Annotated in this window: 196 protein-coding genes, 1 rRNA gene and 3 pseudogenes (2 of these 200 running past the window's edge); 141 read left to right on the forward strand and 59 right to left on the reverse strand. The window is 47.0% G+C overall.

All coding sequences use genetic code 11. From position 1 onward, the window contains the following. The 4 genes in view from purM to purD are tightly spaced (at most 15 nt apart) and all read left to right on the forward strand, a layout consistent with a single transcriptional unit that may run on beyond the window. Window positions 1–986, forward strand: the 3' portion of a protein-coding gene (gene purM / locus NSQ37_RS08860) for a phosphoribosylformylglycinamidine cyclo-ligase (protein ID WP_015239317.1). 55 nt of this gene lie to the left of the window's left edge; the window shows 986 of its 1,041 coding nt (coding positions 56–1,041); its start codon lies beyond the left edge, outside the window; its stop codon occupies window positions 984–986. Next, window positions 983–1,570 (forward strand): phosphoribosylglycinamide formyltransferase, encoded by a 588-nt coding sequence (gene purN, locus NSQ37_RS08865; protein ID WP_059366746.1) that lies wholly within the window; start codon window positions 983–985, stop codon window positions 1,568–1,570. The genes purM and purN overlap by 4 nt, the downstream gene beginning before the upstream one ends. Beyond that, complete coding sequence (gene purH / locus NSQ37_RS08870) at window positions 1,567–3,105, forward strand: bifunctional phosphoribosylaminoimidazolecarboxamide formyltransferase/IMP cyclohydrolase (protein ID WP_025284372.1); 1,539 nt, start codon at window positions 1,567–1,569, stop codon at window positions 3,103–3,105. Before purN ends, purH begins: the two co-directional genes overlap by 4 nt. Window positions 3,106–3,120: 15 nt before the next feature. Continuing rightward, window positions 3,121–4,389, forward strand: a complete 1,269-nt coding sequence (purD, locus tag NSQ37_RS08875) for a phosphoribosylamine--glycine ligase (protein ID WP_326365028.1) — start codon at window positions 3,121–3,123, stop codon at window positions 4,387–4,389. 169 nt (window positions 4,390–4,558) lie between these two features. On the opposite strand, the gene NSQ37_RS08885 is transcribed toward purD, so the two are convergent. Then, window positions 4,559–4,789, reverse strand: a complete 231-nt coding sequence (locus NSQ37_RS08885) for a YgaP family membrane protein (RefSeq protein ID WP_017419030.1) — start codon at window positions 4,787–4,789, stop codon at window positions 4,559–4,561. Between the two features lie 121 nt (window positions 4,790–4,910). On the opposite strand from NSQ37_RS08885, the gene NSQ37_RS08890 reads away from it, so the two are divergent. From NSQ37_RS08890 to NSQ37_RS08900, 3 genes are read left to right on the forward strand one after another with little or no spacing between them, the layout of a single operon-like run. After that, window positions 4,911–6,653 carry an adenine deaminase gene (locus tag NSQ37_RS08890; RefSeq protein ID WP_059366742.1) on the forward strand — a complete coding sequence of 581 codons (1,743 nt, stop codon included), beginning with the start codon at window positions 4,911–4,913 and terminating at the stop codon, window positions 6,651–6,653. A gap of 24 nt (window positions 6,654–6,677) precedes the next feature. Then, the gene (locus NSQ37_RS08895) at window positions 6,678–7,673 is read left to right on the forward strand and encodes a DUF3048 domain-containing protein (protein WP_326143119.1); all 996 of its coding nucleotides are present in this window, start codon (window positions 6,678–6,680) and stop codon (window positions 7,671–7,673) included. 2 nt (window positions 7,674–7,675) lie between these two features. Beyond that, window positions 7,676–7,987 (forward strand): YerC/YecD family TrpR-related protein, encoded by a 312-nt coding sequence (locus NSQ37_RS08900; protein ID WP_003155745.1) that lies wholly within the window; start codon window positions 7,676–7,678, stop codon window positions 7,985–7,987. Window positions 7,988–8,022: 35 nt separating this feature from the next. On the opposite strand, the gene NSQ37_RS08905 is transcribed toward NSQ37_RS08900, so the two are convergent. Beyond that, window positions 8,023–9,597, reverse strand: a complete 1,575-nt coding sequence (locus NSQ37_RS08905) for an FMN-binding glutamate synthase family protein (protein ID WP_341123591.1) — start codon at window positions 9,595–9,597, stop codon at window positions 8,023–8,025. Window positions 9,598–9,792: 195 nt separating this feature from the next. Between NSQ37_RS08905 and NSQ37_RS08910 the strand changes: the two genes are divergently transcribed. The 5 genes from NSQ37_RS08910 (at window position 9,793) to NSQ37_RS08930 (ending at window position 17,234) form a co-directional block, all read left to right on the forward strand. Then, window positions 9,793–10,482 carry a heptaprenylglyceryl phosphate synthase gene (locus tag NSQ37_RS08910; protein WP_003155740.1) on the forward strand — a complete coding sequence of 230 codons (690 nt, stop codon included), beginning with the start codon at window positions 9,793–9,795 and terminating at the stop codon, window positions 10,480–10,482. Window positions 10,483–10,539: 57 nt separating this feature from the next. Beyond that, window positions 10,540–12,759, forward strand: coding sequence for a DNA helicase PcrA (gene pcrA / locus NSQ37_RS08915; protein WP_059366739.1), 2,220 nt, complete (start codon window positions 10,540–10,542; stop codon window positions 12,757–12,759). Between the two features lie 24 nt (window positions 12,760–12,783). Further along, a complete protein-coding gene (ligA, locus tag NSQ37_RS08920; protein WP_017419034.1) occupies window positions 12,784–14,790 on the forward strand; it encodes an NAD-dependent DNA ligase LigA in 2,007 nt (668 codons plus the stop codon). Between the two features lie 15 nt (window positions 14,791–14,805). Continuing rightward, window positions 14,806–16,002, forward strand: a complete 1,197-nt coding sequence (locus tag NSQ37_RS08925; RefSeq protein WP_015416980.1) for a CamS family sex pheromone protein — start codon at window positions 14,806–14,808, stop codon at window positions 16,000–16,002. Between the two features lie 236 nt (window positions 16,003–16,238). Continuing rightward, window positions 16,239–17,234, forward strand: coding sequence for a phosphotransferase enzyme family protein (locus tag NSQ37_RS08930; protein WP_059366737.1), 996 nt, complete (start codon window positions 16,239–16,241; stop codon window positions 17,232–17,234). A gap of 37 nt (window positions 17,235–17,271) precedes the next feature. On the opposite strand, the gene NSQ37_RS08935 is transcribed toward NSQ37_RS08930, so the two are convergent. Both NSQ37_RS08935 and putP read right to left on the reverse strand, forming a co-directional pair. Beyond that, entirely contained in the window at window positions 17,272–17,964 is a 693-nt protein-coding gene (locus NSQ37_RS08935) for an MgtC/SapB family protein (RefSeq protein ID WP_059366735.1), read from the reverse strand. A gap of 120 nt (window positions 17,965–18,084) precedes the next feature. Next, a complete protein-coding gene (gene putP, locus NSQ37_RS08940) occupies window positions 18,085–19,563 on the reverse strand; it encodes a sodium/proline symporter PutP (protein WP_007408914.1) in 1,479 nt (492 codons plus the stop codon). 421 nt (window positions 19,564–19,984) lie between these two features. On the opposite strand from putP, the gene gatC reads away from it, so the two are divergent. Genes gatC through gatB form a run of 3 tightly spaced genes read left to right on the forward strand, consistent with a single transcriptional unit; the run spans window position 19,985 to window position 23,191 of the window. After that, complete coding sequence (gene gatC, locus NSQ37_RS08945) at window positions 19,985–20,275, forward strand: Asp-tRNA(Asn)/Glu-tRNA(Gln) amidotransferase subunit GatC (protein WP_003155732.1); 291 nt, start codon at window positions 19,985–19,987, stop codon at window positions 20,273–20,275. 14 nt (window positions 20,276–20,289) lie between these two features. Beyond that, the gene (gene gatA, locus NSQ37_RS08950) at window positions 20,290–21,747 is read left to right on the forward strand and encodes an Asp-tRNA(Asn)/Glu-tRNA(Gln) amidotransferase subunit GatA (RefSeq protein ID WP_007609878.1); all 1,458 of its coding nucleotides are present in this window, start codon (window positions 20,290–20,292) and stop codon (window positions 21,745–21,747) included. A gap of 13 nt (window positions 21,748–21,760) precedes the next feature. After that, entirely contained in the window at window positions 21,761–23,191 is a 1,431-nt protein-coding gene (gatB, locus tag NSQ37_RS08955) for an Asp-tRNA(Asn)/Glu-tRNA(Gln) amidotransferase subunit GatB (RefSeq protein ID WP_003155730.1), read from the forward strand. A 63-nt stretch (window positions 23,192–23,254) separates the two neighbouring features. Here gatB and NSQ37_RS08960 read toward each other — a convergent pair whose 3' ends face one another. Then, window positions 23,255–24,103 carry a TetR/AcrR family transcriptional regulator gene (locus NSQ37_RS08960; protein ID WP_015239325.1) on the reverse strand — a complete coding sequence of 283 codons (849 nt, stop codon included), beginning with the start codon at window positions 24,101–24,103 and terminating at the stop codon, window positions 23,255–23,257. Between the two features lie 128 nt (window positions 24,104–24,231). Between NSQ37_RS08960 and NSQ37_RS08965 the strand changes: the two genes are divergently transcribed. The 9 genes from NSQ37_RS08965 (at window position 24,232) to NSQ37_RS09005 (ending at window position 37,655) form a co-directional block, all read left to right on the forward strand. Then, window positions 24,232–27,375 carry an efflux RND transporter permease subunit gene (locus tag NSQ37_RS08965; RefSeq protein WP_132106404.1) on the forward strand — a complete coding sequence of 1,048 codons (3,144 nt, stop codon included), beginning with the start codon at window positions 24,232–24,234 and terminating at the stop codon, window positions 27,373–27,375. A 152-nt stretch (window positions 27,376–27,527) separates the two neighbouring features. Next, window positions 27,528–28,439, forward strand: coding sequence for a diacylglycerol kinase (locus tag NSQ37_RS08970; RefSeq protein WP_015239327.1), 912 nt, complete (start codon window positions 27,528–27,530; stop codon window positions 28,437–28,439). 147 nt (window positions 28,440–28,586) lie between these two features. Then, window positions 28,587–29,972 carry a 23S rRNA (uracil(1939)-C(5))-methyltransferase RlmD gene (gene rlmD / locus NSQ37_RS08975; protein ID WP_326365029.1) on the forward strand — a complete coding sequence of 462 codons (1,386 nt, stop codon included), beginning with the start codon at window positions 28,587–28,589 and terminating at the stop codon, window positions 29,970–29,972. An 819-nt stretch (window positions 29,973–30,791) separates the two neighbouring features. Continuing rightward, window positions 30,792–31,826, forward strand: a complete 1,035-nt coding sequence (locus NSQ37_RS08980) for a nucleotidyltransferase domain-containing protein (RefSeq protein ID WP_326365030.1) — start codon at window positions 30,792–30,794, stop codon at window positions 31,824–31,826. Between the two features lie 11 nt (window positions 31,827–31,837). Continuing rightward, window positions 31,838–33,664 carry a ThiF family adenylyltransferase gene (locus tag NSQ37_RS08985; protein WP_063095895.1) on the forward strand — a complete coding sequence of 609 codons (1,827 nt, stop codon included), beginning with the start codon at window positions 31,838–31,840 and terminating at the stop codon, window positions 33,662–33,664. Continuing rightward, window positions 33,664–34,170: a Mov34/MPN/PAD-1 family protein gene (locus NSQ37_RS08990; protein ID WP_063095897.1), complete on the forward strand. Its 507-nt coding sequence runs from the start codon at window positions 33,664–33,666 to the stop codon at window positions 34,168–34,170. Before NSQ37_RS08985 ends, NSQ37_RS08990 begins: the two co-directional genes overlap by 1 nt. Then, on the forward strand, window positions 34,157–35,293 hold the full coding sequence (locus NSQ37_RS08995) for an SAVED domain-containing protein (protein ID WP_063095899.1): 1,137 nt from the start codon (window positions 34,157–34,159) through the stop codon (window positions 35,291–35,293). The genes NSQ37_RS08990 and NSQ37_RS08995 overlap by 14 nt, the downstream gene beginning before the upstream one ends. Before the next feature lie 532 nt (window positions 35,294–35,825). Next, complete coding sequence (locus NSQ37_RS09000; RefSeq protein ID WP_206584031.1) at window positions 35,826–36,779, forward strand: ABC transporter ATP-binding protein; 954 nt, start codon at window positions 35,826–35,828, stop codon at window positions 36,777–36,779. Beyond that, complete coding sequence (locus NSQ37_RS09005; protein WP_007609910.1) at window positions 36,780–37,655, forward strand: ABC transporter permease; 876 nt, start codon at window positions 36,780–36,782, stop codon at window positions 37,653–37,655. Between the two features lie 85 nt (window positions 37,656–37,740). On the opposite strand, the gene NSQ37_RS09010 is transcribed toward NSQ37_RS09005, so the two are convergent. The 3 genes from NSQ37_RS09010 to NSQ37_RS09020 form a co-directional block, all read right to left on the reverse strand. Beyond that, window positions 37,741–38,214 (reverse strand): antitoxin YezG family protein, encoded by a 474-nt coding sequence (locus NSQ37_RS09010; RefSeq protein ID WP_053573659.1) that lies wholly within the window; start codon window positions 38,212–38,214, stop codon window positions 37,741–37,743. Window positions 38,215–38,218: 4 nt separating this feature from the next. Beyond that, on the reverse strand, window positions 38,219–40,225 hold the full coding sequence (locus NSQ37_RS09015; RefSeq protein ID WP_326365031.1) for a T7SS effector LXG polymorphic toxin: 2,007 nt from the start codon (window positions 40,223–40,225) through the stop codon (window positions 38,219–38,221). A gap of 102 nt (window positions 40,226–40,327) precedes the next feature. Then, complete coding sequence (locus tag NSQ37_RS09020) at window positions 40,328–40,627, reverse strand: contact-dependent growth inhibition system immunity protein (protein ID WP_326365032.1); 300 nt, start codon at window positions 40,625–40,627, stop codon at window positions 40,328–40,330. 342 nt (window positions 40,628–40,969) lie between these two features. Here NSQ37_RS09020 and NSQ37_RS09025 point away from each other — a divergent pair, with 342 nt between their 5' ends. The 8 genes from NSQ37_RS09025 (at window position 40,970) to NSQ37_RS09065 (ending at window position 45,126) form a co-directional block, all read left to right on the forward strand. Further along, complete coding sequence (locus NSQ37_RS09025; protein ID WP_132106410.1) at window positions 40,970–41,689, forward strand: YebC/PmpR family DNA-binding transcriptional regulator; 720 nt, start codon at window positions 40,970–40,972, stop codon at window positions 41,687–41,689. Between the two features lie 179 nt (window positions 41,690–41,868). Next, a complete protein-coding gene (locus NSQ37_RS21230; protein WP_025284388.1) occupies window positions 41,869–42,165 on the forward strand; it encodes a hypothetical protein in 297 nt (98 codons plus the stop codon). 148 nt (window positions 42,166–42,313) lie between these two features. After that, window positions 42,314–42,562 carry a spore coat-associated protein CotJA gene (cotJA, locus tag NSQ37_RS09040; protein ID WP_007408933.1) on the forward strand — a complete coding sequence of 83 codons (249 nt, stop codon included), beginning with the start codon at window positions 42,314–42,316 and terminating at the stop codon, window positions 42,560–42,562. Next, window positions 42,546–42,809 carry a spore coat protein CotJB gene (gene cotJB / locus NSQ37_RS09045; RefSeq protein WP_007408934.1) on the forward strand — a complete coding sequence of 88 codons (264 nt, stop codon included), beginning with the start codon at window positions 42,546–42,548 and terminating at the stop codon, window positions 42,807–42,809. The genes cotJA and cotJB overlap by 17 nt, the downstream gene beginning before the upstream one ends. Before the next feature lie 14 nt (window positions 42,810–42,823). Next, on the forward strand, window positions 42,824–43,393 hold the full coding sequence (gene cotJC, locus NSQ37_RS09050) for a spore coat protein CotJC (RefSeq protein ID WP_003155700.1): 570 nt from the start codon (window positions 42,824–42,826) through the stop codon (window positions 43,391–43,393). An 88-nt stretch (window positions 43,394–43,481) separates the two neighbouring features. Beyond that, window positions 43,482–44,015 (forward strand): GNAT family N-acetyltransferase, encoded by a 534-nt coding sequence (locus tag NSQ37_RS09055; protein WP_032867554.1) that lies wholly within the window; start codon window positions 43,482–43,484, stop codon window positions 44,013–44,015. 28 nt (window positions 44,016–44,043) lie between these two features. Then, window positions 44,044–44,322, forward strand: a complete 279-nt coding sequence (locus NSQ37_RS09060) for a YesK family protein (protein WP_341123594.1) — start codon at window positions 44,044–44,046, stop codon at window positions 44,320–44,322. Window positions 44,323–44,436: 114 nt separating this feature from the next. Beyond that, window positions 44,437–45,126: a DUF421 domain-containing protein gene (locus NSQ37_RS09065; RefSeq protein ID WP_327943659.1), complete on the forward strand. Its 690-nt coding sequence runs from the start codon at window positions 44,437–44,439 to the stop codon at window positions 45,124–45,126. 32 nt (window positions 45,127–45,158) lie between these two features. Here the strand turns inward: NSQ37_RS09065 and hmoA are convergent, their stop codons facing one another. Continuing rightward, complete coding sequence (hmoA, locus tag NSQ37_RS09070) at window positions 45,159–45,485, reverse strand: heme-degrading oxygenase HmoA (protein ID WP_003155696.1); 327 nt, start codon at window positions 45,483–45,485, stop codon at window positions 45,159–45,161. An 84-nt stretch (window positions 45,486–45,569) separates the two neighbouring features. Further along, a complete protein-coding gene (locus NSQ37_RS09075) occupies window positions 45,570–45,932 on the reverse strand; it encodes a VOC family protein (RefSeq protein WP_007408938.1) in 363 nt (120 codons plus the stop codon). 161 nt (window positions 45,933–46,093) lie between these two features. On the opposite strand from NSQ37_RS09075, the gene NSQ37_RS09080 reads away from it, so the two are divergent. From NSQ37_RS09080 to NSQ37_RS09095, 4 genes are all read left to right on the forward strand, one after another. Next, entirely contained in the window at window positions 46,094–46,960 is an 867-nt protein-coding gene (locus tag NSQ37_RS09080) for an STAS domain-containing protein (protein ID WP_025284391.1), read from the forward strand. A gap of 314 nt (window positions 46,961–47,274) precedes the next feature. After that, window positions 47,275–47,448 carry a YezD family protein gene (locus NSQ37_RS09085; RefSeq protein ID WP_003155693.1) on the forward strand — a complete coding sequence of 58 codons (174 nt, stop codon included), beginning with the start codon at window positions 47,275–47,277 and terminating at the stop codon, window positions 47,446–47,448. A gap of 29 nt (window positions 47,449–47,477) precedes the next feature. Beyond that, window positions 47,478–47,780 carry a hypothetical protein gene (locus NSQ37_RS09090; protein ID WP_007408940.1) on the forward strand — a complete coding sequence of 101 codons (303 nt, stop codon included), beginning with the start codon at window positions 47,478–47,480 and terminating at the stop codon, window positions 47,778–47,780. Between the two features lie 91 nt (window positions 47,781–47,871). Further along, on the forward strand, window positions 47,872–48,516 hold the full coding sequence (locus tag NSQ37_RS09095) for a Bax inhibitor-1/YccA family protein (protein ID WP_007408941.1): 645 nt from the start codon (window positions 47,872–47,874) through the stop codon (window positions 48,514–48,516). 38 nt (window positions 48,517–48,554) lie between these two features. On the opposite strand, the gene NSQ37_RS09100 is transcribed toward NSQ37_RS09095, so the two are convergent. Further along, window positions 48,555–49,067: a MarR family winged helix-turn-helix transcriptional regulator gene (locus NSQ37_RS09100; protein ID WP_007408942.1), complete on the reverse strand. Its 513-nt coding sequence runs from the start codon at window positions 49,065–49,067 to the stop codon at window positions 48,555–48,557. 150 nt (window positions 49,068–49,217) lie between these two features. On the opposite strand from NSQ37_RS09100, the gene NSQ37_RS09105 reads away from it, so the two are divergent. After that, window positions 49,218–50,339, forward strand: coding sequence for an FAD-dependent oxidoreductase (locus NSQ37_RS09105; protein ID WP_326365038.1), 1,122 nt, complete (start codon window positions 49,218–49,220; stop codon window positions 50,337–50,339). Window positions 50,340–50,375: 36 nt separating this feature from the next. Here the strand turns inward: NSQ37_RS09105 and NSQ37_RS09110 are convergent, their stop codons facing one another. Beyond that, complete coding sequence (locus tag NSQ37_RS09110) at window positions 50,376–51,446, reverse strand: DUF3900 domain-containing protein (protein ID WP_007408944.1); 1,071 nt, start codon at window positions 51,444–51,446, stop codon at window positions 50,376–50,378. Between the two features lie 164 nt (window positions 51,447–51,610). On the opposite strand from NSQ37_RS09110, the gene NSQ37_RS09115 reads away from it, so the two are divergent. From NSQ37_RS09115 to NSQ37_RS09140, 6 genes are all read left to right on the forward strand, one after another. Then, window positions 51,611–54,793 carry a bifunctional cytochrome P450/NADPH--P450 reductase gene (locus tag NSQ37_RS09115; RefSeq protein WP_341123597.1) on the forward strand — a complete coding sequence of 1,061 codons (3,183 nt, stop codon included), beginning with the start codon at window positions 51,611–51,613 and terminating at the stop codon, window positions 54,791–54,793. Between the two features lie 292 nt (window positions 54,794–55,085). Further along, entirely contained in the window at window positions 55,086–55,679 is a 594-nt protein-coding gene (locus tag NSQ37_RS09120; RefSeq protein WP_015239350.1) for a hypothetical protein, read from the forward strand. Continuing rightward, window positions 55,672–55,983 carry a winged helix-turn-helix domain-containing protein gene (locus NSQ37_RS09125; RefSeq protein ID WP_007609957.1) on the forward strand — a complete coding sequence of 104 codons (312 nt, stop codon included), beginning with the start codon at window positions 55,672–55,674 and terminating at the stop codon, window positions 55,981–55,983. Before NSQ37_RS09120 ends, NSQ37_RS09125 begins: the two co-directional genes overlap by 8 nt. Next, window positions 55,984–56,874, forward strand: a complete 891-nt coding sequence (locus tag NSQ37_RS09130; protein WP_015239351.1) for an ABC transporter ATP-binding protein — start codon at window positions 55,984–55,986, stop codon at window positions 56,872–56,874. A 14-nt stretch (window positions 56,875–56,888) separates the two neighbouring features. Continuing rightward, entirely contained in the window at window positions 56,889–57,629 is a 741-nt protein-coding gene (locus NSQ37_RS09135) for an ABC transporter permease (RefSeq protein WP_341123598.1), read from the forward strand. A gap of 54 nt (window positions 57,630–57,683) precedes the next feature. After that, window positions 57,684–58,406, forward strand: coding sequence for a pentapeptide repeat-containing protein (locus NSQ37_RS09140; RefSeq protein ID WP_032867541.1), 723 nt, complete (start codon window positions 57,684–57,686; stop codon window positions 58,404–58,406). Between the two features lie 61 nt (window positions 58,407–58,467). On the opposite strand, the gene pznA is transcribed toward NSQ37_RS09140, so the two are convergent. Then, window positions 58,468–58,593, reverse strand: coding sequence for a TOMM peptide plantazolicin (gene pznA / locus NSQ37_RS09145; protein ID WP_157662605.1), 126 nt, complete (start codon window positions 58,591–58,593; stop codon window positions 58,468–58,470). 978 nt (window positions 58,594–59,571) lie between these two features. Here pznA and NSQ37_RS09150 point away from each other — a divergent pair. From NSQ37_RS09150 to NSQ37_RS09205, 12 genes are all read left to right on the forward strand, one after another. Then, on the forward strand, window positions 59,572–60,276 hold the full coding sequence (locus NSQ37_RS09150) for a hypothetical protein (RefSeq protein WP_012117035.1): 705 nt from the start codon (window positions 59,572–59,574) through the stop codon (window positions 60,274–60,276). Window positions 60,277–60,288: 12 nt separating this feature from the next. Then, entirely contained in the window at window positions 60,289–61,281 is a 993-nt protein-coding gene (locus tag NSQ37_RS09155) for a TOMM precursor leader peptide-binding protein (protein ID WP_032867539.1), read from the forward strand. A 2-nt stretch (window positions 61,282–61,283) separates the two neighbouring features. Further along, the gene (locus tag NSQ37_RS09160) at window positions 61,284–62,630 is read left to right on the forward strand and encodes a YcaO-like family protein (RefSeq protein WP_015239353.1); all 1,347 of its coding nucleotides are present in this window, start codon (window positions 61,284–61,286) and stop codon (window positions 62,628–62,630) included. A gap of 26 nt (window positions 62,631–62,656) precedes the next feature. Next, complete coding sequence (locus NSQ37_RS09165) at window positions 62,657–63,466, forward strand: SagB/ThcOx family dehydrogenase (RefSeq protein ID WP_012117038.1); 810 nt, start codon at window positions 62,657–62,659, stop codon at window positions 63,464–63,466. Next, the gene (locus NSQ37_RS09170; protein WP_237611948.1) at window positions 63,466–64,140 is read left to right on the forward strand and encodes a CPBP family glutamic-type intramembrane protease; all 675 of its coding nucleotides are present in this window, start codon (window positions 63,466–63,468) and stop codon (window positions 64,138–64,140) included. Before NSQ37_RS09165 ends, NSQ37_RS09170 begins: the two co-directional genes overlap by 1 nt. 24 nt (window positions 64,141–64,164) lie before the next feature. Continuing rightward, window positions 64,165–64,971 (forward strand): class I SAM-dependent methyltransferase, encoded by an 807-nt coding sequence (locus tag NSQ37_RS09175; protein ID WP_032867535.1) that lies wholly within the window; start codon window positions 64,165–64,167, stop codon window positions 64,969–64,971. Between the two features lie 468 nt (window positions 64,972–65,439). Continuing rightward, window positions 65,440–67,368 carry an LTA synthase family protein gene (locus NSQ37_RS09180; protein WP_003155677.1) on the forward strand — a complete coding sequence of 643 codons (1,929 nt, stop codon included), beginning with the start codon at window positions 65,440–65,442 and terminating at the stop codon, window positions 67,366–67,368. A 215-nt stretch (window positions 67,369–67,583) separates the two neighbouring features. Continuing rightward, window positions 67,584–68,348, forward strand: coding sequence for a glucose-1-phosphate cytidylyltransferase (locus NSQ37_RS09185; RefSeq protein WP_015239357.1), 765 nt, complete (start codon window positions 67,584–67,586; stop codon window positions 68,346–68,348). A 6-nt stretch (window positions 68,349–68,354) separates the two neighbouring features. Beyond that, on the forward strand, window positions 68,355–69,323 hold the full coding sequence (locus NSQ37_RS09190; protein WP_012117042.1) for a GDP-mannose 4,6-dehydratase: 969 nt from the start codon (window positions 68,355–68,357) through the stop codon (window positions 69,321–69,323). Between the two features lie 24 nt (window positions 69,324–69,347). Continuing rightward, window positions 69,348–70,259, forward strand: coding sequence for a putative nucleotide-diphospho-sugar transferase (locus NSQ37_RS09195; protein WP_012117043.1), 912 nt, complete (start codon window positions 69,348–69,350; stop codon window positions 70,257–70,259). A 28-nt stretch (window positions 70,260–70,287) separates the two neighbouring features. Further along, on the forward strand, window positions 70,288–71,448 hold the full coding sequence (locus NSQ37_RS09200) for a glycosyltransferase family 2 protein (protein WP_007408950.1): 1,161 nt from the start codon (window positions 70,288–70,290) through the stop codon (window positions 71,446–71,448). Window positions 71,449–71,463: 15 nt separating this feature from the next. Then, entirely contained in the window at window positions 71,464–72,402 is a 939-nt protein-coding gene (locus NSQ37_RS09205; protein WP_326365034.1) for a hypothetical protein, read from the forward strand. 29 nt (window positions 72,403–72,431) lie between these two features. Here the strand turns inward: NSQ37_RS09205 and NSQ37_RS09210 are convergent, their stop codons facing one another. Together NSQ37_RS09210 and NSQ37_RS09215 are read right to left on the reverse strand one after the other, a co-directional pair. After that, window positions 72,432–73,661 (reverse strand): MFS transporter, encoded by a 1,230-nt coding sequence (locus NSQ37_RS09210; protein ID WP_007408952.1) that lies wholly within the window; start codon window positions 73,659–73,661, stop codon window positions 72,432–72,434. A 117-nt stretch (window positions 73,662–73,778) separates the two neighbouring features. After that, a complete protein-coding gene (locus tag NSQ37_RS09215) occupies window positions 73,779–75,164 on the reverse strand; it encodes an amino acid permease (RefSeq protein ID WP_012117046.1) in 1,386 nt (461 codons plus the stop codon). 245 nt (window positions 75,165–75,409) lie between these two features. On the opposite strand from NSQ37_RS09215, the gene NSQ37_RS09220 reads away from it, so the two are divergent. The 3 genes from NSQ37_RS09220 to NSQ37_RS09230 all read left to right on the forward strand — a co-directional run bounded on the left by NSQ37_RS09220 (window position 75,410) and on the right by NSQ37_RS09230 (window position 78,765). Continuing rightward, complete coding sequence (locus NSQ37_RS09220) at window positions 75,410–76,867, forward strand: aldehyde dehydrogenase family protein (protein WP_007408954.1); 1,458 nt, start codon at window positions 75,410–75,412, stop codon at window positions 76,865–76,867. Window positions 76,868–77,332: 465 nt separating this feature from the next. Further along, window positions 77,333–77,737 (forward strand): methyl-accepting chemotaxis protein, encoded by a 405-nt coding sequence (locus tag NSQ37_RS21235; RefSeq protein ID WP_369878808.1) that lies wholly within the window; start codon window positions 77,333–77,335, stop codon window positions 77,735–77,737. 128 nt (window positions 77,738–77,865) lie between these two features. Next, complete coding sequence (locus tag NSQ37_RS09230) at window positions 77,866–78,765, forward strand: SDR family oxidoreductase (protein WP_007408956.1); 900 nt, start codon at window positions 77,866–77,868, stop codon at window positions 78,763–78,765. 45 nt (window positions 78,766–78,810) lie between these two features. Here the strand turns inward: NSQ37_RS09230 and NSQ37_RS09235 are convergent, their stop codons facing one another. Then, window positions 78,811–79,878, reverse strand: a complete 1,068-nt coding sequence (locus tag NSQ37_RS09235; RefSeq protein WP_020953937.1) for a tetratricopeptide repeat-containing glycosyltransferase family 2 protein — start codon at window positions 79,876–79,878, stop codon at window positions 78,811–78,813. A gap of 158 nt (window positions 79,879–80,036) precedes the next feature. Between NSQ37_RS09235 and NSQ37_RS09240 the strand changes: the two genes are divergently transcribed. The 3 genes from NSQ37_RS09240 (at window position 80,037) to NSQ37_RS09250 (ending at window position 83,787) form a co-directional block, all read left to right on the forward strand. Further along, window positions 80,037–81,926: an ABC-F family ATP-binding cassette domain-containing protein gene (locus NSQ37_RS09240; protein ID WP_136396192.1), complete on the forward strand. Its 1,890-nt coding sequence runs from the start codon at window positions 80,037–80,039 to the stop codon at window positions 81,924–81,926. A 190-nt stretch (window positions 81,927–82,116) separates the two neighbouring features. Further along, the gene (locus tag NSQ37_RS09245) at window positions 82,117–82,539 is read left to right on the forward strand and encodes a MerR family transcriptional regulator (protein ID WP_012117050.1); all 423 of its coding nucleotides are present in this window, start codon (window positions 82,117–82,119) and stop codon (window positions 82,537–82,539) included. A 63-nt stretch (window positions 82,540–82,602) separates the two neighbouring features. After that, window positions 82,603–83,787 carry an MFS transporter gene (locus NSQ37_RS09250; protein ID WP_007408959.1) on the forward strand — a complete coding sequence of 395 codons (1,185 nt, stop codon included), beginning with the start codon at window positions 82,603–82,605 and terminating at the stop codon, window positions 83,785–83,787. 42 nt (window positions 83,788–83,829) lie between these two features. Here the strand turns inward: NSQ37_RS09250 and NSQ37_RS09255 are convergent, their stop codons facing one another. Further along, a complete protein-coding gene (locus NSQ37_RS09255; RefSeq protein ID WP_012117051.1) occupies window positions 83,830–85,386 on the reverse strand; it encodes an ABC-F family ATP-binding cassette domain-containing protein in 1,557 nt (518 codons plus the stop codon). A gap of 171 nt (window positions 85,387–85,557) precedes the next feature. On the opposite strand from NSQ37_RS09255, the gene NSQ37_RS09260 reads away from it, so the two are divergent. Continuing rightward, window positions 85,558–86,688 carry a DEAD/DEAH box helicase gene (locus tag NSQ37_RS09260; RefSeq protein WP_032867526.1) on the forward strand — a complete coding sequence of 377 codons (1,131 nt, stop codon included), beginning with the start codon at window positions 85,558–85,560 and terminating at the stop codon, window positions 86,686–86,688. A gap of 72 nt (window positions 86,689–86,760) precedes the next feature. Continuing rightward, window positions 86,761–87,207 (forward strand): GNAT family N-acetyltransferase, encoded by a 447-nt coding sequence (locus tag NSQ37_RS09265; protein ID WP_032867523.1) that lies wholly within the window; start codon window positions 86,761–86,763, stop codon window positions 87,205–87,207. A 53-nt stretch (window positions 87,208–87,260) separates the two neighbouring features. On the opposite strand, the gene NSQ37_RS09270 is transcribed toward NSQ37_RS09265, so the two are convergent. Both NSQ37_RS09270 and NSQ37_RS09275 read right to left on the reverse strand, forming a co-directional pair. Next, window positions 87,261–88,280, reverse strand: a complete 1,020-nt coding sequence (locus tag NSQ37_RS09270) for an NADP-dependent oxidoreductase (RefSeq protein WP_032867521.1) — start codon at window positions 88,278–88,280, stop codon at window positions 87,261–87,263. A gap of 128 nt (window positions 88,281–88,408) precedes the next feature. Continuing rightward, window positions 88,409–88,759: a DUF3212 family protein gene (locus tag NSQ37_RS09275; protein WP_007610002.1), complete on the reverse strand. Its 351-nt coding sequence runs from the start codon at window positions 88,757–88,759 to the stop codon at window positions 88,409–88,411. Between the two features lie 190 nt (window positions 88,760–88,949). Between NSQ37_RS09275 and NSQ37_RS09280 the strand changes: the two genes are divergently transcribed. The 6 genes from NSQ37_RS09280 (at window position 88,950) to NSQ37_RS09310 (ending at window position 102,644) form a co-directional block, all read left to right on the forward strand. After that, a complete protein-coding gene (locus NSQ37_RS09280; protein ID WP_003155650.1) occupies window positions 88,950–89,297 on the forward strand; it encodes a general stress protein in 348 nt (115 codons plus the stop codon). Window positions 89,298–89,460: 163 nt separating this feature from the next. Continuing rightward, entirely contained in the window at window positions 89,461–90,726 is a 1,266-nt protein-coding gene (locus NSQ37_RS09285; protein WP_032867519.1) for a pectate lyase family protein, read from the forward strand. Between the two features lie 124 nt (window positions 90,727–90,850). Continuing rightward, entirely contained in the window at window positions 90,851–92,287 is a 1,437-nt protein-coding gene (locus NSQ37_RS09290) for an anion permease (protein ID WP_007408966.1), read from the forward strand. 108 nt (window positions 92,288–92,395) lie between these two features. Beyond that, on the forward strand, window positions 92,396–93,094 hold the full coding sequence (locus NSQ37_RS09295) for a hypothetical protein (RefSeq protein WP_025284405.1): 699 nt from the start codon (window positions 92,396–92,398) through the stop codon (window positions 93,092–93,094). 114 nt (window positions 93,095–93,208) lie between these two features. Continuing rightward, complete coding sequence (locus tag NSQ37_RS21240; RefSeq protein WP_445661286.1) at window positions 93,209–100,357, forward strand: NTTRR-F1 domain; 7,149 nt, start codon at window positions 93,209–93,211, stop codon at window positions 100,355–100,357. Window positions 100,358–100,535: 178 nt separating this feature from the next. Then, entirely contained in the window at window positions 100,536–102,644 is a 2,109-nt protein-coding gene (locus NSQ37_RS09310) for an exosporium glycoprotein BclB-related protein (RefSeq protein WP_341123603.1), read from the forward strand. Window positions 102,645–102,798: 154 nt separating this feature from the next. Here the strand turns inward: NSQ37_RS09310 and NSQ37_RS09315 are convergent. The 3 genes and pseudogenes from NSQ37_RS09315 to NSQ37_RS09325 all read right to left on the reverse strand — a co-directional run bounded on the left by NSQ37_RS09315 (window position 102,799) and on the right by NSQ37_RS09325 (window position 105,886). Beyond that, a pseudogene (locus NSQ37_RS09315) lies at window positions 102,799–103,877 on the reverse strand (response regulator). A 120-nt stretch (window positions 103,878–103,997) separates the two neighbouring features. Continuing rightward, a pseudogene (locus tag NSQ37_RS09320) lies at window positions 103,998–105,692 on the reverse strand (sensor histidine kinase); the annotation flags it as partial. Window positions 105,693–105,721: 29 nt separating this feature from the next. Then, entirely contained in the window at window positions 105,722–105,886 is a 165-nt protein-coding gene (locus NSQ37_RS09325; protein WP_327943650.1) for a hypothetical protein, read from the reverse strand. Window positions 105,887–106,066: 180 nt separating this feature from the next. Between NSQ37_RS09325 and NSQ37_RS09330 the strand changes: the two genes are divergently transcribed. From NSQ37_RS09330 to nosA, 9 genes are all read left to right on the forward strand, one after another. Beyond that, window positions 106,067–107,143 (forward strand): response regulator, encoded by a 1,077-nt coding sequence (locus NSQ37_RS09330; protein ID WP_043020659.1) that lies wholly within the window; start codon window positions 106,067–106,069, stop codon window positions 107,141–107,143. A gap of 179 nt (window positions 107,144–107,322) precedes the next feature. Next, on the forward strand, window positions 107,323–113,232 hold the full coding sequence (locus tag NSQ37_RS09335) for a SpaA isopeptide-forming pilin-related protein (RefSeq protein WP_341123606.1): 5,910 nt from the start codon (window positions 107,323–107,325) through the stop codon (window positions 113,230–113,232). Between the two features lie 107 nt (window positions 113,233–113,339). Next, entirely contained in the window at window positions 113,340–113,993 is a 654-nt protein-coding gene (locus NSQ37_RS09340) for a class A sortase (protein ID WP_025284410.1), read from the forward strand. Window positions 113,994–114,234: 241 nt separating this feature from the next. Continuing rightward, window positions 114,235–115,839, forward strand: coding sequence for a sensor histidine kinase (locus NSQ37_RS09345; RefSeq protein ID WP_085341813.1), 1,605 nt, complete (start codon window positions 114,235–114,237; stop codon window positions 115,837–115,839). Then, complete coding sequence (locus tag NSQ37_RS09350; RefSeq protein ID WP_012117060.1) at window positions 115,836–116,516, forward strand: response regulator; 681 nt, start codon at window positions 115,836–115,838, stop codon at window positions 116,514–116,516. The genes NSQ37_RS09345 and NSQ37_RS09350 overlap by 4 nt, the downstream gene beginning before the upstream one ends. 12 nt (window positions 116,517–116,528) lie before the next feature. Next, window positions 116,529–117,491: a tripartite tricarboxylate transporter substrate binding protein gene (locus NSQ37_RS09355; RefSeq protein WP_012117061.1), complete on the forward strand. Its 963-nt coding sequence runs from the start codon at window positions 116,529–116,531 to the stop codon at window positions 117,489–117,491. Between the two features lie 192 nt (window positions 117,492–117,683). Beyond that, the gene (locus NSQ37_RS09360; RefSeq protein ID WP_099566489.1) at window positions 117,684–118,982 is read left to right on the forward strand and encodes a citrate:proton symporter; all 1,299 of its coding nucleotides are present in this window, start codon (window positions 117,684–117,686) and stop codon (window positions 118,980–118,982) included. A 51-nt stretch (window positions 118,983–119,033) separates the two neighbouring features. Further along, window positions 119,034–119,828, forward strand: a complete 795-nt coding sequence (locus NSQ37_RS09365) for an MBL fold metallo-hydrolase (protein ID WP_099566490.1) — start codon at window positions 119,034–119,036, stop codon at window positions 119,826–119,828. A gap of 123 nt (window positions 119,829–119,951) precedes the next feature. After that, a complete protein-coding gene (gene nosA / locus NSQ37_RS09370) occupies window positions 119,952–121,043 on the forward strand; it encodes a nitric oxide synthase (protein WP_007408487.1) in 1,092 nt (363 codons plus the stop codon). Here nosA and NSQ37_RS09375 read toward each other — a convergent pair. Continuing rightward, a complete protein-coding gene (locus NSQ37_RS09375) occupies window positions 121,037–121,309 on the reverse strand; it encodes an acylphosphatase (RefSeq protein ID WP_025284412.1) in 273 nt (90 codons plus the stop codon). The genes nosA and NSQ37_RS09375 overlap by 7 nt on opposite strands. 67 nt (window positions 121,310–121,376) lie before the next feature. On the opposite strand from NSQ37_RS09375, the gene NSQ37_RS09380 reads away from it, so the two are divergent. Beyond that, window positions 121,377–122,036 (forward strand): MOSC domain-containing protein, encoded by a 660-nt coding sequence (locus NSQ37_RS09380; RefSeq protein ID WP_015239385.1) that lies wholly within the window; start codon window positions 121,377–121,379, stop codon window positions 122,034–122,036. A gap of 39 nt (window positions 122,037–122,075) precedes the next feature. On the opposite strand, the gene NSQ37_RS09385 is transcribed toward NSQ37_RS09380, so the two are convergent. The 4 genes from NSQ37_RS09385 to map form a co-directional block, all read right to left on the reverse strand. Beyond that, window positions 122,076–122,210, reverse strand: coding sequence for a YflJ family protein (locus tag NSQ37_RS09385; RefSeq protein ID WP_003155609.1), 135 nt, complete (start codon window positions 122,208–122,210; stop codon window positions 122,076–122,078). Between the two features lie 179 nt (window positions 122,211–122,389). Next, window positions 122,390–122,545 carry a hypothetical protein gene (locus tag NSQ37_RS09390; RefSeq protein WP_007610027.1) on the reverse strand — a complete coding sequence of 52 codons (156 nt, stop codon included), beginning with the start codon at window positions 122,543–122,545 and terminating at the stop codon, window positions 122,390–122,392. 82 nt (window positions 122,546–122,627) lie between these two features. Next, a complete protein-coding gene (locus tag NSQ37_RS09395) occupies window positions 122,628–122,939 on the reverse strand; it encodes a DUF3243 domain-containing protein (RefSeq protein WP_003155607.1) in 312 nt (103 codons plus the stop codon). A gap of 56 nt (window positions 122,940–122,995) precedes the next feature. Beyond that, on the reverse strand, window positions 122,996–123,745 hold the full coding sequence (map, locus tag NSQ37_RS09400; protein ID WP_007408490.1) for a type I methionyl aminopeptidase: 750 nt from the start codon (window positions 123,743–123,745) through the stop codon (window positions 122,996–122,998). A 164-nt stretch (window positions 123,746–123,909) separates the two neighbouring features. On the opposite strand from map, the gene nagE reads away from it, so the two are divergent. Both nagE and NSQ37_RS09410 read left to right on the forward strand, forming a co-directional pair. Further along, entirely contained in the window at window positions 123,910–125,292 is a 1,383-nt protein-coding gene (gene nagE / locus NSQ37_RS09405; RefSeq protein ID WP_061581201.1) for an N-acetylglucosamine-specific PTS transporter subunit IIBC, read from the forward strand. A 126-nt stretch (window positions 125,293–125,418) separates the two neighbouring features. Continuing rightward, complete coding sequence (locus NSQ37_RS09410) at window positions 125,419–125,862, forward strand: YfmQ family protein (protein ID WP_007408492.1); 444 nt, start codon at window positions 125,419–125,421, stop codon at window positions 125,860–125,862. 40 nt (window positions 125,863–125,902) lie between these two features. Here the strand turns inward: NSQ37_RS09410 and NSQ37_RS09415 are convergent, their stop codons facing one another. Continuing rightward, on the reverse strand, window positions 125,903–127,840 hold the full coding sequence (locus tag NSQ37_RS09415; protein WP_020955498.1) for an LTA synthase family protein: 1,938 nt from the start codon (window positions 127,838–127,840) through the stop codon (window positions 125,903–125,905). A gap of 244 nt (window positions 127,841–128,084) precedes the next feature. Between NSQ37_RS09415 and NSQ37_RS09420 the strand changes: the two genes are divergently transcribed. Then, window positions 128,085–128,462, forward strand: a complete 378-nt coding sequence (locus NSQ37_RS09420) for a DnaJ family domain-containing protein (protein ID WP_007610033.1) — start codon at window positions 128,085–128,087, stop codon at window positions 128,460–128,462. Window positions 128,463–128,471: 9 nt separating this feature from the next. Here the strand turns inward: NSQ37_RS09420 and NSQ37_RS09425 are convergent, their stop codons facing one another. From NSQ37_RS09425 to NSQ37_RS09435, 3 genes are read right to left on the reverse strand one after another with little or no spacing between them, the layout of a single operon-like run. Continuing rightward, a complete protein-coding gene (locus NSQ37_RS09425) occupies window positions 128,472–128,903 on the reverse strand; it encodes an Hsp20/alpha crystallin family protein (RefSeq protein ID WP_003155596.1) in 432 nt (143 codons plus the stop codon). A gap of 15 nt (window positions 128,904–128,918) precedes the next feature. Beyond that, window positions 128,919–129,161: a spore germination protein gene (locus NSQ37_RS09430; protein ID WP_003155595.1), complete on the reverse strand. Its 243-nt coding sequence runs from the start codon at window positions 129,159–129,161 to the stop codon at window positions 128,919–128,921. A gap of 14 nt (window positions 129,162–129,175) precedes the next feature. After that, on the reverse strand, window positions 129,176–129,436 hold the full coding sequence (locus NSQ37_RS09435) for a spore germination protein (protein ID WP_007408496.1): 261 nt from the start codon (window positions 129,434–129,436) through the stop codon (window positions 129,176–129,178). Between the two features lie 270 nt (window positions 129,437–129,706). On the opposite strand from NSQ37_RS09435, the gene treP reads away from it, so the two are divergent. The 4 genes from treP (at window position 129,707) to NSQ37_RS09455 (ending at window position 134,419) form a co-directional block, all read left to right on the forward strand. Next, window positions 129,707–131,122 carry a PTS system trehalose-specific EIIBC component gene (gene treP, locus NSQ37_RS09440; RefSeq protein WP_021493878.1) on the forward strand — a complete coding sequence of 472 codons (1,416 nt, stop codon included), beginning with the start codon at window positions 129,707–129,709 and terminating at the stop codon, window positions 131,120–131,122. A 75-nt stretch (window positions 131,123–131,197) separates the two neighbouring features. Further along, window positions 131,198–132,883: an alpha,alpha-phosphotrehalase gene (treC, locus tag NSQ37_RS09445; protein WP_341123620.1), complete on the forward strand. Its 1,686-nt coding sequence runs from the start codon at window positions 131,198–131,200 to the stop codon at window positions 132,881–132,883. A 21-nt stretch (window positions 132,884–132,904) separates the two neighbouring features. Then, window positions 132,905–133,621 carry a trehalose operon repressor gene (gene treR, locus NSQ37_RS09450; RefSeq protein WP_012117069.1) on the forward strand — a complete coding sequence of 239 codons (717 nt, stop codon included), beginning with the start codon at window positions 132,905–132,907 and terminating at the stop codon, window positions 133,619–133,621. A gap of 132 nt (window positions 133,622–133,753) precedes the next feature. Next, complete coding sequence (locus tag NSQ37_RS09455; protein WP_003155588.1) at window positions 133,754–134,419, forward strand: NAD(P)H-dependent oxidoreductase; 666 nt, start codon at window positions 133,754–133,756, stop codon at window positions 134,417–134,419. A gap of 35 nt (window positions 134,420–134,454) precedes the next feature. On the opposite strand, the gene NSQ37_RS09460 is transcribed toward NSQ37_RS09455, so the two are convergent. The 3 genes from NSQ37_RS09460 to NSQ37_RS09470 all read right to left on the reverse strand — a co-directional run bounded on the left by NSQ37_RS09460 (window position 134,455) and on the right by NSQ37_RS09470 (window position 140,851). Continuing rightward, a complete protein-coding gene (locus NSQ37_RS09460; RefSeq protein ID WP_007408500.1) occupies window positions 134,455–135,216 on the reverse strand; it encodes a YibE/F family protein in 762 nt (253 codons plus the stop codon). Next, a complete protein-coding gene (locus NSQ37_RS09465; protein WP_032867787.1) occupies window positions 135,213–136,352 on the reverse strand; it encodes a YibE/F family protein in 1,140 nt (379 codons plus the stop codon). The genes NSQ37_RS09460 and NSQ37_RS09465 overlap by 4 nt, the downstream gene beginning before the upstream one ends. A gap of 209 nt (window positions 136,353–136,561) precedes the next feature. Next, the gene (locus NSQ37_RS09470) at window positions 136,562–140,851 is read right to left on the reverse strand and encodes a multifunctional 2',3'-cyclic-nucleotide 2'-phosphodiesterase/3'-nucleotidase/5'-nucleotidase (protein WP_341123623.1); all 4,290 of its coding nucleotides are present in this window, start codon (window positions 140,849–140,851) and stop codon (window positions 136,562–136,564) included. A 218-nt stretch (window positions 140,852–141,069) separates the two neighbouring features. Between NSQ37_RS09470 and NSQ37_RS09475 the strand changes: the two genes are divergently transcribed. Continuing rightward, a complete protein-coding gene (locus NSQ37_RS09475; protein WP_003155578.1) occupies window positions 141,070–141,585 on the forward strand; it encodes a type 1 glutamine amidotransferase domain-containing protein in 516 nt (171 codons plus the stop codon). Window positions 141,586–141,605: 20 nt separating this feature from the next. Here the strand turns inward: NSQ37_RS09475 and NSQ37_RS09480 are convergent, their stop codons facing one another. The 5 genes from NSQ37_RS09480 to NSQ37_RS09500 form a co-directional block, all read right to left on the reverse strand. Next, window positions 141,606–142,637 carry a LacI family DNA-binding transcriptional regulator gene (locus NSQ37_RS09480; RefSeq protein ID WP_015417030.1) on the reverse strand — a complete coding sequence of 344 codons (1,032 nt, stop codon included), beginning with the start codon at window positions 142,635–142,637 and terminating at the stop codon, window positions 141,606–141,608. Window positions 142,638–142,773: 136 nt separating this feature from the next. Beyond that, window positions 142,774–143,658: a shikimate dehydrogenase gene (locus NSQ37_RS09485; protein WP_085341822.1), complete on the reverse strand. Its 885-nt coding sequence runs from the start codon at window positions 143,656–143,658 to the stop codon at window positions 142,774–142,776. A gap of 63 nt (window positions 143,659–143,721) precedes the next feature. After that, window positions 143,722–144,483, reverse strand: a complete 762-nt coding sequence (gene aroD, locus NSQ37_RS09490) for a type I 3-dehydroquinate dehydratase (protein ID WP_024085013.1) — start codon at window positions 144,481–144,483, stop codon at window positions 143,722–143,724. 26 nt (window positions 144,484–144,509) lie between these two features. Then, window positions 144,510–145,703, reverse strand: coding sequence for an MFS transporter (locus NSQ37_RS09495; protein ID WP_341123626.1), 1,194 nt, complete (start codon window positions 145,701–145,703; stop codon window positions 144,510–144,512). A gap of 336 nt (window positions 145,704–146,039) precedes the next feature. Then, entirely contained in the window at window positions 146,040–146,255 is a 216-nt protein-coding gene (locus NSQ37_RS09500; protein ID WP_003155571.1) for a DUF1128 domain-containing protein, read from the reverse strand. A gap of 155 nt (window positions 146,256–146,410) precedes the next feature. On the opposite strand from NSQ37_RS09500, the gene NSQ37_RS09505 reads away from it, so the two are divergent. The 3 genes from NSQ37_RS09505 to NSQ37_RS09515 are packed head-to-tail and all read left to right on the forward strand — an operon-like array spanning window position 146,411 to window position 148,075. Then, entirely contained in the window at window positions 146,411–146,884 is a 474-nt protein-coding gene (locus NSQ37_RS09505; protein WP_007408507.1) for a low molecular weight protein-tyrosine-phosphatase, read from the forward strand. A 13-nt stretch (window positions 146,885–146,897) separates the two neighbouring features. After that, a complete protein-coding gene (locus NSQ37_RS09510) occupies window positions 146,898–147,224 on the forward strand; it encodes a hypothetical protein (RefSeq protein ID WP_015239397.1) in 327 nt (108 codons plus the stop codon). 11 nt (window positions 147,225–147,235) lie between these two features. Then, window positions 147,236–148,075 (forward strand): YihY family inner membrane protein, encoded by an 840-nt coding sequence (locus tag NSQ37_RS09515; RefSeq protein WP_007408509.1) that lies wholly within the window; start codon window positions 147,236–147,238, stop codon window positions 148,073–148,075. Window positions 148,076–148,260: 185 nt separating this feature from the next. Here NSQ37_RS09515 and NSQ37_RS09520 read toward each other — a convergent pair whose 3' ends face one another. After that, a complete protein-coding gene (locus tag NSQ37_RS09520; RefSeq protein WP_015239398.1) occupies window positions 148,261–149,439 on the reverse strand; it encodes an MFS transporter in 1,179 nt (392 codons plus the stop codon). 158 nt (window positions 149,440–149,597) lie between these two features. Between NSQ37_RS09520 and cax the strand changes: the two genes are divergently transcribed. Beyond that, window positions 149,598–150,653 carry a calcium/proton exchanger gene (cax, locus tag NSQ37_RS09525; protein WP_007408511.1) on the forward strand — a complete coding sequence of 352 codons (1,056 nt, stop codon included), beginning with the start codon at window positions 149,598–149,600 and terminating at the stop codon, window positions 150,651–150,653. Window positions 150,654–150,723: 70 nt separating this feature from the next. Next, window positions 150,724–151,518 (forward strand): YfkD famly protein, encoded by a 795-nt coding sequence (locus tag NSQ37_RS09530; protein WP_094031586.1) that lies wholly within the window; start codon window positions 150,724–150,726, stop codon window positions 151,516–151,518. A gap of 28 nt (window positions 151,519–151,546) precedes the next feature. On the opposite strand, the gene NSQ37_RS09535 is transcribed toward NSQ37_RS09530, so the two are convergent. Beyond that, window positions 151,547–152,380 (reverse strand): mechanosensitive ion channel family protein, encoded by an 834-nt coding sequence (locus NSQ37_RS09535; RefSeq protein ID WP_043020670.1) that lies wholly within the window; start codon window positions 152,378–152,380, stop codon window positions 151,547–151,549. Between the two features lie 6 nt (window positions 152,381–152,386). Then, window positions 152,387–153,508 (reverse strand): radical SAM/CxCxxxxC motif protein YfkAB, encoded by a 1,122-nt coding sequence (yfkAB, locus tag NSQ37_RS09540; RefSeq protein ID WP_045206980.1) that lies wholly within the window; start codon window positions 153,506–153,508, stop codon window positions 152,387–152,389. Window positions 153,509–153,654: 146 nt separating this feature from the next. On the opposite strand from yfkAB, the gene NSQ37_RS09545 reads away from it, so the two are divergent. Both NSQ37_RS09545 and pdaA read left to right on the forward strand, forming a co-directional pair. Next, window positions 153,655–153,840, forward strand: coding sequence for an SE1561 family protein (locus NSQ37_RS09545; RefSeq protein ID WP_003155558.1), 186 nt, complete (start codon window positions 153,655–153,657; stop codon window positions 153,838–153,840). A gap of 100 nt (window positions 153,841–153,940) precedes the next feature. Further along, window positions 153,941–154,732, forward strand: a complete 792-nt coding sequence (pdaA, locus tag NSQ37_RS09550; protein ID WP_020955506.1) for a delta-lactam-biosynthetic de-N-acetylase — start codon at window positions 153,941–153,943, stop codon at window positions 154,730–154,732. A 34-nt stretch (window positions 154,733–154,766) separates the two neighbouring features. Here the strand turns inward: pdaA and NSQ37_RS09555 are convergent, their stop codons facing one another. From NSQ37_RS09555 to corA, 3 genes are all read right to left on the reverse strand, one after another. Beyond that, complete coding sequence (locus tag NSQ37_RS09555; protein WP_015417037.1) at window positions 154,767–155,627, reverse strand: NAD(P)-dependent oxidoreductase; 861 nt, start codon at window positions 155,625–155,627, stop codon at window positions 154,767–154,769. Window positions 155,628–155,677: 50 nt separating this feature from the next. Beyond that, the gene (locus tag NSQ37_RS09560; RefSeq protein ID WP_061581196.1) at window positions 155,678–156,325 is read right to left on the reverse strand and encodes a hypothetical protein; all 648 of its coding nucleotides are present in this window, start codon (window positions 156,323–156,325) and stop codon (window positions 155,678–155,680) included. Between the two features lie 63 nt (window positions 156,326–156,388). Next, window positions 156,389–157,348: a magnesium/cobalt transporter CorA gene (gene corA, locus NSQ37_RS09565; protein ID WP_007408518.1), complete on the reverse strand. Its 960-nt coding sequence runs from the start codon at window positions 157,346–157,348 to the stop codon at window positions 156,389–156,391. 106 nt (window positions 157,349–157,454) lie between these two features. Here corA and NSQ37_RS09570 point away from each other — a divergent pair, with 106 nt between their 5' ends. The 20 genes from NSQ37_RS09570 to cyoE all read left to right on the forward strand — a co-directional run bounded on the left by NSQ37_RS09570 (window position 157,455) and on the right by cyoE (window position 183,543). Next, window positions 157,455–158,318 (forward strand): DNA-3-methyladenine glycosylase family protein, encoded by an 864-nt coding sequence (locus NSQ37_RS09570; RefSeq protein ID WP_015239403.1) that lies wholly within the window; start codon window positions 157,455–157,457, stop codon window positions 158,316–158,318. A gap of 133 nt (window positions 158,319–158,451) precedes the next feature. Further along, the gene (rlmD, locus tag NSQ37_RS09575) at window positions 158,452–159,852 is read left to right on the forward strand and encodes a 23S rRNA (uracil(1939)-C(5))-methyltransferase RlmD (protein ID WP_076425470.1); all 1,401 of its coding nucleotides are present in this window, start codon (window positions 158,452–158,454) and stop codon (window positions 159,850–159,852) included. A 696-nt stretch (window positions 159,853–160,548) separates the two neighbouring features. Further along, a complete protein-coding gene (locus NSQ37_RS09580; RefSeq protein WP_043020674.1) occupies window positions 160,549–160,848 on the forward strand; it encodes a YfzA family protein in 300 nt (99 codons plus the stop codon). A 964-nt stretch (window positions 160,849–161,812) separates the two neighbouring features. Beyond that, window positions 161,813–162,796: a tRNA dihydrouridine synthase gene (locus NSQ37_RS09585; protein WP_007408522.1), complete on the forward strand. Its 984-nt coding sequence runs from the start codon at window positions 161,813–161,815 to the stop codon at window positions 162,794–162,796. A gap of 156 nt (window positions 162,797–162,952) precedes the next feature. Then, complete coding sequence (locus tag NSQ37_RS09590; protein WP_085341826.1) at window positions 162,953–163,453, forward strand: DUF6884 domain-containing protein; 501 nt, start codon at window positions 162,953–162,955, stop codon at window positions 163,451–163,453. A 256-nt stretch (window positions 163,454–163,709) separates the two neighbouring features. After that, window positions 163,710–164,711, forward strand: a complete 1,002-nt coding sequence (acoA, locus tag NSQ37_RS09595) for an acetoin:2,6-dichlorophenolindophenol oxidoreductase subunit alpha (protein WP_007408524.1) — start codon at window positions 163,710–163,712, stop codon at window positions 164,709–164,711. Between the two features lies 1 nt (window position 164,712). Next, the gene (gene acoB, locus NSQ37_RS09600; RefSeq protein WP_015239406.1) at window positions 164,713–165,741 is read left to right on the forward strand and encodes an acetoin:2,6-dichlorophenolindophenol oxidoreductase subunit beta; all 1,029 of its coding nucleotides are present in this window, start codon (window positions 164,713–164,715) and stop codon (window positions 165,739–165,741) included. 14 nt (window positions 165,742–165,755) lie between these two features. After that, on the forward strand, window positions 165,756–166,949 hold the full coding sequence (locus NSQ37_RS09605; RefSeq protein ID WP_341123645.1) for a dihydrolipoamide acetyltransferase family protein: 1,194 nt from the start codon (window positions 165,756–165,758) through the stop codon (window positions 166,947–166,949). 14 nt (window positions 166,950–166,963) lie between these two features. Then, window positions 166,964–168,343 (forward strand): dihydrolipoyl dehydrogenase, encoded by a 1,380-nt coding sequence (gene lpdA, locus NSQ37_RS09610; protein ID WP_015239408.1) that lies wholly within the window; start codon window positions 166,964–166,966, stop codon window positions 168,341–168,343. Between the two features lie 106 nt (window positions 168,344–168,449). Then, the gene (locus tag NSQ37_RS09615) at window positions 168,450–170,258 is read left to right on the forward strand and encodes a sigma-54-dependent Fis family transcriptional regulator (protein ID WP_218791528.1); all 1,809 of its coding nucleotides are present in this window, start codon (window positions 168,450–168,452) and stop codon (window positions 170,256–170,258) included. A gap of 65 nt (window positions 170,259–170,323) precedes the next feature. Next, on the forward strand, window positions 170,324–170,506 hold the full coding sequence (locus NSQ37_RS09620; RefSeq protein ID WP_003155535.1) for an H-type small acid-soluble spore protein: 183 nt from the start codon (window positions 170,324–170,326) through the stop codon (window positions 170,504–170,506). A gap of 170 nt (window positions 170,507–170,676) precedes the next feature. Then, complete coding sequence (gene glvA / locus NSQ37_RS09625; protein ID WP_007610111.1) at window positions 170,677–172,026, forward strand: maltose-6'-phosphate glucosidase; 1,350 nt, start codon at window positions 170,677–170,679, stop codon at window positions 172,024–172,026. Between the two features lie 68 nt (window positions 172,027–172,094). Then, on the forward strand, window positions 172,095–172,856 hold the full coding sequence (locus NSQ37_RS09630; protein WP_341123653.1) for a MurR/RpiR family transcriptional regulator: 762 nt from the start codon (window positions 172,095–172,097) through the stop codon (window positions 172,854–172,856). 16 nt (window positions 172,857–172,872) lie between these two features. Beyond that, window positions 172,873–174,459, forward strand: coding sequence for an alpha-glucoside-specific PTS transporter subunit IIBC (locus tag NSQ37_RS09635; protein ID WP_012117097.1), 1,587 nt, complete (start codon window positions 172,873–172,875; stop codon window positions 174,457–174,459). Between the two features lie 187 nt (window positions 174,460–174,646). Further along, window positions 174,647–176,974 carry a peptidase G2 autoproteolytic cleavage domain-containing protein gene (locus NSQ37_RS09640; RefSeq protein ID WP_012117098.1) on the forward strand — a complete coding sequence of 776 codons (2,328 nt, stop codon included), beginning with the start codon at window positions 174,647–174,649 and terminating at the stop codon, window positions 176,972–176,974. A 295-nt stretch (window positions 176,975–177,269) separates the two neighbouring features. Continuing rightward, window positions 177,270–179,003, forward strand: coding sequence for an ABC transporter ATP-binding protein (locus tag NSQ37_RS09645; RefSeq protein WP_025284436.1), 1,734 nt, complete (start codon window positions 177,270–177,272; stop codon window positions 179,001–179,003). Continuing rightward, the gene (locus NSQ37_RS09650) at window positions 178,984–180,801 is read left to right on the forward strand and encodes an ABC transporter ATP-binding protein (RefSeq protein ID WP_136396212.1); all 1,818 of its coding nucleotides are present in this window, start codon (window positions 178,984–178,986) and stop codon (window positions 180,799–180,801) included. The genes NSQ37_RS09645 and NSQ37_RS09650 overlap by 20 nt, the downstream gene beginning before the upstream one ends. A 167-nt stretch (window positions 180,802–180,968) precedes the next feature. Beyond that, window positions 180,969–181,373, forward strand: coding sequence for a DoxX family protein (locus NSQ37_RS09655; RefSeq protein WP_012117101.1), 405 nt, complete (start codon window positions 180,969–180,971; stop codon window positions 181,371–181,373). A gap of 16 nt (window positions 181,374–181,389) precedes the next feature. Further along, window positions 181,390–182,247 carry a VOC family protein gene (locus NSQ37_RS09660; protein WP_072588908.1) on the forward strand — a complete coding sequence of 286 codons (858 nt, stop codon included), beginning with the start codon at window positions 181,390–181,392 and terminating at the stop codon, window positions 182,245–182,247. Between the two features lie 348 nt (window positions 182,248–182,595). Then, the gene (cyoE, locus tag NSQ37_RS09665; protein WP_108654882.1) at window positions 182,596–183,543 is read left to right on the forward strand and encodes a heme o synthase; all 948 of its coding nucleotides are present in this window, start codon (window positions 182,596–182,598) and stop codon (window positions 183,541–183,543) included. Between the two features lie 37 nt (window positions 183,544–183,580). Here cyoE and NSQ37_RS09670 read toward each other — a convergent pair whose 3' ends face one another. Next, complete coding sequence (locus NSQ37_RS09670; protein ID WP_015239418.1) at window positions 183,581–184,132, reverse strand: PadR family transcriptional regulator; 552 nt, start codon at window positions 184,130–184,132, stop codon at window positions 183,581–183,583. A gap of 232 nt (window positions 184,133–184,364) precedes the next feature. Here NSQ37_RS09670 and NSQ37_RS09675 point away from each other — a divergent pair, with 232 nt between their 5' ends. From NSQ37_RS09675 to bstA, 5 genes are all read left to right on the forward strand, one after another. After that, a complete protein-coding gene (locus tag NSQ37_RS09675) occupies window positions 184,365–184,967 on the forward strand; it encodes an NAD(P)H-dependent oxidoreductase (RefSeq protein WP_007408540.1) in 603 nt (200 codons plus the stop codon). Then, a complete protein-coding gene (locus NSQ37_RS09680) occupies window positions 184,958–186,046 on the forward strand; it encodes an acyltransferase family protein (protein WP_099566504.1) in 1,089 nt (362 codons plus the stop codon). The genes NSQ37_RS09675 and NSQ37_RS09680 overlap by 10 nt, the downstream gene beginning before the upstream one ends. Window positions 186,047–186,368: 322 nt before the next feature. Then, window positions 186,369–188,780, forward strand: coding sequence for a PEP/pyruvate-binding domain-containing protein (locus NSQ37_RS09685; RefSeq protein WP_085341836.1), 2,412 nt, complete (start codon window positions 186,369–186,371; stop codon window positions 188,778–188,780). 22 nt (window positions 188,781–188,802) lie between these two features. Next, complete coding sequence (locus NSQ37_RS09690) at window positions 188,803–189,075, forward strand: ribonuclease inhibitor Barstar (RefSeq protein ID WP_007408543.1); 273 nt, start codon at window positions 188,803–188,805, stop codon at window positions 189,073–189,075. A gap of 25 nt (window positions 189,076–189,100) precedes the next feature. After that, the gene (gene bstA, locus NSQ37_RS09695; protein WP_253613134.1) at window positions 189,101–189,643 is read left to right on the forward strand and encodes a bacillithiol transferase BstA; all 543 of its coding nucleotides are present in this window, start codon (window positions 189,101–189,103) and stop codon (window positions 189,641–189,643) included. Here the strand turns inward: bstA and NSQ37_RS09700 are convergent. Further along, window positions 189,603–191,195, reverse strand: a complete 1,593-nt coding sequence (locus tag NSQ37_RS09700) for an MFS transporter (protein WP_253613132.1) — start codon at window positions 191,193–191,195, stop codon at window positions 189,603–189,605. The two genes, bstA and NSQ37_RS09700, sit on opposite strands and share 41 nt — an antisense overlap. 108 nt (window positions 191,196–191,303) lie before the next feature. Next, window positions 191,304–191,786 (reverse strand): MarR family transcriptional regulator, encoded by a 483-nt coding sequence (locus NSQ37_RS09705; RefSeq protein WP_012117110.1) that lies wholly within the window; start codon window positions 191,784–191,786, stop codon window positions 191,304–191,306. A 168-nt stretch (window positions 191,787–191,954) separates the two neighbouring features. On the opposite strand from NSQ37_RS09705, the gene mprF reads away from it, so the two are divergent. The 3 genes from mprF (at window position 191,955) to NSQ37_RS09720 (ending at window position 196,164) form a co-directional block, all read left to right on the forward strand. Beyond that, on the forward strand, window positions 191,955–194,525 hold the full coding sequence (gene mprF / locus NSQ37_RS09710; protein ID WP_012117111.1) for a bifunctional lysylphosphatidylglycerol flippase/synthetase MprF: 2,571 nt from the start codon (window positions 191,955–191,957) through the stop codon (window positions 194,523–194,525). A gap of 93 nt (window positions 194,526–194,618) precedes the next feature. After that, on the forward strand, window positions 194,619–195,503 hold the full coding sequence (locus NSQ37_RS09715; protein ID WP_025284444.1) for a PhzF family phenazine biosynthesis isomerase: 885 nt from the start codon (window positions 194,619–194,621) through the stop codon (window positions 195,501–195,503). A 76-nt stretch (window positions 195,504–195,579) separates the two neighbouring features. Then, complete coding sequence (locus NSQ37_RS09720; protein ID WP_082999099.1) at window positions 195,580–196,164, forward strand: nitroreductase family protein; 585 nt, start codon at window positions 195,580–195,582, stop codon at window positions 196,162–196,164. Between the two features lie 39 nt (window positions 196,165–196,203). Here the strand turns inward: NSQ37_RS09720 and NSQ37_RS09725 are convergent, their stop codons facing one another. The 3 genes from NSQ37_RS09725 to NSQ37_RS09735 all read right to left on the reverse strand — a co-directional run bounded on the left by NSQ37_RS09725 (window position 196,204) and on the right by NSQ37_RS09735 (window position 197,533). Then, a complete protein-coding gene (locus NSQ37_RS09725) occupies window positions 196,204–196,395 on the reverse strand; it encodes a YfhD family protein (RefSeq protein WP_003155508.1) in 192 nt (63 codons plus the stop codon). A gap of 70 nt (window positions 196,396–196,465) precedes the next feature. Next, the gene (locus tag NSQ37_RS09730) at window positions 196,466–196,576 is read right to left on the reverse strand and encodes a YfhE family protein (protein ID WP_003155504.1); all 111 of its coding nucleotides are present in this window, start codon (window positions 196,574–196,576) and stop codon (window positions 196,466–196,468) included. 57 nt (window positions 196,577–196,633) lie between these two features. Continuing rightward, window positions 196,634–197,533, reverse strand: coding sequence for a TIGR01777 family oxidoreductase (locus NSQ37_RS09735; protein WP_025284445.1), 900 nt, complete (start codon window positions 197,531–197,533; stop codon window positions 196,634–196,636). A gap of 91 nt (window positions 197,534–197,624) precedes the next feature. On the opposite strand from NSQ37_RS09735, the gene recX reads away from it, so the two are divergent. From recX to NSQ37_RS09750, 3 genes are all read left to right on the forward strand, one after another. After that, window positions 197,625–198,416 carry a recombination regulator RecX gene (gene recX / locus NSQ37_RS09740; protein WP_015239427.1) on the forward strand — a complete coding sequence of 264 codons (792 nt, stop codon included), beginning with the start codon at window positions 197,625–197,627 and terminating at the stop codon, window positions 198,414–198,416. A 6-nt stretch (window positions 198,417–198,422) separates the two neighbouring features. After that, window positions 198,423–198,737: a YfhH family protein gene (locus NSQ37_RS09745; RefSeq protein ID WP_032867739.1), complete on the forward strand. Its 315-nt coding sequence runs from the start codon at window positions 198,423–198,425 to the stop codon at window positions 198,735–198,737. 143 nt (window positions 198,738–198,880) lie between these two features. After that, complete coding sequence (locus NSQ37_RS09750) at window positions 198,881–200,074, forward strand: MFS transporter (protein ID WP_025284446.1); 1,194 nt, start codon at window positions 198,881–198,883, stop codon at window positions 200,072–200,074. 39 nt (window positions 200,075–200,113) lie between these two features. Here NSQ37_RS09750 and NSQ37_RS09755 read toward each other — a convergent pair whose 3' ends face one another. The 3 genes from NSQ37_RS09755 to NSQ37_RS09765 all read right to left on the reverse strand — a co-directional run bounded on the left by NSQ37_RS09755 (window position 200,114) and on the right by NSQ37_RS09765 (window position 201,677). Next, window positions 200,114–200,503, reverse strand: coding sequence for a DUF2606 family protein (locus NSQ37_RS09755; RefSeq protein WP_012117116.1), 390 nt, complete (start codon window positions 200,501–200,503; stop codon window positions 200,114–200,116). Beyond that, window positions 200,466–201,377 carry a trypsin-like serine peptidase gene (locus tag NSQ37_RS09760; protein ID WP_341123663.1) on the reverse strand — a complete coding sequence of 304 codons (912 nt, stop codon included), beginning with the start codon at window positions 201,375–201,377 and terminating at the stop codon, window positions 200,466–200,468. Before NSQ37_RS09760 ends, NSQ37_RS09755 begins: the two co-directional genes overlap by 38 nt. Window positions 201,378–201,524: 147 nt before the next feature. Beyond that, entirely contained in the window at window positions 201,525–201,677 is a 153-nt protein-coding gene (locus NSQ37_RS09765) for a small, acid-soluble spore protein K (protein ID WP_003155495.1), read from the reverse strand. A gap of 123 nt (window positions 201,678–201,800) precedes the next feature. Between NSQ37_RS09765 and NSQ37_RS09770 the strand changes: the two genes are divergently transcribed. The 6 genes from NSQ37_RS09770 to NSQ37_RS09795 all read left to right on the forward strand — a co-directional run bounded on the left by NSQ37_RS09770 (window position 201,801) and on the right by NSQ37_RS09795 (window position 207,812). Continuing rightward, window positions 201,801–202,070, forward strand: a complete 270-nt coding sequence (locus tag NSQ37_RS09770) for a YfhJ family protein (RefSeq protein WP_003155492.1) — start codon at window positions 201,801–201,803, stop codon at window positions 202,068–202,070. Between the two features lie 128 nt (window positions 202,071–202,198). Next, window positions 202,199–202,726: an SH3 domain-containing protein gene (locus tag NSQ37_RS09775; protein ID WP_015417063.1), complete on the forward strand. Its 528-nt coding sequence runs from the start codon at window positions 202,199–202,201 to the stop codon at window positions 202,724–202,726. 85 nt (window positions 202,727–202,811) lie between these two features. Further along, window positions 202,812–203,147 carry an SdpI family protein gene (locus NSQ37_RS09780; protein WP_043020688.1) on the forward strand — a complete coding sequence of 112 codons (336 nt, stop codon included), beginning with the start codon at window positions 202,812–202,814 and terminating at the stop codon, window positions 203,145–203,147. Then, window positions 203,140–204,000: an alpha/beta fold hydrolase gene (locus tag NSQ37_RS09785; RefSeq protein WP_020955529.1), complete on the forward strand. Its 861-nt coding sequence runs from the start codon at window positions 203,140–203,142 to the stop codon at window positions 203,998–204,000. Before NSQ37_RS09780 ends, NSQ37_RS09785 begins: the two co-directional genes overlap by 8 nt. Window positions 204,001–204,209: 209 nt before the next feature. Further along, entirely contained in the window at window positions 204,210–205,190 is a 981-nt protein-coding gene (locus tag NSQ37_RS09790; RefSeq protein WP_341123664.1) for a glycosyltransferase family 2 protein, read from the forward strand. Between the two features lie 36 nt (window positions 205,191–205,226). Next, entirely contained in the window at window positions 205,227–207,812 is a 2,586-nt protein-coding gene (locus NSQ37_RS09795) for a YfhO family protein (protein ID WP_069007034.1), read from the forward strand. Here the strand turns inward: NSQ37_RS09795 and NSQ37_RS09800 are convergent. Next, the gene (locus NSQ37_RS09800; protein WP_015239434.1) at window positions 207,809–208,792 is read right to left on the reverse strand and encodes a metal-dependent hydrolase; all 984 of its coding nucleotides are present in this window, start codon (window positions 208,790–208,792) and stop codon (window positions 207,809–207,811) included. The two genes, NSQ37_RS09795 and NSQ37_RS09800, sit on opposite strands and share 4 nt — an antisense overlap. 225 nt (window positions 208,793–209,017) lie before the next feature. Between NSQ37_RS09800 and mutY the strand changes: the two genes are divergently transcribed. Continuing rightward, entirely contained in the window at window positions 209,018–210,115 is a 1,098-nt protein-coding gene (gene mutY, locus NSQ37_RS09805) for an A/G-specific adenine glycosylase (RefSeq protein ID WP_043020691.1), read from the forward strand. A gap of 6 nt (window positions 210,116–210,121) precedes the next feature. Here mutY and NSQ37_RS09810 read toward each other — a convergent pair whose 3' ends face one another. Continuing rightward, a complete protein-coding gene (locus NSQ37_RS09810; RefSeq protein ID WP_007408563.1) occupies window positions 210,122–210,346 on the reverse strand; it encodes a hypothetical protein in 225 nt (74 codons plus the stop codon). Window positions 210,347–210,427: 81 nt separating this feature from the next. Between NSQ37_RS09810 and fabL the strand changes: the two genes are divergently transcribed. The 5 genes and pseudogenes from fabL (at window position 210,428) to NSQ37_RS09835 (ending at window position 214,337) form a co-directional block, all read left to right on the forward strand. Then, window positions 210,428–211,180 (forward strand): enoyl-[acyl-carrier-protein] reductase FabL, encoded by a 753-nt coding sequence (fabL, locus tag NSQ37_RS09815; protein WP_032870733.1) that lies wholly within the window; start codon window positions 210,428–210,430, stop codon window positions 211,178–211,180. 84 nt (window positions 211,181–211,264) lie between these two features. After that, window positions 211,265–211,417 (forward strand): annotated as a pseudogene (locus NSQ37_RS09820) (gamma-type small acid-soluble spore protein); the annotation flags it as partial. A gap of 160 nt (window positions 211,418–211,577) precedes the next feature. Next, the gene (locus tag NSQ37_RS09825) at window positions 211,578–211,844 is read left to right on the forward strand and encodes a YgaB family protein (RefSeq protein ID WP_003155476.1); all 267 of its coding nucleotides are present in this window, start codon (window positions 211,578–211,580) and stop codon (window positions 211,842–211,844) included. A gap of 135 nt (window positions 211,845–211,979) precedes the next feature. Next, window positions 211,980–212,510 carry a nucleoside tri-diphosphate phosphatase gene (gene ntdP, locus NSQ37_RS09830; RefSeq protein WP_003155475.1) on the forward strand — a complete coding sequence of 177 codons (531 nt, stop codon included), beginning with the start codon at window positions 211,980–211,982 and terminating at the stop codon, window positions 212,508–212,510. A gap of 84 nt (window positions 212,511–212,594) precedes the next feature. Continuing rightward, the gene (locus NSQ37_RS09835; protein WP_012117125.1) at window positions 212,595–214,337 is read left to right on the forward strand and encodes an ABC transporter ATP-binding protein; all 1,743 of its coding nucleotides are present in this window, start codon (window positions 212,595–212,597) and stop codon (window positions 214,335–214,337) included. Between the two features lie 79 nt (window positions 214,338–214,416). On the opposite strand, the gene NSQ37_RS09840 is transcribed toward NSQ37_RS09835, so the two are convergent. Both NSQ37_RS09840 and NSQ37_RS09845 read right to left on the reverse strand, forming a co-directional pair. Further along, window positions 214,417–215,481 (reverse strand): aromatic acid exporter family protein, encoded by a 1,065-nt coding sequence (locus NSQ37_RS09840; RefSeq protein ID WP_007610190.1) that lies wholly within the window; start codon window positions 215,479–215,481, stop codon window positions 214,417–214,419. Window positions 215,482–215,690: 209 nt separating this feature from the next. Further along, window positions 215,691–216,980, reverse strand: coding sequence for a glutamate-1-semialdehyde 2,1-aminomutase (locus NSQ37_RS09845; RefSeq protein ID WP_007408567.1), 1,290 nt, complete (start codon window positions 216,978–216,980; stop codon window positions 215,691–215,693). A 156-nt stretch (window positions 216,981–217,136) separates the two neighbouring features. Here NSQ37_RS09845 and bcp point away from each other — a divergent pair, with 156 nt between their 5' ends. Together bcp and perR are read left to right on the forward strand one after the other, a co-directional pair. After that, window positions 217,137–217,610, forward strand: a complete 474-nt coding sequence (bcp, locus tag NSQ37_RS09850) for a thioredoxin-dependent thiol peroxidase (protein ID WP_003155466.1) — start codon at window positions 217,137–217,139, stop codon at window positions 217,608–217,610. Window positions 217,611–217,734: 124 nt separating this feature from the next. Next, complete coding sequence (perR, locus tag NSQ37_RS09855) at window positions 217,735–218,172, forward strand: peroxide-responsive transcriptional repressor PerR (protein WP_003155465.1); 438 nt, start codon at window positions 217,735–217,737, stop codon at window positions 218,170–218,172. A gap of 34 nt (window positions 218,173–218,206) precedes the next feature. Here perR and NSQ37_RS09860 read toward each other — a convergent pair whose 3' ends face one another. Next, entirely contained in the window at window positions 218,207–218,560 is a 354-nt protein-coding gene (locus NSQ37_RS09860; protein WP_007408568.1) for a YgzB family protein, read from the reverse strand. 202 nt (window positions 218,561–218,762) lie between these two features. Between NSQ37_RS09860 and NSQ37_RS09865 the strand changes: the two genes are divergently transcribed. Together NSQ37_RS09865 and NSQ37_RS09870 are read left to right on the forward strand one after the other, a co-directional pair. Beyond that, a complete protein-coding gene (locus tag NSQ37_RS09865; protein ID WP_015239435.1) occupies window positions 218,763–219,647 on the forward strand; it encodes a nucleotidyltransferase-like protein in 885 nt (294 codons plus the stop codon). A gap of 229 nt (window positions 219,648–219,876) precedes the next feature. After that, window positions 219,877–221,282 (forward strand): 16S ribosomal RNA (locus NSQ37_RS09870); it runs 144 nt beyond the window's last position.

A 221,282-nucleotide genomic window follows, 5' to 3' on the forward strand; every position in this document is an offset into this window, starting at 1 on the left:
TCAAACGAATGAAAAAACACGTGGAGCGCACGAAAAGGCTCGGCGTTATGGGAAGCCTGGGCGGCTTTGGCGGAATGTTTGATCTGTCAGAGCTTCCGTATCAAAAGCCTGTTTTAATTTCCGGAACAGACGGTGTCGGTACTAAGCTGAAACTCGCATTTTCAATGGATAAGCATGACACGATCGGCGTCGATGCGGTCGCGATGTGTGTAAATGATGTGCTTGCCCAAGGAGCGGAGCCGCTGTTTTTCCTTGATTATTTAGCGGTCGGCAAGGCCGATCCGGTAAAAATTGAGCAGATCGTTCAGGGCGTGGCGGACGGATGCGAGCAGTCAGGATCAGCGCTTATCGGCGGTGAGACGGCGGAAATGCCGGGGCTGTATACGGCTGATGAATACGATATTGCGGGCTTTTCAGTCGGCGTCGCGGAAAAAGACGAAATCGTCACCGGTGAACATATTGAAGAGGGGCATCTCTTAATCGGACTTACTTCAAGCGGCCTTCACAGCAACGGATTTTCCCTAGTGAGAAAAGTGCTTCTTGATGACGGCGGACTTGATTTGGATACTGTCTATGAACCGTTTGCGCGTCCTCTCGGAGAAGAATTGCTGGAACCGACGAGAATATATGTGAAGCCGGTGCTCAAGGCGGTGAAAAGCGGTAAGGTGGACGGCATGGCGCATGTGACAGGCGGAGGATTCATCGAGAACATCCCGCGGATGCTGCCGGACGGATTGAGCGCGGAAATTGATCACGGATCATGGCCGATCCCGCCGATTTTTCCGTTTCTGCAGGAGCACGGCAAGCTGAAAGAAGAAGAAATGTTCAATGTCTTTAATATGGGCATCGGTTTTGTCCTTGCCGTTAAAGAAGAGGACTTGACAGACGTTATCGACACGCTTGAAGCTCAGGGCGAGAAGGCTTATTTGATCGGCCGGGTCAAGCGGGGCGAAGGCATTTCTTTCGGCGGTGCGGCTCTTTCATGAAAAAGTTTGCGGTATTTGCTTCAGGAAACGGATCGAACTTCGAGGCCATTGCCAAACGCATGAGAGAAGAGAAGTGGGATGCGGAGCTCTCGCTTCTCGTGACGGATAAGCCTCAGGCAAAGGCGGTGGAAAGGGCGGAGGCTTTACACATTCCGTCATTCGCCTTTGAACCGTCATCTTTTGAAAACAAAGCGGCCTTTGAACGGGCCGTTATTGAACAGCTGCGCCTGCACGGGGCGGAATTAATCGTTCTCGCCGGCTATATGAGACTGATTGGAGGTACGCTGCTTGAAGCATACGGGGGCCGCATTATTAATATACATCCCTCGCTTCTTCCGGCATTCCCCGGGATTGACGCTGTCGGACAGGCGTATCGGGCCGGTGTGAAAGTGGCGGGCATTACCGTTCATTACGTCGACGAAGGCATGGACACCGGACCGATTATCGCGCAAAAAGCATTCGAAATACAGGAAAACGATACGCTTGAAGACATAGAGCATACAATACACGAGCTTGAGCACAAATGGTATCCGAGCGTTGTGAAACAGCTGCTGGGACTAAATAACAGAGGTGAAAAGGCATGACAATCAAACGCGCACTAATCAGTGTTTCTGATAAAACAAATCTCGTACCTTTCGTAAAGGAACTGACAGAGCTCGGCGTCGAAGTCATTTCGACCGGAGGAACAAAAAAACTTCTTCAGGAAAACGGTGTGGATGTCATCGGCATTTCAGAAGTGACCGGATTCCCTGAAATTATGGACGGACGGTTAAAAACGCTCCATCCTAATATTCACGGCGGACTGCTTGCCGTAAGAGACAATGAAGAGCATATGGCGCAGATCAATGAGCATGGCATTGCCCCCATTGACCTTGTGGTCGTCAACCTTTACCCGTTTAAAGAAACGATTTCGAAAGAAGACGTAACATACGATGAAGCGATAGAAAACATTGATATCGGCGGTCCCGGCATGCTGCGCGCCGCATCGAAAAACCATCAGGATGTGACGGTCATCACAGATCCGGCCGATTACAGCTCCGTGCTCAATGAGATTAAAGAACACGGCGGCGTTTCGCTTAAAAGAAAACGCGAGCTTGCGGCCAAAGTATTCCGCCATACCGCGGCATACGACGCATTAATCGCTGATTACTTAACACGCGAGACCGGTGAGAAAGACCCTGAGCAATTCACCGTTACATTTGAGAAAAAACAATCGCTCCGCTATGGTGAAAACCCTCACCAAGAGGCTGTTTTCTATCAAAGCGCACTTCCCGTCTCCGGTTCCATCGCGGCGGCAAAACAGCTTCACGGCAAAGAGCTTTCTTACAACAATATTAAGGACGCGGATGCGGCCGTTCAAATCGTCCGGGAATTTACAGAACCCGCAGCTGTTGCCGTTAAACATATGAACCCGTGCGGAGTCGGTACGGGAGCTTCAATTGAGGAAGCATTCAATAAAGCGTATGAAGCTGATAAAACCTCCATTTTCGGCGGCATCATCGCGCTGAACCGTGAAGTTGATCAGGCAACGGCTGAAGCCCTTCACGGCATCTTTTTAGAAATCATTATCGCCCCTTCTTTCAGTGAAGAAGCGCTGAACGTACTGACGGCGAAGAAAAACCTTCGTCTGCTCACGCTTGACGTGTCCGCATCAGGGAAGAAAGAAAAACAGCTGACATCCGTACAGGGCGGCCTTTTGATTCAAGATTTAGACGTCCATGGATTTGATGACGCCGACATCAGCATCCCGACAAAAAGAGAGCCGAGCGAGCAGGAATGGGAAGATTTGAAGCTGGCCTGGAAAGTCGTCAAACACGTGAAATCCAACGCGATCGTTCTTGCAAAAGACCATATGACGGTCGGTGTGGGAGCGGGACAGATGAATCGCGTCGGTTCAGCTAAAATCGCCATTGAGCAGGCCGGAGAAAAAGCAAAAGGCAGCGCGCTCGGATCAGATGCGTTTTTCCCGATGCCGGATACAGTCGAAGAAGCCGCAAAAGCCGGTGTCACGGCGATTATCCAGCCAGGCGGATCGGTCCGTGATGAAGATTCGATTAAAAAAGCGGATGAATACGGCATCGCCATGGTATTCACCGGCATCAGACATTTCAAACATTAAGAGGGGGAACGAAGCGTGAATGTATTGATTATCGGAAAAGGCGGCAGAGAGCATACATTGGCTTGGAAAGCGGCGCAAAGCCCGCTTGTTGACACGGTGTACGCCGCGCCCGGAAATGACGGTATGGCAGACTGCGCGACGCTGGTCAACATTGAAGAAAGCGATCATGCCGCACTCATTGCGTTTGCGAAAGAACATCATGTCGGCCTGACGATTATCGGCCCTGAAGTTCCTCTGATTGAAGGGATAGCTGACGAGTTTGAAAAAGCCGGACTGCTTGTTTTCGGACCGTCTGAAAAAGCGGCAATCATTGAAGGGAGCAAACAGTTTGCCAAGGATTTAATGAAAAAATACGGCATTCCGACGGCGGAGTATGAGACGTTTACTTCATTTGAAGAGGCGAAAGCATATGTGCAGCAAAAAGGCGCGCCGATTGTCATTAAAGCGGACGGGCTTGCCGCCGGAAAAGGTGTCACGGTCGCGATGATGGAAGAAGAAGCGATTGAATGCCTGCACGATTTTCTTGAGGATGAGAAATTCGGGGAGGCGAGCGCATCTGTTGTCATTGAAGAGTTCCTCGCCGGCGAAGAATTTTCTTTAATGGCGTTTGTAAAAGGGGAGACCGTCTATCCGATGGTAATCGCTCAAGATCATAAACGCGCCTTCGATGGAGATAAAGGGCCGAATACGGGCGGAATGGGAGCCTACTCACCAGTGCCGCACATTTCCGATGATATCGTCAGAAGCGCAGTCGAAACGATTGTGAAGCCGGCGGCAAAAGCAATGGTGAAAGAGGGACGTTCCTTCACGGGCGTGCTGTACGCGGGGCTGATTCTGACGGAAAACGGATCAAAAGTCATTGAATTCAATGCGCGTTTCGGAGATCCGGAAACACAGGTTGTCGTGCCGAGAATGGAATCTGACCTCATTCAGGTGCTTTTGGATCTTCTGCATGAGAAGGATGTTGACCTAAGGTGGAAGGATACGGCCGCTGTCAGCGTTGTGCTGGCTTCTGAAGGCTATCCGGAAGGCTATGCGAAAGGCACTCCGATCGGCAGTTTGACGTCCGCTGAAGACGGGATCGCTGTTTTTCATGCCGGAACGAAAAAAGACGGCGGACAATTTGTTACAAACGGCGGCCGGGTCGCCAATGTCACGGCATTTGCTGAGACATTTGAAGCGGCGAGAGATAAAGTGTACAGCGCCGTTTCAGGGCTGACAAAACCCGGACTGTTTTACAGAAGCGACATCGGCGCCCGTGCGCTGAAAGCATCGCAGCGATAAAGAGGAAAACCCCGCGTCATATAAGATGCGGGTTTTCTTCTGAAAAGACGACTAAGACTGTCGGCTTGCCGTGTGACACGCAGTCATCGATGAAGTCCTCCGGCGTATAGACGGATTCTTCTCAGACTCGCGGGACAGGAGAAATTAAATAACAAGCCGAAACGGCTTGTTATTTTTCTTGCTGATGGCTGTCATCCTGATTCATTCCGGTTTGGAACATATATGTCACCGGACAGAAGCGGAGGATGCCGGATGCCGCTTTCATCGCGCCCATCATCATACAGAAGAGGTGCATCTTGCACCAAGGTTTTCTCGTGTATTTCGCTGACGCAGCAGACAAAATGGTGAGGCCGCAAGTGATGCGCATAACGGCATTTAATAAACTGATATTCGGTTTCATCATTTCAGCTCCCTTAGAAAAAGTTTTTCATTCATCTTCAATAATTTGTAACGTTTTAGCCGTGCGATAATTGTGCGGATGTGATACGATGGGTCTAATATAAGCGAAGGAGAGTATGTGAATGTCCGAACGTACCTTTAACTGGAAAAATAAAGACATCAGATCACAGGCGGATGTTGTAGACTCAAAGCTGCTTCCAACGCTACTTTTACGGGATGCTCTCGTATTAAATCCTTTTTTAAAACAATGGCTGAAAAAGAATGTCTGGATTTACGGAGACCGAATTGTATATGTTGGTGATGAGCTTCCTGATGCAGCAGAGCACATTCATACCATAAATTGTGAAGGAAAATACATTGTGCCAGGTTACATTGAACCGCATACACATCCTTTTCAAATATATAATCCCCAAACGCTCGCCGAATATGTGTCTCAATTCGGAACAACGACGTTTGTTAATGATAACTTGTTTTTTCTTTTGCATAGCGGTAAAAAGAAAGCGCTTACTATATTGGAAGAACTGAAAAAACAGCCGGTGCAATATTTCTGGTGGTCCAGATATGATCTGCAGACTGAAGTGCTGAATGAGGATCAGCTTCTTTCTTTTGATGTCCGCAAGCAATGGATGGAGCACCCGGATGTCATTCAAGGCGGAGAATTGACCGGATGGCCGCGCCTCATGGACGGCGATGACTTGATGCTTCATTGCATGCAGGCGACAAAGAAACTGCGCAAGCGGATAGAAGGGCATTTTCCCGGAGCCTCTGAAAAAACACTGACGAAGATGAAACTGTTCGGAGCGGATTCCGACCACGAGGCGATGAATGGCGGCGAGGTGATGAGACGGCTTGAATTGGGCTACTATGTTTCGCTCAGACATTCATCCATCCGCCCTGATTTGAGAACGATTTTGCAGGATCTCCATCAAAAAGGCTTCCGGCATTATGATCATTTCTTCTACACGACGGATGGAGCGACGCCGCTTTTTTATAAAGGCGGCATGACGAATGAATTAATCAAAATCGCTTTGGAGGAAGGAGTTCCGGCGATCGATGCCTACAATATGGCCTCCTTTAATATCGCGAAGTATTATCAGATGGACGACTTTCTCGGTGTGGTCGGTCCGGGACGGCTTGCTTCATTGAACATTCTCGATGACCCGATGAATCCGGACCCGGTCACGGTGATCTCCAAAGGCATCCTGCTGAGGGAAGACGGCCGAAATATGAATGCGTTTACAGAAACGGATTGGAAAAAGGGCGGTCTTGTCCCTCTTGAGCTTTCATATGATATGACGATGGATGATTTACAGTTTTCAATGCCGATGGGTGTGACCATGCGCAACGCGGTCATTATGGAGCCGTATATGATTGCGATTGATAATTCTGTTGACCAGCTTTCTTTTGATCATGATGAATGCTATCTCACGCTTCTCGATAAGCATGGAAAATGGCGGGTCAATACAATGCTGAAAGGTTTTGCCGATCGGGTGCAGGGCTTTGTCAGTTCCTACACGACAACCGGAGATATTATCGCTGCCGGAAAAAATAAAGAAGATATCCTGCTCGCTTTCTCACGGATGAAAGAAATCGGCGGCGGAATCGTGCTTGCCGAAAACGGGAAGATTCTGCATGAGATTCCCCTCGCCTTAAACGGTTCTGCATCCGCGGAGAAGTATGAAGAAGTGCTTGAGAAAGAGCAAAAACTGAGGATGTTGCTGGAGGAGCGGGGCTACCGATTCTGCGATCCGATCTATACGCTGCTCTTTTTGCAGAGCACACACCTGCCTTATATCCGCATTACGCCGAGAGGAATATTTGACGTGATGAAAAAAACTGTACTCTTTCCATCGATAATGCGTTAAAATATAAAAGCAGGGAGCCGACATATGAAAAGATGGAAAACCGTTTGTATGCTTTGTTTTGCGTTTTTGCTGCTTGCCGCCTGCCGGCAGAATAATGCCGATCAGGTGCAGCCGAAAGAAGCGGAAGCTCCTTTAACGGGGCTGAAAACTGAGCAGAAGCTTGCAGAACGCCGTCCGATTGCAGTCGCAGTGAACAATCATCCGAAGGCGAGGCCCCAATCCGGGCTGTCAAAGGCGGATGTTATCATCGAAGCGCTCGCGGAGGGCCGGATTACGCGGTTTCTCGCGATTTTTCAAAGTGAGATGCCGGAAACGGTCGGGCCTGTGCGGAGCGCGAGGGAATATTTTGTCACGCTCAGCAGCGGGTTTAACAGCATATTTGTCCATCATGGCTGGAGTCCCGGCGCAAAAAAGCAGCTGGAGTCCGGAGCTTACGATTATATAAACGGTTTGGATTTTGACGGAAGCCTGTTTTGGAGAGCCGATTTCAGCAAGCCGCCCCACAATTCCTACACGTCGTATGACAATATCAGGAAGGCGGCGGAGCAAAAAGGATACAAGCTGAACGGAAAAACAGAACCGCTCCCATTTCAGACATCAGATGCAAAACCAGGAAATGAAACCTACAATATTCGGATAGATTATGGAACACAAAACATTACAAATCTTGTCGAATACGATTATGATAAAAAAGCTGATGCTTATACAAGAAGCTCTGATGGTGTGAAAGCGACAGACCGGGAGACCGGAAAGCCTTTAGCCATGCACAACATTTTTATTGTTGAAGCCGGCCATCGCATGACAGACAAAGATGGAAGGCGGGCCATCGATATTCAGTCAGGGGGGAAGGGCCTCCTGCTTCAGCACGGCGATGTTATAGAGTCAGACTGGGAATATAAAGACGGCCGTATTCTGCCCGTAAAAGGCGGTGAGATTCTTCCGTTTGTGCCAGGAAAGACATGGATTAATATCGTGCCTGATCTCGATGCAGCTTCCATTAGTAAAGGAGAAGGTGTTTGACGATGCAAATCGATAAATTACGCGGAAAAGAACTGGACCAGTTATTTTTATCTATTTTATCGCTGAAAGATCTGGAGGAATGCTATCGTTTCTTTGACGATCTTTGTACGATTAATGAAATCCAATCGCTGGCGCAGCGTTTGGAAGTGGCAAGAATGCTCCGCGAAGGAAATACGTATCACAAAATAGAAAGCGAAACGGGTGCTTCCACAGCGACGATTTCCCGGGTGAAGCGCTGCTTAAATTATGGTAACGACGCCTATGAAATGGCGCTTGACCGCGTAAACAAAGGAGAATCCTCCTCAGCTACGTAAAAAACCGCTCTGCCGATGACGGCAGGCGGTTTTTTTTATGCGTGCTGATTCAAAAGGCCGGGAAGTTCCCTCAGGCTTCCGTCTTCCTCCCGGTATACGATGTGTTCAGCTGAAAAATGAATCGGCGAGCTGATGCCCGCCGCAGCGGCAAGGTGAAACAGCCCTTCACGCAATGAGAGCACGTAGTTGCAGACGCGGTGCTGTTTATCCTCGATACTGAGCGCGCGCTGAAGTTTTGGGTCGGTTGTCGCCACTCCGACAGGACAATGATTGGTGTGGCATACTTGAGCGCGGATACAGCCGACTGAAAACATCATTCCCCGGGCAATATTGACAAAATCCGCGCCTAACGCGAGGGCAACGGCAATCTTATCCGGAGTGAGCAGCTTTCCGGATGCGAAAATTTTCAGCTTATCTCTTATCCCGTATGTCTTCAAAAGGCCGTCAACAAGGGGAAGGCCGGTCAGAATCGGCAGGCCGACGGAATCCGCCAGCTCATGGAAAGAAGCTCCCGTTCCCCCTTCACTGCCGTCAATCGTAATAAAGTCGGGAAGTTTGCCTGATGAACTCATACAGGAAATAAGGTCTTCAAGGTCTTTGCGGCTGCCCGGGACAATTTTGATACCGACCGGTTTTTCGCCGACAGTCCTTAATTTCTCAATGAAATCAAGCATGTCCGGAACATTTGAGAACTCGTTGAAGCGGTTTGGGCTGTCAATGGATTGTCCGGGCTGCACATTTCTGATGGCGGCAATTTCTTCGGTCACCTTTGAACCGTCAATATGCCCGCCTCTTGCTTTCGCCCCTTGCGCAAGCTTTAATTCAAAGGCTTTAATCTGCTCGAGGCGGCTTTTTTTCTTAAATTCTTCCCACGAAAATTCTCCATCTTCGGTGCGGACGCCGAACAGGCCGGGGCCGATTTGGCAGATAATATCCGCGCCGCCTTTCAGGTGATACTCAGACAGGCCGCCTTCGCCTGTATTCATCCATGTGCCGCCGGCCTGGTGCAGCCCTTTTGACAGGGCGGTGATTGCCCTGTCGCCAAGTGAGCCGTAGCTCATCGCTGATTGTCCGATTAACCCTTTCACATAAAACGGCTTTTTGCATGTGTCGCGGCCGATCACTTGCACATCGTCCGGATGCAGGTAATAAGGGTCCGCTTTTGCTTTTTCGCGGTGTTCGCTGCGTTTCAGCAGGTTGTCTTTGTCAATTTTGTATACCATCGTGTCGATCTTCGGCGTCTGATCTGCGCGCAGCTCCTCCCTTTGTTTCGGGAAGAGGGCGTTACGGATATAATAGCCCGGCTGATTGAAATCCCGTTCTGAGCCGAAGCCCATCATTCTGCTTTTATACTTTCCGGACATGACCGTCTGTTCATATTCTCTCCGGGAAAACGGCTGTTCTTCGTTATCATTGCTGAATAAATACTGCCGCAGCTCAGGTCCGATTTTTTCAAATATATAGCGCAGTTTTCCCACTACGGGATAATTGCGCAGCACTGAATGTTCTTCCTGCTTTTCGTCTCTTATGTATATCCAGAGAAACAGTGCGGCGGGAACTAAAATAATAAAAATCAATATACAAATCAGTACGATAATGGCTTGTTCCATTGAGATCAGACTCCTTGTCTTTTTTCTCTTTGACATTCCACATATTGTCTGTTTTCAAACATAGCCGTTTCCCGTCCGGCGGAGCGCAATCTTTTTTTGTGAATCAGGTGAATGACGTCTTTTTCCGTTTTTCCGGGCCAAACGAATTTGTTATAATGTTTAAATGGCAAGAAACGAATGGAGGAACGAAAACGCATGTACGATGTTAACGAGTGGAAGCATGTTTTTAAACTCGATCCGAATAAAGATTTACCGGATGAACAACTGGAACGGCTTTGTGAATCAGGGACTGACGCCATTGTGATCGGAGGAAGCGACAATATCACCGAGGACAATGTGCTGAGACTGATGTCAAAGGTGCGGCGGTTTTTAGTGCCGTGCGTACTTGAGGTGTCGACGATTGATTCCATTGTGCCCGGGTTTGATCTTTATTTCATTCCGAGTGTGCTCAACAGCAAAAAGGCGGACTGGATTGTCGGCATGCATCATCAGGCGATGAAAGAATACGGAGAGCTCATGTCAATGGAGGAAATCGTGACGGAGGGCTACTGCATCGTCAACCCTGATTGTAAGGCGGCCGCTTTGACGGAGGCGGATACACATATAGAAACAGAAGATATTCTCGCCTATGCGCGGGTTGCGGAACATTTGCTTCATCTCCCGATTTTTTATCTGGAATACAGCGGGATGCTGGCGGACATAGAAACGGTGGAGAAAACGAAGGCTGTGCTGGACAAGTCCGTCCTGTTTTACGGAGGCGGCATTAAAGACGCGGAAACGGCGGAACGGTTCGGCCGTCATGCCGATGTCATCGTTGTCGGAAATGCCGTATATGAAGATTTTGATCAGGCGCTTAAAACGGTGGCGGCCGTAAAGACAAAGTAGTCAAGCGGACGAAATTGATTTATGATAGAACATATGTTTGATAGGCGGTGAACGGATATGAATTACATTAGCAATCAATTATTAAGCGGATTAAATCCCGTTCAGCAGGAAGCGGTCAAGACGACGGACGGTCCGCTGCTTCTGATGGCGGGCGCGGGAAGCGGAAAAACACGTGTGCTGACGCACAGAATCGCATACTTAATGGCGGAAAAACACGTGGCGCCATGGAACATTCTGGCGATTACATTTACAAATAAAGCCGCCAGAGAAATGAAGGAGCGGGTGGAGAGCATTCTCGGACCCGGCGCGGATGAAATCTGGATTTCCACCTTCCACAGCATGTGCGTGCGGATTCTGCGCAGGGATATTGACAGAATTGGCATCAACCGAAATTTCTCCATTCTTGATACGGCTGATCAGCTTTCCGTTATTAAAGGGATTCTGAAAGAGCGGAATATCGATCCGAAAAAGTTTGATCCGAGAAGTATTTTAGGCTCCATCAGCAGCGCAAAAAACGAGCTGATCGAACCTGAGGAATTCGCAAAATCGGCCGGCGGCTACTACGATCAGGTCACGAGTGACGTGTATACCGATTATCAGAAAAAACTGCTGAAAAACCAATCGCTTGATTTTGATGATTTAATCATGACGACGATTAAGCTTTTCGAGCGTGTGCCGGAAGTGCTTGAGTTTTATCAGCGCAAATTCCAGTACATTCACGTAGACGAGTATCAGGATACGAACAGGGCGCAATACCTGCTTGTGAAGCAGCTTGCGGCCCGTCTTGAAAATATCTGCGTCGTCGGTGACTCCGACCAGTCCATTTACAGATGGCGCGGGGCGGATATCGCGAATATCCTTTCCTTTGAAAAAGATTATCCGAGCGCAAACGTGATTTTGCTCGAGCAAAACTACCGCTCAACAAAGCGTATTCTGCAAGCGGCTAACGAAGTGATCAAAAACAACTCAAACCGCAAGCCGAAAAACCTGTGGACGGAAAATGACGAAGGCATCAAGCTTTCTTATTACAGCGGCGACAATGAATTCGGCGAAGGCCAATTCGTCGCGGGCAAAATTTATGAGCTGCACAGCTCGGGCCGGCGGAAGCTTTCCGATATCGCGATTTTATACCGGACAAACGCCCAGTCGCGCGTCATTGAGGAAACCCTTTTAAAATCCGGACTGAATTACAATATCGTCGGCGGAACCAAGTTCTACGACAGGAAAGAAATTAAAGACATTCTCGCATACCTGCGCCTTGTGTCAAACCCGGACGACGACATCAGTTTTACGCGGATCGTCAATGTGCCGAAGCGGGGCGTCGGCGCCACTTCACTAGAAAAAATCGCTTCATATGCGGCGATGAACGGAATGTCAATGTTCCAGGCGGTCAAACAGGTTGATTTCATCGGCGTCAGCGCGAAAGCGGCAAACGCGCTTGACGGCTTTGGCGCGATGATTGAAAATCTGACGAACATGCAGGATTACCTGTCCATTACGGAACTCACGGAAGAAATTCTCGAAAAAACGGAATACAGAGAAATGCTGAAGGCCGAAAAATCAATCGAAGCCCAAAGCCGTCTTGAAAATATCGACGAGTTTCTTTCCGTGACGAAAAACTTCGAACAAAAAAGCGAAGACAAGTCTCTCGTCGCGTTTCTGACTGATTTGGCGCTGATCGCGGATATTGACCAGCTCGACCAGAAGGAAGAGGAATCAGGCGGAAAGGATGCCGTCACTTTAATGACACTGCACGCCGCTAAGGGGCTTGAATTTCCTGTCGTGTTCTTAATGGGCATGGAAGAAGGCGTGTTCCCGCACAGCCGCTCCCTGATGGAAGAAGCCGAGATGGAAGAAGAACGCAGGCTCGCATATGTAGGCATTACGAGGGCTGAAGAAGAACTGTATTTAACGAATGCCAAAATGCGCACCTTATTCGGCCGCACCAATATGAATCCGGAATCCCGCTTTATCAGGGAAATACCTGGCGATTTATTGGAGAACCTAAATGAGAAGAAAACACCTCGCATGCAGCCGGGAAGAAAAGTGCAGCCAAAACGCGGGCCCGTATCCCGTCCCGTTTCCTATGCGAACAAAACAGGCGGCGACTCGCTCAGCTGGGCGGTCGGCGATAAAGCGGGCCATAAAAAATGGGGCACCGGAACGGTTGTCAGCGTAAAAGGAGAAGGCGAAAGCACCGAGCTTGATATCGCATTCCCGAGCCCAGTCGGCGTGAAGCGTCTGCTTGCCGCTTTTGCGCCGATTGAAAAGCAGTAACCTGAAGAGGAAAGGAAGAACATGATGGACAAAGAAACAGCGAAACACCGGGCAGAAGAATTGCGCCGCACCATCGATCAGTACAGTTATGAATATTACACCTTAGATGAACCGAGCGTGCCGGATTCCGAGTACGACAGACTGATGCAGGAGCTGATTGCCATAGAGGAAGAGCACCCGGAACTCAGAACGCCTGATTCGCCCACACAGCGGGTCGGGGGAGCGGTGCTTGAATCGTTTCAAAAGGTGCAGCACGGCACGCCGATGCTCAGTCTCGGCAACGCATTTAACGATGATGACCTCCGCGATTTCGACCGCCGCGTCCGTCAGGCTGTCGGTGACGGCGTCGCTTATAATGTGGAGCTGAAAATAGACGGTCTTGCTGTTTCTCTCCGTTATGAAGACGGCTATTTCGTCAGAGGCGCGACAAGAGGAGACGGAACGACGGGCGAAGATATCACGGAAAACTTAAAAACGATCCGCAACATTCCGCTGAAAATGAAACGGAATCTTTCCATAGAAGTGCGCGGAGAGGCGTACATGCCGAAACAGTCATTTGAAGCGCTCAATGAAGAAAGGCTGAAACATGAAGAGGAGCCGTTCGCCAATCCCCGGAACGCGGCTGCGGGCTCACTCAGACAGCTCGATCCGAAAATTGCAGCGAAACGAAATCTTGACATCTTCGTCTACAGTATAGCGGAGCTTGACGAGATGGGTGTGGAAACACAGAGTCAGGGCCTGGATTTTCTGGATGAGCTCGGTTTTAAAACAAACCAGGAACGGAAAAAATGCGCCACGATAGATGAAGTCATTGAAATGATCGAAGAGCTGCAGGCGAAGCGGGCCGATCTCCCGTATGAAATTGACGGGATCGTCATCAAAGTCGACTCGCTCGACCAGCAGGAAGAGCTCGGGTATACGGCAAAAAGCCCGCGCTGGGCGATTGCTTATAAATTCCCGGCAGAAGAGGTCGTGACAAAACTGCTCGATATCGAACTGAATGTCGGAAGAACGGGCGTCATTACGCCGACCGCCGTTCTGGAACCGGTAAAAGTCGCGGGAACGACGGTCTCAAGAGCATCCCTTCATAACGAAGATTTAATTAAAGAGAAGGATATCCGCATTCTCGATAAAGTGGTCGTCAAAAAAGCGGGCGACATCATCCCTGAGGTCGTCAATGTCTTAATCGAACAGCGGACCGGGGAAGAAAAAGAATTCAATATGCCGACCAGCTGCCCTGAGTGCGAAAGCGAACTTGTCCGCATTGAAGGAGAAGTCGCGCTGCGCTGCATCAATCCGGAATGTCCGGCGCAGATCAGAGAAGGCCTGATTCACTTTGTCTCACGCAACGCGATGAATATTGACGGACTCGGAGAACGTGTCATCACACAGCTTTTCCGTGAACATCTCGTCCGTAATGTCGCTGATTTGTATAAGCTGACGAAAGAGCAGGTCATCCGGCTTGAGCGGATGGGGGAAAAATCAACTGACAATCTGATCAGCTCCATCCAAAAGTCGAAAGAGAATTCGCTGGAACGCCTGCTGTTCGGTCTCGGCATCCGTTTTATCGGCTCAAAAGCGGCCAAAACACTCGCCATGCATTTTGAAAGCCTGGAAAATCTGAAACAAGCTACGGAAGAAGAGCTGCTTGCGGTAGATGAAATCGGCGAAAAGATGGCCGATGCCGTTATCACCTATTTCCGCAAAGAAGAAATGCTTGAGCTATTGAATGAACTTGAGGAACTCGGTGTGAACACACTCTACAAAGGCCCGAAAAAAGTAAAAGCGGAGGACAGCGACTCTTATTTTGCCGGCAAAACCATCGTGTTAACCGGAAAGCTTGAAGAGCTGTCCAGAAATGAAGCCAAGGCGCAGATTGAAGCGCTCGGCGGAAAGCTGACGGGATCTGTCAGCAAAAAAACAGACTTGCTGATTGCCGGAGAAGCGGCCGGAAGCAAGCTGACAAAAGCGCAGGAATTAAATATTGAAGTATGGAATGAAGCACAGCTATTGGGAGAGCTAAAGAAATAAGAGGAGTGTTTTCTATTGAAAAAGATGTTGGCATTGGCGGCGACGGCAACGGCGGCAGTACTCATGCTGTCGGCCTGTTCGCCGAGTTTCGGGGGGAACAAAGAGGAAGAGATCACGCAGAAAACGGCAAAGTCTTCTGAAAAAGCGATCATACCGAAATATAATATCTCTGATTCCTACTATAAAATGGTGCTTCCGTTTAAGGCCGGAAAAGCGCGCGGCCTGACCGCGGACCGGCTGAACACGAGGCTGGACATCGATGAATTCGAGACGGGTCTGATGCGGCTCGCTCAAGACACGTTCCCGACGGATGACTATTTGTATCAGGAAGGCCAGTATTTAGATGAGGACACGGTACTCAGCTGGCTTGACCGCAAAAAAGAAGGCAGTGATCTGAAAAAGGCGAAAAAGGCAGACGCCAATTTCCAGAATCTCGGCTTAAATCCCGTGCTGCCAAGCTCGGGATCGGCAAAAGAGAAAAATGAAAACAGCCCGATTTACTTAGCGTCCATGCTTGAGCAGGATTACTTAGTAAGAAAAGATAAAAATTCCATCCAGCTTGGCGGTATCATGATCGGTCTCGCTCTCAACTCTGTATACTATTACCGTGAAAACACAGGTGATCCGCAGCAGGAAGTGGAGCTCAGTGACAAAACGATCCGCAGCCACGGTGAAGAAATCGCCCAGGAAGTCGTTAACCGCCTTCGGAAAATGGATAACCTGAAAAATGTGCCGATTACCGTCGCCCTTTATAAACAAGCGCCGAAAACATCAATCGTACCGGGGAATTACATTGCAAAAACTGAAGTCAAAGCCGGCTCATCCACCATTTCAAACTGGGATGATGTCAAAGAAAAGTACGTCTTCTATCCGGCGGATACAGACACGGCAAAGAAATACCCTGATGATTCCGAAGTATTTAAACGCTTCAAAAACGCCATCGACAGCTATTTCCCGAATTACACCGGAGTCGTCGGAACGGCAATGTACGAAAACGATGAAATGAGAAAAATGAAGATTGAAATCCCGATGCAATTTTACGGGAAAAGCGAAGTCATCGCCTTCACCCAATACTTAACAGGTGAGCTGATGGATTATTATTCAAAAGGCTCAGTTGATGTCGAAATTAACATTACCTCGTCTGACGGGCAGGAAGCGCTGATCGTCCGCAATGCGGGTGACAAAGAACCGACCGTCCATATTTACGATTAACCAAGATGCCCTTGTTCATTTCTGTATGAGCAAGGGTTTTTTTATTGTGATATCGTTGGAGCGAGGAAATGAGGTATGTTAAGATATTTGTATAATCAGGAATTAACAGGAAAACACATTTCATTCTAAGCGGATGTTACTAATCTGCTGTGAAAAAAGAAGGGCAGGAATGTTGATGAATGACATTTGCTGAGTACACACACCGCCTACAAACGTTATGAAAAGGGTGAATCAGCATGCATAAAGATATTAAAGCGATTTTTGAGGAAGATAAGGTGCTCGCTGAAGCAGGTGAAATATACGGCTTTACCAAGTTTCAATTTATTGCGGACGCCGAGAACTACGTATATGAAATTGTGAAAGATAACGAACCTTATATTTTAAAAATTACGCATACGATCAGAAGAACACCGGAATATATTCTCGGAGAAATGGAATGGCTTCATCATCTGGCAAAGGGAGGGCTTTCAGTAGCAAAGCCGATTCCTTCATTAAATGGCAAAGATGTCGAAGAAGTGCCGGATGGAAAAGGCGGAGCGTTTTTAGTAAGAGTCTATGAAAAAGCGCCCGGACGCAAAGTGGAGGAATCAGACTGGAACGGAACTCTGTTTTACGAGCTTGGAAAGTACACGGGGAACATGCACCGGCTGACGAAAAGCTACCGTCTGAGCGATCCGTTATATAAAAGGCAGGAATGGGATGAAGAGGAGCAGCTGAAGCTGAGAAAATATGTGCCCGCAGATCAGCATCGCGTATTTGAGCGGTCGGATGCTCTAATGGAAAAACTGCGCCGTTTGCCGAAGAACCCTGAAAACTACGGCCTTGTGCACGCCGATCTGCACCACGGCAATTTCAATTGGGACAACGGAAAAATCACTGCATTTGATTTTGATGATATCGGCTACAATTGGTTTGTGAATGATATCAGTATTCTGCTGTACAACATGTTGTGGTATCCGGTCATCCCGTATGAAGACAAGGCCGCGTTTACGGGTGAATTCATGACTCACTTTATGAAAGGCTACAGGGAAGAAAATGACCTTGACCCCGCATGGTTTGAACACATCCCGGATTTCCTCCGGCTGCGCCATATGCTGATCTACGGATTATTGCATCAGGCGTTTGACCTCAATTCACTCGGGGACGAGGAACTTGAGATGCTGAAAACCTTCAGGCGCGATATCGAAAATGAAACCCCGATTACGGAGTATAACTTTTCTGCATTCGTATAAATAGAAAAACGCCGGCTGAATCCAGCCCGGCGTTTTTTTATAGCGTATCACACTTCACTCCGACGACACCTTGAATTTCTTTAATATCATAATAGACGTCAGTGGTGTAGCGGTTTTTATGAACACTGACTTTCACTTCCATAATCGGAAATTCCTTTTCGCGCAGATCATCAATCCGGACGGAGTGAATGCGGAGCTGTTTGCTTTTCATTTCCTTTAAAATCTCGGTCATTTTGTCTTTATCGGAAAGAGACATTCTCACGCGGATATCTTTTTCCTTCAAGCGGTTGGGACCGATTTTTCTGATCAGCCACGGAAGAAATTCGACGCTGATCAGGATAAACAAGAGGCTTGCGAACGCCTCTTTATAAAAGCCGGCGCCTGTAGCCAGACCGAGCCCGGCTGCGCCCCAGATGATGGCCGATGTCGTCAGGCCGGAAATGACGTCATTGCTTTTACGCAGGATCACGCCCGCGCCGATAAAACCGACGCCGGAAATGATTTGGGCGGGAAGGCGGAGCGGATCCATCATGATACGGTAATATTTCGGGAAATGATATGCCGCATTAATGCTGACGATCGTCAGCATACAGGAGCTGACGGCGATGACGATACAGGTTTTCAGTCCGAGCGGTTTGTTTTTCAGCTCGCGTTCAAGACCGATGATCATGCCGATCAGCGTGGCAATGCCCAGCTTTAATAAAATGTCTGGTTCGATAGGCCAGCTCAATTTGCACAGCACCTCCGCAATTTTTCTTATAATAAATTGATATGATTTTCTCACAGTATTTATAGCAGGACAAGTGCGGAAGAAAAAAGCCGTCAGGGATAAAATCTGACGGCTTTTTGTCTATTTCTTGTTTTTCAAAAGAGCTTCCATCCGGCTGAACAGCTGATAAGAAGCATCGGCCGGTTTTTTGGTCAGCAGACTGACGGCAATACCGGCAATCAGACTGAGGAAGAACCCCGGAATGATTTCGTATACGCCGGTTGAAGCGGCAAGCCCTGTCGTGATCCAGATTAAAACGGCCGCGGCCCCGGTAATCATCGCCGCAAGCGCTCCCCATTCATTCATCCGTTTCCAGTACAGACTGAGCAAGAGCGCCGGGCCGATAGCCGAACCGAAGCCTGCCCACGCATATCCGACCAGATCAAGAATGGTGCTGTTCGGATTCATGGAAAGCAAAATGGCGATAACGGCCACGATCAATACCGACAGGCGTCCGGTCATGACCAATTCTTTATCGCTCGCTTCCCGTCTGAAAAAGGCGCGGTATAAATCTTCCGTAATGGCGCTTGCCGTTACGAGAAGCTGTGAGGAAATGGAACTCATGATCGCCGCTAAAATCGCGGACAGCAAGAAGCCCGTAATCAGCGGATGGAACAAGATTTTAGAAAAAATAATGAAAATCGTTTCCGGATCTTTTACGGAGACTCCGAAGTGATGAGAATACGCAACCCCGATAATCCCGGTAAGCAATGAACCGACAACTGAAATAACCATCCAGCTCATCCCGATTCTGCGGGCGGGTTTTAAATCTTTCACTTCTTTAATCGCCATAAATCGTACGATGATATGAGGCTGGCCGTAATAGCCGAGTCCCCATGCCAAATAAGAAATAATGCTAATGACGCTCGCGCCTTTAAAGATATCCAATAGTTTCGGGTTAACGGCGTTGATCGAATCAATCGTCGTTGAAACGCTCCCGAGCTGGGTAAAAGCAACGATCGGCACAAGCACTAATGCCGCAAACATGATCGCTCCCTGTACAAAGTCAGTCAGACTGACAGCGAGGAAACCGCCAAACAGCGTGTAAAGCACAACAACACCGGCCGTTAAAAACAAACCGAATTTGTAGTCGGCGCCGAATGCCGATTCAAATAACCTGCCTCCGGATACCATCCCGGACGATGTGTACAGTGTGAAAAAGATCATAATAATCACGGCGGAAACAATTTTCAGCAATGATGACGAGTGGCGGAACCGTTTATCGAAAAAATCGGGAATCGTAATCGCATCATCCGCAACTTCCGTGTAAGCGCGCAGCCTCGGAGCAAGCAGCAGATAATTTGAATACGCGCCGATCGTCAAACCGAGCGCCAGCCATAAGGTCGATAACCCCGTTGCGAACATTGCGCCGGGAACTCCCATCAGCATCCATGCGCTCATATCGGCCGCACCTGCGGACAGCGCCGTTACGAACGGGCCGAGTCCTCTTCCGCCCAGCATGTAATCATTAATATTCGTTGTCTTCCTGAATGCGTACCAGCCGATTAACAGCATGGCAGCAAAGTAAATGCCAAGAGATATAATTAGTTCAATACTCACGTTTTTGGACCCTCTCTTCTTTCATGTAAATGTTGCATCACCTCTGTAGATTAGTAGTGCCGGAATATGCGCCGGCGATCCAGCCTTTAGTCGTCATTCCATGCGGATCGCATGATTTAGTGCTGGCTATGGTTACTAAACCTAACAAAGTATCCCCGATCAATCAACTCTCGAAACCTGGCCCGCTCAAGGAAAAAATCCCCGCCAACATAGAACAGCTTAGAGATGAAAACGCTACCAATAAATTATAAAAGTAAAAATTTTCTGACATATAATTCGTTTCTCTTTCTCCCCGATTTAGGATAAAATAGAGAGGGTTTCATCATGCCTCAGAAGGCGGCGTTTTGTTGCTTTAGAGGGCTCGTTTTTGATATGATCAGTATTATATGACGAAACGGAGAATTATGCGGAGGTGGATCTTATGTCACGAATTTCTATAGAAGAAGTAAAGCATGTCGCTCATTTGGCGAGACTCGCCATTACGGATGAAGAAGCTGAAATGTTCACAGAACAGCTTGACAGCATCATCTCGTTTGCCGAGGAGCTTAATGAAGTGGACACGGATAACGTGGAACCGACAACACACGTGCTGAAAATGAAAAACGTAATGAGAGAAGATGAAGCGGGTAAAGGCCTTCCGGTCGAGGATGTCATGAAAAATGCTCCTGATCATAAAGACGGCTATGTCCGTGTGCCATCTATTCTGGATTAAAGGAGGGAGACAGTATGTCATTATTTGATCACAAAATCACAGAACTGAAACAAATGATACATAAAAAAGAAATCAAGATTTCCGATCTTGTTGATGAATCTTACAAACGGATCGCATCCGTGGATGATAAGGTGCAGGCGTTTTTACAGCTTGATGAAGAAAGAGCCCGCGCTTACGCGAAAGAACTTGACGAAGCGGTTGACGGACGGTCTGAACACGGTCTTCTCTTCGGAATGCCGATCGGCGTCAAAGACAACATCGTGACCAAAGGGCTTCGCACAACATGCTCAAGCAAAATCCTCGAAAACTTCGATCCGATTTACGATGCGACGGTTGTGGAGCGCCTTCAAGCCGCTGAAGCCGTAACGATCGGAAAGCTGAATATGGACGAGTTCGCGATGGGTTCTTCTACTGAAAACTCCGCGTACAAAGCGACGAAAAACCCATGGAATCTCGATACGGTTCCCGGCGGATCAAGCGGCGGTTCCGCAGCTGCGGTTGCCGCGGGCGAAGTGCCGTTTTCACTCGGATCTGATACGGGCGGCTCCATCCGCCAGCCGGCTTCTTTCTGCGGCGTCGTCGGATTAAAGCCTACATACGGACGCGTGTCACGTTACGGTTTGGTCGCTTTTGCGTCTTCATTAGACCAGATCGGACCGATCACAAGAAACGTAGAAGATAACGCATTCCTGCTTCAGGCGATTTCAGGCCCGGACAAAATGGACTCTACGAGCGCCAATGTCGAAGTGCCGGACTTTCTTTCTTCATTAACTGGCGATATTAAAGGCTTAAAAATCGCCGTACCGAAAGAATATCTCGGAGAAGGCGTCGGCAAAGAAGCGAAAGAATCGGTTTTAGCCGCTTTAAAAGTGCTTGAAGACCTCGGAGCGACATGGGAAGAAGTATCTCTGCCGCACAGCAAATACGCGCTTGCGACGTATTATCTGCTGTCTTCTTCCGAAGCGTCTGCAAACCTTGCGCGCTTTGACGGCATCCGCTACGGCTACCGCTCAGACAATGCGGACAACCTGATCGACCTTTATAAACAGACACGCTCAGAAGGCTTCGGCAATGAAGTGAAGCGCCGCATCATGCTCGGCACCTTCGCGCTCAGCTCCGGCTACTATGACGCGTATTACAAAAAAGCGCAAAAAGTGCGCACGCTTATTAAGAAAGATTTTGAAGACGTATTTGAGAAATACGATGTCATCGTCGGACCGACAACGCCGACACCGGCATTCAAAATCGGCGAAAAAACCAGCGATCCGCTCACAATGTACGCCAACGATATTTTAACGATTCCTGTCAACCTCGCGGGTGTGCCGGGAATCAGCGTGCCGTGCGGATTTGCGGACGGACTGCCGCTCGGACTGCAAATCATCGGAAAACACTTCGATGAAGGCACTGTATACCGCGTCGCTCATGCTTTTGAGCAGGCAACAGATCATCATAAAGCGAAACCTGAACTGTAAGGGGTGAAATGAAGTGAACTTTGAAACGGTAATCGGACTTGAAGTCCATGTGGAATTAAAAACAAAATCTAAAATTTTCTCAAGCTCACCGACGCCATTCGGCGCGGAAGCGAATACCCAAACGAGCGTCATCGACCTCGGCTATCCCGGCGTGCTGCCCGTTTTGAACAAAGAAGCGGTCGAATTCGCGATGAAAGCCGCAATGGCTTTGAACTGCGAAATCGCAACGGATACGAAGTTTGACCGGAAAAACTATTTCTACCCGGATAACCCGAAGGCATATCAAATTTCTCAATTTGACAAGCCGATCGGCGAAAACGGCTGGATCGAAATCGAAGTCGGCGGAAAAACGAAAAAAATCGGCATTACCCGTCTTCACCTTGAAGAAGATGCGGGAAAACTGACGCATACGGGTGACGGCTATTCCCTCGTTGACTTCAACCGCCAGGGCACGCCGCTTGTCGAGATTGTATCTGAGCCGGATATCCGCACACCGGAGGAAGCTTACGCATATCTCGAAAAGCTGAAATCAATTATTCAATACACAGGTGTTTCCGACTGTAAAATGGAAGAAGGTTCACTGCGCTGTGACGCCAACATTTCCCTCCGTCCGATCGGCCAGGAGAAATTCGGCACAAAAACGGAGCTGAAAAACCTGAACTCCTTCGCGTTCGTGCAAAAAGGACTTGAGCATGAAGAGAAACGCCAGGAGCAGGTGCTTCTGTCAGGCGGAGTCATTCAGCAGGAGACGCGCCGCTATGATGAAGCGACGAAAAAAACCATTTTGATGCGTGTCAAAGAAGGTTCTGACGACTATCGTTATTTCCCTGAGCCTGACCTTGTCGAGCTCTACATTGATGACGAATGGAAAGAACGCGTAAGAGCAACCATTCCTGAGCTTCCGGACGAGCGCCGCAAGCGTTATATCGAAGAGCTCGGCCTGCCGGCTTATGACGCAATGGTTCTGACGCTGACGAAGGAAATGGCTGATTTCTTCGAAGAAACGGTCAATAAAGGCGCAGAAGCCAAGCAGGCATCAAACTGGCTGATGGGTGAAGTCTCAGCTTACCTGAACGCCGAACAAAAAGAGCTTGAGGATGTCGCACTGACTCCTGAAGGCCTTGCCGGCATGATTAAGCTGATTGAAAAAGGAACCATCTCGTCTAAAATCGCGAAGAAAGTCTTTAAAGAATTAATTGAAAAAGGCGGCGACGCAGAAAAAATCGTCAAAGAAAAAGGCCTCGTGCAGATTTCTGACGAAAGCGTGCTTCTGAAGCTGGTAACAGATGCGCTTGACAGCAACCCGCAGTCAATTGAAGACTTCAAAAACGGAAAAGACCGCGCGATCGGCTTCCTTGTCGGGCAGATTATGAAAGCCTCCAAAGGACAGGCCAACCCGCCGATGGTCAACAAAATCTTACTTGAAGAAATCAAAAAACGATAAAAAAAGCAGCCGCCTCTAAGGGCGCTGCTGACACGGAGACCGGTAAGCGCCGGTCTCTTTTTTTTATAAGATGAAATAGGTTTCAATGGAAGCCCGCAGCGTTTCAATCTGCTCATTTCCGCTGCCTGCCAAGTTGGACAGCATTCCTTTAATAATCGGTTTTCGCGGCTCTACCTTTGCGCATTCCTCTTCAATGACTTCAAGCGATACGAGGACGTCCTCAGGCAGCCCCTGCTGTGCTTTTATATTTTGAATATCCGCAAGCAGTCTTTCTCTGTCCGCCGCGGGCTGAGTGAAGATATCCTCAGGCAGCAGCGGATCGGGATTGTCTCTTATCAGTCCCGTAATCAGATCATCGATTCTGGCAATCAGAAAGGCCGCCACGTTTTCCGTCCGGAATGCCGTATGTTCATTAAAAATCAAGAAATGAATATAGGAGCTCACAATTCCTTGCGCCATAACGGACGCATCCGCTAAAAACGGTGTGACGGCATCTCCGTAAACGGAGAGCAACGCATCCCGATACAGCATGTTAAATTGAATATTGGCCTCATGAAAATACTGTTTGACCTTTTGATTTTCAGGAATGACCTTTTCGCTCAGCAAGAGAATGATAAAGTCCTTGTGTTCCATAAATTCCTGGAATTGATATGCGATTTGTTTTCGGAATACGTCCTTAGGCGGTTTATGCTGATGTTCTGTTTTGATTTTCTTTATTTCTTCCATAGACATGCCGATGTAATACTCACATGCTGAGAGCAAAAGGTCTTCTTTTGATTTGAAATGGAGATAGAAGGCCCCTTTTGAAATTCCGCATTCACCGGCGATTTCCTGAATGGTTGTTGAAGAAAACCCTTTTTTGGCAAATAAATGGATGCCTGTTTTTATGATTTTCTCTTTTTTTTCGTTCATGACGTGCTTCCCCTTAATCCTGAAAAATTTAGAAAAATTTACTGCCTTATTAGTTGACGATGTTGAGTTATACCGTTTAGTATTATATAGAATGACCAGTCAGTCAATAAAAATTAACGGAGGACATGATGAACCACATTATTAACTTTGTACTGAAGAACAAATTCGCAGTTTGGCTGATGACGATTATCGTTACTGTAGCAGGGCTGTATGCCGGTATGAATATGAAGCAGGAATCCATACCGGACGTCAACATGCCTTACCTTTCAGTAAATACGACTTATCCCGGAGCTGCTCCGAGTCAAGTTGCGGATGACGTGACAAAACCGATCGAGCAGGCGGTCCAGAATTTAGAAGGAGTGAGCGTCGTAACGTCCACATCCTCTGAAAACGTCTCATCGGTTATGATTGAATATGATTACAACAAGGATATGGACAAGGCGAAAACCGAAGTCGCTGAAGCGCTGGACAGTGTCAGCCTTCCTGACGACGCGAAAAAACCTGACATTTCCCGTTACAGCCTCAACTCTTTCCCGATTTTGACGCTCAGTGTGACAAGCGGCAAAAGCTCGCTTGAAGACCTGACCAAAAATGTGGAAAACACTCTCGTTCCTAAGCTTGAAGGCATTCAGGGCGTTGCGTCTGTGCAAGTTTCCGGACAGCAGGAAGAGCAGGTGGAATTCTCTTTCAAAGACAAAAAAATGAAAGAGTACGGACTTGATGAAGATACCGTCAAGAAAGTGATCCAAGGCTCTGACGTCAATACGCCGCTTGGGTTGTACACATTCGGCAACAAAGAAAAATCAGTTGTCGTTAACGGAGATATTACGTCAATTAAAGATCTGAAAGATATGAGAATTCCGGTCACATCTTCTTCTGCCGCTCAAGGTCAAGCGGGCGGAGCCGGTGCGGCATCTGCGGCGGACGCTCAGGCTATGCAGCAGGCACAGCAAAGCGCGGCAGCAGGGGTGCCGACAGTCAAGCTTTCTGACATTGCCGACATTAAAGATGTGAAAAAAGCTGAATCCATTTCCCGCACGAACGGAAAGGACAGCATCGGAATTAATATCGTAAAAGCCAATGACGCCAACACGGTAGAAGTGGCCGATGCGATTAAAGATGAACTGAATCAATACAAAAAAGACCATAAAGGGTTCAAGTACAGCTCGACTCTTGATATGGCAGAGCCGATTACAGAGTCGGTGGATACGATGTTAAGCAAAGCGATTTTCGGCGCGATTTTTGCGGTCGTGATCATTCTCTTATTCTTAAGAGATATTAAATCAACGATGATTTCTATCGTTTCCATCCCGCTGTCACTGCTGATTGCCCTTCTTGTGCTGAATCAGCTTGATGTCACATTGAACATAATGACGCTCGGTGCGATGACGGTCGCCATCGGACGGGTAGTCGACGACTCGATAGTCGTGATCGAAAACATTTACCGCCGCATGAGGCTGAAAGATGAACCTTTACGCGGGAAGCAATTGGTGCGTGAAGCGACGAAAGAAATGTTTAAACCGATCATGTCATCAACGATCGTAACCATTGCCGTATTCCTGCCGCTTGCCATGGTCGGCGGACAGATCGGCGAACTGTTTATGCCGTTTGCATTAACAATCGTCTTCGCGCTTGCCGCATCGCTGTTGATTTCGATCACACTGGTGCCGATGCTTGCGCACAGCTTATTCAAAAAATCGCTCACAGGCGCGCCTGTTAAAGCGAAAGAGCATAAGCCGGGCAGATTGGCCAATTTCTATAAAAAAGTGCTGAATTGGTCATTAAGACATAAATGGATTACATCTATCATCGCGGTTCTGATGCTTGTCGGCAGTTTGTTCCTCGTACCTCTGATCGGCGCGAGCTACCTGCCTGCGCAAGCGGACAAAACGATGCAGCTCACATACACGCCTGAACCGGGCGAAACGAAAAGCGAAGCTGAAAAAGCTGCGCAAAAAGCGGAAGACATGCTGCTTAAACGCAAACATGTCGATACCGTTCAGTATTCATTAGGCTCGCAAAGTCCGCTCGGCGGAAGCTCAAACGGCGCATTGTTCTACGTGAAATACGAGGATGACACGCCTGATTTTGACAAAGAAAAAGACAATGTCTTAAAAGAAATCAAAAAAACATCCAGCCGCGGCGAATGGAAATCACAAAATTTCAGTTCGTCAGGCAACAACAACGAATTAACGTACTATGTGTACGGAGATTCAGAGTCTGATATTAAAGGCACGGTCAAAGACATCGAAGGCATCATGAAAAAGCAGAAGGATCTGAAAGACATCAACTCAGGCCTTTCCAGCACATATGATGAGTACACGTTCGTCGCTGACCAGGAGAAACTCAGCAAGCAGGGCCTGACGGCTTCGCAAATCTCCCAAGCCCTGATGTCCCAAACGTCACAGTCTCCTTTGACAACGGTGAAAAAGGACGGCAAAGAGCTTGACGTCAACATCAAAACAGAAAAAGACCAGTATAAGAGTGTAAAAGAATTAGAGGATAAAACCATCACATCGCCTGCAGGCCAAGAAGTAAAAATCGGCGATGTGGCGAAAGTGAAAAACGGCACGACATCCGATACCATTTCCAAACGCGACGGCAAAGTGTACGCTGACGTAACGGCAACCGTCACTTCTGACAACGTCACGAAGGTGTCATCAGCCGTTCAAAAGAAAGTTGACAAACTGGATCACCCGGACAATGTATCGATTGATACCGGCGGTGTATCAGCGGATATTGCTGATTCCTTTACGAAACTCGGCTTAGCGATGCTTGCCGCAATCGCCATCGTGTACCTCGTTCTTGTGATCACGTTCGGCGGAGCCTTAGCGCCGTTTGCGATTCTGTTCTCGCTTCCGTTTACAGTCATCGGCGCATTAGCCGGACTGTATGTATCCGGAGAGACGATCAGTCTGAATGCCATGATCGGTATGCTGATGCTGATCGGAATCGTCGTCACAAATGCGATTGTCTTAATTGACCGCGTCATCCATAAAGAAGCGGAAGGCTTATCGACGAGAGAAGCGCTCCTGGAAGCCGGCTCTACGAGATTGCGTCCGATTCTGATGACGGCGATCGCGACAATCGGCGCCCTGCTTCCATTGGCATTGGGCTTCGAAGGCGGAAGCCAGGTCATTTCTAAAGGACTCGGTGTCACTGTTATCGGCGGTTTAATCAGTTCGACTCTGCTTACCCTGCTGATTGTGCCGATCGTATATGAAGTATTAGCGAAATTCCGTAAGAAAAAACCTGGAACGGAAGAAGAGTAAGACAGCGGGCCTTGGCTCCTTAAACGGAGCCGGGCCCTTTTTTCTTCTGGCAATTCCTGTACATATTGTTGCGATTTTCTCAAGTCATAGTATAATTAAAGGTTGTTAGTGTTAATAATGGATCGGATACTCTTAAGTAGGATGATGAGATAATGAAACGTGCACGCATAATATACAATCCGACTTCAGGACGGGAGCTTTTTAAGAAAAATCTTGCCCAGGTCCTGCAAAAATTTGAACAAGCCGGTTATGAAACCTCTACCCATGCCACCACATGCGCGGGGGATGCCACCAACGCCGCAAAAGAAGCCGCTTTGCGGGAGTTTGACCTGATTATCGCAGCCGGCGGAGACGGAACGATTAATGAAGTCGTCAACGGCCTTGCACCGTTAGACAAACGCCCGACACTCGGCATCATTCCGGTCGGCACGACAAATGACTTCGCCAGGGCGCTGGGCATTCCGAGAGAGAATATACTGAATGCCGCTGATACCGTCATTAACGGCGTAGCCCGCCCGATCGACATCGGACAGGTGAACGGTCAGTATTTTATCAACATCGCCGGCGGAGGCCGTCTGACGGAGCTGACGTATGATGTGCCAAGCAAACTGAAAACGATGCTCGGCCAGCTTGCTTATTATTTAAAGGGAATGGAAATGCTGCCTTCACTTCGACCGACAGAAGTCGAGATTGAATATGACGGCAAGCTGTTTCAAGGCGAAATTATGCTGTTTTTAGTGACGCTGACCAACTCGGTCGGCGGATTCGAGAAGCTGGCCCCTGATTCCAGCCTGAATGACGGCATGTTTGATTTAATTATTTTGAAAAAAGCCAATCTCGCGGAGTTTATCAGAGTCGCGAGCATGGCGCTCAGAGGCGATCATATTAACGATCAGCACATTATTTACACAAAAGCGAACCGTGTGAAAGTCAATGTATCAGAAAAGATGCAGCTGAACCTGGACGGCGAATACGGCGGCATGCTGCCGGGCGAATTCGTGAACCTGTACCGGCATATTCACGTCATCATGCCGAAGGAGAAAGCGGAACAGCTGGATGATTAATACGCGGACAAAATCCTAAAACAGTATTCGTTTTAGGATTTTGTCATCTTTTCAGCGTGATCGGAAACCTTTGAAGGCTGACATTGAATTTGAAGGTTTTCCAGCACGCTGAAACAAGGCTATTGGTAAAACTAGAGGTGATTATAGATGAAAATGAAACCCCCGATAGAAAAAAATGAATACTATGATGTGACATTTGAGGATTTGACGCACGAAGGAGCGGGCGTCGCAAAGGTTCAGGGCTTCCCGATCTTCGTGCCGAACGCCCTGCCTGAGGAAAAAGCGCAAATCAAAGTGACACGCGTCAAAAAAGGCTTCGCTTTCGGCCGCTTGATTGAACTGAAGGAAGAAAGCCCGCACAGAACGGATGCCCCGTGCCCAATCTACAAGCAATGCGGCGGCTGCCAGCTTCAGCACATGACCTATGAAGGCCAGCTCTTGTTTAAACAGAAACAAGTCAAAGACGTCTTAGAACGGATCGGCAAGCTGGACCTCTCAAAAGTCACCGTGCATCCGACGCTCGGCATGGAAGACCCGTGGAACTACAGAAACAAAGCGCAGGTGCCGGTAGGAGAACGGGAAGGCGGACTCGTCGCCGGATTCTATCAGCAAAGAAGCCATGACATCATCGATATGAGCGCCTGCCTGATCCAGCAATCCAAAAACGACGAAGCCGTTCAAGCTGTCAAAGACATTTGCACCTCATACGGCGTCAAAGCCTACAACGAAGAACGCCACAAAGGCTGGCTCCGCCACATCATGGTCAGATACGGCGTCGTCACGGGCGAAATGATGATCGTCTTCATCACAAGAACAAGCGATTTTCCGCACAAAGCGAAAATCATCGAAGACATCACGGCGCAATTCCCGCACGTCAAATCCATCGTGCAGAACATCAATCCAAATAAAACAAACGTCATCTTTGGGAACGAAACAAACGTCATCTGGGGCGAAGAATACATCTACGACCTCATCGGAGACGTCAAATTCGCCATCTCCGCCAGATCGTTCTATCAGGTCAACCCGGAACAGACAAAAGTGCTCTACGACAAAGCGCTTGAATACGCGGAGCTGCAAGGGGAAGAAAACGTCATCGACGCCTACTGCGGCATCGGAACCATTTCTCTCTTCTTAGCGAAGCAGGCGAAGAAAGTATACGGCGTCGAAATCGTGCCGGAAGCCATTGAGGATGCAAAACGCAACGCTGAGCTGAACGGCATCACGAACGCAGAATTCGCAGTCGGAGAAGCGGAAACCGTCATTCCGAAATGGTATGAAGAAGGCATCACGGCCGACACCCTCGTCGTCGACCCGCCAAGAAAAGGCTGCGACGAAGCCCTCCTGCGGACAATCATCGACATGAAACCGAAGCGGGTGGTGTACGTATCCTGCAATCCAGGCACGCTTGCAAGAGACCTGCGGGTGCTTGAGGATGGCGGGTATCAGACGCTCGAAGTGCAGCCTGTGGATATGTTTCCGCATACGAATCATGTGGAGTGTGTGGCGCAACTCATTTTTAAAAAAGACAACTAACTCATTGGTTGTCTTTTATTTATCCTGAAAAGATTTTATAAAAATACATTTAGAAAAAGAAAGGCGAAAAATTTATTATAATAAAGGTGAATCAGCTTTTGTGAATCAAATGATTTGCATAATTACCGGCAAAAGTGAACTAATATCTAAAAGCCCATAAAGATCAAACGGCTATCTGGTTACGATACAATAAGCCGCTAATCAAACATGATTTAGAAACTTATGGACTGGAATTAGGTACAGAGGATGATTAGGAATTTCGCGACACTCCTATAAAAGTGAGTAATACAAATTGTAGGATACGATCATCGAAGCTACCAAGCCTTTTCAGCTTTTATCAATAAAGAGCTGAATGTTGAACAAAAAAATTGATGAATGATCATTGGTTATGTAGTAAAGAATAGTACTTTAGAAAAGAAAGTATTGCAAATGTCATTTTGTTGTCTGGGTAGCGTGACGGAGTTGTTGATAATGTTCTTGGAATTATTAGAGTGAATAATAGTATTAATAGGAATACAAAGTGATTTTAAGGAACTTAATTACTCTCGTCCCATTTTTTGAATAGTTGTAAAGAGGTGACGGCTTTATCAGATAAGGTAAAAATCGGAATACATAGTAGCAAAAAGACAGTTAGCTTTTAAAGATTATCTGTCTTTTTTATTTTTAATTATAGAGCTGAACAAAGCCTTCAGTGTCAACAAGTAAATTTCATAATTACAGAAATATATGCGAGACATTAAAATGTTTTTTTATTCTAAAAAATGATATTATTGGTTTGTATGATTTTATATCACCAATAGTATAATACGGGGGGAAAATATGGTTCTTTGTAAGACGCAGTTTAATCAGTTTCACGATGCTATTAAGTTAAAAGAGGAAAATGCAACGTTAAAAGAAAAAAGAGATATTATTATCAATAAAATAAAAGAAAAATTACCTGATGAAGCAAGCTATGGTTTCACTATTTTTAATCAAGGTTCCTATGCAATGAATACCGGTATAAAACCTTTAGATGACGATTACGATATTGATGTAGGCTTATACTTTGATATGTCTAAAGAAGATGTCGAACCAGTGGCTGCTAAGCAATGGATTTATGATGCATTAAAAGGGCACACAGATGATATAAAAATAAAAGTTCCCTGTGTAACTGTTACTTATCAAGCCGGATACCACGTTGATGTAACAGTATATGCAGCTAATAACGATAATGATAAGGTTTACCTGGCTAAAGGGAAACCTGAGAGTCTGGGGGAAAACAAATGCTGGGATGAATCAAATCCCAAAGACTTAATAAAAGAAGTTAGAGAGCATTTAGAGGATAAAGAAGACAGGAAACAATTCCGCAGAGTAGTTCGTTACCTGAAAAGATGGAAAGATGTGAAATTCAATGCAGGTGGCGGCAAACCTACGGGTATCGCTTTGACTTCTTGTGTATACCATTGGTTAACTATCCAAAAAGATGTTGATCCCTTTGACAAAACAAGAACTTATAGAGATCTCGATGCGCTTATCAATATAGTTTCACAGATGTTGATGATGTTTGTGGATGAATTTGTTGAGGTAGATGGTGAACCTAAATTAGTGCCAAGGTTAAAAGTCAATTTACCTGTGGAACCAAAGTCAGAATTATTTGAAAAAATGACTTATAATCAAATGGTAACATTTAAGGAGAGGCTTGAAGTATTTCTTAAAAAACTACAAGAAGCAAGAGACCATTCAGACCCTACGGATGCGGCAGAAATTTTAAGAACACAGTTTGGTGACGATTTTCCTGTTCCACCTAAATCAACTACTGGAAAAAGAGCTTATGTAGCACCTGTGATTCCAAGCTCAGAATCCGCATTGAATTGATGTGATAAAAGATGTCAGATTTATTAAATAAAATAAAAAATGAATTGGGCACATTAGATCAGAACCTAATACGCTCATTTAACGTTTTAGAGGAAGTAGATTCAAAGCAATATAGTAAATGTAGTAATGTCGCAGAGATAGAAATAGAGATAAACGGAAAACCAGCTGTTTTGGCAGTTGGTTTTCCTGATATGTTTCCTAATGTTTTGCCGAAATTTTTTGATAAGAATAATGAATTCGGACATATTCCTCATAAAATGTCCAATGGCTTTTTATGTTTTACAAGAACAGAATCATTAATTATTGATGATCGTTATCCTGCTGGTATTTTACTACATTGCTTAGAAAAGGTAATAGGTTTAATAGAAGATGGAGTAAGCGGTAAAAACAAACGGGATTTTATGGAAGAGTTTGAAGTATACTGGCCAGCTGGTAGCAAATCAAACATATATGCTCACATAGATACAGAAAACTTGAAGCTGAGAGAGTTAGATTTGTGGAAGGGGGACGTTGGGGGTAAACAGCTAACATTTATAGCAGCCGAAAGGAATCACCCTATAGAGAATGTTGTAAAACAAGTGTTTCACTTTGATATAAAAGACAGCGACAAGTTCAGGTGTATATACTTTCCGTTGAAAAAGGGTTCGTTGGTAATCCCACCTTTAAATTCTGAAATGTGGGATTTTACAACTTTAAAAGAGAATATATTTAAATACTTGTCACCTGAAAATAAGCAAGAATTTTATAAACTCGTAAAACGAAAATCCAGTAATATTACTCCAGGGATAGAGTTTATTATTGTTGGTTTACCAATTCAGAACCAAAAAACTATATTATTTGGGTGTTTCTTAACTGGACACTCTTCTAATTTGACAAATATAAAAACAAGTAGAGTTATTAAGAAAATTCATCCTTTTGTTTTAAGGCCTAAAGATATAACCCTGTATCCTAAGAACATAAAGAGATGGCACCCTAGCTATTTACAGAATAGAACTGGAGGAAATACAGGATTAAAAGATAAGCACATATTAATTGCTGGTGTCGGTTCAGTTGGAAGCGAAGTGGCTATGCGCTTTGCTAAAGCAGGAGTAAAAAAGGTATCCATAGTTGATATTGACTTTATGGAATTAGAAAATATTCATCGTCACGCATTAGGTAGTAATTCAGTCTTTAAAATATATGAAGACTTAGGGATTGTGGAAAATCCGAAAGTATGGGCATTAGAAGAAGAAATTAAAAGAAAATACCCTTTTACCGAAGTTAAATCCTATTGTAATGATATTAAGAAAGTTTTAGAAGGTGGTTTGTTACATAAAGAGAGAGTAGATCTTATAGTTGTGGCAATTGGTTCTGTTAATATAGAAATGATAATAAACCGAATGTTGCATAAGGAATCAACCCCTCCACCAACAATCTATACGTGGGTTGAGCCGTGGGGAATAGGGGGACATACTTTAGTAACGTTGAACGGTGATAAGAGTGGTTGTTACCAATGCTTATTTAAAGATAAAGAAGAGATGGCTTTATATAACCGTTCCGCTTTTGCAAAGCCGTTTCAGGAGTTTTCTAAAGCATTAACAGGTTGTGGTTCTGTTTTTACCCCTTATAATTTCTTAGATAGTGAACGTTCCGCTCTAATGACTGTAGAAGCAGGAATAAAAGTATTAATGGGGCAGTTAGAAGGCAATCCGCTACTGTCATGGAAAGGCGAAGACACCTTATTCCTTAAAAATGGATATGAAACTACATCTCGCTATACATTTAGCACAGAAGAGCTCTTTGATACAAGGTATCTTTATAAAAATGATGTCTGTAGAGTATGTTCAGAGAAAGGATAGTGATACTTATTAAAAATGGATTTGTATATATTCTTCCGAATGAAAAAACATTGTTTATTCGTCCTGAAGCTATAGTAAAGATGCAAAAATACAAGCAAGATGAATTGTTTTCTTCTGAAGCAGGAGGCATTCTCATAGGGAGAATACTAATAGAGAATGAACATTTCATTATTGATGATGTGTCCGAACCAATGTCGACTGATAAAAGAAGCAGGTTTCGCTTTAGGAGAAGACCAGAAGGACATCAAGAATATTTCAATTCTATTTTGAAACGCGAAAACGGTTGCTGCTTCTATTTAGGTGAATGGCATACACATCCTGAATACGTTCCAACACCTTCCTTTGTAGATAGGAAGGAGTGGAATCGTTTAGTAAGGCTTGATTTCGAAAACGATGCTTTGTTCTTTATTATTGTAGGAATAAAAGAAATAAAAGTTTGGTACGGAACTATAAGAGACAAAGAAATAGTTGAATTAAAAAGGAGAGATTTCTTTGGCCAAAAATAAAAAAATGGAGGAAGAAAAAGAACTTAAAAGAAGGCAGTTAGCGGCTGTGGAAAATTATCAATTATGGGTTAATTGTGGGGGTATCTGCTCTTTTGAAGGTTGCGATAAAAGACTAATTGCATCTGAAGACGGTAATTTAACCAATGTCGGTATTAAAGCACATATTATTGGTCACGCAAAAACTGCTCCACGTCGGGAATATATGGAGGAATACGGTTACAAAGAAGACACTTTGGAGGATCTTTCGAATTTAATGCTGATGTGTAATCATCATTCTAAATTAATTGATGATAAACACACAAAAGACCGATTTCCACCAGATTTATTATTTAAAATGAAAAGAGATCACGAAGATTGGGTAAGGTCTTGGTCGGAAAATAAGAGGAAAAAGAGTATTGCTATAATTCACAAAAGAATAGGTGGACCTATAACAAATATAGACCATGAAGGAGAAGCTCCTTACATCTTGTTGGATGCCATAGAAAACCAGGATGAGTTTATTAATTTCACCAAAGAAGGATGGGAAGAAGGCCAGAAAATTAACAGAGAATTGCATAAGGGATTTAAAGAAAAAATAAGGGAAAGTGAAGCAAATGTGGCTGAGGTGTTCCCTTTATCTCCTGTTCCTTTGTTAATTGATATGGGGTTTCTATTAACAGATACAGTGCCCCTCTCTGTTTACCAATTCCATAGAGAGAAAGGGGTATGGGTTTCTGAACATCCAGATAGACAAAAAGTTGTTGAATTAAGTTCATCTTCTAATATTAATAGGGAAGATAAATTAGCCGTTATAGTGTCAGTAAGCGGAAAGATCAAAAAGAACGATGTTCAAGAGGTGCTAGGAGATAATTTCGACTCTGTCTCTTTTGAAATTGATAATCCTGGTTTAAAGAGAGTGTTGTATAAGCAAGATGTCTCTTATATACAATCACAAATTAAGGAAGAGGTTGAAAAGTTATTACAAGAACAAGATTATAGAAAAATTCACCTTTTCTATGCCGGGCCTGCTGGTCTTGCAATTGAATTAGGAAGAGGAATTAATCCTAACATTTGGGTAGAGGTTTGTTTGTACCAATACAATGTTAGAGCAACACCACGTTATCAATACGCACTTTCAATTTAAGTTAAACATTCAAAACTATTGCTGTATAGTAGCGTTTTTAGTGTTTGTAGATAAAAAAATAAAAAGACAGAAAACTCTCGAGGTAATTGGATTACTGACGAAACCGGAATCTTACTAAGAGTTTAAATAATTTCTTATAAGCAATGTTATTAATGGGACTGAGCATTTTCCTTCCGTTGGCAGCAAAGTTAGGAAACAAGAAAATAACTTTAGAACTTACCCAAGATAATAAGTGAAAAAAGTGAAACATGTGACATGGTTTTATTGATATAAACAATTATTAGATTAAGAACGAACATAAGGTTGGGAAAATATGAAATACATGTCATTGCCGATTTGAGAAAAGAATTAGCATTATGTTCATATTAAACGATAAAAAGGCTTCTTAAAAGAAGCCTTTTTATGTGCGTAATTAAGATGGTATTTTCAGGAATCGTAATAAAGTTGGATAAAAACGAGAAAATCCTGGCGGGAATGACGATATAAAGTTAGTGAACAACGGTATAGAATCTTACTTTTCGAGGTGAACAGAATGGGAGAAGAACAAGACATTATTACAGTAACCGATCTGCGCAAAAAATATGGATCATTTGAAGCAGTGAAAGGGGTATCCTTTTCTGTCAAACGCGGCGAGCTGTTTGCATTTCTGGGAACGAACGGCGCAGGAAAATCGACCACTATCGATATTCTCTGTACGCTGATTAAAAAGACATCCGGAAAAGTGGTAATAGACGGTTATACGCTTGGTGAGGGGAAAGAGAATAATCATATCCGCAAAAAGATCGGAGTTGTTTTCCAAGAGAGCATTTTGGATGAACGATTGACCGTTTATGAAAATATCATGAACCGCGGACAATATTATCATTTAAGCAAGGCACAAGTGCAAGAGAACTATCAGTTTGTAACAGACTATTTAAAATTGGATGATATTAAGGAGAAAAAATACAGCGATTTGTCAGGCGGACAAAGAAGAAGAGCGGATATTGCCCGTGCCATCATCCATAAACCGACTATATTATTTTTAGATGAGCCTACTACAGGTCTTGATCCGCAAACGAGAGTTTTTGTTTGGAATGCGATTAAAAGGCTGCAGGAAGAAACAAACATGACGATCTTTTTAACGACCCATTACATGGAAGAGGCCGCTGTGGCTGATAACGTTGTGGTCATCAAAGAAGGACGTCTGATCGCAGAGGGTACACCAAGTCAGCTGAAAGATCAATATGCGTTTGACAGTCTGCATATGAAGTTTAAGCAAGGCGTTGATCCGACTGCATGGTTTGAAAATAAACAACTGGATTTTACGGTTAAAAACTCTATTTATTCCCTTCGTGTAGAGTCCACTCTCCAAGCGTTTGACATTTTGAAAGGTCTTGAAGGAAAAATTGAATCTTTCGAGGTGATTAAAGGGAATATGGATGATGTGTTTATCCACATTATCGAAGAACAAGGAAGCAGTTTGCCAGTAAAGGGGAGCATTGCATAAATGAAATCTTTATCCAGTTTAATCAGCAGAAATATAAAAATATACTTCCGTGATCGAACGCTTTTGCTTCTTTCTTTGCTGTCAGTATTTATCGTCATTCTGTTATATGCCGTGTTCTTACAGCAGACACAGCTGGACGCCATTAAGGCCTTGGTCGGTTCGACAGATGATTCCAAAGCAATGGTGAACGAATGGATGGTGGCGGGATTGCTGTCCATTACAGCTGTGACAACGACTTTGGGCGCTTTCGGAATTATGGTGAAAGATAAAGAAAGTAAAAGAACGTATGACTTTTTAACAGCTCCTTTATCAAGGGCGACCATCCAATTGAGCTATGTCATTCATTCATTTGTCATCGGCTTGATCTTTTCTTTCATCGCCTTTTTAGGCTGTGAAATTTTTCTCGTTTCAACAGGCAGCAAGCTTTTAAGCGGTACAGATATACTTGAAGTATTGGGGATTATTATTCTTTCAGTTGCACTGTCAAGCTCCATTAATTTATTTTTAACGCTGTTTATTCACACACAAAATGCATTTTCGACGTTAAGTACGATTGTCGGAACAGCCATCGGTTTTTTATGCGGAGTATATGTGCCGATCGGCGGCGTACCGGTGTTTGTGCAGAAAATTATTATGTATTTCCCTATCAGCCACACCGCTGTTCTGTTCAGAAAAGCGTTTATGACAGACTCAGTTGATAAGGTATTTAAACATGCCTCTGCGGACCAAATACAGGAATATGAAAAGCATTACGGGATCGTCTACAAGTTAAACGGCCATTTTATCAGTACGGCAGCAAGCTTGTGGATCATTGTCATTACAGCCATCATATTTACCGTCATATCTATTTTCATATTTAAAAAACAAAATAAATGACTTCTTCAGACGATACATAACGATGTAACAGGCAGCATCCGTTTACTGGATGCTGCCTGTTTTGTTTATCATTATTTCCGAAGCCTTACTTAATATTTAGATAATCCTTAACAAATTCTTTGTCCTCTTCGTCTTCAGGGAAAATCCCCAAGTTATTGAACTCCCAAATCATTTGTCTTTCGTATTCGTCCAAATCAGATTCAATAACATCTTCATAATCATAATTAATTGAGAACGTTCCAGTGCTTTCAAGCTTCAGGGTCAAATTTGTCCATGCTTCGGGATTATTTTCTTTAAATTCATTGTGTAACTGTTTAAATAACTCTTGAAGATCTAATAATAGTTCTGTATAAATTTTTTTGCTAACTTGAAATTGTTCTGGAATGTCGTGAGAGTATATATATTCATCGTTTTCTGGTGTTTGAAAGAAAAAATACACTTCTCTGGAGCCGTCTAATATTTCTGCATAAAGAACAACTTTGCTCCATTCGGAAGGGATCATATCATTAATTTGTTCTGCTATCTTTTGATATAGAACTTCCATCTTTTTTGTTTCCATTAGATTAACCCCCTGGTTTATTTTCTATAGTAACTTGTCTCGCTCTACGATTACCTATCTTATATTCAACATTAAATAATACAGGTCTTAGTGAATCTCCCTGATAAACGGGTTCTATATTAACTTTTACTTGCTTAGGAGGTTTTCCGTTTAATGCCTTTGACCACACTTGCTCCATTTTGTACCATTTCCCGCCGCTCCTATTAATCTGAGAATTCATCGGCACGATGTTGTCGAACTGGCCTGAGCCCTTGAATTGAGTAGCGATTAGGTGGCCTCCGTCGTCATCAGTCAGACGGTCTGGTTTACCTGCTTTTGACTGCGCATATTGGTTGCGTTTTGCTTCTCCCAGCTGCAAGTCTGCTTTGACACTTGTAATTCTACCATAGTTGTCAGTGGTGTAAGTGTAGCCTTCTTTTGTTTTGTAGATGACATTCGGCTTCAATACTTTCTTTCTGGTCCATTTCGCAAAATGCTCACCGTATTTGACTGTTACCGGCGATACATGCGGTGCCGGTGTCCGCCTGCCGCTTGCGGAGGTTCCGTACGGTTTCGGCAGGATGACCTTGGCGAATTTCTGAAGTCCTTCTTTAAGTGTGACCCCGTTGACTGCGTTGTAAGGAACGCCTGCCGGCACTAAGTCGTGACGCGGATGATACGGGAGAATATCAGCCAGGGTGAGATCTCCGATTTGATTTAACTTGGTTTTGACACGTTTTTTTGATACTTCCATGCCTGTGTTTACTTTTTGTTTGATGTGATCAACGGTTTGTTTTGAGACCGTTATCGCTTTTTGTGCTGTTGCGGATTTGCTTGCTGCTGTTTTGACTTTGGTCGTCACTTTGGCGGCTGTGCCTGTTTTTGAGACGGCGCCGACGCCTTTTGTGCCGACGACTGATGTCACAACGGTGCCCACTGCATATGACACCCATCTTGCTCTGGAGTAGGTGTCGCCATTCACCATGTCTTTTTGGTACGATTCTTCGATTGCCGCTGAAATGGCTTCATACGTTTTGATCGGGTGAGCCACCGCTCCTGTAATGGCTTCAACCGTTCCGCCCGGATCTGTGACCATATCCCACAGGCCTGTGACCGCGTCTTTTCCGGAATCATAAAGGCCGACGGCAACGCCTTTGAAACCGTCTGTAAGTTCACGCGTGTTTTCAATTTGAGTGAAGTAGCGCTGCTGTTCTTTTGTCAGGTTTTTATAGCCGATCGTTTTGGCCATTGAGTAGAATTCATCAGCATTCGTATAATCGTAGTTTTTCAGTCTTTCTTTCAGTTTTTCAATCTCCCGCTCTTTCGCTTCTTCCTTCTTAATCGTCAAATAAGCATCCGAATGTCTTGCAATCTCGCCTTTCTTCTTATGGATGTCGCTTTCACGATATGCTTTGGCGTTGTAGTGAAGCGGTGTGGCGCTTTTTCCTTTGCCTGTTGCGTTTTGAAGCTGCTGAAAGTCGGCCTGGATGAACTGTTCGTTCGCTTCGGTTTCTGTGTATTCCTTCGTTAGATCGTGATCAAGCTTCCCGAGCTTATGTATCGTTTCGTTTCTTTTTTTGTCAGCTGAAGAGAGCTTCTGATCTGTGCTTTCCGTTGAAAACAGATCAAGCGAGATGATGTCTTCGATCTCTCCGAGGATGGAGCGCATGTCCTTTTTCTGCTCTTCCATAATCGCCTTTGATTTACTGAGGGCGTGGGTGAGCTCGTGCTCCAGAAATGATTCCTCCACATGTGAATTGGAAAGTCCGGCGTCTTCGACCTTGTCGGGAAGGCTTGTGAGAAATGCGATTTTCATGTCGATCAGATCAAGCCAGCTGTCTGTGACGCCGGCGTGGTCTTGGAAAAAGGCTTTGATGTTATTTGCGCCCCGGCCTGAGAAATCATTGTCACCGAGATCAGCCATACCTTGAAACGCTTTTTTTAAGTTGACCATCTGGCTGCGCAGTTCTTTGTATTCACCCGCGCGCTGTTTGGCAGCGGCGAGGAGGGGGGTTGCTTCGAAAACTTTCATGACCATATCCTTTCATTCGGGGTTATTTTTTCAGTTTATAGAGGAAAAGGTTAAGAAACTTATCAGAGACTGTGCAAACATAGGAATAGGGTTTCCCTGAATCTATAAAGCCTCAATATTCTTTTCGATTTTTTGAATGACTTGTCCGAGCCATAGTATTGGGGATATTCCGTAACTATTGATATCTACACCATCTGCAGACTCATCTATAAAATTATTTTTTTCTTCATCTGAGTAATCGCTTTTTATAAACGCTTTGAGTGCTACTACATCGTTTTCTTGTTCTTTTTTAGGTATCTCTGCTAAGTATTCTTCAAGAGCTGACTCAGAAGTGTCTATATCTTGATGGAAAATCCCTCCTAAAAATTGAAATGCAGGTTCAGAAATATTTGTTTCAATCATTAATCTCACCTCTTGGGTAGGCTGTTTGCTTCGAAAACTTTCATGACCATATCCTTTCTTTTGTTCGATATCAAAATTTTACCACGTGAGTCAGAATATACAGTGTAGGAAATAGGTAATGAGAATAAAATGAATCTTTTGGCTTGCGACTTCCTTCCTGTATGAAGGGAGGCTTTTTATGTTTTGTACAATAATCTTCAAATTCGGCTTACTGCTCTCCGGTGATTTTAAGCGTGCCTGTTTTTTCTAATGTCTTACACTCGAAACAACCCAACCGCTGAGGTATAATAGAAGCAGAGTATTTATCATACAGATTCAATTCGTGAAAGAGAGTGGAACAAAATGGGCCGTAAGTGGAACAACATTAAAGAAAAGAAAGCATCAAAGGACGCAAATACGAGCCGGATTTACGCGAAGTTCGGCCGTGAGATTTATGTGGCGGCAAAACAAGGCGAGCCAGATCCGGAATCGAACCAGGCGTTAAAAGTGGTGCTTGAGCGCGCGAAGACGTACAGTGTGCCGAAAAATATTATTGAGCGTGCGATTGAAAAGGCGAAAGGCGGCGCGGAGGAGAACTTTGACGAGCTGCGTTACGAAGGTTTCGGGCCGAACGGTTCAATGATCATCGTTGATGCGTTAACGAATAATGTAAACCGCACGGCGCCTGAAGTGCGCGCCGCATTCGGGAAAAACGGCGGAAATATGGGTGTGAGCGGGTCTGTCGCTTACATGTTCGATGCGACTGCCGTTATCGGCGTTGAAGGCAAGACGGCGGATGAAGCGCTGGAATTGCTGATGGAAGCTGATGTGGATGTGCGCGATATATTAGAAGAGGATGACAGTGTGATCGTGTATGCCGAGCCTGATCAATTCCATGCGGTACAGGAGGCATTCAAAAATGCCGGCGTTGAAGAGTTCACGGTTGCGGAGCTGACGATGCTTGCGCAAAATGAAGTCGAGATTCCGGAAGATGCGAAAGCTCAATTTGAAAAGCTGATCGATGTGCTGGAAGATCTGGAAGACGTACAGCAGGTTTATCACAATGTAGATTTAGGCGAATAAAGACAAAAAGGCCGGGGCGGCATAAGTTCCGGCCTTTTTATTTTGCTTATGCGGTCGGCCTGTATCGTATTTCTCCGTAAGCAATTATTGATTATTTCGCCAAAACTGGGCGGATGCCCATACGTTTCCTTCCGGATGTCATAAACTGGACTGTAACCTATGTGAAGGAGCGATAAATCATGAATGAAAGAAGACCGATTTACGGCGGAGGCTTTGGCGGCGGCTATGGAGGCTTCGGAGGCTACCCGGGGTACGGTTTTGGCGGCTACGGCGGCTACGGAGGATATCCAGGATACGGTTTCGGCGGAGGCTACGGATACCCGGGATACGGTTTTGGCGGTTACGGCGGTTTTGGCGGCTACGGCGGCTACGGAGGCTTCGGGGGATATCCGGGGTACGGTTTTGGCGGCTATGGCGGAGGCTACGGCGGCTACCCGTTCCATCATCATCATCATCGGGAAAGCCAATATATCTGACCATTCGGCAAAAAGCACTCTTGGAACAGCAAGAGTGTTTTTTTGTGACCGTTTCTAAGCGCTGGCTTTTCTTATTTTCTTACAGGGCATAAATGCCGATACGGATTCATACCTATTAAGGTCATGTGTTTAGGAAAGGAGGATCGTAATGAAAGAAAATCAGCCGTTTACACCGGTCAAATCCTATAAACCCTTCCACAGCCGGTTTGATCCCTGCCCGCCGATCGGAAGAAAATACTTCAGAACGCCGCCGCATCTTTATATGCGGTTTCAGCCGTATCACCTGGAGCAGTTTTCTCCGATGGAGGCATTGAGAAAAGGGACCCTTTGGAAGGATCTTTACGATTTCTATGATAATCCTTATCGGGGGGGAATCGAATATGGCGAAAAAGATTGATGATGAATATTATCGGCTGCTGGAGCAAATTCAGGCGGCGGACTTTGTCTTGGTGGAGCTGACGCTTTATCTGGATACGCATCCCCATGACCGTCTCGCGCTTCAGCAGTTTCATGAATATTCCCGGTACTCAAGACAGCTGAGAAAGCGGTTTGAGCCTGAGTACGGACCGCTTCTGCAATTCGGCGTGAGTCAGGTCGGCGCTCAATGGGACTGGGGCCGCGGTCCTTGGCCATGGCAAGTATAAGGAGGGATCTGTAAATGTGGGTATATGAAAAAAAGCTGCAGTATCCGGTTAAAGTCAGTACATGCAACCCGATGCTGGCTAAGTTTCTCATTGAACAATACGGCGGGGCGGACGGCGAATTGGCCGCAGCGCTCCGGTACTTAAACCAGCGCTACACGATTCCTGACAAGGTGATCGGCCTGCTGACGGATATCGGCACGGAGGAGTTTGCGCATTTAGAAATGATTGCGACGATGATTTATAAGCTGACAAAAGATGCGACCCCGGAGCAGCTGCGTGATGCAGGGCTCAGTGATCATTACGTCAACCATGACAGCGCGCTGTTTTATCACAATGCGGCCGGAGTTCCGTTCACAGCGTCTTACATACAGGCGAAGGGAGATCCGATCGCTGATTTATATGAGGATATTGCGGCTGAAGAAAAGGCGAGAGCGACGTATCAATGGATTATTGATATTTCCGATGATCCTGACCTGAATGATTCACTCCGTTTTCTGCGTGAGCGTGAAATCGTCCACTCTATGCGTTTCAGGGAAGCGGTTGAGATTTTAAAAGAAGAACGTGATAAGAAGAAAATTTTTTAAATGGCCCTCAAACACGACGGCTGTTTTTTTCCTTTCTGCGTTTGGTCTATAATAAAGGTGTCGAATATTCTGATTACAGGAGGATTTTATGACACCTTTTACGATCACGGAGGAGAAGGCGGGGGCATTCCGGGTCACCCCCGCCCGGAAAGATGATGCAAAAGAGGTCATGGATCTGCTCGTGCAAGCGGCAGAATGGCTTCGCGATAAAGGATCGAACCAGTGGAGCGGCCTTCTGCAAGGGGAAGATACCCACAATATGCGGGAGGCGATCGCCCAAGGGTGTGTTTTTTTATTCAGGCAGAATGAAGAGCTGGCCGGCGTCGTCATGCTGCTTCCCGAAGCAAGCGGGTGGGACAGACGTCTTTGGGGCGATGAAGGACATGAGGAGTCCGTATATCTCCACCGGCTGGCGATTGACAGGCGGTTTGCAGGGGCGGGGCTCGGCCGGACAATCATGACTTGGGCGGAGACGGGTGTGTCTTGTCCGGGAAAAACGAAAATCCGGCTCGATTGCGTGTCCGAAAACAAGGCGCTTCAGTCGTTTTACAGCGGAATGGGGTACGAACCAAAAGGATCCGCGCCGGGTTATCATTTGTTTGAAAAAAAGGTGAGTAAATAAAAAGCTTCTCATGACGGAGGTAAAAGACATGGGGTTTTTTTATCTGATCTGTCTGGCCGCATTTTGTCTTAACTTTGCCGTATCGGCTGTGCTCCGCAATAAATGGCCGAAAAAGATGTGGCCTGAGTGCCTTTTGGCGGTGCTGGGCCTGACTGCTTTCGGTACGGTTGTTTACAGCATTTTCGGTGTCGGCGGCTGGGAAGGAATGGGCTTGGGGCTTGCCGCGATGTTTGCGGGTTCCGGAGCGGCCGCCGGTTATGCCGCTGAGGTGTGCTTACGGGTCGTCAGATCGAATCGAAAACAGTAAGCAGAAGTGAAAAAACGCCGCCTCGGCTGCGTTTTTTTTGTGTGTTGCCGGCCGCTGTATAGAAAACAGGCGAATGTCCATAATGGTAATGACTTTTAAGAAGAAGGTGCGAATATGGGACATTTACTTACAGTGGCTTGGGAGTTAGTATGCGGTTTGGGTATTTTATTTGTGATTTTAAAATTGCTTGGAAAAACTCAATTCTCGCAAATTACGCCGTTTGATTTTATTTCCGCGCTCATCCTCGGCGAACTGGTCGGAAATGCGGTGTATGATAAAGGCGTCAGGATTTTTGAAATCATTTTTGCCTCTCTGTTATGGGGGGGTTTAATTTATCTCATCGAACTGATTACGCAGAAAGTAAAAAGCTCCAGAAAGCTGTTGGAAGGCGAGCCGAGTATTATCATACATAAAGGAAAACTGAAATATGATGTGCTGAAAAAGAATAAGCTGGACATTAATCAACTGCAAAGCCTTCTCAGACAGGCGAATTGCTTTTCCATACAGGAAGCGGAGTACGCGATTTTAGAAACAAACGGGATGGTCAGCGTCCTGCCGAAATTTCAATATGACACGACGAAAAACGGCGACATGCAAATAAAGCCGAAGCAGGTCTCTTTGCCGGTCACACTGATTATTGACGGCGAAGTGCTGTATGAAAATCTGAAAGAAGCCAGGCTGGAAGAAAAGCAGCTGACTCAGGAGCTGAAAAAGCTGAACATCAAAAAAACGGAGGACGTGCTGTATGCGGAATGGAAGCCCGATAAACCGCTGTTTGTCCTGCCGTATGAGGAGAAAAAATAAAAAGAGCATTGCCCTGGGGCAAATGCTCTTTATTATTTTTCGTGTACGCCTGTTTTAACGGCTCTGACATGATACATACCGACATCCGTCCCAAGCATATAATCAGGTTTCGGCTTGCCTTGGTTTGCTTTGTGGGCCGCGATGTGGTCTTCGCTTTTTTCCCATTGTTTCCAATGGTCTTCTGACTCCCAGCGGATTAACACGACGACTTCTTCATCACCGCGGCGGACTTTTTTTTCCAGGACCGTTACGTCTATCAAACCTTCCTGCTTTTCAATCACGCCTTCTGAACTGAAGCGTTCGATTACTTTGTCGGCATGTCCTTCTTTTACGGTCATTTTTCTGATTTGCACGAACATCTGGCAGCTCTCCAATCCTTTTCACGCTTTATCCAACATTTTAAATGAAAATGATTCTCAAAGTCAATTGAGATGTCTGACGGATTACGATTTCAGGAGAAAGACATGACCATCCTCATCTTTAAATTGCACGAAGCTGCCCCATTCCATTTGTTTCGGTTCATCTAAAAAGGTGATGCCGTTCTTTTTCATCTGTTCGTATGCGGCAAAGACATCTTCACACTCAAATACGATAGAAGCCTTCATATGCTCGGCCCCTTTCATCATCGATTTCGGATAAATAACCAAATGAGTGGCGGCCCCTTTGGGCGCTACCTCAAGCCAGAAGGCGCCCGGGCCCATCGGATGCTCGGCGACGGTTTCAAACCCCGCTTTTTCCGTCCAGAATGTTTTCGCTTTTTGCTGATCATCAGTGTATACGGCGACTGTCGCGATTTTTTTGATCATCATACTGACCTCCTGTTTCATTTCTTTTATAGTGTAACCTCCTGCCGAAAAAAGCAATCAAAAGCTTTAATGTGCAGGCTTTTTTTTATTTCTCTAGTACGATCGGCGATTCCGATTTATAATTTAGACAAAAGTACATATTCTTGAAAGAGGAGACGGCAGTGAACAAAGACCAATTACTTCATGATTATATTATTACACATTCGGCAGAGCTGACGGAAAAATGGCTCAAGCTGAGACGGAAGCTGAGAGGGCGTTTTTATTCTGCGGATCAATTAAGTGAGGAAATGAAACGGCTGCTGATCGAGCAGCATACCTTTACAAACACGGTCATCGCAAGCGCTTTTTTGGAAGATCCGGCCGTTTTTCAGCATAACAAAGAAAAATGGGCCGCACAGGTAGCGAAAAGCAGAGTGGAGCAAGACGCGGAGGTTCATGAGGTCGTTGAGGCGATCGGCAATTCAAGAACCGTCTTTTGGGAGGCGGTCACCCGTTTTATGGATGAGCATCAGGACATCGTAACAAACGAGGATGTCCGCCGCTGGAATCACCTTGTCAACGGCTCGTTTGATCAGCTGATGACGGATTTTACTGAACAGTTTCAGAAATTAATGATCGCGAGGCTGTCATCTCAGCAGGAGCTTATTTCCGAATTGAGCTGTCCGGTTATTTTGATCGCGGATACGATCGGCACTCTGCCGCTCATCGGATCGATTGATACGAGACGGGCGCGCGTGATTTTGGAGTCGGTGCCGGAAAACTGTGTAGCCAAACGGATCACAAACCTTGTGATTGATCTGTCCGGTGTGCCCATTGTCGATACGATGGTGGCGCAGCAATTGTACATGCTGTCGAAAACATTATTTCTCCTCGGCATCAAAACCGTGTTTTCCGGCATTCGGCCTGATGTGGCACAGACTTCTATCCAATTGGGGCTTGATTTTTCAGAGTATCAAACTTACGGCTCCCTGGAGCAGGCGCTCGCCAGCATGGGTGTCACATGTGTGATCGAGGAAGCAAAAGCATAGAAAAAAGGTGCTCCGGCCAGAGGCGGGGCGCTTTTTTTTGTCAGCGGAAAACAATGTAAATATGTCGGAACGGAAGATTGCGTTCTTAAAAACAGCTATATGACGCCTTGGGAGTCGATTTCGGGATGACACGGTTTATATCAAAGCGAAGGAAGTGAAAGTTTTCGCAAAGAAAACATATCCAAAAATTGTGTAAATGTTATTGATTTCTGAATGAAAACATAATAGTATAATTATATATTTCTTATCAGAATAGTATGAATTAAAACGCTCATTGTCAAAAGACGAACGGCCAGACATAAAGGGGGAGCATGATGACGTCCAAAGGAAACGTAGATCCGCATGTGATCGAAAAGATTATCAGCGCGCTGGAAACGCTCGATTTCGGGACAGTTCAGATTACGGTTCATAATTCCCAAGTGACACAAATTGATAAGGTGGAGAAATATCGATTTTCCCTGAAGAGCAAAGAAGTAAAACAATCTTAAAAAACAGCCAATGACAGGAGGCGGTACATATGAAGCATTCAACTGTTCCTTTCCGGGAGAGCCGGTATCTGCACCTGCCCGAAGTGCGCTTTCTGCATTGGTGCACGAAGCAATACGGCATTAACAAAGGCGTGCTCAATACAATTGACGGCTGGTTTTATGATGCGGGCGTCATTCCGATTCCCGTCAGGCGTCTTTATGTGCTGGCATTTCTCGATTTCGCGAAAACGCCGGGGCAGAAGGGGAATATCCGATTCGGGCACGGCGGCTTGACGAAAAAACTGCATGATTTCATGGATATGCAGGAATGCGCAGCAAAACGTCAGGCCTGACATCCTTAAAATCTTCTTAAAATCATGCAAATTTCTCCCATTTTATTTATAATAGACCTATCAAGATCATTTTTTTGGGAGGACTTTTGACATGCAAACTGCTGCTTATGAGAGCAAACAATCTATTATGCAGCGCATTATAACGGTATTTGTGTTTACACTGTTAGTTGCGACAATCGGCCTGTATACGGGTCAGTTCATTCCGCCGGCATTGATGCTGCCGCTGTCGGTCTTAGAGGTCGTCATGATCATCGCCGCATTTTGGCTGCGCCGAAAAAAAGCCGTCGGATATGTGTTTGTCTTTTCATTCGCTTTCATTTCCGGAATGACGCTGTTTCCGATTATCAGCCATTATGCGTCCGCAGCGGGGGCCTATGTCGTATTGGAGGCATTCGGTTCATCGTTTGTGATTTTTGCGGTGCTCGGCACGATCGGCGCTAAGACGAAAAAGGACTTGTCGTTTTTATGGTCCTTCTTGCTTGTCGCTGTCATCGCGCTTCTCGCAGTGGGGATCTTTAATATTTTCAGCCCGCTGAATTCCGCCGCCATGATGGCGTATTCCGTCATCGGGACGATTGTGTTTTCAATGTACATCTTATACGATCTGAACCAGATCAAGCACCGGGACATCACGGCTGACCTGATTCCTTTGATGGCATTGACGCTTTATATCGACTTTATTAACCTGTTTATCAACCTGCTACGGTTTTTCGGAATTTTAAACAGTGATGATTAACCGCGCGAAAAAGGCGCCCTGCTGAGAGGGGCGCCTTTTTATGTTCTGCCGCCGGAAAACAGCAGAAGCTTATCAAATAATACTTCAAGCATTTTTGTCAATTCCGCTTTTTGTTCAGCGGTGAAGCTTTCCATGACTCCTGAAATGTTGGAGAAGTGGCCGGGAAGAAACAGCATCAGCTTTTCTTTTCCTTCTTTTGTGAGTTCGATGCTGATTTTTCGTCTGTCGCCGGTATGCCGGCTGCGGTTTACAAAGCCGTCCCGTGCGAGTCCGTCGATCAATCCGGTGATGGTCGCTTTGGTGACGTTGGATTTTTTCGCCAGCTCTGTCGGACTCAGGCTGTGTCCGGGTGCGTCAAACAGAAACATTAAAATTTTGAATTTCCCTTCGGACAATCCGTGACTTGAGAAATAATGCTCCATGACCTGATTCATTTTTTTAGACATATCAAATAACGTCAAAAATGTTTTCAATGATTCAGCATCCATATCGGCGTAAATCTCAGCGCGTCCGGCAATCTGCGAGTAATCCGGCAAATGTCTCAACTCCATTTTTGTAAGCCTCCGTACCATTTTAGTGATTCAAAGTATAAGCTTGCCGGATTCAAAAGGCAACTTATAAAGATTGACAGTTTTTCAGCCTATATAGTAAGGTGGCTAATAGTTAATAAGTGATAAATAAATAGAGAAGGCGGTATCGTGATGAACCATGAAGTGAAAAAGATCATCATAGCGGGCGGAGGGATCGGCGGCCTGTCCGCAGCGATTTCTCTCGGCAGAGCGGGTTTTGAAGTGACCCTTTGCGAGGCGGCGTCCGGCATGCGAAAAAGCGGAGCGGGCATTCTCCAGCCTCAAAATGCGCTGCGGGTGCTTCGGGAAATCGGTGTGTATGATGAATGCTGTCAACACGGCTTTCAAACGGAATGGCTGAAGCAGCATGATGAAAACGGAACGCTGCAGTTTAAAGTGAGTGAGGCGTTTTTAGATGATTCATTGCCGGGGCGGAATAATATATTGCGGCAAACGTTAAACGATATCCTCAAAAAGCATGCTGAAGCGGCGGGGGTCACGATTCTGCTCGGTAAAAAAGTCGTGTCTTACGAAGAAACGGCAGATGAAATAACGGTGCATTGTGCAGACGGAACCATGATGACGGCTGACATTCTCGCCGGCTTTGACGGCATCCGCTCCGCTGTCCGCGATCAAATGCTGCAAAGAGAAGTGAAAACAGAGTATCTCGGCATGGGAGCGCACAGATTTTACATTTCTTTTCCCGAGCCGATATTTCATGATTCAACACTGATGTATAAAAAAGGGCAGACGCAGGTCGGAGTCGTGCCGCTCTCTGAAAAAACAGGATACGTATTTATCATCCGGCCGTATGACGCTGACTTCAGGGATGACGAGGACACGCGTTTTGAACGGGTGAAAGACTTGCTGCGCGGAATTCCGGGAGTGAAGTTTGTGACAGAGAATATGTCAAAGGAATATCCCGTTTTGTTTCATAAGATTGAGCAGATGGCGGTCAAAGAACCGTGGCACAGAGGCCGCGTCGTTCTGGGCGGGGATGCCGTCCATGCAGGAGCGCCGACATTGGCGCAGGGAGCGGCGATGGCGATTGAAGACGCGATTGTGCTTAGTGAAGAACTGCAAAAACACGAAAACCATGAAACTTCATGTCAAGCATACTTCGAAAGACGGGCGGAGCGGGCATTACAGGTGCAGAATCTATCATCTGAAATCGTCCGCCGCGAGATAAAGGGAACGCCCGGAGTCCAAGACATCATCGGTGCATGCTATCGATTGCTCAAAGAGCCTTATTAAATAAAGAAAGTCCAGAACATGGCGTCTGGACTTTTGTCAGTCTTGTTCAGATTTATTCCGTATCCGTTCAATCACCTCATGCAGCCCCTCAGGCTTGTGAAACTCCACCGGCGAACTGCCTTTTTCAAACGAGATCGTTTCCGCCTCAATGAGCGCGACATAGCGCCCGTTCACTTTTGCGAGATGGATGGATTCACCGAAATCAGCCAGTAATCCTTTAATCTCTGTTTCTCCGACTTTCATTTTCAGCTCGGCTTCCGGCGTGTGTTCAATGATCTGCGCGGATGCCTCGATGACTTGATGGGTGTCGAGGCGCTCCTGAATTTCCCGCTTTTCACTCGCTTCCCAAATTTCAATGTCGTGCTCAAACTGCTGAAGCTCTTCGCTGTTTTCTTCAAAAGTTTCATACACGTGTTCCTGCACCATGTTCATGACTTGGTTTTTCATGATTTCCGGCATCGATTCGCCGTATTCGACAAATTTGAGAAAATCTTCGAAATAACGGGCGTGCGAGGCCTGATGGATTTTCAGCTCATGCTCTTCCGTCATGCCTTCTTCCGGCATATACGGATATTGAATGCTTTTCATGTTTTTTGTCGTGATGGCCATTTCGACCTTTTTAATGAGAGACGAGGCGTCTGAGATGCGGGCGACCTTCGGCTCGAAATCGCATTTCATCATAAAGACGAATTTGTCTTCAAAATACTTGCGCGGAACGGCCGATGCCACGATAAAAACACCGCCGCGCACGGCGCTCGTGTCAAGGTAAGTGCGGACGAACTGCTCGCTTGCTTCGATAAATGCTTCCTTCGTATCCGCAAGTCTGGCGCGGTTGAAAAGGTTGTAATTCGGATTTGAATCAAGCTCATGGCCCGGCTCCGTGATAAAATGGCCGATTTTTGTTGGGACTTGCTCGGATTGCGGATGCCGTTCGGCTTTCCGTTTGACGATTTTCTTCAATTCCCCGTCTAGAAAATCCTTCAGCTCGCTTTCTTCAAATTCTTCCGTGTCAAGGGTCTGGAAATGTTTGAACTGTTTGTTTGCCTGTTCGTCTTTTCCTTCCACTTGAATGACATAAAACGATAAAAACTTGATTTCAAAATCCATATGTGAACTCACCTTATTTCTGTATTTAACAAGCCTCTCCAGTATAGAAAAAACCGTTATCGATCGTCAATCCGATGATTGATCCGTGACGGCGGATAATCGGCCGGTGAAAAGGGCAATGTAGTTGGAAGGAACGCATCAACGTGTAAGAAAGGGTGTTATTCATGAAGGAAACAGGTCCGATTCCGCAGCCGAAGACATTCGGCCCGCTCGGCAATCTTCCTTTGCTTGATAAAGACAAGCCTACAATGTCGCTGATCAAACTGGCAAACGAGCAGGGGCCTATTTTTCAGCTCCATACGCCGGCAGGCGCCATTATCGTCGTGTCCGGCCATGAACTGGTGAAAGAGGTTTGTGATGAAGAGCGGTTCGATAAAAGCATTGAAGGGGCTTTAGAGAAAGTCCGGGCGTTTTCCGGTGACGGGCTGTTTACAAGCTGGACGCATGAGCCTAACTGGCGAAAGGCGCATCATATTCTGATGCCGACCTTCAGCCAGCGCGCGATGAAAGATTATCATTCGATGATGACTGATATCGCGGTGCAGCTGATTCAAAAATGGGCTAGGCTGAACCCGGATGAGGCCGTTGATGTGCCTGCTGATATGACCCGGCTGACGCTTGATACGATTGGGCTTTGCGGCTTTAACTATCGGTTTAACAGCTATTACAGGGAAACGCCTCATCCGTTTATCAACAGCATGGTGCGGGCCCTTGATGAAGCGATGCACCAAATGCAGCGCCTTGATGTTCAGGATAAGCTTATGATCAGAACGAAGCGCCAATTTCATCATGACATTCAGGCGATGTTTTCGTTAGTAGACAGTATTATCGCAGAGCGCCGGTCAGGCGGCCGGGATGAAAAGGATCTGCTGGCCAGAATGCTGAATGTGGAAGACCCGGAAACGGGCGAAAAACTTGATGATGAAAATATCCGGTACCAAATCATCACGTTTTTAATTGCCGGCCATGAAACGACCAGCGGCCTGCTTTCCTTTGCCATCTATTTTCTGCTGAAACATCCTCGTGTTTTTGAAAAAGCCTATGAGGAAGCTGATCGGGTATTGACCGATCCCGTTCCTTCATATAAACAAGTGCTGGATCTTACTTATATCCGAATGATTTTGCAGGAGTCATTGCGTTTATGGCCGACCGCGCCTGCGTTCAGCCTTTATGCGAAAGAGGATACGGTGATCGGCGGGAAATATCCGATCACGCCGAAAGACAGAATTTCCGTCTTAATTCCCCAGCTTCACCGTGATAAAGACGCGTGGGGAGACAATGCGGAGGAATTTTATCCGGAGCGGTTTGAACATCCTGATCAAGTGCCTCACCATGCGTATAAGCCGTTCGGAAACGGTCAGAGGGCGTGTATCGGTATGCAGTTCGCCCTGCATGAAGCAACTCTTGTTCTGGGGATGATTCTGCAGCATTTTACCTTTATCGATCACACCGATTATGAGCTCGATATTAAACAGACACTAACGCTCAAGCCCAACGATTTTCATATCCGGGTGCGGCCGAGAAACAAAGAAGCCGTGGCGGCTGCTCTCCCGGCGGCTGAAAAAGCGGCGGAAGACGTCGAAAAAGAAAAACGGGAAACAAAAGGCGCATCCATTATCGGGCTTGATAACCGACCGCTTCTGATTCTGTACGGCTCAGATACGGGAACCGCAGAAGGCGTGGCGCGGGAGCTTGCCGATACTGCCGGGATGCACGGCGTCCGGACTGAAACGGCGCCTTTAAATGACCGGATCGGACAACTGCCGAAAGAAGGAGCTCTCTTGATTATTACGTCCTCTTATAACGGAAAGCCTCCGAGCAACGCGGGACAATTCGTTCAATGGCTTGAAGAAGTCAAACCCGGGGAACTGGAAGGCGTCCGATATGCCGTCTTCGGCTGCGGTGATCATAACTGGGCGGCGACATATCAGGCTGTACCGAGGCTTATTGATGAGAAGCTTGCCGAAAAAGGGGCGGAACGCTTTTCCTCCCGAGGCGAGGGGGACGTCAGCGGCGATTTTGAAGGAAAGCTTGATGAATGGAAAAAAAGCATGTGGACGGACGCCATGAAGGCATTCGGTCTCAAGCTGAATGAAAATGCCGAAAAAGAGCGAAGTGCGCTGGGCCTTCAATTTGTCAGCGGGCTTGGCGGGTCTCCTTTGGCACAGACGTATGAAGCGGTTTACGCATCCGTTGCGGAAAACAGGGAACTTCAGGCGCCGGAAAGCGGCCGGAGCACAAGGCATATCGAAATCACTCTGCCGAAAGAGGCTGCCTATCATGAAGGGGATCATCTCGGCGTGCTGCCGGTAAACAGCAAAGAGCAGGTCAGCCGTGTTCTCCGCCGGTTCAATCTGAACGGGAATGATCAAGTGCTGCTGACGGCCAGCGGACAGAGCGCGGCTCATCTCCCGCTCGATCGGCCGGTCAGGCTGCATGATCTTCTGAGCAGCTGTGTCGAATTGCAGGAAGCGGCATCAAGGGCTCAAATCCGGGAAATGGCCGCTTATACGGTCTGCCCGCCGCACAAACGGGAATTGGAAGATTTTCTTGAGGAGGGCGTCTATCAGGAGCAAATCTTAACATCGCGCGTCTCGATGCTCGATCTCCTTGAAAAATATGAAGCGTGTGAACTTCCGTTTGAGCGATTTCTGGAGCTTTTGCGCCCGTTGAAGCCGCGGTATTATTCGATTTCAAGTTCGCCCCGGAAACATCCCGGGCAGGCTTCAATTACCGTCGGCGTCGTTCGCGGCCCCGCCCGGAGCGGTTTGGGTGAGTATCGCGGAGTCGCTTCGAATTATTTAGCGGACCGCGGCCCTGAGGATGGTATCGTGATGTTTGTCCGCACTCCGGAAACACGATTCCGGCTGCCGGAAGATCCGGAAAAACCGATTATTATGGTCGGTCCCGGCACAGGAGTCGCCCCGTTCCGCGGGTTTCTGCAGGCCCGGGCGGCGTTAAAAAAAGAAGGAAAAGAGCTGGGGGAGGCTCATCTGTATTTCGGATGCAGAAACGATCATGATTTTATTTACCGTGACGAGCTTGAAGCTTATGAAAAAGACGGAATCGTGACGCTTCATACGGCTTTCTCCCGCAAAGAAGGCGTACCGAAAACGTATGTGCAGCACTTAATGGCGAAAGACGCCGGCGCTTTAATTTCCATCCTCGGCCGGGGAGGGCACCTCTACGTATGCGGCGACGGCAGCAAAATGGCGCCCGATGTAGAGGCAACGCTGCAAAAAGCGTATCAGTCGGTCCACGAAACAGACGAACGGCAAGCGCAAGAATGGCTTTTGGACCTCCAGACAAAAGGCATTTACGCAAAAGATGTTTGGGCGGGGATTTGACCGATTTGATGTAAAGGACTGGATGACTCCAGTCCTTTTTCCTTCAAGAAAATGAATTGCTTTCCAATCGATATACATTCGGTTTGTCAGCAATCTGAAGGCTTTGTTGGGAGATCTTATAACAAGATAAGGATGGCTCACAGTGGTGGAAGGATATCAGCGCCAAGAGTCCCATCTGCTGTTTCCAAGACTAAATAGTTGCGCCTATTTTGGATAAAACCTCTTTACAAATATATGGAATTAGAATATACTCTGTTTCACAAAGTACTTTGTAAAAAGAGGAGCCTGTTTTATGTCAAATCAGAATTTTCGTGAATCAGAGATAGCTGAAAACTTATCTCATATCAAAGTCTTAACGAACTACAAGACTGAGTACTCAAGGCAAACCAGTCCATATTTCATTATTTGGGGCTGTATATGGATTATTGCGTACTCCGTTTCTTTATGTAAGGTACCTTCTGTAGTCCTTGCTTGTGTCTGGTTAATACTGGCAGTATTAGGGTGGATACTGACTTTGAAGACATATCTTAAGCAGAAACAATTTGATCCCATGCCCACTTTCTTAAAGAATCAATTAAAATATGCATGGATTGGATTCATATTAATGGTATGCATTTTTGTTTTCCTGATTTTAATGGGATTATTGCCGCGAACAGGAGAATTTCTATCGTTTTTGATTGTGTTAATGGTGTCTATTATGTACATATTCTTAGGCATCGTGTTAACAAAAGAGATTTTTGTTATGGGATTTTGGCTGAGCATACTCGGTATGCTTACATTCTGCTTACTTCCTAATGCAATGAATATTGTTTTTGCATTTATTGGCGGAGGCAGCCTATTACTTACAGGAATGATTTTGAAAAGAAAAGGGCAAGGAAATGAGTAATGTTAACAATATCAATGATTTAATACATGCCAAAGTACGGTTGGGAATTATGAGTTTACTGATGACTTATGATCAATGTGATTTTACTTTCCTGAAAAAGTCATTAGACATCACAGATGGGAATTTAGGTTCGCATCTGAAAAAGTTAGAAGATGCAGCTTATATAGAACTAACCAAGAAGTTCGTATCCAAAAAGCCGAAGACTATTGTTCAGATTACGAAAGAAGGGAAAGCAGCCTACAAGGAGTACATTAATACAATTGAATCCATATTTAAAATAAATAACAGTGGGGGAATGGTGTAAATGCTGCAAGTTGAACATATAAGTAAGCGCTATGGCACGACTCTGGCTTTGGACAATGTGGCTTTAACAATTCCGAAAGGAGTCTGCTATGGACTTGTTGGACCGAACGGATCCGGCAAATCTACCTTAATTAAGATCATCTCACGCATCATCCGGGAATATGACGGTAAGGTTGAATTTGTCGGTAATGAAAATGGCAGATTGGGTTATGTTCCACAGGATATCAGCCTTGAAGAAAAATTAACCGCAAAGACCAATATGGAATTTTTCGGAAAGGTACATGGACTGAATGGCTTAAAACTAAAGCAAACAACAAAAAAACTGTTAGAAGATATCGGGTTGTCAGAAAGGACAAACGACGTTGTGGAGAACTTTTCCGGAGGAATGAAGCGCCGTTTAAATATCGGGTGTGCATTAATGCACGATCCAGACTTAATTATTCTAGATGAGCCGACGGTAGGCGTGGATCCGCAATCACGCCGCTACATTTTTAACATCGTAAATCGACTCAAAAAAGCCGGTAAAACCATTATTTATGTGAGCCATTACATGGAAGAGATTGAAACTCTTTGTGACTATGTAGCTTTTATCGACAGAGGGCAGATTATCGATGAAGGAGAAATAAATGAACTGCTTAAACGACATGAAGAATCATCTATTATGTTTAACTCCTCATTGTCTCATGAATTAATAAAGAGCCATGGTTTTGAGTTTTCAGTCGTTAATTCAGGGCTGATAATAAAAACCAAAAAACCTTTAGAAACCATGGAGCGCTTAATTAGCGTCAGTAAGGAAAACAATATTGTGCCTCATCAGTTGTTTTTATATAAGCCAAAATTAGAAGATGTATTCTTTAAACTTACCGGCACTGATTTGCGTGATGAAGAATAAAGGGGGAATTTATCATGTTACCGCTCGCTCAAATTGAAACGCTAAAACAGTTAAAGGATAAGTCTCTGTTTTTTTGGACGATTATATTACCTATTGTGTCCATCATATTGCTGATTGAGCTATTTACGACAGACAGTACAAACAAAACTTTAGTAGCTTCACAATCTGTAACCGGTATGAGCGTATTCTTTTCTACATTCATTATTGTCTCCATCGTTATAAGTTTTGTAAAGGATCGGGAAAAAGGAATTGTATCAAGACTGGCAAGTACCCCTTTAAAGCCTTATAACTTCTTCTTAGGAAAAAGTATCCCTTTTTTAGTCATAACTTTTATGCAAATTCTTCTCCTTTCTGTTTTAGGAATATTTCTGTATGATATTGAAATTAATAATTTTCCGGCGTATCTGTGGGTTGTTGTGTTGATATCTTTACTGGTTACATCCTGGGGAGTTGCCATTTCAGTCTTTGCAAAGACTGAAAATACCGGTTTGGTCATGACAAATGTGATTGCATTAGGTACCGCTGTTGTATGTGGTTTATGGACCCCTTATGATCAATTACCAAGCTATCTTCAAACTATTGGAATGCTCTTTCCGCAGTACTGGGCGCATCAAGGGTTAATTCAATCGGTCTCGACGATATCGGGAGGAGAAAGTCTAATATGGGTAACCCTTGTTGTACTGAGCTATACAATACTGGGATTTATAGTTTCTCTAATTGGATACCGGCATTACATTAAAATGGCAAGAAACTAGACCGCTGAAGAATGGGTCATTAAAACGCAGCTGGGACTAAAAGGAGAGCGGGAAATGATAAGTGAAAAACTAAAACTGTATGTCGAGGCTCTATTTAAAAAGTACGAAAGAAATTCGTTACTGAGCAGAAAAAAAACGGAGCTTTTAACTAAGCTTCATGATAGAAGTATTAGCCTGGAAGCAGAGGGTATGACAAAGCTGGATATTGAGAAGTTGCTTATACGCGAAATAGAATCCAAAAGCTTGGCGGTCGATACCAGTGACCTGAATATAGATAAATCCAATGTATTAAAACTCAAAAAAAAGACGTTTATAAATAAGAATTTGCAAAAAACGGAGGATTTTGAGCCGGTAAATGCCGAGTACTATCTCAGTGACTTTAAAAGTGCAACTCTTCAGAATATCGATGTCGAACACTCTGTCTTCAAAAACTGCTACTTCAAGAATTTCTCATGTAAAGACTCCGCCATCATAGAATCGACATTTAAAAAAAGTGATCTCAGCCAGTCAAATTATGACACATGTAAACTTGAGTATATGCTTTATACCGGTTGTCACCTCCCAAAAGTCAATTTTACAGATACCTCCATCCTGCATACGTTCTTCAAGAACTGCTATCTAAAGAAAGTATCCTTTACGAACTGCAATCTAATTAATATTCGGTTTGAATCTTGTGATATTGCAAACGTTAAAATTACAGGAGGCAAAATGGATAAAACAACATACCGTATACTGCAAGAAGAGGGGACTTCATTACATTCAGTAGAATTAATTTAAATTTAATATAAAGAAGCATAGACCAATAAGAATCATCTTATTGGTCTATTTGTCTTAGAGGTTAAAACGTAGATGAACTAGAGATGATTGTGGTACAGGTACAGCGTGCAGCCATTGGCTCGAATAAATGTTGACCTTCTCCGTGTACACTTGCAATAAGAGCAGTTGGCACTTTAATTTGAGTCATAATTGTTACCTCCTCCATAAAATTTATCGACAAAGAATTTACCGATATGTACCATATTGTGATTTATATGGACAGTATTGTCAACCCAAATATGTAATTTTTTGTGATATAGATAATGAATTTATAATGAGCAATTTGGTTTAAGAAGCTGAATCACTCTAAATTTAGTTAAAAATGAAATTAATAATTCTGAATTTTGTATTTGATCAGAGGGAATGTATGTGTTTTAATAGGGTTATGGGAATAAATACTATTTTTTAAGCGGAATAACCCAACTTGTTAGGAAAAAGGAAACGTTGTTTGAAGTTAAAGCTAAGCTAATTCAGGCGAATCGCATAGGCTGATCGGGGCTTTGGGTGGATTCTTAACAGGAAATGTCAAACTTCAAGGAAGCTTGAGCTTTGTCTGTTGGACAAAAGGGGTGACTGCCCGACTGCTTAGAATAAAGCTTAATTTACTAAGGGTTTCTTGTACCCCATTGGTATTGTAATGATTCTGGTGTCACCTACGAAAGATTTACTCTTCTTTGTATTACCTCAGCATTCTTCAGAAGCTTCTTCAGATAGTATTACAAAATCAATAATTGATTTAATGATATTTGTGAATTCGTAACTCCCTGTATTATTTTGTCGCACAGAGAGATGAACCAGGCCGCCCCTGGCGATCTAAAGTAGGAGGAAGTAATACGTTATTAACTTATTTGTTTTCTCAAGACACCATCCTTTGTTTACTTTTAAGAAAGGTATTTAACTTCTGATCCTAACTAACTTAATCTTGTATGCTGTTTTCTATTTGCTGCTGCACTGTCCTAACTTTTATGGTTCAACCATCTTTTGTTAAGACATTTATTTACGGTGATTATCAAATTTATAATTTCTATATTAAGTATTAATTGGTTATATTAACTTTTTTGCTTATCTTTCTGATGACAAATCATGAGATTGATCGAGTGAGATTATTGACTAGGAGGTATTGGACGTGAAAATTCACTACATGGGAGTTAGGGAACCCCTGAAACAAATATTGGAGGATAAGGCGGCTGAGCTCCATGATTATCCGCTGCAGATTGTAGATTTAGGCGGATCAATAAAGTACGAAAGTGATTCTTTCATCAACTCTTTTGACTTGGATGCTGAAACAATCATACTTTCAAACCGGAGATATAATTTGAATGATGAATTGGGTTACGTGGAAACAGAGTTACTACAAAAATATAAAAAAAGTATTTTATACAGAACATCCCCTTTGGATATCGGAATCGAGTTGTACAGAGGATGGGCAGCAGCCACAGGAATACTGCTCACTGCTTTTTCTCCGGTAGGCGTAAATTGGATTTCCACTCAAGATGTTGCATCTGCATGCTTAATCTCAAAAAAAGATGTAAATGTTCGCGCAGGGAAAGCCTTTGACCTAACCGGAGCGGAAGTTATTAGTATGGAAAGACTCAAAGATATATTTGAACAAGATTTGGAAATGCAGATAGATTTACAATGTAAAAATAAAGAGGAAGCGATTAGGATGCTGATGCAAAATAACATGCCACTGGATCTAATAGAATGGTTGGTAGAATATCAGATACTGTCTTCCGATGACCGACTAGAACCAACTACTAATATTCTGGAACAGATAATTGGGCATCCGCCAAATGCAGCTCAATTATTTGAAAATAAACAAATTAATTAAGGAGGAATACAGATGTCTCAACAAACTCAATCTATTCAAACGGTTGTAAGGTTCAAATTATCTCCTCATATTACTTTGGGAGAATTGGAAGGAAGCCTGTTAAGCTTTAAAGCACAATCCATTACAAAAGTTGATGGAGAAGGAATCGTTGAATTCTTTGAGGCAATTTCAGAATATCTTGTATGTGAGAATGGAGTCTCAATTGAAGAACTGCACCAAAGGTTCAACCTAGAGAAAGATCAGTTAAGAAACGTCTTCGATTTCCTGGTGACGAACGGATTGTGTATACAATCTACTTCTAATTTTGACATGACTGCTTTTTTGGCATATGAGAGGGCAGGGGGGCAAGTGGAAGTCAACCAGATCTTACATAGATTAAAGACAAGCATAGTGGAAGTTGTAGCACATGGGGAAAATAACCTAGCAATAAACCTAACTAATAGCTTGCAGGAAACAGGATTAAACATAGATTGGAAAGAAAAACCGGATAATGGGAAGCCTTCGATACGTATTGCTGTAGCAGCTTCACATTTGGACCCGCTGTTAGAACAAGTAAATGATCAGTCATTAGAAGATCATGTCCCTTGGTTGTGTGTTATTCCATACGATGGTCAGACAGCTTGGGTTGGTCCATTTTTCATCCCGCACAAGTCTGCATGTCTCCATTGTTATAACCTACGTAAATCAGCAAACTTTTCAGATGAGGTATTTCGTTCAGAATTGATGAAGGTCAAGCCAGTCAACGCTGCGAAACAACCGGTATATAATCAGCCAGTTCATTTGGTACAGGCAGGAATAGCGAATAATCTTGTCACAGAGTGGATTACACTAAGAGACTATGCACCAAGCGCCGTTCCAGGTGGTTTTATAACTGTCAATTTGGATGACAGGGGAGTTTCAGTTGATAACCATCGTGTATATAGAGTACCGAGATGCCAAAAGTGTTCTCCTGCCGCTGACACAGGGTTTCCTCAAGTATGGTATCACGGCGAGGTGGCCAAATAATTATGGTGAGTAAATGGACGACATTAGAAGATTCATGGAAAGTCCTTGATAGTCTTGCTGATCCATATGTAGGTATAGTGAGAAGAGAGTATCGGAAATTACGTGATGTAGATGACGTTTGGGGACACTCGTACGGTGCTCATGGGACAGACAGTAAAATTTTATTCGGAGTCCCCTCTAATTCTTATAATGGAGGCGGATCGGATAATGCGGCTGCGGCAAGACTAGCTGCTATTGGGGAAACGGTGGAAAGATATAGTGCAGCTTATCTTCCATTTGATTCTGATGTTGTATGTTTTGGATCACAAAAGGAATTAGAGAAGGAGAATAAGCGTTTCATTGGATATAAAGATTGGGAATTGTACGCTCCAACTCAATTCAAAGATCCTATATTTCCTCATGAAGTTTGGAATGAAAATACTAAGCTGTGGTGGAGAAAAGGGACATATGCTAAAACAAATGAGGAGGTATGGACCCCAGGGCAACTAATCCATATCGCCAATCATACGGAATGGCCTGGGGACACTAATATAGGTCATGCTACAAGTAATGGTCTTGCTTGCGGAATTACCTTTGTAGAAGCAGCAATTTCAGGTTTATTTGAAACGATTGAACGGGATGCTTTTATGCTTACCTGGTATAACAAGCTGAGCTTGCCCCAGATTGATGTGAATTCTTCTCCGAGATTAAAACGCTTTTATGAAAGATATATTAAACCAACATCATTGCGGCTACACTTAGTTGATATGACTGTATTTTCAGGTATTCCTTCTGTGCTAGCAGTTGTCAGAAATCCTCATACGAATTTAGCCCCTTTTGCAATTGGAGCCGCCTCCTCCTATTCAATAGAAAGGGCTTGTGAAAAGGCAGCAATTGAAGGTATGTATACAAGAACTTGGGTCAAAACGGAACAACGTTTAGGTAACGCATTAGTGAATGCGGATTTTAATAGGGATATCAATAGTTTTGAGGACCATATCAAGCTTTACGCAGGAACCGATATCGTCAAGGAAGCTGATTTCCTTACAAGTAACAGCACTTTAGTTGATGTTAACCAATTTAAGTCATTCGATGATAGTTCTCCTGATGTACTTTGGAATAGTCTAAATGATCACCTATATGAAAAAGGTTTCAAAGTGGCTACATTTGATTTAACAAGTCCTGATATAAAAGATGCCGGAGCTTATGTAGTAAAGTCCATCATTCCAGGGTTTAAACCTATAGATGTCCTTTACAGGGGAAGAATGTTGGGTGGAGAACGTATATTACGACATTCTTACGATTTAGGGTTAGTACCAGACCCGTTTACAATCGAAACACTTAATCCAGTACCTCATCCATTCCCATAAATACTAAGGTGAAAGGGGTTAACGAAATGAAAGAGATTGAAAGGCATGCCACTAATTTGGTTGATGTAGTCTATGGCAATGAAAAACTAAGATTTGATGATCCTTCTGAGAACTGGTTTGAGGCTTCGAAAGTTTATCGAAGCTCTATGGCGTGGGACGCGCCAGGAGTAGCAGGCCTAATGAGATCTGCAACATTACAGAAGATCGCTACTCATGCAGGTAAACGATTTGATGACTTGCCATTGATTACATTACCTTCCCCATTGAGGACAAGTGTATCATTAGATGAAGTTATTCAAAATAGGAGAAGTATCGAACAGTTTAACGGTGGTAGTACAACATTAGCACAGCTTTCTACCATTCTGCAGGGTAGTTATGGATTAATAGAGCGCCCTGAAGGTCCTAGACGCCCTATTCCTTCTGGCGGAGCTCTTTATCCGTTGGATCTGTACGTTGTTAGCAACAAGGTGGATTCTTTGGAAAAAGGTCTATATCACTTTGATCCTTATCGTAAGGGCCTAGTTCATCTAGGTGAGTACTCTGAAGAGGATTTCGGAAGAATAATGTTACAAGAAGAAGCTGTAAAGGACTTTTCTTTCGCTGTAATCATATCGGCTAGCTTTTGGAGGTCAAGGTTTAAATATGGCCATCGTTCATATCGATTTATATTTATTGAAGCGGGTCATCTGATGCAGAATATGATTTTATTGGCCACAGCCCAATGTATCCAGAGCCGTCCATACGGAGGGTTTATAGATGATGAGCTCATGGATCTTATTGGTGGCCATAATGGAGTAGACGATGCCCCTATATATACTTTAGTTGCAGGAACATGATGGAGTTAAGGGCATGCATCTTTATAGGGATCCTGATTCATTTGATGGGTCCCTATGTTTCAAAGCTAACAGTTATGTATCAAATCAAGCATAGAACTAAGGAATATAAACTGACTCGTCATATAACACCGCAGCGCAGTTATGATATTATTACCGTTTTTGGTGGAATTATGTGTTGCAGCATCTTCTTATTAGATGATAACTTTTTTTTAATACATAGCAATAATGCGTACGGTGTTTTATTATTTAGTGCCCTAGGTTTCTTTTTTCCTTATGTTATCTGGAAGGGGAAAAACAAATCCGTTGTATTTGTTAAAAGAAAAGTAAATAAACTTGATACATTGATTTTCCTGCCTTTATGCGCAGTTTCAGAGGAATTAATATGGAGAATTTGTATTCCTTTTCTATTTAAACTATACTTCTTTGATTCTGTCTTATTGTGTACGTGTATTAGCTCGATAGGATTCTTGCTGCTCCATATGCCCCTTGGTGGTGTAAAGTCAGCCCCCTATATGACTGTATTTACTGTAATAGCTGTAATAGCTGCACAATTTGATTTTTTATCAGCAGCTGCATTCCATATTGTGCATAATTTAACTATCCAGTATTTTCATCCTGTCAGCAAAAAGAAAATAAATCCATCTTCGCCGACAATGTCTCAAGCAGAGTGGTAAACTCTTTGGAGGTGTCACAGTTATATGGAAATTGAAACAATTGTCAGAGAGTCAGAAGCCAACAGAATTCAAGCACAAACATGGTTTTCTCATCCTGAGAAAAGTAAAGTGAGCTTTCGGTATGATGAGAGGGAAACCTCATCCATTAGAAGTATTTCAATTGAAACATTTCTGTCGTTTTACTCCAGTAAATTTAATAGAGAGCCGTATTCTGTATTAGATATTGGTTGTGGACAGGGGCAAGTAATTCAATATTTGAACAGTCGTTTTCAAAAGATCGAACTGACAGGTATTGATTCCTCTGCCCAAGCAATTTCTTCAGCAAAAAAACTCGGTATTAATGCATCTTTTATATGTTCAAATGCAGAAAATATTATGCAATATGTGTCTAAGAAGCAAGACATTATATTCATACATCTATGTTTTGGACTCTTTAAGAATCCTATTGCTATTGTAAATACACTCATCCATCTATTATCAGATCAATCATGTATCTATATTGTAGACTTGGACAGGAACAGTTTGGGAGAGGGCCTTAACACAGCGCAATCTCGTGAGGAAGAAGCCTATTTAAAAGATCAATATCGTGCTTCTTTAACAATGGAAGAATTTAAACAGCTCCTGCATGTTGTGACCAAAGAACAACATGGGGTGTCATTTCATGTAGGTAATTCCTTTATTGGTGGGTTTGATGAAACCAGTTCAAAATTTTTTTCGCTAATGAGAAACAGAAATTTGCAAGACGCGTTAAGGACCAGTGTTGGAGAACAGTTAAAGCAGTCACAAATGCCAGCTCTGCTGCATGGTTGGATTATAAAAAACAAAAGGTAAACGTGAAGAAAGCATTTTTGTATATCTTTAGGGTCTAAGCGATAATTTGACAGGTAAAGGACTGGATGACTCCAGTCCTTTTTTACATCAGCCAAAAAAACCTTCAAGTTTTTCAACCCCTTTGCATACAATAACTTCAGCCCGCCTGTTGGGCGGCTGCCTTTGATATTCATTTTTCGTTTTTAGAAGTTTGTGTTATTCTTATATTTGGTATCTCCTATTTTCAGACCCGGTCTGATACGGTACCTTTTAATGCCAGAAAAAAATGTGAAACGAAGAACGGATATCCTGCGTCTAATGGCTGGCGGGATAAGATGTTCAATGGGCATGACACGAATGATAAATATATCGTTTTTTTAAATGGTGTGTTTATGGGGCTGTGTGATGCTTTCGTTTTGCTCGGAAAGCAGGAATTGAAGCAAAAAGTAAGAATACAGATTTAAAGTGTTTAGGAAAGTAGAGGTTGCCATGAAGAAATTATTTTCTTACAGACTTAGTTTTTTTGTACTGGCTATTATTTTGTTTTGGGCCAAAACGTATTTAGCCTATCATGCTGAATTCAACCTTGGGGTGAAGGGTCCGACGCAGCAGTTTCTGCTTGTGATCAATCCGTTCTCAAGCGCCATTTTCTTTTTAGGACTGGCATTGTTTGCGAAAGGCCGCAAATCAGCGATTATCATGGTGATTATTGATTTCATCATGACGTTTATTTTGTATGCAAATATCCTATTCTATCGATTCTTCGATGATTTCTTGACATTCCCGAACTTAAAGCAATCCGGTAATGTGGGAAATATGGGAGACGGCATCTTCAGCATTATGTCCGGCCATGATATTTTATACTTTGTTGATATTATTATTTTAATCGCGCTTCTGGTGTGGAGACGTGAGCTGAAGGAATTCAAGCTGAAAAAACGGTATACGTCATTAATTATCGTGACGGGTATTGTTTTGTTCTTCGTGAACCTGGCGATTGCCGAAGAGGACCGCCCGGAGCTGCTGACAAGAACGTTTGACCGCAATTACATTGTAAAATACTTAGGCCTTTATAATTACACGATTTATGACGGCGTACAGACGGCGCAGACGGAATCACAGCGGGCATATGCCAGCAGCGATGACCTGACGAGCGTTGAAAACTACACATCGTCGCATTATGCGAAGCCGAACGCCGAGTATTTCGGCAAGGCCAAAGGCAAAAACATCATTAAGATTCACCTGGAGAGCTTCCAATCGTTTTTGATCAACTACAAACTTGACGGAAAAGAAGTCACGCCGTTCCTGAATAAACTCGCCCGCGGCGGAGAGGACATGACGTACTTTGATAACTTTTTCCACCAAACGGGCCAAGGTAAAACATCTGACGCCGAGCTGATGATGGATAACAGCCTGTTCGGACTGCCTGAAGGATCAGCCTTCGTGACAAAAGGGGAAAACACGTATCAATCGCTTCCTGCCATCCTTGACCAAAGTGAGGGCTATACAAGCGCCGTTTTACACGGTGACTACAAATCATTCTGGAACCGTGACCAGATTTACAAACATATCGGCTACGATAAATTCTTTGACGCCAGCACATACGATATGTCTGATGACAACCTTGTCAATATGGGACTGAAGGATAAACCATTCTTCAAAGAATCCATTCCGAAGCTTCAATCGCTGAAACAGCCGTTCTACGCGCATTTGCTCACGCTGACGAACCATTATCCGTTTACGCTTGATGAAAAAGACGCAACGATCGAAAAAGCGAAAACGGGCGACGCGACTGTGGATGACTATTTCCAGACGGCGCGTTATCTCGACGAGGCGCTTGAACAGTTCTTTAAAGACCTGAAGTCATCCGGTTTATATGACAACTCGGTGATTATGCTTTACGGAGACCACTACGGAATCTCTGAAAACCATAACCGCGCGATGAAAGAAATTCTCGGCAAAGAAATTACGCCTTATCAAAACGCGCAGAATCAGCGTGTGCCGCTTATGCTTCGCATCCCCGGCAAAAAAGGCGGGGTGAACCATACGTACGGCGGTGAAATGGACGTTGTGCCGACGATCCTTCACTTGGAAGGCATCGATTCTAAGAAATATATTAATTTCGGCACCGATCTCTTCTCGAAAGACCATGATGATACGGTGACGTTCCGTAACGGAGATTACGTCACGCCGAAATATACTTCCATCTCCAATGTCGTATACGATACGAAGACAGGAAAAGAACTGAAAGGCAATCAGGAAACGAAAAACCTGAAAGCCAGAGTCACAGAGCAGCTGAAGCTGTCTGACAGCGTGATGTACAAAGACTTGCTCAGATTCCACAAATTGAGCGACTTTACGCCGGTTGATCCGTCTAAATATCATTACGGCAAAGAAAAGCTGAATCAGGATAATAAATAATAGAAAGAGCCTTACGGAATTTCCGTAAGGCTCTTTTTTTGTGTGTATCTTCACCAATCTGAAAAAAGAGAGAGCTTTTGGTCACAAAGGGCGCCAATCTCTCATATCTTACAGTAGATTTTGAAACCGGTGATAGAGAATCGGACAAATTATCGGGTTGGTTTCTCTTATACGGGCGGTTTCGAATCCAATATTCACAGAGAAGAGGGGTAGAGATGAAAGCAGTCATTCTCTGCGGCGGAAAAGGAACGAGAATGAGCGAAATCACCAATGAACGTCCCAAACCGCTCGCCATGATAGGCGGCAAACCGATTCTATGGCATATTATGAAACTCTATCAATACTATGGCGTGAACGAATTTATCCTGCTTCTTGGTTTCAAAGGAGAGATGATTAAGGAATATTTCTTAGATTATGACTGGAAGAATCACAGCATGACGCTGGACAGCTCTACCGGAGAAGTGCGGATATTGGGAAAATCCGAGCCGTGGAAAATCACTTTTTTAGACACGGGGGAACACACGCAGACAGCGGGGCGGCTTTTACAGGCGAAGGACATCATCGGTGATGAAACCTTTCTTATGACGTACGGGGACGGACTGGCCAACATCAACCTGTTTCATCTGATCAGCTATCATCAATCAAAAGGGGCTGCGGTGACCGTCACCGGTATAGAAAAGACCTCGCAATTCGGAACGCTGACGGTTGAAGACGGTATGGCGAAAAGCTTTTCTGAAAAAACCTCAAGTGACGGCATCATCAACGGCGGATTTTTCGTGCTCAGCCCGAAGGTATTTGATTATCTGCCGAAAGACAGGGATGTCATGTTTGAAGAAGAACCGCTGAAGGAGCTGGCGAAAGACGGCGAATTGGCGGTATACCGGCATTACGGTTTCTGGACGGCGATCGATACGTATAAAAACCTGCTGGAAATCAACAAGATGTGGGACCGGGGACAACATGTATGGAAGGTATGGTGATCAAGTTTGAGTTTCTGGAAAAATAAAAATGTGTTTGTGACGGGATGTACAGGTCTTTTAGGAAGCTGCTTGGTGAAGGAACTGATCGATCAGGGGGCCAATGTGACGGGACTTGTCCGTGACACTGTGCCCAAGTCGAACCTGTATCAGGGAGAACAAGTGAAGCAAATGAATATCGTGCAGGGCGCGCTTGAAGATCTGGATGTGATTGAGCGGGCGCTGGGCGAATATGAAATTGACACGGTCTTTCATTTAGCCGCTCAGGCGATCGTAGGCGTCGCAAACCGTAATCCGATTTCCACATTTGAAGCCAATATTCTCGGCACATGGAACATCCTTGAAGCGTGCCGCAGGCATCCGCTCATCAAGCGGGTGATCGTCGCGTCCAGTGATAAAGCGTACGGCGACCAGCCGACACTGCCGTACGATGAAAACATGCCTCTTCAAGGCAAACATCCGTATGACGTATCAAAAAGCTGTGCCGATTTATTAAGCCACACATATTTTAATACGTACGGACTTCCGGTCTGTATTACGCGCTGCGGCAACTTGTACGGCGGCGGAGATTTGAACTTCAACCGGATTATTCCGCAGACGATTCAGCTCGTGCTGAACGGTGAAGCGCCGGAAATCCGCAGCGACGGCACATTTATCCGTGATTATTTTTACATCGAGGATGCGGTCGAGGCATACCTTTTGCTGGCGGAAAAGATGGAGGAGCTCAATCTTGCGGGAGAAGCGTTCAACTTCAGCAATGAGATTCAGCTGACGGTGCTGGAGCTTGTAGAAAAAATTCTTAAGGCCATGGACAGTGACCTCAAGCCGAAAGTGCTCAACCAGGGAAGCCATGAAATCAAGCACCAATATTTATCGGCGGAAAAGGCGAGGAAGCTTCTGAATTGGACACCCGCGCATACCATTGATGAAGGATTGGAAAAAACGATCGAATGGTATAAAGCCTTTTTTCAAAAGTAACAGAAACAGAGGTGAGAGAAAGACGTGACAAGCGCATATTGCACAGTTTTATCAAAAGGAAGGCTGTATCAGGCTATCGCTTTGTTCGGCTCATTGAAAGCGGTTCAGGCGGACGCCCCCATTTTTACTTTGTGTATGGACCAAGACACCTATGACGTGCTTCAGGCAATGCGGCAGGATAATGTCACCTTGATTCAGATGTCCGCACTGGAAAATGAGGAGCTCCTTGAACTGAAGCGGACGAGGGATCAGAGCGAATACTGCTGGACGGTGAAGCCGGTATTTCTCGAATTCGTGCTGGACGGACATCCGGAATTAGAGCGTGTCACGTACATTGATGCCGATTTGTTTTTCTTCGCTGATCCGCGCGCGATTTTTGACAATCAGCCGGATTGTTCGGTGCTTCTGTCACGGGGCGATATCGTCATTCCCTCATTTGAAAAACAGGAAATCGACATGCTGCAGCGTCTTTTAGGCCGGTATAATTCCGGTTTTCTCAGCTTCAAAACCGACAGTGCCGGCACAGATTGTCTCAGATGGTGGAAAGAACGCTGCCTGGAAGAATGCAAAAATGCGCCGGGCGAAGGAAAATTCGGAGATCAAGGCTACTTGGATTACATGTCCGGCCTGTTCCCGAATGTGTGTGACATCACCACGCCCGGCGTGAATATCGGCCATTGGAATTACGGCCGCCACACGTTTTCATGGAAGGACGGGCGTCTTGTGCTCGAAGACGGAAGTCCGCTGATTTTCTATCATTTCAGCGGATACCGGATCGTTACAGCCGGCGACATTCGGCAGATTCATGAGACGGACCGGACCGACCTGCCGTTTGTCCATCAGCTTTATCAGGACATTCTGAAGCGGGTGATCGGGACGGTCAGCGCCGTCTGCCCGGAGTTCAGCGGCTTTGCATCTGAGGATGATAACAAATAAATGATCATATACAGGAAGTGAACGAAAAGTGAAGGCAAGCGTCATTGTTCCCGCATATAATTCCAAGGAGCGGCTTTATAACAGCCTGCTGTCCCTGAATGAACAGGAATGCACAGAGCCGTTCGAAGTGATTGTGGCTGACAACGGTTCGGAAGACGGAACCTTATCCATGCTTGAATCATTCAGCGCGAATTTTCCGCTGATTTTTGTGAGAATTAAAGAAAACAGAGGGATCGCTTACGGCCGGAATCAGGCGGTCCGCAATGCCAGAGGCGATATTTTGATCTTCCATGACAGCGATATGCTTGCCGAAAAGGATTTGGTGGCGAAGCATATCAAGGCTCATGAGAACCGGGACGATCTTGTCGTATGCGGTATGTTCTGGAAGCGGATTTACAGCTTTTATTATGACCGTTTTGAAAAAGAGCATAAAGAGAAACTCGCCGAACTGTATGAAGAGCTGCCGGGCGATAAAGAGCCGCTCCTTGATGAAAGTGATATCAGAGACGGAAGTTTTCTTGACCAATGCTTTGATTTAGATACCGACTTTATCCGTGTGCTGAAAAGCATTTTGGAAAAATACGGAGATGATTTGAACGGCTACCGTCTGCCGTGGCGTTTTTTCATTACGAACAATTCGTCAGTCAAGCGACAGCACGTGGCAGATCTCGGCCTGTTTGATGAAGGCATTGTCAGATACGGCTTTGAAGATTATGATCTTGGCATCAGGCTTCATCAGTCGGGAATGAGATTTCAGCTGCGGCGCGATATCATGAGCGTCCATCAGGAGCATCCGAGCAACTGCGCTTCCGTTGATGATATCAGGGCGAATATCGCGTACATGTGCGACAAGTACAATGACATTCATTCGCTTGACGTGCACCTCGCGTTTAACGGCCCGTTTGACGCGGAGTTAACCAACAGCATGATGGCAGACATCGAAGTGCTGCTTGATTATGAGAAATATGAAAGCCTGCTGCACATTTTTCTCGAGCTGCTGCACGCGGTTAAAGACCGCAACCTCGACCCGGACTGGAAGACGAAAAGCCCGCGGATCACGGCGAATAGCTTCAATCTGCCGGAGGTCGGAAAGCTTTTGGCAAAAGCGGAAAAAAAGCTGGGCGTCACGCACTTTGCAAGGGCGTTCAAAGCGCTGGCTGCTGATTTACTGCATGTGGATCTTAAATAAATTGGATGTGATATGGTGAGTAAATATCATTTTTCAACCATTGTTTCCAGAACGCATATCTTTAAACTGATGCCGATGATTCATTCTCTCCATGAGCATTGCCGGGATTTTCATCTGTATGTGCTGTGTGTCGACCAGAAAGCGTACGAACTGCTTCAGCAGGTGCCGTGGGAACATGTCACGGCGGTTCAGCTCCATGAAATGGAGGACCCGGAGCTGCTTGAAGCAAAGGGCGGACGGACGTTTCATGAATATTGCTGGACGCTGAAACCGGCATTTCTGTTCCATGTGATGACAGAGTATGATGAAGCCGAATATTTTGCCCACTTGGACACCGATCTCTTTTTCTTCTCAGATGCGGGCGAGCTGTTTGCGGAAAAGCCGGATGCTTCCCTTTTTCTGACGGATCACCGCAATTCAGAACGGTTTGCGTCTTATTACAAGCTGACAGGGCAGTACAACACCGGGTTTGTCGGCGCGCGGAATACCGGGGAAGCGTATCGGGCGGTCTGGCAGTGGAGGCAGGATTGCATCTCCTATTGTACGGTGGAGATGAATGAAGAAAAAAAGACATACGGTGATCAAAGGTATGTTGAAAAGTGGCCCGCGCAGTTTGAACACGTTCATGTCACGGAGTCGATCGGCGCGAATGCGGCGCTGTGGAATATTGAGCAATATGACGTCAGCCTGCGCGGCGGGGCTGTATATGTCAATGACACCCCGCTGATTTTTTATCATTTTTCAGGCTTTACGCTCGTCACGGAGAACGAATTCAATCTATGCTGGTACTATCACATTGATGACGAGGCGACAGTCAATATGATTTACGTGCCGTACATCAAAAACGTAAAAAAATGGATTGATGAAATTCAAAAAGCGTTTCCTGATTTCAGAGACGGGTTTATTCCGAAATATGCGGTTCCTGACACTCATTTTTATACGGTTGAAACATAAAATCCCTGCCTTTTCGGCAGGGATTATTTTTATGAATGCCATTCTTTTAATGTTTTGTCGCTCGGCAGGACAAAGGCGAGCAGACCTAAAACGGGCAGAAAGGCGACGGCAGTCATGGTCGGCGTCAATCCCGCTGAATCAATAAGAGCTCCGAGCGCAACGGCTCCGATCGCGCCCATTCCGAAGGCGAGCCCGACCGTAAGCCCTGACATCGTTCCGATTTTGCCTGGAACAAGCTCCTGCGCGTAGACAACAGTCACGGAGAAGCTGGACATCAGAACAACACCGATCAGCGCCAGTACGCCATAGGCGATGACAGGTCCCGCAAACGGAAGGAAAATCGTCAAGGGAGCCGATGCTATCATCGAAACGATGATGACGTTCCGCTTTCCGAAACGGTCTGCAAGCGGCCCGCCGAGAAACGTTCCGACAGCTCCGAAAAATAAAAAGACGAAGATGTAGCTCTGTGCCTGCTGAATGCTGACATGATAGGCATTCATCGCATAGAACGTATAAAAGTTGCCGATCGCGCTCACATACCAGGAGCGCGCGAAAATTAAGAAGATAATCATGATAAGGGCGAGAATAATCGGTTTTGTAATCACGGTCTGCACAGCGGAGGCCGGTGATTTTTTACTTACGGCGCGCAAATGAATAAGGCGGCCTTTATACCATTTGGCGATATAAATGAGAAACAGAACAGCGATTGCGGCGACTAGCGTAAACCAGACAGAGCCGAATTGACCGAGCGGAACGAGAATCAGCGCGGTAATCAAGGGCGCCATCGCCTGGCCGGTATTCCCTCCGACTTGGTAAATCGATTGCGCCAAGCCGCGCTTTTCGCCGGCGGCCATGTAGGCGACACGCGATCCTTCAGGATGAAAGACGGCGGAGCCAAGGCCGATAAAAAAGACACAGCATAAAATCGTCAGAAAAGACGGGGCGAACGCGAGACCTAAAATGCCGAGCATGCTTGCGGTGAGTCCGAGCGGCAAGGCATACGGCATCGGGCGTTTATCCGTATACCAGCCGATGACGGGCTGCATCACGGAAGACACCATATTCAGCGTAAAGGCGATAATTCCGAGCTGCGTAAATGTAAGATTCATGGAACGTTCCAAAATCGGAAACATCGCCGGAATCACCGCTTGCAGTGAATCGTTCAGCAGATGACAAATCCCGATAATGAACAAAATAGAATACATGGTTGTCTCGGGACGATGGACAGGTTTTTCTTTAAGCGGGGCGGCAATTGCCAAAGTGATTCTCCTCCTTTTTATGTAAACGAAGCATACACCATATTATTCATAAGGTGAATGAATGATCAAGTGCAAAAAAGGCTCTTCTTTCTCAAACAGAAAAAAGAGCCTCCCTTTTTATTTATTTAACAAACTGTGTTTTCTCGAATACATCATATAAACGACGATCCCGGCGGCGATCCAGATGACAAAGGCGAGCCATGTCACGCCCGGCAGGCTGCTTGCGAGATACAGGCATAAGCATGCGCTGATGATCGGCACAAAAGGCACGAAAGGAACACGGAAGGAAGATTTGATCTCCGGATGTTTCTTTCTTAAAACGATGACGGCGATCGCAATGACCGTAAAGGCCGCCAAGGTTCCCATGTTGACGAGATGCGCCAAGGTTCCCAAATCAATAAAACCCGCGATCCCGGCGGCAACGATCCCCGTCACCCATGTGTTTTGAAACGGTGTTTTAAAACGCGGGTGAACCTTGGAAAACATGCGGGGCAAAAGGCCGTCTCTGCTCATCGCAAATGTAAGGCGCACCTGAGCGTAAAGCAGAGCGAGCATGACCGTTGTAATCCCGATAATCGCGCCGACGGAAATAATGCCTGCTATCTTGTTCTGGCCGACAAATTGGAGCGCGAAAGATACCGGATCTCCGACATTCAGCTTAGTGTACGAAAGCATTCCCGTCAGGACGAGCGATACCGTAATGTAAAGGACGGTGCAGATGGCGAGCGCACCGATGATTCCGACCGGCATTGATTTCTGCGGGTTTTTCACTTCTTCCGACGCGTTTGACACGGCATCAAATCCGAGATACGCGAAGAAAACGGTCGCGGCGCTCGTGATGACGCCTTTCATTCCGAACGGCATAAACGGCGACCAGTTTTCCGGTTTCACGTAGCCGAAACCGACGATGATAAACAGCAGAATGATCGCAATTTTCATCAATACAATGACATTGTTAAAGCGGGTGCTTTCTTTCACGCCCCTTGAAACAATCGCGGTAATGACCAAAATAATGATAACGGCCGGCAGGTTGAACCCGGCACCCGTTTTGCTGCCGGGTGCGGCGGTCAGCGCCTCCGGAAGATGCAGCCCGAAGCCCGCAAGAAGCGACTGGAAATAGGATGACCAGCCGGTTGCGACGGCGGCGAGGGCGATGACATATTCAAGCATTAAGTCCCATCCGATTAAAAACGCGAGACACTCCCCGAGAGTGACATATGAATACGTATATACGCTGCCTGAAATCGGAATGGATGAAGAAAATTCCGCATAACAAAACGCGGCGAGCGCGCAGGCAAGGCCCGCGAGCACAAACGACAGAATCAAAGCCGGTCCTGCGCCTGTCGCGGCCACAGTCCCGGTAATCACAAAAATCCCCGTGCCGACAACACAGCCGATTCCGAGCAAAACCAAGTCAAAAGCGCTTAACGAGCGGGACAGGCTGGTCTGTTTGCTCTGGGCCTTTAAGTCGGCCAGCGGCTTTTTCCGAAATAGTAAAGACATATGGGTCCTCCTGAAAATTCATAATATTCTTATCATTATATACACTGACGTTTGTATTATATTGTCGAAATTTCTCGCAGTCAATTAAAGAATTTTCCACTTTAAAAGGACAAAGCTAAAAAGCGTCGATGCACGGAAGGAACGGGAATTTTATTGTGAAATAGTTCAATTTTCTCACCTTAAGACCGATACAAAAGATGACTCATCAACTAATTTCAAGTTTCGGTGAAAGGGAGATGTTTTACATGTTTCAATATGAAGAACTAAATAAGCAGTTTATCGGCGGCCGATGGAGGGATGGGAGCAGCCGGAACGTATTGGAAAACAGAAATCCTTATACTCAAAAAGTCATCACCTCATTCCAAAAAGCGACGTCTGATGACGTGGATGCGGCATATCGCGCCGCGGCTCTTGCGAAACAAGAATGGGACAAAGTAAACCCTTTTAAAAAGCGGGCCATTTTGGAAAAAGCCGTTTCTTTCATTGAAGAGCACGAAGAAGCGATTATTTACTTAATCATGGAGGAGCTTGGCGGAACACGGCTGAAGGCTGAGTTTGAAATCGGACTTGTCAAAAATATGATAAAAGAAGCCGCAACATTTCCGGTGCGGATGGAAGGGAAAATTCTCCCGTCCACGATTGACGGAAAAGAAAACAGGCTGTACAGAATACCCGCCGGAGTCGTGGGGGTGATCAGCCCGTTTAATTTCCCGTTTTTCCTTTCGATGAAATCTGTTGCGCCGGCACTGGGCGCGGGGAACGGCGTCGTGCTGAAGCCTCATGAAGAAACACCGATCTGCGGCGGAACGCTTATCGCGAAAATTTTTGAAGCGGCCGGCGTACCGGACGGGCTGCTGAATGTTATCGTGACGGATATCGGGGAGATCGGCGACAGCTTTGTTGAGCATCCCGTCCCGCGGATAATCTCATTTACAGGCTCAACCGGAGTGGGCAGCTATATCGGACAGCTTGCGGTCAAACACTTTAAAAAACCGCTGTTGGAGCTTGGCGGAAACAGCGCGCTGATCGTGCTTGAGGATGCTGATCTTGAATACGCCGTCAATGCGGCCGTATTCAGCCGGTTTACGCATCAAGGCCAGATCTGTATGTCGGCGAACCGCGTGCTCGTTCACACATCTGTATATGACAAATTTACAGAGCTTTACGAAGCGAAAGTGTCATCGCTGAAAGTCGGCGATCCGATGGACCCTGATACGGTTATCGGCCCTTTAATCAATGAGAGACAGGCGGAAGGTTTGAGACGGTCTGTCGAAAAAGCGATAGAAGAGGGAGCGGTTCCGGTGCTGTCCGGCCGATTCAGCGGAACGGTCGCTGAGCCCGTCATTTTAAAAGATGTGAAACCTGAGATGAGCATTGCGAAGGAGGAGCTGTTCGGACCGGCCGTCTGCATCATGCCGTTTGAAACGGAGGATGAAGCGGTAAGCATCGCAAACGCGACACCGTTCGGTTTAAGCGGAGCCGTGCATACGGCAAACGTCGAGCGCGGCGTTGAGTTTGCTAAGCGGATCGAAACCGGCATGATTCACGTCAACGATACGACCATTAATGATGAACCGAACGTCGCGTTCGGCGGCGAGAAGCAATCAGGTCTCGGCAGGCTGAACGGCGAATGGAGCCTTGAAGAATTCACCACGCTGAAATGGATTTCGGTTCAGCATGAAAAACGGCAATTCCCATATTAAGAAGGAGTGAAAGAAATGAGTATACAGACGGAGCAGCAAACGCACAGCCTGCTTGACGCATTTGTCAAAGTTGCGCCTTTTTTAAACAGCCTGATCCAAGATGACATCACCATCGGAATTTATGATACAGAAAAATTAATCGTGAATATTCCGGCTAAAACGTTTTCTCTTAATGTAAAGCCGGGAGACCCGCTGCAAAAAGGGGACATCATTACAGACGCGATCCGCATGAATCAGAAGAAGACAAGCATGGTGCCGAAAGAGCTGTTCGGATTTCCGCTGATCGCCAGAGCGATTCCGCTTCACGATGAAAACGGAAAAGTCATCGGCGGCGTCGGTCTCGGCACGAGCCTTGAAAAATCAGCCAAGCTTCATGATGTCGCTGAAAGCCTGTCCGCCGTCGTGGAACAGACCGCTTCGGCCATCGCGGATATCTCAGAATCCATCAGCGGTTTCTCAGCACAGATGACCGGAATTTCCGCTCAGGCGAAACAAGTCAGTGAAAGCGCGGGAGAAATCGCCGACATTTCCGTCACTGTCAAGGGCATCTCGGATCAAAGCAATCTGCTCGGTTTGAATGCGGCCATTGAAGCCGCGAGAGCAGGAGAATCCGGCAAGGGCTTTTCCGTGGTGGCGGATGAGATCCGCAAGCTTGCCACTCATTCAAAAGACAACGTCGGCCAAATTGACCAGATTACGAAAAAAATCCACAGCCTGCTGAAAGGGCTGGAGGACTCTATTGAATCCATCAACCAGAACACAAACGGCCAAGCGGCGGCGGTTGAACAAATTTCTGCCACGATGCAGGAAATTTCGGGAAGCGCCCAGCATTTAGCGAAAATGGCTGAAAACGTACTCGGAGAGTCATAAAAAAAGGGAGCTTACGGGCTCCTTTTTTGTTTTCCCTTTACCAATCGGAAACTGCACTTACACGTTTGATCCGTCATGCTCAGGGGTACACATACGAATACATCACCAATGATAAAGGAGAGTCTTGTATGTCTGATGCAAATCTGCACAACCCGCTGACGAAATATGATCATGATGAATTTCCAAAACAATATCAAGAACCGCCCGGTTTGCAGAAAGAGATGAAGCCTGTGCCGGACTGCGGTGAAACAAGCTATAAAGGAGCCGGAAAGCTGAAGGGAAGAAAAGCCCTCGTCACCGGCGGCGATTCAGGTATCGGCCGGGCCGCCGCGATTGCTTATGCCCGGGAAGGGGCGGATGTGGCGATTAACTATCTGCCTGAGGAACAGCCGGATGCTGAAGAAGTGAAAGCGTTAATTGAAAAAGAGGGAAGAAAAGCCGTTCTGCTGCCGGGAGATTTAAGCGATGAAGCGTTTTGCGGAGAATTGGCGGAAAAAGCGTATCAAGAGCTTGGCGGTCTTGACACGCTCGCTCTTGTCGCCGGCAAACAGCAGGCAGTGGATGATATCAGCGATCTTGCCACAGAACAAATCTATCAAACATTTGAAGTCAACGTATTCTCGCTGTATTGGCTCGTCAAAGCCGCGCTTCCGTATCTGCCGGAAGGCGCGTCTATTATCACGACAACGTCCGTAGAAGGGTATAATCCAAGCCCGATGCTGTTGGATTATGCCGCGACGAAACATGCCATTATCGGTTTTACTGTCGGCTTAGGAAAACAGCTGGCGAATAAAGGAATCAGAGTCAACTCGGTAGCGCCGGGGCCGATCTGGACGCCTCTGCAGATTTCGGGAGGACAGCCCGGTGAAAACATTCCGAAATTCGGCAAGGAAACACCGGCCGTTCCATTAAAGCGCGCCGGACAGCCGGCGGAGCTAGCAGGGATTTATGTCTTTTTGGCCTCAGAAGAATCGAGCTATGTGACATCCCAAATTTACAGTGTAAGCGGAGGAATTCCGACAGCGTAATCAATAAGGAGCTGCCCTTCATACGGGGCAGCTCTTTTTTTGATGTTATGTGCCGAGCACGTTTTGATTATACAGGACACTCGGATGTGACGGATGATAGGAGGCGGCTTTGTCGTTATGAATCTTCGCTTTTTCTCTGTCGCCGAGCTGCCAGTGGCAGACGCAGAGCTGAAGATGGGGATACCAGGTGGAATATTCGAGTTGGGTAAAGCCTGCATCACTGCTTTTGGCGGATAGGGCGAGCTCATACCAAAACACGCCCTGCCGGTATTGCCGTTTCTCCGCAAAATAGTCGCCGAGCCTGCAGCAGAACTCCGGCCGCGGACAATCGATCAGAAATGATTTTAAGAGAGACGTCATGGCGGCCTCTTCATGGCCGACCGCCCTGTAGCAATCGGATAGATATTGGCACGTTCTGATCTCGTCTTCGATCCAGCACTGTTTTGTGGAAAGAAAATGGTGATAATACGTGATGGCGCGCTGATACTGGCCGTGATCCTTTAATTCATTCGCGAAGTAAAACAAATCGCGCGGTGTCATCGTTTCACTGTTTTCCGCCATTTTCTCATAAATCTTCAAGTTGCGGTCTGAGGGAGGCGAGTGCTTTTTCGCGGATTTCCGGTGTGTGACGGCAATATCGGTTTCTATGATGTTTCCGTATACTTCAAGATACTCATGCACGGCTCCGATCCAGCGGAATCCTTTTTCACGCTTGACGAGACGGTTGCGGCGGTATCTGAAGCTGACCTCTCCCCGAGCATCAAAGCCGACGTGATAATACATGGATACCGCGTCCACCTCTTTTGAAAGCGACGCCTTCAGTTCAATCAGCTTTTCACGGTCCTTTTCCGTCAATATATCGTCGGCGTCCAGCCACAGAATATAATCCATTTCCGCTTTCGAAAACACAAAGTTACGGGCGGCCGCAAAGTGATCGATCCATTCAAAATCATAAATCTTATCCGTATAACGGGCCGCGATTTCTTTCGTCCGGTCGGTCGAGCCCGTATCAGCAATCACAATTTCATCCGCAATGTCTTTGACGGAATCAAGACAGCCCGCAAGCACTTCCTCTTCGTTTTTCACGATAACGCACAAACTGACGCTGATCATGTCATCACCTCTTCCCCTCCAGTGTATAAAAGGAGAGGCGGAAACATTCTTCGGACAAAATGATCTCTTCCAAGAAATTTGTCTGTCCTTTTACTAGTTTTATTCCAGCGCCTGATTTAAAATGAACACATGAACTTACGTGAGGATTGATAGGAACCATGAGCATCATAAAAGCGGAAAACCTTTATAAAACATACGGAGATAAGACATTATTCGACCATATCTCCTTTCATATTGAAGAGAATGAAAGAATCGGTTTAATCGGCCCGAACGGAACGGGGAAGTCTACGCTTCTGAAAACCATTGCCGGCCTTGAATCAACGGAGGAAGGCGAGATTACGGCTTCAGGAAACGTGCATATTGAGTTTTTGCATCAGGACCCTGATCTTCCGGCCGGACAAACCGTACTTGAGCATATTTATTCCGGTGGATCAGCCGTCATGAGAACGATGAGAGAATACGAAAAAGCGCTTCAGGCGCTGAATGAAGAACCGGAAAATGACCAGCGCCAGAAACAGCTGCTTGATGCGCAGGCCCGAATGGACGCGAATGATGCGTGGGAGGCGAATACGTTAGCCAAAACGGTTTTAACCAAACTTGGCGTCACCGATCTGATGAAGGATGTCAGTGAGCTGTCCGGCGGCCAGAGAAAGCGCGTCGCGATTGCGAAAAACGTCATCCAGCCGGCCGACCTGCTGATTTTGGATGAACCGACAAACCACTTGGACAATGAAACGATTGAATGGCTGGAAGGCTACTTATCGCAATATCCGGGCGCCGTTATGCTTGTCACGCACGACAGATATTTTCTGAACAGGGTGACGAACAGAATTTACGAGCTTGAGAGAGGCAGCCTTTATACGTATAAAGGAAACTATGAAGTATTCCTGGAAAAACGGGCCGAACGGGAAGCGCTGGCGGAGCAGAAAGAAACAAAACGTCAAAACCTCCTGCGCCGCGAATTGGCGTGGCTCAGAAGAGGGGCGAAAGCGCGCTCGACGAAACAAAAAGCGAGAGTGGACAGAGCGGAGGCGCTCAAAGAGCAAAAAGGGCCGGCAGTCTCCGGATCACTCGATTTCGCGATCGGCTCCCACCGTCTCGGAAAACAGGTGATCGAAGCCGATAACGTCACCATTACCTATAACGGCCAAGCGCTGATCAGCCGGTTTAATGAGCTTGTCATCCCGGGGGAACGAATCGGCATCATCGGGCCGAACGGAATCGGGAAAACGACACTTTTAAACAGCCTCGCCGGCAGAATTCAGCCTGACAGCGGCAATATCATCATCGGGCAGACGGTCCGGATCGGCTACTACACCCAGGACCACAGCGAAATGAACGGCGATATGAAAGTCATTGAATATATAAAAGAGACGGCTGAAATCGTCAAAACGGCGGAAGGCGATGTCATCACCGCAGAACAAATGCTTGAGCGTTTTCTGTTCCCGCGTCCGATGCAGCAGACGTATATCAGAAAGCTGTCGGGCGGGGAAAAGCGCCGTCTGTACTTGCTGAATGTACTGATGCAGGAACCGAATGTGCTGTTTTTAGATGAGCCGACCAATGATCTGGACACGGAAACATTAAGCGTGCTCGAAGATTATATCGAACAGTTCCCAGGCGTCGTCATCACCGTATCCCATGACCGCTATTTCCTTGACCGCGTCATTGACCGCCTGATCGTATTTGAAGGACAAGGTGTCATTTCCCGTTTCCAAGGTTCGTACAGTGAATACATGGAACACGCAAAAGCGAAGAAGACGGCGGTAAAACAGCCGGCCGAAGAGAAAAAGGCGGAGGAAGAGCCGAAGAAAAAGCGCAAAAAGCTTTCATATAAGGATCAGATCGAATGGGACGGCATCGAAGACAAAATCGCCGGCCTTGAAGGAAAGCATCAGCGTCTGGAAGCGGAAATCGCTGAAGCGGGAAGTGATTTCGGAAAGATTCAAGAACTGATGGCCGAACAGGCAAAAACGGCTGAAGAGCTTGAAGCGGCGATGGAGCGCTGGACCGAATTGTCACTGATGATTGAAGAACTTGAGAATTAAGAAAAGCCGGTACGGCCTCCGAGAAGATGGCGGGTCATACCGGCTTTTTTTATCTTACACAGATGTCTCCCGGCGCTTTAAAGACAAACGTTTTGTCCAAGCAAAGTTTATCAGGCATAAAAAGTTAACGTTTACGTTAAGGTTCAAATGGTGTATAATAGAAACAGATACGACAAGAGGGGGATTCACCTTGGAATGGATGAAGATTGATCAAGTTGCCAAGCGAAGCGGATTGACAAAACGAACCATTCGTTTTTACGAGGAGATTGGTTTGATTCCTGCTCCTAAACGGACAGAAGGCGGCGTCCGGCTATACTCTGAAGATGATATGGAGGAGCTCGAAAAAGTCACCAGCACAAAAGAAGTGCTCGGTTTTTCCCTTCAGGAGCTTCAGCAGTTTATGGAGATGAGCCGTCAGCTGGAATTAAACAAAGAGGGGTACTTGTTGTCACTGGATCCGAAGGAACGGAAAGAAAAGCTGGAAGAGATTCAGCAGGCTTTGAACCACCAGCTTGAGATGATTGATGAGAAGATCAGCACATTTCAGCATTTTAAAACGCGCCTTAACGGAATGAAAGAAAAAGCTGACCGCGCCATTCAATCAATCGAATGATTTTGCTGTAAACGCTATGGATATAGCGTTTCTTTTAATGGATGAAACAGGAGGTCTGGTCAAATGGATACATCATCACAACAGAAAACAGGCTTATTCAGCCAGCCGAAAGCCGTTTGGGCGGTTGCGTTTGCCTGTGTTATTTCCTTTATGGGAATCGGTCTTGTCGATCCGATTCTTCCGGCGATCGCCGCACAATTACATGCTTCACCTAGTGAAGTATCTCTGTTATTTACAAGTTATTTGCTCGTTACCGGTTTTATGATGTTTTTCTCCGGCGCGATTTCAAGCCGGATCGGCGCAAAATGGACGCTGCTTCTCGGACTTATTTTTATCATCGTGTTTGCCGCCCTCGGCGGAAGCTCAAGTTCAATCGCTCAGCTTGTCGGCTATCGCGGCGGCTGGGGGCTTGGGAATGCTCTCTTTATTTCAACCGCGCTTGCCGTCATTGTCGGGGTATCCGTAGGCGGCAGCGCCAAAGCCATTATTCTGTATGAGGCTGCACTCGGCTTGGGGATTTCCGTCGGGCCGCTTGCAGGCGGAGAGCTTGGCAGCATCTCATGGCGCGCTCCGTTCTTCGGAGTGTCTGTCCTCATGTTCATAGCGCTTTGCGCGATTTCACTCATGCTGCCGAAGCTGCCGAAACCGGCGAAACGCGTCGGTGTGTTTGATGCGATGAAGGCGCTCAAATATAAAGGCCTTTTGACAATGGCAGTATCTGCATTCTTATACAACTTTGGATTTTTTATTTTGCTTGCTTATTCTCCGTTCGTGCTGGATTTAGATGAACACGGCCTTGGATACGTCTTCTTCGGCTGGGGTTTATTGCTGGCAATTACGTCAGTCTTTACGGCGCCGCTCGTGCACAAAGCGCTGGGAACAGTGGGTTCGCTCGTCGTTCTCTTTATCGCCTTTGCGGTCATTCTCATCGTCATGGGGATCTGGACTGACCATCAGACGTTGATCATTACGTGTATCGTTGTCGCCGGTGCTGTTCTCGGTATGGTGAATACGATCATGACAACCGCTGTGATGGGTTCTGCGCCGGTTGAACGTTCAATCGCGTCTTCAGCCTACAGCTCAGTCCGTTTTATCGGTGGTGCGCTCGCTCCGTGGATTGCGGGGATGCTGTCAGAACACTTCACCGCAAGCACTCCATATACAGTAGGCGGGATCGTCGTTTTTGTCGGCATGCTTGTCCTTCTCATGGGACGCAAACATCTCGCCGGAATAAAAGCCGGACATTAAGAAAAAAGGAACTTCCGCATGGGCGGGAGTTCCTTTTTGTGTTTACAGCACTTTCGTCGTCCAAGATTCACAATTCCATGTTTCCGTCGCGATATCCATGTAGAACTCGGGTTCGTGGGAAATCAGCAGAATGGAGCCTTTGTATTCTTTCAGCGCGCGTTTCAGCTCTTCTTTCGCATCGACATCCAGGTGGTTTGTCGGTTCGTCAAGCACGAGCAGGTTTGTTTCTGAATTGATCAGTTTGCACAGTCTGACCTTCGCTTTTTCTCCTCCGCTGAGAACGGAGACGCGGCTTTCAATGTGTTTGGTCGTCAGGCCGCATTTGGCGAGGGCGGCGCGGATTTCGTACTGGGTAAAGGAAGGAAATTCGCTCCACACTTCTTCGATGCACGTATTGTTATTGGTTTCTTTCACTTCCTGCTCGAAATAGCCCGTGTATTGATGCTCGCCCCGTTCCACCGTGCCTTCCAGCGGCTGGATTTCACCGAGCAGGCTCTTTAACAGCGTCGTCTTCCCGATGCCGTTTGCGCCGTACAGGGCGACTTTCTGTCCGCGCTCCATTCTGAGATTGAGCGGGCGTGACAGCGGAGTATCGTAGCCGATGACTAAGTCCTTCGTTTCAAAAATGAGCTTGCCTGACGTTCTCGCAGGCTTGAAATGGAATTCCGGTTTCGGTTTTTCGGCCGCCAGTTCGATCATATCCATCTTATCAAGCTTTTTCTGGCGGGACATCGCCATATTTCTGGTGCTGACCCGCGCTTTGTTGCGGGCGACGAAATCTTTCAGCTCAGCCACTTCCTGCTGCTGTTTTTTATAGGCGGCTTCGAGCTGCTGTTTTTTCACTTCGTAGACTTCCATAAACTGATGGTAGTCGCCGACATAACGAGTCAGCTCCTGATTTTCCACATGATAAATCAAATTGATCACGCTGTTTAAAAACGGAATGTCGTGAGAAATTAAGATGAACGCATTTTCATATTCCTGCAAATAGCGTTTCAGCCATTCAATATGCTGTTCATCAAGGTAGTTGGTCGGTTCGTCCAACAGAAGGATTTCCGGTTTTTCTAAAAGCAGCTTGGCGAGCAGTACTTTCGTCCGCTGTCCGCCGCTTAAATCAGTGACGTCGCGGTCAAGTCCGACATCCTGCAGGCCGAGACCGCGGGCGATTTCTTCAACTTTGCTGTCAATCACGTAGAAATCATTATTAGTCAAGGCGTCTTGAATGACACCGACATCTTCAAGCAGCTGCTCAAGCTCATCAGGGTCCGCTTCGCCCATTTTGTTGTAAATCTCATTCATTTCCTCTTCCATTGCAAATAAGTAATGGAACGCATCTTTCAGCACGTCGCGGATCGTTTTTCCTTTTTCGAGCACGGTATGCTGATCGAGGTAGCCGACGCGCACGTTTTTCGCCCATTCAACTTTACCCTCATCAGGCTCAAGCTTTCCGGTAATAATATTCATAAACGTTGATTTACCTTCGCCGTTTGCTCCGATTAAGCCGACGTGCTCCCCTTTTAAAAGACGGAACGATACATTGTTAAAAAGCGCACGATCACCAAAGCCGTGGCTTAAATCTTTTACGGATAAAATACTCATCATTACACCTCTATCGTTATCAGACACGCATTTTTTATCATGTGTCTTTCTCATTTATGATTATAAAGGAGGAGACCGTTTGTTAAAAGGCTTGGAAGGAAAAAGAAAATTGCGTTTGGCGCGTGCATTTGAGATACTATGGAGTAGATTTTAAGAATTGAGGAGAACGACATGACCCAAACATGGCCATTTTTACAGCATACACAACCATTTATCGCCGAAAACTGGGAGGCCTCAGGTTTTCAGGAGCCGACCGTTATTCAGGAAAAAGCCGCTCAGGTGATCATGGAAGGGAAAGACGTCATTGCCGAATCCCCGACGGGAACGGGAAAAACATTGGCGTACACGCTTCCGGTTCTGGAGCGGATCAACCCGGAACAGAAACATCCGCAAGTGATCATTTTAGCGCCGTCCCGCGAGCTTGTGATGCAGATTTTTCAAGTGATTCAGGATTGGAAAAAAGGCTCCGATCTTCGCGCTTTGTCTTTGATCGGCGGGGCAAACGTGAAAAAGCAGGTGGAGAAGCTCAAAAATAAACCGCATATCATTGCCGGCACACCGGGCAGGGTGCTCGAATTGATTCAGGCGAAAAAGCTGAAAATGCATGAAGTCAAGACGATCGTTCTTGATGAAGCGGATCAGCTCGTGACACAGGAACACCGCGAAACGATGAAAAAAATCATTAAAACGACGCTGAAAGACCGACAGCTTTTAAGCTTTTCCGCTACGCTGCAGCCGGAAACAGAACAAGTGCTGAATACCATCGCGCACGAACCGGCCGTTTTGAAAGTGGAGCGGAATACGGCGGAAAAAGCGCGCGTCACACATCAATATCTCGTCTGCGATCAGCGGGATAAAGTAAAGCTATTGCAAAAGCTGTCACGGCTGAACGGCATGCAGGCGCTCGTGTTCGTCAGAGATATCGGAAATTTAAGCGTCTATGCGGAAAAACTCGCCTATCACCACGTGGATCTCGGCATTCTGCATGGAGAAGCGAAAAAAATGGAGCGGGCAAAGATATTATCAGCGTTTGAACGGGGAGAATTTCCGCTGCTTCTGGCCACTGACATTGCGGCGCGCGGACTCGATATCGATGATCTTCCGTACGTCATTCACGCGGACATCCCGAATGAAGACGGGTACATTCACAGATCAGGCCGGACGGGGCGGGCCGGTAAAGAAGGAACCGTACTCAGCCTTGTCACGCCGATGGAAGAATCCAAATTGAAAAAAATGGCCAAATCACTCGGAATTGCGCTGAAAGAGGCCGTTTATTCAGGCGGAAAATTATCTGAGAAATAAGAAACGGAGGGCGGGAAGCCCTTCGTTTTTTTGTTGTAAAATAATAGAAAAGGTTCAGGCGGGGGCGGGAAGATGGTTTCAATAGACAGATTTCAAATATTGAAGGAACGTGAGCTGAAAATACTTGAACACTGGTTTAAGAACGATATTATCAAACGGAGAATGGGTGCGATGCTGCCATTAGACGCATGGTATGCACGATTGAATAAAGATGAAGACGATACTGTCATTATGGCATATGACGGGGAGTGTCCGGCAGGCATGGTCTCTATAGAGTTTGTGGAGGAGCGGGCGTATATCGGATTGATCGTCAATCCTTTGTACCAGCTTCAAGGGTACGGAAAACAGATCTTGCAAAAACTGCTGACTGATCCTGATGTTAGTAGCGTGCGGGAATGGGCGGCAAGCATCGAAAAAGACAATCAAATCAGTTTAGCCTGCTTTCAAGCAGCGGGATTCACTTTGGAAGATACGGAGCCTGGTGAAGACGGCTTTCTTACTTTGATTCTTCGCGGCTGATCCGAAAAAGAAGAAAAGGAGGGGACAAAGCCCTCCTTTTTTTCATCATCATGTTAACTTGGATCACTGACTTTGATGATCTGTTTGCCTTTGTTTTCTCCTTTAAACAGGCCGAGGAACGCGTCAGGAATATTGCTGAATCCTTCCGTAATCGTTTCTTCATAATGAAGCTTTCCGTCCTTAAGCCATTCGGCCAATTGTTTCGCACCTTCGGAAAAGCGGTCAGCATAATCACTGACGATGAATCCCTGCATCAGCGCTTTTGTTTTGATCAGCTTCGGCTGGACGCGGGGGCCCATGTCTTCTTCTTCACTTTCGGTATTGTACGATGAGATCGCTCCGCATACCGGAATGCGGGCGAATTCATTCAGCAGGTTTATCACCGCATCTGAAATCGGTCCGCCGACATTGTCAAAATAGACATCGACGCCGTCAGGACATGCCTGTTCCAGCGCTTTTTGAATATCATCCGCCGTTTTGTAATTAATGGCTTCATCAAATTGAAGCTCCTCTGTCAAATACGCGATTTTTTCATCAGATCCGGCGATGCCGACAACCCGCGCGCCTTTGATTTTGGCAATCTGTCCGACTGTTGAGCCGACGGCGCCCGCCGCGCCTGAAACGACGACGGTTTCGCCTTTTTTCGGACGGCCGATATCAAGCAGCCCGAAGTAAGCGGTCAGTCCGGTCATCCCTAAAATGCCAAGATACGCCTGGGCGGGTGCGATATCCGTATCCAACTTGCGGAGGGCGGACTCATTGACGGCTGAATATTCCTGCCACGCGAGATTTCCGATCACAACATCTCCTTTTTTCAGCTTATCGCCGTCTGTCAGAACCTCGGCAATCACTCCGCCTGTTATGGCTTCATCTAAAGCGAACGGCTCTACATATGATTTTGTATCCTGCATCCGTCCGCGCATGTACGGATCAACGGACACATAACTCGTTTTCACAAGCACTTCGCCGTCTTTCGGTTCGGGCACGGCAATCGTTTCAAAGCGGAAATCGTCATGGGCGGGAACGCCTTTGGGGCGTCTTGCCAATTGAATTTGCTGCTGATGATTCGGCATACTGAATCCTCCTTCAAGATAAGTGGTTGTTCCAAATGTAACACGAACCATTTCCCGATTACAAAATCAAACCGTCAACGGTCATAAAAAAAGAAGGGCCCAGGGCCCTTCTTTCCTTATATGCATATTTAATAGAATAACCGGTACACATCGGTGTTTTTCTCATGTTCCAAATATTCATAGGCATTCGTTTTTGAAGAATGAAGCATGTCAGCGGTAACGACGGGCTGAAGCGCGGTCAGATAAGAACCCAGCCTATTTTCAATTTCTTTCGGCAGAACGGATTCGATATCACCGATATTGATAATGATAGAGAAAACGAAATCGATATTAATATGAAAAGTATCTTCAGCAAAGGCCGTAAGCTCTTTTATTCCATCCGGGCAGCGGGTATGCCGGCGGAATACCTGCTTCACTAAATCACTGACAACCCAAGCGTTAAATCGCTGTTCCGGTGAAAAGTAATGAATAGGAACCACCTCCCTGCTTAATCGGCTCATGAAGATTTTTATTTTTCTGATAAAAGTTGCTTTTTCTACTGTAACATGTCCCGCCAGAAAATATCCACCGACAATCTGCCCGTTTTCCCACTGAACTCTCTTTCTTTTGTTTGATCCTTGATTGATCGGGTAAACATCCAATATACAAAACAAAAGGGAGGACTTATCAATGAAACCGGTAGTAAGAGAATATACAAATGATCAAAAACTGATGCAGGACGTAAAAGAGCTTCAGCAATTGGGTGTCGCAAAAGAAGACGTATATGTGCTTTCTCATGATGACGACAGAACGGACCGCCTGGCCGATAATACTGATGTCAATACCATCGGAGCGAAAGAAACGGGCATTAAACACGCGGTCGGCAATATGTTTAATAAAAAAGGCGACGAGCTCCGCAACAAAATTCACGAAATCGGCTTTTCGGAAGAGGAAGCATCACAATTTGAAAAGCGCTTAGATGAAGGAAAAGTTCTTCTGTTTGTCACGGATAACGAAAAAGTAAAATCATGGGCGTAAGCTGAACAGATCCCAAGGGGTTTTCGGTCCCTTGGGATTTTTTTGCGGTTTCCGCAATAAAACCGAAAGGCACATTCTGTACATTTTCGGTGCTGTTTCTCAACTGATTTGATACAATTCGATTGTAATAAATTGGAACAAAGAATCAGGAGGAGCACAATTCATGAAAAAAATGTTATTTATGCTGGCGGTTTGTTTATGTATGATCCCTGCGGACGTCTATGCCGCTGATCTGGGACGGCAGACGTTAGGAACAAATGACGGCTGGGGAGCCGCTTCCGGCGGGACAACCGGCGGCGCGAAAGCCTCTTCATCGAATGTATACACCGTATCAAACAGACAGCAGCTCGTTTCTGCATTAGGGGGAAGCGCCAACAGCACACCGAAGATTATTTACATACAAGGCACAATCAATATGAATACGGACGACCGCAATAAAACGCTCGGCTTTGATGATTATAAAGATCCGGCATATGATCCGAACGCCTATCTGAAGGCGTACGACCCGGACAAATGGGGAAAAAAAGCGCCGTCAGGCACCCAGGAAGACGCCAGACAGCGATCGCAAAAAAACCAGAAGGCACGGGTCGTGGTTGACATTCCTTCAAATACGACGATCATCGGCTCGGGTTCAAATGCCAAAGTGACAGGCGGGAATTTTAATATTAAGAACGGCGTCGACAATGTCATCATCCGCAACATTGAATTTCAAGACGCTTACGACTATTTTCCGCAATGGGACCCGACGGACGGCAGCAGCGGCAACTGGAACTCGGAATATGACAATATCACCATTAACGGCGCGACGCACATCTGGATCGATCATTGCACCTTTAATGACGGATCGAATCCCGACAGCGGTTTTCCCTACTATTACGGGAGAAAATATCAGCACCATGACGGCCAGACGGATATAGCCAACGGGGCGAATTATATTACATTATCCTATAATAAATATCATGACCATGACAAAGGCTCCGTCATCGGAAACAGCGACAGCAAGACGTCGGATGAAGGAAAACTGAAGGTGACCCTTCACCATAACTATTACCAGAACATCGTCCAGCGCGCACCGCGGGTCCGGTACGGGCAGGTTCATATTTATAATAATTTTTACGCAGGCTCTAAAAGCGCCGCATACCCGTTCAGCTATGCGTGGGGCGCGGGCCACGCGTCGAAAATATATGCCCAGAATAATGTTTTTGAAGTGCCGGGACTGGCTGCTGATAAAGTCATCAGCGTCTTCAGCGGCGGAAAAGCGCTTCATGAAGACGGCACTCTTTTAAACGGCGCCGCCATTAACGCGTCGGCCGCCAACGGATTAAGTCAGTCCGTCGGCTGGACACCGTCATTGCACGGTTCCATCGGCTCATCATCAAATGTAAAATCAGATGTTATATCTAAAGCCGGGTCGGGCATATTAAAATAATAAACAAGAAGCACAAAGGAAAATATTCCTTTGTGTTTTTTAATTAACAAAAACGTTTATTAACTTAGTTAAGTAGTAAAATGGGATAGGGGATGGAAGATAACAAAATAGGAGGAGACCTGTAATGGCTTCAGAAAAAGACGCAAAAAAACAGCAGGCAGTAAAAATCATTCCTTTGCTTATTACTGTTGCTGTGGGATTAATCATTTGGTTTATTCCCGCGCCGTCCGGACTTGAACCTAAAGCATGGCATTTGTTCGCTATTTTTGTCGCAACAATTATCGGCTTTATCTCCAAGCCCTTGCCAATGGGCGCAATTGCAATTTTTGCATTGGCAGTCACCGCGTTAACGGGAACGCTATCTATTGAAAATACGTTAAGCGGATTTGGAAACAAGACAATCTGGCTGATTGTCATCGCCTTTTTTATTTCCCGGGGTTTCATCAAAACCGGGCTCGGCGCCAGGATTTCTTACGTATTCGTACAACGGTTCGGGAAGAAAACACTCGGCCTTTCTTATTCACTGCTTTTCAGTGATTTAATTTTATCACCTGCCATTCCGAGCAACACGGCACGGGCGGGCGGCATTATTTTTCCTATTATCAGATCATTATCCGAAACTTTCGGATCAACGCCGGCAGACGGAACAGAGCGGAAAATCGGCGCTTTCTTATTAAAAACCGGTTTTCAAGGAAACTTGATTACGTCTGCGATGTTTTTGACGGCAATGGCGGCGAACCCGCTGATCGCCAAGCTGGCCCACGATGTCGCAGGGGTGGACATCACATGGACAAGCTGGGCAATCGCGGCCATTGTACCGGGATTGGCGAGCTTAATCATTACGCCGCTCGTCATTTATAAGCTGTATCCGCCGGAAATTAAAGAAACACCGGATGCGGCTAAAATCGCAACGGAAAAATTGAAAGAAATGGGTCCGTTTAAAAAATCCGAACTCTCCATGGTCATCGTCTTTTTATTGGTGCTTGCGCTGTGGATTTTCGGAGGAAGCTTAAATATTGACGCAACGACGACGGCCCTGATCGGATTATCCGTTTTGCTTTTGTCACAGGTATTAACATGGGAGGACATCAAAAAGGAACAAGGTGCATGGGATACGCTGACTTGGTTCGCGGCGCTTGTGATGCTGGCGAATTTCCTGAATGAGCTCGGCATGGTGTCTTGGTTCAGCAATATGATGAAATCTTCTGTTTCCGGTTTTTCATGGATTGTGGCATTTATGATTCTGATTGTCGTGTATTATTACACGCATTACTTCTTTGCGAGCGCAACCGCGCATATCAGCGCCATGTATGCGGCATTTCTCGCCGTCATCGTGGCGGCAGGCGCTCCGCCGCTGTTGGCGGCGCTCAGCCTGGCGTTTTTCAGCAACCTTTTCGGTTCGACGACGCATTACGGCTCAGGAGCGGCTCCGGTCTTTTTCGGAGCGGGTTATATATCGCAAAGTAAATGGTGGTCCATCGGCTTTATCCTGTCAATCGTCCATATTGTGACATGGCTTGTGATCGGCGGATTATGGTGGAAAGTATTAGGGTTATGGTAGAAGAAAAAAAGGCAGACTCAGGTCTGCCTTTTTTTTATTTCTGTAAGGAAGGGGAAGGGCCTGCACATGATGACTCCAGTGCGAATAGAATATGGCCGGGGTGATAATATGAGCAGCGGCCGTAATCAATACATGATATTGAAACAGAAACCTTACAAATATATGAGCAGACATATGAAACGCCGGTATGAACAATTACCATGTGAACATGAAAGGCCGGAAACAGGGACAGAAAAACGGTTTCCGTCTTCAGATGAAAATCGATCTGCCTTGTGCGTACCCGGGCTGCGAGGTCCCGAAGGCAAAAGAGGACCCGCCGGCTCCCGCGGTCCGCAAGGGGAGGCGGGTCCGCCCGGTCCCCCGGGGCCTGAGGGGCCGCCGGGAGCGGTTCCTGCGGTAGCTTTTCAAAATACAGCAGACCAGATGATGATTCCGTTAGAAGGAACACCGATAAACGTGTTAAGCGCAGTGATAGCCGCGCCGACAGATCAATTGGTGAAAACGGATGCCGTCATACAAGTAAATGTGGAATTAGATCCGCTCGCGTCTCATTTCTCATTGGTCTTAGCTGTCGATCTGCAAAGAAATGGCGTATCGATACAAACACAGAGACAAGAGCGGAACCTCTTTTCTTCAGGCGGACAAATCATAGGAATTCCTTTTACGTACATCGACGAAATGAAGGCGGATGAAACAGCCGCGTACCAGCTCTATTTATCCGTCCTTTCTTCGAATTACGTAACACAAGTCGCAGCGGCAAACCGCTCCCTCATTGCGACGGGATTCCCCATTCAAGGATCGGATTAAGGTGATGAAAAGAAATCACCTTTTTTATTTAGGTTGTCAAAACACAGCCCGTATTAATATGCTGTCTTAATAAGTAAGACGGTCAACAACGGGAAGGAGAGGGAAAAAGATTGAATGAATAATCCGATTATAAACGGAAGCTTTGAAACCGGTACATTAGCGGGGTGGAGTTCGGCAAATACCCAGATTAACAGTTTGTTTGCACATTCAGGGAGATATTCTGCGCAATTTATTGGAGCTCAGCCATATGCTTACCTCAGTCAAATCGTTCCAATTTCAGCCAAGTCAGTGACTCTATTCGTATCACTCGCAACGCTCGGAAATGAGCCAAGTCCCCAAGTAACTCTCCAGATCATCTATGTCAGCGCAGCAGGTGAACAAATCAGTTCCATTCAAGAAAATATTACACCCGGAAATTTGCCGAACGTGCTCTTTCACACATGGTCTGAAATCTATAAAACAAGCAGTGTGCCTTCTGGCGCGGCCTCTGCCGTCATTGTATTAAGTAAAGTTTCTTCCGGCACGGTTTTAATAGACGACGTTTCATTGGCGCAAACCGGGGGTGAACCTGGCGTAACGGGAATTACAGGTCCCACAGGAGTGACGGGCCCTACAGGAGTGACCGGAGCAAGAGGAGCGACCGGAGCAAGAGGAGCGACCGGAGCAAGAGGAGCGACCGGAGCAACTGGTGTAACGGGAGCAACTGGTTCAACCGGGGCAACAGGCCCAACAGGAGCGACGGGGTCGACGGGTGTAACCGGCCCAACCGGAGTGACTGGTCCGACAGGAGTAACAGGGGCGACGGGAGTAACTGGAGCTACCGGCTCGACTGGTGTAACAGGAGCAAGAGGAGCAACCGGAACTACTGGCTCAACCGGAGTGACTGGAGTAACAGGAACGACCGGCTCAACTGGTGCAACAGGCCCAACTGGTTCAACAGGAGCAACCGGAGAAACTGGCGCGACAGGCTCAACCGGAATAACAGGGGCAACCGGCTCAACTGGAGCGACAGGTACAACAGGCCTAACGGGTGTAACTGGTCCAACTGGAGTGACTGGGGCAACGGGGATAACAGGATCAACAGGCCCAACCGGCCCCACCGGAGTAACGGGTCCAACTGGAGAAACAGGGGCGACAGGAGAAACCGGTGCAACTGGATCGACAGGAGCGACTGGGGTAACGGGTGTAACCGGGGGAACGGGAACAACCGGACCGACAGGCGCAACCGGCTTAACTGGTGCGACGGGATTAACTGGAGAAACAGGCGCAACCGGGGGAACAGGTCCAACGGGTGTAACAGGAGAAACCGGTTCAACTGGAGTGACTGGTGTAACAGGTGCAACCGGAGAAACAGGTCCAACGGGAGTGACTGGCTCAACTGGTGTAACCGGCCGAACCGGAATAACAGGCTCAACAGGAACGACCGGCTCAACTGGTGCAACAGGCCCAACCGGATCGACAGGACCAACAGGAGCAACCGGCCCAACCGGTGCAACGGGAGTAACAGGCCCAACTGGTGTAACTGGCTCAACCGGTCAAACTGGAGTAACTGGGGCGACGGGAGAAACCGGCTCAACGGGAGCAACCGGAGAAACCGGAACCACGGGCTCAACCGGCCCAACTGGAGTAACAGGAGCGACTGGTGTAACAGGAGCGACTGGTGTAACAGGTGCAACCGGAATAACAGGTCCAACCGGGCCAACAGGGTCGACTGGTTCAACTGGTTCAACCGGAGAAAACGGTGTAACAGGATCAACCGGCCCAACCGGTGCAACAGGGATTACTGGCTCAACAGGTGAAACCGGTGCAACTGGAGCGACTGGTGCAACGGGGATAACAGGAGCGACTGGCGCAACCGGGGTAACAGGTTTAACCGGTGTAACAGGAGAAACCGGAGCGACTGGTGTAACAGGGTCAACAGGAATAACCGGTGTAACTGGAGCAACAGGAGTAACCGGGGCAATGGGAGAAACTGGCCCAACGGGAGAAACTGGCCCAACAGGCCCAACCGGCCCAACCGGTGTAACAGGAGAAACCGGAGCAACTGGAGTGACTGGAGAAACGGGGATAACAGGAGCAACAGGCTCAACCGGTGCAACAGGCGCAACTGGTGTAACCGGGCTAACTGGAATAACAGGCGCGACGGGCCCAACCGGTGTGACTGGACCAACAGGGGTTACTGGCTCAACAGGAGAAACCGGTTCAACTGGAGCGACAGGATCAACCGGCCCAACCGGTGTAACGGGAGAAACCGGCGCAACCGGAGCAACGGGTCCAACTGGTGTAACGGGATCAACTGGAGTAACAGGAGCAACAGGTTCAACCGGCTCAACGGGCTCAACTGGAGTAACAGGGGCGACTGGAGTAACAGGAGAAACCGGAGCGACTGGCGCAACCGGAGCAACTGGGGTCACGGGCTCAACCGGGATAACAGGTGCAACTGGAGCGACAGGAGCAATTGGTTCAACCGGACCGACTGGCTCAACGGGAGGAACCGGCCCAACAGGAGTAACAGGTGCAACCGGTTCAACAGGACCGACTGGCTTAACGGGGATAACCGGAGCGACTGGCTCAACCGGTGTAGCAGGGTCAACAGGAGAAACCGGCTCGACTGGTGCAACAGGCCCAACTGGTTCAACAGGAGCAACAGGCTCAACCGGAGAAACTGGTGTGACTGGCCCGATTGGGGTCACGGGAGCAACAGGAGAAACCGGGGCGACGGGGATAACCGGCTCAACTGGAGTAACAGGTCTAACTGGAGTTACTGGCGCAACCGGAGAAACTGGCTCAACAGGAGTGACTGGGGTAACGGGTCCAACAGGATCAACAGGATCAACAGGATCAACAGGTTCAACGGGAGTGACTGGTTCAACCGGACCGACTGGCTTAACGGGAGAAACCGGCCCAACCGGAGTAACGGGTCCAACTGGAGTAACGGGAACAACCGGTGTAACAGGGTCAACAGGAGAAACCGGAGCGACTGGTGTAACAGGGTCAACAGGAATAACCGGTGTAACTGGAGCAACAGGAGTAACCGGGGCAATGGGAGAAACTGGCCCAACGGGAGAGACCGGTCCAACCGGCTCAACAGGATCAACGGGCGCCACTGGCATAACCGGAGCAACTGGTGTGACTGGCCCGACGGGGGTCACGGGATCGACAGGAGTAACAGGGGTAACCGGGGCGACAGGCCCAACGGGTGCAACAGGAGTAACTGGGGCAACGGGAGAAACTGGCCCAACAGGAGTAACTGGGGCAACGGGAGAAACCGGCCCAGCAGGAGTAACGGGCACAACCGGTGTAACCGGAGCAACGGGAGTGACTGGGGCCACAGGAATAACCGGAGCAACCGGGCCAACGGGAGAGATCGGCCCAACTGGAGTAACAGGAGCAACAGGCTCAACTGGTGTGACTGGCCCAACTGGGGCGACTGGTGCAACAGGCCCAACTGGTTCAACCGGAGAAACCGGTGCAACGGGAGAAACCGGCCCCACCGGAGTAACAGGGGCGACTGGTGTAACGGGGACAACTGGGGTAACAGGATCGACAGGCACAACTGGCGCAGCAGGCCCAACCGGAGTAACGGGGTTGACAGGAGAAACCGGAGCGACCGGTGTAACTGGTGCAACAGGAATAACCGGAGCAACGGGATCGACAGGTTCAACAGGAACAACGGGAGAAACCGGCTCAACCGGTGCAACAGGGGCGACTGGAGTAACAGGCCCAACTGGTGTAACTGGTTCAACCGGAGAAACTGGCTCAACAGGAGTAACCGGTGCAACTGGAGTGACTGGAGTGACTGGGGTAACTGGTGTAACTGGCGGAACGGGAACAACAGGCTCGACTGGTGCAACAGGACCGACTGGATCAACCGGCCCAACTGGCCCAACTGGGGTAACAGGATCAACCGGTGCAACTGGAGTTACTGGCGCAACCGGAGTAACAGGCGCAACCGGCCCGACTGGTGTAACGGGATCAACTGGTGCGACGGGATTAACTGGAGAAACCGGATCAACAGGAGAAATCGGAGCGACCGGTGTAACTGGGGCAACAGGGATAACCGGCGCAGCAGGACCAACCGGCGCAACGGGCGCCACTGGCATAACCGGAGCAACTGGCATAACCGGAGCAACTGGTGTGACTGGCCCGACGGGGGTCACGGGATCGACAGGAGTAACGGGGGTAACCGGGGCGACAGGCCCAACGGGTGCAACAGGAGTAACAGGAGTAACAGGCCCAACTGGTATAACAGGAGCAACAGGCCCAACAGGAGCAACCGGGTCAACAGGAACAACCGGCGCAACGGGCGCCACTGGAATAACTGGAACAATCGGCTCGACTGGTGCAACAGGCCCAACTGGTTCAACCGGAGAAACCGGTGCAACAGGGATTACTGGCTCAACAGGAGAAACCGGTGCAACTGGAGTAACTGGGGCAACGGGAGAAACTGGCCCAACAGGAGTAACTGGGGCAACGGGAGAAACCGGCCCAGCAGGAGTAACGGGCACAACCGGTGTAACCGGAGCAACGGGAGTGACTGGGGCCACAGGAATAACCGGAGCAACCGGGCCAACGGGAGAGATCGGCCCAACTGGAGTAACAGGAGCAACAGGCCCAACTGGTGTGACTGGCCCAACTGGGGCGAGTGGTGTAACTGGTCCAACTGGAGAAAGCGGGTCAACAGGAGAAACCGGATCAACAGGAGTTACTGGCCCGACTGGGGTCACGGGCTCAACTGGTGTAACCGGAGTAACCGGATCGACAGGAGAAACGGGATCAACTGGTGCGACGGGATTAACTGGAGAAACCGGCCCAACTGGAATTACAGGAACAACCGGAGCAACGGGATCGACAGGAGAAACCGGTTCAACAGGAACAACGGGAGAAACCGGCTCAACCGGAGCAACAGGGCCAATAGGAGTAACTGGTGCAACGGGAGTAACAGGAGCCACCGGATTAACCGGGCCAATCGGGGATACAGGAGTGACTGGGGCAACCGGCCCAACCGGCGCAATAGGAGAGACCGGTGTAACAGGAACAACCGGAGAAACGGGATCGACAGGAGCGACTGGGGTAACTGGTGTAACCGGGGGAACGGGAACAACCGGCTCGACTGGTGCAACAGGACCGACTGGATCAACCGGAGAAACCGGCCCAACTGGGGTAACGGGCTCAACAGGAGAAACTGGCTCAACAGGAGAAACCGGGGCGACGGGAGAAACCGGATCGACAGGTGCAACCGGGGCGACCGGTGTAACTGGGGCAACAGGAATAACCGGAGAAACCGGCCCAACTGGGGTAACGGGCTCAACAGGAGTGACTGGAGTAACAGGCCCAACAGGAGTAGCCGGATCGACAGGAGAAACCGGATCAACTGGTGCGACGGGATTAACTGGAGTGACCGGAGTAACAGGTGCAACAGGAGCAACTGGCTCAACGGGAGAAACGGGTCCAACTGGTGTAACAGGCCCAACCGGATCGACAGGAGAAACGGGGTCAACTGGAGTGACTGGGGCAACAGGCCCAGCAGGAGAAACCGGAGCAACTGGACCATCAGGAGCAACAGGATCAACAGGAGAAACCGGAACCACGGGCTCAACCGGATCGACTGGAGTAACAGGTCCAACTGGTGTAACTGGTTCAACCGGAGAAACTGGTCCAATTGGTGTAACCGGCTCAACCGGCCCAACTGGGGTCACGGGCTCAACCGGTGCAACTGGAGTAACTGGAGCAACGGGAGAAACTGGCCCAACAGGAGGAACTGGGTCAACCGGTGCAACAGGGGTAACTGGAGAAATCGGTCCAACCGGAGTAACCGGTGCCACGGGAGAAACCGGCACAACCGGAGTAACAGGCCCAACTGGTATAACCGGAGAAACGGGCTCAACTGGAGTGACTGGGGCAACGGGGATAACAGGAGCGACTGGCGCAACCGGAGTAACAGGGTCAACAGGAGTAACCGGCGTAACGGGATCGACCGGAATAACAGGCGCGACAGGCTTAACCGGTGTGACTGGCCCAACTGGTCCAACGGGAGTGACAGGATCAACCGGATCGACAGGAGTAACCGGTCCAACAGGCACAACCGGAGTGACTGGTGCGACCGGAGAAACAGGATCAACCGGAGCAACGGGTGCATCCGGGGTAACGGGGTCAACCGGATCAACCGGCATAACAGGCCCAACAGGTGTAACTGGTATAACCGGATCAACGGGTGTAACTGGAGTAACCGGCCCAACAGGGTCAACGGGGGTAACTGGAGAAACCGGATCGACAGGCGCAACGGGCCTAACCGGCTCAACTGGATTAACAGGCGCGACAGGAATAACCGGCTCAACCGGCCCAACGGGAGGAACTGGGTTAACTGGTGCAACAGGAGTGACTGGCCCAACAGGTGTAACGGGATTAACAGGCGCAACCGGCTCAACCGGCCCAACGGGAGGAACTGGGTTAACTGGTGCAACAGGAGTGACTGGTCCAACAGGTGTAACGGGATTAACAGGCTCAACCGGCCCAACGGGAGGAACTGGGTTAACTGGTGCAACAGGAGTGACTGGCCCAACAGGTGTAACGGGATTAACAGGCTCAACCGGCCCAACGGGAGGAACTGGGTTAACTGGTGCAACAGGAGTGACTGGCCCAACAGGTGTAACGGGATTAACAGGCGCAACCGGCGCAACAGGCTCAACAGGAGTAACTGGAGCAACTGGAGAAACAGGCTCAACCGGAGTAACCGGTTCAACGGGAGTGACTGGAGCAACAGGCTCAACCGGCTCGACTGGTGTAACCGGGGCAACAGGAGTAACAGGAGTAACGGGCCCAACTGGAGCAACAGGACCAACCGGCGCCACAGGCAGTACACCAACCTTGCTCTTCACAAGAACCAACGGGCCGCTCACTGTTTATCCGCCGTTAAATACAGAAGTTCCCATTGCTACGCTGGCAATCCCGGTTAACGCTTTGCAGAATGTAAAGCTTGATTATGCACTCAGTGTCGCGCTAACAACTGCAGCCAATTCAAACTTTGTTTTTGAGGTGAGATTATATAGGGGAACAGTACAAATTCATACAAGAACTCTGTCGCGAACTAGTACTACCGCAGCTACGGATAGTTTTTCGATTGCTGATACAACAGTGGATACAGCACCGACCGCAGGAACAAATACGTACCAGCTGAGAGTTATTTTCACAACTGCGAATAATATAACAACAGCGACAGCTCTCAATATCGATTTTAACAGCATTCGTTTCCCGACAACCTAATACAACAGCAGACTGATATTTTAAAGATGAAAGACCTGACTTATGCACAGTTAGGTCTTTTTTCTGTAAATGCTGCATGATGCAGCCTTAAAGAACATTTAAAAATTTGCCCAATAGAAGTGGGGTTTTGCCACACCTTTTTTTATCATGGAAATATTATGAAAATAGAGGTGGTGTAATGAGAAAAGGAGATACTTGGTATAACAGATACGACTCTTGGGATTACGACTGCCGGAATAGTAATGAGTGTTGCTGTCATTTTCAACATAAAAGAAGAAATCAAAGGCGCAGTTATCAAAATCGGGCACATTGCTGTGAAGGATTCTGTTGCGAAAACTCTTGCTGTCATGAAAGATGGTGTCCATGCTGTCATCCAAATCATTTTCATGTAAGAGGATTCACCGGAGCAACGGGGTGCACCGGAGCAACGGGGCTGACTGGAGCAACGGGATTCACTGGAGCAACGGGGTTTACCGGAGCAACGGGGTTTACCGGAGCAACGGGCTCGACTGGGAATACCGGAGCGACTGGGGTAACCGGCGTCACTGGAGATCCCGGCGCGACTGGAGCCACCGGCGCCACGGGAGCAACGGGAGTAACGGGCTCGACCGGCGCCACCGGCGCGACTGGAATAACCGGTGCCACCGGGGTAACGGGAGCAATGGGATTCACCGGAGCAACGGGAGTAACAGGCTCGACTGGAATAACCGGCGCCACCGGGGTAACGGGAGTAACGGGAGTAACCGGAGCAACCGGTGTAACGGGAGCTACCGGAGCAACCGGAGCAACCGGCGCAACTGGGGTAACGGGAACAACCGGAGTAACCGGAGCGACCGGGGTAACGGGAGCCACGGGAGTAACCGGTGCAACTGGGATAACGGGAGCCACTGGGGTAACGGGAGCAACGGGAGTAACAGGCTCGACTGGAATAACCGGAGCAACCGGGGTAACCGGAGTAACCGGAGTAACGGGAGCAACCGGAGCAACCGGCGCAACTGGGGTAACGGGAACAACCGGAGTAACCGGAGCGACCGGGGTAACGGGTGCCACCGGAGTAACCGGAGCAACTGGGATAACGGGTGCCACCGGGGTAACGGGAGCAATGGGATTAACCGGCGCAACGGGAGTAACAGGCTCGACTGGAATAACCGGCGCCACCGGGGTAACGGGAGCTACCGGAGCAACCGGCGCAACTGGGGTAACGGGAACAACCGGAGTAACCGGAGCGACCGGGGTAACCGGAGCCACCGGAGTAACCGGGGCAACAGGAGCAACCGGGGTAACGGGAGTAACCGGAGCGACCGGAATAACTGGAGCAACCGGAGTAACGGGGGTAACAGGGGATACTGGAGCAACCGGAGTAACGGGAGTAACCGGAGCGACCGGAGTAACCGGCGCAACTGGGATAACGGGAGCCACGGGAGTAACCGGAGCAACCGGGATAACCGGAGATACTGGAGCAACCGGAGTAACCGGAGTAACCGGGGCAACAGGAGCAACCGGGGTAACGGGAGTAACCGGAGCGACCGGGGTAACGGGAGCCACCGGGGTAACGGGAGTAACCGGAGCGACCGGAATAACTGGAGCAACCGGAGTAACAGGAGTAACCGGAGTAACAGGAGTAACCGGAGATACTGGAGCCACCGGAGTAACGGGAGCCACGGGAATAACCGGTGCAACAGGAGTAACCGGAGCAACTGGGGTAACCGGAGCAACTGGGGTAACCGGCGCCACCGGAGCAACAGGAGTAACCGGGGTAACCGGAGCAGGCGCGATCATTCCCTATGCTTCAGGTCTTCCCACTGCCGTGACGACCATTGCCGGCGGATTAATCGGAACGGTGAGCCTTGTCGGGTTCGGCAATTCTGTAACGGGCGTCAATGTCGGAGGGGGAGGTGCAATTGATCTCACCGGGGCCGGAGGAACTCTGCTGAACTTTGCTTTTTCTGCTCCGAGAAGCGGAACCATTACATCAATTGCCGCTTATTTCAGTACAACCGCAGCATTGTCGCTTGTCGGCTCGACTGTTACGATAACCGCACAATTATACAGTTCCACAGTGCCGAACAATACGTTCACGCCGATCCCCGGAGCATCCGTCACTTTAGCTCCTCCCCTCACCGGCATATTGTCAATCGGCAGCATCAGCAACGGAATCACGACAGGGCTGAACATTGCGGTAACTCCTCAAACCCGGCTGTTAATGGTATTCTCCGCCACTGCGACAGGCCTTTCGCTTATTAATACAGTGGCGGGATATGCAAGCGCGGGAGTTACGATTTCTTAAGTGAAAACGGCCAGACTGGTGCGGATCATCTAAGCTTGGAGAAGATATCACTTTTTCTTCAAGCTTTTTTGTTTTTACGTCTTTTTGGATAAATAAAGGCTGACGGGAATTCCCCGACAGCCGGCAGAAGTATTTACAAGCCTTCTGAAGTTAATCAGTATCTTAATGAAGACGTCTTTAGTGAGTTCGAATCATCCGTTGTGCCGGGAGTGTGAATCATCATCGAAACAGCGGTGCCCTCATCCGGGGTGCTGGTGATCGTCAATTCACTTCCGCAAAAATGCTTCAGCCGCCGATTGATATTTTTCAGGCCGACACTGCGATTAACGTCAGAAGATAAAATATCTTTCTGTATGTCCGGCATGATGCCGGTTCCATTATCCTCCACTTTGATAAAATACGTGTTTTCGCCTTGTTTTTTCGCTGTCAGCTTTATCCGTCCGCCGCCTCTTTTCTTACTGATCCCGTGATGAACGGCGTTTTCCACCAATGGCTGTATCATTAAAGGCGGAAGGGGGAAGTCAATGTCCTGTTCAATATCAAAAAGGATATCAATCCGTTTGCCGAAGCGTGTTTTTTCTATAGAAAGATATGACGTAATGATAGAAGTTCGTTTCTGAATGAGCTGATGTCCGAAGTGTTTTGAAAATCAAAACTCATCCTTAAATAGTTTGTAAATGCAGCAGTCGTTTCCCGTGCTTTTTCAATATCCAAATGGCTGAGCGCGATGATCGTATTTAATACATTGTAAAGAAAATGAGGCTTAATCTGCGACTGAAGAAATGCCATTTCTAAATTTGTGGCTTGGTGAGCCGTATGCTTCATCAAAATTAAATTTTTAATACGCGCGGTGAATTCAGAGTAATGATAAGGCTTTTGTAAGATGTCGTTTGCTCCGGCATGAAACGCCTTGTATTTGTCATGGCTGATAATGGCTGCCGTAACGATAAGAACCGGCAGATCGACCATGCTGAATCTTTCGCGGATGTTTGTGCAGACTTCAAAACCCGTCATGTCGGGCATCATCAGGTCTAATATGACCAAGTCAAGCTTCGAGGAAGAGACAGCTTGAAGCGCCTCTTTTCCGCTTTTTACTGCGATTACGTTATAAGGAACACCTTCCAGCATATCCGTTAAAATTTTCAAACTCTCGATGTTATCGTCGACGATCAGAATCGTCGGAGCATCGATTTTTTCTGAGTGATAAGGCGTGACCAGCGAAATATCCGACATTCTCTGCCCGGGCTGTGATTCAGGAAGTTCGGTCTTTGCTTCCGGTAAAGAATCAATTTGAGCGGCGGGTAATGTAAAATGAAAGGCTGATCCTTGCGCCGCCGCTGACTCCGCCCAGATGTCCCCGTTTTGGAGCTTGACGAGCTGTTTCACAATACTTAAACCTAAACCCGTTCCATCTTCTTCCGTCCCTCCCGCTTGCTGAAAAGAATCAAAAATGGTTTCAAGATCAGCCTCAGGAATGCCGCTGCCGGAATCGGCCACCGTGATTTGAATCATTTTGTCATTCAGGCTTTCAGCAGAAAGAATAATGTTCCCCTCGGATGTGTACTTGATTGCGTTTTCAACAAGATTGGTTAAGATTTGCCGGAATCGGTTTTCATCTGCAAGCACCAAAGGGAGGCCGTCCGGCACATGATTAAGAATGGCAAGTTTTTTATGTTTGGATAAAAGCCGGTAGAAGTTCATCTCACTGCATATGACGGCATGCACATCGACGGGAACCGGACGAATCTGCAGCATACCCTGCTTCATTTTTTCCAAATCAAGAATATCATTTACGAGATCGGAAAGTCTGTAGCCCATACGGATGATCAGCTGCATATTTTCTTTCTCTTCCTCTATCGTCTTCTTTTTTCTGCCGGCTACAAGAGTTTGGCATATATTAATAATGCTGTTCAGCGGCGTCTTGAATTCGTGTGAAGTTTTGGCGATAAATTCATCTTTCAGTTGGTCGATTTTGACTAATTTCCGTGAGAGGACTTCATTGTCCCGGAAAGCTCCGGCGAATTGCTGCGCCATCAGAAGAACCACCGCCAATAAAGCGATGACTGTCGGCAATGAATAGAGCGAATTAAAAGAAAAAGCCGTTTTGCCGCTGTAAGCTGAAATGGTCGTAAGAATCACAAAAGCGCTCATCGAGACGGATGCGAGTGTAAGGTACGTGCTTCCTTTTATTTTTCTTATGGCGGCAATCGTAAAAATATATGTAATATAAAACAGAGTCGTAACGGCAAGCACAGAATGTAAAATGTATGAGAGATGGTCAATGAAACTTCCGGACATAAAATCAGTGATCAAGATGGTCCCGGATAAAGCGGTTAAAATGGTGATCGTCGTTTTTGAAACAATTTCTCTGTATGCATAAAAGAGATAAAGAAAAACCGCCATGCTGACAAGCACGGTTGAGATGATACGCAAGGAATTCAGCAATGAAAATGAAATAGACGGAAAGAGGAGAAAGATAATTCTTTCTTTCCCGATCATAAGAATAATGGCAGAAAAAAGCAGACACATCACGGAAAAGAACAATAAATGTTTATCCTTTGTCCGTTGCAGAAAAAAGCCGAGAAAATATAAACCGGTAATGAAAAAAGCCGTAATCATAATGGAATCATTGAAAAAGGAAATTTGATTCTCACGTATAATTTGTTCTTGAGTCCCAAACGTTATTGGTTTTGCGATCCCCCAGCCGGGAACTTTTCCGAAATTCGAAAAATGCAGGACAAGTTCATTGTCACCCTTGTGAAGCCTGAAAAAACTGCTGTACGGTTTGTTCTGCGCCTTAAAATCAGCTTTTTCTGAAGGATTGCCGCTCTGTCCGATTACTTTTCCATTAAGGTAAAGGCGGTTTGAACTGTAGATAAAAGATGTGCTGATCCCCAAAACCTGATTGTCTTCATTTGATCGGATTGTCAGTTTGTACGTCCCGTAATCCACATCGGCCGTTTTGCCGAACAGCTTCACATTGACAGGGACATCAACGAGTACGGGATTTTTTCCTTTTGCTGAATGAAGCGCCTGCGGTGACAGCATCTGATTTGGATATAGAATCCATTTCCCGTTCAGCTGGACATTCCATCCTTTTGAAAATCCCACTTTTCCAGATTGATCACGCCCTGTTCCGCTTGGGGGAGGGATGATCCTGAAAAATGATTCAGGACCATAAAAATCATAAAGAAAGCAGCGTAGCCGCAAATAATCGAAATGGAAATAAATTTTTCTTTCACATCATTACTCCTTTATCCCATTCAGGGGCATTCTATTATCCTATGTAATGTATAAATATTGTAATCACAAACGTTGTAATACAACAAGAGAAAGAAAAAGAATCCAACTATATAGGGCATTGGACATGGTATAATTGAAATTATTTTCAGATATATCTATATTGACGGGTGGGATGCGGTTTGAAAGCGTTAATTGTGGATGATGAGGAACTGGCATTGCTTCATTTTAATCGTATGCTTGAGCGGACAAACGCCTTTCAATCTATTATAACGTTTCAAGATCCGGCAGAAGTTCTGGAGCATTCGGAGCTTTCATCAGCTGATGCGGTGTTTCTTGACATTGAAATGCCCGGGATAAACGGTATTGAGCTTGCTGAATCGATTCAGGAGGTCAATGAAAATATCCAAGTTATTTTTATCACCGCTTATAATGAATTCGCGATCAAAGCGTTTGAATTAAATGCTGTCGATTATCTTTTGAAACCGGTTGACAATGCCCGGCTGCTGACAACTGTTGAGCGGATCCGAATGAATAAAAAACTCAGGACGGCAGAAGAGAATACCGGGACGGATTATGTTATACAATGTTTTGGGAACCTGGACTTTTATCAATCGGTAAATGGTGTCAAAACATACATAACAGTCAAGTGGAGAACATCCAAAGCCCGTGAACTGTATGCATTTTTACTTCTTAATCAAGGGCGCACGGTCAGTAAAGACATGCTGATGGAGATGTTTTGGCCTGCTTATGATATATCAAAAGCAAGCACCCAGCTCTACTCGACAATATATCAGATACGGAAATTAATCGGTCAGCTGCCCTTCAGCCAATCAATAGAAAATACCGATATAGGATACATTCTCCGGCTTTCCGGGGTAAAGGTTGATACAGTTGAATGGGAAAAAACATTAAAAGAGGCTCCTCCGCTCAGCGCAGCTGCACTAACCCGGCACATGAACATTGTCATGTCATATGAGAACCATTATCTCATGGAGAATGGCTATCTGTGGGCGGAGCCGGAAAAAGCGCGTCTTGCCCATCTGTGGCTCAGCAAAGCGTACGAACTGATTGGTTTTCTCATCCAAAAGAAGAATGATCATCAAGCGATGGACATTTGCCTGCAGGTTGAGAAAATAGAGCCCGGTGACGATAAAATTATACAATACAAACTGCAGTTATTTAATAAACTGGGAAAGGTAGAAGAGGCGATAAAGGAATACGAACGCTATAAACAATTAAAAGATAAAATCAATTGACGATTGAATGACCGGACCGGCTGATGCCGGTCTTTTTTTGTGCGCTATTTCTGAAATGATCCCATGTACAGAATTTGTATAGGCCGATTTCATACAATGTAGTTTGGTTCGGATAAGGAGAATCCCATGCTTACCGGCTTGTTCGAACGTAAGTCTATATAAAAGGGGAGGAATAAGACTTGGGAGTGAGGAACTTTTCGTTCAGCCCGAAAAAAAGCAAAAGGCTGAGGCCGGCATTGATTTCATGCTTCACGCTGTTTTTCATCTTCAGCCAGGTTGTCAGCTTTACTCCGATCGCAGCCGCTTCCGGATCACAACAAAGCGAGAGCGGGTTCTTTGATTCAGTTGCAGTCAAAGACGGCAGACAGCAGACTGTTGACGGGTCAAAAGCCAGTGAACCGGCTTTAGCACCGGGAGATAAAGTGACACTGACATACGAATGGTCACTAAAAAACAAGGAAGATGCAAGCGACCGGAATATCACCATAAAGATTCCGGAAAGTTTTACATTAGATAACGATGCCGAAGGTGAGCTGACATCAGCTGATCGGGTGATCGGTATATATAAAGCTGAAGCAAACAGCAGCACGCTGGAAGTGAAAGTGAACGATGCTGGAGCGGATGCCGGGGATGCCAAAGGCTCCATTACACTGTCGGCGAAGTTTACTCCCGACATAACAGATGAGACGAAAATGGCAAAAGCTCTTTTTCAACTGGATGCCGGCAAGACCCAGCAGGTGTTAATACCTGTGAAGAAAGACGGAACAACGGATTCCGAAACAGAAAAAAACACCTCTTCAACACCTGCTGAACCTCAGGAAAAGACAGAGAAAAAATCAGCATCTGCAGACGGCGGGGAGAAAGCAGAACAGACAACGAAACCAAAACCTTCTGCTAAACGCAGTCAATCAAAAATGGCGGTTTCAAGCAAATCTGCCGCTAAAAGCCTTCAATCAGGCGGAAGCCGGATTACGCAAAATATTTTAACTGATGTGAAATTGACGGATGAAAAAGGAAAACCATATGACAAAAACAACCCTGCGAATACGAACTCTCCGGCAAATATCACCATTCAATGGGCGATTCCGAATGAGCTGGGGAAAACAATAAACGACGGTGATCGATATGAATTTGATCTGCCTAAAGAATTTATCATGCATAATGACATTACGAACCAGCCATTGACCGACGGCGATAGTACGTACGGAACTTTTTCCATTAATACGAGCGGCCATGTCATCATGACGTTTAACGGCGAGGTAAAAGAAGATTCTAACGTCAAGGGGTCATTGTATGTAAACACCCAATTCAATCAGAAAGAAATAAAAGGATCAACCACACAAAAGATTAAGTTTCCGGTTAACTCTGATACGCCGGACGTAACGGTTTATTTTAAACCGAATGTCAATAAAACCATTGAGAAATCAGGGTCATTGGATAAAGGTATTAATCCCGGAAAGGTAACGTGGACGGTTGATCTTAATAAAAAGGAAGAAGAAGTTAAAAATGCGAAATTGACTGAAAGCCTTCCGGACGAATTGATTTTCCGCTCTGTGAAAGTGTATGAACTTGATGTGAATATTGACGGCTCGGTGAGTCAGGGAAATGAGATAACTTCAGGTTATACCGTTGGCGAAAACGGTAATGTCACCTTCGCCGGGACGATCGATACAGCCTACCGGCTCATATATGACACGGAAATTAAAGATGAGGCAAAGCCGGGTAAAGGCGGAAACATCACGCTGACAAACAAGGCGGCATTCAGCGGAGACAATGCGGAGCCGATTTCTGCGGAAGCTTCCGTAACAGCGGGTTACGGAAAAATGATAGAAAAATCTTCGACAGGTTATAAAGGAGAATCCCAAACGTTCAGCTGGGCTGTTATGTACAACTACGGTGAGAAAAAGATTGATCAATCCAAAGCCGGCATCAAGGATACGTTCGGATCAGACGATCTGCATCTTGTTCCCGGTTCATTGAAAGTCCTTCCGATTACATTCAGCCAGAACGGCAGCGAACAAGAGGGCGCCCCATTAAAAGAGGGTGAGGATTATACGCTGACTGATAACGGGAACGGCTTTGAAATAAAATTCAAGCAAACTGTCACAGGAGCATATAAGATCATTTATCAATCTCAAGTCAACGATGGGGTCATTATTGACAGTCCTGTCAAATACACCAATACAGCAATGACAGATACAGGGGAATCAAAGGAAACTCCGGGAACCGCCATTCAGCAGAATCTGATCAAAAATTATTCAAATGCAGACTATGAGAAGAAGACGGTTGATTGGACAATCACAGTTAATAAAAACGGTTACACAATGAAAGACTGGACGCTGGATGATCAATTCACCAGCGGAGGCCTGGCGCTCATTGACGATTCATTTCACATGCAAGACACGACTGATAACAAAACGCTGAAAGAAGGAACAGACTATACATTAACAAAAAAACCCGGAAATCAAGGCTTTACAATAGCATTGTTCGGGGATTATGCAGAAACAAACAGTCAGTTTAAGATCACGTATAAGACAAAATTCAACGCTGACTTTTCAAACGAACCCATTAAGAATACGGCTGAGTCGACATGGACGGATAAAAACGGCGGCAAACGCACAAATAAGGAATCGAGCGGCTTCACACCGAACAATCAGACGTCCCATAATGGATTCAAAAACGGCTCATACAACGCCGTTTCAAAAGAAATCACATGGAAAGTCGGCATTAATTATAATGGCGAACCTTCAAAAAATCCTTATATAAAAGATACGATCACAGATGGTCAGCAATTTTTGCATGGATCGGTTGCTGTTAAATCGTATACCATCAGCAAAAACGGCTCCATCACTGAAGGAGAGGCGCTGGATCCTTCAAAATATGAAATAGAGGAGCCGTCAGACGGCAACAAAAATACGTTAACCGTACATCTCAAAACAGATGACGCTGTACCATACCTGATTGAATTTAAAACGTCATTAAAAGGCCAGGTCATCAAACAGAATCAATACACAAACAAAGCAGAGTACTTTAATAATGACCACGCAGACCGAACGCTGACGGGTTCAGTTTCCATCGCAAACGGAGGAAACCTGATTTCTAAAGGCGGCAAACAGAACGGAAACAATATCGATTGGAACATCAATGTCAATGCCAGCCAATCGACACTGGATGACGTAAAAGTCAAAGACACCCCGGATGAGAATCAAATAATAGATGAAGATTCTTTTAAAGTATATCAAGCAAAATATAATGAGAACGGCGTTATGAAAGACAGCAGCGGAAATCTTATTCCGGGTGATGTGCAGCTTGAGAAAGATAAGGACTATAAAGTAGATATGCAAACTGACAATGCCACCGGTGAACAATCATTTGTCCTTACCTTTATAGGCGGCTATAAACAAATCGATCGTGCGTATGTCATACAATATCGTTCTCTCATTAATATTTCCGGCAACAGCGGTCAGGTCAGCAACAAAGTGTCGATATCAGGGACAAATGTTGAGGAGCAGACCCAAGAGAACAACAGCTCAGTGTTTGTCGCCATTTCAAGCGGCGGCGGCTCAGGATCAGGAGAGAAGGGAAGCCTGACGATATCTAAAACAGGATCAGACGGAACATCTCTTTCAGGAGCCGGCTTTCAATTATGGTCTAAAGACGGCAAGCAGCTGCTGCGTACGGGCACAACAGACGATGCCGGTAAACTTACGTTTGGGAATATCCGTTACGGAACCTATGTACTGAAAGAAATAAAAGCTCCGGACGGCTACACCATCAGCGATGCTTATGTAAACGGGGTCTCCGTTACGATTGACGGCAAATCCTCCGCTGCAGGAGCACTCTATAAAGTCATAAATCAAAAAAATAAGGTGACGCTTATCAAAAAAGACGAAAACAACAAGCCTTTGGCCGGTGCTGTATTTAAGCTTGAGAAAAAATCAAGCGACGGCACCTATACTCTGATAAAAAATAATATTGAAAGCGATAAAAATGGGAAAGTTGAGATCAACGGTTTGCCCGCCGGATACTATCGGCTGATGGAGACGAAAGCCCCATCAGGGTTTATCGTAAACACAAAAGCCATTCACTTCTCAATCGCAAAGAACGAAAAGAATCAAGTACCTGATGTTGAATTGGGATCAATGGTGAATTATCAAGGAAAAGCCGCATTAACGAAGAAAGATGCAGACGGCGGGAATCTTGAAGGCGCAGTTTTCAAAATCATCGACAGTGATGGAAAAACGGTTCAGAAAGATCTGGTTTCAGATAAGGATGGAAAAATAGAAACATCCGGCCTTGCACCCGGTCATTACGCCTTCATCGAAACGAAAGCGCCCAACGGATATGTGTTAAATACGGAGAAAGTGGAGTTTACCATCTCAGAAACAGCGGAAGGAAAGCCGGAGTCAACTGACGCAGGAACGGCCGTCAACTATAAAGGCTCTGTCCGGCTGACGAAGGAAGATGCGGAAGGCCGAAACCTTGAAGGCGCAGTCTTCAAAATCGTCGACAGTGATGGAAAAACGGTTAAAGAAGATCTGGTTTCAGATAAGGACGGAAAAGTAGAAACATCCGGCCTTGCACCCGGTCATTACGCCTTCATCGAAACGAAAGCGCCCAACGGTTATGTGTTAAATACGGAGAAAGTGGAGTTTACCATCTCAGAATCGGCGGAAGGAAAGCCGGAGTCAACTGACGCAGGAACGGCCGTCAACTATAAAGGCTCTGTCCGGCTGACGAAGGTAGATGCGGAAGGCAAGAAGCTTGAAGGTGCAGTCTTCAAAATCGTCGACAGTGATGGAAAAACGGTTAAAGAAGATCTGGTTTCAGATAAGGACGGAAAAGTAGAAACATCCGGTCTTGCACCGGGTCATTACGCCTTCATCGAAACGAAAGCACCCGACGGTTATGTGTTAAATACGGAGAAAAAAGAGTTTACCATCTCAGAAACAGCGGAAGGAAAGCCGGAGTCAACTGACGCAGGAACGGCCGTCAACTATAAAGGCTCTGTCCAGCTGATCAAGAAGGATCAAGACGGAAACGTTTTAGACGGTGCAGTATTTAAAATCATTGACAGTGATGGAAAAACCGTAAGAGACGATCTGATGACAAAAGAAGGCGGCAAAATTGACGCCGGCGGTTTGGCGCCCGGAAACTATCAATTTGTTGAAACAAAAGCGCCGGATGGTTATCTGCTGTCAACAACCCCTGTGCCGTTTACGATTAAGGCTGAGAACAGCGGAAAACCGAATCAGGCTGCCCTGACTGCAGTTAACATCAAGAACAGCGTTGTTCTCACAAAATTGGATCAAGGTGACAAACGGAAAGTCCTGCAAGGTGCGAAGTTTAATCTGACAGATGCAAACGGCAAAGTACTGACAGAGGGTCTGACGACAGATGAGCACGGACAAATTATTGTACGGGGACTGAAAGCGGGCGAATATCAATTTATCGAAACAAAAGCGCCTGAACTTTACAGTTTGGATCAAACGCCAATATCATTCAAGATCACAAATACCGACATAAAACCAGTCGAAATCAGTGCGGAGAATACACTGACGCCTGGTGATGTCACACTGACAAAAGTGGATCATGACGATAAAAATAAGGTGCTGGAAGGTGCTGAATTCACGATCACGGATTCTGCCGGACATCCGGTAAACACCGGCGGCAGCAAAGAACGGCCGGCGGTATGGAAGACGGATCAAAAGGGCCGGTTTACGGTGAAAGGATTAGCGCCCGGGCAGTATCGATTTATCGAAACAAAAGCGCCTGACGGCTATCAGCTGAACGAAAAACCAATTGAATTCACAATTGAAAAAGGACAGTTAAAAGCCGTTGAGGTCGTCGTTTCTAATAAGAAATTAAAAAATCCCGCACCTGGGAAAGACACACCGAATCATCAAACGAATCAAGGCGGGCATCATCCTGATACCAATGGTAAAACCAATCACTCGGATACAGGCAAAAACCTGCCGAAAACCGGTGATACGGACGGTATGATGCCGGTCACGGCCGGTATTCTGCTGCTATTAGCCGGCGGAGCCGCGGCTGTTGTATCAAGAAAGAAGAAAGCAAGGAATAGATAGACGTTATCGCACCTGATCATGTAAGAATCGATCAGGTGCTTTTTTAAAAAGAGAATCATTTCTCACCAAATATTCACCGCATGACGTACAAGAAAGGAATTTTCTTCATGGTTAAAAAAATGATCATTGCCGTTCTTATTTTGTCCGGGCTGCTTCTCATTTCCTCTCCTCTCATGAAAGGCTGTTTGATCGCGTACCTCAGTAAAAGCCAAATTGAATCGGAATTGACCGCAGAACAAGCGCGGAAAAATAACATGAAAAAAGCGGACTATGATTTTGAATCCATTCATCCGCCCGGTTTCAGGGAAACAGTTCAGTCAAGTTTTAATCGCAAACCAAAACCGATAATCGGACGGATAACCATCAGCAGCATCGATTTAGACCTTCCGATTTTAAAAGGCACAACCAATGAAAACCTGCTGATCGGCGCGGCAACTATGCGTCCGGATCAGAAAATGGGCGAGGGAAACTACCCGTTGGCAGGCCACCATCTGAAGCAGGAGAACCTATTGTTCGGCCCTCTTTTACACATAAAAAAAGGCGCGCAAATCGTGATGACCGACTTTAGAAAAGACTATATTTATTCTGTAACATCAAAAACCATGATTTCAGAAATAGAAGCAAACGCAATTCAGGAGACAAAAGATAAAGAGATTACATTAATCACATGCGACAAAGCGGTAAGAACCGAAGGACGCCTGGCCGTCAAAGGGAAATTGATTGATATTTCCGGTCATTCAAATGTATCTCGGCCATCATAGAGAAACACTTTTTCAACTGAATATACGTCCGCTGTTAAACATCCCGAGACTGGCTTCTGTCAGTCTTTTTTTGCGCAGCGATTATAAAAAGTTCATCCTTCTTATCTCTCTTGAGGGAAATTATACCAGACTGCACTTTTTGAAAGAAATGACAAGAGAAAAAGATCACGAAAATTCTAAAAAGTGAGAAACAAAGATTTAAAAAGTGGTATGATTTTAGGAGGAAAGGACGGCTGGTGCTGTGTTGGAAGCGAAGCGGTTTTATGTCTCTCTGCAAATGAAAATCGCCGGATTAATTGCGGCTTTATTAATACTTGTCATCGGAACGCTCACAGTTATATTTGCCTTTCAGCAATTAAAGGAAGGCCAGAAGCAGGCTGAACAGCTGGCGGTGCAAACGGCAAAAACCATTTCATACATGCCTCCTGTAAAAGAGGCGTTCCGGCTTGCGGATCAAGAGGCTTTTACAAAGTTAGATGTCATTGAACAAATGAAAGAACAGGCAGGCGCGCACGCCGTCTACATCACTGATCAAAAAGGGCATGTTGCATTTCATTCGGCCCGAAGCAGTATTCCGAAAGAAAATCAAAATCTGCAAAATAAAACCGTCATGTTCGGCGGGTCACCGGTTTCCGACGGAATGAAGGCTGTCCGGGGGAGCGCCCCGGTTATTTTGGAGGAAAAAAATCATAACGAAGTCGTCGGAACGGTGACAGTCGAGTTTTTACAAGATGAGATAGAAAAAGATATGAAAGCGCATCTGCGGCATTTAGGCTATTTTGCATGTTTGGTGTTTCTTATCGGCATCGGGGGAGCGGCGGCGCTCGCAAAAAGCATCCGTAAAGATACACTCGGCCTTGAACCGCATGAAATTGCAGCGCTGTACAGGGAGCGCAATGCGATGCTCCTTGCGATTAAAGAAGGGATTATCGCCGTAAACAAAGAAGGCGCGGTAACCATGATGAATTTATCTGCGGCTGATATGCTGAATCTTCCGGAACCGATGATCGGAAGGCATATAAAAGAAATCATGCCGGGCGCAAATCTCATGCCGGTGTTGGCAGGGGGAGAATTACCGCCGAACGTGGAGGTGCGTGCCGGAGATAAAGTATTTATCTTAAACGTGAAAGAAATGAAGCAGACCGGACAAGTATACGGAGCGGTGATCAGCTTCCGCGAAAAAACGGAGCTCAAGAAACTCATTAACAAGCTGACTGAAATGAAAAAATACTCAGAGGATCTTCGGGCGCAAACGCATGAATTCTCGAATAAGCTTTACGCGATCCTCGGTCTGTTAGAGCTGGGAGAATATAATGAAGCCATTGAACTGATAAAAGAAGAGTACGCCATCCAGAATGAACAGCACGAAATCCTCTTTCAAAACATTCATTCACAGCGGGTTCAGGCCATACTATTAGGAAAAATGGGAAAGGCGTCTGAGAAGAAAGTGAAGCTTTCAATAGATGAAAACAGCTTTTTAGAATCGCTGCCGGAGCATGTGGGTTCATCTCAGCTCATTACGATCATCGGAAATCTTATTGATAACGCTTTCGAAGCCGTCGCCGAAAAAGAGAAAAAAGAGGTCGCCTTTTTTATGACCGATATCGGCAGGGATATCGTCATCGAAGTGGCGGACTCAGGAGACGGCGTGCCTCAGGAAAAAACAGAAACGATATTTGAAAAGGGCTACTCTTCAAAGGGGACGAGGAGAGGATACGGCTTAGCCAATCTGAAAGAAGCCGTCAGTGAATTGCAGGGATCGATAGAGATTTCGCAGCAAAAGAGCGGCGGTGCCGTATTTACGGTGTTTATACCGAAAGAAACGCCAAAGGGGGAATCTTTGTGATTAACATCGCGATTGCAGAGGACGACTTTCGAATAGCGCAAATTCACGAAAAATTTATCGAACATCTTGATGGATTCAATGTCATCGGTAAAGCAATCAATGCCAAAGACACCATATCGCTGCTTGAGAAACGGCAGCCTGATCTGCTGCTTTTGGATATTTATATGCCTGATGAGCTGGGGACAGATCTGCTTCCCCTTATCCGCGGCCGTTTTCCTTCCGTTGATATCATCATTATTACGGCTTCTGCCGAAACAAGACTGCTGCAGGAAGCGCTCAGGTCAGGCGTTTCCCACTATGTCATAAAGCCGGTGTCGGCACATAAATTTACAGAAGTGCTTTTGCAGTACCGGGAAAAAAGAGAATGGCTGCACTCACAGCCGGAGCTGAGCCAGTCCGTTATCGACATGTTTTTCGGAAGCGGTCAGAAAGAACAAAAACAGCTCAATGATCTGCCGACCGGGATTAATTCGATTACACTTCAAAAAATCAAAAACGCGCTCAGGGAAGCCCAAAAAGGGATGACGGCCGAAGAACTGGGCGAAAAAATGGGCGCCTCCAGAACAACGGCGCGGCGCTACGCCGAGTTTCTCGTTTCTCAGGAAGAAGCGCTCGCTGAATTAGAGTACGGCATTATCGGCAGGCCGGAACGGAAATATTATTTAGCACATGAATAAGGGATGGGAGAAATGAAGCGGTTGGGAGTGCTTCTTGTCATGCTGGCGGCGCTGGTTTCTTTTGACGGACGGCAGATGGCGGGCATCCGTTCAGCCGAAGGGCCGGTTGAAATTGTCGTCCCGGCGGCGCCTCAAGGGGGCTGGGACGTAACGGCAAAAGCTTTGCAATCGGTTATAGAGCGGAAGCAAATATTAGGCCGTCCCGTAAAGATCGTCTATAAACCCGGCGGAGGCGGAGACAGCGGCTGGAAATATGTAAACGAACGAAAAACGGATGTCATCAGTATGAATTCAAGCCTGCTGTTAAGCAATGAAATTTTGGGACAAAGCCGGCTGAAGGCAGCTGATTTTACGCCTTTGGCCATTATCGCAAAAGAGTGGCAGACCGTCGCTCTTCCGAAGGATTCAAAGATAAAAAGCGGAAAGCGGCTGCTCGGCGATATTAAAGCACATCCGGGCGGCATAAAAATCGGATTTGCGCCCGGCCTCGGAAATGATGACCAGCTCTCCTTTGCGAGAGCGGCGGAAATGGCCGGAATTTCTCCGTTTGATATCCGCTTTTTTCAATACGGGAGCAGCAATGAAGTCATTGAAGCTCTTATCAGCCACGAGATAGACGCCGCCTCAATGACCATTTCAGAAGCGAGAGACGCCTATCGGAAAGGGAAAATCACATTGGCGGCCGTTACGTCGGACAAAAGGCTCTCCGGCTTCAGCGATGTGCCGACATGGAAAGAGCAGGGGGTGCCGTTTGTCTTTGCGCACTGGAGAGGCATCATGGGGCCGAAAGACATGACCGAAGGCGAGATCGCCTATTGGGATCAGGCTTTGAAACAGATTACCTCATCCGCGGAGTGGAAGCAAATGTTGAAAAAACGGGATTGGGAGAGCTTTTATAAAAACAGCAGCGGCGCAAAACGCTTTTTAGAAGAGCAGACCGAGTTTTATAAAGAGATGATGAGCAGCGAAAAATAAGCCTTCCGCATATTTGCGGGAGGCTTTTTATTTATAAATGAACAAAATGAACGAAAAGGTTATAAAAAATTAAAAATCTTTAAAATCCAAAATATTTACTTCAATATCCAATTCTCATAAGATAGCAAAAAGGCGGATAAAGGGGATCGGGCCTTTAAAATGTAAGCGTATTCATGATAAGGGGGACATACTGTGTTAGCAATCTTAGGCTTTCTTATGATGCTTGTTTTTATGGTGCTGATTATGACAAAACGGCTTTCAGTGTTAACGGCGCTCGTATTAACGCCGATCGTGTTTGCGCTGTTTGCCGGGTTTTCTTTTAACCGGGTCGGCGAGATGATGATTTCCGGGATTGAACAGGTGGCGCCGATTGCAGTCATGATTATGTTTGCGATTCTTTATTTCGGCATTATGATTGATACCGGTTTATTTGATCCGATGGTGTCGCGTATTTTAAAGCTGGTTAAAGGCGACCCGCTCAAAATTGTAGTCGGAACAGCCGTTTTAACCATGCTTGTCGCACTGGACGGAGACGGCTCGACGACGTATATGATTACGACAAGCGCAATGCTGCCTTTGTATATCATGCTCGGAATCCGTCCGATTATTTTAGCGGGAATCGCCGGTGTCGGCATGGGTATCATGAACACGATACCATGGGGCGGCGCGACGCCGCGTGCGGCGAGTGCGCTCGGCGTTGACCCGGCAGAGCTGACGGGGCCGATGCTGCCTGTCATTGCCAGCGGAATGGTGTGTATGATTGTGGTCGCTTATGTACTCGGAAGGATGGAAAGGAAACGGCTCGGGGTGATCGAATTAAAGCAGCCGTCCCATACAAATGAAACGGCTGCGGCTGAGGAAGATGAATGGAGGCGGCCGAAACTGTGGTGGTTCAATTTACTGTTAACGCTTTCTTTAGTGGGATTTTTAGTGTCAGGAAAAGTGAATTTAACCGTGCTGTTCATCATTGCGTTTTGTATCGCGCTGATTGTCAACTATCCGAAGCTTAACGATCAAAGGGAGCGTATTTCAGCCCATTCGAGCAATGTGCTTGCGATCGGTTCGATGATTTTTGCCGCAGGCGTGTTTACCGGAATTTTAACGGGGACGAAGATGGTTGATGAGATGGCCATTTCCCTCGTATCGCTTATTCCGGAACAGATGGGGGGATTTATTCCGGCAATTGTTGCCTTAACGAGCGGTATTTTTACATTTCTGATGCCTAATGACGCCTATTTTTACGGCGTGCTGCCCATTTTATCCGAGACCGCCGTGGCGTACGGTGTAGATAAGGTGGAAATCGCCCGCGCTTCGATCATCGGCCAGCCGATTCATATGTTAAGCCCGCTCGTGCCGTCGACGCATTTATTAGTCGGGCTTGCCGGGGTCACCATTGATGAACACCAGAAATTTGCCATGAAATGGGCGGTTCTTGCCGTTATCGTCATGACGGCCTTTGCGCTCATCATCGGCGCAATCACGATTTTTTAACATAAAACACCCGGTTCGTCGCACACTAAAGGCATCAGAGGAGGTGCCATGATGAGTGATCCGTTTATGCCGCTTTTTTCAGTGAGAAGCGGGGCCGGTTTTAAAGCGGCGGACGGCGTTTACGGACTGACCGTGCAGATTGCGAATGTTTACTTTATCGAAAATCCCTCAGCTCCGCGGGAAATCATTCTGGTTGACGCTGGAATGCCTCAATCGGCGGAGATGATAACAGAAGAAATGAAACGCCGGTTCAAAGAGGGGTATCAGCTGAAGGCGGTCATTTTGACACACGGTCATTTTGATCATGTCGGTGCGATTGAAGAGCTGCTTGAGCTTTGGGATGTGCCGGTTTACATTCATGAAAAGGAGCTCCCGTACGTCACGGGGAAAGCGGATTATCCGCCTGCCAGGCCCGATGTGAAAAAGGGGCTTGTCGCAAAGCTGTCACCGCTGTTTCCGCGCCATACGATCCGCATTCCGTCCGTTCAGGCACTGCCTTCAGACGGTACCGTTCCGTTTCTTGAAGAATGGAAATGGGTGCATACGCCCGGCCACACACCCGGCCATATTTCATTATTCCGGGATAAAGACCGCGTTCTGCTTGCCGGTGATGCCGTGATCACTGTTGAACAGGAATCGCTTGCGGACGTTGTCATTCAAAAGCAAGAGCTTCACGGGCCGCCCGCTTATTTTACAGCGGATACGCAGACGGCGGCCGCATCCGTTCAGAAACTGGCCGAACTGGAGCCGGAAGCGCTTTTGACGGGTCACGGAATTCCGATGACGGGAAAAAACTACCGTGAGGATTTGCTTACACTGGCTGAAAAACTGCATTCCGTTTTGTAAAACACCTGCGAACATCACAGGTGTTTTTTCTTTGCAGTTTCCAGTATGATACAAAAAAACCATTGTGTTCACTCCTAAAAACGATACAATGGGAAACAGATGTAAATTGAAGGAGAGAGTTTTTTGAAACATACGGAAATACTTTGGGATGAGGCGAAGGATTTTATTGATGTCTGCTATCAGGAACTCGGAATGGAATCGCAAATCAACGCGCGTCTGCACGCGATAAAAGATGAGATAGATCGGACGGGAAGTTACGTCCATACGGCGGAAGAGCTTGAACACGGGGCGAAAATGGCGTGGCGCAACAGCAACCGCTGTATCGGGCGTCTGTTCTGGCAATCGCTGAACGTCATTGACCGGCGCGGTGTGAACACGAAAGAAGAGGTGCGCGACGCATTATTTGAACATATCAAAATCGCCACGAACGGCGGAAAAATTAAACCGACGATTACGATTTTCCCTCCTGAGAAGAATGGGGAAAAACAAGTGGAGATCTGGAATCACCAGCTCATCCGCTATGCGGGATATGAGACTGAAAAAGGAAGAGTCGGTGATCCGGCATCATATGAGCTGACGGCTGTCTGCGAAAAACTCGGCTGGCGCGGGAAGCGGACCGATTTTGATATTCTGCCGCTGCTTTTCCGGATGAAAGGGGACGGGCAGCCGGTCTGGTATGACCTGCCTCAGACGCTCGTGAAAGAAGTGCCGATCACCCATCCGGATATTGAAGAGTTTGCCGATTTAAATCTCAGATGGTACGGGGTTCCGATTATCGCCGATATGAGGCTTGAAATCGGCGGGCTGTCGTACAACGCGGCGCCTTTTAACGGATGGTATATGGGAACCGAAATCGGCGCAAGGAACCTTGCTGACGAAAAACGGTATGATATGCTCAAAAAAGCCGCTGCGGTCATGGGGATTTCCGCCAGCCTGAATACCGACCTGTGGAAGGATCAGGTGCTGGTGGAACTGAATAAGGCAGTGCTCTATTCATACAAAAAACACGGTGTCAGCATTGTCGATCACCATACGGCGGCGAATCAATTTAAACGCTTTGAAGAACAGGAACAAGACGCGGGAAGAAAGCTGACGGGCGACTGGACCTGGCTGATTCCGCCGATCTCGCCGGCTTCCACCCACATTTTCCATAAATCATATGACAATACGATTGTGAAGCCGAATTATTATTATCAGGACAAGCCTTATCAGTAACTGATGGTAAAAGTGCGGTACCCTTTCAGACGGTGTGATTCTTCGATGGTTATGCCGGTGACATTTGAGAAGGGGCTGCCTTTTCTGACTGCTTCGGCAAATTGTTTTAACGACTCTTCAGGACCTTCGGCAAGGATTTCCACCCGGCCGTCATCACGGTTTTTTACCCAGCCGGCTACCTTATGTCTGTCGGCTTCCATCTGGACGAAGTAGCGAAAACCTACGCCCTGAACCCGGCCGTCTGCAATCATATGATATTGAAGCATGGAAAAACCACCTTTTTCTTACTATGATAAAGGAAAGATATGAGATTTCGCAAAGGATGTGAACGAGGTGACGCAAGACTATTCTGTCTTATCTATCAATCTCGGAAAGCCCGCAATTCATGAATTTGCCGGCAGACAAATCAATTCCGGCATCATAAAGCGGCCCGCAGATTCTCCCGTCATGCTGTATAAAACCCATTTTGACGGGGACGGGCAAGCCGACTTGAAGCATCACGGAGGCCCCGATAAAGCGGTGTGCGTGTATCCCGCCGAGCATTATTCATATTGGGAAACAACGCTCGCGAGAAAACTTCCCGCCGCCGCGTTCGGGGAGAATGTAACGGTCAAAGGACTGGCCGAACAAGACGTGTGGATCGGAGACGTCTTTCAGCTGGGGGAAGCCGTCGTTCAAGTAAGCCAGCCGCGCCAGCCCTGCGTCAAACTCGCGCTCAAATATGGCATCAAAGATATGGTGCTCCGTGTACAGCAGACGGGATTTACCGGCTTTTATTTCAGGGTGCTTGAAGAAGGATATGTCGATCCGCGTCCCGTCCTCAAGCGTCTGTCGAGAGGAAAAGAAAGCATTTCCGTCTGGTATGCGAATGAAGTGAAATATCGTGATTCCGGCAATCTGTCAGCGATTGAAGAAATACTGCGGGAAGAAGCGCTGTCAGAAAGCTGGAGGGAGTCCTTCCTTAAAAAAAGAGACAGGCTCACTAATGTATAGAAAAAAGCCGTGCTGCACTGACAGCACGGCTGATTTACGTTATGCTTGTTTTTTTGTTTCCAGCAGATTGGCAAGGAAGTACTTTTTGAAGCTTTGAAGCTTTCTTCCTTCATAGTGGGTAATTCCTTTTTTCTTTAACTCTTCTACATACCAGCCTTTACTGCCATAATGCATGTCAGAAAACTCCTTTCTCCGTTCTCCCGTTGAGGAGAGTTTCTTCAGTTTTTGCCAAACTTTTGGCATTGTAACATCTATAAAAAGACGCTGAAAAGGGATAACGCAAAAACTGAGACTTTCGATTCAGAGATGTAAAGCTTTCTTACATATATATGTAAAGGGCGGTCTTTTCATGCTTAATGGCCGGTTAATTTTAACAGCACCGTTCCGAGTGTCATGATTCCGAAAACGACGCCGAAATAAACCAGCATCCCCTTCTTTTTCTTCACTCCGTAAACGGTAAGAATGATGCTTTCAATAAAGAAAATAAACCCGAAGATAATAAACCACATGTTGAAAAATGGCTCCTTTCACAGACATATGTCCAGTGTAGCACAACTCTTATAACGGAGCATAAAAAAGCCGGGCACTGTATCAGTGTCCGGCAAGTTTGACGAGAAGCTGGGCCAAATGCTGTTTTTCATTGTCATCCGCAATGTCCCACAGTTCTTGTAAGAGTTTTTCTTCCGCATTGCGGGGCTCCTCGTGTTTGGCGAGATAGTCCCCGAGGATGGCGGCGCTTTTGATGATTTTGCTGTCATCCAGACCCAGTTTTTTTCCGGCGGAAATTTTCTGATGAAGGTACGCCTTAAATTCCTCGAAATCCTCTAAAATCTGCTGTTTCGTTACGCCGTGCATGGCGTGTATTTCGTTTTCGATTTTGATTTTTTCTTTATCTTTTTTCATGCGTCTCCCTCCTTCGGGTTAGTTGTTGTATACCTGTTTGGAAGGGAGATGAAACATTACAATGCAGTTAAAATAATCGGTTTGTCTTTTGTGATCACGATGGTGTGTTCCACTTGGGCGACAAGGCTTTTATCCGGCGTTTTAAACGTCCAGCCGTCTCCCGCTTCAACAATCGTTTCCGCTTTCGTGGAAATAAACGGCTCAAGCGCGATCACGGTTCCGTTTTTAAACAGCGCGTTATCAAACGGATCATAGTAATTCATGATGTGGTTCGGCGCTTCATGGAGGTTTCTGCCGATTCCGTGGCCCGTCAGCGTTTTAATAACGGTAAATCCATTGGAGCGGGCTTCATGATAGACGGCTCTGCCGATCTGGTTTTGGCGTTTGCCGGCTTTTGCCTGATCCAATCCTTTCTGAAATGCGGATGCTGCGCAATTACAAAGCTTTTGCAGACGTTCATCGCCTTCTCCGAGCACAAATGAAATTCCCGTATCGGAATAAAAACCGCCGAACTCCGCCGAAATATCGATATTTACAAGATCTCCGGCTTTTAAGATTTTAGAGGCGCTCGGGATGCCGTGAGCGACTTCGTCATTTACGCTGATGCATGTCACGCCCGGGAAATCGTATTCCTTCTCCGGAGCGGAAGCGGCTCCGTGCTCGTCAAGCACCGCCTTTCCGATCAGGTCAAGATCTTTCGTGCTCATGCCGGGCTCGGCTTTTTTCTTCATTTCTTCACGCGCCAGCGCGACGATTCTGCCGATTTTTTTAAGGCCTTCTAATTCTTGATCGTTCGTTACAATCATTGTCATTCCCGCTTTCTATTTTTAATCATCTGATTCAAGCTTACCACAACTGGTTTATAAATAGAAAACCAACAAGCCTTATGTGAATAAATGAAGGAAAATTGGTATAGATCACTAGATAACTTATGTGGTATATTTAAGAAAAAAGAAGGGGGATGGGTAAAATGCTTCAATTTTTGCAAAAACTCGGAAAATCATTTATGCTTCCGATTGCCGTTCTGCCCGCCGTTGGTATTATTTTGGCCATTGGCAGAGAGGACTTATTAAATATTCCGTTCATTTACGCGGCGGGGACCGCGGTATTTGATCATCTGCCGCTGATTTTCGCGATCGGAATCGCGATCGGGATTTCGAAAGACAGCAACGGGGCCGCCGCTCTGTCGGGAGCAATTTCTTATATCATGCTGGACGCGGCTGTAAAATCAATCAATTCGACAAATAATATGGCCGTTTTCGGAGGGATAATCGCGGGGTTAATTGCGGGATACACGTATAATCGCTTTAAGGATACGAAGCTGCCCGAATATCTCGGGTTTTTCAGCGGGCGCAGGCTCGTTCCGATTGTAACGGCGCTGATTACCATTATTTTGGCGGGGATCTTCGGATTTGTGTGGCCGCCGATTCAGTCGGTGATTACGTCTTTCGGGGAATGGATGATCGGGCTTGGCGGAATCGGCGCCGGGATTTACGGGATTTTTAACCGGCTTTTGATTCCATTCGGTCTTCATCATGTGCTGAATAATATTTTTTGGTTCCAGTTTGGCGATTTTCACGGAAAAACGGGAGATCTGGCCCGCTTCTTTGCGAAAGATCCGACGGCGGGAACTTATATGACGGGATTCTTCCCGATTATGATGTTCGGGCTTCCGGCCGCATGTCTGGCAATGATTGCCGCGGCTAAGCCAAGTAAGCGCAAAGCGACGGCCGGAATGATGATCGGTCTCGCGCTGACGGCATTTATTACCGGAATTACAGAGCCGATTGAATTTGCATTTATGTTTTTATCACCGCTTTTATACGGGGTTCATGCTATATTAACCGGGTTCTCTTTATTTATCGTGAATGTTCTCGGAATCAGGTCAGGTTTTTCATTCTCGGCGGGGGCGATCGATTATCTCCTCAGCTACGGCATTGCCGAAAAACCGCTTTTGCTGCTCGTTGTCGGGCTTTGTTATGCAGTGATCTATTTTGTCGTCTTCTATATGCTCATCAAAACGTTAAACTTGAAAACGCCGGGACGGGAAGATGATGAGGAAGAGGAAGAAGTGCTTAGTGAAGATACGGCCGGTTCCGTCGAAGAACATGCCATGCTCAAGGGGCTCGGCGGCAGGCAAAACCTCGAAACGATTGATCACTGTGCGACCCGCCTCAGGCTGACTGTGCAGGATACGTCTCTCATTAATGAAGCGGCGCTTAAAAAAGCGGGAGCAAAAGGGGTTATCAAAACGGGGAATAAAACGGCACAGGTCATTATCGGGCCGAACGTCGAATTTGTCGCGGAAGAGCTGAGAGAAGTCGTCCGCCTTGACGATCAGAAGCAGACTTGATAAATCCGGATCACCTATGTGATCCGGATTTTTTTTGAACATATATCAAGTTTCACATAATGTACAAAAAACAACGTTTTCTTCTATGTTAAGATTCATGTAGAACAAGTATGGAGATGATGTAAGGTGACATGGATTGCAGTTGTTTCAATTGTTGTCATAAGCCTGATTAAGATTGTGCTGACATGCCTTCCTACCGGAGCGGTGGAATGGATCCTCCGCAAGTTTGAAACCCATTCAAAGCTCAGTGACGCGTCCGCTGCCGTTTCCCTCGGCGGAAAACGTCTGGAAGGCGAAGACAAACGCCGGGTGATTGATGATTTTAACGAAGCCGTGTTTATCGAACGGCATTATATATACCCAGGGGATGAAGAGCGTTATCTTCATCCGCAAAACGGAGCTGATCCGCTTGTGATTAAGACGAGAAAAGGGAAAAAAGATGTGACGGTGTTTGTATACAGCTACGAAGATCATGTAGATGTCGTCAAACAGCAGAAAAAGAAAGTCGTCGCTTATTCAGTTCTTTCCGACAGCCTGCAAAAGCGCTCTATGGCCGCCGCCGGGAGCTGAACATAAAAAAGCCAGATCATTGATATGATCTGGCTTTCGTTTATTCTTTTTGATCATCTGCTGAGGAATCTTCACGCTTCGTATAATCGAATTGTGAAGGATCCACTTTCTTAAAGCCTTTCGGCTGATAGAAACGAAGCAGATCGCCGTTGATGATCTTATCAGACATTTCAAGCTCAGTCTTGACGAGAGAGTCTTCTTTTTTGTCGACTTCTGAATCATCTAAAAGTCTTCCGGTTTTCGTATCGTAATACTTGCCGGACACTTTCGTATAGTTCGGCGAGATGAAGTCTCCGTTACGGAACGGAATGACTTCTCTGTGCTCTTTCGATAAGATATCTGAACCTGACATGAGATAATCTTTCGTATCGACGCCGAGCAGATGAAGAACGGTCGGCGCGACATCGACTTCACCGGCAAATTTATGATTGCGGCCGCCTTTCACGCCGGGAGCGTGGATAAAGAGCGGCACCCGCTGAAGCTGGGCATTGTCGTATTCAGTGATCTCATCTTTGCCGAGCACTTTCGCCATCGCTTTATTATGGTTTTCGGAGATGCCGTAGTGGTCTCCGTACATCACGATAATCGACTTATCGTACAGGCCGTCTTTTTTCAGGTCATGAAAGAACTGTTCAATTGATTCATCCAGATAGTTCGCGGACTGGAAGTAGTTATTGACGACTGAATCGCCAAAGTCTCCCGCCGGGAAGTCCGTGTCTTCTTTATCCATTCCGAACGGGAAGTGATTGGACAGCGTAATGAACTTCGTATAGAACGGCTGCGGCAGGCTCTTTAAGAGCGGCATGGATTCTTTGAAATACGGTTTGTCTTTCATGCCGTAGTTTTTCGTATTTTCTTCGCTCATGTCATAATAAGCGGAATCGAAAAACTTATCGATGCCTTCCGCTTTGTACATTTCGTTACGGTTCCAGAAAGTCTGCGTATTTCCGTGGAAAGCGGCAGACGTGTACTTTTTGCCTTTTAGGATCGCAGGAACGGACTGCAGCGTGTTTTGCGCTTTATTGACGAAAACCGAACCTTGCGAAAGCGGGTACAGAGAGTTCTCCATCATAAATTCCGCATCAGATGTTTTACCTTGTCCCGTTTGGTGGAAAAAGTTATCAAAGTAGAATGTTTGATTATCGTGCGCCAGTTTGTTTAAAAACGGCGTCACTTCCTTGCCGTTAATTTTGTAATCAATGATAAAGGACTGCAGAGACTCTAATGAGACGTAGATGACGTTTTTTCCTTCGGCTTTTCCGAAGTAGACGTTATTCGGCACGTCATAGTTGGCCTTCATATAGTTTTCCACATCCGTTACATCGCTTGAATCGGCAAGCGCGCGCTGGCTGTTTGATTTCACATTCTGCACGGCATCGTAAATCGTAAAGTTGTACGTGCCCAAGTATTTCACCAGATAGTTTCGGTCAAATGAGCGTGTCAAAAGCTCAGGACGGTCGGATTCCGCGACGGCGAGGTTGATCAGGAACATAAGCACGGCGGAAGCCAAAACGATTCTGAATGATTTCTTCGCCGGTTTTTCAGCCGGTTTTTTCATCTTAAGGGCCAAAATAATCAAAATGACGGTATCCAGGAAGTAGAAGGCGTCTGTCCATCTCATTAACGAGAACGCGCTGTCTCCGAGCTGGCCGCCGTTTGTCTTTGCCTGCATCATGACCGGGATGGTAATGAAATCATTAAAGAATCTATAATAGACGATGTTTGCAAAAAGCAAAAAAGACAATAAAAAATGAATCACAATAATGGCTGTCTGCTGTAATTTTTTCTTGAAAAGAAGCCCAAATCCAAGAAAGAACAAGCTGGAGCTCAGCGGATTCACAAAAAGCAATATTTTCTGGATCGTGTTGTCTATGCCGAGGTTAAAGTTTAAAATATAAGCGACATATGTTTTCACCCACAATAACACGACCGCTATCAAGAAGAAGGCAAGTCCTCTTTCTTTTATAAATGTTTTCATTGTTACACTCCTTTTTTCCGATCACGGTTTAAACGGAACGATAGAAAAAACGAACGTAATCAATATACCATGAAACCAGCAAATAGAAAAGGTGGAAAAGGCTCATCGGAAAAAGGGCGAAAAACGCTGTCGCAACGGCGGTTAATCTGTTAAATGACAGCTTTAAAACATATAAATGGCACAAACTGGGATTGTGTTTCCGTATGATCATACCCGGTTCTATTGAAAAAAGAGGTGAACAGTGATGGATATTGCCCATATCGTGGCTGAAGATAAAATCAAGCGCGCCATTAAGGACGGAGAGTTCGCCGGCATCAAAGGAATGGGAAAGCCCCTGCCGAAAGACGATGCCGCACATCTTCCGGAGTCGCTCAGAATGGGCTACCGCATATTAAAAAACGCCGGGATCGCCGAGGATGAGGGCGCGCTGAAGAAAGAGCTGATGACGCTCGATTATTTGATCGCCAAGTGCCGCAATGAACAGGAGCGGGATCACTTGCGGAACAAACGGACGGAAAAACAAGTCAGACTCGACAAACTGACGGAGGAGAAAGCCATGTTCTCAAAACCCGCATCTTCTCATTATAAGGAGAAAGTGTACAGACGGCTGGGCCGCCCGTAAGCCGGCTCTTTAGATTTTTTTCTGAAAAGGAATGTGCTCCATAAGGCGCGGGTAGGAAATGTGGAGCAGGCCGTTTACGCACTGCGCCTGTAACAGGTGGGGCTCAGCCGGTTCAGGAAGCTCAATCGTCTCATCGATTTCCCCGTAATACCGGTTTTGGCAGACGCCCATGTTCTTTGGAAAAAGGGGTGTGATGTTTCCTCTGATATGCAGCCGTGTTCTTGACAGCAGCCTCAATGTCAATTCTTCTTCGTAAACGCCGGGCATTTCCACAATGACGAATGTGTGCTGTTCATCCTGATAAATATCATAAGTCAGGGTGTTTTTTTGTAAGGAGAAAAAATCTTCGGGAGATTTCCGTTTCAGGACATTGGTCCAAAAGTCGCTGGGCTTGTGCTCGTTCGTAATCTCAAGCCACTTTCTCATTTTTTCGATATCCACTTCGGCAGAACCTCCCTATATTTGATTTGCGATCGGCATTGACGGGTTGGCGATCTGATCCTGATCGCTCACGTCAGGGTCAAGATGGCCCGAATTCAAACATCCGGCGGCCGGCGAAAAATCCCCTAAAGAAAAGTTCGCGCCGACAAATTTGCTGTTGGCGGTGTGGCTGTTTTGTACGGTCTGACCGATATCGACGTTTCCGTTTTGCGTTGCTCCGTTTACTTTTATATTGACGACGTTAATTTGGTAAGGCATTCATAAAAACCCCTTTAATCTATAATGGGCGGCACCGGCGTAATATTTGCGGTATCTGCGGTTCCGATGGCTGTCTGGTCGTTGACATCAGGATCATTTAACAAGTTCTCCATCATCGATTCTATAGGTGACGTATCGCCGAATGAAGAGTTCAGTCCTTGTGATTTGTTATTTGTGGTGGGACTGTTGTATGCCGCTTCCCCAATCGTAATAGATCCGTTGCCAGAAATACTGTTAATCTTCAAATAGTACAGGTTGATAACAGTGGATGGCATCTCTTCACACCTCTTTAACTTAGTTGTACAGTACTGTATGCTTTTTGTGCTCCTGTTGTGAATTCCGCCCGGACATGTTCCCGATAAAACAAGAAGTCAAGGCCCGGTTCCGGCGGGGCTTTTTTTGTTTCAGGGTCTTTCGCAGTATATTTGTGATGAAAGCGCTATAAAAATAGATTGACGACATGTATATACATCATTACAATAGAGTCATAAACATGTATATACAAGTTTGTAAGACAAAATGAAAACGGTTACGGAGGGGTTGGCATGGGTGAGTTTAACCGGGCTGCGCGGCAGATCGCTGAAGCTGTCGGCGGAATCGAAAATATTGAGGCGGCGACTCATTGTGTGACGCGTTTGCGGTTTGCATTAATAGATGAAACCAAAGTAAACCAAAAAATGCTTGATGCAATAGACATTGTCAAAGGATCTTTTGCGGTAAACGGGCAGTTTCAAGTCGTGATCGGGCAGGGGACGGTCAACAAAGTATATGCGGAATTAGTGAAGGAAACGGGGATGGGTGAAGCGTCCAAGGATGACGTGAAGAAGGCGGCAGCGCAAAAAATGAATCCTTTACAGCGTGCTGTGAAAACGCTTGCGGACATCTTTATTCCGATCTTGCCGGCGATCGTCACGGCCGGGCTTTTAATGGGTCTGAACAACATCTTAACGGCGGAAGGCATTTTCTACAGCGCCAAATCGATTGTCCAAGTGTATCCGCAATGGGCGGATCTCGCCAATATGATTAATCTGATCGCGGGGACGGCCTTCGCTTTTCTGCCGGCTTTAATCGGCTGGTCGGCAGTGAAGCGGTTCGGAGGAAGCCCGCTCTTGGGTATCGTGCTAGGGCTGATGCTGGTGCATCCTGATCTGTTAAACGCATGGGGCTACGGGGCTGCCGAGCAGAGCGGCGATATTCCGGTGTGGAACCTGTTCGGCCTTGAGGTGCAGAAAGTCGGGTATCAAGGTCAGGTGCTCCCAATTCTGCTGGCGTCTTATTTACTTGCCAGGCTTGAGCTCTTTTTGACGAAACGGACGCCGGAGGGCATTCAGCTGTTAGTCGTCGCGCCGGTGACGCTTTTGGTCATCGGTTTTCTATCCTTTGTCATCATCGGTCCGATCACCTTTGCGATCGGTAACGCGCTGACGGCGGGATTGATTGCCGTTTTCGGCCAATTCTCCGCCATCGGAGGCCTGCTGTACGGAGGGCTGTATTCGGCGCTTGTGATCACGGGGATGCACCATACGTTTCTCGCGGTCGATCTTCAATTAATCGGATCAAAGCTCGGCGGCACATTTTTATGGCCGATGCTCGCATTGTCAAATATCGCTCAAGGGTCGGCAGCTTTGGCCATGATGTTGATTACAAAAGATAAAAAACAGCGGGGGCTTTCACTGACGGCCGGCATTTCCGCATATTTGGGCATTACCGAACCGGCGATTTTCGGCGTGAATCTGCGTTACAAATTTCCGTTTGTGATCGCCATGATCAGCTCGGGAATCGCGGGGATGTTCATCTCCGTCAAAGGCGTTCTCGCAAGCTCGGTCGGAGTCGGCGGCGTGCCGGGGATCTTCTCCATTATGAGTCAGTACTGGGGTCCGTTTGCGATCGGAATGCTGATCGTACTGATTCTCCCGTTTGCGGGAACATACGGGTATGCGAGGCTGAAACGGCAAAAATAGAAAACCTGCTGGGCGCCTTCTATCAGGCTGTCCCTTTTCCCTTTCAATTCAAAACATTACAGGCGGTGAAGAAAAATGAAAACAGACAGCACACCATGGTGGAAAAAGGCAGCGGTATATCAAATTTATCCGAAGAGCTTTAATGATACGACGGGAAACGGGATCGGTGATCTGAACGGTATTATCGAGAAGCTTGATTATTTGCAGAAGCTTTTAATTGATGTCATTTGGCTTACGCCGATTTACGATTCGCCGCAGAATGACAACGGTTATGACATTCGCGATTATTGCACCATTTATGAAGAATACGGAACGATGGAGGATTTTGAACGCCTTATCGATGAAGCGCACAAAAGAGGAATCAAGGTCGTCATGGATCTTGTCGTAAACCATACATCAGTCGAGCATCGGTGGTTCAAAGAAGCGGTCTCGTCACCCGACAGTCCGTATCGGGATTTTTACATTTGGAAAGACGGAAAGGAAGACGGCCGGGCGCCGAACAACTGGGAATCAAAATTCGGCGGTTCCGCTTGGGAGCTCGACCCGGCGTCAGGCCAGCACTACCTGCATTTATTTGATGTGTCGCAGGCCGATTTGAACTGGGAAAATGAAGAGATGAGAAAACAGGTTTACGACATGATGCATTTTTGGTTCCGGAAAGGGATCGACGGCTTCCGGCTGGATGTGATCAACCTCATTTCTAAAGACCAATCGTTTCCTGATGCCAAAGATGGGCGTGACGGGCGCCCTTATTATACGGACGGGCCGCGCGTGCACGAATTTCTCCATGAGATGAACCGGGAAGTGTTTTCGAAATATGACAGTATGACGGTCGGTGAAATGTCCTCGACAACGGCTGACCACTGCATCCGGTACACAAACCCTGAGAATAAAGAACTCGATATGACTTTTAACTTTCATCATTTAAAAGTGGATTATCCGAATGGTGAAAAATGGGCGCTCGCTCCGTTTGATTTTCTGAAGCTGAAACGGATTTTAGCGTTTTGGCAGACGGAGATGCAAAAAGGCGGAGGCTGGAACGCATTATTCTGGTGCAACCATGACCAGCCGCGGGCCGTATCCAGATACGGAGACGACGGCGTATACCGGACGAAATCAGCCAAAATGCTGGCGGCGGCCATTCATATGATGCAGGGCACGCCTTACATTTATCAAGGTGAAGAGATCGGCATGGGCAATCCGAAATTCGATGACATCGGCTCATACCGCGATGTCGAATCATTGAACATTTACAAAAAGATGAAGGAAGAAGGCGTGCCCGAAAAAGACATTATCGCCATTTTAAAAGAGAAATCAAGAGACAATGCAAGAACCCCCATTCAGTGGAACAGCGGGCCGCACGGCGGTTTCACGACGGGAACGCCTTGGATTCCGGCGGCGGATGATTATCGGGACGTTAACGCGGAAGCGGCTTTGCGGGACCCGGATTCAATTTTCTATCATTATCAGAAGCTCATCAAGCTCAGAAAAGAATATGACATCGTGAGGGAAGGAACGTTTGAGCTGCTTGCTGAAGACGATCCGGCGGTTCTGGCGTACGTCAGACACGGCAAGGATGAAAAACTGCTGTGCATCAACAACTTCTACGGGAAAGAAGCGGACTTTACGGTTCCGCTTAAAGACACGGACGGCTGGCGGTTTACGGTGCTGCTGACGAATGATGAACCGAGGGATGGGCGGCCGGAACGATTGACGCTCCGTCCGTATGAATCGATCGTTTATCATCTGACAAAAGCGTGATACACTAATCTGGGTGGTCAAATGAAAGTGAATAAATACATCACAATCTATAAAGATATGGTGCGGCAGATCGAAAGCGGCCAGCGGAAGGCTGAAGACGTTCTTCCGTCTGAAAATGATTTGTGCGATCAATACGGCACATCACGAGAAACCGTCCGCAAAGCGCTCAATATGCTGGCGCAAAACGGCTACATCCAGAAAATCAAAGGCAAAGGCTCCGTCATATTAGACAGAGAAAAAATGCGTTTTCCCGTCTCAGGCCTGATCAGCTTCAAAGAGCTTTCGGAAACGCTCGGAAAAGAGACGAGAACGACGGTTCACCGTCTCGGGCTGATCCTGCCTCCCTCAGAAGCCGCAAAAGAGCTTGGTACAGAAGCGGATGAAAAGGTGTGGGAAGTCGTCAGATCAAGACGGATTGACGGAGAACATATTATTTTGGACAAGGATTACTTTGTGAAAAAACATGTGCCTCTATTGACGAAGGCGATTTGTGAAGATTCGATCTATGAGTATCTCGAAGGAGAGCTCGGCTTGTCCATCAGCTACGCGCAAAAGGAAATTGTCGTGGAGCCGGCGGGGGAAGAGGACCGGAAGTATTTGGATCTCGGCGGATTCAGCCATATGGCGGTCGTGAAAAACCGCGTCTTTTTGGAGGATACCAGCCTCTTTCAGTACACGGAAAGCCGGCACAGGCTCGATAAATTCCGTTTCGTCGACTTTGCGAGAAGAGAAAAATAAAAACGGACTGCCGCGGCAGCCCGTTTTTTTGTCAGTATCAAAATGAATACTATCCAACAAAAATGTGCGTACTGGTACTTTCAAAAATAATGGCTACAATAGTACATAACGATTGAAAAGGAGAGATCATGAATGTCAGATAAAAAACAGCAGATCATCGAAGCGTATCAATTCAGACACGCCACAAAGGAATTTGATCCTGAGAAAAAAATTTCAGAAAGCGATTTTGAATTCATTTTAGAAACGGGAAGATTATCCCCAAGCTCACTCGGTTTGGAGCCTTGGAAATTTGTCGTCGTTCAAAATCCGGAGCTTCGTGAAAAACTCCGCGAGTTCACCTGGGGCGCGCAAAAGCAGCTGCCGACCGCAAGCCATTTCGTACTTCTGCTTGCCCGGACGGCAAAGGATATCCGTTTTGACGCCGACTATGTCAAAAACCACTTGCGGGAAGTCAAAAAAATGCCGGAAGATATGTATGAAGGCTATATCAGCAAAACGGAAGACTTCCAGAAAAATGATTTCAATCTGCTAGAATCAGATCGCGCGCTGTTTGACTGGGCATCCAAACAGACTTACATCGCCCTCGGCAATATGATGACAGCCGCTGCGCAGATCGGAATCGACTCCTGCCCTGTAGAAGGCTTCAACTACAAAGAAATTCACCGGATTCTTGAAGAAGAAGGGCTTCTGGAAAACGGAAGTTTCGACATCTCTGTTATGGCCGCATTCGGCTACCGTGTCAGAGAACCGCGCCCGAAAACAAGATCTGCCTCAAAAGACGTTGTAAAGTGGGTATAAGATAAAAAAGGCTGCCGGGCGTGTCCCGGCAGCTTTTAACGTTTATTTGGTTTTGCTAAAAAACAGGCGGTGATCCAGGACGTAACGGGAATGATGATGCCGATCCCGATTCCGGCACAAAGAATGGTAACGGCTTCCGCACTGAATACTTTTGAGTTCACTATTTTTTCAGCTGAGTATGATAAGTCTTTAAACCAGATAATTAAAGCCAAATAGCTGCCGAAAAAAGCAAAGAATAACGTATTCGTATTCGTTCCTAAAATATCTCTCCCGATGCTTAATCCGAATGTGTACAGATCTTTTCTGCTCATGGACGGATTATGACTGTAAATTTCCCGCATGGGTGAAGTAATGGAAATCGCGACATCGGTAATCGCCCCTATCGTGCCCATGATGATCATGGCTGCGGTAACCTTCACAAAATCCACCCCGACAAACAGTGTGAATATGCCGATATCACCCAATTCTTCTTCACCGAATCCCTGAATCGAAGTATGTTTTGTTACAGACATAATAAAAAACAGCAGCAGTACAATCGTCAGCATTGCAGAAATAAAGGCGGTTACGGTTTTGACGTTTCCTCCATTAATATAAAAAAGAGTAATGCTGCAAATCACGGCGGAAGAGAGCAATGTTAAAACAATCGGATTGATATGCGGGTCTGTCATGAAAATGATGGTGAGAAAGAGAACACCGAAATTTAAGAATAACGCAATAAAAGACCTCGCTCCTTTTTTTCCGCCGATGATGACCATCAATAGAAATAAAATCGCCGCGAGAATTACGATGACATTCATGAGCTTGCCTTCTTTCGTTTAATAAAAAAGATAGAAGCATACAGACTGGCGGGTATGGCTAATACAATTCCGATCCCTCCGGCCAATGCTCTGGCTATTTCCAAGGAAATGTTCATAGAAAGAGTGAATCCTATCGGGGAATCATTTTTCAAATACAACAGCATCATCGGAATAGAGCCGCTTATATAAGCAAAAAACAGAATGTTGGTCATCGCCCCCATGATGTCTTTTCCGATCTCCATCCCTGAACGTCTGAGAGCTTGTAATGAGATACCGTTGTTTTCTTCATATAATCCGAAGACAGATGACGTCATGGTAATGGCTACATCCATGACCGCTCCCAGTGATCCGATAAATACCCCGGCCATAAACACCGTGTGATAAGGGCGGGTTAAATACTGCATTTCCTCATATCTGAGACCTTTCTCTCCGGTTGCCAGCATCACAAGATACGTAATCAGCAGGGAAACGAAAGTGCCTGCGAGCGTCGCGGCAATGGCGGCATATGTTTTCGCGTGAAAACCGCTGACAAGCAGCAATGAGATGACAGTAAAGATGAGAATACAGACACCGCAGATGAAAATTAACCCTATATTAGGATGCTTCCTGTACAAATCTAATGCAAACGACAGTAAAACGGCGTTAAACATCAGGCTGACGATCGAAAAGAAGCCTTGTTTTTTGCCGACGATAAGCAAGGTGAAAATGAAAACCCACGCGATCAGCAAAAGCTGTTTATCCCGTTTTTTATCTATAATGCTTCCCGATATATCCTTGTTTGATGGTTTCCCTTTATCAATAGAAACGAATACTTCATCGCCAATCGAATATTTCTGATCGTTCGCTCCGGATGATGAATACTGATTGGACAAATGAATGAGCTGTCCTTTCTGACTGCCGTTTTCAAGTCTGGCAGTGATCGTCTGATTGAAAATCTTATCTTTGTTTTTATGCATGTCCTGTACGTCAGACTGATGTTCCAATGTTGTTTTCGTCACTTTGGCAATCGGCCGCTCATAAAAAGAAGCATTGTGAGTGACGAAAATGAGCGAGCTGATAAAACAGAGCGCTGTTATCACGTAAAACAGCTTTTTCTTGTAAGACATGCGGTTTCGTTTGTGTCCTGTTATCTTCAAAAAAAGTCCTCCAAACAGGCGGCGCCGTATGAAAGAGAGGCCCTGCCGTGAAGTGTTAAACGATGCGGATGTATGTCTCTCGCGAATAACGTTCATATTTTATCACTCGGCCGTACGGCTGTCGACTAAGAGGGGGACCGAGAGAAAAAGCTCCCCTGAAATCAGATCAGGAGAGCTTTTGGATGAACCGCCCGATAAAAGCGGTCTTTTTATGCTTCGTTCACTTTTTTTGCTTTTCTTCTTTGATGCAGATACAGTGCCGTTCCGAGCGCGCTGATGAGTAACCCGGCAAGAAGGATGGAATACATCGTTGTGGCCGTATCAGGAAGCAGGCCGCCCGGCGATACTCCGTCCTGTGCAGGGCCGGATGACGGTTTTTGTCCGCTTGGCTGCTTTCCGGAGCCTTGGTCTCCGCTTGGCGGCGCGCTCTTCGTGTTTGCGTTTAATATGGTGTATTCACTGAAATGATTTGTATAGCCCGTGACGAGATCGTGTGAAACCGAACCGTTGTCTGTTTTTGTATAGACGTTCTTTTTCCGGTCTACATGGTAAATGCCCGGCTGTTTCGCCTTTTTCGTATTCTCAATGCGCAGGGTGAGCTTTACCGGCGCTTTGAATGTTTTGATGTCTTTGTTTTTCTGCTTCATTGTAAAGTCGTATACATTTGAAAGCGCCCCGCTTACTTTTCCTTTCGGCGTCACGCCGAATCGTGTATCAGCTGAAGCAGCGTTTGCCATCGGCATTTTCATGCTGAACTTGTCATGCAGGATCGTAAGGGAAGAATCCGATGTTCTGTCCTTTAACAGGCCGATTTGTTTTTTGGTCACGCTGAGATCAATCGGCTTTTTGGCGCCGTCATTCTTATCGTAATACACGATCGGCGTGTTTGCGTTTTTGGCATAGGCGGCAAATGCGCTGTCACCTTCAAGCGTCCACGAACCGTTTTTTTGTTTCGTCGGCAGGTACACTTCCTGCGCGCGGCCGTCAACTTTCGGTTCCACCGCTTTTCCCGCTTTTTCAAGCTGCTCGGTGAAGACCTCATAGTCGACAAAGCCAAGGTCTTCTTTATGGGACGCTTCGTTAAAGACGGAATATCCGTCTCCGCCTTCACCGACAAAGTTACTGGTGGCGACTCTGTATGTCTTCTTATCAGAAATCGGCTTTACGCTGCCGTCATCCTGTACGGCCGCAGCTTGAAGAACGCGGTGTCCCGGCTTTTTATTCAGTGTAAACGTGTATGTTAAACCGGCAACTTGAGGGAAGGCGCCGCCTTGAGCCTCAATTCCGCTTAACCCTTGTTCCAAGGCTTGTTTGATCTGTTTTCCGGTTAAATCCGCGACGTAAAGCGTGTTGCCGAACGGCATCACATTCAGCACATCGCCGAGTGTGATGTCTCCTTTATCAATGCCCGCGCGGATGCCGCCCCCGTTTGTGATCGCGATTTGGGCGCCGGCCGCTTCCTTCGCTTTTTGCAGCATGCCGTCCGCGATGAAGTTTCCGAGATTGGTTTCTTTGGAGCGGACATGCTCGCGCTGGCCGTCAAGTGCGACCTTCGTTGAGCCGACTTTTTCATTTTTGACTGAGACGAGCTCTTTTTTAAACGGATCAAGCTCTTTTTTCAGATCCGGGTCTTCTTTCGTCTGCTCGTTCACTGGAATCGCCTGAAGAGAGGATTGTTCCGGCAGGACGATGCCGTTTTTGTCAAATGCGACATCTGCCCGGCCTAAATATTCGCCGTATTCTTTTGCTTGGGCGACGATGGTCGGCTCTTCGTTTTTGACAACTTCCATTTTATTTACAATCGTATGCGTATGTCCGCCGACGATCAAGTCGATGCCTTTTACCTTTTTGGCAAGATCGAGATCACGCTGATGCCCGATATGTGTCAGGGCGATAATTTTATTGACATGTTCCTTATTCTGTATTTCTTTTACTGTATCTTGTGCGGATTGGAAGGCATCATGAAAGACAATGCTTTTTCCCGGGCTTGATGTGACGGACGTATCTTCTGTCGTTAAGCCGAATACGGCGACTTTTTCTCCGTTTACATCAAGCAGAATGTATGGATAGATGCCTGCTTTTTTCTTTTTCCCTGCCGTAAATGTGTCTGCTTTTTTCATGAATGGTCTGAGTTTTGACTCTTTGGACACATCGACATTTGAGCTGACGAGCGGAAAGTCAGGCGCTTGAAAATTGTATTTTCCGGACGGGTCAGCCGCGCTCCCGTTACCGCTCAGGAAGCTGGCGAGAGCACCCGGACCTTTATCAAACTCATGATTTCCGAAGGTCATTGCGTCGTAGCCCATGCGGTTCATCAATTTTAAATCAGCCAGCCCCTGCCACTTTGTGAAATAGAGATCGCCTGAGAAAACGTCTCCCGCATCCAGCAAAATGCTGCGGTCGGTTTCGCTTCTGATTTCTTTGATTTTCGTCATCCGCCTCGCCGCGTTATCAAGGTGGGCGTGCGTGTCGTTTGTATGCATAACGGTGAGTTTCCATGCATCATCTTTCGGCGGATCTGTGCCCGGTTCATCATCTTTGAATTGGAGCTTGTACTGTCCGTAGCCCGCGTTTTGTGATTCACCGATATAGGCGACGTCATCTGCGCGGTCGGCAAACGGCTTTGCGGCCAAGGAAGATTCAAATGTCAGGTTTGTCCCTTTGACCGGAAGGATGGACCAGTTATGATCAGCCTGCGGATTAATCGTTTTCTGCTGGATGATGTAATCCATTAAGACCTGCCTGTTCTCATCGGCAGAAGAGTATACGATTTTATCATTGCTTAAGTGAGGGAATCCTCCGCCGCCTGAAGCGCGGTAATTATTTGTGACGATCAGAAATTCCTGCTTGGCGCTGACGGGCTTTCCTTGATAAGAAAGGTTGACGATCCGGCTTGCATCGGGATGAATGACTGTTCCGTTTTCGTTGTATTTCGCCGGTTTTGTGACATCGACCTGAAAGGTGACACCGTCAATGACATCAAAATTGTATGAGCGGTAGGCGTCATTTAAAAGCGCTTGGCTGCCGCCTTTTGCCTGATCGATCTGATTAAATTGCCCTGCGGACATTTCAAGCCAGTCCTTCACTTCGCTTCCGTTCAGCTTGACGATCTGAACCGTGTTGTCATACAGGTACAAATCGCCGATATTTTTGATGGCGAGGTCGCCAGCGGAAATGTTTGTATAGTAGTTTGAGCCGTTCCGCCCGCCGGCTTTAAACGGGGCGCCCGCCGAGAGGATAGGCAGATCTTTGTATTCCGTATCCTTCATCTTATTTTCGGCGTACCATCTTTGCGCATCCGTTACGATTTGAATGGACGGATCATCTTTGACTTGGGCGAAGAAACTGTTGATATCGGCTTTTGTCTGGCCGACGGGTTCTCTGATGTATTTCAAAGTGCCTTCGTGCGCTTTTTTGACGGTATTGACGACGGTTTCGTTTTCCGACGTCACATTGCCGGCAATCGGCTCGATGCTGCCTTTTGCATCTTCCACATGCCACGCGCTGTCTGTTTTTTCAAGCCGGAGGTCGATGACGCCCGCATATTTGCCCCAGCTGCTTGACATGACAACGGGGATGCCGTTAATCGTGCCTTTATCGATGTCAAATTGATCAGCGCCTTTGTATTCGGCATCAGGGAAAAGCCCGTGCTGATGGCCGGATACGATCGCATCAATTCCGCTGACTTTTGTTGCCAGGTCAAAAACGGCGTTTTCCGCTCCGGAAGACTGCGCTTTTTTTTCGATGCCGCTGTGGGCGAGGGCGATGACGATATCGGCTCCTTCAGCTTTCATTTTCGGAACGGTTTTCTTTGCGGATTCCACAATGTCTTCGACCTGAACGCGGCCTTCGAGATTTTTCTTATCCCACGTCATGATCTGGGGAGGAACAAAGCCGATGTAGCCGACTTTTATCTGATGCTTGCCGCCGTTTTCATCCGTGACGGTTTTGTCTTTTATGACATAAGGCGTATAACGGTTTTCGCCGCTTAATGTTTTCACATTGGCGTTAACGATCGGATAATCAGCGCCTTTGATTGTCCCGTCCAGAAATTCAAGCCCGTAATTAAATTCATGATTGCCGAGTGTTCCTGCGTCATAATGCAGACTGTTCATCACTTCAATGATCGGATGGGTCTTTGCGCCTGAAATAATATCATTTTTCTCATATTTTACGGCGTATTCTCCGAGGGGATTCCCCTGAATCAGGTCTCCGTTATCGACAAGCAGCGTATTCGGGTTTTCGCGCCTGTGCTTCTCAATAAGCTGAGCCGTTCGGGCCAGCCCGAATTCCGTTGTCGGTTTGTCGCTGTAGTAATCGTAGTCCATCATGTTAGCGTGAACGTCAGTTGTGGCTAAAATGCTGAGATTCACACTGGAGGATTTGTTTTCTTCTGCTTTAATGGGTGATGTTGGGAGGATTAGACTAAGTATCATAACTAGTGGCAGCAGAATACGGAGTGTCATATTGACGCTGCATCGTCTTTTCTGTATTCTCACCTGTTCTCCACCTTTCAACAAATTTTGTCATGCAGTACCATTGTAAGAATATTTTGTGAAAGTTCATATAGATTTCATGATGATTCTTGTAAAAAGATGAAAAATGAGGATAATGACCTATGAAACGGATGAGCGGCAAACGCGTTACCTATGTTTGATGTTAGTGTGGCTGGGGTACATGGATTTATGTAGACTTCATCAAGCAGGAGGTAGTAACTATGGGTAAAAAAATTGCAGTTGTATTAACCGATTATTTTGAGGATGTCGAGTATACTGAACCTGCGAAAGCTTTTAAAGATGCGGGTCATGAATTAACCGTAATTGAACAGGAAAAAGGAAAAACAGTCAAAGGCAAACAAGGGGAAGCGGAAGTGAAAGTGGATGCGTCCATCGATGATGTAAATCCGAAAGACTTTGACGCATTGCTGATCCCGGGCGGATTCTCTCCTGACATGCTGCGTGCGGATGACCGTTTCGTCCAATTTGCCAAAGCGTTTATGGATGATAAAAAACCGGTGTTCGCCATCTGCCACGGACCTCAGCTTCTCATCAACGCGAAAGCATTGGACGGGCGCAAAGCGACAGGGTTTACATCAATCCGAATCGACATGGAAAACGCGGGCGCAAATGTGGTGGATGAAGAAGTCGTCGTCTGCCAGAACCAGCTGGTCACAAGCCGCACACCGGATGACATACCGGCATTCAACCGCGAATCATTAAAACTGCTTGCGTAATATAAAAGCGGAGCGCCGTATCAGGCGTTCCGCTTTTTTTGTGAAGATTCCCGGATAACCAGCTCAGGCGCCAGAATAATGCGTTGTTTTTTGTGCTGGGAACTGGTGATTTTATGATGCAGCAATTGAGCCGCTTCTTTTCCCGACTGCCGCGGAAAGGAAGAAACAGTTGTAAGCGGGGGATAAGAAATTTCAGCTTCCGGCACGTTATCAAAGCCGACAATGTCAATATCTTCGCCCGGAATGAGCCCGGCTTTTCTGATCCCTTGCATGACGCCGAACGCGACCAAATCACTGAAGCAGAAAATCGCGGTCGGGCGCTCAGACCGGCGGAGGAGCTCCGTCACGGCTTCACAGCCTGCTTCGCGGGTCGGCGCGCTGTCAATGACATAGTCATTTTTCACTTCCAGATCCGCTTCACGGAGCGCTTTTTTAAACCCTTTCATGCGCTTCGTCCATGTTGATGAGTGCTTCACGCCGCCCAGAAACGCAATCTCCTGATGGCCTTTCTCAATGAAATGACGCACTGCCTTATAGGTGCCTTCCTCATAATCGGCTCCGACAAAATCACAGTCGGCATCGGCAATCTCCCTGACGGCGAGCACGACCGGAATGTCAAGCTGCTCAAGGCGGGAAAGGGTTTCCTCAGCCGTACCTGAAACCGGGCACAAAATCAATCCGCCGACCCTGTGCTCCAGCATGGTTGAGATCAGCTGCTCCTGCTTGGCGACGGAATCAAATGTCGTGCCTAACAGCACCGTTAATCCGACTTCCTCAAGCGTATTCTGAACGCCGATCAGAAACTCTGAGAAAAACGTATTGGAAATGTCAGTAATAATCAATCCTACCGTTGTGGACGTCTGTGATCGTAAATTCGCGGCGACCCGATCATATACGTACCCCAGCTCCCGCATGGATTGCAGCACTTTCTCACGGGTCGCTTCGGAAATTCGCGGATTATTGCGGACGATTAATGAAGCGGTGGATGTTGAGACGCCGGCATGTTCAGCGACCTGCTGCAATGTCACCCGGCGTTTTTTTTGCTGTTTCATACGTCGCATTCCTCACTTGGTTTTTATTCGTTACATCCATTATAAGCGTTTTGGCGCATGAGAAGAAAGAGAGAGGGGGAGAAAATGATAAAGCGCCGGAAGACGGATTGTCCTTCGGCGCTTCTGTCACAATAGGTTATTCAAACATTTGCTCTTTAATATACTGAACAGGCATTTCACGGCCTGTCCAATATTCAAACGCCATGGCGCCCTGCCAAAGCATCATGCCGAGGCCGTTAATCGTGTTGCAGCCGGCCGCTTGAGCTTGTTCAAGCAATTTCGACGTAACGGGGTTGTAAACGACGTCTGTCACAATCAAATCAGGACGGAGCATGGATGTATCTTCAATGACGCTCAAGCCTTCAAGCGGTTTCATGCCGACACCCGTTCCGTTTGTGAAAATATCGCTTGAAGCGATTTCAGCACGCAGCGCATCTTGATCTTCGAGCGGGAAGACTTTCGCTTTGCAAGAAGATCCCTTCATTTCTTCATTGATGATGCGGACGTTTTCTTCCGCTTTTTCGAAAAACGCGTCATTGCGGGCGAAAATAGAGATTTCTCCGAGGCCTTCCAATGCGGATTGAATCGCTATCGGAGTGGCGGCCCCGCCGGAACCGACCAGCGTCATTTTTTTGCCTGTGATATCGATGCCGTGTTCTTTTAAGTTGCGGACGTATCCCATACCGTCAGTGGAGTGTCCGATCAGTCTTCCGTTTTCATTAACGACTGTATTCACCGCGCCGGTGAATTTCGCTGAATCCGCGAGTTCATCGAGGTAAGGGAGAATGTTCATCTTGTTCGGCATCGAGACATTGAAGCCTCTGACGTTTAAGGCGCGCATTCCCGTTACCACATCTTCCAGCTGTTCATTGCCGACTTCAAACGCGAGGTAAGCGTAGTTCAATCCTAATTTTTTAAACGCCAGGTTGTGCATCGTTGGAGATAAAGAGTGTCCGATCGGTGTTGCGAATAATCCGATAAGCTGAGTTTTTCCGTTAATCCGTCCTAAATCTTTCTTCATGATGTATTCCTCCGTTAGTCCATTCATTTGTTTTTCACCCCGCTTGAGGGCAAAAAACGCTGATTACATATGTTTATTTAAAATGCTGAGGACGCTGCGCAATTCTTCAACGGGAATCTGTCCGGGCGCTGATGCTTCTTTGCCCGCTCCGAACGTGCACGCTGAGCCGAAGACTTCGCCGGCCAGGCGGCTGATCAGACCCGTGCCCGCCATTGACATCGTGATGATCGGCCGGTCTGCGTATTGTGTTTTCATCGTGTGAGTGGCATCCAATAAGACGAAAACATCTTCAGTGCTTTGCGGCATCACCGCGATTTTCGGAATGTGCGCGCCGTACGCCTGCATGTTCCGCAGCCGGGAAATGATTTCTTCTTTTTTCGGTGTCTGATGAAAATCATGATTGGACATGACGACATATACGCCGTTGTCTTCAGCAGTTTTCACAATTGATTTGACTTCCGCTTCTCCCGTAAACAACTCAACGTCTGCAAGGTCAATGTGTTTTGTTTCGATGGCGGTTTTAAGCAATTCAATGTAAAAGCGGTCATCAATAACTTTATTTCCGCCTTCTTTATGAGTTCTGAATGTGAAAAGCAGTGGTGTTGCGCCTGCGGCTTTCCGCAGCTTTTCAAGCATGCCTTTTACGGCGTCCAGGCTGTCAACGTGCTCGTACACATCCGCCCGCCACTCAATGATATCCGGGCGAAGCCTGTTGACGGCTTCAATTTCTTCGAGCAGTTCTTTCTCTCCGGCCGCCATCAGCGGCACAATGATCTTCGGAAGCCCTTCGCCGATGACCGTGTTTCTGATCGTGATAGATTGCATGATAAATCCTCTCCCTTAAAAAATAGTCAGGCTTTCATCACTTGCTTAAAGCGGATTCCGATAAACAATGCGAGAAGGGCGCTGACGGCCGCAATTCCGATATCAAGCAGAAAAACAGGCGTCAGGCCGGCCGCTTTGGATATCGCTCCCGTTACAAGCGGAATGACAATAAAAGATAAGCTTGATGCTATATTAACAAAAGATGTGATTGTACCTTTATTTTTAGGGAATAAAACAGCCATAACCGTCATCGCCAATTGCAGAATGCCCGCAGTTGAAAGTCCGATGACAAAGGAGCTGATGACTGATACGGCCGGCTGATGAATGAAAATCAGAGCAAGCAGCGCGATTGCCGCGATCACAGGGTACAGCACCATTACCGTAATCGGCTGAATCACTCTGTTTAACAGCACGGCCAGCAATAATACGGACACAAGCGCACCGATGCTGTAATAGCTCAGCAATTTGACAGCCTGCACCTCAGGCATGCCCAAAACGGTTTGCCCGAACTTAGGAAGCCATACTTGAACGAGCATAAACAGCGCCGTAGATGAAAAGCCTAACAGAATGATCGCAAGGCCTTCACGCCATATCGACGGCTGTGATGTGAACGCGTCATCAGACGGAGAGGCTTCCGTCCGGCCGCCGTCTTCTTTTTGCTTATGATTCGGAAACGGAACTTTTAACAGGAAAAAGCCGTTCAGGAAGAAAATAATACCCGGTACGAAAAACGTCCAGCCGTAAAACAAATGCCTGTCCGCAATAAACGCGATGAAAAACGGAAGCACCGTCGCGCCGATGGATACAAACGCTTTGATTAACACGGTTGCAGAGCTTGCGTTTTTCGGAAATCCTTCAATAAGCGCCGGATATGTCCCGGAATCCAAAAAGGAATTGGCGATCCCGGCGAAAATGGCGAAGATAAACGTGGCCGTATAGTTTGTCGAAAGCGGAATTCCGATTAGGAAAATCAGATACAGAAAGGCGCCCGACACGATAAACGGCCGTCTCCCGAATGTATCCGAAAGCTTCCCGGCAAACAGAAGCGAAATCAGCTTCCCGATCCCGATGGCGGAGACCAAATAGCTGACCCCGGCTGCGGATGTATGAAGCTGTTTTGATAATGCCTCCATATTGGATGCGATAATAATATTGATCATGCCCAGCAGGAAATAATTAATATAAAGACCCGCTGCCATTTTGGTGTATATGTTTTTCATGATGACATCCCCTAATGCGGTTAATAAAGAATTAAATTATTTTTTAAATTAACAAAAGCACAGAACCATTCCCCTTTATTGAACCACTGCCTTTCTTTGAAAACTGGTTTGATAAAACGGTTGCAGAGACAAACTTGAATAACGCTGATATCACAACTAGTATATCGTTCTACTAAATAAAAAAAGATAAGCGGCCCGCTCTTTTAGTATATCGTTCTACCAAGTTCACAGTTACTATACTCCTTCTTTTTATATGTGTCAAACCGATGAACTTTTATTTTTCACTTTTTTAAATCAAAAAAAGACCCGCCGTTTTTCGGCAGGTCTGACATGGGTTTATTTTCTGAGAGAGGCGAGCTCCTCGGCAATGGCCTGCATTTCACTCGGGCTGAATGATGCTTTTTTCATGACCATTTGATGAAGGTATGTAAGATCTTCTATTTTTTCATCACTGAAATCTTCCGCTCTGATGACGCCGACATTGAGCATGTTGAGCTTTTGCGAAATGTCTTCAATCATTTTGTTTAACGTTTCTGTTTGTTGGCTCGGCAAATTCATGCATCCTTTCATGACCGTTTTCGTACCCTTTATTCTAACAGAATTCATTTAGAATAAAAGCTTATTTCCACAGCCGCAGAAAAGTTGCTAAGATGATGATAAGGTTTTTGATCCTCAAAATGCGGGGAAAGAATAGGGAGGTTATCGATATGATACATGTGTTGTTTGTCTGTCTGGGAAATATTTGCCGGTCGCCTATGGCAGAGGCGGTATTTTCTGATATGGTGAAGAAAAACGGGCTGAACGGGCAGATTAACATTGATTCAGCGGGAATCGGCGCCTGGCATGCGGGAAATCCGCCGCATGAAGGGACAAAGGAGATCTTAAAGAAGAAAGGGATCAGCGTAAGCGGCATCACGGCGAGGCAGGTGCGTGAGTCTGATCTGACCGATTTTGATTACGTCATTGCGATGGATGCAGAAAATATCGGACATCTGCGCAGTATGGCCGGTTATAAAAAAGCGGCGCCGCGTATTGCAAGGCTGCTTGATTATGTACCGGAGTCGGACCTTGCGGACGTGCCCGATCCGTATTATACCGGGAATTTCAGCGAGGTGTACGCTTTGGTCGAGTCCGGGTGCCGTCATTTGCTGGAGACAATAAAGAAAGACCATCATTTATAAGGGGGATTGACCGATGAAGCAGACACGCATCATGGCAAAAGCGATTCTGATCGGCGCTGCCGCCGGCGGAGCACTGTCCTTATTACATAAGCCGACAAGAGAGGCATGTTTCCGGAACATGGACGCGTGCAGGCAGCGTGCGGCATTTTACCGAAAACATCCTGAAGTGCTGAAACAGCAGGCATCTGCAAAACTTGATCAAGTGAAGACCATCGCCAATACCGTATCGGATGATCTGAGTTTTTTAAACGGGCAGATCACCAAGCTGAAGCAGACGACACCGCAGGTCATTGACCTGTTAAAAGAAACGAAGGAGCATTTTTCGAAAAACGATCATTGAGGTGGGATGTCATGAGTTTTATAAAGGAGCTGTTTGCAAGGTTTTCTCTCCATGAAGGACAAAGTAAATCGGCGGAGCTGGCGTATTTTTTCCTGCTGTCATTGTTTCCGTTGATGATTTTCATGCTGACGCTCACCGCCTATCTTCCCATATCGGCAGAAGACGTGCTCGGGGCGGTCGATCAATACGCGCCCGACAGTGCCATGTCTATGGTGAAATCCATAACGGAGCAAACGCTGAACAAGCGCAGCGGCGGACTTTTGTCATTCGGGATTATCGCCGTCATCTGGTCGGCTTCGAATGGTATGAACGCGATTGTCAGAGCATTTAACCATGCCTACGAAGTCGAGGAAAACCGCTCATTTATCATCATTCGCCTGACCTCAATTTTTTTAACCATCGCGATGGTGGTTACGATTTTAATCGCATTGCTTCTGCCGGTGTTCGGCAGAGAAATCGGAATGCTGGCCGCAGATTTCATCGGCGCCTCCGGCCTGTTTTTGCAGGTGTGGTCGGTTGTCCGCTGGGGTATCAGTCCGCTTATCCTTTTAATCGTGTTTACCGCGCTTTACATTTTCGCGCCGAATAAAAGGCTTTCCCTCCGTTTTGTGCTGCCGGGAGCCGTATTTGCGGCAGCAGGCTGGATTATCGTCAGTATGCTGTTCTCATTTTACGTCGGCACCTTTGCCAACTACAGCGCCACATACGGGAGCATCGGGGGAATAATCGTCCTTATGATCTGGTTTTACCTTACGGGAACACTGCTGATTTTAGGAGGAGAAATCAACGCGCTTTTACATAAACGTAAAAAGCTTCCTGATGAAAATCCGTACCGCGGGAGCAAGCTATAGAGGAACGGAGACGTTCAAGCTGAATAACGGAGGGGAATCGATTATGACCAAGCATACGAAAAAAGGCGGAAGCCATAATAAACAAAACTCCAAAAACGGCCCGAAGAATAAAACAAGCGGAAGCGCTAACGGGCAGAACGGATACCACTAGAAAGAAGCCGCCTGACTTAGATCAGGCGGCTTTTTTATGAGGCCGGAAAAGAATGGGATTCGGATGCGGGATTGTGCTTTGTTTTCCCGAAGACGAGCGCAAGCCAAATACAGACCAGAATCACCGTAATAAAGTAAAACAGATTGGCGTTTTCAAACCGCTGCATATACCAGCCGCCCGCCACCGGGCCGATCATGCTGCCGAGGCTGAAGGAAATGCCGCAGAGCAGATTGCCCGCCGGCAGCAGATGGGACGGCAGCAGGTCGCTCATATAGCTGATGCCGAGGGAAAACATACTGCCGACCGCCATTCCCGCCGTAAAAAAGCAGCAGCCGATGACAGAAGGCGAGGGAAACAGTCCGGCCGTCAAAAAGCAAAGGGCACCCGTTAATAAGATGACGAGCAGGACACGTTTTCTCCCGAATCGATCGCTTAATAAACCGAGAGGGAACTGGAATACAATACTCCCGATGGCAAAAGCGGGCAATATCAGCGCGACGGCATCGACGGATATGCCTAAGCGCAGGGCGTACACGGGAAAGCTTCCGTTCAGCGCCGTTTCTAAAAAACCGTACCCGAAAGCCGGGAGAAAAGCGACCCAGCCGAAAAGAAGGGCGCGGTAAAACCGTTTTGCGCTGTTATCCCCGGATGTTTCATCCGGACCTTGCGCCGGGTACTCGTTACGTAAGACAAATACAAACAGCCAGGCGGCAAGACTGATACAGCCGGATACGATAAACGGAAGGGACGGACTTGTTTTCACAAGAGGGACCATGAACGGGCCGACAGCGAATCCGAGCCCGAAGGACAGTCCGTACAGCGAAATGTTTCTTCCTCTGTTTCGAGGCGTTGACTTTGACGTCACCCACGTTTGGGTTGAAAAATGCAGCATATGATCCCCGATTCCGATAAGCAGCCGAAGAAAAAACCATAACCATATGGATTGAAGCCAAATAAAACTGAATAAGCTGATGATAACAAGAAATCCGCCCATGACCATCAGAGGTTTGAATCCGAGCTTGCGCAGCGGGGCCTCCATAAACGGCGACGCCAGAAGCACGCCGATATAAAGGCCGGTTGCGTGAAGTCCGTTTATAGCGGCTGATTCCCCGTTCGTTTCAAAAATGACGGAGATCACCGGCAGAAGCATGCCTTGAGAAAATCCGGAGATGGAAACAAGCAGAACCAAAATAAAGAAGTACAGTCGTGACATCGCGTATTTCTCCTTCTTCAGTATCTTTCTTGATCGTACACGGATTTGTCGCGTCCGGCAACCTGAAAATGCCAATTCGGGCTGCCGCGGAAGTGTAATTGAGGGAGTTTTTGAGAAGGATATAAAAAGACTCATTCGAAAAAAGGAGCCAGGCAGATATGAATCGGATTTTTTTCTTTACGGCTGCGGCGGGAGTGCCGCTTTCAGTCATCGGCGGCCTGATGCATTGGCCGTCAGCGGTTTTGTTTATTATTTATTGCTTGACGATTATTGCGCTTGCAAGTTATATGGGGAGAGCGACTGAATCTCTTGCCATTATCGCGGGACCGCGGATCGGCGGTCTGCTGAATGCCACGTTCGGCAATGCGGTAGAGCTGATTATATCGCTTTTCGCCCTAAAAGAAGGGCTGACGGGCATCGTGCTTGCTTCACTGACCGGTTCGGTGCTCGGCAATCTTTTGCTCGTCGCGGGATTGTCGTTTTTTATCGGCGGTTTGAAATACAAGCGGCAGGAATTCAATATTCATGATGCACGGCATAATTCTGGCCTGCTGATTTTTGCCATTATCGTAGCTTTTGTCATTCCCGAAGTGTTTTCCATGGATATGGGGGAAAAAAACAAGCTTGATTTGAGTGTCGGCATCAGCATCATCATGATCCTTTTGTACGTGGCAGCTCTTTATTTCAAGCTCGTCACCCACCGCGGTGTTTATCAGCCGAATCAGCCGGAGGCAAAGGAAGAAGAGGAGCAGCCTGAGTGGTCGGGGAAAAGAGCGACAGCCGTCTTATTTATTTCAACCATTATCGTCGCCTACATATCTGAAAATCTTGTCCATACGTTTCATGCGGTGGCTGAACAGTTCGGCTGGAGCGAGCTGTTTATCGGAGTGATTATCGTCGCAATCGTCGGAAATGCCGCAGAGCATGCGTCGGCGATTATTATGGCGTACAAAGACAAGATGGATGTCGCCGTTGAAATCGCGGTAGGCTCGACTTTGCAGATCGCCATGTTTGTGGCTCCGGTTCTTGTGATCTGTTCCATCTTTTTTCCGGTCAATATGCCGCTTGTATTCACATTGCCCGAGCTTGTCGCGATGATCTCATCCGTCCTTTTGATGACGATGATTTCAAATGACGGTGATTCGAACTGGTTTGAAGGGGCTACGCTCCTTGCCGCTTATGTCATTATGGCGATCGGTTTTTTCCTGCTTTAACCTGTAAAAAATGCGGATAACAACGATTGCAGAGGAAAAGACTAAAGGAAAATGCTATAGAAAGAGTGATATGATGAGAAAGCTGTTTCATGCCACACTGATTCTGCTGTTATCCTTTAGTTTTTTCGCAACGCCGTCTGCCGGTGCAAAAAAACCGTTTAAAGTTCCCAACTCTGTCGTAAGCATTTCAAAGGAAAATACGTATCCGAATGCTTCACAGGACCAGCCGATGCTTCAGCCGAGCAAACTGGCGAAGGAATTGTTAGATACATCAGAGATCAACATCGAAAATCCGCATCTGATAAAGATGCTGAATGAATCCTCGGTGTCCGGTTCACCGCTTGCCATCGGATACCGGGCGACAATATTTCTCGGGAAATGGGCGCTCGGCTATCAGTCGAACGAAACGGTCGCCAACTGGGAATATAAAAAAATCAATACGAACAGAGCGGATAACCGGGGCGGACAGCAAACCGCGGTTATCTCATACGCCCAAGAACAGCAATACAAAATCAAAGGCGGGCTCACAGCGAAGGTGCCGAACGCAGAAGACGTAAAAAGCATGATGATGCAAAAAGCGATGAAGAAAACAAAACTGCCGCTCGCATTTGAAACGGTTATCGGCGCAGGCACAAAACGCGATCAAACCTACAAAATTTCTCCGCAGCGGCTCGGCTACCTGCACGCCTACGCTCCGGCCGTTAATGAAAAAGGAAAAGTAACATACGGTGAAGTGTATTTGGTGCTGAAAGGCAGCAAGCGGAAACTTGTCGTCAAAAATGTGACTTCGCAAGGAATCGGGGCTTGGATTCCGGTGCAGGATCACGTCACATTCGGTTTTCAAATGACAGCGCAGCCGAGATAAATAAAAAAAGCTGATTCCGGTTCGGGAATCAGCTTTTTTGTGTGTGATACATTTCCTCGAGCAATTGCACATTGTTGTTGTACAGCTCCCGGGCAAGAACGCGTCTCACCGCAAGGCTCGCCGAGAAGTATTCTGTGTCTTGAACCATGCCTTTCACTGTAAATTCAATGCCTCTGGTTAATTTGTTCAGACTCATAATTCCATGCACTTGAAACGGCTCCGTCGCATTGAGAAATTCATCCCGCTTCAGTGAATCGCGAAGCTCATCATTGAGCATATCGCAGGCTTTTTCTAAGACGGCATATACCCGCTCGGGATCTTCCTTGTAACTGATCACGACGGACTCGGTAATCCGCATAAAATCAATGTTATAGTTTTGAAGCTGTCTGACCTCACCGTTAGATATGGTAAGCAGCTTGCCGGTCCACTCACGGATCTGGAGGGAACGGAGTCCGATTTCTTCGACTGTGCCGTTGAACAGATTGTTAATCGTCACATAATCACCTTTATGAAGCTGGCGTTCGTATATTAAAAAGACACCGGCCAATATGTCCTTGATTAACGACTGGGCGCCAAAACCGATGACGATACCGGCAACACCCGCCCCGGCTAAAATTCGGCCGAAATCATGAACGAATAAAGAAATGACGTAAAAGATAAAACCGATCGTCGCCGTATACTGGGTGATGGATCGGACGAGGCTTTCAATCGTCTTCCCTTTCCGTTCCTCCAAGAAATCCGTGCGTTTAAATAACACCTGGACAAAGCGGTTGATCAGAAAAACACCGACGTAAAGCACGAGAGCGACGATGATGATCTCAACCACTTTGCTTTTCAAAATGTCCGTAATTGTCGTTTCCATCTTTTGTTAACCTCTGGCTTTTCGTAATGAAAAATCTGTGTCCTGATAATAACTGTTTTTGACAAGGACGTTCGGGCCGAGGCACCGGACGTTTGTGCAGCGGCAGTTCAGCTCTTTGCTCAGCTTCGTCTGTCTCCACTTGTCATATGCTTCAGGAAGGCTGTCTGTTTTAATATTGCCGAGCGGCGGTGTATCGCCGAAATCCGTGACAATGATATTTCCGTCAAAAATGTTGACATTCAGGCGGGAGCGGCCGTCAGGGTCGTTTCGCACCGTAACGTTTTTCGCTTCCCGCAGGCGGAGGAGGAGCTTCTGATCTTCTTCATCAGGGCTGCATGCGTAAAACGGGAGCGTACCGAACAGCATCCATGTCTCTTCATCGCGAATGTCGAGCAGATGATGAATGGCCTGTCTCATGTCCGTCAGGCTGAGTGATTCAAGCGCGCTGGCGAAATCACTCGGATACATCGGATGGACTTCGTGCCGCTGGCATTTCATTTCTTCCGTAATTTGCCGGTGAATATGTTCAATATGCGGCAGCGTCCGTTTGTTCAGCATCGTTTCCGCTGAAACCATTACGCCTGCTTCGACCAGCGTGCGGCTGTTTTCAATCATTTTGTCAAAATAGCGCGCCCGCTGTTCAAATGTCGGTTTCTTCTCCATCATCGCAAATCCGATGTCGGCAAAGTCCTCGACCGTTCCCCAGTTGTGAGAAATGTGAAGGACGTCCAAATAAGGAATAATCCGTTCGTAGCGCCCGATATCAAGCGTCAGGTTTGAATTGATCTGTGTGCGCACGCCGCGTTCATGGGCATATTTCAAAAGCGGGACGACGTATTCCTTTACCGATTTCAGCGAAAGCATCGGTTCGCCGCCCGTAATGCTGATAGAGCGTAACAGAGGAATTTCATCAAGCCGCTTTAATAAAAGGTCGATCGGCAGCGCATTCGGGTCTTTCGGCTGGAGCGTGTACCCGACGGCGCAGTGCTCGCATCTCATATTGCACAAAGTCGTCGTTGTGAATTCAACGTTCGTCAGTTTCATATCTCCATACTGGTCGACATCCATGTACGCTTCCCAAGGATCGTACTCCGGTGTGATCGGACGCAGTGTTGTGTTTTGTGTCATGACTATCTAACTCCTTTATAAATGGGGCATACTAACGTCTGCCAACTGTTAATTTTAGACCTGATCTGCCAAGATCGCAAGTAGCGGAACCATTGAAAAACGGCAAAAAATACGCTACCATTATAAAAAATGAATGGAGTGGAAGTATGGGGAATGCAGTAAACAGCAAAGATCAGCAGCTCGATTACCTGAAGAACAGACTTGATATGTTTATGAATGTCATTGATTCATTAGACCCTGAATCAACGGACGTTGAAGATATAGACCGGCTCATCGGCATGCTTGATGATCTGGAAGCAAAATACGAACGCTTTAAAAAGGATTGGGAATAAACCCCGGCGGATGCCGGGGTTTTTCTTTTTCCATAATGCGGCTGTATAAAAGGGCAGGGCCTACTGCAAAATAAGGAAAAATGCAGAAGGAGTGCTGGTCATGAAATGGTTTTGTTCAATTTGCTGCATGGCCGTTTTACTTGCGGGAGGCATCAACAGCGCAGAAGCCGTGCCGAATGAACGGATAAACTGGGGATTTAAACGCAGCGTCAATCATCAGCCGCCGGATGCCGGCAGACAGCTAAACAATCTGGTCAAAAAATATGATGCCTTTTATTTGGGCAATACGAAAGAAAAGACCATCTATTTAACGTTTGATAATGGATATGAAAATGGGTACACCCCGAAAGTGCTTGATGTGTTAAAAAAACATCACGTCACGGGCACTTTTTTTGTCACGGGTCATTTTGTGAAAGAGCAGCCTGATTTGATTAAACGGATGTCAAAGGAAGGCCATATCATCGGCAATCATTCTTTTCATCATCCTGATCTGACGACAAAAACGGGCGATCAGATTCAAGACGAACTCGATTCCGTCACGGAAGCTGTGTACAACATTACCGGAAAACGGGACAACCTGTATCTCCGTCCGCCGCGCGGCGTATTCAGCGAATATGTCCTCAAAGAAACGAAGCGCCTCGGCTACCAAACCGTTTTCTGGTCCGTCGCATTTGTCGACTGGAAGGTTAACGAGCAAAAAGGGAAACAATACGCCTATGATCACATGATAAAGCAGGCTCATCCCGGCGCGATCTACCTTCTCCACACCGTTTCAAAGGACAATTCAGAAGCTCTGGACGATGCCATTACCGATTTGAAAAAAGAAGGCTACACGTTTAAAAGCATTGATGACCTGATGTTTGAGAAAGAAATGAAGCTGCCGCGCCTGTAGAAAACACCTCTCCTGGTAATGGAGAGGTGTTTTGTTATTTCAGGCATTTAATCAAAGCGGCCCAATCCAGATCCCCGAAGCCTTGTGCGATCCCGCTTTCAAAATGGCTCTTGGCCAGTTCGGCAAGAGGGAGTTTTGCGGAAACCTGTTCTGCGGCGGCGAGCGCCAGATTGGTATCCTTCAGCCCTAAAGACATTTTGAAACCGGCCGGCTCAAATTTCTCCTCAGCCATGATCGTGCCGTAATTTTGATAGACGGGAGAGCCAAAGAGCGCGCCGGCGATTTCTAAAAATTGTTTTTGTTCTAACCCGTACTTCTCCATCATTAAGAACGATTCAGATAACGCCTCAAGCATGGACACGAGCAAGAAATTGACGCTGATTTTCGCGGCGTTGGCCGTTTTTGTTTCTTCACCAGTGTCAAATACTTGCTGACTCAGGATGTTAAGCAGCGGTTCGGCCTTTTTCTTCGCTTCCGCCGGTCCGGCTGTGATGATGCGAAGCTCGGCCTTCTCGGCGGCATCGGGGCGGCCGAGGACGGGAGCGGCAATAAAGGACTGCCCTCTGCCCGAATGTGCGGCGGAAAGCTGTTCTGACAGCGCCGTACTGATCGTGCTCATTGAAATATGAATGCCGTTTTCAGATAACCCGGCAATAATGCCGCAAGCTCCGAACGTTACGTCTGTTACGGCGTCATCGTCTGACAGCATGGACAGCACGATGTCCGCATGTTCAGCTGCCTGTCGGGGCGTTTCGGCATATTCTGCCCCTTTATCCAGCAGGTCAGCCGCTTTTTCTTTCGTCCGGTTATATACAGTCAGACTGTATCCGGCTTTCATGATATTTTCGGCGATGGGGCGGCCCATATTGCCGAGTCCGACGATGGCGATCTTCATTTGACAGTCCCTCCAATGAAAAGTTTTCCACCATTATACATGCAAAATGGTTAATCTGCTGTGTACAGGATTGCCACTTTCAGTTCAGGTTCTGAAGACCATCCGGAGTCTGAGGCGGCTTTCCCCTTATAAAATTCGGTAAATCGGGTTTTGATGATTGTTTTTGAACGGGGTTTTACAGTGAACGTTTTTGATTTGAATGTGACGTCCTTTATGTTTTCTGATAAATCCGGGGTGACAGAAATGGTTTGTTCCCCTTTTCCGTAATGATTGATATAAAGCGTGCAGCTCATGCCCGCTCTTTTTCGCTCAACCAGATGACTGCATTCGCTGCGGTGCTTCAAATACTCGACAGCCTCTTTTTCGGGCGCGAACTGTTTTAAGGAAAAAACGGCATATTCGGTGGCAGGACTGATACCGGAAGCGGCCCCCATACTGAGAAAGATCAGAAACAGCCCCGCCGCGGGAAGCGTCCGCCTGAACGCGGCGGCACACCAGATTAACGCCGCAAAGTAAAGCACGACCCCGGGAATGACGGAGATATGGGCTCCATCTTCCGGCCAAGAGGAAAAGCCGAGTAACTCAAAGATGTAATCAGACACCGTACGGCCGTTATACAGCGGGGCAATGGACATGACACTGAAAGCCAGGAGGACAGAAGAAATGATTTTGTGAGAAAGGATGGTAACGGCGCACACCTCTTTACGTTTTTTTCCAGACTATCATGTTTTCTCAAAAAAAAGAACAGCCGGCAGCCGTTCTTACTTGAAAATATTAAACCAGCCTTTGCGGGCGAACCAAAACAGCATGGCGGCCACAAGAACGGCCATTACGCCCAAAACGATAAAATACCCGTATTTCCAATGAAGCTCAGGCATGTTATCGAAATTCATGCCGTAAACCCCTGCGATGAACGTCAGCGGGATAAAAATGGTCGAGACGATGGTTAATGTCATCATAATGGCGTTCATCCGGTTTGAATTCAGCGTCACATAGCTGTCCCGCAAATCTGACGTCATATCACGGTTTGACTCGATCAGCTCAGCCAGTTTTAACAGGTGGTCATAAATATCGCTGAAATACGCTTTCGTTTCACGGCTTTCTTTTACATGGTCAAGGCTCAAAATCCGGTACATTAAATCGCGCATCGGAATGATCGTCCGCCTCAGGTTCAAAAGATCAGTCCGCAATTCAAACACTTCATTCATTAAAGTGCCGTAAGATTTATGGGTTCTGCTGTCTTCAATTTCATTCAGCCGGTCTTCAATTTTGTACAGCACGGGGAAATATTCATCGACAAGCTGATCCATAATCATATAAGTGATGTGCCCGGGCCCTTTTTTGGCTAATCCCGGAGAAGCGAAAAACCGTTCTCTCACCTTTGAGACGCCGGGCGATTCGTGCAAATGGAAGCTGACGATGAAACGGTCGGACTGAAAAATGTCCACCTCTTCCATTTCCAGTGTGTCCGGGTTCAGAGCGTGGAGCACATAAAAACGGTAGCCGTCATAATGGTCGATTTTCGGCCGCTGCATATGCTGAAAGCAATCCTCGATCGCAAGCGGATGAAAGTGAAAATAATCACGCAGCAGCTCGGTTTCATGCATCTCAGCGCCGAAAAAATCAATCCAGTACCATGCGATGTCCGGTTGTTCTGTACGTGATAGGGGGATATTATCTAATATCTCATTATGTGTTGTGATTGCGGTTATATGTATCATAAACAACCCTCCGCCTGCCATTATATCATGCGGCGTTATGAAGAAAAGTATACGAATTGCCGCCCGGCCGCTTCATGATATACTTGGACAAAAAGGGGTGGAGCATATGTGGAAGGAAACGGTTTCGGTCACACCGCCGTATCATTTTGATAAAGTCCTTGAAAGGCTGTCGCTCGATCCGCTGAATGCGGTCGATCTTCATGCAAGATCAATCAAAGTGCCGCTCAGAACACGGGACGGCAAACTGTCCGTCATCACGGTTCAAGCGGAAGGCACCGCCGCAGACCCGGTCTTTCTCGTCAGCGGAGAAACGGACCGCGAGGAGATGATTGAACGGATCAAACACATTTTTCAGTGGGAGCAGCCGCTTCAGCCTGTGCTTGATCATTTCTCAAAAACAAATCTGTCGGCGCTTTTTGAGGAGCATGCGGGAACCCCGCTCGTCTTGGAATATGACGTCTACAACTGTCTCATGAAATGCATCATCCACCAGCAGCTCAACCTGTCCTTCGCTTTTACTTTAACGGAACGGTTCGTCCATGCCTTCGGTGAACAAAAAGACGGCGTCTGGTGCTATCCCGAGCCGAAAACGATCGCGGGGCTTGAGTATCAGGACTTGCGGGAGCTCCAGTTCAGCATGAGAAAAGCGGAATATGCGATTGACATTTCACGGATGATTGCAGAAGGAGCGCTCAATCTGGCGGAACTTACCCATTTGTCGGATGAAGACATTATGAAAAAGCTGATCACCATCAGAGGCATCGGCCCGTGGACCGTCCAAAACGTCCTCATGTTCGGCCTCGGCCGCCCGAATCTGTTTCCTTTGGCGGACATCGGCCTGCAAAACGCCGTCAAACGCCGCTTCGCCCTTGAGGATAAACCGTCAAAAGACGTGATGCTCCAGGTAAGCAGCGAATGGGCGCCGTATTTAAGCTATGCGTCCTTATATTTGTGGAGAAGTATTGAATGATGAGATTTTTGGAAACTTCCAGTGAAAAACATGAAGGAACCGCCGGCTGCATGTTATACTGAAAAGATGTGATATTTCAAATCAGCCGTTTTCCCAGGAGGAAGGCTTTATATAGAAACGGAGAGAAAAAAACGTGAATCAACATCAAAAAAAGGCGCCTGCCGAATTGAAAATCGGACAGACATTTCCGCTGACCATCAAACGTCTCGGCATTAACGGAGAGGGCGTCGGCTATTTTAAGAAAAAAGTTGTCTTCGTTCCCGGCGCTCTGCCCGGTGAAGAAGTCGTTGCCGAAGCGACAAATGTGCAGCCGAAATTTTCAGAAGCACGCGTCAAAAAAATCCGCAAGCCGTCTGAACACCGCGTCACGCCGCCATGCCCGGTCTACGACCAGTGCGGCGGCTGTCAGCTTCAGCATCTGGCATACACCCAGCAGCTTCGCGAAAAACGCGACATCGTCATTCAGTCTCTGGAACGTCATACGAGATTCAATGTCGAAGAAATGAACATTAAAGATACGATCGGAATGGACAACCCTTGGAATTACCGGAACAAAAGCCAGTTTCAAGTCGGACGCTCGCAAAGCGGCAGCATCATTGCCGGCTTATACGGACTTGATTCCCATAAAATCGTTCCGATTAAGGAATGCATTGTCCAGCATCCGGCGACAAACAAAACAACGGGTATCGTCCGCCGTATTTTGGAAAAACACAACGTATCCGTTTATAACGAACGGACCAAAAAAGGCGATGTCCGCACCATCGTGACGAGAGTCGGTTTTGAAACAGGCGAAGTGCAGGTCGTGCTTGTCACCGCGAAAGAGACACTGCCGAATAAAGACGAGATCGTCAAAGCCATTCAGAACCGTCTGCCGGAAGTGAAATCGATTATTCAAAACGTCAACGGCGCGCGCACATCCGTCATTTTCGGTGACAAAACAAAAGCGCTGGCCGGAAGCCATGCCATTCAAGAAGTGCTCGGCGACGTGTCATTTGAACTGAGCGCCCGCGCCTTCTTCCAGCTCAACCCTGAGCAGACGGTCAAGCTGTATGACGAAGTGAAACAAGCGGCTCAGCTGACAGGAAAAGAAAAAGTCGTAGACGCGTATTGCGGCGTCGGTACGATCGGCATGTGGGTCTCAAGCGGCGCAAAAGAGATCCGCGGCATGGACGTCATTAAAGAATCAATTGACGATGCGAAGAAAAACGCCAAAAAACACGACATCAAAAACGCGGCATATGTCACAGGAACAGCCGAACACTGGCTCCCGAAATGGACGAAAGAAGGCTTCCGTCCTGACGTGGTCATCGTCGACCCGCCGAGAACCGGCTGTGACAGAACATTTTTAGATACCATCAAAAAAGTAAAACCGAAACGCTTCGTCTACGTATCCTGCAATCCTTCCACACTGGCGAAAGACTTGCAGACGCTGTCGAAGGACTATCGTGTCGAATATATTCAGCCTGTTGATATGTTTCCGCAGACGGCTCATGTGGAAGCCGTGGCGAAGCTTGTATTAAAATCGTCTAACTAAAATAAACAATTTGTAATCAGACCTGGATTTCGGTAAATTAAACAATTCCGATTTCCGGGTTTTTTCATGTTTTGCCCTTGTCCTATCTGTCTTTTGTCCTTATTTAACTGATAAAAAGCGTTGAAAAAAACGTATGGAAAAGCAAGTGGAAAATAGCCAAGTAGGCTGCTTTCTATTAACACTTTCTTTTTTTCGTTTGGAAACGGCATTACAGACAAAATATGAAGATCTTGTTGTGACCAGAAGCAATAACAAGTCGTCCAAGTTCCGTGAATACTTGTAATTTCAGTTAATATTTTGTAAACTTCTTTCTTAAAGAATAAAGTCCCCGACACTCATCGGCACATTTACTATTGGCGATAGTTGTAATAAATGATAAAAAGGAGGTGAAACCGAATGAGAGATATTGGAACCTCAACAACTGTGAATAAAAGATCAAACACACTAAAAAAGCATGTTTCGTTGTTATACATGATATGAAAGCCTAAACAGGAAAAAAGGCCCCCGATTACTTTCCTTATTACAGAAAAGAAATAAATCCGAGGCGGAAACGCAAGTGATAACAACTATTACAGTAATACCTGCGATGGTTATATCCTTAATAAGTAATTATCGCGACAATCATGCTTCATCATATAATGATGTTAGATTGACACCTGGCTAAAAAGTATTGCAGAAAAGGAAACGGATAATGAAATGGATAAAGTAAACAAAAAACGACCGTTGTATAAAAAAAGTTGGTTTCTCACGGTTTTGGCATTTTTAGTTTCACAGCTTTATTTTAATTTTGTAGAATTAACGGGATGGGGTCCTAATTATAGAGAAATGAATGGATTCCCAGCAAACATAGTTGAACTGGATTTCTTTCAAACATATCTTTCATTCTATGATAATCCATGGTTTAATATTGTCACTGTTTTCTTGGGGGTTTTCACTGTTATACAAATCATCACAGGTATAACAAAGGATATTCGAAATGAAAGCAATAACTTCTGATGCCTTATTTAATGATGAAAGAAACTTTCTTATTAATCTTATGAATGAAGACTGCGGCACTTAGTCAGCAGTCTATTTTATTGGTTTTGGATCAGGATTACCGAATCGTAACCTTATCCAAACATTTATAGGTAATTGTATAAAGATATTAACATATGGGGTTTGAAAGCCAATCGACCCTTAGTACATATACTGTATAGAGCCAGAAAAAAAGCAATCTTTGTTAGCCACTTGCTGCGTTGGTTATTTCTAAACCATGAGCAAATCCCAAAAGATCCAGATTGAAGTACTTGAATTCTGTTAAGTTCGAGTTTATTTTCTCTTCCCATCCCATCCTCTTTACTCCATGTGATTCACAAGCGGTAAGTTAAGGCTTTTTCTATTTACATTCTCTTGAGTACCCAGATATACCACCCCCAGCCCCATTTGCTTAATCAAATTATTTTTTCGCAAATGATATTGAGATACGGATATGGTGCAGCGTTAAATATTTTATCTTCGATAACAGGACAATTATTTTGCATTGGTAATAGGGAGAACTCATATGATATTCTATTTAGGTTGGAATCCTTTTGTCCAAAAAGAGCAAAAGTAAGGCCGCTAAGAAAAATGAAGGTCAGCGCTACTATTAATAAACCACAATATAAATAAAAAATAGGTGTAGATAATCATCACACTTTTTTCTCTCTCAAACCCTTTTAAAGGTTAAGGAGTTGGCTGAGTTGATCAGAAATGAACGATATGGGGTTAACTATAGCGATAGTCTATTACGTTAACTCAATTAAGGCGTTCTGCTTCAGTTTGCTTTTCACTTTTTCACGTGTAAAAAGTGAAATGTTCAAAATTTACTATCGTTTGATAAGAAGTGCTGACACATGCTATAAGTGTAAAAGAAGCATGGTCAGTTTTTAATTTTGGGATCAAGGTTTGGCTGTATCCCATCATGAAAGGATTTGGATTTGTTATGACAGATAACTTCTGGCGTGAATTACCACGGCCATTTTTTGTACTGGCACCAATGGAAGATGTGACGGATGTCGTTTTTCGCCATGTTGTGAGTGAAGCCGGCAGACCTGATGTGTTTTTCACAGAGTTTACAAACTCAGAAAGCTATTGTCACCCGGATGGGAAGGATAGTGTGCGCGGCCGTTTGACTTTCACGGAGGATGAACAGCCGATGGTTGCCCACATATGGGGAGATAAGCCTGAAAACTTTCGCCAAATGAGTATTGGGATGGCGGAATTAGGGTTTAAGGGCCTGGATATCAATATGGGCTGTCCTGTACCTAATGTGGCGGGGAATGGAAAGGGAAGCGGCCTGATTTGCCGTCCTGAAGTTGCAGCCGAATTAATACAGGCGGCGAAAGCAGGAGGTCTGCCGGTAAGTGTGAAGACCAGACTTGGCTACACGGATATAGACGAATGGCGCGGCTGGCTGACACACATACTGAAACAAGACATTGCGAATCTTTCCATTCATCTGCGTACAAGAGCGGAAATGAGTAAAGTAGATGCGCATTGGGAGCTCATCCCGGAAATCAAGAAACTTCGTGATGAGATAGCGCCGGATACCCTATTGACGATCAATGGGGATATTCCTGACCGTGAAACCGGCTTGAAACTCGCTGAACAATACGGTGTTGACGGGATTATGATTGGACGAGGCATTTTTACTAATCCATTCGCCTTTGAAAAGGAGCCGAGAGAGCATAGCAGTAAGGAATTGCTTGATCTTTTGAGATTACACCTGGATCTTCATGATGAATATTCAAAAGCAGAAGCTCGAGCATATAAACCGCTCCCCCGCTTTTTCAAGATATATCTCCGCGGATTCCGTGGAGCAAGTGAATTAAGAAATCAATGCATGAATACAAAGTCAACAGATGAAGTGCGTGCATTGCTCGATGACTTTGAGAGAAAGTATCTTGATGGGATGGAGCAAGAGTGACATAAATACCTCTTCATCCGGCCCGGATTTCGGTTTGAATTCCGGGTCTTTTTGTGTGCAGTTTTTACCCAGACAGATCCATGGCCAGTTTCGTCATGCAGAAATAAACGAATCATGGTACATTGATAGGAGATACATCATAAAGGGGAGAGAAAAATGAAACGACTGTGCATCATCCCCTGCGGCAAGAAAAAAATTTGGGATGTCCATTCAGATACAGGTCCGGTAAGGGCGGAAGACGCTTATCTCAGCCCGTTTCATCAGGCGTGCGAGCGTTATGCGAAAGCATTTTTCGATGAGTGGGTAATTTTGTCGGCAAAGCACGGATTCCTTCGTCCGGATGATATGGTTCCCGGAAATTACGATGTCACTTTTGGAACCGGTCATCCGGAGATCATGGCAGCGGACGAGCTGCGCCGTCAATTTCATGAAAAAGGCTTTTCCGACATCGAAGAGCTTGTCATGCTTGGCGGGAAAAAATACCGAAGCGTCCTAAACGCCGTCATCGGAGAGCATCAGCATATCACCTGGCCTTTGTCATCGTATAAAGGCATTGGCTACATGCTTCAAGCGCTGAATCGGGCTGTTGAAGAAAAGCATGAACTGCAGCACGTGGATATGAAAAAAAAGAGTGTAACCACTCAAACGCCACGATAGACTGTATGCAGAAGAATGAAGCAGTTAAAAGATTTCCGAGGAAATAAATACGTCGATCATTGTCAAAGACAGGGTGATGCCCGGTCTTTTTTGTATGCTTTAAAACGAGACAAAGGGAACAGATTGAGACAAAATGAGACACCTGTCTCAAACTGTCTCCATTGTAAAAATAAAAACATTCATTTTACGGGCTTCAAAGGCTGGCATGCTTCTTGCATTTATAAGTGTGAACCCTAAATAGAAGGAGGCGCACAAAATGGAATTGTTAAAACGAGAAGGCTTGTCATTAACTGAGGAGAAAGCGCTGTGGATGTACCAAAAGATGCTGGAAATCAGGGGCTTTGAAGACAAAGTGCATGAACTGTTCGCGCAAGGAGTGCTTCCCGGATTCGTCCATTTGTATGCCGGTGAAGAAGCGGTAGCTGCGGGGGTGTGCGCTCATTTAGATGATGGCGACAGCATTACAAGCACACACAGGGGACATGGCCATTGTATCGCCAAAGGCTGTGATCTGGACGGCATGATGGCGGAAATATTCGGAAAAGCGACCGGACTGTGTAAAGGCAAAGGCGGTTCTATGCACATTGCGGATCTTGATAAAGGCATGTTAGGCGCAAATGGAATCGTCGGGGGCGGATTCACGCTCGCATGCGGATCAGCGCTCACGGCTAAATATAAACAAACTAAAAATGTAAGCGTTTGCTTTTTTGGGGACGGAGCCAATAACCAAGGGACCTTCCATGAAGGGCTGAACTTAGCGGCAGTATGGAACCTTCCTGTCGTGTTCATCGCCGAAAACAACGGCTACGGCGAAGCCACGACATTTGAGTACGCATCAGCCTGTAATTCAATCGCCGATCGGGCGGCTGCCTACAACATGCCGGGGGTCACGGTGGACGGAAAAGATATTTTAGCAGTTTATCAGGCAGCCGGGGAAGCGATAGAAAGAGCAAGAAACGGCGGAGGCCCATCTTTGATTGAATGTATGACTTACAGAAACTACGGCCATTTCGAAGGGGATGCCCAAACTTATAAAACAAAGGATGAAAAGACTGAGCATCTTGAAGAAAAGGATGCCATTCAAGGCTTTAAAAACTATCTTCTAAAAGAAACAGATGCAAATAAACTGTCAGACATCGAACAGCGTGTCAGCGAATCGATTGAAAAAGCCGTCTCGTTCAGCGAAAAGAGTCCATATCCGAAAGAGTCAGAGCTGTTGACAGACGTCTACGTGTCATATGAAAAAGGGGGAATGTGAGATGGCGAGAGTCATAAGCATGTCGGACGCGATCAATGAAGCAATGAAGCTTGCGATGAGAAAAGACGACAATGTGCTTGTAATCGGTGAAGATGTCGCCGGGGGAGCGGCGGTCGATCACTTGCAAGATGATGAAGCATGGGGCGGTGTACTGGGGGTCACAAAGGGGCTCGTACAGGAATTCGGCAGAAGCAGGGTGCTGGACACACCAATTTCTGAGGCGGGCTACATGGGTGCGGCCATGGCTGCGGCATCCACGGGGCTGAGACCGATTGCGGAACTGATGTTTAACGATTTTATCGGAACGTGCTTTGACCAAGTGATCAACCAAGGGGCGAAATTCCGCTATATGTTCGGCGGTAAAGCGCAAGTGCCGATCACCGTCCGCACCACATACGGAGCCGGGTTCCGGGCAGCCGCTCAGCATTCGCAGGCGCTGTATGGCCTGTTCACCAGCATCCCGGGTCTGAAGACGGTTGTGCCGTCCAATCCGTATGACGCCAAAGGTTTGCTGCTTTCGGCAATAGAAGACAATGATCCGGTATTCTTTTTTGAAGATAAAACGTCCTACAACATGAAGGGCGAGGTGCCGGAAGATTATTATACAATTCCGCTCGGAAAGGCGGATATCAAACGCGAAGGCAATGATGTCACGCTCTTTGCAGTCGGCAAGCAGGTCAATACTGCGCTTGAAGCGGCTGCGCAGCTTTCTGAGAAAGGCATCGACGCCGAGGTGCTTGATCCCCGGAGTCTGTCTCCTTTAGATGAGGAAGCGATTTTCACATCGTTAGAAAAAACAAACCGGCTGATCATCATTGACGAAGCCAATCCGCGCTGCAGCATCGCCACGGATATTGCTGCGATTGTCGCCGATAAGGGCTTTGATTTGCTTGATGCGCCGATTAAACGGATTACAGCGCCGCATACACCAGTGCCGTTTTCGCCGGTGCTTGAAGATCAATATTTGCCGACACCAGACCAAATTGTCAGCGTCACGCTTGAATTGCTTGGCGAGCCGGCAATGAATTAAAGGAGGGATATAGAATGGCTGTAAAAGTAGTAATGCCGAAGCTGGGAATGGCGATGAAGAAAGGTGAAGTATCCGTCTGGAATAAAAAAGTCGGCGACCCGGTTGAAAAGGGAGAAAGCATCGCCAGCATCAACTCGGAAAAAATAGAAATGGAAATAGAAGCGCCTGAAAGCGGCACGCTTCTCCATATTAAAGTCAAAGAGGGAGAAGGAGTCCCGCCGGGAACGCCCATCTGTTATATCGGGGAAAACGGCGAAGAAGTGCGGGAGAAGGAGGCGCCGGCTCCTGAAAATGCAGGGAAACCGCAATCTGAACCTGAACATATTCCCGCTCCCAAAGCCGTGCAAAAGCGTAAACACCGCGTGAAAATATCTCCCGTTGCCCGAAAAATGGCGGAGAAAGCCGGGTTGAAAGTTGATACGCTGAACGGGACGGGGCCCGGAGGCAGAATCGTAAAAGCTGACGTCATCAAGGCCATGAAGACGGAATCTGAACCGCAGTCTTCGGTTCAGACGGCACAGCCGGAGGAAAAACCGGCTTCAGCGATGAGAAAAGTAATTGCAGACCGAATGCACAAAAGCCTGCAAAACAGCGCCCAGCTGACGCTGATGATGAAAGCGGACATTACGGAGCTTGTAAAATGGCAGCAGCAGCTCGCCGACAGCGTGAAAAAGCGGAGCGGTGTTAAACTGACGGTCACACATTTCGTATCCCGGGCCGCAGTGCTTGCGCTGAAACAGCATCCTGAGCTGAACAGCTCTTATCAAGAGGAGCGGATCATCACCTATCCATATGTCCACCTCGGGATGGCGGTTTCTCTTGAAAACGGTCTCGTCGTGCCGGTGATTCGGGATGCGGAAAAGCTTTCATTCCTTGAGCTTGCGGATCACATCAGCACATCGGCACGCCGGGCGCGGGAAGGCAATGCTTCCGGAGATGATCTGCACGGATCGACATTTTCTATTACAAATCTCGGGGGTTACGGAATTGAGCATTTCACCCCGATTCTTAATCCGCCTGAAGCCGGTATTCTCGGAGTGGGCGCAAGCTATGAAACGCCTGCGTTTAAAGGAGATGAGCTTGTCAAAAGCATCATGCTGCCGCTGAGCCTTACCTTTGATCACAGAGTATGTGACGGCGCACCGGCTGCGGACTTCCTGAAAACGGTCAAAGCGCTGCTTGAAGAGCCGGCCGGATTGATTTTATAGAGAGGGTGAAGAGATTGACACTAGCCATTATCGGCGGCGGGCCTGCCGGATATGCAGCTGCCGTGACTGCCGCGCGGAGGGGAGAAGAAGTCGTTCTGATCGACAAAGGGCCGCTCGGAGGCACTTGTCTCAATGAGGGGTGCATCCCGACAAAGTCGCTTTTGGAAAGCGCGAATGTGCTCGATAAAATCAGGCACGCAGATACATTCGGCATCGAACTGCCGCAAAACATTACACTCAATTGGGCCCGCATGCAGGGGCGCAAACGGCAAATCGTCAGCCAGCTCGTGCAGGGAATTCAATACTTAATGAAAGCAAATCAGATTAAAGTCATCAGCGGGACAGCTTCATTTCTCACAGAGCAGACATTGCTAGTTGAAGGAGAAGGAGGCGCAAAAGACATTCTGGAAGCGGATCGGATATTGATTGCATCCGGATCTGAACCGGCGGAGCTGCCGTTTGCCCCATTTGACGGCGATTGGGTGATCGACAGCAAAGACGCGCTTTCTTTACAGCAAATTCCTTCTTCTCTGCTTATTGTCGGGGGAGGTGTGATCGGCTGTGAATTTGCCTCTTTATTCAGCCGGTTTAAAACGAAAGTGACGGTGATTGAATCGGCTGACCGGCTGCTCCCGGCAGAAGACGGAGAAATTGCCGCCGTTTTCGAAGACTCTTTAAGAGACAGCGGGGCTGATATTCAGACAAAAGCCGCCCTTCAGCGGATTGACAAAGAAAGGAAAACCGCCGTGTGGACAAAAGACGGCAAAGAAATTGAGGCGCAGGCTGATCACGTTTTGGTTGCAATCGGGAGAAAACCGCGTTTGCAAGGCCTGAATCTGGAGCAGGCCGGCATCCGGTATTCTCCGCGCGGTATTGAAGTCAATGACCATATGCAGACCAATGTGCCTCATATATACGCATGCGGCGATGCGGCCGGAGGAATGCAGCTCGCGCATGCCGCCATTCATGAAGGAATCACAGCCGCCGCGCATGCCTCGGGAAAGGACAGCAAAGTCAATATGCGGGCGGTGCCCCGCTGTATTTATACATCGCCGGAAATGGCCGCTGTCGGGCTGACGGAAACACAGGCGAGAGAGACATACGGAGATGTGAAAATCGGAGAATGCTCATTTTCTGCTAACGGAAAAGCGTTAATTAAACATCAGCATGGCGGCAAAATGAAAATCATTGCCGAACCGGAATTCGGAGAAATCGTCGGCGTGTCAATGATCGGGCCGGACGTGACGGAATTGATCGGTCAGGCGGTCATGATGATGAACGGTGAAATGACGGCTGATATGTCGGAGCACTTTATCGCGGCGCATCCGACTCTGTCAGAAACGCTTCAGGAAGCCCTGCTGAATGTCACCGGACTTGCGGTGCATTCCGTATAACCGGAATACCCTTTCTCAGATGAGAAGGGGTATTTTTCGTTGAAAGCGCTTTATTTTTCCCCTACAATATATGAAAAGATGGTCTGAACAGGGGGGAGCGAATACAATGAATGTCATTCGGAATGATTTTAAAACCTGGAAGCGCTTTGTGAAAGAAGGCGTGCTTGATGAATCCCGTATTCAGAAGCGGGTGGCCGCCTCATGGCACCGCTGCAAAAAAGCCGACGTTAACCCTTATCTCGAAAAGGGGCCGAATGTAATGCCGGCAGATCATTTAGAAAGGCAGGCCGAAAAGCATGCATTATTTTTAGCGGCCTCAACGCCTCATGCAGAAAGAATGAAAACGGCGATGCGGGAAATGGAAATGATGGTTCTCCTGATTGATTCAGACGGCGTTGTCCATTCAGTTGACGGCCACCCGCGCACCATTCATGAAGCGAACCGCATCAATTTCTTAAAAGGTGCCCGCTGGACGGAAACGGCCGTCGGCACGAATGCGATCGGGACGGCTCTTTATACAAATGAGCCGGTCATGATACACGGCTCTGAACATTATTCGCTCGCTTCTCATCAATGGAGCTGTTCCGCCGCGCCGATCCGTTATGAAGACGGGCGGCTGGCGGGTGTCATTGATATTTCTTGCCCCGCCGCCCGCGCTCAGCCGTTTATGCTCGGAATTGCCTCCTCCATCGCTTATACGGCGGAACGGGAGCTTGCCCTAAAGATCAAAATGACAGAACTTGACATGATCAGCAAGTTCGCCGGGCTGACCCGGTCTCACGATCCGATCGTGCTTTGCAATGACATGAGCCGGGTTATCGCCGCAAGCCGTCCCGTTCAGCATTTTACCGGACATACGCTGCGCGAGCTTGAGGAACAGGGCTATCACATCAAGCAGGCGAAGCGGGAGGAGAACGGCTACACATGCGTTTATTTATCCAAACGAGAAGAAAAGCCGTCTTTTATATTCCATGGTGCGGCAGGCAAAAGCCCGTCATCCCGACATATGCTTCAGCAGCTGGAGCTTGTCGCCCGAACGGACGCGACCGTTTGTCTTACGGGAGAAACCGGGACGGGAAAGGAGGTTGCCGCCCGGGCGATTCATAACAACAGCTCCAGGAAAAACGGCCCGTTTATCGCCGTCAATTGCGGAGCGGTCCCCGAAAAGCTGATTGAAAGCGAACTGTTCGGCTACTCGGAAGGCGCCTTCACCGGGGCCAAACGGAAAGGACATAACGGCGCTTTGCAAAAAGCCGATAAAGGCACGCTTTTCCTCGATGAAATCGGAGAAATAGCACACTCCATGCAGGTCGCTCTGTTACGGGTGCTGCAGGAACGGAAAGTCACCCCGGTCGGCGGGACAAAAGAGATTCCCGTTGACATCAGAATCATCACTGCCACCCACACTGATCTGAGACAGCTTGTCGAGTGCAAAAAGCTGAGAGAAGATTTATTTTACCGGCTTCACGTCTGTCCGATCCACCTCCCTCCATTAAGAGAACGCACCGAAGACATTCCCGGCCTCTTCCTTGAATTTCAGCGAAATCGCGGCTGGCGCGGGGAGCTTCCTGATGACTTTTTAGACCTATTAAAGAGCCGGAAATGGCCGGGGAATATCAGGGAATTGTTTAATGTATTTGAACGTCTTTCCGTCATGTTCCCGGACGGACGGCTGTCAGAACGCCCCATCGCAGCCCTGCTTGAAGCGTCAGGTCTTAAAGAGGCGGCCGAGTCTTATGAACAGGAAGAAGCGTCCCCTGTCTCCATCCGGGAGCACATTCAGAAAAACATCATCGTAAACGCGCTTGAATCAGCGAAGGGGAATGTCACGCTGGCCGCCAAAATGGCCGGAATCCCGCGGAGCACGTTTTACAAACGCCTCAAAAAATTCAAACTCACCGCCGGACAATTGTAAGAAACAAGCATACTTCTCTTGGCTGCCGGACACGTTATGTGTGAGGCCTAAAGGAGGTTTGAGACGTGAATACACAGCGTGCGAAAGACATTTCAGAATCCGCCGCCATGGCGTATGTGACGTACGAAGGAGTCCCGATTTATATTCAGCATGTCAACGAAGACAAGGAAACAGCCAGAATTTTTCCGATCGGAAATCCGCAATTTGAGCAGGAAGTGCTGCTTTCTGATTTACAAGAGCATTTTTGAGAATGGGTCTGCTGATGACAGCAGGCCTTTTTCGTACCTGTGGGAACTTTCCCGCTTTTTGAGAAAAATAACTAAAAATGATTAAATGATCTAACTCCTCCAAACCCGGTACAGATCGGACCTTCTCATGATATAAATAAAATGTAAACGTTATCAGAGGAGGGCTTCACATGACAGACAAATCATTCTCAATCGTTATTGCAGGCGGCGGCAGCACATTTACCCCCGGAATTGTATTAATGCTTTTGAATCACCTGGAAGAGTTTCCGATCAGAAAGCTGAAACTTTATGACAATGATAAAGAAAGGCAGGAGCGGATTGCGGGTGCGTGTGAGGTATTTATAAAAGAAAAAGCGCCGGACATTGAATTTCTGGCGACTGATGACCCAGAGACGGCTTTTACGGATGTTGACTTCGTCATGGCGCATATCCGCGTCGGAAAATATGCGATGCGCGCGCTCGATGAACAAATCCCGCTGAAGTACGGCGTGGTCGGCCAGGAAACATGCGGGCCGGGCGGAATTGCATACGGCATGCGCTCTATCGGCGGTGTTCTGGAGATTCTTGATTATATGGAAACGTACTCGCCCGACGCATGGATGCTGAATTACTCCAATCCGGCGGCGATTGTGGCCGAAGCTACACGGCGCCTCAGACCGAATTCAAAAATATTGAACATCTGCGACATGCCGGTCGGAATTGAGGATCGCATGGCGAACATCCTCGGATTATCTTCACGGAAAGAAATGAACGTCCGTTACTACGGCTTGAACCACTTTGGCTGGTGGACGTCCATCACAGACCGGCATGGCAATGATTTAATGCCGAAGCTGAAAGAGCATGTCCGTGAATACGGCTACGTTCCGAAGACGGAGGCCGAACAGACTGAAGCAAGCTGGAATGACACATTCAAAAAAGCGCGCGACGTACAGGCGGCTGATCCGGATACGCTTCCGAACACATATCTGCAATATTACTTATTCCCGGATGATATGGTGAAAAAATCAAACCCGAACCATACGAGAGCCAACGAAGTCATGGAAGGGCGGGAAGCTTTCATTTTCAGCCAATGCGATATGATTACGCGCGAACAATCGTCGGAGAACAGTGAAATTAAAATTGATGATCATGCTTCCTATATCGTCGACCTTGCCCGGGCCATCGCTTACAACACAGGGGAGAGGATGCTGTTAATCGTTGAAAATAACGGCGCGATCGCAAACTTTGATCCGTCAGCCATGGTTGAGATTCCTTGTCTCGTAGGCTCAAACGGACCGGAACCGCTCTCAGTCGGGAACATACCGCAATTTCAAAAAGGCCTGATGGAACAGCAGGTGTCTGTTGAAAAACTGACGGCTGAAGCGTGGGAAGAGCGGTCATTTCAAAAGCTGTGGCAGGCGCTGATCCTGTCAAAAACAGTGCCGAACGCCCGTGTGGCAAGACTGATTCTTGAAGATCTGATGGAGGCTAACAAGGACTACTGGCCTGAGCTTGATGTAAGTCCGTCTCCTATTTCCTGATGACAATCTTCCCCGTTTTCTTTATCTGTTATTCTATATAATAGAAAGAAAACGGGGGGATTTTTGGGATGAGTCTTGAAGAACTGGTTAATCAGCATTACGCGAAATTAAATGATAACGATTTTTATATTTTAAAATATATATTGAATCATAAGCATACGTGCTATCATCTCGGTATCAATGACATGGCGAAAGCCTGCAATGTCTCTCGGTCTTCCATCCTGCGGCTTGCCCAAAAACTGGGCTTCAGCGGCTATAGTGAATTCCGGGTTTTTCTGAAATGGGAGGATCAGCCTGAAGAGGGCGAGAATATGACGTTTGAAAAGCTGCTGGATGATATTGAAGCCAATGTAAAATACGTGAAGTCAAAAGATATGACGGAGATGTGCCGGCTGATAGATGAAGCAAAACGGATTTTCGTTTACGGATCGGGCACGGCTCAGAGGGTGTGCGCCCGTGAGCTGCAGCGGATGTTTGTATCCCGGCGGAAGTATCTGATTTTAATTCAGGACATCACAGAGTTTGATATCATGTGTGATTATTTTACGGTTGATGACGTATTCATCATTATTTCTTTATCAGGCGAAACACCCGAATTAATTCCGCAGGTAAGGACCCTGTCCGCAAAGGGAGTTCCGTTTATTTCAATCACCAATCTGAAAAACAACGTACTGGCGCAAATGACGCCGTATAATCTTTATGCGACCAGCAAGCCGGTGATGTTAAGCGATAAAACGGAAATTGTCGCATTTGCCCCGTTTTTTCTGGTGGGCGAAGCGTTATTCCGTGCATATGTTGATTATAAAGAGCTCGAAAATTTTGATAAATAGCGGGAGGTCACGTGAAATGATGCAAAAAGTCCAGCGCTTCGGCAGCGCGATGTTTGTGCCTGTTTTGTTATTTGCATTTTCCGGTATTATTGTCGGTCTGAGTACGCTGTTTAAAAATAAAACGCTGATGGGGCCGCTGGCTGATCCTGACGGGCTTTGGTATCAATGCTGGTACGTCATTGAACAGGGCGGCTGGACCGTCTTTAATCAAATGCCGCTCCTGTTTGCGATCGGCATACCTGTCGCCTTAGCGAAAAAAGCGCAGGCGCGGGCTTGTTTGGAAGCGCTTACAGTTTATCTGACATTCAATTACTTTATCAATGCGATTCTGACGGTTTGGGGCGGGGCTTTTCATGTCGATATGACTCAGGAAGCGGGCGGAACGAGCGGGCTGACGATGATCGCCGGGATCAAAACGCTTGATACGAATATTATCGGCGCCATCTTTATTTCATCTATTGTCGTGTATTTGCACAATCGTTATTTTGATAAAAAACTGCCGGATTTTCTGGGGATTTTTCAAGGATCTTCCTACATCGTTATCATTTCTTTCTTCATTATGATACCGATTTCACTTGCGGTGGCATACGTATGGCCGATGGTTCAGTCCGGAATCGGCTCGCTGCAAAGTTTTCTCGTTTCTTCCGGGGCGATCGGCGTGTGGATTTACACGTTCCTGGAGCGGATTTTAATTCCGACCGGCCTGCATCATTTTATTTACTCTCCGTTTATTTACGGTCCGGCTGTGGCTGAAGGCGGTATCGTCACCTATTGGGCCCAGCATCTCGGGGAATACTCTCAAAGCGTCAAACCGCTGAAAGAATTGTTCCCGCAGGGGGGCTTCGCGCTTCACGGCAACTCGAAAATCTTCGGCATTCCGGGAATCGCGCTCGCTTTTTACGCCACGGCTTCAAAGGAAAAGAAAAAAATCGTCGCCGGCCTATTGATCCCGGTCACCTTGACGTCCATTGTCGCGGGAATTACAGAGCCGATTGAATTTACATTCCTTTTTATCTCGCCGTTTTTATTTGCGGTTCATGCTTTGCTTGCCGCTTCCATGGCAACCGTCATGTATATGGCCGGCGTCGTCGGAAATATGGGAGGCGGTTTGATCGAAGCTGCGACCTTGAACTGGATCCCGCTGGCGTCAAGCCACGGCTTGACGTATGTATACCAGATCATTATCGGGTTGTGTTTTACCGCTGTTTACTTTTTCGTCTTCCGTTTCCTCATTCTCAAATTCAACATCGCCACACCGGGCAGAGAAAAAGAGGAAGGGCAGGAAACAAAGCTCTATTCGAAAAAGGAGTACAGAGAACGGAAGCAGGCTTCAAAAGAAACAGCGGCGGCAGACGAAACACAGCGGGATACAGCCGCTTTGTATATTGAAGCGCTGGGCGGAAAGGACAATATTACGGAGGTCACCAACTGCGCCACCCGTCTCCGCGTCACTGTCGCTGATGAATCAAAGGTCAAAAGTGACGCCGATTTCAGAGAGCTGGGAGCCCACGGCGTCGTCAGAAAAGGCAGGGCGCTTCAGGTCATTGTCGGATTAGGCGTTCCGCAAATGCGGGAGCGTGTCGAGAAAATATTGAACGGTTAAAATACTGCAGCAGCAGATTATGTGCAGAGCGCTTGTTAATCCGGCGCTCTTTTTATGTTTTGAAGAAATGTATGAATTTGTCATACCTTTGCCACCTGTACATGCAGGAGTGAAAATGAGAGGGTGCAAAAAACGAAATGACTTCTGCGGTATTTTAAATAGCAATTAACAAATAGGAGGCAAGACAATGACAAACTATACGACTTTCTTAGGACTTTACAAACCCGATAAGGCCGAGGGGATTGAAGTTGAAAGCATTGCTCAAAACTTTGAAGCGATTGACAGCAAAATCGGTGCTGCGCTTAGCAATGGCACGTCAACTTATGAAAATTTAAACGAAAGACTTAACATGTATGAAAACAGATTTGAACATGTGACAGAGCGGAACGTTATGGATTTTGGAGCTAAAGGTGACGGCGTAACGGATGATACGCAGGCATTTCATGATGCCATGGCCGACGGAGGTTATGTCGTAACAGTTCCCGCGGGTGTATTCAGAACATCGGGATTGTTTGTTCCGTCAAATACAATGCTTGTCGGAGCAGGCAAGAAAAGAACGGTCATTAAATTATTAGACGAAACACCGGTCGGCCATTCTGTTCTGACCAACAGTGATTATACGAACGGTAATGAAAATATTTACGTCGGCCATCTCACTTTGGATTGGAACAAGGATACGCGTCCTTCCGGCTGGAAGATTCCGAAAGGCCCCACTTCAAGCTGTTTGCTTTTTGCGAATGTTGACTATTCTTTTGTCGAGCATGTGTTTGCGAAGAACGCCGGCCTGCACGGCTTTGATTCTACAAGCCCGAACTATAACAGACATGGAGAAAAAGATGATCCAACTTATTATCAGCCCAACGGCTGTAACTTTGTAACGTTTTCACATTGTGAAGCAACAGGGTCCGGGGATGATAACTTTACTTGTCACTTTGGGAAACACACGACTTTCAGTCATTGCCTCTCTTATCATCCAATGGGGCTAAACGATGGAACTTCTAACACGAACTGTTTTGAAATTGATGACGGCTCTCAAGACGTAATGATTGATAGTTGTATCTCAATTGGAGGAGTCCGAGGCTTTGAGATTAAGGCACACGGTTATGCACCGGCTGCGAAGAGAGTACAGCTTGTTAACTGTCGCGCATACGAAAATGCCATTGGATATAGCATTCGCCATATCGGTCACCACACAGCAAGCGATCCTCAGTCAGCGACAGCCCATGATGTGCAGCTTGCGAATTGTATCGCATATAACCCTAAGCCGAATGATCTTTACAAAGGGGCGGGTCCAAACGCGTTGCAAATCTCCGGATATGATGGTGTGAGTGTTGTGAATTTCCATGCTGTTTGTGATGATAGTTCAATTGATTATAAGGGTAATTCGGTAGTCAGCGTATTTTATAAAGGACGCTTAATTAGCTTAAAGAATATAACCATTCGCGGATTTAAGACTGCAGACAATGATTTATATATTGTCGGCGGGGATAACTCAGTAGGAAAAGTAATGGTGGATGGTGTCACCTTGATTGACTCCGGAAAAAAAGGAGTTGCATTTGGCAGCGGAATGTACGAGTCTGTTGTTAGTAATGTTTGGGGACAGAGATCTCCAAAAAATAATAGCGGGACAGTTGGAATTTATTCCTCAGATCCAGATCTTAATGTATCCAATTGTGATTTTTCAGGTTATGAAACTGACTTTAACATTGGAGGAGCAGTCACTCCTTATTTCTTATTCAAACATAAAGGAAGCGGGGTCATTGGCTCCCGTGAATCTCACGCTACAGGCAATAATAATTTTGTGGCTGGTTCTGTTCGGGGAAGAGCAACCGGAGCGGCTCAATCTTCAGTGCTTTCTTCGTACAATACAATTAATCCGAATTCAGATTCTGTAGCACTTGGCTGGGGTGCCGGCAGCACTCCGTCATCAGCCAACAGAAAGATTGAGCTTCACGCAAAAGAAGGAACAATTAAGGCTACGGGAGGCGTAACAGGTTCCTCGACATTCTCTGACTACGCCGAGTATTTTGAAAGCCTGAGAGGGGAAAAGATTCCGACGGGAACACTTGTCACACTTGAAGGTGATAAGATCAGACCGGCTGAAAAAGGTGACCTCATGCTTGGGGTCATTTCCGAGACCGCCGGAGTGATTCTTGGTGAGTCGAGTTTTCACTGGTCGGGACGATACGTAAAGAATGAATTTGGCGGCTATGTTTATGAAGAACAGAAAGATGCGAATGGCCATACGGTCATGGCGCCAAAGGAAAATCCGGACTTTCGGCCTGAAGAAGACTACGCTTCAAGAGAAGAGAGAGACGAGTGGAACATTGTCGGACTCATCGGCCAGGTATATGTCAGATGCGATGAGACTGTGAAAGCGGGAGATTTTATTCACGCTCATAATGGGATTGCAACAAAATCTGATGCTCCAAACCAGCGCTGGCAGGTCATGAAAGTGATCAATGAGTTTGATGCTGATAAAGGATTCGGGGTCGCTCTCGTTTTTATTCGTTAAATGAAATGGCACGGTATGAATGATCATCTGACTAGCGGACGTCTTTTAAAGGCTCCGCTAGTCATTTTAAAATAAAAGGCTCCGGTTCAGGAGCTGGTAAAAAGAAAAGATAAGACAGCCTCCATATATCTGCACGCCTCATTCCCACAATTTTTATCCTCAATGATATTTCCGTTTTTTTTACACAAAGTACATAATAAAAGTGCAGGTTCAAGGGTTAATCCTTTATTCATTTAAGACAAACAAATAAAATAAATATACATACATATTGAACAAAGGATTTGGAGGCTTACACATGTCAAAGGCTTTATCATATGTAAAACCGTATTCTCTTTTGGCAGGAATCGCTTTGTTTTTCATGCTCATCGAGCTTGCGGTAGAGCTGCTACAGCCCCTGCTGATCGGGAAAATCATTGACGAAGGAATTTTAAAGCAGGATCTCGATACGGTTTGGCTGTGGGGCGGCGTGATGATCGGACTGACCGCTGTTTCATTCGCATCGGGCATTTTAAATTCATTCTACTCCGCCCACATCAGCCAGAGCTATGCGTATGATACGCGAAAAGGGATTTTTCAAAAGATTCAATCCTTCTCCTATTCGACGTTTGCGCAATTCTCATCCACATCGTTTATCACCCGGCTGACAAACGATGTGACACAGGTTCAGAATATGCTTTTCATGAGTCTCCGGTTTATGCTCCGGGCGCCGTTAATGATCGCGGGGGGCATTATTCTCTCGCTGACCGTCAATGCGAAACTCGGTTTTTTTCTGCTGATCACGGTGCCGATTTTGCTTTTGTTTTTGCTGTGGGTGCTGAAAAGAGGCGGCGCGCTGTTTCGGTCTGTGCAAAAGCGGCTTGATCAGGTCAACACGATCATGCAGGAAAACCTGACGGCGATCAAACTGATTAAAGCGCTCCTCCGTGCAAACCACGAAGTGAAACGTTTTTTGAAATCGAATACGAAGCTGATGGAAAAAACGGTCTCCGCTTTTCGTCTCGTGGAAGCGGCGATGCCGATTTTAATGCTGCTGATGAACATTTGTATTTTGTTTATCTTATGGTTCGGCGCCAAAAGCATTGCTCAGGGCGGAGCGCAGGTCGGCGATGTCGTTTCCGTCATTAACTATGCGACGCGGATTACAGGCGCGCTGTCCGTCCTTCCTTTTCTCATCATGGTATTTTCCCGGGCGAAGGCTTCCGGAGAAAGAATCGGCGAGGTGCTGGAAACAGAAGGCGGCGAGGGAACGGGGCAGGACCCGGCACGGGCGCTTGCAGGCGGGATTGAGTTTCGCGAAGTGTCCTTCCGCTATCCGGGCATGGAAAAAGACGCGCTGCATCACGTGTCCTTTTCTGCCAGCCCAAAAGAGACGGTTGCCATTATGGGCGCGACAGGCTCAGGAAAATCAACGCTTTTTCAGCTGATTCCGCGCCTGTACACGGCTGATTCGGGCAGTATTTTCATAGATGGCAAACCGATCGGTGAATTCTCCGCTTGCGGGCTGCGCAGGGAAATCGGCTATGTTCCGCAGGAAGTGCTTCTGTTTTCGGGCACCATCCGTGAAAATATCGCCTGGGGGCGGGAGGATGCTTCACTAGATGAAGTAATGGAAGCGGCCAAAGACGCGCAAATCCATGACACGATTATGAAGCTGTCAAACGGATACGACACGGTGCTGGGACAGCGGGGCGTCAATTTGTCAGGCGGGCAGAAGCAGCGGATTTCCATCGCGCGCGCTTTTATCAGAAAGCCGTCCCTCCTGCTGTTAGATGACAGTACGAGCGCGCTTGATCTTCAAACGGAAGCGAAGCTTTTACAAGCGATCAGATCCTATGAATGCACGACACTGATTATTACGCAGAAAATAACGACTGCGATGAAGGCTGACACCATCTTATTGCTTGAAGACGGCGAACTGCTGGCCAAAGGCACGCACAAAGAGCTGATGGCACAGTCTCATCTGTACCGGCAGATTTATGAATCACAATTCGGAAAGGAGGGAGCTGACAATGCAAAAAGACATTCGTAAACCTTTCCGATATCCGAAAATACCGCTCAAATCGAATGAAGGCGGCAGAAAACGCGCGAAAGCAAAAGATACAAAAGGCACGCTGCGCAGAATCTGGTCTTATGTAGCCGAGAAAAAAGGGCTTTTAACCCTTGTGATCATCATGGTAGTCATAAGCGCCATATTCGGCCTGCTCGGACCGTTCGTCATCGGGAAAGCGATTGATCATTTTATCGTCGGACAGACGACAGACGGATTGGCGGGGGTGCTGTTCATCCTGTTTGGGATTTACCTCGTGCAATCATTGTCCTTATGGTTTCAAAACTATTGGATGATCAATATCTCGCAAAGCACCGTGTTTAAAATGCGGAGCGAGCTGTTTACCCATCTGCATGAGCTGCCGATTCCGTTTTTTGATAAACAGCGGCTCGGGGACTTAATGAGCCGGGTCACCAATGATATCGAAAATGTCAGCTCCACTTTAAATACATCCGTCATTCAAGTGCTGTCGAGCGTCATTACATTCGTCGGCACAATCTCCGTCATGCTGTACATGAGTCCGCTTTTAACATTGATCACGCTTTTGATTATTCCGATCATGCTTTTGAGCATTAAATGGATCACCAACCGGACGGGATTGCTGTTTAAGCAGCAGCAGAAAAACCTCGGCGAGCTGAACGGTTTTATTGAAGAGTCGATATCAGGGGCGAAGGTCATTAAAGCCTATTCGAGGGAAGACCGCGTCATGGAACAATTTTTAGAAAAAAACGCGGCGTTACAATCATCGGGGTTTTGGGCGCAGACGATTTCGGGATTCATTCCGAAAGTCATGAACTCTTTAAACAATTTAAGCTTTACGATTATAGCGGCGGTCGGCGGGCTGTTTGCGCTGAAGGGGTGGATCTCGATCGGTTCCATCGTCGTATTCGCCGAATATTCGCGGCAGTTCACGCGCCCTTTAAATGATTTAGCTAATCAGTTCAATACGATGTTATCGGCCATCGCCGGGGCTGAACGGGTGTTTGACGTGCTGGATGAAAAAGAGGAGCGGGAAGATGAAGAGCATGCGCTGTACCAGCCGATCAAAACGGGAGAGATTGAATTCCGAGATGTCTACTTCGGCTATCAGGAAGACAGCCCGATCTTAAAACACCTGTCCTTCAGCGTTCCGAAAGGACAGTCCATCGCCTTCGTCGGACCGACCGGAGCGGGTAAAACAACCGTTACGAGCCTGATCGCCCGTTTTTACGAGCCGAATAACGGAAAAATCCTCATTGACGGAACGGACATCAAAAAACTGACGAGATCCAGTCTGAGAAAAAACATGGGGTTTGTCCTGCAGGATTCCTTTCTCTTTCAGGGCACCATCAGGGAAAATATTCGTTACGGCCGGCTGGATGCTTCTGACAAAGAGGTGGAGGCAGCCGCAAAAGCCGCCAATGCCCACGGATTCATCGAACGGCTCCCGAAAGGCTACGATACCGTCCTTACCCAAAACGGCGCGGGCATCAGCCAAGGACAAAAACAGCTCATTTCCATCGCGAGAGCTGTGCTGGCGGACCCGGTGCTGCTCATTTTGGATGAAGCGACGAGCAACATTGATACGGTGACGGAAGTGAAAATACAAGAAGCGCTCGGCCGTTTAATGGCGGGCAGAACAAGCGTCATCATCGCTCACAGGCTGAACACGATTCAAAAAGCCGATCAGATTCTTGTGCTGAAAGACGGCGAAATGGCTGAAAAAGGAACCCATGCCGAACTTCTCAGCCAGAACGGCTTTTACCGGGAATTATATGAAAGCCAGTTCCGGGAATCGTAGATAGGGAAAAAGACCTCCGACAGAGTGCGGAGGTCTTTTTTTCGCGAAGGCAAATAGTACTTTTAAGTTATTTTCGTTAAATGTAACAAAATTACTTGACGTAAATAAGTTATGTATATATACTAGCTTACATAAAGTAAGTGATAATAATTTTCAAGGAGGATTTTATGAATAAATCATTCGAAACAGGAACACTGCTTTTAAGGGTTGTAACAGGTATTATCTTTTTTGTTCACGGTTTATCCAAGTTTCAAGGGTTGGAAGGAACTGCGCAATTTTTCCAGAGCATCGGGATTCCGGCCTTTATGGTCTATGTCATCGCGACGATTGAGCTTGTCGGCGGGGTTCTGATCTTTTTCGGTTTAGCAACGCGCATTATCGGCGTTCTGTTTGCCGTCACATTAGTCGGCGCCATCTTCACGGCGAAGCTTTCCTCACCATTTATGGGCGGATCGGAATTTGATTTCATCTTACTGGTTGCGTCAATTCACTTAGCGCTTTCAGGAAGCCGTCTGCTTTCATTGGATCAGCTCCTTTTCAAATCAAAAAAGGGAGAAACTTTTTCAGCATAAGAAAGAAGGCGTTCAAATGACCGGCATTCATCAAGATACGGCAATCGGTTATGTCAAATTGACCATTAAAAATATGGAACGCTCGCTCGGCTTTTACCGGAATGTAATCGGCCTTCAAGTCATCTCGCAGACAGATCGTTCAGCAAGACTGTCAGCAGACGGAAAACGCGTCCTGCTGGTGCTTGAAGAAAATCCAAGCGCCGTCGTTCTGCCGGAGCGGTCTGTCACCGGCCTTTACCATTTCGCGATACTTCTGCCTGACCGGAAAGAACTCGGCATCGCATTGGCCAGGCTGATTGAAAATGGCATCGCGCTCGGTCAGGGGGATCACGCGGTCAGTGAGGCTCTTTACCTGTCTGATCCGGACGGCAACGGTATTGAAATATACGCCGATCGTCCCCGCAGCACGTGGCGCCGGGATGCAGAGGGCAATTATGTCATGCAAACGGCGCCCGTCGATGTGGACGGGCTTTTGGAAGAAGCCGGAGCTGAACGGAAAAGCCGTCTCCCAGAAGGAACCGTAATCGGTCACATCCATCTTCATGTGACGGATTTACAGGAAGCCAAAGCGTTTTACACCGATATCCTCGGTTTTGACATTGTCGGCAATTACGCGGGCATGTCCGCTCTGTTTGTTTCAGCGGGAGGGTATCACCATCACATCGGTCTGAATATATGGGCCGGAAAACATGCGCCGCCGAAACCGGGAAACGCAAGCGGTCTGGATTATTACACCATCGCGCTGCCGCATCAAGAAGAGCTGTCACGTGTGACAAAAGCGCTGACCGATGCCGGCTTTGAGATCGAAGAAAAAGAAGAGGGCGTATTCGTCAAAGACCCTGTATCAGGGGCGGATATCGCATTTACACTGTAAGAAACAACCCTTGCCGTCTAACCGGCAAGGTTTTTTATTTTTCTGAAGTTTTCTTGGGAAGGTTCGGGAAAGAAGAACACACGGCTTTTGTGTGACTAAAGAGAGCGAACATCTCAGTGAGGCGCAAAAATGACGCGTGGAGCCGCCATCGCCGGCCCGAGCTCAGAGCATCCGCCGGATTGAAAAAGCTGTATGGGCAGACTTTGAATAGAAAAAGGCAAAAGCCGCATCCGGTCACAAGATGCGGCTTTTTATACACAATTTACAATTGTGTGAAAAATGCCCAAAATAAATTGTTCTTCCTGATTCTTCCTGATATGATAAGCCGAAAAAGGAGAACCTGAACAAATGAACTCAAATGCAGCACAGACGGAACAGTCTATGAAGCATAACGGAAACCGGGTGACGGTCAAGGACTTTATCATTCTTGCCAAACCGGGGATTATCATCTCAAATTCACTCGCCGCATTGGGCGGATTTTGGATCGCATGGCTTCAGTCGGAAAGGACGGGCGGAGGGCCCGGTATATTTGCCGCCATGGCGGTTGCTATGATCGGAACGGCGTTGGTCATGGCATCAAGCACTGTTTTTAATAACTTTTTTGACCGCGGCATGGACGCAAAGATGGCGCGAACCCGCACCCGCGCCAGCGTCACGGGGAGAATACCGCCGCCGGTCATGATCCTGTACGGCACATGTCTCGGCGCATGCGGATTCATCATGCTTGCTTCACTTAATGTACTGACCGCCGTTCTTGGCCTGCTTGCATTTTTGCTGTATGCCGTCGTTTATACGCTTTGGTTTAAAAGACAATCCGTCTGGAGCACATTTGTCGGCAGTTTTCCCGGGGCGGCTCCGCCTTTAATCGGTTATTGCGCGCTGACCGGGTACATTGATATGCCCGCGATTTTGTTATACGCGATTATGTTTTTGTGGCAGCCGCCGCATTTCTGGGCGATTGGAATCAGGCGAAAGGAAGAGTATCGTGCCGCAGGCATTCCGCTTTTGCCGATCATAAAAGGCAACCGCGCCACAAAAATAAAAATGCTGCGCTATATCGCCGTTCTGACTGCGGTTTCGCTGCTCGTTCCTCTTTATATAGACGTCAGCCCGTTTTATACCGCGTCCGCTCTCCTGCTCGGAGCCATCTGGCTGTACCGGAGCGTCAAAGGCTTTCAGGCGGCGGATGACACGCAATGGTCGAAGGGGATGTTTTTTTATTCGATTGTGTATTTCAGTCTGCTTTTTCTTATTTTAATGGCTGATTCGTTTATCAATGCGGTTCTCAGAACGTAAACAGGCGGCTTGCAGATACAGAGCCGCCCCGTTTTGTTTATGCTTTTTTGATGAGAGCCAAAATATCTTCAAGCCAGGAAATATAATTCCGTTCCCGCTCAAGCGCTTTTGTCAGCACGAGATAATGGCCGAAATCAGGAGAAGAAAAAGAATCCGCCTCCGCGGACGATGTCATCAGTTCTTGATAACTGTTTTCCAGATCGGACAATTTCTCCTTCCGCTTTACGAGCTGATCGGTGAATAGCTCATCCGCTTCTTCCTGCGTCAAAGCTGAGATGAAATAAGCCTTCAGCATAAATTCATCCTTGACCGTTTCCGGAATCGGGTCTTTTTTCGTCAGCCAGGCAGCAAGCTCCAGATCTCCCTTGTCAGTCAGCGTGTACATTTTTTTCTCAAGCTTCGTTCCTTGAATCGCAGTGCGAAACGTAATAAATCCCTCAGCCGTCAGTTTTTTTAATTCCGGATAAATCTGGCTGTGCTTTGCGCTCCAAAACTGGCCGAGCTCTTCTTTAAAATAGCTCGATATATCATATCCGCTCAATTCGCCTTTTCGCAAAAGCCCTAAAATCGCGTACTTTAAAATTCTCATGTTGCCCTCCAAGCCATTCATTTGACAGCTAGTATACCATACGGCCGCTCAAAAACGCAGAAGTGCCGGATGCTTGTAATTGAATCTGCGGCGGCAAAATCAGCGAAAATATGCAGAAAGGGGTTATCGAAACGGCAGCAGAACTGGAAAAAGCCTTTCTCATGTCTTTGCCTCATTCATATGACAACATGATATAATCATTGTAAAAATTAAGAAATAATGGGAGGGACATATGAAGACGGTGATTGTGTATGCAAACCCGGATGAGAACAGTTTCAATGCGGCTCTCGTAAAATACGTCGTCATGGCTTTAAAGGACAGCGGCCAAAGCTATACGGTCATTGACTTATACGCCGACCAATTTGATCCCGTGCTGAAGTACGGCGGCGAAAAAAAGCGCTCTGACATGAACCGGGACGCTGAAACGAAGAAATACCGGAAACTGATGAAAGAAGCGGATCATCTCATTTTCATCTACCCGCTGTGGTGGGGAGGCGTTCCGGCGATTATGAAAGGCTTTTTTGACAGAGTGCTTGTCGCCGGAGAAGCCTACACATATGAAAACGGCCGCGTAAAAGGACTGCTCCGGGCAGAGACGGCACAGGTCTTTTATACGGCGGATTCCCCGGGCTGGTACTTAAAGTGGTTCCGGAAAAACTCGGACTGGATTACGCTGAAAAAAGGCATTCTGCAATTTTGCGGCATTCAAAAAGCCGAGCGGAACCTTTTTTCTGTCGTCAAAACGAGCACACCCGAGCTGCGGGAAAAATGGCTGCGCCAAGCATACGCTAAAGTCCGGCGCGCTTGTGAAAAAGGAGCGGCCGCATGCAGATAAAAGAAATTTTCGTGATTCGCTGCCTGTCCTGTTTAAGTGTGGTTCTGCTTCACGTAGTTTCAATGGTGCTGATGATTCAGGAAGAGTCCTTAGCCAGTGCCGCCCATACGGTTGATGCTTTTCGGACCCTGTTGATGTTCAGCACGCCGGCGTTTATCTTTATTTCGGAATTTCTGCTTGCCAGGTCATACCCGGGAGGCGTTCCCGCGGGTTTTTTAAAGAAAAGGGGCAAAGTCATTTTCGTGCCGTTTCTGTTTATTGCCGCGGTGGATGCCATTTTAATGAAAAGCGTGGCGGAAGAAGGAGCCGGCTTCGTTTCAGTGATCGGTAAATTTTTAGAAAATGTGTTTTTAGGAAACTTCATCGGCTACTTCATTCTTGTGATCTTTCAATTTTACATTCTCCATATGCTGCTGCACCGCTGGCTGAACAACAAATCTCCCATGTGGGTGCTGTCTGTGTCGTTTATCATCAACGCCGTCTATCTGGCTTACTTTTCCATCTTTCATCCGCCGGCATCATCGGGGCTTGATTCTATTTTTCCGTTCTTTTGGGTTCCGTTTCCGGGCTGGGTGTTTTATTTCTGTCTGGCATTTTATTGCGGAAAGGAATATCCGCGTTTTTTATCGCTAATCAATCAGTACCGTTATGCGGTTTACTTCAGTGCGGCCGTATCGGCACTATTGATTGTGGCCGTTTCATATATCAGCGGCGGCTCCATTTCCTCTAAGCGTCCGGATATTATGATTTACGCGGTCAGTATGATCTTTCTGTGTTTTCATCTGTTTTCAAAGCTCAAAAAAGTGCCCGCGATTGTGATGATGATCAGCAACTATTCGTTTTCAATCTATCTGCTGCACTCCTACTTTTTAATCAGCGGATATCTTCTGGAAGGCTATTTGCGATCAATGCCTTTGCCGGCTGCCATCCTTCTTTTATTTTTGATCTGCACGCTCGGTCCCATTTTCGTATCTTGGGTGTGCAACCATTTCAGATACGGATACCTGTTTGTCGGGAAAGTGTATCAGCCGAAGCAGACCAAAAGAAATACGGCGGCGCATCAAGGCCGCACAGTCTGAAAAAAAGGCGGCGTTTCAGCCGCCTTTTTTGATACGGAAGTTGTACATAACCTGCAAACGAAACCCCCCGCGGCAAGCCGGAAGCGAATGCCAGGCAAGCAGTATCGGGCAGCCTATCTCTAATTTTAATAGCGCTTTCACTGTAAGGCTGAAGACCACGCTGCGGCCGTTTTGACGGATGCATTTATGACAACATAACGCCATCGATTTTCTCCCTTGTGAAGACCGATATATTGTATACTTATAGGAAATACTTTCAAAAAAAGTGAAAAAGAGAAAAACTGTGAGCTTGGATGAACGACTAAAAAGGAGCGGGGACATTATGAATGACTGTGTCAAAACATTCGGAGAACTTCCGGACGAACTTTATTCCTTTGCGGGAGGAAAAGGAAGCATTCTCTCTAAAATGTATCAAAGCGGGTATCCTGTGCCTGAAGGGTTTGTGATTTTGCCGTCTGCCTTTCAGGACGGACAGCTGCGCCATCAGGCGAGAGAGGCTGTTGATCAATATGTGAAATCCATCCGCAGCCGCCATGCATCTGCGTTGTTTGCCGTACGATCATCCGCGCTGAGCGAGGATTCCGCTCAGGCTTCCTTTGCCGGAGAATTCGATACGGTGTTGAATGTCAAAACAGATCAAGATATGTCCAGGGCGATTGATGAAGTCCGCCGATCGGCACAGTCAGAAAGGGTAAAAGCGTACAGCGCCGTTCAGGGAATGGAAGATGAGCATGAAATCGCAATCGTCATCCAGCTGATGATACCGTCTGAGATATCCGGAGTGCTGTTTACCGCAGATCCGATTACGGGGAGCAGGAGGGAGATGACAGGCAATTACGTCTACGGTCTCGGGGAGCAGCTCGTTTCCGGGGAAGCCGATGCCTATTCTTTTAAACTGGCACGGCCCAAGAAAAAATATGACGGCCCCGGGGAATTTCGCAAATATGCGTCAAAGCTCTATAAACTGGCGAAAAAGCTGGAAAAAGATCTTGGAGGGCCGCAGGATATTGAATGGGCCGCTGCGGGCGGGACATTGTATATTCTACAATCCCGCCCAATTACGACCTTACAAGCCGGAAATCTGGAAACCTATGAATGGAATGATTCTTTCAGCGGGGATTTTTTATGGACAAACACAAATATAGGAGAAGCGATTCCCGATGTGATGACGCCGCTGACATGGTCGCTCCTCCGGAATCTGGATGAAGAGTCGGGCATCATTCCGGGTTATTATGTCTGGTCCGGCAATATTTGCGGCAGAGCCTATAACAATATGAGCCAGCCTCTTTCCGTTCTCGCCGCTTTCGGTCTGAATCCGAAAGGCGGAAAAATAGGAAAAATGATGAGCGATACATTGGGAGAAATCCCGGCGGAAATGAAAATTCCTTTATATCCGTTCTCAAAGTATGAACTTTTGAAGATCATCTCGAAAAAACTGAAACCGTATCTGTCGAAAATGAAGCACGCGAAAAAAAACATGTCCTCCTACTTGGACGAATCGCCGGAGTGGTGCCGGAATATTGAGGAAAAGCTGAAACGGGCCGAAACGGAGCGGACATTATTAGCGATATGGAACAATGAGATCTATCCGTATTTATGCAACGCGTGGTTTGCGTTAATATCCGGCGGGCGTGATTCTGCGCAATCCTCTTCGTCGTTAACCTCTCAATTAACAAAACTCGCAGGGATAGAAGATGCGAATCTCCTGCTGTCCAATCTGAGGGGAAAAGGCGGACTGGCCAGCCTGGAGCCGATTATCGGCATTGATCAAGTCATGAAAGGCCGTATGAGCGAGGAAGAATATTTCAGGAACCAAGGCCACCGTGGCCCGCATGAATACGAACTTTCCATACCGCATCCGGGAGAAAACCGGGATTGGCTGACGAAGCAGATCAAAGAACACAAGGAGTCGGGTATTGATGCCGAACAACTGCTTTTGAAACAGCAGCGGGCGCATGAACAGGCCTTCCGAAGATTTGAAGAAAAGTTTCCTCATAAGGTCAAATGGCTCAAAGCCAAAATGGAAAAAGCGTCAGAATACGCGAATATTAGAGAAACAACCAGATCCGAATTTGTCAGGGTGTACCGGACAGCCAGAGCATTCGCGCTCAGAGCGGCGGAAATGACCGGCATGAAGGACGATATTTTCTTCTTGTATCTGCATGAAATAACCGATCTGCTCGCGGGGAAAGAGCCGGCGGTTGCGTCGATTCAAGCGAGAAAGCAAAACTATGAAACCTATAAAAAACTGCCGCCGTTCCCATCCGTTATTAACGGAAGGTTCAATCCGTTTAAATGGGCTGAGGATCCTGACAGAAGAGCGGATTATTACGATGCTTTTATGCCTGCGGAAACTGATGATGCGCATACTTTAAAAGGTTTCGCGGGAGCGGCCGGGAGAGTGGAGGGCATTGTCCGTGTCCTTGATGCTCCGGAAGACGGGGATTCTTTTGCGGCGGGGGAAATTTTAGTGACGTCGACAACCAATGTAGGCTGGACCCCGCTTTTTCCAAGAGCGGCTGCTATCATAACGGACGTCGGCGCCCCTTTGTCCCACGCGGCGATCGTTGCCCGGGAACTGGGAATTCCTGCCGTTGTCGGGTGCGGAAATGCAACGTCAAAACTGAAAACGGGGGACAGGGTGGCCGTTGACGGCGGGCAAGGCATTGTCCAGCTGGAACCGCGGCAGACTCCGGTCACTTCTGAAGAGGAAAATGGTAAACTGATAGAATAAAAACATGGGAAAGGAGCCGCGCATGAATAAAGCAGTTATTAATGGGGAGCAAATCAGAAGTATGAGCGACCTGCACCAGACATTGAAAAAGGAACTTGCCCTTCCCGAATACTACGGTGAAAACCTTGACGCTTTATGGGATTGTCTGACCGGCTGGGTGGAATACCCCCTCGTTTTAGAATGGAGACAGTTTGAACAAAGCAAGCAGCTTACAGAAAATGGCGCCGAGAGTGTGCTTCAGGTCTTTCGTGAAGCGAAAGCGGAAGGCTGCGACATCACCATCATACTTTCATAATACGATCAACGGGAGAGAGACAAAAATGGAAAAACAAATCCTCAGCTATCCGATTGGAGAGTATCAGACGGCTGAATCGATTTCGGCCGGACAGAAACAAGAATGGATCAATACGCTTGAACACGCTCCGGCCAAACTGAAACAAGCTGTCAGAGCGATGTCGGACAGTCAGCTTGATACACCGTACCGCGAAGGGGGATGGACTGTCCGCCAAGTGGTTCACCATCTGGCGGACAGCCACATGAACGGCTATACCCGGTTTAAATTGAGCTTAACGGAGAATGAACCGGAAATCCGCCCTTATGATGAAAAAGGCTGGGCCGCTCTTCATGATTCCAAAACCGCCGCTTGCGGGGATGCGCTTGAGCTGTTAACGATCCTGCACAGAAGATGGGCCGCTCTTTTGCGCTCCATGACGGAAGCCCAATTCAAACGGACATACTTCCATCCTGTATCTAAAGAGACGGTTACGCTGGAACAAGCGCTCGGACTATATGTCTGGCACTCTGAACATCACATCGCTCATATTACTGAGCTTTCCCGGAGGATGGGCTGGCATCTGTCTTAGAGGATGCCGGCTTTCGGAAAAACGCCAAAACAGCCGCAGATACAATCGTGCATAATGAAATGACGGCGGCTGCCGTATAAAGATGGTGGTAGCCGCTGGCAATGCCCGCTTCAATCGCATCAGAAACCGCTTTTTTGACGGCGGGAACGGGGATTCGGCTCACTTGCTCCTGCAACGAAGAAAGTCCGCCGCCGATATCGGGCGTTTGCGCCTGATCAGCGGGAATGCCGCTTTTCGCTAAACGGTTTTTGATGTCATCTCCGATCCGGTCAAAGCCCGCTGTAATGAAGCCGGCATATAAAGCCGGAGCGAGCGTCAGCCCGACCTGCCTTACGAGTGACAGCGTGCCGAGCGCTGTTCCTTTGTTTTGGCCCGCCGTTTCTGATACAAGCACATTCAGCGGAGCCCCGAGCAGAAATCCGAAACCGATCCCCGCAATGACACTCGCTGTGACAAATTCCCATTTATCCGTCACCCATAACGGAAACAGGCTGAAGCCTGCAAATGCGATGGCGCCTGATACAACCGCGGAAAAGACCGGACCTTTTTTATCCGTGATCGCCCCGCCGAGCCACGCTCCAATGCCTGACGCCAACGCGAGCGGCGTCATCCAATAACCCGCTTTCTCCGCCGATACGTGCAAATATTGCTCCGCATAAGAAGGAATAAAAATGACCGCAGCGAGCAGCCCTCCCGATAAAAATCCGATGACGAGCGTCCATTGAAACACTTTATTTTGCAGCAGCGAGTAGGCGAGAATCGGATCGCCCCCTCGGTTTTCAACCCGCTTTTCGAACTTAAGCAGCACCAGAATGAGAAGTGCAGCTCCCAAAAGATACCCGTATACCTTTACGTCCATTATGCTTTCTGACAGCTTCGCCCCATCGAGATTCGTGATACCGATCATACAAGATAAGATCGCAAGAGACAGCAGCATTGTGCCGGCGAGGTCAAGCCGTTTCGCCTCAGGCTCTTTCGTTTCAGCGATAAACAAACCGCCGCACACAACCAAAGCGGCGGCAATCGGCAGGTTAATCAAGAACAGCCAATGCCACGACCCGGTTACATCAAGCAAAAAGCTCCCGATATTCGGTCCGAGGACGGCCGCCATACCGTTCATCGCCCCTAAAAGCCCGAGAGCTTTCCCTTGTTTCTCCTTCGGAAGCACGGCCAGCACATGCGAACTCCCGATAATAAAAATTCCGCCGCCGCCAAGCGCCTGAATGAGCCGTGCCGCCAAAAACATGGGGAAGCTCTGACTGAGTGCGACAAGCAAAGAGCCGAGTCCGAACAGCCCGACTTCCATCATAAACAGCTTTTTCCGCCCGTATCGGTCCGACAGCTTGCCGACAATCGGCACACTGACACTGAGTCCCAATGTGTAAAGGGTCACTCCCCACGATCCCCATGAAGGAGAAACATCAAAAGAGCCGTTAATCGTCGTCAGAGCAGCGGAAATAATTCCGTTGTCCAGCGCCGCCATGAACACACCGATCGTAAAGAGAGTGATGGCCCGGCTCTGGTTTTTTACTGTTTGCAATGGCTCCGGCATACTGATCAATCCTCCTGTTTTTAATTCACTTCGAATATATTATTCACTTCAAGTGAATTAAATGTCAAACAAAAAAAGGCCGCCGATACCGGCAGGCCTTTTTCATCTCTATCCCTGTTTGGAAGAATCAAGCGCTCTTGCCAAAATGGCAAGCCCTTGATTGACCGTTTGTTTTTCTTCAGCGGTCAGTGTTTCCAATGAACGCTTCAATTTTACATGTCCTTTTTGATAAAGGCTGCGGAAAATATCTTTCGCGTTTTCCGTTAATTGAACGACGACTGAACGGCGGTCTTCTTCTGACGGAGCGCGTGTAATGAAACATGATTTTTCTAAACGGTCAAGCAGCCCCGTCGTATTTGAAAGGGAAGCGCCCATTTTCTCCGCTATGTCACTCACCTTAAGCGTCCCGTGGTTGTTCAGAAGCATCAGCACCTTCATTTGCGGCATGCTCATATCAAGCTTCATCCACTCCGACACATCGCCGAGCCCCGCCGATGTCATCACTTTCATGTACAGCACCCAAATATCCCGTTCCTCAGGAGAAAAAATATCGCCGCTTAATACTGTTGTATCATGCAGATTATAATCCATCGTCTCACTTCCTCATTTATACTCCTGCATACCATATTACTGATTTTAATCAGAGAAAGAAAGTTGCAGACGAGTTTTGTTTGAATGTGAGGTGGTAGTGTATAATATGTTGGAGATTATTGGGGGAATTATAATAAATAAGCTATTTTATGATGATTGGAGAGAACATTGCTGACTAAAAAGAATGCCTTATCGATATTAAAAGTATTATTTCCTATTGCAGTTTTGCTTTTAGTCATTTATCAGTCCAAAAAGGAATTGACAGACCTTTCTTTTAAACGAACGCTGTACATTATTAACGGGATTGAGCGTTACGATTTATTTATTCTCGTTCTGCTCGGCCTTCTTGCCGTCAGCGCAATGTCCTTTTATGACTTTGTGCTGAAACGGACGCTTCGCCTCAACATTCCGAATTGGAAAGTATTCAGGGTCTCTTTTATCGCCAATTCCTTTAACAATGTCCTTGGATTCGGCGGTCTGGCGGGTGTCGGGCTGCGGACGATGCTTTACAAAGAACATACGAATGACGTAAAACGCCTCGTCGCAGGCATCGCCTGGCTTACGTCCTCAGCGCTGCTCGGGCTGTCCGTCTTCAGTATCCTGACCATCGCCCGGGTTCTGCCGGTTGGAGAGATTACAGGTGAGAAACCGTGGCTGTGGGCTGTTATCGCCGGAGTGGCGCTTATTGTGCCGGCAGCCTTAATCGCCGCTGGGATCAACAATAAAAAAGCTGGCGCAGAAGACGGTGAAGCAAAACCGAGGCATCCGGTTTTTTCTTACATCGGGGCATCGTTTGCCGAATGGTTTGCGGCGGCCGTCGTCATGTATTATTCCCTGTATGTCATGGGGATTCACGCGGATGTCCGCCATGTATTCGGTGTATTTGCCATTGCCGCTATCGGGGGAATCATCAGTCTTGTGCCGGGAGGATTCGGTTCGTTTGACCTTCTGTTTCTGCTCGGCATGCAGAATATGGGCTTTCCGCAGGAGGCGGTTGTGACATCCATCGTCATCTACCGGATTGTGTATTCATTTATTCCGTTTGTGTTCGGGCTGTTCTTTGCGGCTGGCGATTTAACGGAAAATACGCTTAAACGGCTGGAATCAAATCCGAAGATGGCGCCTGCCGTGGAAACGACGAACGTGCTTCTCGTATTCCAGCGCGCTATCTTAATCAGGGTGCTTTACGGTTCGCTGTCGCTTTTGGTTTTCATGGCGGGAGTCGTCGTGCTGGCGTCCGTCGCCCTGCCGATTGACAGGGAGACGGTCATCCCGCATATTCCGCGCCCGGCGCTCCTTGCGTTTAACGCGTTATCGTTAAGCGCGGCTTTGATTCTTTTAATCTTGCCGATTGAATTATACAAACGGACGAAACGTTCTTATTCAATGGCGGTTGCCGCGCTGGTCGGCGGTTTTGTGTTCAGTTTCTTAAAAGGATTGAACATCAGCGCGATCTTTATTCTGCCTGTCGTCATCGTATTGCTTGTGCTGTTAAAGCGGCAGTTTATCAGAGAGCAGGCTTCGTATACGCTCGGCCAGATGATTTTTGCGGCCGCTCTGTTTATTATCGCCTTGTTTAACTACAATCTCATTGCCGGCTTTATTTGGGATAAAATGAATCGGCTGCTGCGCCACGATTATTTCGTCCATAACAATTCGCACATTACATATGCCACGATGACGGCCATTATTGTTGTGCCGCTGTTTTTCCTTTTGTTTACGTTCTTTTATCATAAAAGATCGAAGCCGATCGGAGAAGAGGCCGATCCTGAACGGCTGAAGTCCTTTTTGGCGGAAGAAGGCGGAAATGCGCTCAGCCATCTCGGCTTTCTCGGGGATAAGCGGTTTTATTTCTCAAGCGACGGCAAAGCGCTTTTATTGTTCAGCCAGATTTCCAGAAGGCTTGTCGTGCTCGGTGATCCGTCAGGACAGAGAGACTCTTTTCCGCTTGTGATTGAGGAATTTCTGAATGAAGCGCATAAGCAGGGGCTGAGTGTCATGTTTTATCAGATCGAACGTGAAGATCTGGCGCTGTACCATGACTTCGGCTATAACTTCTTCAAGCTTGGAGAAGAAGCGTTCGTGGATATGGAGGCCTTTACGCTCTCAGGTAAGAAAAAAGCGGGGCTGCGGGCGATTAACAACAAATTTGACCGCGAAGGCTACACATTTCATGTCGGGGAACCGCCGTTTTCCTCCGAGTTTATCGCCAAGCTGAAAGACATTTCGGACGAATGGCTCGGACCGAAAAAAGAGAAAGGTTTTTCTCTCGGTTTCTTCGACCGGGATTATTTGGAACAGGCGCCGATTGCTTACGTGAAAGACGCGGAAGGGGAGATCATCGCTTTTGCCAACCTGATGCCGATGTATCAGGAAGGCGAGATATCCGTCGACTTGATGCGTTATCGGAAAAGCGCGCCGAACGGTATTATGGACGCGCTTTTCATCCGTCTGTTTCTCTGGGCGCAGGAAAAAGGCTATACTACCTTCAATATGGGCATGGCGCCTTTGTCAAACGTAGGAACGGCTTTTACTTCTTTCTGGTCGGAAAGAATCGCGGCCGTCATCTTCAACAACGTCCGGTATATGTACAGCTTCAGCGGGCTGCGGGCCTTTAAAGAAAAATACAAACCGGAGTGGCGCGGGAAATACTTGGCGTACCGCAAAAACAGATCGCTGTCCGTCACGATGATCCTCGTCACCCGCCTGATCGGAAAAACCAAAAAAAGACGCCGTTAAAAGGCGTCTTTTTTTTGAATAATTGACTAAAAATTCTAATTTCACTCTGTTATACTGAATAACATGATCATAAGGTGAAAGGATGGCTGATGAATGAAACAGGCAACCGTGTTTAAATATGAAGCGTTTTCCGATATTCCGGATTTGGGAAATCCCGCGGGAATCGTCTTTAACGGAGATGATTATTCAGATGAAGAGATGCAGATGATCGCCGAAATGGCAGGGTACAATGAAACCTCATTTCTCTGTAAAAGCGGAGAAGCCGATCTGCGCATCCGCTATTTTACACCCGGCCACGAAATGAATTTATGCGGACATGCTACCGTCGCCTCTCTTTACGCATTAATTGAAAAGGGAAGGCTTCAGGCTGATCAGACATATCAAATTGAAACAAAAGCCGGCATTCTTCCCGCAAAAGCCGCTGAACGAAACGGCCGGGTATACATCACACTCGAACAGGCTCCCCCGCAATTTCTGCCGTTTACGGGTGACAAAGAAAAGCTTGCCGCCTCGCTCGGGATTACGGCTGAGGATTTTCACAGCGGGCTGCCGATTGTTTACGGATCAACGGGGATCTGGACACTGATTGTTCCGCTGAGATCACTTAAAGCATCACGGAATATGGTGCCGGACAACGCACAATTTCCCGCTATTTTGCGCGATCTTCCGAAAGCGAGCGTTCATCCGTTTTCTCTGGAAACCGTCCATCCGGAAAGTGATCTGCACGGACGCCATTTTTCTTCCCCTTTCTCCGGAACGACCGAAGATCCCGTCACGGGAACCGCTTCAGGCGTCATGGCAGCCTATATGCGGCAATACGGAGGCTCCGAAGCCGAATGCCTCACGATTGAACAAGGCCAGGAAATCGGGAAAGACGGAAAAGTGGAAATCAGGATCACGGAGGAAAACGGAGAGATGAACATCAAGATGACGGGAACGGCCGTGTATGCCGAAACAATCAATTTTCAGCTTCCGTAACGGTTTACAAAAGCCGGTCGTATCCGTTATATTATAAATGATAATCATTTTCATTTGGATAGGAAGGTGAATCGGCATGCCGAAAACCGAACAATTACAGCAAAACGAAAGTCTTGCACATACAATCAGAAACAGAAGATCCATCCGGTCGTTTAAACCGGAAACCGTACCTTCTGAAGTCATATTAGATATGCTTGAAACGGCCGTTTACGCACCGAACCACAGACTGACGGAGCCATGGCGTTTTATCTACGCAGCAAGCGAAGCGGGAAAAGCAAAGCTTGCGGACAGCTACGTCTCATTTTTCAAAAAGATAAAAGATGATTTCAACGAGGAAAAAGAGCGGAACATGAGAAAAAACCTCAGCGCCGTTCCGGGATTTTTGCTGGTCGTCTTAAAAGAAGATGAAAATGAATTTACGAGAAACGATGATTTTGCGGCGCTGAGCGGCATGATTCAAAACCTTCAGCTCCTCGCACATGAAAACGGCATCGGCATGGTCTGGAAAAGCGGCCGCATTATGTATGACAAACAGGTGCATCAAGACTTCGGCCTTGCTGACAATGAGCGCTTTGCCGCCATCATTCAAACGGGCTATCCGGATGAACAGCCTAAGGCGAAAGAACGGACGCCGGCAAAAAACCTGTTTACCGAACTGTAAAAAAAATCCCCGTCTCTATACAGAGGCGGGGATTTCGTATTAGCGGGTTTTGCTTTTAGCTCTGTTGTCAGCGGCTTTCATCCGCGCCTGCGCTTCACGGTCAGCGGAGTCAGCAAGCTCGCTTGAATATTCCTCATATGTGCCGTCTGTTTCGCGTTTCAAAGCATCCGGAACTTGAGGAAGTTTTTGTTTGTTTTTATCACGGTTTTTGTGAGTATGATTTCTGCCCATATCAATCGCCCCCTGAAAAAAGTGATATCAAACAAACATAGTATCTGCCCAATCCCGATCTTTATTCAGTTTATTTCCGTTTGGCTGCTCTTTCCGCTTTTTTGAATTCACCGGAATAAAGGACTTCCTGCATTTTTTTCAGATTGGCTCCCTGCTGATGTTTTTCGCGCTTCTTTTCCATAAAAGAAGACCCTCCTTCAAAACAGAATACCAATAGGATTGGCTTTTATTTCCGTTTTTATGCAGATAAGAGATCCTTTAAAGCGGAATCAAGTTCTTCATACGTAAATTGAAAACCGGATGTCAGCGCCTGCTTAGGCAGGGCGCGCTGGCCTTTTACGATCAACAGGCTCATTTCTCCCAAGGCCTTCTCCAGAAAAAGTTCCGGTACGGGAATCCAATGGGGGCGGTGCAGGACGCCTGCGATCGTCTTTCCGAATTGCTTCATTTCCACGGGGTTCGGCGATGTCACATTCATGGGACCGGACAAGTCATCATGCTCCGCCGCAAAAGCGATGAGTTCCGCGGCGTCATCCACATGAACCCATGACAGCCACTGCCGTCCAGAGCCGATGGTGCCGCCGGCTAACAGCTTATAAGGGAGAACCATGAGCGGCAGGGCGCCTTTTTCACCGAGCATCACCCCGAATCTGGCATATACCGTCCGGATGCCGAGCGCTTCAATTTTCTGGCCTTCACGTTCCCACATATGAGCCGTATGACTGAGAAAATCTTCATTTGACGTATCTGACTGTTCGGTGAACGTTTTTTCTGTGCTTGTGCCGTAAATGCCGACGGCGCTGGCCTGAATCAAAGCCCGGGGTTTTTTCGGCTGCTGCTTCATAATCCGTCTGACTTCTCTCGTCGCTTCTATTCTGCTTGAGATGATTTGTTCCTTCGTTGTGTCCGTCCAGCGGTCAAAGATGGATTTGCCGGCGAGGTTCACCCATACATCAATAGGGGGAAGCTCGCGCTCAGGCGCCGCGTTTTCGGCCAGCCATTGAACATATGTCACATTTTTTTGTTCGGTTTCTCTCTGTTTTCTTGATAAAATATAGACATGATGTCCCCGGCGGGTAAACACACCTGTCAGATGCCGGCCCAGAAAACCAGTGCCGCCTGTCATCGCGATATTCATATCCATCTCTCCTTACACGTTGATACATATACTGTACCTCATTTGCCAAAAAGAAAAACGCCTGAACATCGGGGCGGGAAAGGAGACCGGGATGCCCTTTATTACAAAAATATCGACCCAAAAGAAAAATACCGAGCGCTTCAACATCTTTCTTGATGAGAAATATGCATTCAGCGTCGACGCCGACGTGCTTGTGCGTTTTGACCTGAAAAAAGGGAAAGAACTGGACGAGCTTGACATTCTTGAAATCCAGTACGGCGATGACGTGAAAAAAGCCTTTAACCGCGCCGTAGAATTTTTATCATACCGGATGCGCTCTGAAAAAGAAGTCCGGGATCATCTGAAGAAAAAAGAAACACCGGACATGGTCATTTCTGAAGTCATCCATAAACTGTACGATTACAGCTACTTAAATGACAAAGAATTTGCCGAAGCCTATGCGAGCACCCACAAAAAAACAAACGGCAAAGGCCCTGACGTCCTGTTCCGCGAGCTGAAAGCGAAAGGAATAGACGACGATACCATCAAGGAGACGCTCAGTGCGTTTACATTTGATGAGCAGATACAAGAAGCGCTGAAACATATCGGCAAAATCCTGAAAAAAGACAAAAAGCTGTCCACAAAAGAGATCAGACAGCGGGCGCAGATGCAGCTTCAGCGAAAAGGTTTCCCTTTCGACGTCATCAATGCCGCTCTGGAGCAGACGGAGTATGAAAATGATGATGAAGCCGAGATGGAAGCTCTGAAGGCTCATGCGGAAAAAGCGATCAGGAAATACCGTTATGACGGCAGTTATGAAAGCGGAATGAAGGTTAAACAGTACTTATTCAGAAAAGGATTCTCGATTGACGATATTGATCAATTCTTGCAGGAAGAGGAGTAAACTGAAATGGACAAACGATACAGTCAAATGACGTCTCATGAACTACAGACAGAAATTGCGGGACTGACGGAAAAAGCGCGAAAAGCGGAACAGATGGGCATTGTAAATGAACTGGCCGTGCTTGAACGGAAAATTACGATGGCCAAAGCTTACATGCTGAACCCGGAAGACTTTCGGCCCGGCGGGGTGTATCAGATAGAAGGTTCTGATGACACTTTCCGCATTGATTACATCAACGGCGTATTCGCCTGGGGACACAGATCTTCCCCGTCTGACGGGGAAGAAGCACTGCCGATTTCCGTTTTAAAAGAAAAAAAATAACAAAAGAGGCCGGTTCCGGCCTCTTTTTCTTTTCGGGCACATTCGTTTCATACTTTCAGTAAAAAATGATTGAATTCATTTTTGATATCTTTTAAGATGGAATTCGTTGTTTTTTAATAAAAAGGAGGCGATTTGCGTTGAATATCAAAATGAAACAGCCATCAGTGAAATTAATGATTTTTGTTTTAATGATTTGCACATTTTCCATCGGGTATACGGAATATGCTGTCATGGGTATTCTGACGTCGATTGCCGATGACTTTCATATACATGTATCTTCAGCGGGCATGCTTGTTACGGCGTACGCGGCAAGCGTCTGCCTGACGGGCCCGATCGTAACCATTATCGCGGTTAAGCTGCCGAGAAAGCCGGTGCTGCTAGGGTTGATGGGCATCTTCGTCCTTGCCAACCTGATGAGCGTCTTTGCGCCAAACTTCGCCGTGCTGGCGATTTCCAGAATTTTATCCGCATCCATCCACGGAGCTTTTTTTGCGATCGCCATGGTGTTTGCGAGTGAAATGGTGCCGCCTGAAAAACGTTCCGCCGCCGCGGCTTCCATGAACGGCGGATTAACCGTGGCGCTGATGCTCGGTGTCCCGTTCGGCTCTTATTTAGGGGATGCCCTTAACTGGCGGGCCGTCTTTTTCATTATTTCCGTTTTAGGCATGATCGGGCTGATCGGACTGATGCTGGTCGTACCGAACCGGAAACCGAAAGTGATTCCGATGCTGATGAATGAATGGAGTGTCTTTAAGCATAAGCAAGTGATTTTTTCCTTTGCGATCACCATTCTCGGCTACTCAGGCGTATTTATCGCTTACACGTTTATTGAGCCGATTTTAAGAGATTCAGCGGGGTTCGGCACAGTCGGCATCACAGGCGCATTATTTGCCTACGGTCTCGGCGGAGTGGCGGGGAATTTCTTCGCGGGGAAAGTGCCGCTCAAACTGCTGACACGCACGATGATCGGTGTGATGATCGGCTTGATCGGCGTCTTGGCGATTTTCCCTTATATCGCTGTTTTTCCCGCCGCCGCCGTTTCAGCGACATTTTTATTCGGCGCATGTGCGTTCGGCACGCCGCCGCTTTTGCAGACCAAGGTTATTTCTTCCTCTGAAAACGGCACGACAATCGCCGCTGCGGTGAGCGTTTCCGCCTTTAACCTGGCAAACGCGCTCGGCGCCTGGATCGGCGGATTGATTCTCGGGGGAACGGGATCTTACTCATGGCTGTTTGCCGGCGGTGCGCTGATGACGGCTCTCGGCCTTGTGCTTTCCACGTTCGCTCATCTGTCTGAGAAGAAAGATGTTTATGAATACCAAGTGCATAAAGGATAACAAAAAGCTTGCAGGGGATATTCCGCCTGCAAGCTTTTTTCATTGTTTCAATGTAATGCTGATCACCGTATGTTTATCACTCTCGGCTAAGGAAATATTCCGGGTTTCCGGTACTCCGTCTTTTTCAAAAACGACGGCATAGGTTCCTTTCGCGCCGCTTTTCCATGCAATCTCGCCGTGGTGATCAGTCTTGCCTATTATCTCTCCGCGGTCTATATTCGGCTGATGATCTGACTCCGCCGCTTTCATCACGGTGACCGTCACACCGGCCGCCGGTGAACCGTCTGCATCCTCAACATGGAGCGTAACGGGCAATGCTTTTTTGGCGGCGGAATCATCCGCTTTGCCGCATCCGCATAAAACGGCCGCCGCGAGAAAGAAAACAAAAGCTTTATTGATTTGACCAATATTGAATGTTGTCGAATACACTGTTTGTCACCCTTGTTCCCAGATTGTAAGACGACCCGCCGTTTGTATGAATGGCAATGGCGGTCTGGCCGGTGTCGCTGTAATTGCGGTAAACGGGCGATCCGCTCTGGCAGCCGAACGTATCTGTCGTGTAAGTGAGTTTATATGTCTCGGCAGAACGAATCGGCTTGCTGTCCGACCACATGGAACCGGACACTTTGTCGCACGGATATCCTGTCACGGTTGAGGAAAGCCCGGCCGGACTGGAACTGTTGGTCGTCCGGTAGCCGTACCAGCCGACGGTATTCCCGGGCGACCCGTTTACTTTGATTGCGCCGTAGTCGTAGTTTGTGTCACCGTTTTCTGTCCACCCTTTGACACTGTAGAATGTCTTGCCTGAATAAGAGCCGTACGGGTACGATGATCCGTTGCGGCCTGGAGCTGCCGTAATTTTCGATGCCCAGCCGTTTTTCTGGTCATACACGCAATGTCCCGCCGTAACGATCGTGTCGGCATTGACAAAAAAACCGGTGCATCCGTAGGTGCTTGTGCTGCCGCTGTATGTAACGGTCAGCTGTGCTGTCGCTCGATATGGAAATGATGTTGTAGGAGAAATTCTGATTCGTTCGTCTGTCCCAATAATACTGGAAGGCTTTAATGACTTGATGTCAGCTTTGCTGTTTTGTGCAAGCTGTCTTTTGGTGAGGCCCGTTCCTTCATAAGCGGGGGATGTCTGTGTTGTTTGTACAGGCTGATTCTGATGTGCGTCAAACTTCTCACCGCTGTTTGATACAGATGTCTGCGGGCTGCCCGCTGCTTCAGCTGAAACAGCAAATAATGAAACTGACAGTAAGAATGCGGTAAGGCTCAGAAATCGTTTTGAAACTGTCTTCATTTTATAAAACCCCTCCTTTTTTGTCTACCGGCTTTCGTTTTAACATTTAACATATTATGGAATTTATTTAGCGTTATGACCGCAAAAGGATGTTTTTTTCCGCAAAAAAAAAGACCGGGTCATTCCCGGTCTCTTACGGTGTGTGTGTTATCGCCTGCCTGAAGCTCTCATGCGTTCTTGCGGGTGCGAATTAATTGAACCGTCCGCCCGTTTAGAAGCGTAGTCATCCTTTGCCCGCGGTTCGCCTTCAAACTTATTATTGTTCTGATTAGGAAATCCTTTTGCCTTGTTCCGGACCATTTGTTTTCCCCCTCGGCCAATATCAAAAGGTTGCGCCTTCTGGACTGAAGACGTAAAGTTAGTATATGCCTGTGACAAGCTGCGTAAAAGCAGCAGGTTTTCCCAAGGAAAGGAGACAGAGACATGAATACATATATCGACAAACTGACGAATTTGCTGCTTGAGAAAAATGACATGCTCAGCTATTTGCAAGCGCGAACTTGGGTTGAGCTTTTATGGGGAGATTTCGAAGCGACTTATGCAAAAGCCGGCCGCCCGTATCAAGGAGAGCAAATGACGGAACGCGTCGTCAAGGAATGGATCGAATCATACGGCAGCAAGCTCCATATGTTCCAGAGCGTTCGGGAAGACGTTTCTCATTATTTGGATCAAAGCAGGGGTCTCCTGCATTAACATAGCAGTGCACCCGCCGGATATCGTCCGGCGGTTTTTTTTTATAAAAGAAATAGAAAAATCATGTTTGGCGACCGGCGGAATGTGGAAATGTGTAATAACTTATAAAATAGCGGGGAGGAACCACAATGAACATGAAAAAGGGGTTAACCGCATTTATTCCGGCCGCAGGACTTTGCTTATTTTTAGCCGCAGGCACCGTTTTTTTCGATCCGGCAGCGAATGCCGCAGCAGTTCACCAGACAAAAATAGACACCGCAGCAGATACATATATCGTGAAAGCAGGAGAACTTAACGTCCGCAAAGAACCAAATAAACAAGGGTCGATTATCGGCACGCTTCGTTCAGAGGATTCCGTAAAGGTTAAACGGCTTCAAGGAGCAGATTGGGCTGAGATTGACTACAAAGGGCACAAAGCCTATATCTCCACACATTTTCTGATGAAGCAGCCGGTGAAGGCGGTGACGGCGAAACAAACCGCTTTTTATACGCCGACTTTGGAAACCGGCAAAAAAGGGTCCGTTAAAGCGGGTGAAACCGTCAATGTGCTCGGCTGGGGGTTCAGCCATGACGGAGGATTTGACCGTAAATGGGCGTACGTCACATACGGCGGGAAAGCAGGTTATGTGAAAACGGCCGACTTAACTCAAAAATAAAGATTCAGGCAGGCGAATGAGCCTGCTTTTTTTCTGAAACCTTCCGTCTTTCCTTTCGTAAAAGATGAAAAGGAGAGTGACGGATATGATAATGGTAATCGGCGGCCTTCTGATGGCTGCGGCCGGCATTTCAGTCACATTTTTTCCGCCGAAGTCGATCAACAGTCTGTACGGATATCGGACGAAGCGCTCTATGGCGGATGAGTCGCAGTGGAAAGAAGGCAATCGATTCAGTGCGCTCCTCATGATTTTGTTCGGCCTTATATCGGCGGCAGCTGGATTTGCGGGCAGCCTGCTTATCCGGCTGACTCAGCCGTTCGCCCTGATCGTTCAGGCCGTATTATTGATTGCGATCAGCGTACTGATCATCGTCTTAACAGAAAGAAGATTGAAACAAAAGGGGAGGAGAATCGATGAATGACATTACGTTTCACATGATCGAAACAAACGGAGTGACGCTGCACACGGCTTCAGCCGGTCCGAAAGACGGTCCTTTGGCGGTGCTGCTGCACGGGTTTCCGGAATTCTGGTACGGCTGGAAAAGCCAGATCAAACCGCTGGCGGATGCCGGATACCATGTTGTCGTGCCTGATCAGCGCGGCTATAATCTCAGTGACAAACCGGAGGGCATTGAAAACTATACCATTGATACGCTCAGAGACGACATTATCGGGCTGATCACTCATTTTACAGATGACAAAGCCGTCGTCATCGGACACGATTGGGGAGGAGCCGTGGCCTGGCATTTGGCATCCACGCGGCCGCAATACGTTGAAAAATTGATCACGGTCAATATCCCGCACCCGGCGGTTATGCGGAAGGTCACACCGTTCTACCCGCCGCAGTGGAAGAAAAGCTCTTATATCGCGTTCTTTCAGCTTCCGGAAAAGCCGGAACGGAGATTGTCTGAAGACAATTACCGCGTATTGGATCACGCGATCGGCTTATCCGAACGCCCGGCGCTTTTTTCACGGGAAGATGTCGACAGCTACAAAGAAGCTTGGGGCAGAAAAGGAGCGCTCACGGCGATGCTGAACTGGTACCGGGCGATCAGAGCCGGCGGTTTAGGCCCTGCCGTTCCGCTTAAAATGCCCGTTCCGTACCGATTAATATGGGGCGTCAATGACCGAGCGCTGAGCAAAAAGCTCGCCAAAGAAACAAAACGGATGATTCCAAACGGCGACTTAATCTTCATAGATGATGCCTCACATTGGGTCATTCACGAAAAACCGCGCATCGTCAGCCATTTGATTCATGAATACCTTCAGCAATAAAGTCTGTCCCGCGTACAGACTTTTTCTTTTTTTTCTCATATCTGCCGAAAAACATGACAAAATATAAACCATATGCAGAAAAAATTTTCTTTCCCTGTAACAAAAAAAGGGTTTAAACGTCATTAAAAAAAGGAAAAGCCTTACTGAAGTTTTGCGGACAATTCCTTAAGGCAGTCCTAAAAAAAGAATAATACAAAGAAGGTGCCTTCATGAAACAAAGGTTAATCTCAATTATTATTCCGTCTTACAATGAAGGGAACAACGTCAAGCTCATCCATGAATCTTTAAAAAAAGAGTTTCAGACGATTCATTATGACTATGAAATTTTCTACATCAATGACGGAAGCGCGGATGACACCCTTCAGCAGATTAAAGAACTGGCCGCCAGAAACCATCGCGTCAAATACATATCTTTTTCCCGCAACTTCGGGAAAGAAGCGGCCATTTTGGCAGGATTTGAACACGTGCAGGGCGAAGCGGTAATCGTGATGGACGCCGATCTGCAGCATCCGACCCATCTGCTGAAAGACTTCATTCAAGGCTATGAAGAAGGGTATGACCAAGTCATCGCGCAGCGCAACCGAAAAGGGGACAGCCCCGTGCGTTCCGTGCTTTCTTCCCTGTATTATAAATTTATCAACAAAGCCGTCGAAGTGGACCTGCGTGACGGGGTCGGAGATTTCCGCCTGCTGAGCCGGCAGGCCGTTGATGCCCTTTTGGAGCTGAGTGAAGGGAACCGTTTCTCGAAAGGGCTGTTCTGCTGGATCGGGTTTGACCAGAAAATCGTATTTTATGAAAATGTCGAAAGGAAGAACGGCACGTCCAAATGGTCATTCAGCAATTTGTTCAACTACGGAATGGACGGTGTCGTCTCCTTCAACAACAAGCCCCTTAGGGTATGCTTTTTCACCGGTATTCTGATATTGCTTTTGTCGATGGTGTATATTGTAACGACCTTTGTTCATATTCTGACACACGGCGTGTCCGTACCCGGATACTTCACCATTATTTCCGCCGTGCTGTTTTTAGGGGGCATCCAGCTTTTGAGTCTCGGCATCATCGGAGAATACATCGGCCGGATTTACTATGAAACAAAAAAACGCCCGCACTATTTAATTAAAGAAGCGAATATAACATACGGAGAACAAAATGAATCGAATTATACAAAAAAGCGCAAGTGGAACCATTAAACAGCCGCCGCTGTGCGCAGGGTCTGGGGACGTTGTATGAAAAAAAATAAATGGATCTTGCCGGCAGCCTGTGTGCTGGCTGCGGCAGCCGCTCATATTTTTTTCTTAAAAGAGTGGTCGGCAGGCCGCTATATGACGGGGTCTGGAGACGGGATCGCCCAAATGGCGGTCTTCAAAAAGCTGCTGTTTGATCAATATATGAACGGCAGGCTGTTTTACAGCTATTCGTTCGGACTGGGCGGGGGCGTGTACAGTCAGCTCGGCTATTATTTCTCTACTTCTTTTCTATTCCTGTTTATCTCCGCCGCTGTCCGCTTTTTGCAGCTTATTCAGCTGACGGGTGAGGCTGATGCGCTGTTTTGGGCGCAGGCCTCCGTTTTTATCAGCATTGCCAAGCAGAGTTTTATCATATTCACGGCGGCGTGTGTGTTCCGTTATTTCGTCAAACGGACGGTGCCTGCTTTTGCCGGCGCCGTGTTGTACGGGGTCTCGATTATTTACTTCCGGCATGAGGTATATTGGGACTTTTTCACTGACAGTATGGTGTGGCTGCCGTTGCTTGTGTTGGGCGCGGAAAAAATCATCCGGGAAAAAAAGCCGGCGTGGTTTATCTTCGCCTGTGCGCTGACATTGATCAACAACTTTTATTTTGCGTATATTAATCTGATTTTCATCGGCATTTATATCTTATTCAGGTGGGTGATCCCCCTTGAAGGCAATGAGGCGAAAAAGCTCACTCAATGCAGGATATTTATTCTGTCGGGCCTTCTCGGGTTCGGCATAAGCGCAGTTTCCTTTATTCCTGTCGTATACGGATACCTTCATAATCTGCGGCCGCCGTATTCAGAGCATATTGCATGGCTTGATTTTTCCGACAACATTTTATTTTCAAGCCGGATTATTATCCTGCCGGCGGCTTTTTTGCTTTTTCTATTTACATTTACTTTATACAAAAACCGCTTGTTCCGGCTGTTTGCGGGAATCAGTCTGCTGTATATTCTGTTTCACTTCAGTCCGTTCGCGGCAAGTGCCTTTAACGGTTTTTCAGCTCCGCAGAACAGGTTTGAATACGTCCTGTGCTTCACGATTGCCGGAACGGTTTCAGCCGGGCTTTCTAAGCTTTCAGACATCAGCATGAAGAGTATGCTGATGTCCGCCGTACTCGTCGTTCTGCTCTATTGGAGCCAGGTGAGGCGGTACAGTCTGGATATTTCTGATCACGCCAACCTGCCCGTCATCCTTCTTCTGGTGCTGAGCATAGCCGCTTTCTTTGCAGCAAAGACAAGACTGAAAGGCGCGGTGCCCGCCGTCTATGCCGTCATTTTGCTTACGGCTGTGCTTACGGCTAATACATATGAAAAATATGCTTTATCAGAAGGCGGGAAGATTTATACGGTATCGCATACCTTTATGACGGGTGCTGACTATAAAGGCAAAGAACAATCAGAGCTCATTCAGCGTCTGAAAGAAAAAGACCCTGATCCGTTTGCCCGTTTAGATTGGATGAACGGTGTTTTCAATAACACCCCGATCATATACGGATTCAACGGATTCAGCGTATACTCAAGCATACTGAACCGCAATCTGCTGTCCTTTTACTGGAACGACCTCCGGATTGACATGGGCAGAGAAAGCGTCAGCCGTTATGCCACATTAGGAAACAGGGCTAATTTATACAGCCTGCTTTACGGAAAATATTATATGACGGAAAAAACAAACGAGGCCGGCGTGCCGTACGGGTTCAAAAAAATCATGGAATCAACCCATTATGCGGTTTATCAAAATCAATATATGCTTCCGTTCGTACGGACAGCCGATCGCGTATATAACGAGGGCGGCCTGAAAAAAGCGCCCGCCCTTGCCAGGGAACGGGCAATGCTTGACGGGATCGTCACGGAATCAAGCACAACCAACACGAAAAAAGCGCCTGAGGCGAATAATATGATCCGCCATGCAGAGGTAGCGGCCGAACATGGCGATTATCATAACGGCATCCTGACGGTAAACGAAGACGGCGGCGGCCTGATCATTACGCCGCAAGCCGCTAAGATGGACGGCGGCGATTATTACGTCAGCTTTTATTTGAAGAATAAAGCGAAGGACCAGGGCTTTACATTAAAAGTGAACGATTACACGACAACGAGAAAATCGAATCAATCCATTTACAAAACAGGTATCAACGATCTTACTGTCAGAGTGCCGAAAACAAAAAACATCCAAATCCGTCTGCCGAAAGGATCTTATCAGCTTGACGGACTGGCGCTTTATGAAGAACGGTACGATACGCTGAAAAGCGCATACCGAAAAGCGGAAAAAGAACCGCGGGCCGATCTCAGCTGGCGCGGAAATACGCTTCATATCTCGTATGATAACAAAACCCGCGCGCCGTATATCATGCTTCCGATTCCATATGAAAAAGGCTGGGAGCTGAAGATAAACGGCAGAAAAGAGCAGATTGAAAAAGCGGATTATTCCTTTATCGGATTTAAAGCGCAAAAAGGAAAAAACGATATTCAATTAACGTATTTCCCGCCGTTTTTTAAACCCGCGGCCGCTCTATCGGTGATCAGCCTCGTGTTTGCGGTTATATATGTGAGAAGACAAAAAAAGCCCGGCTCTTAAACAGAGCCGAGCTTTAATTTTTTCTGCAATTTTTCCTCGCTGAAAATCCAGCCCGTGTAAGAAGAGAGAAGCTCTAAATCATGACTGAGGTGGACGATGGCGACAAAAGGATAGTGGCCTTTGCTCCGGTAGCGTAAATCAATAAAACGCACCTCATAATGATCTTTAAAGGTATCGACCTCCCACCTGTAAACGGGGGAAAATGAAAGAAAGGCTGCAATATTTTCGTCCTGTTTTGCGGCCTTCATCACATCGGTTTCCGGAACGGGCACGCGGTTGAATGTATCCAATATCACGACATGGCCGTCAAGGCTTCTGCCGACATAAAAGGCATGCGCCGTCGTCACGGCGATACGCCACTGCCTGAATTTCATCGTCGGCGAAATAATGATGGTTTCAATCTCCTCTTCAATCATTTCGCGCAGCCTTCGCTTTATCCGCAGCTGCATCAAAAACCGGACGGCGTAATATCCTGCGAGGATGATATAAAGCATCAGAAATGTCACGCCCGGATGACCTCCGATATACCACATGGCAATCGCGGCCAAATGGCTGACGAAAATAAACGGATCAAAGGTATTGATTAAACCGAGAGCGATCCATTTTCTCGAAAACGGGCGGATGGCCTGCGTGCCGTACGCGTTAAAAATGTCAACAAACACATGCAAAACGACAGCGAGAAGCGTCCACAGCCACAAGTGCAAAAAGTTCGCTTCCGGATAAAACATAAACAAAATACCCGGAATCAGAACGGACCAAAATAAAACGGCGGGAATGGAGTGCGTGAACCCTCTATGATTTCGAATATAAACGGCATTATTTTTCAGCTTCAATATGGTATCAATATCAGGTGCCTGAGAGCCGGCAAGAGCGGCGATCATAACTGCCTGAGACATGGGGGTGTGCATGCCGACGGCAGGATCAAGAGTTGCGATTCCGCCAAGCGCGATACCCATGACAACGTGAGTGCCAGTATCCATTGTTGACCTCCTAGCAGGCGTTAACAATCAGTCGCCCGCATATTTCGCATTATAAGATATTCCCCATTTTCTGTTTGCCCAATCATGGCGTTTATCCGCCGTTCTCATATGTTTCCGCTTTTTCTTTATCACTATTTAATGTAACATATTATCGTAACGTGCCCTAAGTTTACACCAAAATAAGGTGTCAAGAAAAGCGGAACCCGAAACATCTGAGGAGAAGATATGAACGCACTTGAAGAAAAAATGAAACAAAAAGATATAGACAAATTTCGCGAGGACTTAATTACATGGTTCGAAAGAGAACAGAGAATTCTGCCGTGGAGAGAAAATCAGGACCCATATCGGGTGTGGGTATCAGAGGTGATGCTGCAGCAGACGCGCGTAGAAACCGTTATCCCTTATTTCCGGCGGTTTGTTGAGCAATTTCCGACCGTTTCGGCGCTCGCTGAAGCCGATGAGGAAAAAGTGCTCAAAGCCTGGGAAGGGCTAGGTTATTACTCCCGTGTAAGAAATCTGCAAAGCGCCGTAAAAGAAGTGCATGAGCGGTACGGGGGAGTCGTCCCTGCCGAGGAAAAGGAATTTGGCGGACTGAAAGGCGTCGGCCCTTATACAAAAGGCGCCGTGCTCAGCATCGCATACAACAAACCGATTCCCGCCGTAGACGGCAATGTGATGCGTGTCATGTCGAGAATTCTTTCCATATGGGACGATATCGCAAAACCTAAAACCAGAACCATTTTCGAACAGGCGGTATCCGCTTTCATTTCTCATGAAAAACCATCTGAATTCAATCAGGGTTTAATGGAGCTCGGCGCGATCATCTGCACCCCGAAATCGCCGTCCTGCCTGCTTTGCCCCGTACAAAAGCACTGTTCGGCATTTGCGGAAGGGACAGAGCGGGAGCTGCCCGTTAAAAGCAAAAAGAAAAAGCCCGGAATAAAAACAATGGCAGCCGTTGTGCTGACAGACGATCAAGGCGATGTCTATATTCATAAACGGCCGCCAAAAGGCTTGCTCGCCAACTTGTGGGAGTTTCCGAATACCGAAACCCAGAAAGGAATCAAAACCGAAAGAGAGCAGCTTGAAGCCTATTTAGAAAAAGAGATGGGAACAACCGCTGAAATCGGGGAGCTGGAAGGCATCGTAGAACATGTTTTCACCCATCTCGTATGGAATATTTCGGTCTTTTTCGGTAAAGTAAAACAAGTGTCGGATACAACGGAATTCATACGGGTCACAAAAGAGGAGCTCGAGGAATACGCATTTCCCGTTTCTCATCAAAAGATATGGAAAATGGCGGAAGAAAACGGCCGCCTGTAAAAAGCGTCAGTCATAGCTGACGCGAGTGCCGTGGCCGTAATCCGCTTCATTCCGTTTCAGTCCGCCGCGGGCTTCGATTTCCTGAATCAGTTCCCGGTATTTGGACTGGCCTTCTTCGTTTAAATACGGCATAATTTGCTGGAAGGCATGATGGAAATAGGCGAGCTCTGAATCTCTCCAATCTTTTTTGGGCATCATGGCCAATTCGCCCATATCACGTCCGACATACATATAAAAGACCCCTTTCAACACATATTGCTTTTATTGTTTGTTGAATGAAAAGAACTATACACAGCAAGGAGCTGAGGAAAAATGGAACAAAATAAATGCGCACTGATCACGGGAAGCAGCCGCGGCGTCGGGAAAGCAGCCGCCATCAGACTCGCGGAAAAAGGATACAACATCGTCATCAATTACGCCCGCAGTAAAAAAGCGGCATTAGAAACCGCCGAAGAAATTGAAAAACTCGGCGTTAAAACGCTCGTCATTAAAGCCAATGTCGGCCAGCCGGCAAAAATCAAAGACATGTTCCGCCAGATTGACGAAACATTCGGCAGACTGGACGTGTTCGTCAATAATGCGGCTTCAGGCGTGCTGAGACCGGTCATGGAACTCGAAGAAACACACTGGGACTGGACGATGAATATCAATGCGAAAGCATTGCTTTTCTGCGCCCAGGAAGCGGCAAAGATGATGGAGAAAAACGGAGGCGGCCACATCGTCAGCATCAGCTCGCTCGGCAGCATCCGCTATCTTGAAAACTATACGACGGTCGGAGTCTCAAAAGCCGCTTTAGAATCGTTAACCCGTTATCTGGCGGTTGAGCTGTCTTCGAAAAATATCATCGTAAACGCGGTGTCAGGCGGAGCGATTGATACGGACGCGCTGAAGCATTTCCCTAACAGAGATGAACTGCTGGAAGATGCCCGCCAAAATACGCCGGCCGGCAGAATGGTCGAAATTAAAGATATGATCGATACGGTGGAGTTTTTAGTTTCTTCAAAAGCGGACATGATCCGCGGCCAGACCATTATTATTGACGGCGGGCGTTCTCTGCTCGTATAAGTTTTAAAAAAAGATGAATAGCCTTATCGTCTCCTGCGCATTCTAAAGTGCGTGGAGGTGATAACAATGGCAAACTCAAAATTCAGCAAAACAGACGTTCAGCAGGTGAAAAAACAAAACCAGCAATCAGCTTCCGGTCAGGGTCAATTCGGCACTGAATTCGGCAGTGAAACTGATGTGCAGCAGGTAAGAAAGCAAAACCAATCTGCTGAACAAAACAAACAACAAAACAGCTAATCACTGAAACGAAAAAGCACTTCATCTTCGGATGGAAGTGCTTTTTTTTGTTGGCAAAACGACAAAACTTGTGATTCCTCTACAGAATGAGTCAAAGGGTTTTCCGGCGGAAAATCGAAATGGTAAGGAGTATCAACCTAAAAGCCTAAGGAGGAACCCGATGTCAGAGTTTGAAAAGCTTGTAAGTGAACAGATGAAAATCATGGATCAGCTTCTCGAGCTGCAGTCAGAACTTGACCGCTGCCGCCAGGTGGAAGCGGAACTCATCAGTCTGGAAAGAGATGCAAAGCTGGACAATGTACAGGACGAAATTGCGACAAAGCGAAAAGATCTGGCCGGCATACAGGAGTTATTCCAAAGGCAGACAGAGCAAGTCATCCAGTCTTATCGCAGCACGGAAAAGCCGTCTTCCTATGTGCAGAAATGAATGTGCCATTCCGGAAGCGGAGTGGTTCTTTTATTTTCATTTTTTAATTCGTAACGTTATAATAGTGAAAAGACTTGTCGGAAAGCAATTGCGGCTGCATTGACTGCAGGGCTTTACAGAAAGTAGGGGAGAAATATGGGATATCCCAAGGAAGGAGAAACCATTCAAATTCACAGCTATAAGCATAACGGGCTGCTTCATCGAATTTGGAATGAAACGACGATTTTAAAAAGTACGGAATTGTGTATCATCGGAGCCAACGACCGGACAATGGTGACGGAATCCGACGGACGGACGTGGGTGACGAGAGAACCGGCGATCTGCTACTTTCATGCCCGTCAGTGGTTTAACGTCATCGGAATGCTGAGAGATGACGGGGTACACTATTATTGCAACATCAGCTCGCCGTTCGCTTATGACGGAGAGGCCATCAAATATATTGATTACGATTTGGATGTCAAGGTGTTTCCGGATATGACGTATAACATTCTTGACGAGGATGAATACGATGACCACCGCAAATCAATGAATTACCCTAAAGAGATCGACAGCATTCTGAAGGAGTATCTGAATACGCTGCTGCACTGGATTCATCAGCGGAAAGGACCGTTTGCTCCGGAATTTGTTGATATGTGGTATGAACGGTATCTGCGATATACAAAATAAAGAATACAATAAAAAAAACCTGTTGGGGTGTCAACAGGTTTTTCACATGGGCTCACACGCCTTAAAGAGAGAGGGGGATAAAGTGTGGGCGTAATCAGACGCTATATGCAATTTGTAAAACCTTATAAAAAACAAATTTTTATCACAGTGTTAATCGGCATCATAAAATTCTCCATCCCGCTGGCTCTCCCGCTGCTGTTAAAATACGTGGTCGATGACATTATTCAAGGGAGCGGAACGGCAAGCGCTAAAACATCATCGCTATTCACGATAATGGGCATCATGTTTGTGCTGTTTTTAATTCTGCGTCCCCCGGTAGAGTACTATCGGCAATATTTCGCGCAATGGACGGGCAGCCGGGTGCTCTATGATATCAGGGGAGTATTGTTTGATCATATTCAAAAATTGAGCCTGAGGTTTTATGCCAACACGAGAACGGGCGAAGTCATTTCCCGGGTGATAAATGATGTCGAACAGACAAAAGACTTTGTCATAACGGGACTGATGAATATCTGGCTTGATATGATGACGGTGCTAATCGTCATCTGCATTATGTTTACACTCGATGTCAAGCTGACATTGATATCTGTCATTTTGTTTCCGTTATACGGAATTTCAGTGAAATACTTTTACGGCCGCCTCCGAAAACTGACACGTGAGCGTTCTCAGGCACTCGCCCAAGTTCAGGGACATTTGCACGAACGAGTTCAGGGGATGCCCGTCATCAGAAGTTTTGCCATTGAAGATTATGAACAAGCCAATTTTGATGAAAAAAACGGACATTTTCTGGACAGAGCGATCCGTCATACGAATTGGAACGCAAAAACGTTTGCAGTCGTGAATACCATTACGGATTTGGCGCCGCTGCTCGTTATCGCGTTTGCGGGTTATTTTGTCATAAACGGTCCGCTGACGGTAGGGACGATGGTTGCGTTCGTCGGCTATATTGACAGAATGTACAATCCGGTCAGAAGATTGATCAACTCATCGACGACGCTGACCCAGTCGATCGCTTCAATGGACCGCATATTTGAATTTATCGACGAGCCGTATGAACTGACTGATAAACCGAATGCAGTAAAAGCTGACGGCATTAAGGGCGAAGTTGAATTCCGAAATGTCTCGTTCCGTTATGAGGAAGGAAAAGAAACGATTTTGCAGGACGTTTCCTTAAAGGTGACAAAAGGGGAAACCGTCGCGCTCGTCGGGATGAGCGGCGGCGGTAAATCGACGCTTGTCAGCCTCATACCGCGTTTTTATGATGTATCCGGCGGCAGCCTGCTGATTGACGGCACAGATATTCGCGATTATGAAGCGAGAAGCCTCCGCAATCAAGTCGGAATGGTGCTTCAGGATACGTTTCTGTTCAGTGAGACGATTCGTGAAAATATCGCCATCGGTAAACCGGGAGCGTCTCTGGATGAGGTGGTTGCGGCTGCGAAAGCGGCAAATGCCCATGAATTTATTATGAATTTCCCAGAAGGTTATGAAACCAAAGTCGGCGAACGGGGCGTCAAATTGTCAGGCGGGCAGAAACAGCGGATTTCCATCGCGCGTGTATTCTTAAAAAATCCGCCGCTGTTAATCTTGGATGAAGCGACATCGGCTCTTGATCTTGAAAGTGAACACTACATTCAGGAAGCGATGGAAAAGCTTGCGAAAAACCGGACGACTTTTATCGTCGCCCACAGGCTGTCCACGATTACGCACGCGGATAAAATTGTCGTCATGGAAAACGGCGCCATCGTCGAAACCGGCACGCACGAGGAATTAATGGCCCAAGGCGGCCAGTACAGACACTTATTTACGATTCAGAATTTGAACTGATACAAAAACGTATGCCGTCCGAATGGGCGGCATACGTTTTTTTGAATGCAAAAAAACCCGGTTTTACGGAAGCACCGGGTTACTCTTCGTCTGTTTCTAATTCGCTGTCTTTCGGGTGGTATGTCTGAAAACTCGTAATTAATGTATCGAGATGCTCCAGCTGCTCGCGGTATTCCGCAACCGCAGCCATAATGCTGAGCATATTGTAATCAAGCAGTTCATCCTCGCAGTTCTGCTGATTTTTCAAGAAAGACTTCGTCAAAAGCTGTTTATATCTTATGCTTTCTTCAGCATCGTCATCATGCGGTTTGATCTTGCCGACCGTCCGCATCAGAATCCTTTCATGCCAATGAAGCAGATAATCAATTTCTTCTGTCAGCGTCTCCTGAAATTCCTCCGGCATATGATAAATCTCGTTTTCATAGCGGTGCAGCTTTTTCAGCGTATCAAGCGCCCGATTCGCCGTAATAATCGCCTGTCTGAACAATACAAGCTTGCGCGACTTTACATACGTCGTTTTCTTAAAGTAGCTTCTCTCCTCTTTATAAAGAAGGTACGTATGATCAAGCTTCATCATCTTTTCCTTCAGCTTCTCAATATCCTCTTTCAATATCGAGTGTTCCGTGGACTGACGCATCGTCAGCCTGATCCATTTCATGATCTCATCGGTATATTCAACCGTATGATGAGTCAGCTTCGTTTCGTATTTCGGCGGAAGAAACACAAGGTTCACAATAAAAGAAGACAGCACGCCTAAAATAACGGTGCTTGTTCGTATCAGAGCGAACGTCAGGAAGCTGTTTCCCGGTGTTTCTAAAATTGCGATAACCGTCACGAGCGCAATCGAAATGGTGTGTTCAATTTTCAGTTTTAACATGATCGTGATGACAATCACTGCGGTCAATCCGATCATAATCGGACTCGGTCCGAAAATCAGTCCGAATGCCGTAGCGATGACAGCGCCGATGATATTTGCCTGAACCTGATCAATAATGATAAGAAAAGACCTGTAAATAGAGGGCTGTATGGCAAATATAGCTGCAATCCCGGCAAAGATCGGCGACGGAAGTCCGATCCATGATGCTAAGTAGAGCGCGAGCGTAATCGCAATCCCTGTTTTAAAAATGCGGGCACCAAGTTTCATTGGTTTGTGCGTGCATTCCTTTCTCTAATAAATTATGTGCCGAACGAACGGCTGACACTTACATTTCCCTGTCGGCTGATTTGCTAAACAATAAAGTAATATACAGGGATCATACCAATTATTCAAGGTCTTTTTTTGAAAAAACCATTATCTCACAAATCGGACAAAAAGAAAAAGCGGAAGCCCCGGGCTCCCGCTTGTTTCAGCAGTTATTTTTTCATATGTCTGAACGCATCTTCAACGGCTTGTAAAGTGGCGTCGATATCCTCTTCAGTATGTGCGGTTGTGATAAACCAAGCTTCATACTTCGATGGAGCGAGATTGATGCCGCGCTCAAGCATCAGCTTGAAGAACTTGGCGAATGCTTCTCCGTCCGTATTTTCCGCCTGCTCGTAATTGACGATCTTTTCATCAGTGAAGTAAACCGTGAGCGCGCCTTTTAAACGGTTGACGGTGATGGTAATGCCGTGTGTCTCCGCATGGGCGAGAATGCCTTGCTCAAGTCTGGCGCCGAGCTCATCAAGCCGCTCATAAACGCCTTCTTCCTTCAGCACTTCCAGGCAGGCGATGCCTGATAGGATAGATGCCGGGTTTCCGGCCATTGTGCCGGCTTGATATGCCGGGCCGAGCGGAGCAACCTGCTCCATGATCTCTTTTTTGCCTCCGTAAGCGCCGATCGGCAAGCCGCCCCCGATAATTTTACCGAGCGCCGTTAAATCAGGCTTCACTTGAAGAAGATCCTGCGCGCCTCCATACATAAAACGGAACGCCGTGATCACTTCATCATAAATGACGAGCGCGCCCGCTTTATGGGTCAATTCATTTACCTGTTCTAAAAATCCTTCTTCAGGTTCAACGATGCCGAAGTTGCCGACGATCGGCTCGACGAGAACCGCTGCAATTTCTGAACCCCATTTATCCAGCGCGGCTTTGTAGCTTTCAATGTCATTGAAAGGAACGGTAATCACCTCATTGGCGATGCTTTTCGGCACGCCGGCGGAATCAGGAGTGCCGAGCGTAGACGGACCGGAACCCGCAGCGACAAGTACAAGATCAGAATGGCCGTGATAGCAGCCAGCGAATTTAATGATTTTTGTCCGGCCTGTATAAGCGCGTGCAACCCGGATCGTTGTCATTACCGCTTCAGTGCCCGAGTTTACGAATCGTACTTTATCAAGTGAAGGAATGGCCTCCTTCAGCATTTTGGCGAAAGTGACCTCATGTTTGGTCGGCGTCCCGTACAGCACGCCGTTTTCAGCCGCTGTTTTAATCGCTTCAGTTATATGCGGATGGGCATGTCCGGTAATAATCGGGCCGTAAGCCGCTAAATAATCGATATACTGATTCCCGTCTACATCCCAGAAATAAGCGCCGTTCGCTTTTTCCATCGCAACGGGTGAACCGCCGCCTACCGCTTTATAGGATCTGGACGGGCTGTTCACGCCTCCGACGATATGCTCTAACGCTTCCTTATGAAGTTCAACTGATTTTGTATACAAAAATGACCCTCCTAATATCTCCTTACATCATGTTCTATTGTAGCATGCTTCATTGCGAGCACAACGGTTCATGCTTCCAGAAAAGAGCGGGAGGATAACGGTTGTAATCTTAACGTGAATTGGATACGCTTAATAAAAAACCCGGAGGTATAAGAAATGACGATTGAAATCGGACAAACAGCACCGGATATGAAATTAGTGAATGACAGCGGGGAAGAAGTAGCATTGACGGATTTTAAAGGGAAGTACGTCGTTCTCTATTTTTATCCGAAAGACATGACACCCGGATGCACGACGGAAGCATGTGATTTCCGTGATCAGCACGAAAGTTTCGCGGGACTTGATGCGGTTATTATCGGAGTAAGCCCTGACAGCCGTGACAAACATGAAAAATTTAAGCAAAAACACGATCTTCCTTTCCAGCTCCTCGTTGATGATGAGCACAAATTGGCGGAAGCTTTTGATGTGTGGAAGCTGAAGAAGAATTTTGGGAAAGAATATATGGGTATCGAGCGATCCACTTTTTTGTTAGACAAAGAAGGCCGTCTTGTGAAGGAGTGGAGAAAGGTAAAAGTGAAAGATCACGTTGCCGAGGCGCTTCGCGAATTGGAACAAATTGCGTCTAATTAATGGACAAATGCTGAACTCACGGGGTTTTCTTCAGATTACATTTGACAGGAGACCGGAAAAAGATGTACACTAATTATAAACATTATAAAGTAAGAATCTTTTTTAGAAGAGAGGTGCATGACGGATGGCTGCACATGAATTAAAAGAAGCCTTAGACACGTTGAAGGATACGGGAGTCCGGATTACTCCTCAACGTCATGCCATTCTGGAATATCTCGTGGATTCTATGGCACATCCGACAGCGGACGATATATATAAAGCCTTGGAAGGGAAATTCCCTAATATGAGTGTTGCGACAGTGTATAACAATTTGCGTGTATTCCGGGAAGCGGGGCTTGTAAAGGAACTGACGTACGGAGATGCGTCCAGCAGATTTGACTTTGTCACCTCTGACCATTATCACGCCATTTGTGAAAGCTGCGGAAAAATCGTAGACTTCCATTATCCCGGGCTTGACGAAGTGGAACAGCTTGCGGCTCACGTCACGGGGTTTAAGGTAAGCCACCACCGTTTGGAGATTTACGGCGTCTGCCAAGAATGTTCCAAAAAAGAAAACCACTAAACGAAGCTGACCGCTTTGATACGGTCAGCTTCGTTTATTTTACACTGTTTTTTCTGTTATAAGACTCATCGAACGCTTTGCCTTCCAATCCTTTATCCAATGTAAGCGGCTCTCTGCAATGCATGCACATATCCACTCTGCCCAGAATCTTCGTTTCTTTCTCGCAAGCGGGGCACATCACCCGGACCGCTTTTGTGGACAGCATGCCGATCCAAAAATAAACGGCGGTGCTGAGCCCGATCGACAGCAGGCCGAGAATCATAAACAAGCTGGCAAGCAAAACAGACTGCTTAAAGAACAGCCCGATGTACATAATGATAAACCCAACGAAAACCAAACTTAACGCAAACGTTCTGATCTTATTAATTTTGCTGGAGTATTTCGCCATGTCCATCCCCCTCTCGTTTAACTATAGCACAAAACAGATGGCATATTCTTCATGTTTTCGTAAGGAAAGGGAAGAATAAATATGGCACCTGAAAGGAAATTTGTTATAATAGTGCAATGTGTTTAGAAAAAAGGACTTTCATGTTTTATCATAGAAATGTAGAAACAATAGCTAGTGAAACAATCGCATTGGAGGAATCGTAATGGACAATCTTCTCCGTCCAATTTACCAAGAAAGAGCAAGTCATCCCGATACGCTGGCCGTCCTTATGATTGAGAGAAGGAGTAAAGCATCATCCATCACGGATAACTTTGATGCGGTCATGCTTGTCATTGTCAAACAGGCTGATGAACCTCTTTTTATAAAGCATTATGAATTCGAACAAAAAACCGCTTCTTTACATATTGTAACGGATGCTCTGCTTCAGGAATGGATTCTGCTTGGGACCAATAGAAGAGTCATAGATTGGATCATCAACGGCAAAGTGCTGTTTGACCGCAATGAATATATATCTGAACTCAATGACCGGCTCAGCACTTTTCCTTTCGCCGAGCGGAAATTAAAGATCGGAATGGAATACGGCAAGCTGATCAGAAGATTTGTAGAAGGAAAAGCGTTTTTTGAAGCTGATCATTTTCTGGATGCATATTATGCGGTAGTGCATGCTCTTCACCACTTGGCCCGCATAGAAGTGATTGACCGGGGGTTTTATCCCGAAACGACAGTCTGGAACCAGGTCCGTCACATTGAGCCGCAGGTATATAAGCTATATTCCGAACTTGTCGAGAGTCACGAAAGTTTGGAGAAAAGACTCGAATTATTATTCTTAGCAAATGATTTTCTCATCCATTCAAAAGCTGAAATCGGTTCTGCGCACCTTTTTCAAGTGATGAAAGAAAAAGAACTGTGGCAGTTTGGAGAATTGCTTCAGCACCCTGAACTGGTGCACTTCACCCAAGATCTTGGTGTCATGCTTGATTACCTGACGGAAAAAGGCTTTGTTGAAGTATCTCAAATAGAGACCAAAGGGCAGGAAGTATATCATCGAGGATATTCTTTCAAAAAAAGTGTTGACGCTGAATCATAGGCATGGTATATTATTAAACGTCGCTGATGCGCTTCAACAAAAAGCTCACAGCGGCGGAGAAATAAAAACAAAAAAACATTTGACAGCAACTCGCTGAAATGTTATACTGAAAAAGTCGCCTCGAGATGAGGTTGAAATGATCTTTGAAAACTAAACAAGACAAAACGTACCTGTTAATTCAAAGTTTTAAATAAACCGCACAGCGATGTGCGTAGTCAGTCAAACTACTTTATCGGAGAGTTTGATCCTGGCTCAGGACGAACGCTGGCGGCGTGCCTAATACATGCAAGTCGAGCGGACAGATGGGAGCTTGCTCCCTGATGTTAGCGGCGGACGGGTGAGTAACACGTGGGTAACCTGCCTGTAAGACTGGGATAACTCCGGGAAACCGGGGCTAATACCGGATGGTTGTCTGAACCGCATGGTTCAGACATAAAAGGTGGCTTCGGCTACCACTTACAGATGGACCCGCGGCGCATTAGCTAGTTGGTGAGGTAACGGCTCACCAAGGCGACGATGCGTAGCCGACCTGAGAGGGTGATCGGCCACACTGGGACTGAGACACGGCCCAGACTCCTACGGGAGGCAGCAGTAGGGAATCTTCCGCAATGGACGAAAGTCTGACGGAGCAACGCCGCGTGAGTGATGAAGGTTTTCGGATCGTAAAGCTCTGTTGTTAGGGAAGAACAAGTGCCGTTCAAATAGGGCGGCACCTTGACGGTACCTAACCAGAAAGCCACGGCTAACTACGTGCCAGCAGCCGCGGTAATACGTAGGTGGCAAGCGTTGTCCGGAATTATTGGGCGTAAAGGGCTCGCAGGCGGTTTCTTAAGTCTGATGTGAAAGCCCCCGGCTCAACCGGGGAGGGTCATTGGAAACTGGGGAACTTGAGTGCAGAAGAGGAGAGTGGAATTCCACGTGTAGCGGTGAAATGCGTAGAGATGTGGAGGAACACCAGTGGCGAAGGCGACTCTCTGGTCTGTAACTGACGCTGAGGAGCGAAAGCGTGGGGAGCGAACAGGATTAGATACCCTGGTAGTCCACGCCGTAAACGATGAGTGCTAAGTGTTAGGGGGTTTCCGCCCCTTAGTGCTGCAGCTAACGCATTAAGCACTCCGCCTGGGGAGTACGGTCGCAAGACTGAAACTCAAAGGAATTGACGGGGGCCCGCACAAGCGGTGGAGCATGTGGTTTAATTCGAAGCAACGCGAAGAACCTTACCAGGTCTTGACATCCTCTGACAATCCTAGAGATAGGACGTCCCCTTCGGGGGCAGAGTGACAGGTGGTGCATGGTTGTCGTCAGCTCGTGTCGTGAGATGTTGGGTTAAGTCCCGCAACGAGCGCAACCCTTGATCTTAGTTGCCAGCATTCAGTTGGGCACTCTAAGGTGACTGCCGGTGACAAACCGGAGGAAGGTGGGGATGACGTCAAATCATCATGCCCCTTATGACCTGGGCTACACACGTGCTACAATGGACAGAACAAAGGGCAGCGAAACCGCGAGGTTAAGCCAATCCCACAAATCTGTTCTCAGTTCGGATCGCAGTCTGCAACTCGACTGCGTGAAGCTGGAATCGCTAGTAATCGCGGATCAGCATGCCGCGGTGAATACGTTCCCGGGCCTTGTACACAC

This window comes from Bacillus sp. FSL P4-0334, from assembly GCF_038004825.1.
Classification (GTDB): domain Bacteria; phylum Bacillota; class Bacilli; order Bacillales; family Bacillaceae; genus Bacillus; species Bacillus velezensis.

Coding starts and splice junctions, on each gene's coding strand:
- NSQ37_RS09780 (WP_043020688.1), top strand. CDS start 202,812: ATGATAATGGTAATCGGCGGCCTTCTGATGGCTGCGGCCGGCATTTCA.
- NSQ37_RS08960 (WP_015239325.1), bottom strand. CDS start 24,103: ATGAACGAAAAAAAAGAGAAAATCATAAAAACAGGCATCCATTTATTT.
- NSQ37_RS09580 (WP_043020674.1), top strand. CDS start 160,549: ATGGATAAAGTAAACAAAAAACGACCGTTGTATAAAAAAAGTTGGTTT.
- NSQ37_RS09775 (WP_015417063.1), top strand. CDS start 202,199: ATGAACATGAAAAAGGGGTTAACCGCATTTATTCCGGCCGCAGGACTT.
- NSQ37_RS09115 (WP_341123597.1), top strand. CDS start 51,611: ATGAAGGAAACAGGTCCGATTCCGCAGCCGAAGACATTCGGCCCGCTC.
- purH (WP_025284372.1), top strand. CDS start 1,567: ATGACAATCAAACGCGCACTAATCAGTGTTTCTGATAAAACAAATCTC.
- NSQ37_RS09270 (WP_032867521.1), bottom strand. CDS start 88,280: ATGCCGAATCATCAGCAGCAAATTCAATTGGCAAGACGCCCCAAAGGC.
- NSQ37_RS09005 (WP_007609910.1), top strand. CDS start 36,780: ATGAAATCTTTATCCAGTTTAATCAGCAGAAATATAAAAATATACTTC.
- NSQ37_RS09430 (WP_003155595.1), bottom strand. CDS start 129,161: ATGCCTTACCAAATTAACGTCGTCAATATAAAAGTAAACGGAGCAACG.
- NSQ37_RS09720 (WP_082999099.1), top strand. CDS start 195,580: ATGCCGAAAACCGAACAATTACAGCAAAACGAAAGTCTTGCACATACA.
- NSQ37_RS09240 (WP_136396192.1), top strand. CDS start 80,037: ATGAGCATCATAAAAGCGGAAAACCTTTATAAAACATACGGAGATAAG.
- NSQ37_RS09285 (WP_032867519.1), top strand. CDS start 89,461: ATGAAAAAAATGTTATTTATGCTGGCGGTTTGTTTATGTATGATCCCT.
- NSQ37_RS09420 (WP_007610033.1), top strand. CDS start 128,085: ATGGATATTGCCCATATCGTGGCTGAAGATAAAATCAAGCGCGCCATT.
- NSQ37_RS09785 (WP_020955529.1), top strand. CDS start 203,140: ATGAATGACATTACGTTTCACATGATCGAAACAAACGGAGTGACGCTG.
- NSQ37_RS09060 (WP_341123594.1), top strand. CDS start 44,044: ATGGGGTTTTTTTATCTGATCTGTCTGGCCGCATTTTGTCTTAACTTT.
- NSQ37_RS09020 (WP_326365032.1), bottom strand. CDS start 40,627: ATGATTGAAACAAATATTTCTGAACCTGCATTTCAATTTTTAGGAGGG.
- NSQ37_RS09715 (WP_025284444.1), top strand. CDS start 194,619: ATGAAACAGGCAACCGTGTTTAAATATGAAGCGTTTTCCGATATTCCG.
- NSQ37_RS09585 (WP_007408522.1), top strand. CDS start 161,813: ATGACAGATAACTTCTGGCGTGAATTACCACGGCCATTTTTTGTACTG.
- treR (WP_012117069.1), top strand. CDS start 132,905: ATGAAAGTGAATAAATACATCACAATCTATAAAGATATGGTGCGGCAG.
- NSQ37_RS09375 (WP_025284412.1), bottom strand. CDS start 121,309: ATGCTTCAATATCATATGATTGCAGACGGCCGGGTTCAGGGCGTAGGT.
- NSQ37_RS08885 (WP_017419030.1), bottom strand. CDS start 4,789: ATGAAACCGAATATCAGTTTATTAAATGCCGTTATGCGCATCACTTGC.
- NSQ37_RS09590 (WP_085341826.1), top strand. CDS start 162,953: ATGAAACGACTGTGCATCATCCCCTGCGGCAAGAAAAAAATTTGGGAT.
- NSQ37_RS09235 (WP_020953937.1), bottom strand. CDS start 79,878: ATGATCAGCGTCAGTTTGTGCGTTATCGTGAAAAACGAAGAGGAAGTG.
- acoA (WP_007408524.1), top strand. CDS start 163,710: ATGGAATTGTTAAAACGAGAAGGCTTGTCATTAACTGAGGAGAAAGCG.
- NSQ37_RS09730 (WP_003155504.1), bottom strand. CDS start 196,576: ATGGAAAAGAAGCGCGAAAAACATCAGCAGGGAGCCAATCTGAAAAAA.
- cotJA (WP_007408933.1), top strand. CDS start 42,314: ATGAAAGAAAATCAGCCGTTTACACCGGTCAAATCCTATAAACCCTTC.
- NSQ37_RS09480 (WP_015417030.1), bottom strand. CDS start 142,637: ATGAAACAGCAAAAAAAACGCCGGGTGACATTGCAGCAGGTCGCTGAA.
- NSQ37_RS09135 (WP_341123598.1), top strand. CDS start 56,889: ATGTTACCGCTCGCTCAAATTGAAACGCTAAAACAGTTAAAGGATAAG.
- NSQ37_RS09530 (WP_094031586.1), top strand. CDS start 150,724: ATGATGAGAAAGCTGTTTCATGCCACACTGATTCTGCTGTTATCCTTT.
- NSQ37_RS09105 (WP_326365038.1), top strand. CDS start 49,218: ATGAACCATGAAGTGAAAAAGATCATCATAGCGGGCGGAGGGATCGGC.
- hmoA (WP_003155696.1), bottom strand. CDS start 45,485: ATGTTCGTGCAAATCAGAAAAATGACCGTAAAAGAAGGACATGCCGAC.
- NSQ37_RS09435 (WP_007408496.1), bottom strand. CDS start 129,436: ATGCCATCCACTGTTATCAACCTGTACTATTTGAAGATTAACAGTATT.
- NSQ37_RS09055 (WP_032867554.1), top strand. CDS start 43,482: ATGACACCTTTTACGATCACGGAGGAGAAGGCGGGGGCATTCCGGGTC.
- NSQ37_RS09260 (WP_032867526.1), top strand. CDS start 85,558: ATGACCCAAACATGGCCATTTTTACAGCATACACAACCATTTATCGCC.
- NSQ37_RS09065 (WP_327943659.1), top strand. CDS start 44,437: ATGGGACATTTACTTACAGTGGCTTGGGAGTTAGTATGCGGTTTGGGT.
- mutY (WP_043020691.1), top strand. CDS start 209,018: ATGAACGCACTTGAAGAAAAAATGAAACAAAAAGATATAGACAAATTT.
- NSQ37_RS09650 (WP_136396212.1), top strand. CDS start 178,984: ATGCAAAAAGACATTCGTAAACCTTTCCGATATCCGAAAATACCGCTC.
- NSQ37_RS09025 (WP_132106410.1), top strand. CDS start 40,970: ATGGGCCGTAAGTGGAACAACATTAAAGAAAAGAAAGCATCAAAGGAC.
- NSQ37_RS09015 (WP_326365031.1), bottom strand. CDS start 40,225: ATGAAAGTTTTCGAAGCAACCCCCCTCCTCGCCGCTGCCAAACAGCGC.
- NSQ37_RS09690 (WP_007408543.1), top strand. CDS start 188,803: ATGAATAAAGCAGTTATTAATGGGGAGCAAATCAGAAGTATGAGCGAC.
- purN (WP_059366746.1), top strand. CDS start 983: ATGAAAAAGTTTGCGGTATTTGCTTCAGGAAACGGATCGAACTTCGAG.
- acoB (WP_015239406.1), top strand. CDS start 164,713: ATGGCGAGAGTCATAAGCATGTCGGACGCGATCAATGAAGCAATGAAG.
- NSQ37_RS09760 (WP_341123663.1), bottom strand. CDS start 201,377: ATGAAGACAGTTTCAAAACGATTTCTGAGCCTTACCGCATTCTTACTG.
- NSQ37_RS09570 (WP_015239403.1), top strand. CDS start 157,455: ATGTGGAAGGAAACGGTTTCGGTCACACCGCCGTATCATTTTGATAAA.
- recX (WP_015239427.1), top strand. CDS start 197,625: ATGCCCTTTATTACAAAAATATCGACCCAAAAGAAAAATACCGAGCGC.
- NSQ37_RS09090 (WP_007408940.1), top strand. CDS start 47,478: ATGAAGCATTCAACTGTTCCTTTCCGGGAGAGCCGGTATCTGCACCTG.
- NSQ37_RS09655 (WP_012117101.1), top strand. CDS start 180,969: ATGAATAAATCATTCGAAACAGGAACACTGCTTTTAAGGGTTGTAACA.
- NSQ37_RS09475 (WP_003155578.1), top strand. CDS start 141,070: ATGGGTAAAAAAATTGCAGTTGTATTAACCGATTATTTTGAGGATGTC.
- NSQ37_RS09280 (WP_003155650.1), top strand. CDS start 88,950: ATGAAACCGGTAGTAAGAGAATATACAAATGATCAAAAACTGATGCAG.
- NSQ37_RS09175 (WP_032867535.1), top strand. CDS start 64,165: ATGGAAATTGAAACAATTGTCAGAGAGTCAGAAGCCAACAGAATTCAA.
- NSQ37_RS09675 (WP_007408540.1), top strand. CDS start 184,365: ATGAAGACGGTGATTGTGTATGCAAACCCGGATGAGAACAGTTTCAAT.
- NSQ37_RS09770 (WP_003155492.1), top strand. CDS start 201,801: ATGAATACATATATCGACAAACTGACGAATTTGCTGCTTGAGAAAAAT.
- NSQ37_RS09765 (WP_003155495.1), bottom strand. CDS start 201,677: ATGGTCCGGAACAAGGCAAAAGGATTTCCTAATCAGAACAATAATAAG.
- NSQ37_RS09680 (WP_099566504.1), top strand. CDS start 184,958: ATGCAGATAAAAGAAATTTTCGTGATTCGCTGCCTGTCCTGTTTAAGT.
- NSQ37_RS09505 (WP_007408507.1), top strand. CDS start 146,411: ATGATACATGTGTTGTTTGTCTGTCTGGGAAATATTTGCCGGTCGCCT.
- NSQ37_RS09165 (WP_012117038.1), top strand. CDS start 62,657: ATGAAAGAGATTGAAAGGCATGCCACTAATTTGGTTGATGTAGTCTAT.
- NSQ37_RS09615 (WP_218791528.1), top strand. CDS start 168,450: ATGAATGTCATTCGGAATGATTTTAAAACCTGGAAGCGCTTTGTGAAA.
- NSQ37_RS09545 (WP_003155558.1), top strand. CDS start 153,655: ATGGGGAATGCAGTAAACAGCAAAGATCAGCAGCTCGATTACCTGAAG.
- NSQ37_RS09735 (WP_025284445.1), bottom strand. CDS start 197,533: ATGAATATCGCGATGACAGGCGGCACTGGTTTTCTGGGCCGGCATCTG.
- NSQ37_RS09860 (WP_007408568.1), bottom strand. CDS start 218,560: ATGGCGAAATACTCCAGCAAAATTAATAAGATCAGAACGTTTGCGTTA.
- cax (WP_007408511.1), top strand. CDS start 149,598: ATGAATCGGATTTTTTTCTTTACGGCTGCGGCGGGAGTGCCGCTTTCA.
- NSQ37_RS09555 (WP_015417037.1), bottom strand. CDS start 155,627: ATGAAGATCGCCATCGTCGGACTCGGCAATATGGGCCGCCCCATCGCC.
- NSQ37_RS09455 (WP_003155588.1), top strand. CDS start 133,754: ATGTCAGATAAAAAACAGCAGATCATCGAAGCGTATCAATTCAGACAC.
- NSQ37_RS09705 (WP_012117110.1), bottom strand. CDS start 191,786: ATGGATTATAATCTGCATGATACAACAGTATTAAGCGGCGATATTTTT.
- NSQ37_RS09085 (WP_003155693.1), top strand. CDS start 47,275: ATGACGTCCAAAGGAAACGTAGATCCGCATGTGATCGAAAAGATTATC.
- NSQ37_RS09110 (WP_007408944.1), bottom strand. CDS start 51,446: ATGGATTTTGAAATCAAGTTTTTATCGTTTTATGTCATTCAAGTGGAA.
- NSQ37_RS09605 (WP_341123645.1), top strand. CDS start 165,756: ATGGCTGTAAAAGTAGTAATGCCGAAGCTGGGAATGGCGATGAAGAAA.
- NSQ37_RS09825 (WP_003155476.1), top strand. CDS start 211,578: ATGTCAGAGTTTGAAAAGCTTGTAAGTGAACAGATGAAAATCATGGAT.
- corA (WP_007408518.1), bottom strand. CDS start 157,348: ATGATACATATAACCGCAATCACAACACATAATGAGATATTAGATAAT.
- NSQ37_RS09790 (WP_341123664.1), top strand. CDS start 204,210: ATGAAACAAAGGTTAATCTCAATTATTATTCCGTCTTACAATGAAGGG.
- NSQ37_RS09310 (WP_341123603.1), top strand. CDS start 100,536: ATGAGAAAAGGAGATACTTGGTATAACAGATACGACTCTTGGGATTAC.
- NSQ37_RS09535 (WP_043020670.1), bottom strand. CDS start 152,380: ATGGAAACGACAATTACGGACATTTTGAAAAGCAAAGTGGTTGAGATC.
- NSQ37_RS09365 (WP_099566490.1), top strand. CDS start 119,034: ATGAGTGATCCGTTTATGCCGCTTTTTTCAGTGAGAAGCGGGGCCGGT.
- NSQ37_RS09795 (WP_069007034.1), top strand. CDS start 205,227: ATGAAAAAAAATAAATGGATCTTGCCGGCAGCCTGTGTGCTGGCTGCG.
- NSQ37_RS08900 (WP_003155745.1), top strand. CDS start 7,676: ATGCAAATCGATAAATTACGCGGAAAAGAACTGGACCAGTTATTTTTA.
- treP (WP_021493878.1), top strand. CDS start 129,707: ATGGGTGAGTTTAACCGGGCTGCGCGGCAGATCGCTGAAGCTGTCGGC.
- NSQ37_RS08965 (WP_132106404.1), top strand. CDS start 24,232: ATGAACCACATTATTAACTTTGTACTGAAGAACAAATTCGCAGTTTGG.
- NSQ37_RS09230 (WP_007408956.1), top strand. CDS start 77,866: ATGTCTGATGCAAATCTGCACAACCCGCTGACGAAATATGATCATGAT.
- NSQ37_RS09390 (WP_007610027.1), bottom strand. CDS start 122,545: ATGTGGTTTATTATCTTCGGGTTTATTTTCTTTATTGAAAGCATCATT.
- ligA (WP_017419034.1), top strand. CDS start 12,784: ATGGACAAAGAAACAGCGAAACACCGGGCAGAAGAATTGCGCCGCACC.
- rlmD (WP_326365029.1), top strand. CDS start 28,587: ATGAAAATGAAACCCCCGATAGAAAAAAATGAATACTATGATGTGACA.
- NSQ37_RS09120 (WP_015239350.1), top strand. CDS start 55,086: ATGTCAAATCAGAATTTTCGTGAATCAGAGATAGCTGAAAACTTATCT.
- cyoE (WP_108654882.1), top strand. CDS start 182,596: ATGAACTCAAATGCAGCACAGACGGAACAGTCTATGAAGCATAACGGA.
- NSQ37_RS08970 (WP_015239327.1), top strand. CDS start 27,528: ATGAAACGTGCACGCATAATATACAATCCGACTTCAGGACGGGAGCTT.
- NSQ37_RS09140 (WP_032867541.1), top strand. CDS start 57,684: ATGATAAGTGAAAAACTAAAACTGTATGTCGAGGCTCTATTTAAAAAG.
- bcp (WP_003155466.1), top strand. CDS start 217,137: ATGACGATTGAAATCGGACAAACAGCACCGGATATGAAATTAGTGAAT.
- NSQ37_RS09125 (WP_007609957.1), top strand. CDS start 55,672: ATGAGTAATGTTAACAATATCAATGATTTAATACATGCCAAAGTACGG.
- NSQ37_RS09685 (WP_085341836.1), top strand. CDS start 186,369: ATGAATGACTGTGTCAAAACATTCGGAGAACTTCCGGACGAACTTTAT.
- NSQ37_RS09865 (WP_015239435.1), top strand. CDS start 218,763: ATGGACAATCTTCTCCGTCCAATTTACCAAGAAAGAGCAAGTCATCCC.
- treC (WP_341123620.1), top strand. CDS start 131,198: ATGAAAACAGACAGCACACCATGGTGGAAAAAGGCAGCGGTATATCAA.
- fabL (WP_032870733.1), top strand. CDS start 210,428: ATGGAACAAAATAAATGCGCACTGATCACGGGAAGCAGCCGCGGCGTC.
- NSQ37_RS09395 (WP_003155607.1), bottom strand. CDS start 122,939: ATGAAAAAAGATAAAGAAAAAATCAAAATCGAAAACGAAATACACGCC.
- map (WP_007408490.1), bottom strand. CDS start 123,745: ATGATTGTAACGAACGATCAAGAATTAGAAGGCCTTAAAAAAATCGGC.
- NSQ37_RS21230 (WP_025284388.1), top strand. CDS start 41,869: ATGAATGAAAGAAGACCGATTTACGGCGGAGGCTTTGGCGGCGGCTAT.
- NSQ37_RS09640 (WP_012117098.1), top strand. CDS start 174,647: ATGACAAACTATACGACTTTCTTAGGACTTTACAAACCCGATAAGGCC.
- NSQ37_RS09810 (WP_007408563.1), bottom strand. CDS start 210,346: ATGTATGTCGGACGTGATATGGGCGAATTGGCCATGATGCCCAAAAAA.
- NSQ37_RS09660 (WP_072588908.1), top strand. CDS start 181,390: ATGACCGGCATTCATCAAGATACGGCAATCGGTTATGTCAAATTGACC.
- NSQ37_RS09255 (WP_012117051.1), bottom strand. CDS start 85,386: ATGAGTATTTTATCCGTAAAAGATTTAAGCCACGGCTTTGGTGATCGT.
- NSQ37_RS09155 (WP_032867539.1), top strand. CDS start 60,289: ATGTCTCAACAAACTCAATCTATTCAAACGGTTGTAAGGTTCAAATTA.
- NSQ37_RS09630 (WP_341123653.1), top strand. CDS start 172,095: ATGAGTCTTGAAGAACTGGTTAATCAGCATTACGCGAAATTAAATGAT.
- ntdP (WP_003155475.1), top strand. CDS start 211,980: ATGGGATATCCCAAGGAAGGAGAAACCATTCAAATTCACAGCTATAAG.
- pznA (WP_157662605.1), bottom strand. CDS start 58,593: ATGACTCAAATTAAAGTGCCAACTGCTCTTATTGCAAGTGTACACGGA.
- NSQ37_RS09415 (WP_020955498.1), bottom strand. CDS start 127,840: ATGAAAACATTTATAAAAGAAAGAGGACTTGCCTTCTTCTTGATAGCG.
- NSQ37_RS09495 (WP_341123626.1), bottom strand. CDS start 145,703: ATGAAAAACATATACACCAAAATGGCAGCGGGTCTTTATATTAATTAT.
- gatA (WP_007609878.1), top strand. CDS start 20,290: ATGTCATTATTTGATCACAAAATCACAGAACTGAAACAAATGATACAT.
- NSQ37_RS09725 (WP_003155508.1), bottom strand. CDS start 196,395: ATGGGCAGAAATCATACTCACAAAAACCGTGATAAAAACAAACAAAAA.
- NSQ37_RS09670 (WP_015239418.1), bottom strand. CDS start 184,132: ATGAGAATTTTAAAGTACGCGATTTTAGGGCTTTTGCGAAAAGGCGAA.
- cotJB (WP_007408934.1), top strand. CDS start 42,546: ATGGCGAAAAAGATTGATGATGAATATTATCGGCTGCTGGAGCAAATT.
- NSQ37_RS09100 (WP_007408942.1), bottom strand. CDS start 49,067: ATGGAGTTGAGACATTTGCCGGATTACTCGCAGATTGCCGGACGCGCT.
- NSQ37_RS09130 (WP_015239351.1), top strand. CDS start 55,984: ATGCTGCAAGTTGAACATATAAGTAAGCGCTATGGCACGACTCTGGCT.
- NSQ37_RS09010 (WP_053573659.1), bottom strand. CDS start 38,214: ATGGAAACAAAAAAGATGGAAGTTCTATATCAAAAGATAGCAGAACAA.
- cotJC (WP_003155700.1), top strand. CDS start 42,824: ATGTGGGTATATGAAAAAAAGCTGCAGTATCCGGTTAAAGTCAGTACA.
- NSQ37_RS09185 (WP_015239357.1), top strand. CDS start 67,584: ATGAAAGCAGTCATTCTCTGCGGCGGAAAAGGAACGAGAATGAGCGAA.
- NSQ37_RS09290 (WP_007408966.1), top strand. CDS start 90,851: ATGGCTTCAGAAAAAGACGCAAAAAAACAGCAGGCAGTAAAAATCATT.
- NSQ37_RS09460 (WP_007408500.1), bottom strand. CDS start 135,216: ATGAATGTCATCGTAATTCTCGCGGCGATTTTATTTCTATTGATGGTC.
- NSQ37_RS09095 (WP_007408941.1), top strand. CDS start 47,872: ATGCAAACTGCTGCTTATGAGAGCAAACAATCTATTATGCAGCGCATT.
- NSQ37_RS09510 (WP_015239397.1), top strand. CDS start 146,898: ATGAAGCAGACACGCATCATGGCAAAAGCGATTCTGATCGGCGCTGCC.
- pdaA (WP_020955506.1), top strand. CDS start 153,941: ATGAAATGGTTTTGTTCAATTTGCTGCATGGCCGTTTTACTTGCGGGA.
- NSQ37_RS09250 (WP_007408959.1), top strand. CDS start 82,603: ATGGATACATCATCACAACAGAAAACAGGCTTATTCAGCCAGCCGAAA.
- NSQ37_RS09340 (WP_025284410.1), top strand. CDS start 113,340: ATGGTTAAAAAAATGATCATTGCCGTTCTTATTTTGTCCGGGCTGCTT.
- NSQ37_RS09265 (WP_032867523.1), top strand. CDS start 86,761: ATGGTTTCAATAGACAGATTTCAAATATTGAAGGAACGTGAGCTGAAA.
- NSQ37_RS09385 (WP_003155609.1), bottom strand. CDS start 122,210: ATGCATTATGGCAGTAAAGGCTGGTATGTAGAAGAGTTAAAGAAAAAA.
- NSQ37_RS08895 (WP_326143119.1), top strand. CDS start 6,678: ATGAAAAGATGGAAAACCGTTTGTATGCTTTGTTTTGCGTTTTTGCTG.
- NSQ37_RS08910 (WP_003155740.1), top strand. CDS start 9,793: ATGTACGATGTTAACGAGTGGAAGCATGTTTTTAAACTCGATCCGAAT.
- gatC (WP_003155732.1), top strand. CDS start 19,985: ATGTCACGAATTTCTATAGAAGAAGTAAAGCATGTCGCTCATTTGGCG.
- perR (WP_003155465.1), top strand. CDS start 217,735: ATGGCTGCACATGAATTAAAAGAAGCCTTAGACACGTTGAAGGATACG.
- glvA (WP_007610111.1), top strand. CDS start 170,677: ATGACAGACAAATCATTCTCAATCGTTATTGCAGGCGGCGGCAGCACA.
- NSQ37_RS21235 (WP_369878808.1), top strand. CDS start 77,333: ATGACCGGAATTTCCGCTCAGGCGAAACAAGTCAGTGAAAGCGCGGGA.
- NSQ37_RS09075 (WP_007408938.1), bottom strand. CDS start 45,932: ATGATCAAAAAAATCGCGACAGTCGCCGTATACACTGATGATCAGCAA.
- NSQ37_RS09295 (WP_025284405.1), top strand. CDS start 92,396: ATGAGCAGCGGCCGTAATCAATACATGATATTGAAACAGAAACCTTAC.
- yfkAB (WP_045206980.1), bottom strand. CDS start 153,508: ATGACACAAAACACAACACTGCGTCCGATCACACCGGAGTACGATCCT.
- NSQ37_RS09220 (WP_007408954.1), top strand. CDS start 75,410: ATGTTTCAATATGAAGAACTAAATAAGCAGTTTATCGGCGGCCGATGG.
- NSQ37_RS09800 (WP_015239434.1), bottom strand. CDS start 208,792: ATGGATACTGGCACTCACGTTGTCATGGGTATCGCGCTTGGCGGAATC.
- NSQ37_RS09635 (WP_012117097.1), top strand. CDS start 172,873: ATGATGCAAAAAGTCCAGCGCTTCGGCAGCGCGATGTTTGTGCCTGTT.
- bstA (WP_253613134.1), top strand. CDS start 189,101: ATGGAAAAACAAATCCTCAGCTATCCGATTGGAGAGTATCAGACGGCT.
- NSQ37_RS09000 (WP_206584031.1), top strand. CDS start 35,826: ATGGGAGAAGAACAAGACATTATTACAGTAACCGATCTGCGCAAAAAA.
- NSQ37_RS09645 (WP_025284436.1), top strand. CDS start 177,270: ATGTCAAAGGCTTTATCATATGTAAAACCGTATTCTCTTTTGGCAGGA.
- NSQ37_RS09485 (WP_085341822.1), bottom strand. CDS start 143,658: ATGAAGAAAGATTTAGGACGGATTAACGGAAAAACTCAGCTTATCGGA.
- NSQ37_RS08930 (WP_059366737.1), top strand. CDS start 16,239: ATGCATAAAGATATTAAAGCGATTTTTGAGGAAGATAAGGTGCTCGCT.
- NSQ37_RS09700 (WP_253613132.1), bottom strand. CDS start 191,195: ATGCCGGAGCCATTGCAAACAGTAAAAAACCAGAGCCGGGCCATCACT.
- NSQ37_RS08985 (WP_063095895.1), top strand. CDS start 31,838: ATGTCAGATTTATTAAATAAAATAAAAAATGAATTGGGCACATTAGAT.
- NSQ37_RS09515 (WP_007408509.1), top strand. CDS start 147,236: ATGAGTTTTATAAAGGAGCTGTTTGCAAGGTTTTCTCTCCATGAAGGA.
- NSQ37_RS21240 (WP_445661286.1), top strand. CDS start 93,209: ATGAATAATCCGATTATAAACGGAAGCTTTGAAACCGGTACATTAGCG.
- NSQ37_RS08980 (WP_326365030.1), top strand. CDS start 30,792: ATGGTTCTTTGTAAGACGCAGTTTAATCAGTTTCACGATGCTATTAAG.
- nagE (WP_061581201.1), top strand. CDS start 123,910: ATGCTTCAATTTTTGCAAAAACTCGGAAAATCATTTATGCTTCCGATT.
- NSQ37_RS08905 (WP_341123591.1), bottom strand. CDS start 9,597: ATGGAACAAGCCATTATCGTACTGATTTGTATATTGATTTTTATTATT.
- NSQ37_RS09840 (WP_007610190.1), bottom strand. CDS start 215,481: ATGAAACTTGGTGCCCGCATTTTTAAAACAGGGATTGCGATTACGCTC.
- aroD (WP_024085013.1), bottom strand. CDS start 144,483: ATGCAATCTATCACGATCAGAAACACGGTCATCGGCGAAGGGCTTCCG.
- NSQ37_RS09160 (WP_015239353.1), top strand. CDS start 61,284: ATGGTGAGTAAATGGACGACATTAGAAGATTCATGGAAAGTCCTTGAT.
- NSQ37_RS09355 (WP_012117061.1), top strand. CDS start 116,529: ATGAAGCGGTTGGGAGTGCTTCTTGTCATGCTGGCGGCGCTGGTTTCT.
- NSQ37_RS09520 (WP_015239398.1), bottom strand. CDS start 149,439: ATGTCACGACTGTACTTCTTTATTTTGGTTCTGCTTGTTTCCATCTCC.
- pcrA (WP_059366739.1), top strand. CDS start 10,540: ATGAATTACATTAGCAATCAATTATTAAGCGGATTAAATCCCGTTCAG.
- NSQ37_RS09180 (WP_003155677.1), top strand. CDS start 65,440: ATGAAGAAATTATTTTCTTACAGACTTAGTTTTTTTGTACTGGCTATT.
- NSQ37_RS08890 (WP_059366742.1), top strand. CDS start 4,911: ATGTCCGAACGTACCTTTAACTGGAAAAATAAAGACATCAGATCACAG.
- NSQ37_RS09745 (WP_032867739.1), top strand. CDS start 198,423: ATGGACAAACGATACAGTCAAATGACGTCTCATGAACTACAGACAGAA.
- NSQ37_RS09215 (WP_012117046.1), bottom strand. CDS start 75,164: ATGTCTTTACTATTTCGGAAAAAGCCGCTGGCCGACTTAAAGGCCCAG.
- NSQ37_RS09170 (WP_237611948.1), top strand. CDS start 63,466: ATGGAGTTAAGGGCATGCATCTTTATAGGGATCCTGATTCATTTGATG.